222 protein-coding genes, 39 tRNA genes, 6 rRNA genes, 1 pseudogene and 2 riboswitches (2 of these 270 only partly in view) are annotated in these 230,686 nt (G+C 33.5%); of the genes and pseudogenes, 67 read left to right on the top strand and 201 right to left on the bottom strand.

The window, feature by feature from the left end; all coding sequences use genetic code 11:
• The 13 genes from QMO72_RS05635 to QMO72_RS05575 all read right to left on the bottom strand — a co-directional run.
• A protein-coding gene (locus QMO72_RS05635) for a hypothetical protein (protein ID WP_103266673.1) crosses the window boundary here: on the bottom strand, positions 1-22 show its 5' end (the start). Its footprint begins 326 nt before the window's first position; 22 of the gene's 348 nt are visible here — the first part of the coding sequence; it begins with the start codon at positions 20-22; its stop codon lies beyond the left edge, outside the window.
• A gap of 169 nt (positions 23-191) precedes the next feature.
• Complete coding sequence (locus tag QMO72_RS05630; RefSeq protein WP_103266672.1) at positions 192-530, bottom strand: HNH endonuclease; 339 nt, start codon at positions 528-530, stop codon at positions 192-194.
• Between the two features lie 312 nt (positions 531-842).
• Positions 843-1,256, bottom strand: coding sequence for a DUF722 domain-containing protein (locus tag QMO72_RS05625; protein ID WP_103266670.1), 414 nt, complete (start codon positions 1,254-1,256; stop codon positions 843-845).
• A 13-nt stretch (positions 1,257-1,269) separates the two neighbouring features.
• Positions 1,270-2,628, bottom strand: coding sequence for a DEAD/DEAH box helicase (locus tag QMO72_RS05620; protein ID WP_103266668.1), 1,359 nt, complete (start codon positions 2,626-2,628; stop codon positions 1,270-1,272).
• A complete protein-coding gene (locus QMO72_RS05615) occupies positions 2,618-2,908 on the bottom strand; it encodes a VRR-NUC domain-containing protein (RefSeq protein WP_103266666.1) in 291 nt (96 codons plus the stop codon). The genes QMO72_RS05620 and QMO72_RS05615 overlap by 11 nt, the downstream gene beginning before the upstream one ends.
• 320 nt (positions 2,909-3,228) lie before the next feature.
• A complete protein-coding gene (locus QMO72_RS05610; protein WP_103266664.1) occupies positions 3,229-5,682 on the bottom strand; it encodes a virulence-associated E family protein in 2,454 nt (817 codons plus the stop codon).
• A gap of 16 nt (positions 5,683-5,698) precedes the next feature.
• Complete coding sequence (locus tag QMO72_RS05605) at positions 5,699-5,881, bottom strand: hypothetical protein (protein WP_103266662.1); 183 nt, start codon at positions 5,879-5,881, stop codon at positions 5,699-5,701.
• Between the two features lie 60 nt (positions 5,882-5,941).
• Positions 5,942-6,121, bottom strand: coding sequence for a hypothetical protein (locus tag QMO72_RS05600; RefSeq protein WP_103266661.1), 180 nt, complete (start codon positions 6,119-6,121; stop codon positions 5,942-5,944).
• Complete coding sequence (gene rinB, locus QMO72_RS05595) at positions 6,118-6,252, bottom strand: transcriptional activator RinB (RefSeq protein WP_103266659.1); 135 nt, start codon at positions 6,250-6,252, stop codon at positions 6,118-6,120. The genes QMO72_RS05600 and rinB overlap by 4 nt, the downstream gene beginning before the upstream one ends.
• Position 6,253: 1 nt before the next feature.
• A complete protein-coding gene (locus tag QMO72_RS05590; protein WP_103266658.1) occupies positions 6,254-6,436 on the bottom strand; it encodes a hypothetical protein in 183 nt (60 codons plus the stop codon).
• Between the two features lie 275 nt (positions 6,437-6,711).
• Entirely contained in the window at positions 6,712-6,912 is a 201-nt protein-coding gene (locus QMO72_RS05585; RefSeq protein WP_103266654.1) for a DUF1381 domain-containing protein, read from the bottom strand.
• A complete protein-coding gene (locus QMO72_RS05580) occupies positions 6,909-7,121 on the bottom strand; it encodes a hypothetical protein (RefSeq protein ID WP_103266652.1) in 213 nt (70 codons plus the stop codon). The genes QMO72_RS05585 and QMO72_RS05580 overlap by 4 nt, the downstream gene beginning before the upstream one ends.
• A 42-nt stretch (positions 7,122-7,163) precedes the next feature.
• Positions 7,164-7,463, bottom strand: coding sequence for a MazG-like family protein (locus tag QMO72_RS05575; RefSeq protein ID WP_103266651.1), 300 nt, complete (start codon positions 7,461-7,463; stop codon positions 7,164-7,166).
• Between the two features lie 59 nt (positions 7,464-7,522).
• Here QMO72_RS05575 and QMO72_RS05570 point away from each other — a divergent pair, with 59 nt between their 5' ends.
• Positions 7,523-7,858 carry a hypothetical protein gene (locus tag QMO72_RS05570; protein WP_103266649.1) on the top strand — a complete coding sequence of 112 codons (336 nt, stop codon included), beginning with the start codon at positions 7,523-7,525 and terminating at the stop codon, positions 7,856-7,858.
• Here the strand turns inward: QMO72_RS05570 and QMO72_RS05565 are convergent.
• From QMO72_RS05565 to QMO72_RS05500, 14 genes are all read right to left on the bottom strand, one after another.
• Complete coding sequence (locus QMO72_RS05565) at positions 7,855-8,067, bottom strand: Thoeris anti-defense Tad2 family protein (RefSeq protein WP_069832489.1); 213 nt, start codon at positions 8,065-8,067, stop codon at positions 7,855-7,857. The two genes, QMO72_RS05570 and QMO72_RS05565, sit on opposite strands and share 4 nt — an antisense overlap.
• A complete protein-coding gene (locus QMO72_RS05560) occupies positions 8,068-8,451 on the bottom strand; it encodes a hypothetical protein (protein ID WP_103266647.1) in 384 nt (127 codons plus the stop codon).
• A 207-nt stretch (positions 8,452-8,658) separates the two neighbouring features.
• Positions 8,659-9,117, bottom strand: a complete 459-nt coding sequence (locus tag QMO72_RS05555; protein WP_103266645.1) for a hypothetical protein — start codon at positions 9,115-9,117, stop codon at positions 8,659-8,661.
• A gap of 189 nt (positions 9,118-9,306) precedes the next feature.
• Positions 9,307-9,522 (bottom strand): hypothetical protein, encoded by a 216-nt coding sequence (locus QMO72_RS05550; RefSeq protein WP_002512135.1) that lies wholly within the window; start codon positions 9,520-9,522, stop codon positions 9,307-9,309.
• Positions 9,523-10,038, bottom strand: a complete 516-nt coding sequence (locus QMO72_RS05545) for a DUF3310 domain-containing protein (protein WP_286093252.1) — start codon at positions 10,036-10,038, stop codon at positions 9,523-9,525.
• Entirely contained in the window at positions 10,039-10,419 is a 381-nt protein-coding gene (locus QMO72_RS05540; protein WP_103266641.1) for a hypothetical protein, read from the bottom strand.
• Positions 10,419-10,571, bottom strand: coding sequence for a hypothetical protein (locus tag QMO72_RS05535; RefSeq protein WP_286093251.1), 153 nt, complete (start codon positions 10,569-10,571; stop codon positions 10,419-10,421). The genes QMO72_RS05540 and QMO72_RS05535 overlap by 1 nt, the downstream gene beginning before the upstream one ends.
• Positions 10,572-10,583: 12 nt before the next feature.
• Positions 10,584-10,778 (bottom strand): hypothetical protein, encoded by a 195-nt coding sequence (locus tag QMO72_RS05530; RefSeq protein WP_103266639.1) that lies wholly within the window; start codon positions 10,776-10,778, stop codon positions 10,584-10,586.
• Between the two features lie 9 nt (positions 10,779-10,787).
• Positions 10,788-12,728 carry a DNA polymerase gene (locus QMO72_RS05525; RefSeq protein ID WP_103266707.1) on the bottom strand — a complete coding sequence of 647 codons (1,941 nt, stop codon included), beginning with the start codon at positions 12,726-12,728 and terminating at the stop codon, positions 10,788-10,790.
• A 70-nt stretch (positions 12,729-12,798) separates the two neighbouring features.
• Positions 12,799-13,350, bottom strand: coding sequence for a DUF2815 family protein (locus QMO72_RS05520; protein WP_103266637.1), 552 nt, complete (start codon positions 13,348-13,350; stop codon positions 12,799-12,801).
• A 24-nt stretch (positions 13,351-13,374) separates the two neighbouring features.
• Entirely contained in the window at positions 13,375-14,541 is a 1,167-nt protein-coding gene (locus QMO72_RS05515) for a DUF2800 domain-containing protein (protein ID WP_103266636.1), read from the bottom strand.
• Positions 14,538-14,933 carry a hypothetical protein gene (locus QMO72_RS05510; RefSeq protein WP_103266635.1) on the bottom strand — a complete coding sequence of 132 codons (396 nt, stop codon included), beginning with the start codon at positions 14,931-14,933 and terminating at the stop codon, positions 14,538-14,540. Before QMO72_RS05510 ends, QMO72_RS05515 begins: the two co-directional genes overlap by 4 nt.
• Before the next feature lie 258 nt (positions 14,934-15,191).
• A complete protein-coding gene (locus QMO72_RS05505; RefSeq protein WP_103266632.1) occupies positions 15,192-15,455 on the bottom strand; it encodes a helix-turn-helix domain-containing protein in 264 nt (87 codons plus the stop codon).
• Between the two features lie 142 nt (positions 15,456-15,597).
• Entirely contained in the window at positions 15,598-15,798 is a 201-nt protein-coding gene (locus tag QMO72_RS05500; protein ID WP_046466059.1) for a hypothetical protein, read from the bottom strand.
• A 210-nt stretch (positions 15,799-16,008) separates the two neighbouring features.
• Here QMO72_RS05500 and QMO72_RS05495 point away from each other — a divergent pair, with 210 nt between their 5' ends.
• From QMO72_RS05495 to QMO72_RS05475, 5 genes are all read left to right on the top strand, one after another.
• Complete coding sequence (locus tag QMO72_RS05495) at positions 16,009-16,308, top strand: helix-turn-helix domain-containing protein (protein WP_103266631.1); 300 nt, start codon at positions 16,009-16,011, stop codon at positions 16,306-16,308.
• A gap of 27 nt (positions 16,309-16,335) precedes the next feature.
• Entirely contained in the window at positions 16,336-16,818 is a 483-nt protein-coding gene (locus tag QMO72_RS05490; protein ID WP_286093267.1) for an ImmA/IrrE family metallo-endopeptidase, read from the top strand.
• Positions 16,819-16,906: 88 nt separating this feature from the next.
• Positions 16,907-17,656 carry an Ltp family lipoprotein gene (locus QMO72_RS05485; RefSeq protein WP_286093250.1) on the top strand — a complete coding sequence of 250 codons (750 nt, stop codon included), beginning with the start codon at positions 16,907-16,909 and terminating at the stop codon, positions 17,654-17,656.
• 58 nt (positions 17,657-17,714) lie between these two features.
• On the top strand, positions 17,715-18,932 hold the full coding sequence (locus tag QMO72_RS05480) for a tyrosine-type recombinase/integrase (RefSeq protein WP_069854554.1): 1,218 nt from the start codon (positions 17,715-17,717) through the stop codon (positions 18,930-18,932).
• Positions 18,933-19,066: 134 nt separating this feature from the next.
• A complete protein-coding gene (locus QMO72_RS05475; protein WP_103267130.1) occupies positions 19,067-20,326 on the top strand; it encodes a BaiN/RdsA family NAD(P)/FAD-dependent oxidoreductase in 1,260 nt (419 codons plus the stop codon).
• A 143-nt stretch (positions 20,327-20,469) separates the two neighbouring features.
• On the opposite strand, the gene QMO72_RS05470 is transcribed toward QMO72_RS05475, so the two are convergent.
• The 3 genes from QMO72_RS05470 to QMO72_RS05460 form a co-directional block, all read right to left on the bottom strand.
• Positions 20,470-20,781 carry a rhodanese-like domain-containing protein gene (locus QMO72_RS05470; protein ID WP_103267131.1) on the bottom strand — a complete coding sequence of 104 codons (312 nt, stop codon included), beginning with the start codon at positions 20,779-20,781 and terminating at the stop codon, positions 20,470-20,472.
• Between the two features lie 19 nt (positions 20,782-20,800).
• On the bottom strand, positions 20,801-23,215 hold the full coding sequence (gene leuS, locus QMO72_RS05465) for a leucine--tRNA ligase (protein WP_103267132.1): 2,415 nt from the start codon (positions 23,213-23,215) through the stop codon (positions 20,801-20,803).
• Between the two features lie 339 nt (positions 23,216-23,554).
• Entirely contained in the window at positions 23,555-24,724 is a 1,170-nt protein-coding gene (locus QMO72_RS05460; RefSeq protein ID WP_103267133.1) for an MDR family MFS transporter, read from the bottom strand.
• 108 nt (positions 24,725-24,832) lie between these two features.
• On the opposite strand from QMO72_RS05460, the gene mnmL reads away from it, so the two are divergent.
• A complete protein-coding gene (gene mnmL, locus QMO72_RS05455; protein WP_069823790.1) occupies positions 24,833-25,786 on the top strand; it encodes a tRNA modification radical SAM protein MnmL/YtqA in 954 nt (317 codons plus the stop codon).
• Positions 25,783-26,346, top strand: coding sequence for a tRNA 5-(aminomethyl)-2-thiouridylate-methyltransferase MnmM (gene mnmM, locus QMO72_RS05450; RefSeq protein WP_103267134.1), 564 nt, complete (start codon positions 25,783-25,785; stop codon positions 26,344-26,346). The genes mnmL and mnmM overlap by 4 nt, the downstream gene beginning before the upstream one ends.
• Before the next feature lie 134 nt (positions 26,347-26,480).
• Here mnmM and QMO72_RS05445 read toward each other — a convergent pair whose 3' ends face one another.
• From QMO72_RS05445 to QMO72_RS05435, 3 genes are all read right to left on the bottom strand, one after another.
• Entirely contained in the window at positions 26,481-26,882 is a 402-nt protein-coding gene (locus QMO72_RS05445; protein ID WP_069823788.1) for a transcriptional regulator, SarA/Rot family, read from the bottom strand.
• 147 nt (positions 26,883-27,029) lie between these two features.
• Complete coding sequence (locus tag QMO72_RS05440; protein ID WP_103267135.1) at positions 27,030-27,986, bottom strand: L-lactate dehydrogenase; 957 nt, start codon at positions 27,984-27,986, stop codon at positions 27,030-27,032.
• A 202-nt stretch (positions 27,987-28,188) separates the two neighbouring features.
• Positions 28,189-29,013: an alpha/beta fold hydrolase gene (locus tag QMO72_RS05435; RefSeq protein WP_103267136.1), complete on the bottom strand. Its 825-nt coding sequence runs from the start codon at positions 29,011-29,013 to the stop codon at positions 28,189-28,191.
• A gap of 266 nt (positions 29,014-29,279) precedes the next feature.
• Here QMO72_RS05435 and QMO72_RS05430 point away from each other — a divergent pair, with 266 nt between their 5' ends.
• On the top strand, positions 29,280-30,281 hold the full coding sequence (locus QMO72_RS05430) for a proline dehydrogenase family protein (protein WP_103267137.1): 1,002 nt from the start codon (positions 29,280-29,282) through the stop codon (positions 30,279-30,281).
• A 111-nt stretch (positions 30,282-30,392) separates the two neighbouring features.
• Here the strand turns inward: QMO72_RS05430 and ribH are convergent, their stop codons facing one another.
• From ribH to QMO72_RS05405, 5 genes are all read right to left on the bottom strand, one after another.
• Complete coding sequence (gene ribH / locus QMO72_RS05425; RefSeq protein ID WP_073504181.1) at positions 30,393-30,851, bottom strand: 6,7-dimethyl-8-ribityllumazine synthase; 459 nt, start codon at positions 30,849-30,851, stop codon at positions 30,393-30,395.
• 12 nt (positions 30,852-30,863) lie between these two features.
• On the bottom strand, positions 30,864-32,045 hold the full coding sequence (gene ribB, locus QMO72_RS05420; RefSeq protein ID WP_103267138.1) for a 3,4-dihydroxy-2-butanone-4-phosphate synthase: 1,182 nt from the start codon (positions 32,043-32,045) through the stop codon (positions 30,864-30,866).
• 12 nt (positions 32,046-32,057) lie between these two features.
• Positions 32,058-32,690, bottom strand: coding sequence for a riboflavin synthase (gene ribE / locus QMO72_RS05415; RefSeq protein ID WP_103267139.1), 633 nt, complete (start codon positions 32,688-32,690; stop codon positions 32,058-32,060).
• Between the two features lie 6 nt (positions 32,691-32,696).
• Positions 32,697-33,740 carry a bifunctional diaminohydroxyphosphoribosylaminopyrimidine deaminase/5-amino-6-(5-phosphoribosylamino)uracil reductase RibD gene (ribD, locus tag QMO72_RS05410; protein WP_103267140.1) on the bottom strand — a complete coding sequence of 348 codons (1,044 nt, stop codon included), beginning with the start codon at positions 33,738-33,740 and terminating at the stop codon, positions 32,697-32,699.
• Between the two features lie 162 nt (positions 33,741-33,902).
• Positions 33,903-34,036: riboswitch (FMN riboswitch) on the bottom strand.
• A 194-nt stretch (positions 34,037-34,230) separates the two neighbouring features.
• A complete protein-coding gene (locus QMO72_RS05405; protein WP_103267141.1) occupies positions 34,231-35,700 on the bottom strand; it encodes an FAD/NAD(P)-binding protein in 1,470 nt (489 codons plus the stop codon).
• 180 nt (positions 35,701-35,880) lie between these two features.
• Here QMO72_RS05405 and QMO72_RS05400 point away from each other — a divergent pair, with 180 nt between their 5' ends.
• A complete protein-coding gene (locus QMO72_RS05400; RefSeq protein WP_103267142.1) occupies positions 35,881-36,807 on the top strand; it encodes an osmoprotectant ABC transporter substrate-binding protein in 927 nt (308 codons plus the stop codon).
• A gap of 265 nt (positions 36,808-37,072) precedes the next feature.
• On the opposite strand, the gene sagB is transcribed toward QMO72_RS05400, so the two are convergent.
• Both sagB and QMO72_RS05390 read right to left on the bottom strand, forming a co-directional pair.
• Positions 37,073-37,921, bottom strand: coding sequence for a peptidoglycan release complex glucosaminidase SagB (gene sagB, locus QMO72_RS05395; RefSeq protein ID WP_103267143.1), 849 nt, complete (start codon positions 37,919-37,921; stop codon positions 37,073-37,075).
• A 161-nt stretch (positions 37,922-38,082) separates the two neighbouring features.
• The gene (locus QMO72_RS05390; RefSeq protein WP_069823777.1) at positions 38,083-38,307 is read right to left on the bottom strand and encodes a hypothetical protein; all 225 of its coding nucleotides are present in this window, start codon (positions 38,305-38,307) and stop codon (positions 38,083-38,085) included.
• Between the two features lie 219 nt (positions 38,308-38,526).
• Here QMO72_RS05390 and QMO72_RS05385 point away from each other — a divergent pair, with 219 nt between their 5' ends.
• Complete coding sequence (locus QMO72_RS05385) at positions 38,527-38,997, top strand: sigma-70 family RNA polymerase sigma factor (protein WP_103267144.1); 471 nt, start codon at positions 38,527-38,529, stop codon at positions 38,995-38,997.
• Positions 38,998-39,010: 13 nt separating this feature from the next.
• A complete protein-coding gene (locus tag QMO72_RS05380; RefSeq protein WP_103267145.1) occupies positions 39,011-39,436 on the top strand; it encodes a competence protein ComK in 426 nt (141 codons plus the stop codon).
• 4 nt (positions 39,437-39,440) lie between these two features.
• Here the strand turns inward: QMO72_RS05380 and QMO72_RS05375 are convergent, their stop codons facing one another.
• The 3 genes from QMO72_RS05375 to QMO72_RS05365 form a co-directional block, all read right to left on the bottom strand.
• The gene (locus tag QMO72_RS05375) at positions 39,441-39,890 is read right to left on the bottom strand and encodes a hypothetical protein (RefSeq protein WP_103267146.1); all 450 of its coding nucleotides are present in this window, start codon (positions 39,888-39,890) and stop codon (positions 39,441-39,443) included.
• 81 nt (positions 39,891-39,971) lie between these two features.
• On the bottom strand, positions 39,972-40,607 hold the full coding sequence (locus tag QMO72_RS05370; RefSeq protein WP_103267147.1) for a pentapeptide repeat-containing protein: 636 nt from the start codon (positions 40,605-40,607) through the stop codon (positions 39,972-39,974).
• A gap of 317 nt (positions 40,608-40,924) precedes the next feature.
• A complete protein-coding gene (locus QMO72_RS05365) occupies positions 40,925-41,638 on the bottom strand; it encodes a transaldolase (RefSeq protein ID WP_069823772.1) in 714 nt (237 codons plus the stop codon).
• 289 nt (positions 41,639-41,927) lie between these two features.
• Between QMO72_RS05365 and QMO72_RS05360 the strand changes: the two genes are divergently transcribed.
• From QMO72_RS05360 to QMO72_RS05350, 3 genes are all read left to right on the top strand, one after another.
• A complete protein-coding gene (locus QMO72_RS05360) occupies positions 41,928-42,233 on the top strand; it encodes a hypothetical protein (RefSeq protein ID WP_069823771.1) in 306 nt (101 codons plus the stop codon).
• Between the two features lie 68 nt (positions 42,234-42,301).
• Complete coding sequence (gene crcB, locus QMO72_RS05355) at positions 42,302-42,667, top strand: fluoride efflux transporter CrcB (RefSeq protein WP_103267685.1); 366 nt, start codon at positions 42,302-42,304, stop codon at positions 42,665-42,667.
• Complete coding sequence (locus QMO72_RS05350; RefSeq protein WP_103267686.1) at positions 42,664-43,020, top strand: fluoride efflux transporter FluC; 357 nt, start codon at positions 42,664-42,666, stop codon at positions 43,018-43,020. The genes crcB and QMO72_RS05350 overlap by 4 nt, the downstream gene beginning before the upstream one ends.
• Before the next feature lie 137 nt (positions 43,021-43,157).
• Here QMO72_RS05350 and QMO72_RS05345 read toward each other — a convergent pair whose 3' ends face one another.
• The 3 genes from QMO72_RS05345 to metK all read right to left on the bottom strand — a co-directional run bounded on the left by QMO72_RS05345 (position 43,158) and on the right by metK (position 46,369).
• Positions 43,158-43,994, bottom strand: coding sequence for an aldo/keto reductase (locus QMO72_RS05345; RefSeq protein WP_103267687.1), 837 nt, complete (start codon positions 43,992-43,994; stop codon positions 43,158-43,160).
• 177 nt (positions 43,995-44,171) lie between these two features.
• A complete protein-coding gene (locus QMO72_RS05340) occupies positions 44,172-45,080 on the bottom strand; it encodes a nuclease-related domain-containing protein (protein WP_103267688.1) in 909 nt (302 codons plus the stop codon).
• A 92-nt stretch (positions 45,081-45,172) separates the two neighbouring features.
• Positions 45,173-46,369: a methionine adenosyltransferase gene (gene metK, locus QMO72_RS05335; RefSeq protein WP_069823766.1), complete on the bottom strand. Its 1,197-nt coding sequence runs from the start codon at positions 46,367-46,369 to the stop codon at positions 45,173-45,175.
• Positions 46,370-46,478: 109 nt separating this feature from the next.
• Positions 46,479-46,591: riboswitch (SAM riboswitch) on the bottom strand.
• A 155-nt stretch (positions 46,592-46,746) separates the two neighbouring features.
• Between metK and pckA the strand changes: the two genes are divergently transcribed.
• Complete coding sequence (gene pckA / locus QMO72_RS05330; RefSeq protein WP_103268025.1) at positions 46,747-48,336, top strand: phosphoenolpyruvate carboxykinase (ATP); 1,590 nt, start codon at positions 46,747-46,749, stop codon at positions 48,334-48,336.
• Between the two features lie 50 nt (positions 48,337-48,386).
• On the opposite strand, the gene QMO72_RS05325 is transcribed toward pckA, so the two are convergent.
• Together QMO72_RS05325 and ytkD are read right to left on the bottom strand one after the other, a co-directional pair.
• Complete coding sequence (locus tag QMO72_RS05325) at positions 48,387-49,190, bottom strand: alpha/beta hydrolase family protein (protein WP_199196675.1); 804 nt, start codon at positions 49,188-49,190, stop codon at positions 48,387-48,389.
• Entirely contained in the window at positions 49,174-49,650 is a 477-nt protein-coding gene (gene ytkD, locus QMO72_RS05320; protein WP_103268024.1) for an RNA deprotection pyrophosphohydrolase, read from the bottom strand. The genes QMO72_RS05325 and ytkD overlap by 17 nt, the downstream gene beginning before the upstream one ends.
• A 59-nt stretch (positions 49,651-49,709) precedes the next feature.
• Here ytkD and yidD point away from each other — a divergent pair, with 59 nt between their 5' ends.
• Positions 49,710-49,946, top strand: a complete 237-nt coding sequence (gene yidD, locus QMO72_RS05315) for a membrane protein insertion efficiency factor YidD (protein ID WP_069823763.1) — start codon at positions 49,710-49,712, stop codon at positions 49,944-49,946.
• Here yidD and menC read toward each other — a convergent pair.
• Positions 49,943-50,947, bottom strand: coding sequence for an o-succinylbenzoate synthase (menC, locus tag QMO72_RS05310; protein ID WP_103268023.1), 1,005 nt, complete (start codon positions 50,945-50,947; stop codon positions 49,943-49,945). The two genes, yidD and menC, sit on opposite strands and share 4 nt — an antisense overlap.
• A 16-nt stretch (positions 50,948-50,963) precedes the next feature.
• Positions 50,964-52,349, bottom strand: a complete 1,386-nt coding sequence (menE, locus tag QMO72_RS05305; protein ID WP_103268022.1) for an o-succinylbenzoate--CoA ligase — start codon at positions 52,347-52,349, stop codon at positions 50,964-50,966.
• Between the two features lie 264 nt (positions 52,350-52,613).
• Here menE and QMO72_RS05300 point away from each other — a divergent pair, with 264 nt between their 5' ends.
• Positions 52,614-52,997 (top strand): VOC family protein, encoded by a 384-nt coding sequence (locus tag QMO72_RS05300; RefSeq protein ID WP_286093249.1) that lies wholly within the window; start codon positions 52,614-52,616, stop codon positions 52,995-52,997.
• Positions 52,998-53,265: 268 nt separating this feature from the next.
• Here the strand turns inward: QMO72_RS05300 and QMO72_RS05295 are convergent, their stop codons facing one another.
• The 13 genes from QMO72_RS05295 to hemE form a co-directional block, all read right to left on the bottom strand.
• On the bottom strand, positions 53,266-53,928 hold the full coding sequence (locus tag QMO72_RS05295) for a phosphopantothenoylcysteine decarboxylase domain-containing protein (protein ID WP_103268020.1): 663 nt from the start codon (positions 53,926-53,928) through the stop codon (positions 53,266-53,268).
• A 985-nt stretch (positions 53,929-54,913) separates the two neighbouring features.
• Positions 54,914-55,002: transfer RNA gene (locus QMO72_RS05290), tRNA-Ser, on the bottom strand.
• A 39-nt stretch (positions 55,003-55,041) separates the two neighbouring features.
• Positions 55,042-55,113, bottom strand: a tRNA-Glu gene (locus tag QMO72_RS05285).
• A 3-nt stretch (positions 55,114-55,116) separates the two neighbouring features.
• Positions 55,117-55,191, bottom strand: a tRNA-Asn gene (locus QMO72_RS05280).
• A 10-nt stretch (positions 55,192-55,201) separates the two neighbouring features.
• Positions 55,202-55,275: transfer RNA gene (locus QMO72_RS05275), tRNA-Gly, on the bottom strand.
• A 14-nt stretch (positions 55,276-55,289) separates the two neighbouring features.
• Positions 55,290-55,365, bottom strand: a tRNA-His gene (locus QMO72_RS05270).
• A 35-nt stretch (positions 55,366-55,400) separates the two neighbouring features.
• A tRNA-Phe gene (locus QMO72_RS05265) sits at positions 55,401-55,473 on the bottom strand.
• A 4-nt stretch (positions 55,474-55,477) separates the two neighbouring features.
• Positions 55,478-55,553 (bottom strand) — tRNA-Asp (locus QMO72_RS05260).
• A gap of 15 nt (positions 55,554-55,568) precedes the next feature.
• A tRNA-Met gene (locus tag QMO72_RS05255) sits at positions 55,569-55,642 on the bottom strand.
• A gap of 375 nt (positions 55,643-56,017) precedes the next feature.
• Complete coding sequence (locus QMO72_RS05250) at positions 56,018-56,575, bottom strand: RBBP9/YdeN family alpha/beta hydrolase (protein ID WP_103268057.1); 558 nt, start codon at positions 56,573-56,575, stop codon at positions 56,018-56,020.
• A 181-nt stretch (positions 56,576-56,756) separates the two neighbouring features.
• Positions 56,757-58,154, bottom strand: coding sequence for a protoporphyrinogen oxidase (gene hemY, locus QMO72_RS05245; protein ID WP_103268058.1), 1,398 nt, complete (start codon positions 58,152-58,154; stop codon positions 56,757-56,759).
• A gap of 17 nt (positions 58,155-58,171) precedes the next feature.
• Positions 58,172-59,095 (bottom strand): ferrochelatase, encoded by a 924-nt coding sequence (hemH, locus tag QMO72_RS05240; RefSeq protein ID WP_103268059.1) that lies wholly within the window; start codon positions 59,093-59,095, stop codon positions 58,172-58,174.
• Between the two features lie 90 nt (positions 59,096-59,185).
• Positions 59,186-60,220, bottom strand: a complete 1,035-nt coding sequence (gene hemE / locus QMO72_RS05235) for a uroporphyrinogen decarboxylase (protein WP_103268060.1) — start codon at positions 60,218-60,220, stop codon at positions 59,186-59,188.
• Between the two features lie 260 nt (positions 60,221-60,480).
• Here hemE and QMO72_RS05230 point away from each other — a divergent pair, with 260 nt between their 5' ends.
• Positions 60,481-60,984, top strand: coding sequence for a signal transduction protein TRAP (locus QMO72_RS05230; RefSeq protein WP_103268186.1), 504 nt, complete (start codon positions 60,481-60,483; stop codon positions 60,982-60,984).
• A gap of 97 nt (positions 60,985-61,081) precedes the next feature.
• On the opposite strand, the gene ecsB is transcribed toward QMO72_RS05230, so the two are convergent.
• Complete coding sequence (ecsB, locus tag QMO72_RS05225; protein WP_286093248.1) at positions 61,082-62,305, bottom strand: ABC transporter permease EcsB; 1,224 nt, start codon at positions 62,303-62,305, stop codon at positions 61,082-61,084.
• Positions 62,302-63,039 carry an ABC transporter ATP-binding protein EcsA gene (ecsA, locus tag QMO72_RS05220; protein WP_069822660.1) on the bottom strand — a complete coding sequence of 246 codons (738 nt, stop codon included), beginning with the start codon at positions 63,037-63,039 and terminating at the stop codon, positions 62,302-62,304. Before ecsA ends, ecsB begins: the two co-directional genes overlap by 4 nt.
• Positions 63,040-63,167: 128 nt before the next feature.
• Here ecsA and QMO72_RS05215 point away from each other — a divergent pair, with 128 nt between their 5' ends.
• The 4 genes from QMO72_RS05215 to prsA all read left to right on the top strand — a co-directional run bounded on the left by QMO72_RS05215 (position 63,168) and on the right by prsA (position 66,106).
• Positions 63,168-63,593, top strand: coding sequence for an HIT family protein (locus tag QMO72_RS05215; RefSeq protein ID WP_103268185.1), 426 nt, complete (start codon positions 63,168-63,170; stop codon positions 63,591-63,593).
• A 79-nt stretch (positions 63,594-63,672) separates the two neighbouring features.
• The gene (locus QMO72_RS05210; protein ID WP_103268184.1) at positions 63,673-64,050 is read left to right on the top strand and encodes a YtxH domain-containing protein; all 378 of its coding nucleotides are present in this window, start codon (positions 63,673-63,675) and stop codon (positions 64,048-64,050) included.
• A 345-nt stretch (positions 64,051-64,395) separates the two neighbouring features.
• A complete protein-coding gene (locus QMO72_RS05205) occupies positions 64,396-64,956 on the top strand; it encodes a DUF3267 domain-containing protein (protein WP_103268183.1) in 561 nt (186 codons plus the stop codon).
• Between the two features lie 157 nt (positions 64,957-65,113).
• On the top strand, positions 65,114-66,106 hold the full coding sequence (gene prsA / locus QMO72_RS05200) for a peptidylprolyl isomerase PrsA (RefSeq protein ID WP_046837991.1): 993 nt from the start codon (positions 65,114-65,116) through the stop codon (positions 66,104-66,106).
• A gap of 221 nt (positions 66,107-66,327) precedes the next feature.
• Here the strand turns inward: prsA and yhaM are convergent, their stop codons facing one another.
• The 6 genes from yhaM to xdrA form a co-directional block, all read right to left on the bottom strand.
• On the bottom strand, positions 66,328-67,269 hold the full coding sequence (gene yhaM, locus QMO72_RS05195; RefSeq protein WP_103268182.1) for a 3'-5' exoribonuclease YhaM: 942 nt from the start codon (positions 67,267-67,269) through the stop codon (positions 66,328-66,330).
• On the bottom strand, positions 67,269-70,202 hold the full coding sequence (locus QMO72_RS05190; RefSeq protein ID WP_103268181.1) for an ATP-binding protein: 2,934 nt from the start codon (positions 70,200-70,202) through the stop codon (positions 67,269-67,271). The genes yhaM and QMO72_RS05190 overlap by 1 nt, the downstream gene beginning before the upstream one ends.
• Before the next feature lies 1 nt (position 70,203).
• The gene (locus tag QMO72_RS05185; RefSeq protein ID WP_103268180.1) at positions 70,204-71,388 is read right to left on the bottom strand and encodes a metallophosphoesterase family protein; all 1,185 of its coding nucleotides are present in this window, start codon (positions 71,386-71,388) and stop codon (positions 70,204-70,206) included.
• Positions 71,389-71,606: 218 nt separating this feature from the next.
• Entirely contained in the window at positions 71,607-71,951 is a 345-nt protein-coding gene (locus QMO72_RS05180) for a YlbF/YmcA family competence regulator (RefSeq protein WP_046837987.1), read from the bottom strand.
• Positions 71,952-72,019: 68 nt separating this feature from the next.
• Positions 72,020-73,150 carry a DUF445 domain-containing protein gene (locus tag QMO72_RS05175; RefSeq protein ID WP_103268179.1) on the bottom strand — a complete coding sequence of 377 codons (1,131 nt, stop codon included), beginning with the start codon at positions 73,148-73,150 and terminating at the stop codon, positions 72,020-72,022.
• A gap of 290 nt (positions 73,151-73,440) precedes the next feature.
• Positions 73,441-73,905 carry an XRE family transcriptional regulator XdrA gene (gene xdrA, locus QMO72_RS05170; protein WP_046837985.1) on the bottom strand — a complete coding sequence of 155 codons (465 nt, stop codon included), beginning with the start codon at positions 73,903-73,905 and terminating at the stop codon, positions 73,441-73,443.
• Between the two features lie 431 nt (positions 73,906-74,336).
• On the opposite strand from xdrA, the gene purU reads away from it, so the two are divergent.
• A complete protein-coding gene (gene purU, locus QMO72_RS05165; RefSeq protein ID WP_103268178.1) occupies positions 74,337-75,188 on the top strand; it encodes a formyltetrahydrofolate deformylase in 852 nt (283 codons plus the stop codon).
• 241 nt (positions 75,189-75,429) lie between these two features.
• Here purU and QMO72_RS05160 read toward each other — a convergent pair whose 3' ends face one another.
• From QMO72_RS05160 to QMO72_RS14155, 6 genes and pseudogenes are all read right to left on the bottom strand, one after another.
• Positions 75,430-76,344 carry a PhzF family phenazine biosynthesis isomerase gene (locus QMO72_RS05160; protein WP_103268177.1) on the bottom strand — a complete coding sequence of 305 codons (915 nt, stop codon included), beginning with the start codon at positions 76,342-76,344 and terminating at the stop codon, positions 75,430-75,432.
• 44 nt (positions 76,345-76,388) lie between these two features.
• On the bottom strand, positions 76,389-78,302 hold the full coding sequence (gene thrS, locus QMO72_RS05155; RefSeq protein WP_103268175.1) for a threonine--tRNA ligase: 1,914 nt from the start codon (positions 78,300-78,302) through the stop codon (positions 76,389-76,391).
• Positions 78,303-78,678: 376 nt separating this feature from the next.
• On the bottom strand, positions 78,679-79,074 hold the full coding sequence (locus tag QMO72_RS05150) for a replication initiator protein A (protein ID WP_069822670.1): 396 nt from the start codon (positions 79,072-79,074) through the stop codon (positions 78,679-78,681).
• A gap of 115 nt (positions 79,075-79,189) precedes the next feature.
• Positions 79,190-80,116 (bottom strand): proline dehydrogenase family protein, encoded by a 927-nt coding sequence (locus QMO72_RS05145; RefSeq protein WP_103268176.1) that lies wholly within the window; start codon positions 80,114-80,116, stop codon positions 79,190-79,192.
• 245 nt (positions 80,117-80,361) lie between these two features.
• A complete protein-coding gene (locus tag QMO72_RS05140) occupies positions 80,362-81,333 on the bottom strand; it encodes an accessory Sec system protein Asp2 (RefSeq protein ID WP_103268091.1) in 972 nt (323 codons plus the stop codon).
• Between the two features lie 19 nt (positions 81,334-81,352).
• Positions 81,353-83,691: pseudogene (locus tag QMO72_RS14155) on the bottom strand (CDP-glycerol glycerophosphotransferase family protein).
• A gap of 495 nt (positions 83,692-84,186) precedes the next feature.
• Between QMO72_RS14155 and QMO72_RS05125 the strand changes: the two are divergent.
• Positions 84,187-84,987 carry an ABC transporter permease gene (locus QMO72_RS05125; RefSeq protein ID WP_103268063.1) on the top strand — a complete coding sequence of 267 codons (801 nt, stop codon included), beginning with the start codon at positions 84,187-84,189 and terminating at the stop codon, positions 84,985-84,987.
• Between the two features lie 69 nt (positions 84,988-85,056).
• On the opposite strand, the gene QMO72_RS05120 is transcribed toward QMO72_RS05125, so the two are convergent.
• From QMO72_RS05120 to QMO72_RS05105, 4 genes are all read right to left on the bottom strand, one after another.
• Positions 85,057-87,342, bottom strand: coding sequence for a bifunctional glycosyltransferase/CDP-glycerol:glycerophosphate glycerophosphotransferase (locus QMO72_RS05120; RefSeq protein ID WP_286093246.1), 2,286 nt, complete (start codon positions 87,340-87,342; stop codon positions 85,057-85,059).
• Positions 87,343-87,732: 390 nt separating this feature from the next.
• On the bottom strand, positions 87,733-89,016 hold the full coding sequence (locus QMO72_RS05115) for a dicarboxylate/amino acid:cation symporter (RefSeq protein WP_103267369.1): 1,284 nt from the start codon (positions 89,014-89,016) through the stop codon (positions 87,733-87,735).
• 122 nt (positions 89,017-89,138) lie between these two features.
• Positions 89,139-89,762: a response regulator gene (locus QMO72_RS05110; RefSeq protein WP_103267370.1), complete on the bottom strand. Its 624-nt coding sequence runs from the start codon at positions 89,760-89,762 to the stop codon at positions 89,139-89,141.
• Between the two features lie 21 nt (positions 89,763-89,783).
• Positions 89,784-90,893: a GAF domain-containing sensor histidine kinase gene (locus QMO72_RS05105; protein WP_103267371.1), complete on the bottom strand. Its 1,110-nt coding sequence runs from the start codon at positions 90,891-90,893 to the stop codon at positions 89,784-89,786.
• 192 nt (positions 90,894-91,085) lie between these two features.
• On the opposite strand from QMO72_RS05105, the gene QMO72_RS05100 reads away from it, so the two are divergent.
• The gene (locus QMO72_RS05100) at positions 91,086-91,913 is read left to right on the top strand and encodes an RluA family pseudouridine synthase (RefSeq protein ID WP_103267372.1); all 828 of its coding nucleotides are present in this window, start codon (positions 91,086-91,088) and stop codon (positions 91,911-91,913) included.
• A 56-nt stretch (positions 91,914-91,969) separates the two neighbouring features.
• On the opposite strand, the gene fumC is transcribed toward QMO72_RS05100, so the two are convergent.
• The 45 genes from fumC to QMO72_RS04875 form a co-directional block, all read right to left on the bottom strand.
• On the bottom strand, positions 91,970-93,355 hold the full coding sequence (fumC, locus tag QMO72_RS05095) for a class II fumarate hydratase (RefSeq protein WP_103267373.1): 1,386 nt from the start codon (positions 93,353-93,355) through the stop codon (positions 91,970-91,972).
• Positions 93,356-93,547: 192 nt separating this feature from the next.
• The gene (locus QMO72_RS05090) at positions 93,548-93,964 is read right to left on the bottom strand and encodes a hypothetical protein (protein ID WP_103267374.1); all 417 of its coding nucleotides are present in this window, start codon (positions 93,962-93,964) and stop codon (positions 93,548-93,550) included.
• Between the two features lie 180 nt (positions 93,965-94,144).
• Positions 94,145-94,330 (bottom strand): SAS053 family DNA gyrase inhibitor, encoded by a 186-nt coding sequence (locus QMO72_RS05085; RefSeq protein ID WP_073504140.1) that lies wholly within the window; start codon positions 94,328-94,330, stop codon positions 94,145-94,147.
• A gap of 23 nt (positions 94,331-94,353) precedes the next feature.
• Complete coding sequence (locus QMO72_RS05080) at positions 94,354-94,953, bottom strand: sugar phosphate isomerase family (RefSeq protein ID WP_069822683.1); 600 nt, start codon at positions 94,951-94,953, stop codon at positions 94,354-94,356.
• Positions 94,954-95,143: 190 nt separating this feature from the next.
• Positions 95,144-95,614, bottom strand: coding sequence for a tRNA (uridine(34)/cytosine(34)/5-carboxymethylaminomethyluridine(34)-2'-O)-methyltransferase TrmL (gene trmL / locus QMO72_RS05075; protein WP_103267375.1), 471 nt, complete (start codon positions 95,612-95,614; stop codon positions 95,144-95,146).
• Positions 95,615-95,618: 4 nt separating this feature from the next.
• Positions 95,619-96,746: a tRNA epoxyqueuosine(34) reductase QueG gene (queG, locus tag QMO72_RS05070; protein WP_103267376.1), complete on the bottom strand. Its 1,128-nt coding sequence runs from the start codon at positions 96,744-96,746 to the stop codon at positions 95,619-95,621.
• Between the two features lie 165 nt (positions 96,747-96,911).
• A complete protein-coding gene (locus QMO72_RS05065) occupies positions 96,912-97,634 on the bottom strand; it encodes an amino acid ABC transporter ATP-binding protein (protein WP_103267377.1) in 723 nt (240 codons plus the stop codon).
• Positions 97,627-99,090, bottom strand: a complete 1,464-nt coding sequence (locus QMO72_RS05060) for an ABC transporter substrate-binding protein/permease (protein ID WP_103267378.1) — start codon at positions 99,088-99,090, stop codon at positions 97,627-97,629. The genes QMO72_RS05065 and QMO72_RS05060 overlap by 8 nt, the downstream gene beginning before the upstream one ends.
• Positions 99,091-99,261: 171 nt before the next feature.
• Positions 99,262-100,344: a PTS sugar transporter subunit IIC gene (locus QMO72_RS05055; protein ID WP_103267379.1), complete on the bottom strand. Its 1,083-nt coding sequence runs from the start codon at positions 100,342-100,344 to the stop codon at positions 99,262-99,264.
• A 396-nt stretch (positions 100,345-100,740) separates the two neighbouring features.
• Positions 100,741-100,823, bottom strand: a tRNA-Leu gene (locus QMO72_RS05050).
• Positions 100,824-101,183: 360 nt separating this feature from the next.
• Complete coding sequence (gene panD, locus QMO72_RS05045; protein ID WP_046837925.1) at positions 101,184-101,570, bottom strand: aspartate 1-decarboxylase; 387 nt, start codon at positions 101,568-101,570, stop codon at positions 101,184-101,186.
• Between the two features lie 433 nt (positions 101,571-102,003).
• Positions 102,004-102,078 (bottom strand) — tRNA-Gly (locus QMO72_RS05040).
• 19 nt (positions 102,079-102,097) lie between these two features.
• Positions 102,098-102,172 (bottom strand) — tRNA-Gly (locus QMO72_RS05035).
• Positions 102,173-102,191: 19 nt separating this feature from the next.
• Positions 102,192-102,266, bottom strand: a tRNA-Gly gene (locus tag QMO72_RS05030).
• A 19-nt stretch (positions 102,267-102,285) separates the two neighbouring features.
• Positions 102,286-102,360, bottom strand: a tRNA-Gly gene (locus tag QMO72_RS05025).
• A 7-nt stretch (positions 102,361-102,367) separates the two neighbouring features.
• Positions 102,368-102,441: transfer RNA gene (locus QMO72_RS05020), tRNA-Cys, on the bottom strand.
• Between the two features lie 9 nt (positions 102,442-102,450).
• Positions 102,451-102,522: transfer RNA gene (locus QMO72_RS05015), tRNA-Gln, on the bottom strand.
• Between the two features lie 11 nt (positions 102,523-102,533).
• Positions 102,534-102,606, bottom strand: a tRNA-His gene (locus tag QMO72_RS05010).
• 2 nt (positions 102,607-102,608) lie between these two features.
• Positions 102,609-102,682, bottom strand: a tRNA-Trp gene (locus tag QMO72_RS05005).
• A 12-nt stretch (positions 102,683-102,694) separates the two neighbouring features.
• Positions 102,695-102,778 (bottom strand) — tRNA-Tyr (locus QMO72_RS05000).
• A gap of 10 nt (positions 102,779-102,788) precedes the next feature.
• Positions 102,789-102,864, bottom strand: a tRNA-Thr gene (locus QMO72_RS04995).
• Between the two features lie 19 nt (positions 102,865-102,883).
• Positions 102,884-102,956: transfer RNA gene (locus QMO72_RS04990), tRNA-Phe, on the bottom strand.
• A 4-nt stretch (positions 102,957-102,960) separates the two neighbouring features.
• Positions 102,961-103,036, bottom strand: a tRNA-Asp gene (locus QMO72_RS04985).
• Positions 103,037-103,048: 12 nt separating this feature from the next.
• Positions 103,049-103,122: transfer RNA gene (locus QMO72_RS04980), tRNA-Met, on the bottom strand.
• 13 nt (positions 103,123-103,135) lie between these two features.
• Positions 103,136-103,228: transfer RNA gene (locus QMO72_RS04975), tRNA-Ser, on the bottom strand.
• 41 nt (positions 103,229-103,269) lie between these two features.
• Positions 103,270-103,362 (bottom strand) — tRNA-Ser (locus QMO72_RS04970).
• A gap of 9 nt (positions 103,363-103,371) precedes the next feature.
• A tRNA-Ile gene (locus QMO72_RS04965) sits at positions 103,372-103,445 on the bottom strand.
• Positions 103,446-103,472: 27 nt separating this feature from the next.
• A tRNA-Met gene (locus tag QMO72_RS04960) sits at positions 103,473-103,546 on the bottom strand.
• Between the two features lie 25 nt (positions 103,547-103,571).
• A tRNA-Ala gene (locus QMO72_RS04955) sits at positions 103,572-103,647 on the bottom strand.
• A gap of 23 nt (positions 103,648-103,670) precedes the next feature.
• A tRNA-Pro gene (locus QMO72_RS04950) sits at positions 103,671-103,744 on the bottom strand.
• 8 nt (positions 103,745-103,752) lie between these two features.
• Positions 103,753-103,826: transfer RNA gene (locus QMO72_RS04945), tRNA-Arg, on the bottom strand.
• 15 nt (positions 103,827-103,841) lie between these two features.
• A tRNA-Leu gene (locus tag QMO72_RS04940) sits at positions 103,842-103,930 on the bottom strand.
• Positions 103,931-103,938: 8 nt separating this feature from the next.
• Positions 103,939-104,013: transfer RNA gene (locus QMO72_RS04935), tRNA-Gly, on the bottom strand.
• 3 nt (positions 104,014-104,016) lie between these two features.
• Positions 104,017-104,098 (bottom strand) — tRNA-Leu (locus QMO72_RS04930).
• 13 nt (positions 104,099-104,111) lie between these two features.
• Positions 104,112-104,187: transfer RNA gene (locus QMO72_RS04925), tRNA-Lys, on the bottom strand.
• Positions 104,188-104,194: 7 nt separating this feature from the next.
• Positions 104,195-104,270: transfer RNA gene (locus QMO72_RS04920), tRNA-Thr, on the bottom strand.
• A 16-nt stretch (positions 104,271-104,286) separates the two neighbouring features.
• A tRNA-Val gene (locus QMO72_RS04915) sits at positions 104,287-104,362 on the bottom strand.
• Between the two features lie 9 nt (positions 104,363-104,371).
• Positions 104,372-104,486, bottom strand: a 5S ribosomal RNA gene (gene rrf / locus QMO72_RS04910).
• A gap of 81 nt (positions 104,487-104,567) precedes the next feature.
• Positions 104,568-107,489: ribosomal RNA gene (locus tag QMO72_RS04905) — 23S ribosomal RNA — on the bottom strand.
• A 190-nt stretch (positions 107,490-107,679) separates the two neighbouring features.
• Positions 107,680-107,755: transfer RNA gene (locus tag QMO72_RS04900), tRNA-Ala, on the bottom strand.
• A 30-nt stretch (positions 107,756-107,785) separates the two neighbouring features.
• Positions 107,786-107,862 (bottom strand) — tRNA-Ile (locus tag QMO72_RS04895).
• Between the two features lie 104 nt (positions 107,863-107,966).
• Positions 107,967-109,519: ribosomal RNA gene (locus QMO72_RS04890) — 16S ribosomal RNA — on the bottom strand.
• Together the 16S, 23S and 5S rRNA genes with 28 tRNA genes alongside form the textbook arrangement of a ribosomal RNA operon.
• A 753-nt stretch (positions 109,520-110,272) precedes the next feature.
• Positions 110,273-110,728, bottom strand: a complete 456-nt coding sequence (gene perR / locus QMO72_RS04885; protein WP_046837860.1) for a peroxide-responsive transcriptional repressor PerR — start codon at positions 110,726-110,728, stop codon at positions 110,273-110,275.
• A 95-nt stretch (positions 110,729-110,823) separates the two neighbouring features.
• A complete protein-coding gene (locus tag QMO72_RS04880) occupies positions 110,824-111,774 on the bottom strand; it encodes a phosphoglycerate dehydrogenase (protein WP_103268010.1) in 951 nt (316 codons plus the stop codon).
• A 6-nt stretch (positions 111,775-111,780) separates the two neighbouring features.
• Positions 111,781-112,236 (bottom strand): peroxiredoxin, encoded by a 456-nt coding sequence (locus QMO72_RS04875; protein WP_103268009.1) that lies wholly within the window; start codon positions 112,234-112,236, stop codon positions 111,781-111,783.
• Between the two features lie 82 nt (positions 112,237-112,318).
• Between QMO72_RS04875 and QMO72_RS04870 the strand changes: the two genes are divergently transcribed.
• Together QMO72_RS04870 and QMO72_RS04865 are read left to right on the top strand one after the other, a co-directional pair.
• Positions 112,319-113,608: a glutamate-1-semialdehyde 2,1-aminomutase gene (locus tag QMO72_RS04870; protein WP_103268008.1), complete on the top strand. Its 1,290-nt coding sequence runs from the start codon at positions 112,319-112,321 to the stop codon at positions 113,606-113,608.
• A 71-nt stretch (positions 113,609-113,679) separates the two neighbouring features.
• A complete protein-coding gene (locus tag QMO72_RS04865) occupies positions 113,680-114,774 on the top strand; it encodes an FUSC family protein (protein WP_069824809.1) in 1,095 nt (364 codons plus the stop codon).
• Between the two features lie 157 nt (positions 114,775-114,931).
• Here the strand turns inward: QMO72_RS04865 and QMO72_RS04860 are convergent, their stop codons facing one another.
• The 3 genes from QMO72_RS04860 to mutY all read right to left on the bottom strand — a co-directional run bounded on the left by QMO72_RS04860 (position 114,932) and on the right by mutY (position 118,535).
• Positions 114,932-116,668: an ABC transporter ATP-binding protein gene (locus QMO72_RS04860; protein WP_103268007.1), complete on the bottom strand. Its 1,737-nt coding sequence runs from the start codon at positions 116,666-116,668 to the stop codon at positions 114,932-114,934.
• A gap of 210 nt (positions 116,669-116,878) precedes the next feature.
• Positions 116,879-117,421: a nucleoside tri-diphosphate phosphatase gene (gene ntdP / locus QMO72_RS04855; protein WP_046837866.1), complete on the bottom strand. Its 543-nt coding sequence runs from the start codon at positions 117,419-117,421 to the stop codon at positions 116,879-116,881.
• 67 nt (positions 117,422-117,488) lie between these two features.
• Entirely contained in the window at positions 117,489-118,535 is a 1,047-nt protein-coding gene (gene mutY, locus QMO72_RS04850; RefSeq protein WP_103268006.1) for an A/G-specific adenine glycosylase, read from the bottom strand.
• A 128-nt stretch (positions 118,536-118,663) separates the two neighbouring features.
• On the opposite strand from mutY, the gene QMO72_RS04845 reads away from it, so the two are divergent.
• A complete protein-coding gene (locus tag QMO72_RS04845; RefSeq protein ID WP_103268005.1) occupies positions 118,664-119,641 on the top strand; it encodes a metal-dependent hydrolase in 978 nt (325 codons plus the stop codon).
• Positions 119,642-119,768: 127 nt separating this feature from the next.
• Here QMO72_RS04845 and QMO72_RS04840 read toward each other — a convergent pair whose 3' ends face one another.
• The 7 genes from QMO72_RS04840 to QMO72_RS04810 form a co-directional block, all read right to left on the bottom strand.
• Positions 119,769-120,629 carry a sugar ABC transporter permease gene (locus QMO72_RS04840; protein ID WP_103268004.1) on the bottom strand — a complete coding sequence of 287 codons (861 nt, stop codon included), beginning with the start codon at positions 120,627-120,629 and terminating at the stop codon, positions 119,769-119,771.
• 9 nt (positions 120,630-120,638) lie between these two features.
• Complete coding sequence (locus QMO72_RS04835; RefSeq protein WP_103268003.1) at positions 120,639-122,171, bottom strand: ATP-binding cassette domain-containing protein; 1,533 nt, start codon at positions 122,169-122,171, stop codon at positions 120,639-120,641.
• 15 nt (positions 122,172-122,186) lie between these two features.
• Entirely contained in the window at positions 122,187-122,501 is a 315-nt protein-coding gene (locus tag QMO72_RS04830) for a YfhH family protein (protein ID WP_103268002.1), read from the bottom strand.
• Positions 122,479-123,297, bottom strand: coding sequence for a recombination regulator RecX (recX, locus tag QMO72_RS04825; protein WP_103268001.1), 819 nt, complete (start codon positions 123,295-123,297; stop codon positions 122,479-122,481). Before recX ends, QMO72_RS04830 begins: the two co-directional genes overlap by 23 nt.
• Before the next feature lie 302 nt (positions 123,298-123,599).
• Positions 123,600-124,412, bottom strand: a complete 813-nt coding sequence (sgtB, locus tag QMO72_RS04820) for a monofunctional peptidoglycan glycosyltransferase SgtB (RefSeq protein WP_103268000.1) — start codon at positions 124,410-124,412, stop codon at positions 123,600-123,602.
• A 349-nt stretch (positions 124,413-124,761) separates the two neighbouring features.
• Positions 124,762-125,280, bottom strand: coding sequence for a type 1 glutamine amidotransferase domain-containing protein (locus QMO72_RS04815; protein WP_069824818.1), 519 nt, complete (start codon positions 125,278-125,280; stop codon positions 124,762-124,764).
• 100 nt (positions 125,281-125,380) lie between these two features.
• Positions 125,381-125,551: an SE1561 family protein gene (locus QMO72_RS04810; protein WP_101118258.1), complete on the bottom strand. Its 171-nt coding sequence runs from the start codon at positions 125,549-125,551 to the stop codon at positions 125,381-125,383.
• 275 nt (positions 125,552-125,826) lie between these two features.
• On the opposite strand from QMO72_RS04810, the gene yfkAB reads away from it, so the two are divergent.
• Complete coding sequence (gene yfkAB / locus QMO72_RS04805) at positions 125,827-126,981, top strand: radical SAM/CxCxxxxC motif protein YfkAB (protein ID WP_069824819.1); 1,155 nt, start codon at positions 125,827-125,829, stop codon at positions 126,979-126,981.
• A gap of 48 nt (positions 126,982-127,029) precedes the next feature.
• Here yfkAB and QMO72_RS04800 read toward each other — a convergent pair whose 3' ends face one another.
• From QMO72_RS04800 to QMO72_RS04790, 3 genes are all read right to left on the bottom strand, one after another.
• Positions 127,030-127,551, bottom strand: a complete 522-nt coding sequence (locus QMO72_RS04800; protein WP_073504123.1) for an acyl-CoA thioesterase — start codon at positions 127,549-127,551, stop codon at positions 127,030-127,032.
• A gap of 172 nt (positions 127,552-127,723) precedes the next feature.
• Positions 127,724-128,965 (bottom strand): aminopeptidase, encoded by a 1,242-nt coding sequence (locus QMO72_RS04795; RefSeq protein ID WP_103268011.1) that lies wholly within the window; start codon positions 128,963-128,965, stop codon positions 127,724-127,726.
• A 15-nt stretch (positions 128,966-128,980) separates the two neighbouring features.
• Positions 128,981-129,187, bottom strand: a complete 207-nt coding sequence (locus QMO72_RS04790) for a DUF1128 family protein (RefSeq protein ID WP_256121787.1) — start codon at positions 129,185-129,187, stop codon at positions 128,981-128,983.
• 133 nt (positions 129,188-129,320) lie between these two features.
• Between QMO72_RS04790 and QMO72_RS04785 the strand changes: the two genes are divergently transcribed.
• From QMO72_RS04785 to QMO72_RS04775, 3 genes are all read left to right on the top strand, one after another.
• Complete coding sequence (locus QMO72_RS04785; RefSeq protein WP_103267999.1) at positions 129,321-129,791, top strand: low molecular weight protein-tyrosine-phosphatase; 471 nt, start codon at positions 129,321-129,323, stop codon at positions 129,789-129,791.
• Complete coding sequence (locus tag QMO72_RS04780; RefSeq protein WP_046837879.1) at positions 129,791-130,075, top strand: hypothetical protein; 285 nt, start codon at positions 129,791-129,793, stop codon at positions 130,073-130,075. The genes QMO72_RS04785 and QMO72_RS04780 overlap by 1 nt, the downstream gene beginning before the upstream one ends.
• 233 nt (positions 130,076-130,308) lie before the next feature.
• The gene (locus QMO72_RS04775; protein WP_103267998.1) at positions 130,309-131,454 is read left to right on the top strand and encodes a YihY/virulence factor BrkB family protein; all 1,146 of its coding nucleotides are present in this window, start codon (positions 130,309-130,311) and stop codon (positions 131,452-131,454) included.
• 194 nt (positions 131,455-131,648) lie between these two features.
• Here the strand turns inward: QMO72_RS04775 and vraR are convergent, their stop codons facing one another.
• From vraR to map, 5 genes are all read right to left on the bottom strand, one after another.
• A complete protein-coding gene (gene vraR / locus QMO72_RS04770) occupies positions 131,649-132,278 on the bottom strand; it encodes a response regulator transcription factor VraR (RefSeq protein WP_046837881.1) in 630 nt (209 codons plus the stop codon).
• The gene (gene vraS, locus QMO72_RS04765) at positions 132,268-133,311 is read right to left on the bottom strand and encodes a sensor histidine kinase VraS (protein WP_046837882.1); all 1,044 of its coding nucleotides are present in this window, start codon (positions 133,309-133,311) and stop codon (positions 132,268-132,270) included. Before vraS ends, vraR begins: the two co-directional genes overlap by 11 nt.
• Positions 133,308-134,009: a cell wall-active antibiotics response protein VraT gene (vraT, locus tag QMO72_RS04760; protein WP_069824824.1), complete on the bottom strand. Its 702-nt coding sequence runs from the start codon at positions 134,007-134,009 to the stop codon at positions 133,308-133,310. Before vraT ends, vraS begins: the two co-directional genes overlap by 4 nt.
• Before the next feature lie 16 nt (positions 134,010-134,025).
• Positions 134,026-134,412, bottom strand: a complete 387-nt coding sequence (locus QMO72_RS04755; RefSeq protein ID WP_069824825.1) for a hypothetical protein — start codon at positions 134,410-134,412, stop codon at positions 134,026-134,028.
• Positions 134,413-134,516: 104 nt separating this feature from the next.
• Complete coding sequence (gene map, locus QMO72_RS04750; RefSeq protein WP_103267997.1) at positions 134,517-135,269, bottom strand: type I methionyl aminopeptidase; 753 nt, start codon at positions 135,267-135,269, stop codon at positions 134,517-134,519.
• A gap of 174 nt (positions 135,270-135,443) precedes the next feature.
• Between map and QMO72_RS04745 the strand changes: the two genes are divergently transcribed.
• A complete protein-coding gene (locus tag QMO72_RS04745) occupies positions 135,444-136,430 on the top strand; it encodes an FUSC family protein (protein ID WP_046837886.1) in 987 nt (328 codons plus the stop codon).
• Between the two features lie 92 nt (positions 136,431-136,522).
• On the opposite strand, the gene gatD is transcribed toward QMO72_RS04745, so the two are convergent.
• Both gatD and murT read right to left on the bottom strand, forming a co-directional pair.
• Positions 136,523-137,242: a lipid II isoglutaminyl synthase subunit GatD gene (gene gatD, locus QMO72_RS04740; RefSeq protein WP_069824827.1), complete on the bottom strand. Its 720-nt coding sequence runs from the start codon at positions 137,240-137,242 to the stop codon at positions 136,523-136,525.
• Positions 137,239-138,558 (bottom strand): lipid II isoglutaminyl synthase subunit MurT, encoded by a 1,320-nt coding sequence (gene murT / locus QMO72_RS04735; RefSeq protein WP_103267996.1) that lies wholly within the window; start codon positions 138,556-138,558, stop codon positions 137,239-137,241. Before murT ends, gatD begins: the two co-directional genes overlap by 4 nt.
• A gap of 169 nt (positions 138,559-138,727) precedes the next feature.
• Between murT and ftnA the strand changes: the two genes are divergently transcribed.
• Both ftnA and QMO72_RS04725 read left to right on the top strand, forming a co-directional pair.
• Positions 138,728-139,228 (top strand): H-type ferritin FtnA, encoded by a 501-nt coding sequence (gene ftnA / locus QMO72_RS04730; RefSeq protein ID WP_069824829.1) that lies wholly within the window; start codon positions 138,728-138,730, stop codon positions 139,226-139,228.
• 291 nt (positions 139,229-139,519) lie between these two features.
• Positions 139,520-140,077, top strand: a complete 558-nt coding sequence (locus tag QMO72_RS04725; RefSeq protein ID WP_103267995.1) for a 3'-5' exonuclease — start codon at positions 139,520-139,522, stop codon at positions 140,075-140,077.
• Positions 140,078-140,138: 61 nt separating this feature from the next.
• Here QMO72_RS04725 and dinB read toward each other — a convergent pair whose 3' ends face one another.
• From dinB to gatC, 7 genes are all read right to left on the bottom strand, one after another.
• Positions 140,139-141,209, bottom strand: coding sequence for a DNA polymerase IV (dinB, locus tag QMO72_RS04720; protein WP_103267994.1), 1,071 nt, complete (start codon positions 141,207-141,209; stop codon positions 140,139-140,141).
• Positions 141,210-141,424: 215 nt separating this feature from the next.
• A complete protein-coding gene (locus tag QMO72_RS04715) occupies positions 141,425-141,973 on the bottom strand; it encodes a DUF3267 domain-containing protein (RefSeq protein WP_069824832.1) in 549 nt (182 codons plus the stop codon).
• A gap of 194 nt (positions 141,974-142,167) precedes the next feature.
• Positions 142,168-143,529, bottom strand: coding sequence for a 23S rRNA (uracil(1939)-C(5))-methyltransferase RlmD (gene rlmD / locus QMO72_RS04710; protein WP_069824833.1), 1,362 nt, complete (start codon positions 143,527-143,529; stop codon positions 142,168-142,170).
• A gap of 130 nt (positions 143,530-143,659) precedes the next feature.
• Entirely contained in the window at positions 143,660-144,577 is a 918-nt protein-coding gene (locus QMO72_RS04705; RefSeq protein WP_069824834.1) for a diacylglycerol kinase, read from the bottom strand.
• A gap of 194 nt (positions 144,578-144,771) precedes the next feature.
• Positions 144,772-146,199 carry an Asp-tRNA(Asn)/Glu-tRNA(Gln) amidotransferase subunit GatB gene (gene gatB, locus QMO72_RS04700; RefSeq protein WP_046837895.1) on the bottom strand — a complete coding sequence of 476 codons (1,428 nt, stop codon included), beginning with the start codon at positions 146,197-146,199 and terminating at the stop codon, positions 144,772-144,774.
• Positions 146,200-146,211: 12 nt separating this feature from the next.
• Positions 146,212-147,669: an Asp-tRNA(Asn)/Glu-tRNA(Gln) amidotransferase subunit GatA gene (gatA, locus tag QMO72_RS04695; protein ID WP_069824836.1), complete on the bottom strand. Its 1,458-nt coding sequence runs from the start codon at positions 147,667-147,669 to the stop codon at positions 146,212-146,214.
• A gap of 1 nt (position 147,670) precedes the next feature.
• Positions 147,671-147,973, bottom strand: a complete 303-nt coding sequence (gene gatC / locus QMO72_RS04690; protein ID WP_069824837.1) for an Asp-tRNA(Asn)/Glu-tRNA(Gln) amidotransferase subunit GatC — start codon at positions 147,971-147,973, stop codon at positions 147,671-147,673.
• A 370-nt stretch (positions 147,974-148,343) separates the two neighbouring features.
• Here gatC and putP point away from each other — a divergent pair, with 370 nt between their 5' ends.
• A complete protein-coding gene (gene putP / locus QMO72_RS04685) occupies positions 148,344-149,879 on the top strand; it encodes a sodium/proline symporter PutP (protein ID WP_103266355.1) in 1,536 nt (511 codons plus the stop codon).
• A gap of 100 nt (positions 149,880-149,979) precedes the next feature.
• On the opposite strand, the gene QMO72_RS04680 is transcribed toward putP, so the two are convergent.
• The 11 genes from QMO72_RS04680 to QMO72_RS04630 all read right to left on the bottom strand — a co-directional run bounded on the left by QMO72_RS04680 (position 149,980) and on the right by QMO72_RS04630 (position 162,234).
• Positions 149,980-151,188 carry a CamS family sex pheromone protein gene (locus QMO72_RS04680; protein WP_103266356.1) on the bottom strand — a complete coding sequence of 403 codons (1,209 nt, stop codon included), beginning with the start codon at positions 151,186-151,188 and terminating at the stop codon, positions 149,980-149,982.
• 12 nt (positions 151,189-151,200) lie between these two features.
• Positions 151,201-153,204, bottom strand: a complete 2,004-nt coding sequence (ligA, locus tag QMO72_RS04675; protein WP_069824840.1) for an NAD-dependent DNA ligase LigA — start codon at positions 153,202-153,204, stop codon at positions 151,201-151,203.
• A 3-nt stretch (positions 153,205-153,207) separates the two neighbouring features.
• Positions 153,208-155,406 (bottom strand): DNA helicase PcrA, encoded by a 2,199-nt coding sequence (gene pcrA / locus QMO72_RS04670; protein WP_103266357.1) that lies wholly within the window; start codon positions 155,404-155,406, stop codon positions 153,208-153,210.
• Positions 155,406-156,098 (bottom strand): heptaprenylglyceryl phosphate synthase, encoded by a 693-nt coding sequence (gene pcrB / locus QMO72_RS04665; RefSeq protein WP_103266358.1) that lies wholly within the window; start codon positions 156,096-156,098, stop codon positions 155,406-155,408. Before pcrB ends, pcrA begins: the two co-directional genes overlap by 1 nt.
• A 129-nt stretch (positions 156,099-156,227) precedes the next feature.
• Entirely contained in the window at positions 156,228-156,923 is a 696-nt protein-coding gene (locus tag QMO72_RS04660) for a M15 family metallopeptidase (protein WP_103266359.1), read from the bottom strand.
• Between the two features lie 268 nt (positions 156,924-157,191).
• Complete coding sequence (locus tag QMO72_RS04655; RefSeq protein ID WP_046837904.1) at positions 157,192-157,494, bottom strand: YerC/YecD family TrpR-related protein; 303 nt, start codon at positions 157,492-157,494, stop codon at positions 157,192-157,194.
• A 96-nt stretch (positions 157,495-157,590) separates the two neighbouring features.
• Positions 157,591-158,886: an adenylosuccinate lyase gene (purB, locus tag QMO72_RS04650; RefSeq protein WP_103266360.1), complete on the bottom strand. Its 1,296-nt coding sequence runs from the start codon at positions 158,884-158,886 to the stop codon at positions 157,591-157,593.
• 214 nt (positions 158,887-159,100) lie between these two features.
• A complete protein-coding gene (locus tag QMO72_RS04645; RefSeq protein WP_063410329.1) occupies positions 159,101-159,289 on the bottom strand; it encodes an NETI motif-containing protein in 189 nt (62 codons plus the stop codon).
• Positions 159,286-159,864: a DUF2179 domain-containing protein gene (locus tag QMO72_RS04640; protein ID WP_069824859.1), complete on the bottom strand. Its 579-nt coding sequence runs from the start codon at positions 159,862-159,864 to the stop codon at positions 159,286-159,288. The genes QMO72_RS04645 and QMO72_RS04640 overlap by 4 nt, the downstream gene beginning before the upstream one ends.
• An 86-nt stretch (positions 159,865-159,950) precedes the next feature.
• Positions 159,951-160,772, bottom strand: coding sequence for an NAD(+) synthase (nadE, locus tag QMO72_RS04635; protein ID WP_103266361.1), 822 nt, complete (start codon positions 160,770-160,772; stop codon positions 159,951-159,953).
• Positions 160,765-162,234, bottom strand: coding sequence for a nicotinate phosphoribosyltransferase (locus QMO72_RS04630; protein WP_103266362.1), 1,470 nt, complete (start codon positions 162,232-162,234; stop codon positions 160,765-160,767). Before QMO72_RS04630 ends, nadE begins: the two co-directional genes overlap by 8 nt.
• A gap of 232 nt (positions 162,235-162,466) precedes the next feature.
• Between QMO72_RS04630 and QMO72_RS04625 the strand changes: the two genes are divergently transcribed.
• Positions 162,467-163,531 (top strand): nitric oxide synthase oxygenase, encoded by a 1,065-nt coding sequence (locus QMO72_RS04625; protein ID WP_103266363.1) that lies wholly within the window; start codon positions 162,467-162,469, stop codon positions 163,529-163,531.
• A 40-nt stretch (positions 163,532-163,571) separates the two neighbouring features.
• Positions 163,572-164,375, top strand: a complete 804-nt coding sequence (locus QMO72_RS04620) for a prephenate dehydratase (RefSeq protein WP_103266364.1) — start codon at positions 163,572-163,574, stop codon at positions 164,373-164,375.
• Positions 164,376-164,441: 66 nt separating this feature from the next.
• Here QMO72_RS04620 and QMO72_RS04615 read toward each other — a convergent pair whose 3' ends face one another.
• A complete protein-coding gene (locus tag QMO72_RS04615) occupies positions 164,442-166,001 on the bottom strand; it encodes an SLC13 family permease (RefSeq protein ID WP_103266365.1) in 1,560 nt (519 codons plus the stop codon).
• 135 nt (positions 166,002-166,136) lie between these two features.
• Positions 166,137-167,219, bottom strand: coding sequence for a glycosyl hydrolase family 28-related protein (locus tag QMO72_RS04610; RefSeq protein WP_103266366.1), 1,083 nt, complete (start codon positions 167,217-167,219; stop codon positions 166,137-166,139).
• A gap of 140 nt (positions 167,220-167,359) precedes the next feature.
• Between QMO72_RS04610 and QMO72_RS04605 the strand changes: the two genes are divergently transcribed.
• From QMO72_RS04605 to QMO72_RS04595, 3 genes are all read left to right on the top strand, one after another.
• Positions 167,360-167,911, top strand: coding sequence for a cysteine hydrolase family protein (locus QMO72_RS04605; RefSeq protein ID WP_103266367.1), 552 nt, complete (start codon positions 167,360-167,362; stop codon positions 167,909-167,911).
• A gap of 55 nt (positions 167,912-167,966) precedes the next feature.
• Complete coding sequence (locus QMO72_RS04600) at positions 167,967-168,893, top strand: manganese-dependent inorganic pyrophosphatase (RefSeq protein ID WP_069824851.1); 927 nt, start codon at positions 167,967-167,969, stop codon at positions 168,891-168,893.
• Positions 168,894-169,022: 129 nt separating this feature from the next.
• Positions 169,023-170,402: an aldehyde dehydrogenase gene (locus QMO72_RS04595; RefSeq protein ID WP_103266368.1), complete on the top strand. Its 1,380-nt coding sequence runs from the start codon at positions 169,023-169,025 to the stop codon at positions 170,400-170,402.
• Between the two features lie 60 nt (positions 170,403-170,462).
• Here the strand turns inward: QMO72_RS04595 and pglS are convergent, their stop codons facing one another.
• Entirely contained in the window at positions 170,463-171,500 is a 1,038-nt protein-coding gene (pglS, locus tag QMO72_RS04590; protein WP_103266369.1) for a 6-phosphogluconolactonase, read from the bottom strand.
• 199 nt (positions 171,501-171,699) lie between these two features.
• Here pglS and QMO72_RS04585 point away from each other — a divergent pair, with 199 nt between their 5' ends.
• The 4 genes from QMO72_RS04585 (at position 171,700) to QMO72_RS04570 (ending at position 174,239) form a co-directional block, all read left to right on the top strand.
• Entirely contained in the window at positions 171,700-172,017 is a 318-nt protein-coding gene (locus QMO72_RS04585; protein ID WP_103266370.1) for an ArsR/SmtB family transcription factor, read from the top strand.
• Positions 172,017-173,306: an arsenite efflux transporter membrane subunit ArsB gene (gene arsB, locus QMO72_RS04580; RefSeq protein WP_103266371.1), complete on the top strand. Its 1,290-nt coding sequence runs from the start codon at positions 172,017-172,019 to the stop codon at positions 173,304-173,306. The genes QMO72_RS04585 and arsB overlap by 1 nt, the downstream gene beginning before the upstream one ends.
• Positions 173,307-173,323: 17 nt before the next feature.
• Entirely contained in the window at positions 173,324-173,719 is a 396-nt protein-coding gene (gene arsC / locus QMO72_RS04575) for an arsenate reductase (thioredoxin) (RefSeq protein ID WP_101118284.1), read from the top strand.
• 94 nt (positions 173,720-173,813) lie between these two features.
• On the top strand, positions 173,814-174,239 hold the full coding sequence (locus tag QMO72_RS04570) for a YolD-like family protein (protein WP_286093245.1): 426 nt from the start codon (positions 173,814-173,816) through the stop codon (positions 174,237-174,239).
• Between the two features lie 518 nt (positions 174,240-174,757).
• On the opposite strand, the gene QMO72_RS04565 is transcribed toward QMO72_RS04570, so the two are convergent.
• Entirely contained in the window at positions 174,758-174,928 is a 171-nt protein-coding gene (locus QMO72_RS04565; RefSeq protein WP_286093244.1) for a hypothetical protein, read from the bottom strand.
• A 511-nt stretch (positions 174,929-175,439) separates the two neighbouring features.
• Between QMO72_RS04565 and QMO72_RS04560 the strand changes: the two genes are divergently transcribed.
• Positions 175,440-176,480 carry a C45 family autoproteolytic acyltransferase/hydrolase gene (locus QMO72_RS04560; RefSeq protein WP_103268081.1) on the top strand — a complete coding sequence of 347 codons (1,041 nt, stop codon included), beginning with the start codon at positions 175,440-175,442 and terminating at the stop codon, positions 176,478-176,480.
• Positions 176,481-176,555: 75 nt separating this feature from the next.
• Here QMO72_RS04560 and QMO72_RS04555 read toward each other — a convergent pair whose 3' ends face one another.
• The 3 genes from QMO72_RS04555 to QMO72_RS04545 all read right to left on the bottom strand — a co-directional run bounded on the left by QMO72_RS04555 (position 176,556) and on the right by QMO72_RS04545 (position 178,557).
• Positions 176,556-177,407 carry a DUF4097 family beta strand repeat-containing protein gene (locus QMO72_RS04555; protein WP_103268080.1) on the bottom strand — a complete coding sequence of 284 codons (852 nt, stop codon included), beginning with the start codon at positions 177,405-177,407 and terminating at the stop codon, positions 176,556-176,558.
• Positions 177,404-177,964 carry an HAAS signaling domain-containing protein gene (locus QMO72_RS04550; protein WP_286093243.1) on the bottom strand — a complete coding sequence of 187 codons (561 nt, stop codon included), beginning with the start codon at positions 177,962-177,964 and terminating at the stop codon, positions 177,404-177,406. Before QMO72_RS04550 ends, QMO72_RS04555 begins: the two co-directional genes overlap by 4 nt.
• A gap of 92 nt (positions 177,965-178,056) precedes the next feature.
• Positions 178,057-178,557: a hypothetical protein gene (locus QMO72_RS04545; protein ID WP_103268078.1), complete on the bottom strand. Its 501-nt coding sequence runs from the start codon at positions 178,555-178,557 to the stop codon at positions 178,057-178,059.
• Between the two features lie 159 nt (positions 178,558-178,716).
• On the opposite strand from QMO72_RS04545, the gene QMO72_RS04540 reads away from it, so the two are divergent.
• On the top strand, positions 178,717-179,277 hold the full coding sequence (locus QMO72_RS04540; protein ID WP_073504084.1) for a thioredoxin family protein: 561 nt from the start codon (positions 178,717-178,719) through the stop codon (positions 179,275-179,277).
• A gap of 50 nt (positions 179,278-179,327) precedes the next feature.
• Here the strand turns inward: QMO72_RS04540 and pmtD are convergent, their stop codons facing one another.
• The 7 genes from pmtD to QMO72_RS04505 form a co-directional block, all read right to left on the bottom strand.
• Entirely contained in the window at positions 179,328-180,056 is a 729-nt protein-coding gene (gene pmtD / locus QMO72_RS04535) for a phenol-soluble modulin export ABC transporter permease subunit PmtD (protein WP_069824797.1), read from the bottom strand.
• The gene (gene pmtC, locus QMO72_RS04530) at positions 180,056-180,928 is read right to left on the bottom strand and encodes a phenol-soluble modulin export ABC transporter ATP-binding protein PmtC (RefSeq protein WP_069824798.1); all 873 of its coding nucleotides are present in this window, start codon (positions 180,926-180,928) and stop codon (positions 180,056-180,058) included. The genes pmtD and pmtC overlap by 1 nt, the downstream gene beginning before the upstream one ends.
• A gap of 17 nt (positions 180,929-180,945) precedes the next feature.
• A complete protein-coding gene (gene pmtB / locus QMO72_RS04525) occupies positions 180,946-181,611 on the bottom strand; it encodes a phenol-soluble modulin export ABC transporter permease subunit PmtB (RefSeq protein WP_103268077.1) in 666 nt (221 codons plus the stop codon).
• A gap of 17 nt (positions 181,612-181,628) precedes the next feature.
• Entirely contained in the window at positions 181,629-182,513 is an 885-nt protein-coding gene (gene pmtA / locus QMO72_RS04520; protein WP_103268076.1) for a phenol-soluble modulin export ABC transporter ATP-binding protein PmtA, read from the bottom strand.
• Entirely contained in the window at positions 182,510-182,890 is a 381-nt protein-coding gene (gene pmtR / locus QMO72_RS04515) for a PSM export ABC transporter transcriptional regulator PmtR (RefSeq protein ID WP_069824801.1), read from the bottom strand. Before pmtR ends, pmtA begins: the two co-directional genes overlap by 4 nt.
• A 200-nt stretch (positions 182,891-183,090) precedes the next feature.
• The gene (locus QMO72_RS04510; protein ID WP_103268075.1) at positions 183,091-183,279 is read right to left on the bottom strand and encodes an SE1626 family protein; all 189 of its coding nucleotides are present in this window, start codon (positions 183,277-183,279) and stop codon (positions 183,091-183,093) included.
• A gap of 215 nt (positions 183,280-183,494) precedes the next feature.
• Positions 183,495-183,593 (bottom strand): Trp-rich small protein, encoded by a 99-nt coding sequence (locus QMO72_RS04505; protein WP_226956541.1) that lies wholly within the window; start codon positions 183,591-183,593, stop codon positions 183,495-183,497.
• A gap of 194 nt (positions 183,594-183,787) precedes the next feature.
• Between QMO72_RS04505 and QMO72_RS04500 the strand changes: the two genes are divergently transcribed.
• Positions 183,788-185,077 carry an aminotransferase class I/II-fold pyridoxal phosphate-dependent enzyme gene (locus QMO72_RS04500; protein ID WP_103268074.1) on the top strand — a complete coding sequence of 430 codons (1,290 nt, stop codon included), beginning with the start codon at positions 183,788-183,790 and terminating at the stop codon, positions 185,075-185,077.
• A gap of 76 nt (positions 185,078-185,153) precedes the next feature.
• On the opposite strand, the gene QMO72_RS04495 is transcribed toward QMO72_RS04500, so the two are convergent.
• The 3 genes from QMO72_RS04495 to groES all read right to left on the bottom strand — a co-directional run bounded on the left by QMO72_RS04495 (position 185,154) and on the right by groES (position 187,853).
• Positions 185,154-185,621, bottom strand: a complete 468-nt coding sequence (locus QMO72_RS04495) for a DinB family protein (protein ID WP_103268073.1) — start codon at positions 185,619-185,621, stop codon at positions 185,154-185,156.
• A 266-nt stretch (positions 185,622-185,887) separates the two neighbouring features.
• The gene (gene groL / locus QMO72_RS04490) at positions 185,888-187,513 is read right to left on the bottom strand and encodes a chaperonin GroEL (RefSeq protein WP_103268072.1); all 1,626 of its coding nucleotides are present in this window, start codon (positions 187,511-187,513) and stop codon (positions 185,888-185,890) included.
• A gap of 52 nt (positions 187,514-187,565) precedes the next feature.
• Positions 187,566-187,853 (bottom strand): co-chaperone GroES, encoded by a 288-nt coding sequence (gene groES / locus QMO72_RS04485; protein ID WP_046837554.1) that lies wholly within the window; start codon positions 187,851-187,853, stop codon positions 187,566-187,568.
• A gap of 177 nt (positions 187,854-188,030) precedes the next feature.
• Between groES and mroQ the strand changes: the two genes are divergently transcribed.
• On the top strand, positions 188,031-188,774 hold the full coding sequence (gene mroQ, locus QMO72_RS04480; protein WP_103268071.1) for an intramembrane glutamic endopeptidase MroQ: 744 nt from the start codon (positions 188,031-188,033) through the stop codon (positions 188,772-188,774).
• Between the two features lie 98 nt (positions 188,775-188,872).
• On the opposite strand, the gene QMO72_RS04475 is transcribed toward mroQ, so the two are convergent.
• Positions 188,873-191,005 carry an SdrH family protein gene (locus tag QMO72_RS04475; protein ID WP_286093242.1) on the bottom strand — a complete coding sequence of 711 codons (2,133 nt, stop codon included), beginning with the start codon at positions 191,003-191,005 and terminating at the stop codon, positions 188,873-188,875.
• 190 nt (positions 191,006-191,195) lie between these two features.
• Here QMO72_RS04475 and QMO72_RS04470 point away from each other — a divergent pair, with 190 nt between their 5' ends.
• From QMO72_RS04470 to agrA, 6 genes are all read left to right on the top strand, one after another.
• A complete protein-coding gene (locus tag QMO72_RS04470; protein ID WP_107553242.1) occupies positions 191,196-191,825 on the top strand; it encodes a nitroreductase family protein in 630 nt (209 codons plus the stop codon).
• A 170-nt stretch (positions 191,826-191,995) separates the two neighbouring features.
• A complete protein-coding gene (locus tag QMO72_RS04465; protein ID WP_103268069.1) occupies positions 191,996-192,781 on the top strand; it encodes a carbon-nitrogen family hydrolase in 786 nt (261 codons plus the stop codon).
• Positions 192,782-193,760: 979 nt separating this feature from the next.
• Positions 193,761-194,336: an accessory gene regulator AgrB gene (locus QMO72_RS04460; RefSeq protein WP_103268068.1), complete on the top strand. Its 576-nt coding sequence runs from the start codon at positions 193,761-193,763 to the stop codon at positions 194,334-194,336.
• Entirely contained in the window at positions 194,333-194,470 is a 138-nt protein-coding gene (agrD, locus tag QMO72_RS04455; RefSeq protein WP_103268067.1) for a cyclic lactone autoinducer peptide AgrD, read from the top strand. The genes QMO72_RS04460 and agrD overlap by 4 nt, the downstream gene beginning before the upstream one ends.
• A gap of 25 nt (positions 194,471-194,495) precedes the next feature.
• On the top strand, positions 194,496-195,791 hold the full coding sequence (agrC, locus tag QMO72_RS04450) for a quorum-sensing sensor histidine kinase AgrC (RefSeq protein WP_286093241.1): 1,296 nt from the start codon (positions 194,496-194,498) through the stop codon (positions 195,789-195,791).
• Positions 195,792-195,803: 12 nt separating this feature from the next.
• Positions 195,804-196,520: a quorum-sensing response regulator AgrA gene (gene agrA / locus QMO72_RS04445; protein ID WP_103267504.1), complete on the top strand. Its 717-nt coding sequence runs from the start codon at positions 195,804-195,806 to the stop codon at positions 196,518-196,520.
• A gap of 58 nt (positions 196,521-196,578) precedes the next feature.
• Here agrA and QMO72_RS04440 read toward each other — a convergent pair whose 3' ends face one another.
• The 6 genes from QMO72_RS04440 to QMO72_RS04415 form a co-directional block, all read right to left on the bottom strand.
• Positions 196,579-197,544 (bottom strand): carbohydrate kinase family protein, encoded by a 966-nt coding sequence (locus QMO72_RS04440; protein WP_103267505.1) that lies wholly within the window; start codon positions 197,542-197,544, stop codon positions 196,579-196,581.
• Entirely contained in the window at positions 197,541-199,025 is a 1,485-nt protein-coding gene (locus tag QMO72_RS04435; protein WP_103267506.1) for a sucrose-6-phosphate hydrolase, read from the bottom strand. The genes QMO72_RS04440 and QMO72_RS04435 overlap by 4 nt, the downstream gene beginning before the upstream one ends.
• A gap of 97 nt (positions 199,026-199,122) precedes the next feature.
• Entirely contained in the window at positions 199,123-200,085 is a 963-nt protein-coding gene (locus tag QMO72_RS04430) for a LacI family DNA-binding transcriptional regulator (RefSeq protein ID WP_103267507.1), read from the bottom strand.
• 146 nt (positions 200,086-200,231) lie between these two features.
• Complete coding sequence (locus QMO72_RS04425) at positions 200,232-200,459, bottom strand: sulfurtransferase TusA family protein (protein WP_069824791.1); 228 nt, start codon at positions 200,457-200,459, stop codon at positions 200,232-200,234.
• Between the two features lie 21 nt (positions 200,460-200,480).
• On the bottom strand, positions 200,481-201,575 hold the full coding sequence (locus tag QMO72_RS04420; protein ID WP_103267508.1) for a YeeE/YedE family protein: 1,095 nt from the start codon (positions 201,573-201,575) through the stop codon (positions 200,481-200,483).
• Positions 201,576-201,982: 407 nt separating this feature from the next.
• Positions 201,983-202,624, bottom strand: a complete 642-nt coding sequence (locus tag QMO72_RS04415) for a redox-sensing transcriptional repressor Rex (protein WP_046838126.1) — start codon at positions 202,622-202,624, stop codon at positions 201,983-201,985.
• A gap of 150 nt (positions 202,625-202,774) precedes the next feature.
• Between QMO72_RS04415 and abc-f the strand changes: the two genes are divergently transcribed.
• Positions 202,775-204,703 (top strand): ribosomal protection-like ABC-F family protein, encoded by a 1,929-nt coding sequence (gene abc-f, locus QMO72_RS04410; RefSeq protein WP_103267509.1) that lies wholly within the window; start codon positions 202,775-202,777, stop codon positions 204,701-204,703.
• A gap of 369 nt (positions 204,704-205,072) precedes the next feature.
• A complete protein-coding gene (locus tag QMO72_RS04405; protein WP_103267510.1) occupies positions 205,073-206,665 on the top strand; it encodes a MutS-related protein in 1,593 nt (530 codons plus the stop codon).
• Positions 206,666-206,717: 52 nt separating this feature from the next.
• On the opposite strand, the gene QMO72_RS04400 is transcribed toward QMO72_RS04405, so the two are convergent.
• From QMO72_RS04400 to tsaE, 5 genes are all read right to left on the bottom strand, one after another.
• Positions 206,718-207,140 carry a VOC family protein gene (locus QMO72_RS04400; RefSeq protein ID WP_103267511.1) on the bottom strand — a complete coding sequence of 141 codons (423 nt, stop codon included), beginning with the start codon at positions 207,138-207,140 and terminating at the stop codon, positions 206,718-206,720.
• Between the two features lie 275 nt (positions 207,141-207,415).
• Complete coding sequence (gene tsaD / locus QMO72_RS04395; RefSeq protein ID WP_103267512.1) at positions 207,416-208,438, bottom strand: tRNA (adenosine(37)-N6)-threonylcarbamoyltransferase complex transferase subunit TsaD; 1,023 nt, start codon at positions 208,436-208,438, stop codon at positions 207,416-207,418.
• On the bottom strand, positions 208,431-208,895 hold the full coding sequence (rimI, locus tag QMO72_RS04390) for a ribosomal protein S18-alanine N-acetyltransferase (RefSeq protein WP_069824773.1): 465 nt from the start codon (positions 208,893-208,895) through the stop codon (positions 208,431-208,433). The genes tsaD and rimI overlap by 8 nt, the downstream gene beginning before the upstream one ends.
• The gene (gene tsaB, locus QMO72_RS04385; protein WP_103267513.1) at positions 208,868-209,530 is read right to left on the bottom strand and encodes a tRNA (adenosine(37)-N6)-threonylcarbamoyltransferase complex dimerization subunit type 1 TsaB; all 663 of its coding nucleotides are present in this window, start codon (positions 209,528-209,530) and stop codon (positions 208,868-208,870) included. Before tsaB ends, rimI begins: the two co-directional genes overlap by 28 nt.
• Complete coding sequence (gene tsaE / locus QMO72_RS04380; protein WP_103267514.1) at positions 209,511-209,945, bottom strand: tRNA (adenosine(37)-N6)-threonylcarbamoyltransferase complex ATPase subunit type 1 TsaE; 435 nt, start codon at positions 209,943-209,945, stop codon at positions 209,511-209,513. Before tsaE ends, tsaB begins: the two co-directional genes overlap by 20 nt.
• Positions 209,946-210,559: 614 nt before the next feature.
• On the opposite strand from tsaE, the gene ilvD reads away from it, so the two are divergent.
• From ilvD to ilvA, 9 genes are all read left to right on the top strand, one after another.
• Positions 210,560-212,248, top strand: coding sequence for a dihydroxy-acid dehydratase (ilvD, locus tag QMO72_RS04375; RefSeq protein ID WP_103267515.1), 1,689 nt, complete (start codon positions 210,560-210,562; stop codon positions 212,246-212,248).
• 12 nt (positions 212,249-212,260) lie between these two features.
• Entirely contained in the window at positions 212,261-214,048 is a 1,788-nt protein-coding gene (gene ilvB, locus QMO72_RS04370; protein ID WP_103267516.1) for a biosynthetic-type acetolactate synthase large subunit, read from the top strand.
• Positions 214,049-214,522 carry an acetolactate synthase small subunit gene (ilvN, locus tag QMO72_RS04365; protein WP_046838147.1) on the top strand — a complete coding sequence of 158 codons (474 nt, stop codon included), beginning with the start codon at positions 214,049-214,051 and terminating at the stop codon, positions 214,520-214,522.
• A gap of 40 nt (positions 214,523-214,562) precedes the next feature.
• Entirely contained in the window at positions 214,563-215,582 is a 1,020-nt protein-coding gene (ilvC, locus tag QMO72_RS04360) for a ketol-acid reductoisomerase (protein ID WP_103267517.1), read from the top strand.
• 168 nt (positions 215,583-215,750) lie between these two features.
• Positions 215,751-217,283, top strand: a complete 1,533-nt coding sequence (locus tag QMO72_RS04355) for a 2-isopropylmalate synthase (RefSeq protein WP_103267518.1) — start codon at positions 215,751-215,753, stop codon at positions 217,281-217,283.
• Entirely contained in the window at positions 217,283-218,323 is a 1,041-nt protein-coding gene (leuB, locus tag QMO72_RS04350; RefSeq protein WP_103267519.1) for a 3-isopropylmalate dehydrogenase, read from the top strand. Before QMO72_RS04355 ends, leuB begins: the two co-directional genes overlap by 1 nt.
• Before the next feature lie 17 nt (positions 218,324-218,340).
• Positions 218,341-219,711 carry a 3-isopropylmalate dehydratase large subunit gene (gene leuC / locus QMO72_RS04345; protein ID WP_069824765.1) on the top strand — a complete coding sequence of 457 codons (1,371 nt, stop codon included), beginning with the start codon at positions 218,341-218,343 and terminating at the stop codon, positions 219,709-219,711.
• A 1-nt stretch (position 219,712) separates the two neighbouring features.
• Positions 219,713-220,288, top strand: coding sequence for a 3-isopropylmalate dehydratase small subunit (gene leuD / locus QMO72_RS04340; RefSeq protein ID WP_069824764.1), 576 nt, complete (start codon positions 219,713-219,715; stop codon positions 220,286-220,288).
• A 29-nt stretch (positions 220,289-220,317) separates the two neighbouring features.
• Complete coding sequence (gene ilvA, locus QMO72_RS04335) at positions 220,318-221,586, top strand: threonine ammonia-lyase IlvA (protein WP_103267520.1); 1,269 nt, start codon at positions 220,318-220,320, stop codon at positions 221,584-221,586.
• A 379-nt stretch (positions 221,587-221,965) separates the two neighbouring features.
• Here the strand turns inward: ilvA and rrf (QMO72_RS04330) are convergent.
• The 8 genes from rrf (QMO72_RS04330) to sigB form a co-directional block, all read right to left on the bottom strand.
• A 5S ribosomal RNA gene (gene rrf, locus QMO72_RS04330) occupies positions 221,966-222,080 on the bottom strand.
• 81 nt (positions 222,081-222,161) lie between these two features.
• A 23S ribosomal RNA gene (locus QMO72_RS04325) occupies positions 222,162-225,083 on the bottom strand.
• A gap of 285 nt (positions 225,084-225,368) precedes the next feature.
• Positions 225,369-226,921, bottom strand: a 16S ribosomal RNA gene (locus QMO72_RS04320).
• A 140-nt stretch (positions 226,922-227,061) separates the two neighbouring features.
• Positions 227,062-227,135: transfer RNA gene (locus tag QMO72_RS04315), tRNA-Gly, on the bottom strand.
• Positions 227,136-227,164: 29 nt separating this feature from the next.
• Positions 227,165-227,247: transfer RNA gene (locus tag QMO72_RS04310), tRNA-Leu, on the bottom strand.
• Positions 227,248-227,605: 358 nt separating this feature from the next.
• Positions 227,606-228,052 (bottom strand): SprT family protein, encoded by a 447-nt coding sequence (locus tag QMO72_RS04305; protein ID WP_069822701.1) that lies wholly within the window; start codon positions 228,050-228,052, stop codon positions 227,606-227,608.
• Complete coding sequence (locus QMO72_RS04300) at positions 228,045-230,195, bottom strand: Tex family protein (RefSeq protein WP_103268027.1); 2,151 nt, start codon at positions 230,193-230,195, stop codon at positions 228,045-228,047. Before QMO72_RS04300 ends, QMO72_RS04305 begins: the two co-directional genes overlap by 8 nt.
• A 161-nt stretch (positions 230,196-230,356) precedes the next feature.
• On the bottom strand, positions 230,357-230,686 hold the 3' end of the coding sequence (gene sigB / locus QMO72_RS04295; RefSeq protein ID WP_063410319.1) for an RNA polymerase sigma factor SigB. It continues 441 nt past the right edge of the window; only the last 330 of its 771 coding nucleotides appear in the window; the start codon falls outside the window, past its right edge; it ends in the stop codon at positions 230,357-230,359.

Raw genomic sequence — 230,686 nt, 5'->3', positions numbered from 1 at the left:
TGTCATCATCTCTGACCCTCATAAATATCACCTCTTTCTTCAGGGAGGGGTTATGTGAATTTTTTAATAATAAATCTACGGAATCGACTCCCCCTACACCGGTTCCCCGAGCCATTTTTATTTAAAAAGTTTTTGACCCGGGGGTATTTTAAAATTAAATTTTATTTTTATATAAATTAATAAATATTCTATTACCACATTTCATCATCAGCCCATTTATTTTTCTTTGGCTCTCTCCAATTTGTGTAATGTCTGTCATGAATTTTATTATGGCAATCGACACAAAGCGTTTCTAAATTATCATCGTCTAATGCTAACTCAGGATTGAATTCAAGCTCTTTAATGTGATGTACTACAAGCTTTATCTTTTTACGACCATTCTTATTAGGCTCGTATATATCAAGTGATACTTTACCTTGCCTCTTACATTCTTGGCATTCATAATGGTCTCGCTCTTTAATACACTCTCGCTTGACTCTCCATCGTTTATCATTATAGAACGAACGTCGTTGCTCCTTTGTTAGTGCCATCTGTCATTCTCCTTATGAGTTAAGCTCATTAGTCTAGATACATTTAGATCACCAATGGTTGTGACGTATGAGTTATGTATGCTAACTCATATGAGTACATCATCATGACTGTTGTTTAATAGATAGTTATAATGATTCATGTGATGATACTCATATCAATAAGCACAAAGAAGACACACCACTCAATGTGATGTGCCTCAATATAATATAGTATTGTTAATGAGCTTGAAGTACCAAGCACAACTGTTACGATACAATTGCTTATACTAACATAATAACACCTTGACACGTGTCAAAAGTCTCACATAAGTATCAATGTATTATACCTAACTCATCAGCTAAGTTATAGAGTATACGTTTCTTTAGTCTAAAGAATGTTGCTCTGCTAATGGGTAGCTTATCTATAATACCCTCTACTGTATATCTTCTAGGCTTATCGAAGTATAGTAGGTTCATTAGGTCGCGCTCTACTGGTTGTGCGTGCTCATACACTGTAGTAATTGCAGTTGATACTCTATGCATATGTGCCAACCTTTTATCAGTTATAAGTCTTGTTGCTTGTCTCTCTGTTGTGCTAGTAATTGTATTACTCTTACCTCCACCTATATTAGTATCTTGTTCTTGCCATGGATATTGTATCTCTTCTTTCAAACCTTCCATACGCTTCTGAGTACTATTATACTGTTTAAGTTCTTCTTCTAAATAATTGATTGTTGACTTACGCATCTATATACCTCCATTACTTATACTCTGCTATTCTTGCTTTGACTGCATTCATTAATTCATCTTGTGTTAGTTCTTTGTTCTGTAAAGCTTTATGGACTCTTTGATCTATTGTGTTATCAGTCATGATGTGATGTATGATTGTCGTATTGTCTTGTCCTTGTCTGTACAATCTAGCGTTGGCTTGTTGATACAATTCAAGCGACCATGTTAAACCGAACCATACAATGATGTGCCCGCCTTGTTGTAGGTTAAGCCCGTGCCCTGCACTTGCAGGATGTGCTATCAATATTTCTATATTACCTTTATCCCATTCTTCTTTATAGTTGTCACTGCCTAACACTACTGCTTGTTTGAATCGTTTAAGTATTCGTTCCTTGTCATGCTTAAAGTTATAGAATAGAAGAATTGGTTGTCCTTGTGATTCTTCTATTATCTCTTCTAATTTATCTAACTTACGATCGTGTACTTGTCTTACATCCTGTTCATCTGTGTACACCGCACCGTTAGAAAGTTGTAGTAACTTCTGGCTTAAAGATGCACCACTTTGTGCAACAATCGTTCCATCATCTTCTGATTCTAAAATGTAATCACGTTCTAACTCGTCATACAATTTACGTTCTTTAATCGATAAAGTTACTTCTTGAACTGTATCTATCCGTTCAGGCATTGATAAGTAATCACTTGCCTTCATACTGATACACACATCGTCTATCTTCTTATATATTAATTCTTCAGCTTCTTCTCTTAATTCCCAATTAAACACATGCTCACTTACTTGATGTGTTGGTTTGAAATATCTTTCTCTAAATCTAGTAAATGATTTCTCTAATCTTTCTCCACTATCTATTAGATAAACCTGTGCCCATAAATCCATCATACTGTTTGGACTTGGCGTTCCTGTTAATCCGACAAAACGTTTAACAAGCGGTAGCTTTTTCTTTAAAGCTTTAAACCTTTGGCTTGTGTGACTCTTAAATGTAGATAACTCATCGACTACTAACATATCGAAGGGCCAACTTTTTTTATAATAGTCGCATAACCATTTAGTATTTTCCTTATTTGTTATATAGATGTCTGCATCTTGATTAAGTGCATCAATCCTTTGCTTAGGTGTTCCTAATACTTTAGAAACTTTAAGATGTTTTAAATGCTCCCACTTATTAATTTCATCTGCCCAAGTGTCTTTAGCTACATTGAGCGGTGCAATAACTAACATCTTATCTGTATCGATTACCTGTAGATTACTAAATGCTGTTAATGTTGAAACCGTCTTACCTAATCCCATATCTAAAAATAATCCATATTTATTATTCTCTATTATCTTTTGTATGGAATAACTTTGATATTCATGTGGTTTAAAGTTAATTGCCATTTGGTATGACCACCTTACTGATGAATCTATCCACTTCTGATTTGCTCCAAAGTACATAAACGTTATGATCTCTTGCTGCAAATTGCTTGTGTACATATTTCTGTAATGGATGTAGCTTCCCATTTTCTTGTTTCATCTCTATAAAGTAAGTTTTGCCTTTTGGCATTATGATAATTCTATCTGGTACACCTCTTGTTCCGGGCGCTACCCATTTCAAACATAAGCCATTCAATTTTGTAATTTCTTTTTTTAAATACGTTTCAATTTTCGATTCTTTCATGTGTTCACACCTTGCATAAAATATTAAGTGTCCAATTGGACAGCTGTCCAGTACCATTCCAACTATATACTGTATTAGGGGCATTAGGCATATACACTGTGTCCTCTTACTCCCTATCTTCTATTATTAAACTTTTATATAAATTGGTTGTCCATATTGGACACTAAGGGCTAAACCCTTGATATGACTGGTCTAAAGGGTGTCCAACAGGTGTCCATCACGCGTCCAATAAAAAAATTAATGGACACTTAAAAAAAATAAATAAAATTTCTGTTGGACACTTAGGCCTATAAATGGACACCTATTGGACACCAAAACCCTTAAATTAAACCTTCAAACTCGGTTTTAATAAAAGCTAACTGGCGACCATATTCTTTACCGAATCTGAGTCTTCCATCTTTAGTTTCAGCATATCTTTCCCAACCTTTTAAATTAGAAAGTACAGCTTTTATTTTGTTTAGTTCATATAAAGGTAATTTAGATATAGATCCATTCAAGCACTCAACCCAAATTTCTAATGGGCTTATCTTATCCCTCATAACTAAATCAGTTTCTTCATCTAATAAATCAAAATCACTACTATTCATAAACATTCTTCTATCTTCTATTGATTTAGAATACCAATCCTCTGTAACAGGCTTTTCTAAAAATGATTCAATAACACCTTGATAAACTTGTTCTTCTGTATGTTTGCCTTGTATTTCTCTCATTTCGTTCTCAAGTTCAGGCTCTAAATAGAGTTCTTCACCTTCATTATAGAAGTGAACAGCTTCTGCCCATATTTGGTCTATATCATGCTTAGTTATCTTCGACCATTTAACTTCTACTTTGTCTGGATTCACTGTCATTGGCCAGAAACGACGACCACCTGTTTCATCTCTTAAGAAATCAACTTTGTTTGTTGTACCTATAAAAATACACTGTCTTGGAAAATCTTCTATATAATGGCCATACGCAACGCGGAAACGATCAATCTGTTTAGAAATGAAATGCTTGATTGCTTCTACTTCTGCTTTACGTGTCGCTGCTAACTCTGCCATTTCCATTAACCAAACACCTTGAAGTGCCTCATATGCTTCCTTACCTGTGACTGATACCAAACTGTCTGAGAACCATGCGCCACCTAGCTTTTTAAGTAATGCTGACTTACCAACACCTTGAGGACCATAAAGAGTTAACATGTAATCAAACTTACACCCTGGATCCATGATACGAGCTACACCTGCAGTTAAGGCCTTACGTGTTGTTGTGCGATTAACCCTTGTGTCTTCTACACCTAAGTACTTAACGAATACGCGTTCAAGTCTTGGTTGTCCGTCCCATTCAACGTTATTTAGATAATCTTTAACTGGATGATATTGGTTTTGTATAGCTACGGATATTATGGCATCTTTCGTTTTACCTGAATGGTGGATATCATAGACCTTTTCAATGTAACCACGTAGACTACTATCATCGCCGTCTTGCCATTGACGCTTTTTATTTTCACTGTTCCAAGGCGTTTTACCTAAACATTCAATCTGTTTTGTAAAGGCATTAAACGCTACTTTACCTTTTAAGTTAGGATCATTACGTAAGATAATTTCAATATTTGGAATAGTTGATTTAAATGCACCTTTAGCAGTGATTTCTAGTGTTTCATTCCACTCACTATTAATGTCTAAATCCTCATTATCTATTGCGTCAAAATCTTCAAATGCATCACTTATTTTATCGTTAACAAGTTGTTTAGCGACTTGCTTATCTTTTTGTACTTTCGCTGCCATTGCCTTGTAACTTGGCATACGGTTAATAGGTGTATTTTCGTCCACATCTTCATCTTGTGCACCGAATAGGTGAATACGGATAAGGTCAAAGCTATTAACCAATTGGCTACTCACTGGGTCAGTGTTGTGATGTGAATATGCAAACTTCCCATTCTCATATAATACTAAGCCACCAGCAGTTGAGCCCTCATGGAATGTATAGCGATTTTCACTATGGTACTCATATCGTTCAGGTATGAATGCCTCAATAGCATCTTCGATTGAGTATGCTCTACAGAATGCACCAACGATACCAGGCTTGTCCTCAGGGTCTCCTTGTTTATCTGCAAGTCTTTGTGTTCTGCTTTCTTCTCGACTTGATGTTGGCCATTCAAGTGTATCTGTCCAATCGTTGTATTGATTGAGTAGTTTATCAGGATCTAGCAGTGGCAAATCTTCGTAATCAAAATAGAAATCTGCGTCACTACTTGTTGAAGGCCAATACATTAAACGGTGTGGTTGATATGTTGTATCATCAAAGTAATCCATACCGACCATATCCGCTACTTTACGGCCAACTGCTTCGTACTCATCTGCGTTTACATTACGCTTTAATGGAACTACTAAACGTAATCTAGGACTTGTTTCTCTATGTTTATGTGTTGAGTAAACAGCATATGCAAAGTTGTAGAACATACTCATAATGTCTGTCATATCTTGAGCTGCAAAATCTAAATCAAGTGTTAGCATTGAACGATTCATCACTTGACCTGCTTGTCTGCGTCCTTCTTTCAAGTATCCTCCAACGAACCCGCCGACATCTTTAATGCCAGCTTGTTCAGATTTGGACATCTTATTGTACTCGACAAGACTTTCTTTAGTTCTAACTGTACGAGATAATTTTGTTAAGAAGTCCGACCATGCCATGTTGTGATTCGTCCAGTGCTTAGCAAGCCTTGAAGACGCATAAGCATAAGTAATGTCACGATCATTCTTTAACTGCTCAGGTTCTTTTACTTTGTCGAGCATTTCTATAGCTCCTTTCTTAATTCTTATCTTCTACTTTATGTGTAATCGTTATCGTTTTTAAAAACGTGGATATTGCGCCACAAGCGAATGCTGAAATAGTTAAAAACATATCAACTTCAGTCCCTATATTTAAATTAAATACATACAATACTAGTTTGTAGATTGCTACAACAAGCAACCCCCATACAAAAGCTCTCATCTACTTACCTCCTGTGTTGTACTTTTCCATTCGAGAATGTTTAGTTAATACTCTATTAAACTATTTTGTTTCAAATTCTTTATCCTTTAATAATCTTTCAACTTCATGTTGGAGAATTATATTTTTCTTCGATAGTTCAAAAATTTTTTCATCTTTTTTACTCTCTATTACAGCCACAAAAATTAGTAGTGACAAAAATATAAATCCTAGTAGTATAGTTGCTATAATCCAGAACGTCATTCACTCACCTCATAATCTGTCGGGTACTGATCCACCGCATCGTTTGCTTGTCTGCGTGTAATAATTTCATTCGTAACGTATTTACTTAACTCGTATAGGGTAATGATTAGTAGTGTTTTGAGTATTTTCATATCATCGACTCCCCAATCCTAATATGTCTGCTCTCATCTTCTTTACCTCGAACTCATACATATCAGCTAATTCTTTTGCGTCTTTGTAGGTATCAAACAATCTAACTCTTTCAGTATCTAGTGTAGTTGTTACAATCTTTTCCATATGGTTATCACCGTATACTTGTACTACTTCATTAAACATCCTGTTCTCATTGTTAACTACAACGTAATAGTATCTACCTATCTCCAAATTACTCACTGTCCTTTCTTATACTTTTAATCTCCCAAACAACAATCATGGTCAACATAGGTATGGCGAGTTGTATATCTCTGATTGTTATCAAAACCAGTGGAATTGCGGTTAAAATGTTAACAAAGAAATATCCCGCACCTTCTTTAATCCTTATTACATAATGGATACATATAGCTCCAAAACCCAGTATCACCATGTTAGTTAAAAAATATAAGTCCATCTACTCACTGTCCTTTCCTTAATCGTTTTCTCATTTCTTCTACACTAAGATTATTTTTATCTCCAGATACTTCGTTATAACTCAACGCCTCTTCCTTACTCTCTGCACTCACAATCTCGTAACGCTCATTCTCACGTGGCTTGATGACTTCAGTGAAAGTGTGACCGGTTGAGTCGGTTATGTGTCGGATTAGGTATTGGGTCATAATATGGACCAACTATCATCTAAATCCCGATTTCTGACGCTTTCCACTTCACTAGTATTTACGAATGTTTCACGACCTATTTCATCTTTACAAGGTATAAAACCATTATCAGCATGTGTAACAATTCTTACCACTTCTCGCAACTCATCTTGAACATTCGGTTTATACCATTGTCCCGATTTTGTAAATATCCATATACCTGTGTTCATTTCCTCAACACTTCCTTTACCTTTTGCAATATGTCTTTATCCTTACAAGTCTGATTCTTTGATGAATGTTCCATTGATTGTTTTTCCTTTTCTTCCTTTGATTTCGTCATACGCGTACTGCAAACACTCCTCGATTGTCATACCATGTTGTTGTGCCAATATAATTAATGTAACGACTGTATCGCCTATACCGTCTTTTAGATCATCTAGTTTATTACGTGATAAAGCTGCTCCAACTTCTCCAGCTTCTTCATAAAATTTCAATGCTTGTCTATCAGGATTACCTTTGTGTAAGTTTTTATCTATACTCCATTGTTCTACTTGTTTTACTAATTCGTTCATATTAATTAGCTCCTATTCTGGTATAATTTATTTATCTATGTGTAAAGGGGTGAAAATAAATGGGATTAACTAAAGATGCTAAATATTTACTTATTTCGATCTACAAAATCTACAAAGATAAAAGAAAAGATAACTTATCTAAGTCTGAATCTAAATATTTTGGTCATGCAGAAGAATTACATTCAAACCACTTCGATGATTGGCATATGGAAGACTTTTTAGATACTTGTAGAGAATTAAGCAGAAACGGTTACTTAAAATGTGTATTTGCGAGTAATACTATTGCGTCAATCAATCTTACTGATGACGCTATTGTTTTTAACGAAAATCGCTATAAGAATAACTACAGACAACTAGTCCAAGATATCGGAGATTTTAAAAAATTAATTTTCTAACAATCTACGGACCAATCATCAGCTATTAAGTCATTAGCAGAAGGTTGCCAATATCGCGTGATATTTTTTCCGTTACTTCCAATAACGATACATTGTAAAAAACTATCATTTGTTGGCAATACTTCTACTCTATGATTTTCTTTCCATTCACTTCTTGTCATAGTTACTAAATGTTTCGTTGCTAACTTAGTTGCATCTTGTATGTTCATCTACTCACCCTCCTTAATCCCAATACCATCCAACTTCGCTCTAAAATACTTATACGTGCTGCTCGATGGTTTGTTGCCGATGTGTTGGGAGATTTCGGATAGTAGCGATTTATATTTATCACTATCTTCTTTATACATATCTGCGTAACCTTTTAATTCCCAATTTAACGTTCTTGCATTAGCATTCTTACGTTCCAATGTTTTAATACCATCTTCCAACCTACTAACCTTTGCTTTATACCATGATAGATCGTCTATCAATGTATCTCGTTCTGTTTTGTATTGTTGAGCCATTTTATTTGCATGAGTTAAATTTTCACTTAAACTTTCGTGCGCCTTTTTGTACATTTCAATTTCATATAACGCCATTTCATAATTAATCACTCGCCATCACTTCCTTTTATTTTGTTCTCTTTCTTGTGAATCACCTAAATATGTGAAAATGCACAAAAACGCTATAGATAACAAACCATATATTGCTACTAAAATCTTTAATATAATCACCCTCACCACTCCTTTACATAGTTATCCACATTATCAATAGTATGATTGCCAGTATGATTACGACTGCTAGCCAAACTGTGAATTGTTTCATTCTTCGACCAGCTTTCTTGAATATTTGCCTTTTGGTTTTGTTAATGTTTCTTCAATACTCCAACCACTATTCAACCTATATGTTATAGTTTTAGGGTGTAGACCAGTGATTTCAGACCATTCTGTTAAACACAACGATTTATCATCATATTCTACTTTTCTATTATTACCTCTATTTCTTTGTTGCGTTTTCATATCAACCCATCTACAGTTATTAGGTTCATAATTTCCGTTTCCATCTATCCTATCTATAGACAGACCGTTTCTATAACCGTTGCTCATAGCCCATTTATAGAAGTTTTCAAATTTATCCCATTCATTACAAACACTTATTCCACGACCACCATAATTTTTGTAGTACTTACTATTAGGATTTGAGCATCTATACCTCATATCACACCAAACACCATTTAATTTCGTGCCATTCTTGCCATGTATGATTCTATGGTTTTTCATTCCTAATCCCCTCCATTATCTTCCTGTTCCGTTTTATATCCTCACGTGGTACTGCTACGATTACATAGCGTTTATTTACCTCCATTGTGAATCCACGAACTCCTTTATCCTTTAACATTCTTACCACTTCTATACTGTTCATCCCAGTAGTGTCTAATTTATATTTAACTTTTATAGTATCGGATAGGATCATAGTGCTAACTCTTTCTCTATCTCTGCAATGCTTACTTTTTCAGCTATCAATCGTGTGCCTTTATCTTTATTCTTCAATGTAGGTGAACTCATAAACATTATCGTTTGTTCAGATACGCCTAACTTCTCTGCACATTCTTTTCGTGTCCCGTGGCAAATAATGTCATCGCCTTTATAAATTACGTATTCATACCTTTGTTTTCCGCCAGCCACTTACTTCACATCCCAATTATCATATGCACGTTCGATATACCATTTAGCTTTAGCTACATCCTCTTTACCATTCTTATGTGGTGAACGTGCTAAATACTTAATCGCATTGCCAATATGATAAGCTACGTTAGGATTGTAGTGTTGAGTTACCTGCTCAATGAAATCTATTACTTCTATATCTCCGTAGTTATAATGTGATGGGTGGTTAACTTTATCGTTACGCTTACGTTGTTGTAAGTCGTTGGATAATAATTTTATTGCTTTCTCCGTATTCTCTTTATCAAATCCAATACTCTCCGTCTTACCTTCAATACTCTTAGCCCATAACTCAAACTCGTTATCATCTGTGATGTCGTATAAATTACCTAATGAATTGATTGTAGCTACATTGTCGCTATCATCGTTGAATACTATTTCTTCCACACGTCCTACAACAGTCATGCCATTATTATTCTCACTCTTACCAATGTCATACACAATTACGTATCTATCTAAGTCTAATTCTCTAATATTCATCTACTTCACCACTTTCGGAAATACATCATTCTCTGCTAAATGTTCAAACCACTTACTTCTACGCTTAGCGTCCTCTATCATCTGCAGACGTTCCTGTTCCTTACGCTGCTTATGTTCTTCCAACTCAACCTTACGTTCAGCACGCTCTCTGTCCTCTGCATTGAGTCTGTCCACACCTTGACGTTGGTCATACTTTCTAATGTAGTTTTTTAAGTGTCGTCTACCTTTCTTCGCATGATATTTAATTTTCACACAATGGATACCAAGTTGTTTCGCTTCCTTGTAATCTTCTACATCCACAAACACTTCTTCGTTATCATCTATCATCACGAAACATAAGTTACCTTTATCATCTTTAGCTCTACTTAAATTGATGTTCATTAGTTCCAATCCTCCAATTCACTGGCCAAGTTATATAGCGCTTTATATGCTGTGTCATATGCTTTTAGTTGGATGTCATCAAAATCACTTTTATCCATATCACTTAATTGGTCAATCATGCCATCTGCTATTTCTAAATTTTCTTCATTCATTCTCTCGTCCCCCTAGAATCCTCTATCTATAATTGTCGGCTCTTCAAATCTAATCACTTTTGCGTCAGTATATTCATCTTCTTTAGTCGGCATTTCATCGTAAATACGGTCCTCTATCTCACAATTCTCATCATTAGCATTTGCCGGAAAAGTATAAGACTTCTCGTATGTCACGTTGTATCTAATCTTGATTGTTTCTTCATTCATCGGAATCACCTAATCTTTCATATAAAACGGCGATGTAAAACCATCACAATTTAAATTTAGACCTTCTGCCCAAGAAACAGGGTGGCTCATGAGTGTTTCAATTTCCGCTAAGCCATTTGATCCTTTTTCTATTTCTACAATTACCTCATCGTGAACATGTCCTACTGTTTTAAATCCAGCATCTTCAATTCTCATAAGAGATATGGCTAATATGTCACGTGCTGTAGCTTGTACAATGTTCTCTACAAGTTTGCCACCGTAGGTTTTTTGTATTGACCATCTACGATTAAGATCTAACCCTCTAAACTCTACGACATCGCTGCCCCAGCAGTTTTGTCCTAATTTGGCTTTCGGATAAGCTAGCGCACGACCACTTGGAAGTTCTATCATTAGAAAACCTTTCTTCATATAGAATCTAAGTCCATGTGTATAGTGCTCTGTTCTCTTACGTACTGTTTGAATTGCAGCATCTTGGCAACCTTTCCAAAACTTTACAATATTAGGATTGGCCAATCTCCAACTATCAACCAAAGGTTTTAATTCTTCTTCAGTTAATCCCATTTCAAGTGCGCCCATTGCTTTTAATGCACCAGGTCCACCTTGATAACCTAAAGCAAGTTCGGAAACTTTACCTTTTTGTCTAAGTGGGTCGCCTTTAGTAATCGAGTCAACAGGAACATTAAACATTTGTGCCGCAGAGGCCTCATAAATCTTGCCGTGTGTATTAAATACTTCAAGTCTCCATTGCTCTCCCGCATACCAAGCTATTACTCTTGCTTCAATAGCTGAGAAATCACTTACGGCTAACTCGTTACCTTCATCTGTAGTAAAGGTTGTTCTAACTAATTGGCTTAATAAGTCTTGTGGGTGAACATCGAGTATAATTGATAAATCATCGAATTCTTTTTTCTTTATCATTTCTCTAGCAATATCAAGTTCGGTATCACTGATGTAATGTTTCGTTAGATTTTGTAATTGAACTCCACGCCCTGCCCATCTGCCAGTGCCTGCACCATAAAACTGAAATAAACCTCGTACACGTTGATCACTACACATCATGTCGTGCATTTTGTTATACTTTTTAACGCTTGTTTTAGACATTTGTAATCTTATTTCTAGCATTAGTTTCGCTTTACCAGTTGCTTTTTTGAGATAATCTTTTACCGTTTTCTTCTGTAAATTTGGTATGTCTAAACCTTGTTCAGTGTTTAACCATGCAAGTAATTGTGTGGGGCTGTTTGGATTATCTAAACCAGTAATACGTTTCGCATCTTCAATAAGCGATGCTTTACTGATACTGTCAAGCTCGTTCGCACCAAGCATTAAGTCTTCTGAAAGTTTAATACCTCTATCATTAATTTGTTGATCTACTGCCCAATATCTTTGCTCAATTGAAGGCACTTGAAAGTCCTTAATTTTTTCTGCTACATTCATTTCTACTTCAACGTCTCTAATACAGTAGTCAATAAACATTTGCCATTTCTCTTTATCGTGTTCAGGTAAGTTACGTGTTCTACCACCATTTATTTTGGTAGGTTTACAAGGCTTACTAAAATAGTTAATCAAATTCTTGCCCGATTTATCTTTTTGGTCTTGTAAGTTTAAAACTTCGCCAACTTTATCGAGAGAGGCGGGTAATCCTATTCTTGTCGAATTAACCATCGTACACACCCACTCATTTGGAGGCATTTCTGTATTAAAATGTTCAGCTAAACAAATACGTTCAAAACTTGCGTTAAATGCGTATTTTTTAATGTCACTATCTAGCAACGCTAATTTAAACTCTTTATATAAAAACTCATCAATGTCGTACATATCAATTGCCTTAACAGGACTACCGTCAAGTGAATAAGCAATAATTAGTATTTCAAAATCTTCTGCTTCTGCGTATTTATAAGCACCTGTCTTACGAATGTCAGCGCTACTATATGTCTCGATATCAACATTCATTGTTCTTGTCATGTGTTGCACCTCAATTTGCTTATAATAATAGCGGGGCAATTGCACCCCGCTTATTTACTTATAGTAAGTCGTCGTCATCTGAGTCTAATTCATCAAAATCATCTTCTGCTTTACTTGCGCCACTTAATGGCTCGCCTTTTTCGACTAATTGAATATTGTTTAATCCTGCTGCAATACCTTTATTACCGTTTGCGTTATAACCATAGAAGTTAATTGATGCTCTAATGTAATCTCCACTTACTAATGAGCCTGGCTCAGTAAGTTTGATTTTATTCTGATCAATCACTCCTGGTTGATTTGCACTTGTAGCATTTAAGAAATAAGCATTTTCGTAGTTAGGGTCATCTTCACGATCAATATCGCCATCACGTAAAGGTGTTTTCAAGTTGTTAGGCACTTTGCCATTCCATTTGCCTTTTCCTGCTTCTTTAGCTTCTTCAATTGCTTTTTCAATTATTTCAATCATTTGTGTATCAGATTTAGGAATGATTAAGCTCACTGAATATTTCTTAGGCGCGTCTTCATTCATGCTGTGAGCCTCAAAGATATGTGCGTATGATGCTCTTACTTTACCTGTGATTACTTTAGTTCCATTTTGTTTTGCTTTCATAATTAAATACCGTCCTTTTATTTTTTATAGTTTGTCAAAGTCATCTTCTGCTTTTTGCTTAACTGGTTGGCGCTTATCTGATTCTGGAGCGAGCGTTAACTTGCCCGGTGGTTTCTCAATATAACTACCAACCATTTGAGAGAATGCTTTTTTTCCAATTTGTTTTTCTAAGTTTGTAATGCTAAGAAGTTTTGTTTCAGTAATATTATTTTTGTCATAACCTTGTTCGGTTAATATCTTCTCTATCGCTTTTGTGTCTGTCATGATACGTCTTGAACGCCCTTCTACTAACTTCCAACCTGGGTATTCTTTATCTTTGTCTGTCATTTCTTCAAGTGCATAACTTTCTACTTCGTCTGCCCATTTCTTGATGTCAGGTATTTTGTGAAGTAATTCAGCTATTTCGTTGTCGCTTAATAAGTGTGCGGGCTTATTAGGTACATCTTGCATATACTCTGCACGGGCTCTACATGAGTGTTTAATCTTACAAAATCTACAATGACTACCAGCTTTAAATTCACCTTTACCTTCAAATGCTAATTCTGCAGTTGGCTTGACTGTGTTTAATCCCCAATCAATTAAGGTGCTTATCTGTAGTTCTTCAGTTGAATAGTTATCAAGTCTTGGCTGAATAATGGTCATTCTTACGGTGTGTATATCATATAAAGAACTGAGAAGTTCATAAGCACCTAACCCATATAATCTAAGTTGAGAGTTGTCTATGGCACTTACTTCTACACCTTTACCGTATTTAAGATCTATGATTTCTAGGACACCACCTGAATACACAATCACGTCACCTGTACCAAACGATTCTGGTACGTATCGACCTAAGTCGAGTCTTGTTTCAAATAATGTTGTTACATCACTGTCTCTTGCTATTGCAGCATTAACACGTTCTTCCACTTCGTCAACATACTTTTCAACGTATTCTCGTAATTCTTCGTTGTAATATTGGTTTTTCGTATAATTTTTAAAAGCCTTATCGTATTCATAGTCTGTTAAATCGTTATACATGTGATTGAAATACAGCTCGCTTAACTCATGTGCGAATGTACCTTCTTCGGCAAAAGTTGAAGTCTTATCTCCAACGCCTTCACTTGCTTTTATACTAGGTGGGCAATTCAACCATTGATTCGCGCCACTCGCACTTAGTTTAGCGTGAGCTCGATTAGAATGGTCTAACCTCATGCAGTTAATCTCGCATTCATAAAGTTCACAATCTCATTGAAGTTATCTTCAGATACACTTGAAAGTTTGCCAGCACCTAGTTCTTCAAGTTTTGTCTTAAATGCTTTTTTATCATTATCGTCCACGTTTTGTATAAATTGTTTTCCTAGATTGAGCACTTCTTCTTTTGTGTAAGTCTTGTCTTCTGAAACCATTTCTTGTTCAGGTTCAGGTCCAATATATACAGTCTTTTTAACTTTAGTTTCATCTTCCTCTTTTGCTTTTTTCATTGGTGCTTCCTTTACAACTTCTTTTAAGGTTGTTTCGTCTACAGTTGATAACTCGACATTCGTTACCTGTAAATTTTTATTTAAACGTTTCATTTCTTCTAGTAAATCTTCTAATATAGCCATTTGCTTTCCTCCTAGTATTTGGTGTATATTTAAGTTGTTAAATTTATTAATCGTTGGACTGTTAAGCGTTGGCGCGCTTAGCGGTCTTTTTTGTTGCCTTTAAATAGTTAATCCAACTGTCCCAAGCCATGTAGCTAAAGCAAACAGCTACCCAGTAAATTAGAAACAAGTGGATAAAGTCTTTCGTGAATATCAAAGCTATGAAGAATATGACTATAGCTGTTGATAATGCTAGTAAACCTCTCATTGTTTAGCCTCCTACATCCATTTTTTACTACGTTTAATCAAATAATCTTCTAGCTTAGCGATATTGATTAGTGTCATGTTAGCTGAGTAATCAACGTATAAACCTTTAATTCCTAAATCATCTTTATCGTATTCTCTAAGCCATTTGTAGACAGTTGTACGACTGACATCGAACATTGTGTGAATGTGTGTTGCTTTGGCATACAACTTCTTAACGAACTTCTCTTCACCTAAGATTGTGTTATCTGGATTAGGTGGTGTTACTATTCTTGGCATAATTATTAACTCCTTTCTGTCGGTTCAGCACCCACATACAACATTCAGTCTTGGCAATGACTAAATAATGTATTGTAGCGTGGCTCATATCATCGCCTACTCTCGCTCATAAATGCTCTATGTGAGCGCTGAAATACGTTTGTTATTCTTTTGGTTTAAATAATTCTTCTGATGTATAGCCTGGGAACAATTTTTTGTTTATTAACATTGCTTGTTCAAAAGTAAATGAATATTTCCCCTTTGTTCTATCTCTTACGGTTGTGTAAGGAATGTTCAAAACCCTAGCTATATCTTTTTCTGTGATGTTATGATCCTTCATCGCTGTAAGTAGTTTTGGATACAAAATAATCACCTCCAAAGATACGATGTTTTGCATCTGTATACGATGTGTCGTATCTACAAGTAATACTATATACGATTAATCGTACACATGCAACCATTTTATTTAAAAAAGTACGATTTTTCGTAATAAAACTCTTTACTTCCTATTTAAATGCGTGTATACTTAATTTATCAAATACGAAATGTCGTACAAACAACGGAGGACTTTACAATGAATAATAGAAGCGAATTTGTAGAAGAAAATATCAAAGAAATGGGCTATAATACACGATCATTTGCGAAAGAAATCGGCGTTAGCTACACAACTTTACGTTCTATGTTGGAAAGAAACTTCGAGGGAGCAAAAATAGAAAATGTTATTGCTGTTGCAAAAGGTGTAGGTGTTACAGTAGATTATTTGTTTAATTTAGGTACTGAATTCGAAGAAGTTGAAGCTGCGCATTCAGAAGAGGACCTTACAGAGGAAGAAATAAAAGAAATTAGAGAATTCATGCAAAAATATAAAAAGTAATTGTATTAGGGGTTGAGAGCATTGCAAATGAGAGAAGAATTATTGAGTAACTATGAAAAATTGAATGTAGTTGAAGTTCAATTTCCTGTAGATAAAGTTAAAGGGTATTATAAAAGAAATAAATACTTACCTAATGGGTTAGTCATTTTAAATAATGATTATGACCATTATATTCAGAACGGTGTATTAGCAGAAGAATTAGGGCATCATGAAACATCCTATGGAAATATCACAGGAGTATATTCAAAAAATGATAATATCAATGCTGCTCGACAAGAATTGAAAGCTAGAAGATATGGCTTTAGATTGGCTGTCCCACTTGAGAAATTGATTAAGTGTCACCAACAAGGTGTATGGGGAGATTTATATGAAATGTGTTTGTTAATGCAAATTGATAGATCATATTTCTATGAAGCTATAGAAGATTACAAAAAACAATTTGGAAACTATGTAAAATATGATGGTTACTTTATTCAATTTGAACCATTAAAAATAAAAGTTATCGATTAATCCAACATACATCGAGTGTCTGTGTACACTCTTATCTAAATGTAAGTTGTTTAATATAAAATAAATTTATTATAAGGGAGAATGCATGATGGACAAAGATTTGAAAAATTTAAATAGCTTGAATAATTCAAGCTATAAAACTAAATGGTATGAACGTAATTGGGTAATAATTTTAGCGCTCATATTCATCTATCCAGTAGGTATTGCTTTAATGTGGAACTTTAAAAAATGGTCGTTTTGGTTAAGAGTGCCTATTACCGCTTTATTTGTAATAATTTATTTTGTTAGTTTTGGAGGTGCTGATGAAACCAATGATGAAACTAACGATGAAGATTTAAAGACAGAACTAGAAGCAACTAAATCTGAAAATAAAGATTTAAAGAGTGATATAAAAGATTTAGAAGACAAAGAAAATGATACAACTAGTATAGCTGAAAACACTAAGGAAGAACCTAGTAAGCAAGAAGATGTAGCAGCAACTGAAGAACCAGAAACTGAAGAACCAAAAACTGAAAAAGATACAAGTAAAGCTAGTCGTGAAGAAAAAGCAGCCTTGAATTCCGCTGAAACATATTCAGATATGATGCATATGTCGAAAGCAGGTATCTATGATCAATTAACTTCTTCTGCTGGTGATAAATACCCTAGTGATGCAGCGCAATATGCAGTTGATAATTTAGAAGCAGATTATGAAGAAAATGCATTGAAGTCTGCTGAAAATTATATTGATATGATGGATATGTCAGATGACGAATTATACAATCAACTTACTTCAGATGCTGGTGACAAATTCACAGAGGAAGAAGCACAATATGCAATCGATAATATAGAAGATTAAACCTAAGGGCATTTAACGATGCCCTATATATTTTTATCTTTTTTAGGAGGAATGCGTTATGTGGAGTGAACAATTCAAAGATAAAAACGGAAAAGTTAAACATCGCTATTACGAGAAGTATAAAGACCCATACACAGACAAGTGGCGTAGAGTTAGTGTTGTTATGAACAAGAACTCTAAAGCCTCTCAAAAAGAGGCTGTGTTGCAATTAGAGAAAAAGATAAATGATAAGCTCACAAAACAATCTTCTTTAGGTACAGCCTCTCTTACTGTTCACACAGCTATAGATAAATGGTTCGAGCATTACAAACTATATAGCGGATCTAAAGCAAGTACCTTAAAAACCAAAAAGGCAAAAGTGAAAAGCGTTAAGTCTGTATTCCCTTCTGATTTATTAGTAGACAAACTAGACTACAATATCTCACAAAAATATTTAGATGAATATTATAAATTAGGATTCTCGCAAATTGTTAATTCAGATGTACTGGGAATATTTAAGCACTCAATAATGCATATGAAGAAAATATATAATCTAAATAATACAGAATATCTAAATGATTTAGTTGTTCCAAAAAAAGTTAAAACTAAAGAAAGTATTGTTAAAGAGCGTGAGAACTATTTGGAAGTATCCGAATTAAAACAAATACTTAAATATCTTAATCACAAAGTTAGCACTACTAATTATAATAGATCTAAACGATTCTACTTTTTTGCTAGTTTAATAATAGAATTCCAATCATTAACAGGATTAAGAATTGGAGAGCTACTTGCAATTAAAGAAAGTGATATAGATTTTACGAACAAAAAACTTAGTGTTAATGGTACAATGTTTTGGGCGAAAAGTGATGAAGGGTTTGGTTCAAAAGAAACTACAAAAACAGATAAAAGTTACAGAACTATTAATTTAACAAAACGCTGTTGTGATATCTTAAATCGGGCTATCACTGAAAATAAAAAATTGAGACTACAAAAAGTGAAACGCAATGACCGTGGTTTTGTATTTAGTGCAGTAAGTGGTAACCCTATTCAATCAACTAGGATTAATGATGTGCTAAGTGAGTGTGTAGATGCAGTTAAATTAGATAAGCATGTCACGACTCATACTTTACGTCATACACACATATCTATGTTAGCTGAAATGGGTATGAGCCTTAAAGTTATAATGAATCGTGTAGGACATAGTAATCCTAATACAACATTAAAAGTTTATACACATGTAACTGATAAGATGGAAAAATCTATGATAAGCAAATTAGAAAAATTAAAAATTGTATAATCTGCCCTTTTTCTGCCCTGAACTAATAAATTAAACACTCTTCATAGCTTGAAACTACTGATACTACAAGAGTTGACGATGGTCGAAGATTTATTACTATAAAATAACATTATATTGTAAAGGGAGGCAATTAAATGTATCAAACAATTATTATAGGTGGCGGTCCCAGTGGACTAATGGCTGCTGCTGCGGCAAGTACTAACAGTGATGATATCTTATTGATTGAAAAGAAAAAAGGACTTGGTCGTAAATTAAAAATTTCTGGTGGTGGTCGTTGTAATGTTACCAACCGTCTTCCTTATGACGAAATTATAAAAAACATACCTGGTAACGGAAAGTTTTTATATAGCCCCTTTTCTGTATTTGATAATGAATCTATTATTCAATTTTTTGAATCGAGAGGTGTCAAACTTAAAGAAGAAGATCATGGACGAATGTTCCCCGTATCAAACAAAGCACAAGATGTCGTGGATACTCTGACGCACACTATTCAACAAAATAAGGTAGACGTAATGGAGGAATCAACTGTTCACTCAATTGCTTACACTGAAGATCAAACATTCCAAGTTACACTCAATGATCAACAACAATTTACTAGTAAGAGTCTCATCATTGCAACTGGTGGTACGAGCGTACCACAAACAGGTTCAACCGGTGATGGTTACAAATTTGCAGAAGCACTTGGTCATACTATAACTGAGTTATTTCCTACAGAAGTACCTATCACGTCTGCAGAGCCATTTATTAAACAAAAACGTCTAAAAGGATTAAGTCTAAAGAATGTAGCTTTATCTGTATTAAAGAAAAATGGCAAACAACGTATCACTCACCAAATGGATATGATTTTCACTCATTTCGGAATCAGTGGCCCTGCTGCTTTACGTTGTAGTCAATTTGTATATAAAGAGCAAAAGAATCAAAAAAAACAAGATATACAAATGCAATTAGATGTATTTCCAGAACTTTCAACGAATGACTTAGAAACACAAATTAGATCATTATTAAAGGAAACACCAGATAAATATGTAAAAAACAGCCTACATGGCTTAATAGAAGAACGTTATTTATTATTTATGTTAGAACAAGCTGGAGTTACAGAGGAAATTACAGCCCACCACATTTCTAACGTACAAATTAATGAGTTAGTTAAATTATTGAAAGGCTTCATTTTTAGTGTGAATGGCACACTGCCGATCGATAAAGCTTTTGTAACTGGTGGCGGCGTTTCATTAAAAGAAATACACCCGAAAACGATGATGTCCAAAATAGTACCAGGCTTATTCTTATGTGGCGAAGTATTAGATATACATGGCTATACTGGTGGATATAACATCACTAGCGCCCTAGTAACAGGGCATGTTTCAGGGACTAATGCAGGCGTCTTTCAGCCATAAGACTAAAAAGTCTGGCTAAATAACTATCATATAACATGACCATTATTCCCATTAGAAACCAATTAACCGCAACATTTTGTGGTTAAATTTTTCAACTAAAAAGGGTCCTATTACGTTTACAGTAATAGGACCCTTAATCTTTATTATACGCTTTTAACGTCTAGACCTTCGTCTCCCCAAGCATCCATGCCACCTTCGACATTTACTGCACGCACATCATTTTGTTCTAAATACTGAACAACTTGCGCACTACGACCGCCAACTTTACATATAATGTAATAAGTTTCATCTTCATTAAAATGGCTTAAGTTTTCTGGAATTTGGTTCATTGGAATTGTTTCTGCGCCTGGTATAATACCCATAGCTGTTTCTGCATCCGTTCTCACATCTACAATATTAACTGGGTTAGCATCCAAAACTTTTTCTTTTAATTCATTAACTGTAATAGATTCCATGTTCAATTCCTCCAAAGATTTATTTAGCTACGATATTAACAAGTTTCTGCGGTACAGCAATCACTTTTTTAATGTCTTTGCCTTCAATTTCACCTTTAATAATATCATTATCAAGCGCTATTTGTTGCATATCCTCTTTTGAAACATCTTTTGAAACTTTAATCTTAGCACGCACTTTACCGTTTACTTGTACAACAATTTCTACTTCATCATCGACTAATAATGATTCATCATATGAAGGCCACGGTTGGTAAGTAATTGTTTCATCATGACCTAGACGAGCCCATAGTTCTTCTGATATGTGAGGTGCAATTGGTGATAACATTTTTACAAATCCTTCAATATACGGTTTGTATATTTCATCAGTTTTGTAACAATCATTGATGAAGACCATCAATTGACTAATTGCAGTATTGAAATTCAAAGTGTTAAAGTCTTCAGTGACTTTTTTAACGGTTTGATGGTAACTCTTATCTAAATTTTTACTATTGTTATTTACCACTTTAATAGAAAGTGAATCGTCTTCAGTAACGAGCAAACGCCATATTCTATCCAAGAAGCGTCTTGAACCATCTAAGCCATTTTCACTCCAAGCTATTGCAGCATCAAGCGGCCCCATAAACATTTCGTATAAACGCAATGTATCTGCGCCATGTGATGTGACGATATCATCTGGATTAATTACATTACCTTTAGATTTACTCATTTTTTCATTACCTTCACCAAGAATCATGCCTTGATTATATAATTTTTGGAATGGCTCTTTTGTTGGTACAACACCTAAATCATAAAGTACTTTATGCCAGAATCTTGCATATAATAAATGTAAAACAGCATGTTCTACGCCACCTATATATAAATCAACTGGTAACCAATGTTTTAATTTTTCCGGATCAGCAAGCATTTGGTCATTATTTGGATCAATATATCTTAAATAGTACCAACAACTACCTGCCCATTGTGGCATCGTATTAGTTTCACGACGACCTTTCATACCAGTTTCTTGGTCTACTACATTTACAAAGTCATCAATATTAGCTAATGGTGATTCACCTGTGCCTGACGGTTTGATTTCATCCGTTTCAGGTAACAATAATGGTAATTCATCTTCCGGTACCGTAGTCATCGATCCATCTTCCCAATGAATGACTGGTATAGGCTCTCCCCAGTATCTTTGACGACTGAATAACCAATCTCTAAGTTTATAGTTAACTTTTTTCGTACCAGCATTTTTCTGTTCTAATAATTCTATTGCTTTTGAAATAGCATCTTCGTTATACAGACCATTCAATTCTCCTGAGTTGATATGAGGGCCATCACCAGCATATGCTTCTTTTGATAAATCCCCACCTTCAATAACCTCAACAATTGGCAAATCAAATGTTTGAGCAAATTCATAGTCTCTTTGGTCACCACTTGGCACGGCCATTACAGCTCCTGTACCATATGTTGATAAAACATAGTCAGCAATCCATATCGGTGTACGTTCACCTGATAACGGATTGACCGCATACGCGCCAATAAATACGCCTGATTTTTCTTTAGAGAGACCTGTACGCTCTAAATCAGATTTTTTCGCCGCTTCTTGTTGATATTGTTTAACTGCTTCTTTTTTATCTTCAGTTGTAATTTCGTTTACTAATTCATGTTCAGGACTCAACACTAAGAACGTTGCCCCATAAACCGTATCAGGACGTGTTGTAAATACTTCAACCTGTGCATCACTATTTTCTACATCAAACGCAATAGCCGCACCTTCTGAACGTCCTATCCAGTTACGTTGCATGTCTTTTAATGATTCAGGCCAATCTAAATCATCTAAGTCTTCTAATAAACGATCTGCATATTCAGTGATTTTTAATACCCATTGTTTCATCGGTCTACGATACACTGGATGTCCGCCACGTTCAGAAACTCCATCTATTACTTCTTCATTTGAAAGCACTGTACCTAAAGCTGGGCACCAGTTTACTGCAACTTCATCAACATAAGCAAGTCCTTTATTATACAACTGTATAAAAATCCATTGCGTCCATTTATAATATTCAGGATCAGTTGTATTCACTTCTCTATCCCAATCATAACTAAAGCCTAATTCTTTTATTTGGCGTTTAAAGGTTTGAATATTCTGTTTAGTGAACTCACGTGGATCATTACCTGTATCCAAGGCATATTGTTCTGCAGGAAGCCCAAAAGCGTCCCATCCCATTGGATGTAATACATTATACCCTTGCATGCGTTTATATCTTGAAATGATATCCGTTGCAGTATAACCTTCTGGATGTCCAACATGTAGCCCTGCACCTGATGGATAAGGGAACATATCTAGTGCGTAGAATTTCTTCTGCCCTAAATTGTCACTTGTTTTAAAAGTTTTAAATTCTTCCCAATAATCCTGCCACTTTTTTTCTATTTGATTATGATTGTAATTCACTACTACTTCCTCCTATTCAATAAAAAAACACCTCAAACTATTATTCATTACTAAGGGACGACTGTGCCGCGGTACCACCCTGTTTCACATTAAATGTGCACTCATTTTAATTAAATAGTTAGAGATGTTATAAATTCACTTTGAGTTCTGGTAAGTTCACTCAAGACTTAACACTAGGTTCCACCCTTCCTAGTTCTCTGTAGATAAGCTCTCAAGTTACTACTCCTATACATTATTAATAATATTTGAAATAAGGGTTTATTTCAAGTGGAAAAATTGAAATATCAGTATATTAAACAGAACAACAGTCAAAAGCATATGTCAACAGTGTACTTACCTTTAAGTGTCATTCGATAGCTTTCTATCATAAATCATTAAAAAAATGAGTGCGATGACTAGTAATACAATCATGCTCAAAAACATTGCCTGCATGTTAAATGTATCGACAACGATTCCACCTAGAAGCGGGCCAAATGCTTTTCCGACTGTAGCCGCAGAATTCACATATCCTTGAAAAGATCCTTCTTTCCCTTTAGGTGCTAATTGATTCGCGATGGTGGGAACAGCTGGCCATACAAACATCTCTCCTAGAGTGAGTATAATCATCCCTACCATAAATACTGAAAATTGTTGTGCAAAGCTCGTCACAAAGAATGAAAGTATAAATATACATATACCCACAAGCATTTGATATTTTAAATTGCCTTTTAATAATTTTATAATTGGTAATATTAATGGTTGTGCGACTAATATCATTATGCCATTTACAGTCCATAGCAAACTATATTGGCCCATCGAAATATTTATTTGCTGTGTAAACGAAGCAATTGTACTTTCCCATTGAATATATGCTATCCAACAAATACTAAACATTACACACAAGAGCGTTAATGCTGTAAATTGCACTCTGTTTTCTTTAGATAATAAACTCATTGCATCATTTGTTTTAACTTTCACATCAAGTTTTATATTAAATTGCGTTACAGCCACAATGGCAAATGCAACATACATTAATAAGTTTGCTATAAAAATATAATTAAAACTCAATTCTGCTACAAAACCACCTGAAGCTGCCCCAATTGCAACGCCTAAATTTTGTGCCAAATAAATGGCATTAAAAGTTTGCCTACCCCCATTGGGCCACACGGCTCCTGCCAAAGCATAAATCGCTGGAACAATCATGCCACCACCAAAGCCTAATGCAACTAACCATACAGCATACCATGGCCAACCATGAAAGAAATTCAATAATGTAGTACTCATTAAACATATGACTGTGCCCATCATTATCGTTCGATAGCCACCCAATTTATCAAATAAGCTACCACCTAATAAATTACCAACAACCATACCAAAAGAATTAATCATTAACACTAATCCAGCGATTGTCAGACTCTTATCTAATTGTTCATTCATATATATTGTGTTTAATGGCCATAAGAAGCTTGAACCTGTAATATTTAATGCCATACCAATAACCAACCACCACACTGATTTAGGCATGTTCATGCACTAAGCCCCTCTCTAAATTTAATTTTCTAATTTTACACTAAACACTATATCACTAAAATATGTTAAAATCTTTAACTATAATGATTTTAGAAAGGAAAATGTTATATGGGGCAATTTTTCCCTTACGCATTCGAAAATAAAAGGTATCACACATGGAATTATCACTTGAAAAATAAATTTGGCCAGAAAATTTTCAAAGTAGCTATTGATGGCGGTTTTGATTGTCCAAATAGAGATGGAACTGTAGCACATGGCGGTTGCACGTTTTGTTCAGCTGCAGGAAGTGGCGACTTTGCAGGCAATCGCGTCGACCCAATCGAAGTACAATTTCGACAAATCAAAGATAGAATGCATGAAAAATGGCATGATGGTCAGTACATTGCATATTTTCAAGCATTCACTAACACACATGCACCAGTTGAAGTATTACGAGAAAAATATGAAACAGCATTAAAAGAACCTGGTGTAGTAGGACTATCTATAGGTACAAGACCTGACTGCTTACCAGATGATGTTGTAGAATATTTAGCAGAGTTAAACGAGCGCACATATTTATGGGTAGAGCTTGGTTTACAAACAGTACACCAGGAAACTTCAGATTTAATTAATCGCGCACATGATATGCAAACATATTATGAAGGTATTGAAAAATTACGTAAGCATAATATCAATATTTGTACTCATATCATTAATGGACTGCCTGGCGAAGATTACAATATGATGATGGAAACTGCTAAAACAGTTGCAAAAATGGATGTTCAAGGTATTAAAATACATCTACTGCATTTATTAAAAGGCACGCCTATGGTTAAGCAATATGATAAAGGTATGTTGGAATTTATGTCACAAGAAGAATATACCCATTTGGTTTGTGATCAATTAGAAATCATTCCTAAAGAAATGATTGTACACAGAATAACTGGTGATGGTCCTATTGATTTAATGGTCGGACCTATGTGGAGTGTAAATAAATGGGAAGTTTTAAATGAAATTGATAACGAGCTTGCACGACGAGCATCCTATCAAGGCAAACTTTTCGGAAGTACTGTTCAATCATGAAATTAGAACGCATACTACCATTTGCCAAAACTTTACTCATTGCACATACTAATAAAGAAAGTATTGTAATTGATGCCACATGTGGCAATGGCAATGATACATACTTCCTTGCACGTCAAGTACCTAATGGTAAAGTCTATGGCTTTGATATCCAGACAAAAGCTATCCATAATACACAACAAAAAACAGCCGAATTTCATAATGTCGAATTGTTTCAAGCAAGTCATGACAATGTACAACAGTATATTCCCAGAGAAGAACATGGGCAAATAGATGCAGCGATTTTCAATTTGGGTTATTTACCTAAAGGCGATAAATCGATTGTCACGCACCCTGAAAGTACGATTGCTGCAATTAATTCCATATTCGATATACTGGCACCTGAAGGCGTCATTGTTTTAGTAATATATCATGGGCATGAAGAAGGTAAAATAGAACGAGATGCTGTCATTGAATACTTAAGATGCTTCGATCAAAATAAAGCTCATGTACTTCAATACCAATTTATAAATCAACAAAACAATCCACCTTTTATCTGTGCAATAGAAAAAAGGTTGTAAATTGTTCTTGTTCTCATGCTTGCATATCAAAATCACTAACCATGATTTGTATAAAATAAAAGACCAATCAGATTTATAAAATCTGATTGGTCTTTTTTAGGTTTAGGATACATATCCCAGCCTATAATTATTCCCTATAAGTTTATGATAGATTTAAGACTATTTTGGATACTTGTTGCTTTTGCTTCAATTTCCTCTTTGAAGAAATTCAAAAGATCTTCCCTTTGATCTTTTAAATCTTCGTTAAAATGAATAATAACTGTACGCTCGTCATTTTGGGGTCTTTCTTTAATAACCCACTCTTTTTCGACTAAATCATTATACGTTCTTGTACGCTTATATGATTTCACATGTACAAAGTCATCCATTTCTTTTAAAGTCATTGAACCTTCTTTCCAAAGTGTTAAAAGAATCAAGATTTCTTCTTTAGACATCTTGTATTGCTTTTGTACTTTAGAAAAAATATCCTCGATGTCTTGCAAGATCATTTCTAATCTCAACACTCCATCAACATTATCAATAAGTGTTTTTCCCATAGAGTAATCCCCCAATCATAGTAAATATTAAACATGTAAAATTAATTCGTAAAACTCTCATTCCTAGAGTATAAAATTCTACCCTGTATAAATAATAGAATTTTAAATAAAATTAATCTTATACACAGTTTAAAATTAAACTATGAATTATGCAATTATATGAGAGATTTTATTTTGCATTTCTTTTAATACTGTCACTGAATTATCAAATAATGCGCTTTCTTCATCATTTAATGGTGTTTCATACACTTTAACCGCTCCTGCTCGATTAATTAAAGTAGGTACACCTATATAAACATCATTCTTATCGTACTCACCTTCTAAATAACTAGACACCGTTAACACTACATTTTGGTTTTTTAAGATAGCTTTCGTAATGTGCAATAAGCCCATAGCTATACCATAATATGTTGCACCTTTAGCTTGAATAATATCATATGCAGCATCTCGAGTATTTATAAAAATTTCTTCAATTCTATGTTGTTTTTCACTATCCCCATGTAACATTTCATATAATGGTTGACCCGCAATATTAGCTTGAGACCAAACGGCCAATTCTGAATCACCATGTTCTCCAATAATTTGACCCTCTACACTCATTGGTGAAACATCAAATTCTTTAGCTAATTCATATTTAAAACGTGCTGTGTCTAAGATTGTACCAGAACCAATGACACGTTCTTTTGGTAAACCTGAAATTTTTTGTGTTACATATGTTAGTATATCCACTGGGTTTGTAGCAACTAAGAATATCCCATCAAATCCTGAATCCATAATTTCTGTAACAATAGATTTAAAGATTTTAGTATTTTTTTCTATAAGATCTAATCTTGTTTCCCCCGGCTTTTGTGCTGCTCCAGCAGTTATAACAACTAAATCAGCATCTGCACAGTCTTTATAATTTCCTGCTTTGATATTTACAGGTGAATCTCCATATGGTGCGCCATGATTTAAATCCATAACATCACCTTTAACCTTCTCCTCCACCAAGTCAATAATAACTAGTTCGTCAGCAACACCTTGTGCAACTAGAGCAAAAGCATAACTTGAACCAACTGCGCCATCACCAATTAAAACAACTTTATTACTTTTAACATTTTTCATATTTTGACTCTCCTCACATATTTTTCTACGAATCACTATTGTGATATATTTCACAATTAAAATATAACAAACTTTTCTAGTTAATGCAATGGTTATTGTGATTTATTTCACATTTTATTATGCAATACTTTACCTCATCTAATAAAAAGCACCAAACAATATCTACATCGTTTGGTGTCTGTATATTACATGAATCATTGACTTATGAGGGCTCATGCTCATCATGAATGATAAAGCCATTGTTACTAGCACTATTGTTTAAAAAGGCTAACATATATCTCATAACCTCGTCACGCTCAGGTTCATTGTGAATTTCATGATATAAACCTTCCCAAGCTTTAAAATATAATTCATTTGTAGTCACTTTATCTTTAATTAATTTCATTGTAGAAATGTCAGCCACTTTATCTTCTTGGCCATACATCAAAAGTAACGGCAATGGGTTAACGTCTTTTAAATGCATTACTGTTTCTTTCATTATCTCAGTGATTTGTTTATACCAATGGTATGTCACTTTTTGAAGCATTAATTGGTCATTAAGCGTCTCTTCTATCACTTCTTCATTACGAGTTAAATCTTCAACAGTTATACCTACCTTAAACCGCTTATCTTTAGCTAATTTTCCTACATTAGATATAATTTTATCTTTTCGAGATTTATTGCTTTTTTTAAATTCTAATAATGGAGAAACAAGTATAAGTCCTTCTATTGGTACTTCTACTTTTTCGAGAAGATTGAGGATAATCAAACCACCTAAACCAACACCCATCACATAGGTTGGAATCTTATATTCGTTTGCAATTTTAATCCATTCAAGAATATGCTCGTGATATATATCAAAATTATTTATTTGACCTTTATTTGAACGTGACGTTTGACCTTGTCCAGGCAAATCGCCCATGATCACATGATATCCATTACGGCGAAGCATCGTAATAACATATGCGTATCGTCCCGTATGTTCAAGCATGTTGTGCGCAATCACAACAACACCTTTTGCTTCATTTTCGGTTTCCCATTTCCACATTTATCCATACTTCCCCTTCTACATAAATTTCCTTACATTTATTGTATCAAAATATGCTATACTTTTTCCATTTTAAACATAGAATTTGTAGTGAAACACTTATTTTGTTAAACACTATAAATCAGAACTACGTTATATAGTAATACCATGAGTATATATTTCGATTTAAAGTGTAATATATTTTATTGCAAACGATTTCATTACTTTTAAATTCATGCTACACTGATATTGAAACATAAGCTATAAGCAGAATGGGAGGAATTAATATGCCAATTGTGAAAAACTTTTTTATAGGATTATCTAATAATTCATTACTAAACAATACCGCTAAGGAAATAGGACCTATGTTAGGTGCTAATAAGGTCGTTGCAGGAAATACGATCCCCGCCTTAGTGGACACAATTGAACGTTTAAACAACAAGGGAATTACAGTTACCGTGGATTGTCTTGGTGAATTTGTCGTAACTGAAGGAGAGGCGATACGAGCAAAAGATCAAATATTAGAAGTCATGTATGCTATCTATAACCATAACTTAGATGGACATATGTCTGTTAAACTGAGTCAGCTCGGTTCTGAATTTGATATCGATCTTGCTTATCGTAATTTACGTGAAATATTATTGAAAGCAAATGAATTCGATAATATGCATATTAATATTGATACCGAGAAATATAATAGTTTATTTGACATTACACAGGTATTAGATCGCTTAAAAGGCGAATTTAAAAATGTAGGTACCGTTATACAAGCTTATTTATATAAAGCAGATGCACTTGTAGACAAATACCCAGAGTTAAGATTACGCATGGTTAAAGGTGCTTATAAAGAAGCAGATACGATTGCATTTCAAACTAAAGAAGAAATAGACGAAAACTACATACGTCTAATTGAAAAAAGATTATTAAGTGCCAAAAATGTAACATCTATTGCTACGCATGATGACAGAGTCATCACGCATATCAAACAATTTATTAAAGATAATAAAATTGAACGAGACAGATATGAGTTCCAAATGTTGTATGGTTTCCGCTCTGATTTAGCAGAAACGATTGCAAAAGAAGGTAATAACTTCTGCATTTATGTACCTTATGGTGACGATTGGTTCAGTTATTTTATGAGAAGGTTAGCAGAAAGACCTCAGAATTTAAATCTTATGTTTAAAGAAGTTTTGAAACCCAAAGTACTCAAAAAAGCTGGTTTTGTCACTCTAGGTATTACAGCAATTGGTGCGACAATTGCATTAGTAAGTCGTTTATTTAAGAAGTAATCTTTAAAGTGCGCAAATGATACACAAAAAGACTTGGACAACCACAACGAAGCGTTTGTCCAAGTCTTTTAGTTAGCGAATAGAAATCATTTCAACCTACTGTTTAATGATTTAAATCTCTCTTAATAAGTTAGCCATTTCTATTGCACTTACTGCTGCTTCTGAGCCTTTATTTCCAGCTTTAGTACCCGCGCGTTCAACAGCTTGTTCAATACTTTCAGTAGTTAATATCCCAAATATTACTGGTGTGTCTGTAACATCGTTGGCTTTAGAGATACCTTTAGCCACTTCATTACATACATAATCATAATGAGATGTAGCACCTCTTATCACACAGCCTAATGTGATAACTGCATCATATTCATTTTTTTGAGCTAATTTTTTTGCTACTAAAGGAATTTCAAATGCACCAGGTACATATGCAACATCAATATTACCTTCAGGTACTTCGTGACGCACTAACGTATCCTTAGCTCCGTCTAATAAACGATTTGTAATAAAATCATTAAACCTACTTACTACAACTGCAACTTTTAAATCTGAACCTATTAATTTACCTTCAAAATTCATTCCAATGACCTCCTATATTAAATGACCCATTTTAACTTTTTTTGTATCCATATAATCTTGATTGTGTTTATTTGTTGGCACTACGAGTTCAATTCTTTTCGCAATATCTATGCCATATATTTCTAAGCTTTCAAATTTCTTAGGATTATTACTTAACAAATTCACTTTTTCAATACCGAAATATTTTAGAATTTGTGCAGCGTCTTTATAATCTCTTAAATCTTCTTCAAAGCCTAAGGCAATATTGGCTGTTACTGTATCATAACCTTGTTCAATAAGCTCATAAGCTTTTAATTTATTAATCAAGCCTATGCCACGACCTTCTTGTGGCAAGTATAAAATAACGCCACCATGTTCATTTATATATTTCATAGAGGCAGCTAATTGCTCACCACAATCACATCTTTGACTATGGAATATATCGCCAGTCAAACATGCTGAATGGATACGCACATTTGTCGTTTCTTTAATCTCACCGCTCACAATTGCAACAAGTTCTTCATCACTGTTTGCTGTTGTGAAGCCATACATATCAAATTCTCCATACTCTGTAGGCATTTTAACTTTAGCTTTTGCTTCTAAGTGTGATGAAGAAGCCTGTCTATATTTCACTAAATCTTCAATTGAAATCATCACAAGTTGATGTTCTTCTTTAAATCTTTCTAACTCTTCACCTTTAGCCATTGAGCCATCTTCGTTCATTATCTCACATATTAACGCTGCTGGTTTAGCCCCACTTAATGTTGCTAAATCAACTGAAGCCTCAGTATGTCCTCGTCTTGCTAAAACACCATTATTTTGTGCAATTAGAGGAAATAAATGGCCCGGCTTATTAAAATCATTAGATGTGGCGTGATCGTCTATTAACGCTCTCGCTGTCATCGTTCTTTCTACCGCGCTAATACCTGTCGTTGTATTAACATGATCCACACTGACTGTAAACTGTGTACCATATACATCAGAATTGTGATTTACCATTGGATTAAGATCTAATTTTTCAGCTATGCTATGACTTATAGGTGCACATATTAATCCTCTACCATAAGTAGCCATAAAATTAACTGTATTATCCTTCATCCATTCAGTCACAGCAACTAAGTCGCCTTCATTTTCTCTATTTTCATCATCTACAACGATGATACTATCGCCATTTTTAAGTGCTTTAAGTGCAGTATCTATACTGTCTAATTTCATATATTTGCCCTCCTAAAATCCAAACGCTTTAAGTTTATCTGAAGTTAATCCTGCACCATTATTACCGACTATTTTCTCTACATATTTAAACAACATATCCGTCTCAATATGCACAGGATCACCTATACGTTTTAGATTTAAAATAGTGGATCTTCGTGTTTCCGGAATGAGATGAATATCAAATTCAGTATCTTTCAATTGAAAAATCGTTAAACTTACACCATCAACTGTTATAGAACCCTGTTGGACCATTTGTTTAATTAAATTCGTAGATGGTTTAATAGTTACAATTTTAGAATTATTAGATGATTGTATGCGTGTCACTTTGGCAACTTCATCAACATGTCCTAAAACAAAATGGCCTCCAAACCGACCTTGTCCACTCATCGCTCTTTCTAAATTCACTTCTGCGGATTGTTTCAATTGATTGAGATATGTCTTATTTTCAGTTCCCTTAATCACTTGAACTGAAAACGAACGATTATCAAAATCAACAACCGTTAAACATGCACCGTTAACACTTATCGAGTCACCAATATGCATATCTGCTAATATCGTTTGGCAATCAATCGTTAAGTTAACCACAGATTGTTGTGTCGTCACTTTTTTTATAGTACCTATTTCTTCAACAATACCGGTAAACATGTGTCATCACTTCTTTCGCAACTCTAATTTGATATTTTGCTCAATCATTTGGGAATTTATAATTTCAAATTGAGGTGCTTCTGATAAATCAAAAACATTTTCAGTTTGAAAGAATTGATAATTTCCAGAACCACCTATAATTTTCGGGGCATAATATAAGACAAGTTCATTCGTAAAATCTGATTGTAGAAATTCAGAAGTTATAGTTGGCCCAGCTTCTACCAACAACCTTCCAATTCCTTTTTTATATAAATCTTTTAAAATTTCATTGATTGAACATGATTTTAGTGTAATCACTTTAACTTGTTCAATATGAGTTTTTAAAGTTTCATTTTCAGTATAAATCCATATTGGTTCATTAGGATTTTTAAACATATCTAATTCGAAGTTAATTTGGCCAGACTTTGATAAGACGATTCTTACAGGATTACTTCCTTCTTCAATACGTGTCGTATATTGAGGATTATCTGAATCAAGTGTTCCTCTCCCTGTTAACACTGCATCATGCGTATGCCGTAATTGAAATACATCTTGCTTTACAGCTTTATTAGTAATCCATTTACTTTGACCTTGATCAGTCGCTTGTTTGCCATCTAAACTACATGATACTTTTACAGTTACATTAGGAACCTCATTACACTTCGCTATAAAAAAGTCTTTATATAATGCTTCGGCTTCGCTATTTTGACGAAATTCAACTTCTATCCCAGCACGCTTCAATATTTCATCACCTTCTGAAGGCAATGTTGTATCTTTTACGGCATAGATTACTTTTTGAATACCGTGCTCAATAATTTTATTCACACAAGGTGGTGTCGAACCATAATGTGTACATGGTTCTAATGAAATGTAAATTGTGCCACCCTTTGCTTTATCTTGAGCCATGTCTAAAGCTTGTACCTCTGCATGTTTATCGCCTTTTTCCAAATGTGCACCCATACCAACGATACGCCCATTGTTAACTACTACAGAACCTACCGGAGGATTCACACCTGTTTGACCATCAACCATTTTAGCTAATTGAATAGCATAATTTAAATATTGACTCACTTTATCACCTCTAAATAATAAAAAAACACCTAAAATTTAAAAATTTCAGGTGTGGGATTTATCGATATAACAATGCCTATTTATAGCTAAATACACTTACACGAAATTACCAAAATAAGTGTACGCCAAATAAACACATAATAAGTGTTGTTTTGTTATACGTCATTCTTTCTCCCATCCAGACTTTACTGTCGGCTCTAGATTCACACTAGATCAGCCACATCTGTATTAACAGATGCAGGTCGCAGGCTTAATTTACTGCCGGTTGGGAATTTCACCCTGCCCCGAAAGAATATCTATGAAATTGTAATTGATAATTGAGTCAAGTAACCATTTAATAAGTTACCTAATTATAGTACTACATTTTTATGAAAATAACAATTCTTATTATCTAAGTCGGCTTTATTTTTTATTATAATTTTTAAAAATTCGAATTTATTATACACCGAAAATTTATACTGCTACTCAGCCATACAACGAATTAACCCATTTATTTCGGATTTAACAATTGATTAATGACAGTCACAGCTTGCTTAACTATCATCGTTACACCATTTCGTGATTGATTGATGCCATTAGTCAATTGACCTAAGGCATACATACGTTTTAGCGTTCCATACCTTGGACTTATAATTTGGTTTGTCTCAGGCACAATTTGAATACCACCAAGTGGGTGCGCTTGAACAACTTGTCTGTTTTCCATATTTATAACGAGTTGGTCATCATTATCAAGGTCAGAAAGTTGAGTTTTAGAACCTGTAGCGTTAATGACGATATCAAATTTTTCTACATCAGCCGCTCGATTACTATATTTAAAACAAAATTGCTTTTCGTCATGATATACATCTTCTAAGCCACTTTGTATTTCAATAATTCCGTTTTGCAAGTGATCTATGATTAACTTCGCTGTACGTGGAGGCATAGGATTAGAATTTTCTTTTAATATCGCTTGATAATCCTTCAAAAATCTCTTTTGATCTTCACGACTAAAACTATTCCATATCCAATTTAAATTTTCTTTCGCTAATTCTAACATACTTTGAAACTTACCCAATTCTTCTGGATGTTCTAAATCATAGGTCAAATCTTTTATAGGATCATTCACTTTGCGATGTATTAATGCCCTCATAGGAATGTCATAACGTTTACAGTCCTTCAGAAATAAATCTAAAGCAGCATCTAAAGGTACATTCCCAAAATTTTCACTTTTAAGTTCATTAAAATGTTCAGGCGTTAAATACTTAAATTCAACATTAGGCATTTCCCCCCTTACACTAGGTAAGTTACCTTTACGACTTGCCACTGTAATAGGTAATTGAGGATGGTGTGCTGTCACATAACGGATAACATCTAAGCTAGCTAAACCTGTTCCTATAATAGCAATACGGTCTGTATCTTCCACTTCATCTAAAGTATTATAAGTTGGATATGGTGTTGGTATATATCCTTGTGTCCCTTTGAGTTGATAAGGGTCATGATAGGATAATGTTCCGATAGTTACAAAGACGACGTCGTATAATTTACAATCAGCCATCTCTTTTGACGTACAAACATAATAATTAACATCTGTTTTTCCTATATCAGATTCAATAAATATTTCAGACACTTCTTTTTTGATTACATGAATATTATCGTAATTTTGATTATATTTCTCCACGTAATCCTTCATGTAGTGTCCAAAAATGAATCGCGGTAAATATTCGGGATTAGAAAACTTGAATTCCGACTGCTGCTCATACCATTCATAAAACTCGCGCTTATTATCTAAATTCAAAGACATCTGAGCTGCTGGCAAATTAATTAAGAGTTGATCACTGTCATTTTGAAACGGTACACCTTGCCCCATATTTTTAGGATTATCATATACATCTACTTGCATATTTGAAAATTCATCATATTTCACTAACTCTTTTAATAAACTAACACCTGCCGTGCCCATTCCAATAATCGCTATTCGCATTTTACACATCCTAACTAATGTTATTTTATATTTATTATAGCAATGTTTACTATCATATAACATTTTAATGAGTGGCATACATATGTAGCTACTTGCTGTTATAATATTTTGCTAAATATGGTAATCTTAAATTAATGTAATAAAATAATTATTTTTCAATTTAATTTAAGGGGACAAATAATGAGATTTCTAAAACGTATTTTATTTTCACTAATTATAAGCACGGTATTATTAGCGGGCTGCGATTTGCCAGGCCTAAGCGGAGGCCAGTCACAAAAATCAGTTAAAATATCTGCGTTAGCCACAAGCGAATCTCAAATTATGGCTTATATGTTAAAAGAACTCATTGAACATGACACCAAAGGAAAGATAACGGGTTCTATCATTAATAACCTGGGTTCTGCAACTATACAACACAACGCATTACTAAATGGTGATGCTGATGTCTCGAGCACACGTTATACTGGTACCGATTTATCAGGAGTGCTTGAACAAAAACCGATGACTAACTCTAAAAAAGCTATGCAAATAACCCAAAAAGGTTTCACACAAAAATTTGACCAAACATTTTTTAATTCATACGGGTTTGAGAATACATTCGCTTTTATGGTGACTAAAGAAACTGCCCAAAAATATGACTTACATACAGTATCAGATTTAGAAAAAATCAAAAATGAAGTTAACGTAGGTACTGATACGACATGGATCAAAAGAGGCGGCGATGGGTATGCCCCTTTTAAATCACATTATGGTTTCGGTTTTAATTCCTTAAAACCGATGCAAATTGGTTTAGTATACGATGCATTAAAAAACAAAAAGCTAGATGTAGCCTTGGGTTATACTACTGATGGTAGAATTTCGGCCTATGATTTAGTTGTACTCAAAGATGATAAAAACTTCTTCCCACCTTATGACGCGAGTGCAGTGGCACCAAACAAATTATTAAAAAAACATCCTGAAGTAAAAAAAGCTATAGAAAAGTTAGATAATAAAATTGATACAAAAGAAATGCAAAAGTTGAATTACGAGGCTGACGGTGAAGGAAAAGAACCTGCAGTAGTGGCTAACGACTTCTTAAAGCAACACGATTACTTTGATCATGAATAAATCTTGTTATTTTGATGAAATTGTTACTTTGTTATTTCAATGATGGTTTAATGTAAAATATGTCCATAGACGAGGAAGTGATTATATGAAATTCATTTTAAAAGTCTTTATCTCCGCACTTATGCTGTTCATACTTATCGGACAGAAAAATAAAGCGCAATAATAATTAAAACGCTTAGTAGCTAACTACTAAGCGTTTTTTAATTATTATGAAATTGATAAAAAAAGATTGATAGAACATGTTCTATCAATCTCAAATCATTTATTATTTATGTTTTTCATCATCTTTATATACAAAATACTTAAAATACTTACCTTCTGTTTTCATGTTTTTGTAGAAATCAGCCATTAAGCTAGCATTACTTTCTGCCCATTTGATATCCGTAGCATATTGATGCTCCCCAGGATTCTTAGGATTCCATCTCATACTATAAAGTGTGTTTTGATCTTTATGTGATAAGAAATGTTCATGAATAAAGTTAGCACCACCACTAATTGCTTTTTCAGGTGTATCCCAACCATGCTTTTTAGCGTATTCTGCACCAGTATTGATTGGATCTTCATCTAAAGCACCAACACCAAAGAAGTTATAATATTTTTTCCCATCAATTTCTACACCACTTGCCAGTTCACTTTTTGCTGAACCCGTTTCAAGTAACGCATGTGAAATTAAATATACTTCATTAACGTGCTTTTCTTTAGCTGCCTGTATGAAATCATCTGTATGCTTCAATAATGTTGGATTATCTATTAACATACGTTTTATTCTGTTTTGATCAATTCCTTGATATTTATCTAATTCTAAAAATTGATATTTTTGTTTATCACTGTCGATAAATGCTTTACTGTCCATCGCTTCTTTAATTTCAGTAGATGACGCATCTCTCCAGGTTTTATTATCTTTACTTGAAACTTGTTGACTCGTGTAATTATCAATTTGTTTTTTAGATGCTTTATCTAAACTTACTTTAAGATTTTCTACTTTTTCTTGTTCGTCAACATCTTTAAAGAATATTTGATCTGAAATCATTGAGAAAACAATGACCGCAGCTACACCTAAAATTACCAATAAACCAATAATTGATAATATTGAGCCTTTTTTATGCTTCGTCATTTTCACACCTCGTAGGTAAAAGTTAAGAATGCAACCTCAGCGACTATGTATATTACGTTAAGGCTATCCAATTATAAATTCTAACACTAAATAGATGAACGTACAATTTTATACAAATGTTGTTACATATTCATAAAAAAAGTAATGAAAGTTTAATTTCATTACTCTTGACTTTTGTTGTAATCCATCATGACAAAACTTGCAGCTTGTGATCTGTTTTTATAATAATAACGATTTAAATCAATTGTACCTTCTATTTCTCCGTCTCGATACATCATTTCTTTTGTCATGTTATTAATCATCACAAAATCTGATTTGTCTTTAATCATATCTAAATCATTGTGTTTAGCAAAAAAATGTTCTAAATTCAAATGTGCGTAATCCATATAAACCTCCTGAAAATTGTCCGAAGATAATAATATACCTCTAAATTGCTATATATTTAAGTTGAATACGCGTTAGTGTTATAAAACTTAAAATGTTATCTATCTATGTCTCCTATTTAACACCTAAAATTCAAATTTAGCAAATGAAAATTTTTAATTCCTATAATAAAATGTTTATATCCGGAAATTCATGTTGTATATACGACGTTGGAGATATAAATGCTTTTTGAAAAATGCTACAAAAAACATAAACACATGATTCCTTATCTGTTAAAAAAATACAATATTAAGTATAATAAAGATGAATTCTCACAACTCTTATTGATACGAATGTGGGAACTATTTTGCGATTATAACCCCACAAAATCAATGGCAATGTCTACTTTTCTATATCGTAGATTAAATTTTTACTTGATTGATCTTTTAAGAAAAATACCACAAGTCCAACATTTAACATTCGAAGAACACGAGCATCAAGCGTACTTTAATTTTCAAGCTTTTGAAGATCGGTTAATTCATCAAAATTTCTACGCGTCATTAACACCAAATGAAAAACAATGGTTAACTTTAAAAATCGAAGGCTATAAGCAAAATGAAATAGCCGATATACTTCACTGCTCTCTTTCCACTATAAAAAATCATCAGAAACGTGTCCGATCAAAATTTAATGCATATTATCATAACTATTGAGGTGATCTTTCAAATGACCCCTATTGCAAAATTATTATATTTCAAATCAGTCATTGGTCCAGAAAATCTTACTATTAGCCAGTTTACAACGCATCAATTTACCTATCCTTCAACTATAAACCACACTTTACACTATTTTTTAGAAACCCATCAAAAATCCTATACATTACAAATAAAACAAGCTAGACAATTATTGAAAATACGTAAATTTGTACCTATCTATATCAAAAGGGATATTATTTTATTCCCCCTAAAAACGCAACGTGCACCTATACAATACTATATTAATGCTCATATGATTACCGGGTTAAAATCTAAAGGTCAACAAACAATTGTATTCTTTGAAAATGGATCTCATATCACAATTGATTCTAGTTATATGTTTATATATAAAAAATGGCAAGAAAGTTTGACACTTTCCGCCTTTTACAATAGTTAAATATTTAAAGTGTTTTATTATGCTTGTACTCCAACAATTTCTTAGTGAAATAGGCAGTCGCAATTTTGATTAAATATAAACTAACTACAATCAGTAATAAGGCGCCAACTAAAGTTAATATCACTGTGATTGTAGACAGTTGTACTTCTGGTTTTACAAAATATTGTACAGATGTAAGACTAGTTAAAAATCCAAATAGAAATAACCCCAGTAATATAATATAGGAAATTAAAATACCTATGAGCAATACAAATAATTGTGTTGTAGATACTACTTTTTCCTTAAAAACATGTGTTTTTAAAAATTGATTAGAAAATGCAATGGGACGATTTAATTCCTCTCCCTCTTTTTCGTCAATCGCTTGTGTAAGTATATCTTCTAACTTATTTTTTTCTTTTTTATTTAAAAACCATAATTGTTTCTTAACCTTTTGCTTAAAAATATTAACTTTCATCAAATGTCTCCTTTAGTGCTTATACTTTCAAAACTTAAACAACGTTATTGGGTTTTGATAATTTAAGTCTTGTCGTCAAAGTTAATCCTTGACGACAAGACCCATGAGTGTAGCAAATTGTACCGCTTGATCTCTAGAAACAATACAGCCAAATAAATCTTCTTGATTAACTACAAATGACTCGAAAAATGATTGGCTTAAATCACAATCTTTCAATGCGGTTTGATAGACGGATAAATGTTCTAAATTTGTTTTGTCAAATACGACTTGCTTTAGCTTTGAACTAAAGAGTTCTGCATTTTCTAAACTACTTTTTTGCGTTTTAAAGTTAGTTATTTTTGAATTCGTGACACTTACAAAATCTGCTTTCACCTCATCAAATAATACGTTCCCAAACCGCATATAATTAAATCTAGTTCCTGTCAAACGACAGTTTTTAAATATCGCACGATGAATGGCTCCATGATCCATATTCGCATTAGAAAAATCGCAGTTCTCAAAAATAACATCCGTAAAATCAACACGACCTAAATCTGAATTAGAAAAGTCACAATCCTTAATATGAGAAGCATAGACCGCAAACCTTTCTAACACTTGATTACTTAGACTGGAGTCATGAATTTCGGCTGAGTCAATTAAATCTTCATCTTCATCAAAAACATCCATAAGTGTTTTGTTTTTTAACGTTGTGGCAAGCTTAGGTTGTTGTAATATCATAGTGTATCCATTGCTCCTAACTATTTTAAAAAAACTAAGGCTCATTGTTAAATGAGTGGTTATAAATATTTAACTTTTGATTATTTTTAGTGCTAAAAACGAGTTGTATATAGTATAGCAAATATCATAACCTATGATATATACTCATTTGAATTATTTTACATGCTTTTTCATTTACATAGTTGTTTATACATTTATTTTAGTGATTCATCATTACGCATAGTAAGATATTCAACATGAAGATAAACAAAAACTGAGACAATTCAATTGAATGAATTGTCTCAGTTTTTATTTATATGCTATAAATAATTCAACTATTATAAAATTGATAAGCCTGAACTTTGGATATCTTTTGCAAATCCTTGAACTGTATCAACTGATAATTCGTTAATATCACGGCCAAGATTTGTATTTACTTTTTTAACAACGTCAGCAGGACAAGTAATAATGTCAGCTCCAACTTCATCCGCTTCGATAACATTAATTACTTCACGACAGCTCGCCCAAAGTAATTTCACACCGTCTTTACTATGCGTAACTTCTGCGGCTTCTTTCATTAATGGAATTGGATTAACACCAGTGTCAGCAATACGACCAGCGAATACTGATACATATGTTGGTACACCTTCTGTTACAGCTTCAGTAATTTCTTTAACTTGGTCTATTGTATAAACAGCAGTTACGTTTAAACGTACATTATCTGCTGATAATTTTTTAATTAAAGAAATAGTTGATTCACCTTTTGTGTTTACAACTGGAATTTTTACAAATACATTTTCACCATATTGTTTTAAAATTTCAGCTTCTTTTTCCATTGTTTCTAAATCATCTGCAAATACTTCAAATGAGATAGATGCATCTGGAATTTCACGAACAGCCTCTTCAGCGAAAGCTTTATAATCTGTAACGCCTGCTTTTGCCATTAAACTAGGATTTGTAGTAAAACCATCTACTTGTTTATTTTTATAAGCCGCTTTCATTTCTTCAATATCTGCACCATCTGCAAACACTTCAACATTTAACTTTGCCATTACTAATTCCTCCTGACTAAAATAAATAATTCCATTAAGAATTATTTTTATAACGGTTTAATTAACCATACACTCCATTTATACCACCAATATTATTTAATTTCTAATCTTTTGCTTGAATTGTCAAAATTTTTAGAGTAAAAATAAACAATTATTTTGTTAAAATGCATTTTTTTAGATTGAATTTTCACAAATCCAATCTATTTTAACTACTATTAAATTGTAAAATTCGTTAATTTTTTGTAAAACTATGGTATTATTATCTAATGAATTGCACTAGGAGGTAAATATGGCACGTTCAAAACTTTATTTTTATTTGTCTACTTTATTAATTATTATTAGTTTTTATTTTAATACTAGAAACCCCCTACTTAACATGCATTTTAATTCAATAATCAAATTAATATTTGTTTGTAGTATTATAAACGCTATTATTTTAATAATTTCTATTATTTTTGCAGATAAATCAATTAAACATCTTCATGAAAATTCAGGCTGGGTTAGCAAAGCTAGCAAGTGCTTACCTTTTGTTTTATTAATCGTTATAATAATTCATATTGTGGCTGCGCTATCGACGTTTGGTATCATTTTCTAATTCATACTACATAAGTTAAAATACTTATGTAGTATTTTACTTTTTCATTGAGAGGAATCATCTAAACAATGCAATATTTATATATATTTATTGGAGGTATGATAGGTGCCTTAATACGATACGGGTTATCATTCTCCAACCACTATATTCATTTTCCTTTTGGTACTTTTATCGCCAATATTTTAGGAGCATTTTTAATGGGATTTTTGGGCACTTTAACAATAAAGTATTTCAAAAATAACCCATTGTTAAAAAAAGGGATCACAACAGGTTGTCTTGGCGCTCTCACAACATTTTCAACATTTCAATTTGAACTTATCCATTTGTTAGAACAACTAGCCTATCTCACGTTATTTATTTATGCGGTAAGTAGTTATGTTTTAGGAATCCTTATTTGCTATATCGGTGTGAAAATGGGGGCGCGTTTATCATGACACAGCTTTTATTAATCATGTTAGGTGGCGGTATTGGTGCAGTAATAAGGGGATTTATTACAAATCTATGTACTCAACGTTTGAATAGCACCTTTCCTATTGCAACGCCTATCGTTAATATTTCAGGTAGCTTTCTCATAGGATTAATAATGGGCATGATACTAAATGTAGACTGGATTCAATCATTTGTAGTTATCGGGATACTTGGTGGATTAACCACCTTTTCAACTTTATCTTCTGAATTAGTTAAGTTATTGATTGATGATAAAAAAATTATAAGCTTTGTTATTTATTCTGTACTACAATACGGCGTTTCATTTTTAGCATGTTTTGTAGGATATGCACTATTTTAGATATGAACAATGGTCAAGCCGATTTTCAGAAATTTGCTTGACCATTATATTTATCTATGACGTATTCGTGTACTTAACATAAATTAAGACACTTGTGTAGATATCATATGAAATACCACACTTTAAAAACTTGAAGCTTAATGACCATTGTAACCGATCGGATCTGGTCCAATTCTTCGATCTTCATTTAAGTGATCTAATTGTTCAATCTGTTCTGTAGTTAACGTGAAATCAAAAACATCTAAATTTTCTTCAATTCTTGAAGGTGTTACTGATTTAGGTATAACTACAACCCCATGTTCAATATTCCAACGAATGATCACTTGTGCAGGTGATTTCCCTGCTTCAGTAGCTACAGCCTTTACAGTTTCATCATCTAATATTTGAGCGTTCATAAGTGGCGACCAAGATTCAGCATGAATATTTTGAACTTCTAAATACCTTCTCAATGATGCTTGCAACAAGTATGGATGGAATTCAACTTGATTAATTACAGGTTTGATCGAAACTTGTGCTAACAAAGCTTCAAAATGTTCTATATTAAAGTTACTCACTCCAATATTCTTCACTCTATCTTCTTTATATAAATCTTCCATGCCTTGCCATGTATCAATCATTAAAGCCTCATCTGTACCCGGCCAATGCATTAAGTATAAATCTAAATAATCTAAACCTAATTTTTTCAAACTTGTTTCATAAGCAGTAGCAACGTTATTTCTTCCATAATCAGCTAACCATAATTTAGATGTAATAAATAAATCACTTCTGTCTAATCCTGTCGTAGCCAAAGCCTCAGCGATGCCTTCACCGACTTTCTCTTCATTATCATAAATCATTGCAGTATCAATATGTCTATAGCCACTTTCAATGGCATGCTTTACTGCCGCTTTACATTGATCACTATTTTCTACACGAAATGTCCCTAACCCTACAATCGGCATTTCATTGCCATTATAAAACGTTATATTTTCCATTTACAAAATCCCCTTCTTCATCAATTACATACTATATTAATTAAAATACCCTATCAGATAAATTAAAATGCTTATTTATTTAAAATTCACGCTTTTTACTATGAATAATAGTCAAAAAAATAATTCGCTTTCTAAAAAACACCCTTATAACTTTTGTCATAAGGGTGTTTATCTATTCTAATTAAATGATTCGATTTCATCCATAATACGTTGTAAATCTTCCACTGTATATTGTATGCGACCGTGGAATACAAACTTATTAAAGAATTCGTCAAGCTGTTCAGGCCCAACTAATACTTTTGAGCTTGAGCTTTGCGCATAATTAGAAATTGTGACTGCACCTTCATTCTTCGGATTAAAGTATAAAATAGTCGTAGGTGCAAATTTTAAATTCAATTCTGTTTGAATATCACCCGCAAGTTTTTCTATTTCATTTAAGTGATTAGAATAATTAACAAATGATAATGAATTTTTATCTTCATTTTGATCTAATACAAGCGTTTGTGGTGATTGTTTATCAAGGTCGAGTGTATCAAATACTTGTTCCATCATAGGCTGTTCTTTAAATTGACCAGCACTAATGCCATTGTAAACATGCCCTTTCAGTAATTGAGAATCGATTATATATAGTCCTGTACGCGTAAGTACTAAATGACTGATTCGTTGTACATCACTAAACTCATTTTTAGGTAAGAAAATATTTGCCATGATATGCATATCTTCAGGACGAATTCTCTTTTCATTTACAAGACGTTCACGAATGCCAATCAATCTCATATCCGTTACATATTCACTATGGTTTTTAGAAAATAATTTTAACGCATCAATTTCTCTATTTTTAGAGCTTACAGTTGCGGTATATTCTTCTTTTTGTTTAGTTACCGTTTTTTTATTTTCAATTCTTTCTTTTTCTAATTCTTCTTCATGTTCATCGCTTAATTTTTTCTCTCTTGCTTTATATTGCTCTTCTACTTTTTTCTGCGCTTTCTTTTTACTTTTTAAAGCAACAAAAAATAATATTAAACAAATAATTGCCACGATGATTGCCACGATCAAACCAATTTCTAACGGGCCAAATGAATTCATAACAATAGCGCTCCTTTATATGTTCAGTAACTTTATTATAATCGATAATCGCTCTTCATACGATAGAAAAGTATGCTATTACTTTACTTTTATTATGCATTAACAGAATCTTTTAATAAATTTACTTTATCTAATTTTTCCCATGGTAATAATACATCTGTACGACCAAAATGACCGTAAGCAGCCGTTTGTTTATAGATTGGATGTTTCAAGTCTAACATTTTTATAATACCCGCTGGTCTAAGATCAAAATGAGTTCTGACAGCCTCTACTAAACTATCTTCGCTCACTTTCCCAGTACCAAACGTATCAATAGAAATCGATACAGGCTCAGCAACTCCAATCGCATAAGCAAGTTGAACTTCACATTTTTTAGCCAAGTCAGCAGCAACAATATTCTTAGCTACATAGCGTGCAGCATACGCAGCAGAACGGTCTACTTTTGTTGGATCCTTACCACTGAAACAACCACCGCCATGACGTGCATAACCACCATACGTATCCACAATAATTTTACGACCAGTAAGTCCTGCGTCACCTTGAGGCCCGCCAATCACAAATCTACCAGTAGGGTTTATATAGAATTTCGTTGCTTCATCTAATAAATCTTTTGATACAGTTGGATAAATCACATGCGCTTTAATATCAGCTTGAATTTGTTCTAATTCAATATCTTCAGCGTGTTGTGTAGACACCACTATAGTATCAATACGACGTGGTTCATCATGCTCATCATATTCTACAGTTACTTGTACTTTACCATCTGGGCGTAAATAGTTTAATGTTTCATCTTTACGAACATCTGATAATCGTTTAGCTAACTGATGTGATAAGAAGATTGGTAACGGCATATAAGTATCCGTTTCATTTGTAGCGTAACCAAACATCAAGCCTTGATCTCCGGCACCTGTTGCTTCAATTTCTTCTTCTGAAACATCATTGCGATATTCTAAAGCTGTATCAACACCTTGTGCAATATCTGCAGATTGTTCATCAATTGCTGTTAATACTGCCATTGTTTGACTATCATAGCCATATTTTGCACGTGTATAACCAATTTCTTTAATCGTTTCTCTCACGACTTTAGGAATATCTACATAAGTTGACGTTGATATCTCTCCTGAAATTAATGCCATACCTGTAGTTACTGTTGTTTCACAAGCTACGCGCGCATTAGGGTCATCCTTAAGTATTTCATCTAATATTGCATCTGATACTTGGTCAGCAATTTTATCTGGATGCCCCTCTGTTACAGATTCTGAAGTGAATAATCTTTTATTGTAAGTCATAATTTGCTCCTTTAGTTTTAAATTACGAAAATTCTCTCTCTGTTGAGCTAAATAAAAAAGGCCTTCATCACTATATTAAATAGAGAGAAGGCCCTTATACGTCCATTCGCTCTTATCGTTCAGACGCTATTTGTCTGCAAACGGTTTGGCACCTTTCTTCGTATTAAGAAGAGGTTGCTGGGCTTCATTGGGTCCATGTCCCTCCGCCACTCAGGATAAGAGAATCCGTTAATCACTATAGTACAGAATCTCTGATATATTGTCAATTTAACATTTATTAAAATTCCTTCTAAAATGATGTGGACTAATAGTGCATATGTGTTATACTTTTTAATTGTAAAGGCTTACATCTAAAATTAACTATGGAGGGATTCAGTATGGCGGTAGATACATACACTTATACAAATAAAATTGACAGCATTTTGGGAAAAAGTTCATCATTATTTCAATTGTCGACGACTCAGTTATATAACAAAATTTTGAATAATAATGAAGGCGAACTCACTGAGTTAGGTGCCATAAATGCCAAAACTGGGAAATATACAGGACGTTCCCCTAAAGATAAATTCATCGTTACTGAACCGTCTTATAGAGATGCAATTGATTGGGGAGATATCAATCAACCAATTGAAGAAGAAACATTTTTAAAACTATATGATAAAGTTTTAGCTTATCTTGATAAAAAAGATGAATTATACGTATTCAATGGTTACGCAGGTAGTGATGTCGATTCGCAATTAAAACTCACTGTCATTAATGAGTTAGCTTGGCATAACCTATTCGCACAAAATATGTTTATTCGTCCTAATTCATACGAAGAAGCATTAGATATTAAAGCAAATTTCACAATTGTTTCAGCACCGCACTTTAAAGCTGATCCAACCATTGATGGCACACATTCAGAAACGTTTATTATAACTTCATTTAAACATAAAGTTATTTTAATCGGCGGCACGGAATATGCTGGCGAAATGAAAAAAGGCATCTTCTCAGTAATGAACTATTTACTTCCTAAAGACAACATCATGAGCATGCATTGTTCAGCTAACGTTGGCGACAAAGGTGATGTCGCATTATTCTTTGGTTTATCTGGAACTGGCAAGACAACACTTTCTGCTGATGCTAATCGTAAGCTTATTGGCGATGATGAACATGGATGGAATGATAACGGTATCTTTAATATTGAAGGTGGTTGCTATGCTAAAGCCATTAATCTTTCATATAAAAAAGAACCACAAATTTATGATGCAATTAAGTACGGGACAATTTTAGAAAACGTAGTGGTCGACGAAGAAGGCGATGTTGATTTCGACGATAACTATTATACTGAAAACACAAGAGCTGCTTACCCTATTAACCATATTGATAATATTGTTACACCCTCTAAAGCGGCACATCCTAACACAATTATTTTCCTAACTGCCGATGCTTTTGGTGTATTACCTCCGATTTCTAAGTTAACTAAAGATCAAGCAATGTATCATTTCTTAAGTGGTTTCACTGCCAAACTAGCAGGTACAGAACGTGGTGTCACTGAACCTGAACCTTCATTTTCAACTTGTTTCGGTTCACCTTTCCTACCGCTTAATGCTAAGGTTTATGCAGATTTGTTAGGTGATCTTATAGATAAACATGACGTAGACGTATACTTAGTTAACACTGGTTGGACTGGTGGTAAATATGGTGTGGGCCGTCGTATTAGCTTAAATTACACAAGACAAATGGTAAATCAAGCAATTACAGGTGAATTAAAAGATGCAGAATATATTAAAGATGATATGTTCGGGCTAAATATTCCAGTATCTGTAGAAGATGTACCGCAGACATTACTTAATCCAATTAATGCTTGGAATAAACCAGAAGCATATAGAGCACAGGCGCAAGACTTAATTGACCGTTTCAATTATAATTTCGAAAAATTTGGAGAAGACGTTGAAGACTTGGCTATCAAAGGCGGCTTCAAGTAAGTCTAATCATAAAAAACATGTACTACTCGCTTTGGGTAGTACATGTTTTTTTATATTTTATTATTCAAATGATAATCATCTTTAATACTGTGTTGTTCAACATCTGTCATCCATTGTTTAACAGTATTAAGTGCCTCATCTAACGCAAATGGCTTAGGTACATGACCTTCCTTCATTTGATAGAATGTGCGATAGGTCGCGCCAATTTTATCTAATTGCTCTGCTAAATAATATGCTTGATGGATACCCACTTGATGATCTTCTCCACCATGAACAATAAGTATAGGCGGACTAGATTTTGTAATTTTAGATATAGCATCTCGTTGTTGGTAAGCCTCGCTTTGTTTCTTTGGATGGCCCACCATACGTTTGAGCATACCTCTCAAATCTACACGTTCTTCATACATTAAATAGATATCAGGTACGCCTCCCCAAATAATATAACTTGAAACCGGTAGATCTTGGAAAGTTAATAAACCTTGTAATCCACCTCTAGAGAAACCAATCATATGTATATATACATTCGGATATTTATGATTTAAGATACGAATTGCTGCAGTGACATCGTTTAAATCTTTCCCATAAAATTCATCTTTACCTTCACTGCCATTGTTGCCTCTATAGTAAGGTCCAAAAACGAGTGTTTGCTCATCCGAAAATTGTAACAGACGACCTGTTCTTACTTTTCCTACTTGCCCCTTACCACCACGCAAATAAATCACAATGCGTTTGACTTGCTGCTTTGGTGTCATTAACAATCCTCGTACATTTAAACCATCTACTTGATACGTTACTTCTTCAAAAATATGCGTAGGTACATCTACAGGCATACGTTTTTTATTGATAAAATCCAAGTTCCATCACTCTCTCTAAGCATTGTAAAATTGCTGCATCCTTCAACAAATAACTTTTTTGTTCATCCGGAATATCATCAACTATATTGAATAATAAAGGCCCATTTGTTTCAAAATAATCACTTTGTGTATGAATTTCATTTACTACGGCCATATAGACATCTTTAGTAAAACTGGTACCATTCGTTCTATCGACACAATATTGCGCAATGTAATAACAATTTTGTATTGTAGCGCCTGTCTCTTCGAATAACTCCCTTTTTGCAGCCGCAAGACTGGTTTCTCCTTTTTCTACTTTTCCGCCTGGAAATTCAACACCTCGTATTTTGTGCTGTGTAAACAGTAATTGCCCCTTATATTCAGGAAGGATTAGAACGTGTTCACCATTAGCTATATCATTATCGTCTTTATACGTTAAATAAACATTGTCATTTTCTTTATCTATAAACTTCACGTTCATCACTCTTCCTCTAATTATGTTAAACTAATTATGCTATTTTATTTGTTGGAGGCAAAACTATGAAAACATTGTTTCTAGGGCTAGTTCGTTTTTATCAGCGCTTTATTTCACCACTGACACCTGCTTCTTGCCGATTTTATCCCACTTGTTCTGAATATACAAGAGAATCTATAGAAGTTTATGGTGCATTTAAAGGAACTTGGTTAGGTGTGAAGAGAATTTCAAAGTGTCACCCGCTTCATAAAGGTGGCTTTGATCCTGTACCTTTGAAGAAAAAGAAATCTAACAAGGACTAATAAATCCGCTCCATGTGGATAGTATTTACAGTAGGAGGTTCAAAATAAATTGAACCTCCTTTTAATATACCTGCATTTTCAACAATATCTCTTTTAAAATAATATCCTTCTGGCGTAATATCACTTGGATAATCTGCATATTGCGCTAACATCGCAGTAAAATATCGACTTAAACCATATTCATACATCCCACCAATGACTACTTTAACTTTGTAGTTTTTCAAGATATTTATCATTTCAAACACTTTATCAATCCCACCCAATCTGAATGGTTTCAATATCACTACATCTATTTTATATTTACTAATAGCATCAATAATTGCTGATTGAGTGACTGCTTTTTCATCTATTGCTACCGGTGGCAACACTGTCTGTTGAAATCGCTGTAGTTGCTCTAAGTGTTTAAAAGGTTCCTCAATATAGAGAATATCGTATTGAACTAATGCTTTAAACTGACTCATGCCCTCTTTATTGATAGATTCATTAGCATCGACCACCAAGTCCACATCAACAGGTAGATGCTTAATTACTTCTATGTGCTTTAAAATATCAGATGTCCATTTAAGTTTAACTCGTTGTGGACGCGTGTTTATTACTTGCGTTAAATTATATTCAGACAATCCGCTAATTGTAGCCCCATAATCAACGTTAAATGCAGTCAATTTATGAAATGCTTGATACACTGCCATCATAATCATACTTCTCGTTGCTGGGTAATCATTCAATTGATTGAGTGAATTCTGTACTTCTGTAAAATTTTCAAATGTTACATCTTTGTATTGTTGAAACCATTTTATCGTTTGTTGTTGCACATCTATAATGGTTTCTTCAGCATACCAATTTGTTTCAAAAGCATTACATTCTCCAAAATAATGTAACGCTTCATCGGTAATTAATTCAACAAATAATGATTTCCTACTCTCCATCCTCACCTTTGGCGTAATAATAGGAGATTGAAAAGGCTCATTATATTGATACAAGTGTATGGTACTCAATTTCATAAAGCATTCACTCCTATCATTTCATATGGCTTCTTTGGAGTTTACCTGTTGAAGTATAAGGCAGTGTAGACACACGTTCAAACCTTTTCGGTATTTTATACTTAGCAATGTTATCTTTAAAATGCTGTAGTAATTCTGTGTTAGGTATTATCTCATTTGAAATATAATATAAGCACGGAACCTCGCCCCATTGCTCATCTTTGATACCAACACACATTGCATCTTCTATACTGTGATGCTGCTTAGCTACAGTTTCTATTTGATATGGATATATATTTTCCCCACCGCTAATAATCAAATCTTTTCTACGATCATATACCATGACATAACCTTCTGCATCAATTTCTGCGATATCACCTGTTTTAAAATAGCTATCCTCAAAGGTATCATGCTTATTCTCAGGATATAAATAACCCTTCATAACATTATCACCTTTAATCAATAATTCCCCATGTCCCAATTCGTTTGGATTAGCAATTTTAACTTTTACATTTTCACTAGGCTTCCCAACCGTATCATAACGCTGCGCTAACATATCAGGTGAAGCAGTTAAAAATTGTGAACATGTCTCTGTCATACCAAATGAATTATAAATAGGTAAATGATATTTAAGTGCTTGTTCAATGAGCGAACTCGATAACTTTGCGCCACCTAGTAAAATTTTTTCAATGTGGAAAGGTTGGTTCAAACCTGTGTCCATGAGCCATTTTAAAGTTTGTGGTACAAGCGATACATGTGTGGGTGATTCCTGTTTTATAATACTTAGCATCATATGCGCATTAAACTTCGACTCAATGCGTACTGTAAAACCTTCAATTAACGCTCTAAGTATGACACTTAAACCTGATATATGATAAATCGGCAATACAGATAACCATTTAGTACTTTGGTTAAAGCCAAGGGTCTCTTTACAACCTAATGCACTTGCATAATGATTCATAAATGTTTGTGGCACTGCTTTTTGAGGCCCAGTAGTACCAGATGTAAACATAATTGAAGCGATACTGTTTATTGAAAATTGCGCAGTAAACACCTCATCATTTACCTGTGCTAGTAGATTCGAATACGCCATCACATTTAGACCTTCTAAGTCTAATTCAGTCATAGAAATGATTGTATCTACGTCTACAGAGTTCATTTGTGCTAACATTTCAGATTGAGTTAACCTTGTATTTAGCATTGCAATTTCTATACCTGCTAACCATGCAGCATTAATCAAAATGACAGACTCAATCGAATTATCGATATATAAGCCTATTCTATGTTTCCCAAGTTGCGAGAGTATACGGGCAAGCCTTGATGCCTGTGTGTATGCTGATGCAAAAGTAACATTGTTTTCCCCATCATCTATAAACACATGCGCTCCGTTTAACTCTGCTTGTTTTTTTAACCAAAATTCCACGCAAACATTCCTCCATCTCACATTTTATTATAACGTTTTTAATATTATTTGACAGTGCCTAAGCTCTCTTTTTATAGAAGTATCATAAGTTAAACGGTAATTATATTTATGACTATGCATAGACTAGAAATATAGCATTTTTACTTTTTATCTAAACATTGTTCTACTATCATTCTGATACGCTATGTTACTATTAAGTTATATAGAAATCCGTCGTTATATAAAGTGAGATAAACATATTATTTGTAAAAGTGAGGGAGTATTATGTTAATAAATAGAATTGATCATTTCGTTTTAACAGTATCGAGCATTGAAAATACTATTCATTTTTATAAAGACATTTTAGGAATGGAAGTCATCCATTTTGGAAATCATCGATACGCTTTAAAATTTGGAAATCAAAAAATCAACCTGCATCATAAAGATCATATTATAAGCCCTAGCGCAAATCGTCCAACGCTTGGTTCAGCTGATCTTTGTTTAATCTCTGACACACCAATTGAGCAAGTTATTTCACATTTAAATGTACATAAAATCCATATTGAATTAGGCCCTGTAACTAGAACAGGTGCTGAAGGAGACATCTTATCTATTTATTTAAGAGATCCGGATAGCAATCTTATAGAAATATCAAATTATATAAACTAATTATCTAATCATTATTTTCAACGTATCGCATGATAATCCAAAAGAGCTACAACCTAATAAATAAGTTGTAGCTCTTTTGTGTATCTATATTATGTAGAATTGAGTGAGCTAGTGCCCTGCTAGCTAATATTCATAATACACTATATTTTCTGAAAATAAAAATATATGTAAGGTTAGTTAACATTTTTATTATAAATTACATAAATATTACAGCAGCTCAATATATATTTCACTTTACATGTAAGCAGCCGCACTTCTACTTCTTTACCTACGAATTAAATTTTTCATTTAATAATTTCGAGAGCTGCTGTGCTGTTTCTTTTTTATTATGTGCTTCAATCACATCATGCTCTCCTGTTATGATATGATGATGCACTCCATGATTTTTCAAGGAATTTGCATGATTAGCAATCATTATATCCACATCTGATGATTTCATTCTCTTAAGTGCTCTCTCTATAATATCCTCAGTTTCTAATTTAAAACCAACTACAAATAGATTCTTTTTCCATTCTTTAAATAATTTAAGGACTTTAGGCGCTTTTTTCAAATGAACAACAGGAACAATATCACTACTTATCTTATTGTGATTATCTAATATTTCACCCGTCTCTTTATCTTCTATGTAATCAAATATCCAATCCGAACCAGCGGCTGACATAATCACTATGTCGATATCGTGTTGCAAGACAATCGCTTTAGCTTTATCTCTTAAATCTTCTATTCCTAAAAATGTCTGCCTGTCTTTAATATGATCTAGAGGATCTGGTTGTTTACTTGTATAACCAGACAGATAATATATATTAAAATCATATTTTGACAGTTCATTAGAAAGATATGTTCCTATGCTACCGGTAGCCAAATTTGTATGACCCCTAACGTCATCCCATTTTTCTATACAACCACCAGTAATAATTAGTATGTTTTTCATCGTAGCACCTCATTATTTTAAATACTCCATGGTAAATCATAGCATAAAAATATTTCTTGATAAGACGATATTTTAAATAATCTAACAAAGTTAATCCATTTTAACCGTTAAATGTATATAATCTTTTCACATACTATTGATTCCTATCTGTGAACATAGCAGAATATAGGTTCGTATAAGTAAATAAAAAAAATAGATGCCACTTAAGTGACACCCACATAGTCTTACGAAATAGAAAAGGTAATGCAACATTATCAGAATATTTGTTTTAATTCAACGGATAAACAAAGAATCTACAACTTGTTTAAGCAAGTTGTAGATTTATGTATCTAACTATAGAAAAAAGTAAGTGTGTTAGGCTAACTAAATATAATTATAATACATTTTATTAAAAAATAAAATATGTTTCAAGAAAATTGACAAACAACATATTTCTTTTTAAAAATTAATTTTCTATTAAAGCGAAGAACGTACATAAATAATTATCAGGGATCATACGTCGTATACTTACAACACTGTCACTTTTTTGAAATATAACCATAAAATTACCCAACTAATGACTAGCAAAGATGACTTATGTAACTTTATTATGTTGTAAAAGCAAGATAAATATATAACAATGTCTATCCTATCAGCATAAAAATAACGATTATATTTACACTAATATCATGCTTCGATTATTTTCATCATTTAACTTTTTATATTATGAGTTGATTATCTATAGAAATACACAATATATTATAAAATCTTCTTTAATAAATAATTCATATGCTATATTCTTTTTATGCTACACTTTTATACTTTGATTAAAGTTAAAGAACGAGAAGCCCTAATCAGTATGTCGTGCATAAATTCTATATCAACGATAAAGTTATTTTGATATGTAAATGACATTTTTTATAAAAGTCTATATAAAGAAAAAACACCGAAACCCTATTATAACAAGGATTACGGTGTTTAAAGAAAGCTCAAAACGTGTAATTAGCGGAGAGTGAGGGATTCGAACCCTCGAGACGCTTGTGGCGCCTACACACTTTCCAGGCGTGCTCCTTCGGCCAGCTCGGACAACTCTCCATATAAAAAAACAGAAGCGATATTTCACTTCTGTTTGTATGACCCCGACGGGACTCGAACCCGTGTTACCGCCGTGAAAGGGCGGTGTCTTAACCGCTTGACCACGGGGCCATATGGCTCCACAGGTAGGACTCGAACCTACGACCGATCGGTTAACAGCCGATAGCTCTACCACTGAGCTACTGTGGAATAATTAAAATGGAGCGGGTGATGGGAATCGAACCCACAACATCAGCTTGGAAGGCTGAGGTTTTGCCATTAAACTACACCCGCTTATTAAATTTATATGGGGCGGCTGATGGGAATCGAACCCACGCGTGTCGGAACCACAATCCGATGCGTTAACCACTTCGCCACAACCGCCAAAGAAAACAAAACTTAATATTTAAAACTATAAATGGTTCAGGACAGAGTCGAACTGCCGACACATGGAGCTTCAATCCATTGCTCTACCAACTGAGCTACTGAACCATAATGGCGGTCTCGACGGGAATCGAACCCGCGATCTCCTGCGTGACAGGCAGGCGTGTTAACCGCTACACTACGAGACCAATAAAGCTATGTAATTGCGGGAGGCGGATTTGAACCACCGACCTTCGGGTTATGAGCCCGACGAGCTACCGAACTGCTCCATCCCGCGTTAATATTATTAATAACGGCTACCTAACTAATATAACATGTTTGTTAACTGAAAGTCAACAACTTTTTTAAAAATAATTTACATTAAGTTAATAATCATTTAAATTTCACATGCGATAATTGTTGTTTGGTCGTTACTGATTACTTAAGACTTTTATAGTATATAAATTTTCCAGCATATAGTCAATGCTTTATATAAACTTATTTGTGTAAAAACGGATTATATATATAATATTTTAACTTTAGTTTCTTATTTATACAAAATTCTATCGTTTTTCTCTGCTAATCATATCAAGTTCTATCGTTTTTTCTTACAAATCTCGTCAATATAGCTAAAAAACAATGTATTTATTTACATTGTTTTTTTAAATAATAATTAGCTACTCATTAATTTTTGCATTTTTCCTTGTAGTATTGTAAATGTCCGAAAGCCATCCTCTTCCATAAAATGACCACCATTATCTGTAATCTTACATGTTCCACCTAAAGTATCCATTAATCTTTTAGTTTCTTTATATGATACATATTGATCGTCTTTTGCACACAACCCATAAAAATTAGTAACCTTACTTTTCACAACTGCATAATCAAGGGTATGCCCCTCTAAACTAATATTTTCATCAATATCTTGTGCATCATCCATAAAACCCGAAATGCTAAACAAACCTTCTATTTGCTTTATCTGAGCTTCTTCTAAAAATTTGAGTGACGCAAGTGTACCTAAACCATGCGTTACAAAATATGTTTCATATTTGTCTATATTTAATTGTTCTCTCATTTTATTAACCCACCGTTCAAGATGCCCACTTTCTTCTACTGGCAAATTAAATAATGTCACGTTATAGCCTTCTAACACTAAATTATTAGCTAACCACTCGTACCAATGATTTGTCGAATCACCATATTTTGAGTGTACAATTATAATATCTGTCATTAGCAATCTCCCCTACTTAATAGCTTATATTATTATAAATCAATCACTGTCATATAATAGTCAATATAAGTATCTCACAATTCATGATGAATTTTAAATTTTCTAAAGTTATATATAAAAGTCATTTCTTCGATATTAGAAATGACTAATATGGAAAAAATGACTTAATAAATCAATATATTTAATTTAATTCCATTAATAATTCATCAACAGCTTGTTTCCCTTGTTGAATACAATCAGGTAAGCCTACAGCTTCAAAAGAAGCCCCCGTAATACGTAGTCTTGGATAACTACTGCGTATATGGCTTTGGATCTTATTAATTTGATCTATATGCCCAACACGATACTGTGGCATACTGTTAGGAAGTCTATTCACAATACTAAAATCAGGATTTCCTTTAAATGTCATCATTTGACTTAAATCTCTTTTAACTATAGTTACAATTTCTTCATCTGTATGATCATCAACCACAGTACCCCCTGGTTTTCCGACATATGCGCGTATGAGCACTTTACCTTCAGGTGTAGTAAACGGCCATTTTTTACTGGTCCATGTACATGCAGTAATATCTGTGTTACTTGTACGTGCTATTACAAAACCAGTTCCATCATATGTGTTTTCAATATTAGCTTCATCAAATGCTAAGACAACTGTTGCAACCGTAGTGGATGCCATTGTATTAAAATAATCTAGCGCCGGATCTTTTTTAAACCATTTCATAAATGTTTGATGTGGCGTAGCAACTAATAGACTGTCATATGCAATATTTTCATGCTCTGTGACAATCTCATATTTTTTCTGATATATATTAATATCAGAAACTGGTGTATTGAATTTAATTTCAACGCCTTGATTTAAGACATATTCCATTAAACTTTCAATAAATGAACTCAAGCCATTTCTAAATTGCTTGAACTGGCCTTTAGGCGCTCCTGGATAAAGTTGTCTTTGCTTTTGGCGTTGCGCTTTTTCATATTTCATACCTTTAATTAAACTTCCAAATTGTTCTTCCCTTTTTTTGAATTCTGGAAAAGTACTCATTAAACTTAAATCATCTATATTTGTACCATAGATGCCTCCCATTAAAGGTTCGATGAGATTTTCTAAGACTTCATCTCCAAGTCTTTGACGGAAAAAAGCACCTACAGAAATATCATTGTCTATAGTCATAGCGCTTTTGAATAAATCCAATCCGGCCCTAAGTTTGCCTAAAGGCGAAATTAGCCTTGTTTGTAAAAAAGGTTTAATATCTGTAGGGATGCCTAATATCGATCCACCTGGTATAGGAAACAATTTATTTTTAGCATAAATGTACGACTGACCTGTTTGATTTGTAATGAGGTCATTCTCCAAACCAATATCTTTTGCAATATCTGTCATGATTTGTTTACGACCTAAATAAGATTCCGGACCTAATTCAATTGTATATCCTTCACTTCTATATGTTTGAATTTTGCCACCCGCTCGTCCAGATGCTTCATAAATAGTCACATCGATATCAGGTCGTTGCTTTTTAATAAAATATGCGCTAGATAAACCTGTAATACCAGCACCAATAATTGCAATACTTTTAGTCAAGATGCTTCACGCTTCCTTTAATATACATTTTTAATTTCATCTACTATAGCACCGATGAAGAGTGGATTTGTATCAGGCATAGTTGGACGGAAATAGTTTACGCCCAATTCATCACAAATGACTTTACATTCATAATCATTATCGTATAGCACTTCTAAATGCTCACATACAAAGCCTACTGGTGTATAAATATAATTTTTATAGCCATACGCATTATATAGATTTCTAGTTAAATCTTGTACATCTGGCCCTAACCACGGTGTGCCTGTATTACCCTCTGACTGCCAACCTTCTGCAACATGTATAATGTTTGAATTGGCGCTCAAAAGTTCAGCGGTATGATGCAATTCGTTAGGATAAGGATCATTATTTTTCTCAATCAAACCTTTTGGTAAACTATGCGCTGAAACAACCAACACAGTTTCATCATGTTCAGTTTCAGGAATACCATCTAATGTTTCATTTATTCTTTCAGTCCAATACTGTATAAATTTAGGTTGTTGGTAATAATGCTCTACATGATAAAATTGAATTCCGTATTTATCCGCTTCTTTAGCAGCACGTGTATTATAAGAGCCAACTGAAAAGCTTGAATAATGTGGTGCTAATACAACTGTCACAGCTTCTTCTATACCATCTTCATGCATAGATTTTACTGCATCTTCAATGAATGGGTGAATATGTTTCAGTCCTATATAAAGCTTAAACTCTACATCGGTATATACATCGTTAAGTGCATCACATAACGCTTCTGCTTGACGATCTGTTGTCCCGGCTAATGGAGATAATCCTCCAATAAATTGGTATCTCTCTTTTAAATCTTGTAATTCAGCATCTGTTGGCTTCTTACCGTGTCTAATATCGGTATAATAAGCTTCAATATCCGCTTCTTTATATGGTGTCCCGTACGCCATAACTAATAAGCCTATTTTTTTTGTCATTTTTAAACTCATCATCCTTCTGTATTAATAGTTTATAGATGTATATGACACAATTAAATGTAGATCTTGATTGCTTAAATTTATGTCGTACTATCTTTGTGTATATTGATGGACAAATTTAGTAATTTGTTTTAGTGTTTCTGGTTTAACTTCAGGGAAAACACCATGTCCTAGGTTGAAAATGTGTTTCCCATGCGCTAAACCTTGGTCTAAAATTGGTTTTAATCTTTCTTCTATAACATCCCAAGGTGCTAATAAGATAGATGGATCTAAATTACCTTGAAGTGTCTTAGTAATGTTCATACTTCCCGCTTCTTGAATAGAGAGTCTCCAGTCCAAACCTAATACATCAATTGGCAAAGTATTCCATTCTTCAGCTAGATGACTGGCGCCAACACCAAATAGAATAACAGGTACATTGTGCTGAGCTTTTATCCCACTAATTAATTTCTGCATTGCAGGTTTAATATAATAACGGTAATCTTGCACATTTAATGCGCCTACCCACGAATCAAAAACTTGGATGATTTGCGCGCCAGCCTCTATTTGTGCGGAAGTATATGTGATCGACATTTCTACTAAATGATCCATTAATGCGAACCATGTTGCCTCATCACGATACATCATTGCCTTTGTATAATTATAATTTTTAGAAGGACCGCCTTCAATCATATAGCTCGCCAATGTAAATGGTGCGCCAGTAAAGCCGATTAAAGGGACATTTAATTTTTCTTCTGTTAATAATTTAATTGTGTCTAATACATAAGGTACATCACGTTTGGGATCGATGTTTCCTAATTTTTCAACATCTTGTATGTTTTTAATGGGATTGTGAATAACTGGCCCTATTCCAGATTTAATTTCAACATCTACGCCAATCGGTTGTAGTGGGGTCATTATATCTTTATATAGTACTGCAGCATCTGTATTGTAATTATCTACTGGTAAATGTGTCACATAAGCACACAACTCAGGTTGGTGTGTAATTTCAAATAAAGTATATTTCTCTTTTAACTTTCTATATTCAGGCTGTGATCTCCCAGCTTGACGCATAAACCATACAGGTGTATGGGATACCGACTCACCATTAATCATATTTAGAATTGTGTTATTTTTACTATGCACCTTAATGCCCTCCTACATTGTAATTATTCTTATTTATAATACCATATTGTGTTATCATGCGTATTTCAATGTGCTTAAATGTCATAAAAATGACAAACAGTATGCTTTATATACACTTAATTATTTGACTATTGTTTTCTATTAAAAATCAATTATAATATTATCTAAGCTTATTTTATATTTATTTGGAAAAATAGATGTATATATAGTAAGGTATAGAAGATATATACTTTCTTAAACAAAGCAAGGGGGAAAATCTTATGAAAATTTATGCATCTTATGGGACTTTTGGGTATTTAAACCAAATTAGACTTAATAATCTTAACCATAACTTATTACAATTTTCAGCTTCTGATTCTTCAGTTATTTTAGAAGAAACAGAAGAACAATCAGTATTGAAACAACCATTAGTGTATGACATATTAATGTCTGATGGGACACTAGATGAAAACTATTTCTATTCTGTTATTTTCGTTCCAACATCAGAGGATCATGCATATCAACTAGAAAAGAAATTAGAAAATGTCACTACTGATTTCAAAAATTTCGCTGGTTATAGATGTTATCGATTCTTAAAACCAGAACAAGGTTTAACGTATAAGATTTACTTTGGTTTTGAAAGTAGAACTGCTTACGAAGACTTTAAGTCATCTTCCGTTTTCAGTGATAACTTTGACAAACTTGCTTTAAGCCAATTCTTTGGTTCAAGTGGACAACATTCAAGTTATTTCGAAAGATATCTATTCCCAATTGATGATAATTAATTCGAAGTAATATGCCGTTCAATATATAAAACATTAAAATGGTCACTATTCAGTATACTAGATTGATTATCTATTATTCTGAATAGTGACCATTTTTTTAATCTCTTAATAACGTTTCTTGGTATTTAAGTTTTTTAATAACATTTCTTATTGTTAACCATCCTACTAATAGGAATAGTAATGAAAAATAACAATATTGAGGAAACACTATTGTATAAGCAATGATAAACAATATACCTATACTTAACATCAATCGATTTAAAAATTGTTCATAGCCTTTAATCACTTTTGAATCTGTCACAGGCCATACCTGTGGCCATAAACCGTATGCTTGTTGTGTATAAAATTGTGCCATTTGTAATAGTATTATATACATAAACAAACTACCAATGATAAGGGTAATGATTGGATGTTGTAACCACAACATTAATACTAAAGCTATTATGACTAATCTTAAAATGATATTAAATGCATCTTTTCCTCTTGCAAAACTACGAACAAATAAATAAAGATACATATAATTCTTATTAAAACGCTTGTGTTTCGGCGTGTTCAAAAAAGGATCTAAGTAGCTTCTACGCACTGCTGTTTCTTTCAGATGTTTGACATCAGTAAACATATTAACGAATTTATAGTAATTCATATGATGTTGCTGTTCAGATTTTATCATTCTTTCCCACGGGAAGAGTTGCGTTTTATTTTGATTACGTAATAAAAGGAACAGTCCAACTAAAATGAAAATGGCTGTCACACTCGAAATTTGTTTCGGCTCTAAAGCAACGTAATAACCAGAAGTAAATATAATAAAGAGCAAGACATAAATCGACCATCCTTCAAGTCGATACTTATACCATTGCCATTTAAGTAACAATCCCAAGTATGGAAATAATAGAGACAAAATGGCAAATAGAATATAAAAGTCATAAGTTTTATTATTAATTACATAAAATAATGGAAATAATACAATAACTACTAATATTTGAAATCCTATGCGTGAAAAATAACTGTAAAGCAAACTATGTTTCATGTAATCTGTCATATGTTTTTCAAATGGTAGTAAAAATAATCTATCTGCATCTTTAAGTAAAGTCCGGATTGGGAACATAGAAGTAATAGCTAATATAACACTTGCTATAAGGGCATAATTGACTCCTTTAGGAATCGCTTTTAACCAATCACCATATCCAAGAATAAATGCACCTAACATAATTACAAGAAATACAGAAAAGTGACCATTAAAAATGAATTTATTATAATAACTCTTTTCTTTCTTAATTTCTTGTTTTCTTTTGCTAAATAATTGTTTGGCATTTTGATTCATGTATTTTGGCCACCTTGTGTGACATGTATATAGATTTCATCTAATGTTTGACCTGATAATCCGGTTTGTTCCCGTAACTCTTCTAAATTGCCGAATGCAACGATTTCTCCTTTATCCATTATTAAAAATCTGTCACAGTATCTTTCAGCAGTCGCTAATATATGCGTACTCATCAATACAGTTCGGCCCTCTTCTTTTTTCTCTACCATTAAATCTAACATTGATTGGATACCTAATGGGTCTAATCCTAAAAATGGCTCGTCAATAATGTATAATTCAGGGTCTACAATAAAAGCACATATAATCATGACTTTCTGCTTCATACCTTTTGAAAAATGACTTGGGAAAATATTGAGTTCATTTTCAAGTCGGAAAGTTTTAAGTAACGGACGCGCTCTATCCATAGCAACTTCTCTACTAATATCATAAGCCATTGCTGTCATATAGATATGTTCTTGAAGTGTTAATTCTTCATATATAACCGGAGATTCTGGAATGTACGATAATCTTTTTCTATAACTTTCAACGTCTTGCTTAATATTTACATCTGAAATTATTAATTCACCTTCCATAGGTGTCAACAGACCCAGCATATGCTTGATTGTGGTACTTTTACCTGCACCATTCAAACCTATGAGTCCAACAATTTCACCTTGTGTTAATTCGAAGTTTATATTTTTTATTACAGGTCGTTTACCATATCCGCCTGTTAAATGTTCTACTTTTACTGTCATATGGCACCTCCACAAATGTTATTGTATCAAAAAATACAGTTTAGTCATAAATTTACTGCGAAAAATGACGGAAATAATACAGTAATGCTATAATAGTCAGTAACTATCTTACAAGGAGTGAAGATTTTATGTCTGAAACAGTCTTTAGCAAAATTATTGATGGTGAAATACCTAGCTATAAAGTATACGAAGACGAATACGTGTATGCATTTTTAGATATTTCTCAAGTTACAAAAGGACACACATTATTAGTGCCTAAAAAAGCTTCAGCTGATATTTTCGAAACTGATGCTGAAACTATGCAACATATTGGTGTTGCATTACCAAAAGTAGCAAATGCCATTAAAAAAGCATTTAACCCTGATGGATTGAATATTATACAGAATAATGGCGAATTTGCCGACCAATCTGTCTTTCACCTTCATTTCCACCTATTACCTAGATATGAAAATGATGTCGATGGTTTTGGTTATCAATGGGAAACACATGCTGAAACATTTGATGATACACACAAAGCGAAAATCGCACAAGAAATAGCTGCTCAATTCGATTAAATATGCTTACCTCCTTTCATATGGGGTATATAAAAAATATTAACGACTATGAGATTATTTAGAAATGAGGAGAATTTTTATGAAAACAGCTCAAATTTTATTAGGAATTAGTGCTGGTGTTGCAACTGGTCTCGGCGTTGCTTTAATGAACCGTGATAAAAAAGCTTCTAACCAGTTTGACACGCAAACTAGAAGACCTACTGGCGCAAATTCTGAAGTTGAAAGAGAAATTAACAAGATTAAACAAAGCGTGAACGATATTGTTAATTATATTTCTCAAATCAAGTCAGAAAGTACCGAATTCGGAAGCTCTATTGGTGATGAAGTGAAAACGATGATTGGTGATTTCAAATCAGACATTGATCCTAACATTAAACACCTACAATCTCATATTGAAAATCTCCAAAATCGTGGAGAAGAGATTAGCAAAACATTCGAAAATGATAAAAATAAATAATACGAATAAATTGTATGCGTACCACCAAGCATATTGCACTGTATACCTTAGACAAATCATTCAGGTATACAGTTTTTTTGTTATAAATTATCACTGCGCCCTCTTCTGTGTCATGAATTATTCATTCGTATATCAATCATCGTTATGCGCTTAAAAAATCATTACTTTTCCGGCCCAATACTTATTCTGAAATTTAATGTATATTTATTATAAATTAATTAGGATAAACCCCATGACGCGCAATGCTTTAACCATCAAATTTACCTTGACGTTTTTGTCTTTAAGATAGATAATACGGGAGTATATATCATCGCAATTTATAAAGTGAAGGAGTATGATGCTGTAATGTATTTATGTTCGCGCCAGATTGATATAAATGCACGCTTCGGCTTACCAAGAATTGCATTTTTAAGTTTTGTCACAACAATCATTTCATTCTTAATAGCATATGAAATTTTATACTTCTTTTCAAATACTAAGATAACAGATCGCTATTTTTTAATATTCTTAGTGCTTGTATTATGCCTATATCCTATTCATAAAGCGATTCATTTAATATTTTTGTTTCCATATTACAAGTCTTTTAAAAAATATAAATTGGTAAGACATAGATTAGTTCCTTTTTACAATACATATGTAAATACGCCTGTGAATAAATATTATTTTTGTTTTGATTTAGTTACACCAGTTATTATTATTACAAGTGTATGCACATATGTGAGTACACTTTTCCCACAATACGGGCATTACCTCATGTTTCTTATCGCATTAAATATGGGTTATTCGGTCATGGATTTTCTGTATTTAAAAATTATCTTATTTTCAAATGAAGGTACTTTTATTGAAGAACATCAAACAGGTATCAATATTTTAAATCGAGTTGAAACTAAATATACCCATCATTAACTATGCGTTCACTTACTTAGTGACGCATTTTTTGTAAAAATATACAATCTACTTTAAACCACTACTACTATAGTCCTAGAAATAGGGTTTCTTATTGGTGAATACATCATAATATGTTATATTTACGTTGTTATTCTTACAAAAGGAGTTTCCAACTATGAAATCATTTAAAAAAATTATACTTCCCGTTACAGCTAGTGCTTTATTATTAGGTGCCTGTGGTAACAGTGCTACAGATTCAAAAGAAGATACTATTATTTCATCAAAAGCAGGCGACGTTAAAGTTGAAGATGTCATGAATAAATTAGGTGATGAACAAATCGCCAACAGTTCATTCTCAATTTTATTAAATAAATTGTTAGCTGATAAGTATAAAGATCAAGTGAATACAAAAGACATTGATAAAGAAGTTGAAAAAGAACAAAAACAATACGGTGGTAAAGACCAATTTGAAAGTATGTTAAAACAACAAAAAATGTCTTTAGATGACTACAAAGAACAGAAAAAATTACAAGCTTATCAAAAAGAATTATTAAATGATAAAGTTGATATGTCGGATAAAGAAATTAAACAAGACACTAAAAAAGGTTCGCATATCTTAATTAAAGTAAAAGAAAACGATGATGACAAAGAAGGTTTATCTGCTAAGAAAGCTAAGGCTAAAGCAGAAAAAATTCAAAAAGAAGTTGAAAAAAATCCAGATAAATTTGGTGAAATTGCTAAGAAAGACTCAATGGATAAATCTTCAGCGAAGAAAGATGGCAGTTTAGGCTATGTTATTAAAGGACAAATGGATGATAAATTTGAAAAAGCCCTCTTCAAACTTAAAGAAGGCGATGTTTCTAAAGTAGTTAAAACAGATTATGGTTACCACATCATCAAAGCAGACAAGCAAAATGACTTTGATAAAGAAAAAGGTAAACTCAAGTCTCAATTAATTCAAACTAAAGTTCAAAAAAATCCTAAATTACTTACAGATGCTTATAAAGAATTATTAGATGAATATAAAGTAGATTATAAAGATAGAGATATTAAAAAAGCGATTGAAGATTCAATCTTAGACCCAGAAAAAATCAAGCAACAGCAGCAACAACAACAGCAACAAGCTATGCAACAACAAGGTAGTTCAGGCATTTCTACTGGACAATAACGAAATTCAAAAGAGACACGAGCTAGCTCGTGTCTCTTTTTCTATACCAATTTATCTCAAATTCTATCCTGATTTGTAGATATTAAATTGCAATTTAATATTTCTAGCGGACCACTTACCTATTATTTTCATCCATAGTATCTTCACGCTTATAATTTTATATATAAAAAAAGTTACTAGAATATTAATTCATTCTAGTAACTGCTAATATGATATCCTTTTTAGTCCAATGACACTGGATTATAAAATTGTCTACCTTCTAGTCCAAATATACGTTCTGTAAATTGACCTTTTTCAGTCTTTTTATACGCTTTTTCAAACATGTTCATTTTAGCATCAATATTATCAATAAAGAACAATATTTCCGCTTCCTTCATGTGTGGTAATTTGGGAGAACCAAATTCCATTTTACCGTGATGCGCTAATATCATATGACGCAATAACAACACTTCTTCGCCTTCGATATTGAGCTCTCTAGCTGCTTCTGCTACTTCATCACTTGCAATTGATATATGACCCAACAAATTCCCTTCAACCGTATATGAAGTAGCTACTGGTCCACTCAATTCTTTTACCTTTCCTAAATCATGTAAAATAATTGAGCTATACAATAAACTACGATTTAATAACGGATAAATGTCGCAGATTGGTTTAGCAACACGTAACATCGTTAATACATGATAGCTTAAACCACTGGAAAAATTATGGTGATGCGTACTAGCCGCAGGAAATGTAAAAAATGCTTCCTGATACTTACGTATAAGATGACGTGTAATACGTTGTAATGCGGCATTTTCAATCTCTAACATATAATGTGAAATTTCTTCTTGAATTTCATCTGGTGTTAAAGGCGCCCCATCAACAAAATCTTGTGTTTTCATGTTGTCATCTGGTGTGGCTAATTTTATTTTATTGATTTTCATTTGTTTCCTACCACGATAATTAATAACATCACCTGTTACATGTACAATCTTCTCCGGTACTAACACTTTCATATCTTCTTTACTTACTGTCCATAGTTTTGCTTCGATATCACCGCTTTTATCTTGCAGATGAATCGTCATATAATCTTTACCTTGAGCTGTTACACCTTGTATTGCTTTATGAATTAAGAAAAAGTGATCAACAGAATCTCCAGGATTTAACTTTTCTACATTTCTCATTATTTACCGCCTTCCTCGTATTTATTCAATGTAATGATTTGTTTTGAAGGCACACTTGTATCTTTAATACATGTAAAGTATAAAATTTGATAACTCGATGGCATCTGCCTTAAATAATTCATCATAATTTCTTTTCTTTGTTTATCAAAATGCACAAATGCGTCATCAATAATAACAGGGAAAGGATAGTATGGTTTTAATGTTTTAATTAAACTCAAACGTAGTGCTATATAAAGTATTTCTTTAGTCGATTGACTAAGTTCTACAGGCTCATACATTTGTCCATTTTCCTGTTTAACCATTAATTCATCATTTGCATAGGACACTTGTACATAATGTCCATTTGTTAAATGTGCAAAGATAGATGTTGCTTCATTTATCACTTGTGGTAAACGTTTGTCTTTAATTTGTTTAATATGACCGTCTACAAGTGATTGTAAATAGCTTAAGCTTGCCCAATCTTTAGCTTCATCATTCACTTTGTTTTTTAGAATATGGAAACGATGACGTAGTTCTGATAAAGTCTTATCCGTTTCCATATCAGTGATTTTAGCATTGTATTCACTAACCTCTGATTGCATTTCTAAATACTGGTCATTATACTCATCAACTTGTCGAGATAATGTTTCATCTTCTTCTTGTAATTGCGCCAATGTTTTCCCGCTTAATCTTGAACTCAAATCATACGTATAACTTTGATTTTCCAAGTATTTCGTTAAATCATTGAAGCGATTCATTTGTTGATTATAGTCTTGATGTAGTTGGTGATGGTGATAATAACTTTCTTCATTCGAGACATTTACAAAGTTGAATAACTGTGTAATCACATTATTATTTTCATTCAAACGATTATGAAGTTGTGTCACTTCACTCTCAATTAATTTGATTTGTTCATCATTTCTATTCCATTTTTCAAGTAGGTTTGTTTTTTCTTTTAACCATTGTCCAATATCATGAAATAATGATAAAGCATTGAAATACGTAAATTGATTTTTGGTTACTTCTCTAGCATGGTCATAATAGTCGTCTAACTGTTGTTGTAATGCTTTCGCTTGTAAGTTTAGCTCACTTAGATGACTATCATGTGCTTTGATCTTATTCATTGTGCCAATGCTATCAATAATAAGTTCATCTGACATTTTATCAGATAAATGTAAATCTGACTTCACTTTATTAATATTTTCTTGAGCAATTTGATAATGTTGCTGCGCTTGTTCCAAATTATTCGCTAAATAATCAGCTTTTTTCTCAAGTGCTTCTTTAGTTTTAATCGTACTATGCAATTGCTCTCTTATTCTAAATTGATCATCTAAATCAAAATCAAGATCATAATGCTCTTCTAAATGTGAAATCTGTCGTTCTAAATCATCAATTTCTTTAGAGAAAGTTTCACTGTGACCTACTTGTTTTGTTTTGACAAAGAAAATACCTATTATAAAAACTAAAGATAGTATAGCAAAAATGACACTAAAAATTAAATTAGCTGAAAAGAATGAGAAAACAGTTAATCCTAATCCTATTATAGCTAAAATGATTAAACTCATACGTAATAAGTTTTGTTTCTTATCATTTTCTCTTTGTTCCGTATCAAATGCCTCTTTCATCTTCTGATAAAGGTTACTCTTTTCTTGGTGTTCAAAGACTTGACGGTTATATTGCTTTTTCTTTTCAAATGTCTCTTCTGGTACAACATCTGCTTCTAACGCGTCTATTTCGTTGCGATTCGTATCTTGATCTATGTTATTTTCTTCGATACTTCGTTCTAATTGTTGAATCAACGCAGTCTGCTCTTGTTTACTTTTAATTTGGTCGCTCACATAGCTTTTCATCGCTTCTGAACTATCCACATGATGATGTACATCCTGCCACCCAATGTTTGATTGTAAACCTGAATTTTCACGTTCTTTATCCTGTATTTCTTTCTCAACTGTTTTAAGTTCATATTCTTTTTGCTTAATTTCATTCTCTTGTTGATGTAAATGATTAAAAGCATCTATATCCATTTGATTTGGAACATCTATCTTGTCATTCTCTGCTTTAAGATGTGCTAATCTTTCTTCACGCAACCCAATATCACGTTTGAGATTCTGTGTTTGTAATTTGGCAGATTCATAGCGATCTATACCTTGTTCTGGAAATTGAATCGGCTCAATATTAAGTTTTGCTTCCAATGCTTTCCATTCTTGAGCCTGTTCATGTAAGGCGAGTTCTTTTTGCTTTTGGTCATGCATCTTAGATAACTGTGCTAGATTTTGCTTCAAATTGCTTAATCTCCGCTCAGATTTATCTTTATCATCTACCAAACGTTTGTATGTTGTTAATTTTGCTTCTTGTTCTCTAATTTGGCCTTCTAATTCTTTTAATTGCTCTAATTGTTGATTAATGATTGGATTACGTCCATTTTTCTTATACAACAGCTCTTTCTTGTTATTTAGCGTTTCACGCATGCTTGTAAATGCAGTTGATCCTAACGCACCAGCTTGTAATAAGTAATTTTGTAATTGCGTTTCATCCATGTGTTTATGAATATCTTGTAAACCAAGGACATCAAATGAAAATATACCTTGATATGTACGTTTAGAAATAAAATTCAATTCCTTTTTTAACCAAGACTCATCTTTAATCATACCGTTAGGCAAGTATACTTTTACATCGCCTACTGCACTACCTTTTATACGCTCAATTTCAACTAATGAACCATTATCTTGAATAAGCGTCAGTTTGCCGCCATATTGATTACCAAGACGTGGCTCTAATCGTGGTTCGTTTTCTTTTTTTGTAGGAAAACCAAATAATATAGAATGAATAAATGCTTGAATCGTTGATTTTCCAGTTTCATTTTCACCATAAATTTCTGTAAAATGCTCGTCAAACTCTATCTTTCTTTGTATAAATTTGCCATAACCATAGATCTCTAAAGATTTAATCTTCATATTATTCTCCCCTCATATCTGACTTTAATAATTCCTCAGCATGCTCAATTAAGGCACGTCGATCAAAGTCGCTATAGTTCTCTAGATATTTGGAAGCTTTAGGGTTTAAATATAAATCATTCATCGCTTGATCATACACGGTGTTATCTTCTATTAATTCTGGAGAGAATTCATTCACCAATGTATTTTGTTCCTCATATTTATTTCTAATGTTTAAATCTTCTATAAATACAAAATGATGCTCGTTCTCTTCATAATCACTCACCATATCATGTACTTGAATGATATCTTGCTCAGAAATTTTAACATCCGAGTTGAGAACCACGTTTAATTGATAGATGGATTTTCCATTTGTTCTTACTTTTGCTTTAAAGTTTTGTATTTCATCAAACAATCCTTGCTTCGTTGTTTTATCTGTTTCAATTGTTTCTTGTTCAAAACGAATAAATTGAGTTGGTACAAATTGGGCGTGAAGATTTAGATGATCACCTTCAACCAGTAGACATCCCTTTTCTCCTAACTCTTTAAAATGACGCCCTTGTATATTACCAGGATAATGAATCTGTGGCATATCACTAAGTTGTTGTCGTTCATGTATGTGGCCTAATGCCCAGTAGTGATAAAGTTTATTGTTTAAATCTTCTAATCTAAATTCAGTATATCGATTTTGAGTATTTGTCTTACTATATGTACCATGTAATATACCTATGTGAATGCCCTTTTGTCCTTGACTAGAAGGATAAGCATCAAGTTTGTTTTCATAACTTGCATCATTTTGATAACTAAATCCATGTAGATAAATTTCTTCCCCATTTTTAGTAATCGTTTGATAAGTTTCAACATTTTCGGAGAATACGGAAACATTGTCTGGCCATTCTGTCGTAACATGAGCTGACAGTGGATCGTGGTTGCCATGACATATATATACGAAAATTTGCTCTTTTGCTAAACGTTCAAATTGTTTTTTTAGAAATACCTCTGCACGTAACGTTCGATTTTGCTGGTCAAATAAATCACCAGAAATAATCATAAAGTCTATTTCTTCATTCAATGCTAAATCTATTATTTTTTCAAAGCTCTCGTAAGCACTTTTTTGCATATCTTCAAATATAGACTGACTTAAATAACTTCTTGATTTAAATGGGCTATCTAAATGTAAATCAGCACAATGAATAAATTTTACCATACAGTATAGTTCTCCTTTATTTAAAGGTTTATTTACAATAATGCATGTGCCACAATTTATAAGCTGAATCGTCTTCTGACCTATTGCTAAAATGTATGCACCCCAATACTTGTATCTCTATATTTTACCACATTGTTTAATATTCAGTCGATAAAACAAAAAAGCTACAATACATAGAATGTATTGTAGCTTAAAATTATAAAACTGATTAAAAGTGATTAGTCAGCGTAAATTTCATCTAAAGGTTTAACAATGATTTGGTTGATTTCTTGGAAAATTTGACTCATGTTTTGTTCAGCAGTCATTAATTCTGAAATGTTAGAATCATTTTCGATTTTTTGAGCTTGTTCTTGTGCTTTTTGTAGCTCTTCTTCACCGATTTCTTCACCTTGCATTTGTTTTTGTTGGAAGTTTAATTGAGTTTCACGGAATTCGTCAAATAATTCTTTAGACTCTTGATTTTCTTTAACTTTTGCGTAAGCATTTTGGATTGCTTGGTATTCGTCACTCTCTCTTAAAGCTTGTTCTAATTGATTAGCATGATCGTGTAAATTTACTGCCATTGTGCTTCACTCCTTTTGTGTTTATGTGTTAAATCCACATCGATATTACAATAACATAATTTAATATGTTATACAAAAATTGCAATTACACCTTGTAATAAGCCAATAATACCTCCAAGTAAAAAGCCTAACATCATAATTAATTTCAATTCTTTATTTGCAATATCAATGATTAATCTTTCGATATAATCAAGTTCAAATGTATTGACTTGTTCTTCAATCATTTGTTTTAAATTTATTTTTTTCATTATCGGTGTTATATGCTTAGAAGCATTATCAATAATTGCATCTGTGATTGTCTGAGTTACTTTACTTTCTAAAAATGAAATAAAGCTTGGCATTAAAGCACTTAATGATTTGTTTGAAGCAGATTGTGCATCTATATAGCCGATAGCTAACTCTGTAGCCGAATCCTTAAATGAATCGAATTGTTCCACAGTGACTACTTCATTTAAGTGTTTAGATTTCATCGTTTGATATTCGCTATCAATAATTTGATTAGCTATTTGTTTGGCTTTTGGATGTTTCGTTAGACGAATTAATTCGTGTTGTATACGTTCAGCGATACTTTCTTTCGTCATAAACATTTGCAATAAACCAACAATCTTCCCTTTTTCTTGGAAAAATGTTTCTAACATCGATGATATATCCGTAGCACCTTTATCTGAGCTCAAATATATTCTCGCTCTATCAAACAATAAGTCAGGTATTAAATTCACCTTATTATCAAGTGATTGCTCAATATCATTAGGTAAAATATCTTTTATAGCAGTATGTTGATGATCGTGATAAAAGGCATCCAGCTTTGTAGATATCACAAGGTTGAGTTTTTCATTAGCTAGTTGAGCTACATCAATATCTAATTTATCTGCAAAATATTGAATGGTTGAATGTTCTTGTTTCAACTTATCAATTTGATTAAGTAATAATCCCTCTATTGCAGAACGTGATGCAGGCGCATTTAATTTAGATTTAATTAATGACTCTGTTAATAAATGTTCTTCGACAACTTGGCCAATCTTACTAGCTATTTCACCTCTTCGTTTAGGTATCAAGCCTGGCGTGAAAGGTACACGTTTGTTAAAAATATAATATGTTTTAAATGGATGGAAGAGCATTCTAACTGCAATAACATTGGTTACGCCACCTATTAATGCACCTATGACCATCATAAACACAATAACTAAAAAAGCATGCATATTTTATTTCCCCTTTTATTTTTCGATTTCTACTATTATATATACAGATACATAACCATCATTTTTACATTGTATAACACTTAAGTTAATAATGTGTAGAATAATATCTTAATTTATTACCATATGTAGAAACTGTAATACTTTATATAGAACTCCATCAATAAAAAAAGACCTAAATCTTTGTTTAGGCCAAGTAAAGTATAGTGACTAAATCATTCATATACAATTTTAAGTCCTATGCCACTCAATTATATAAATAATGATTCTTCTATCACAAATGAATTAATATATTATACGTGCATTAATTCTTCTTTTGAAATTCTGCCGAAATACGTTTCAGCTTCCCTTAATTTTGAAGTGCCAAATATAGGTTGAGTGTCTTTATTTAGTACGCGGTAGATATCACTTACTTTATTGCTTTGTAAGATAAAACCATTGCGGCTATCAACAGTATTCCAGTAGATGTCACTTGTTGTAGCATGGTTAGGGTATGCACAATGATTGCGAGAAATCGTTTGTACCATTTCTAAAGGATCACAACCAAATGTACTATTTAAAACATCTGAATCTCTAAACAAAGCACAAATTGACACACACGTTGTCCAGTTAGGTAATACTCTCTCTTTTTCTATTTGAACTAATGTCTTTTTAGAAAGACCAATAGTTTGGGCCATCGTATCTTGCGTATAACCTGCTTCAATACGAACCATTTTAAATTTTGTTTGAATTAAATCTGTGAAATTCTGTCTATCCATTACTTTAATCTACCTTTCATAAAAGAATATTTTATCCGGACACAAGAAATTGCAATAATACACGCTTCTTGAAACACAAATTACATCTTAATACAATTTTTAACAAAATAAAAGAGTGAAATGAAATTTTCGTTGTTTTTCGTTATTGGCGCAATTATCAAAATAATCAAACATATATGTTATTAGCAAATTACTGACCAATATCACGATGCTTGTAAGCGTATTATTTTTGTAAAATGTGTCATTCTTAAGTTTACTTATTACTTCTTTAAAGTAAAAACACTATTAACTATTATAGCTTATTTCTTTATTTTTATCATTGAATAAATACAAATTGATATAAATATATTAAAAAAAGCAATATTAATTTACTTTATTCAGAATCTTCATTATAATTTGAATTACTTTAAAATTTAGAGGTGTCCATAGAAATGAAAGACAAATACATATTATTAGCAACATGTTCCGATAAAGTCGGAATCACATCATTAATCACTAATATCATTTCAGAATATGATTCTAATATATTACATCTAGATCATTTTACAGAATATGATAATGCTCAAGATACAGAAGGAAGATTATATTTAAGATTTGAATTTGAAAAAGTCAATTTATTAAAAGCGGCTTTAGAGAAAACTTTAAGTGAAAATGATATTGAATTTAATTTATTCGATGATAGTGAAAAAACTAAAATGGCATTATTTGTATCAAAAGAAGATCATGCATTTAATGAAGTATTGCTAAGAGTACAACGTGGTGAGATTGCCGCTGAAATTGTTGCAGTCGTAAGTAATCATGAAAATAATAGACATTTTGCAGAAGCTTTTAATATCCCATTCTACTACGTACCAAGTGGTGATTCAAAAGCCCTAACAGAACAAAATATCTTAGATATTTGCGCAAAACACGAAGTAGAACTCATTGTATTAGCAAAATATATGCAAATACTAACTGACAATTTTGTGAGTCATTATCCAAACCGAATCATTAATATCCACCACTCATTCTTACCTTCATTTATAGGGGCAAATCCATATAAACAAGCATGGGAACGTGGCGTTAAACTCGTTGGAGCGACAAGTCATTATGTCACTTCTGATCTAGATGAAGGTCCGATCATCGATCAAGACGTGACACGTATTAATCATCGATATAACGTACAAGATTTGAGAAAGATTGGCCGTCATGTGGAATCAAGCGTGTTAGCACAAGCTGTTGAATTACACGTACAACATAAAGTCATTGTCACTAATGGAAACAAAACGATCGTATTCGCCTAAATTGTGTACAAAATGTGACATCAGTCGATTTTTTCTTCTATTATATTTTAAATTATATTTTAAATTATAGAGAATCAACTCACTTTAATAATTATTAAGCTATAGCAAAGTGACTAATTAGATCCCAAGTCTAATTAGTCACTTTTAGATTTATATCATAATAAAATTAATAATTGCTTGTATTAAATCCATCTATTAATCACTCAATCGGTCTTTTATATTTTCAAATATACAACGATTATTAATTTGATATTTCTTTATCTTCTAATAAAATTTCAAATTGGTTAACATATACGGCGCTTCCAGCTACCTCTACATCATAACCACATTCGTTAGGCGAAACATTTACTAATACTCGGCCATCTTTATTTATCTCATGTCCTTGTTCGACAATAAACTTTAACGAATCCCTACCAGTGTCTTTTTTATATTTTGTAAAATATACCCCCATAATTCCCGAAGCAGTTCCAGTAACTGCATCTTCTATTGTACCTGAGTAAGGCGACGAAAAATGTCTAGCATGCATATCAGCATCTGGATCATAAGTTTCAAAGCAAAATGGATGAATGGAAGCCTTAGATCTTTCATTTAATATAGTTGGAAATAAGCTATTATTAGGTTTCATTGTTTTAAATACTTCAAGGTTGTTAACTGGCACTAGAAGTGTCCATGCACCAGTACTACCATATAAAATTGGAAAGTCATCTTCTAAATCGTCCTCGTTAATACCTATAGCATCGACTAAATCTTTCTTAGAGCCTTTGAACGCTTCAAACTGAGGTGCTGCTTGTTTCATCGTTATAATCACTTTATTGTCTTCAGACAAATCTACCTTAATACCTAAAATACCTACCTTTGTTTCGATTGTTACATGTTTTTTTAGCATTAATAGATTCATTGTTTTCAGAGCATAAATCATTGCGATTGTTGCGTGACCACAAAGATTCATTTCTTGTCCAGGAGTGAAATAACGAATTCTAAAATCAGACTTATCGGACTTAACTAGAAACGCTGTTTCATTAAATCCTACTTTATACGCAATTTCTTGCATTTCATTATTGCTTAACTCATCCCCATTTAATACTAAACCTGCAGGATTTCCTTTATTAGGTTTCAAAGTAAAAGCATCATAATGATAAACTGTTACATATTTCATGGTGAACGACCTCCTTACATATATATCATCAACAGTAAGCTATATTAACTTATTAAGTTAATTTCATTTATAATTTTTTCTATAAATTCATCTAAGTTATATACTTTTTCTTCATTTTCTCTATATTTGCGTACAGAAATAGTATTATCCTTTATTTCTTTATCTCCTACAACAATAGTATAAGGAACTTTTTGAAGTTGCGCCTTTCTAATTTTATATCCCATTTTTTCCTCAGTATTGTCACTATTAACTCTTATACCTTTTGATTTCAGTCTTTTTTTTATGCCATCAACATGATCTGAATGTATTTTATTGTTAACAGGAATCATTTTAACTTGATTGGGCGCCAACCATAAGGGTAAATGACCTGCATAGTGCTCAAGTAAAATACCTAAAAATCGATCGATAGAGCCATAAATTGCTCTATGGATAACGACAGGTCTTTCTTTTTCATTATTTTCATTAATATAACTTAAATCAAATTTTTCTGGCATTTGAAAATCAAGTTGAATTGTTCCACATTGATGACTTCTACCTAATGCATCTTTAATATGAATGTCTATTTTAGGACCATAAAATGCGCCATCTTTTTCGTTGATTGTATATTCTAATTGATTATAATTAAGTACATTTTCAAGAGATGATTCTGCAAAATTCCATAAGTTAATGTCTCCCATATAATCATCTGGACGTGTAGATAATTCAATATTGTAATCAAATTCAAAGATCGTATATACCTTATCAATTAGATTAAGTACATTAAGAATTTCATTTTCTATTTGGTTTTGAGTCACATAGATGTGGGCATCATCTTGGTTAAAAGTTCTTACTCTAAACAATCCGTTTAAAGAACCACTAAGTTCATGACGATGTACTTGGCCAAATTCAGCCATACGAATAGGTAAATCTCTGTAAGAGTGATGTTCATTTTTATAAATGAGCATGTGACCTGGACAATTCATAGGCTTCAATGAATATTTTATATCATCTACCTCTGTAAAATACATATTGTTTTTATAGTGATCCCAATGTCCACTATCTTTCCATAATGTTTCATTCATTATAAATGGTGTATATACTTCTTCATAATCCTCTTCAAATTGTAGTTTTCGTAAAAGATTTTGAAGTTCAAGACGTATAATTTGTCCATTATGCTTATAAAAAGGCATACCAGGAGCATAATCAGAAAATGTAAACAAATTGAGTTCTTTACCTATTTTTCTGTGATTAATATTTTCGTATTTTTCAATAAATGTTTCATGATCTTTTAAAGCTTCCTCACTAGAAAAAGCTATACCTGATATACGTTGTAAAGGTTCGTTGTTTATATCTCTCAGCCAATTTGTAGATGAAATATTTATAAGTTTATAATTTTTGAGTTTTGATAAATTACTAATTATAGGATAACTAATTAACGATGTATATGACCCTATTTGGGCAACTTTAATGTTATTATCTTCATTATTTTCAACATGATAATTCATATACTTTGTATCACTAAATATGTGTTGTACCTCTTTTTTAGGTATTTCAGATACTGCTATTGTTTGATTAGCATTTATAATATTAGAAAGTGATTTATTTATTGTTTTCAAATCATTTTTATTAAGATTTTGGAATACAGTACGGAAATCACAATAGAAATCATCGTTACTTACACCTATATCAGCAATCTCAATTCCCTCAAATTGGTCTTGGATTATATAACTAATTAAAAAAGATAATGTATATTTTATTGATTTTTGAGCTTCTTGATCTTCAAAAGTAATAAACTTAATTTCACAATCTTCATTGAGTGGATAGCTTAATTCTCTTAAATCTCCATTGACATATCCTAGGGCAGCTTTTTTTGAAAAAGAGCTACCAATATTTTTAGCAACATGAAGTAATGTTGTTTCTTGGGGCACCTCCAATTCATTATTATTTGATAATTTAACTTTCACATTATCTACAAACATTGATAACACTCCTTTTATTTATAATAAAAAACTGCGCTTATCCCTATAGATATAGGGACGAGCGCAGTCTCGTGGTACCACCCAAATTCCCCTAACTGATTTGTTAACCAATTAGGGCTCATTGAATAACGTAACATGTTATTAAACGATGTATTTTCATACATATCTCTAAAGTAGTAAAATATTAGTTGATATAGAAGCTTACAGCCGATGACTTCTAATCTCTTACTATAATATAATATTTTTTCTTTATCTTTGATTTTAATTTTAAATTAATGATAAGTTTATATTAATTAGTTTGAATTTTCAATGTATTTTTTTAAAATAGTCATAATTGTTATACCAAGTTATATAAAACCATTTTAGTTACTTAATATCATTGTATATTGACTAACATATTTTCATACTCTAAAAACTCTTCATCAGTATATTTACATTTTTTAATATATAATCTAGGTAACTTTTCTGAGCTATGCTTCTCTTGATAAAGTAAATCAAACATTTCTAATTCTATTTTTGTATCTTCAAAAGTTAGAGTTGAATAATTAAATAGATCCTCAGCTTCTTGGGGCGCCATATGGACATAATATGATCCTTCTTCATTTTTCCAACCATTTTGCATACTTAATTGCATGCGTTCATGTAGAACGATATATAATTTAAAAGCATTAGGTGTTAATTTTATATAGCGATCGCTACACATTAAAACTTTAGGCATTTGGTAGTAGTCTAAATTTTCATTACCGTTATCCGTAAAAAATTGATCTTTCATGATTTACACCGCTTTCTATTAATATACTTGCGATTATATAATGCCATATTATTCCAAAATAATTTTTATAAAACTGTGAAATTCTCAATAGAAATAATACTTTACTATATATGCTCTAATACGCTTTTGTGAAAAATTTGTTGAAAGTTTGTTTTAGTACTAAGTTTATATTTTGGGGTCTTTCAGCGATTCTCCTCATAAAATATCCATACCATTCTTTACCAAAAGGCATGTAGACACAGACATTGTATCCTTTCTCTACTAATGCATCTTGAAGATTGGTGCGAAACCCATATAACATTTGAAATTCAAATTTACTTGTTGAAATATCATTTTCTTCTATAAAATATATAATTTCTCTTATTATATTATGATCATGAGTTGCAATAGACGTGAAAGCTCCATCTAATAAGTGCATTTTTGTTAATTTTAAAAAGTTATTATCTATTTCCTTTTTCATTTGAAACGAAATATTTGCACTTTCTTTATATGCCCCTTTGACAATACGTAACTTCATATTTTTATTTTGCTTTACATCACTTTCCGCTCTATATAAAGCTGCTTGGATTACAGTACCAATATTTGAATATTTCGCAGTGAGTTCATGTATAATATTCCAACTTGCTTCTATATGATTAAAGTCTTCCATATCGATATTTACAAATATATTTTTTTGGTCAGCATAATCAATAATTTTAGTGGCATTATTTAAGCAAATCTTATCATCAATATCTAAACCAATTTGAGTTAATTTGATTGAAATATGACCATTAAGTTCTTTGAGATATATTCTATCTATGACGTCTAAAATTCGTGACGTTGCCTCAATTGCATCTTTTTCGTAGTAAACAAATTCTCCCAAGTTGTCGATAGTTACAGCCACGCCACGATTATTTAATCTATAAATATTTGTTTCTAATTCAACTAAATTTGTTCCAGCTATAAATGAATGAATACCTAGCTTGGGTCCTAACTTCTTTGCTAGTTTATTTAAGTTACCACTTTGCGATAGTGAAAAGAGACACGATTTTATTACTGTCATAGAATTCCTCCTTATATAACATCAAGTTATTACTTTTAGTTCTATACACCACAAATGTCTTTGCTTTATATGTTAGATGTTATACCACTATTTTATAAAAATAAAATTCAAAGTAGATTATATAACACGGAATGTAAGATTATATGACATATGCTATATTTTGTGATGTTTCTAACTCAATCTTATTTTTGAAAATTTCACTCTTCCAAAAGAATTATTAATAAAAAAAGATTAGGAGCAGCGTCCTAATCTTTTTCAATCTGTTTATGTCCACCTAAAAGGAAGTTCAATATCATTAATTGTTCTGGTACTGTGTTCCGAGAAACTTCTGGGTGTGATGTAATCATCTTATCTTTCACGTTTATTTTATTAATGTTTTTTTCATCTATCCTGCTCGTTTCATTGTAATATAATGGAACTTTTTCACTACAAATAACATGTTTAATAAAATTATTTTGTTTACTCAAATTATTATTAATTGTTGGTACCAAGTCTTCCTTTCTAATATCCTTTAAAAATCTTCTGTCATTTTGTGCCAATTTACCACCAATATTCACAATTGGATCCACCGCTAATGTTTTTAAATCTAGAGCAGCACCATGATATATGGCACCTGTTCCCCCTTTTGACCCACCATATAACACGATATTTTCAGTGGCTATAGCTAATTGGCTTTGAACAGATTCAATTGCACCTTTAATATCACTTTCATATTCTGCATAGTTCGTAGTATTGATATAGTGTGAACCATGTGACACATTGATATCCATAATTCTCATTGTATACACATTTTTCACCAAGCTCTTTTCAATTCCATCAAAAAATTTAGGAAACATACGCTTAGGTATAAGCGAACTATCATACTCCTTAGCATTAGGCATACAAGTAAATATGACTAATAATTTCCTCGTTTCATCCTCATTCACTTTTCTTCCTTCAGGTGCATCAAGTGTATAGAATAAATGATTGAATTTGATGAGATCTTTTCTTTGAAATAATTCCTCTACATATTTTCTCTTGTAAAATTTTGATATTGTTTTTTGATGAAAATATAATATATAATCTTGCTTTAATAAATCCTTATATTGTTGATGAATAGCCGCTGTCTTCCGTGCTTTTTGTATATAGTTTTCTTGATTACCTGTATCTATTAAAATTCTTTTTTGATTTTCAAAATTAATCTGTTCATCTAGTTTATATACTTTATTGGACTCCATGAATACAACCTCACTATTTTCATTTCACATTAAAAACTTGATTTAAAATTTTTGCTGATGAATTGGATTTATCATTTTTCATTAATCTACTTGTCATTTTACTGTAATCAATTTTTTTAATTCTTGTTAATTGATTTGCTAATTTTTTTTCATTGAAAGTGACTTCTGGAAACTTACCAACCTCATTGATATCAAAATAAAACCCTACTTCTTCTTGATATTTGTTTGTATCTTCTTGTAATAAGAAAATAGGCTTATTTAAATGTGCATAATCAAAAATAGTTGAAGAATAATCTGTAATCATTGCTTCACATAGTATATATAATTCTTGAATATCTACAAACTCATTATAGAAACAATGTATTCTTGGATCTAAGTTATTATATTTATTTCGTAACCTTGACTCATTCGGATGTAATTTAACAATAATTTTATAATTTGAAGGTAAAAACGCTAATAAATCTACTAAATTGATATTGGTAATACTATCTCTTTGACCATTTCTCCACGTTGGACAATAGAGAATATACTTAGTATTTTCATCATTTTGAAATAGATACTTACTCTGAATTCTAAGCCATTCTTGTTCATTGTTACTATTAATTAAATATTCATTTCTCGGTGCTCCTAATTCTAATACTTTTAATCGATTATTGATTTCCAATTTAAATGCGGATTTTAGTAATAAAGTATTTAAATCAGATGACGTTATCAGATAATCCCATTTATTCATTCTTGGTAAAAATTTTGATAGTTGAAGATTTTTTTCTTTCTTGTCACTCAGATCATTCACCATTTTTTTGAGGGGAAAACCGTGCCATGTCTGTACAAAAATTTGATTACTATGCTTATATACATTATCTAATGAATTACCATTCATGAATACATATTTACAAGAGCGGAATATTTTTTTATAAATTGCACTACCAAACCTAACTGGTATCAATCCACTATTTCTAATTTCTATATCTACTAATGAATTAACTGAACTTACATATACTTTTTTATCTTTAAAGTTTTTCTTAATCTGTAAGGCAAGATATTTAGGATCACCACTAAAATTACTTCCATGAAAAGACTCAATAAACACTTTATTTTCTTCAGGTTCTATACCATCCATAATCTTCTTCTCTAATTTATTTTTCCGATAAATATATACTTTCTTCATCCCGTTAAAGAAAATATTGTTATTAAATAGTTTTTTAAATAAGACGGTTTTCTTTAAATTCTCATATAAATCTCTTTTTTGATCTAAGTTATGAATTTTACTAGTATTTGTCTTCTTAGGCTTAATTTTAGGCACACGTGCTTTTTTAACATCAATAATCTTAGCTAAATTCTCATTATTCACACTATTCACGTTATTAAGATATCTACGACATAGTCATCATTTGCAAAGTCTATTTGTAAACGTTGTAAATCTTTCGCTCTCTCACTACGCGTATATTTACCTTCAAATACTTGTAACAATTGTTCGCTATCTTTACGAAAATCCTTACTTAAAAATGAAACAGCATTATATTTCTTATATATATCTTCCAAAACGTTATCATCACCTGCATATATAAGTGCCTGATTGCCATTAGCCACAGTTTCTAAAATTGAATACCCTAATGTCTCGTATGGAGATGTTGAAACATAAATATAATTCAAAGGCTCACGCTCATTAATATGGATATTATCCTCAAGATTATAATATTCAACTAAATTTTTATATAAGTTTTCAGAAGGCCCGTAACCTACAATATATAACTGAATGTCATTTTTATATGTATTTCGCTTTATATAATGAATTAGTTTAATTACATACGAGATATCTTTCACACCATCTTCAAATCTTGATTTGATTAACAAATTTCGCTTTGTATTTGAAGGTATATTTGTAAGTTCAATGTGTTGCGCATTCACATATTGATTAAAAACCGCTTTATAATTATATTTGTGTTCAAATTGTTGTTTTATTGATTCTGTACTTACGCGTATACAATCAATTGTATCTAACGAGAGATCAATATCATCATTGATATATTCAAGTGGTCCATGTATTTCTCCCACGACCTTTAAATTACTATTATGTTGTTTAACAATTCTAGAATATTTAAATAAATCTTCCCTAGTAATAATTAAAATATCTCCAACTGATAACTCATCATAATCATAACTCTTAAAAACTTTAAAATCAGAAGAATTAATATCTTCATGTATAATTAATTTTGTAATTTCACTTGCTTCAAAATCCAAGCTATTAAAATATTTAACTTCATGCCCTTTTTCCAAAAAGGCTTTAATTAAATTAATATTACTTCTTGATGTCCCTCCTTTTGCGAAGATATTAAAACCTAATATATTGATTTGCATAACCTTTGACTCCCCTTTTTTATTCAAATTCCTTAAATTATAAATAATCTCCTCCTATATATATTATAAGTATCTTTTTATACATCATAATATATAATAATTATTAATTCTATACATATAAGTATATTATTGACAAATACTTATAAATTGAAAAAAGTGTAAACATCTCTATTTAATCGATAATATAATTTTATTATACCCTAAATATTAAGATAAACTTAACAATAATAAAATATTTAAAAATAATCTCTACTATAATATTAAGCATTTTGTTAAACGCTTATAAAATTTATTATAGAAAAGATTTTGTAATGAAATATGAATTAATATAGTTACAAAGTCATATTTCTTTTACTTATTTTAGAAGAGTATTTTTGTTAATAATTCTACATATAAGCATTGGGTTCAAGTCAAAGTCTACTAAATTTATTTTCAATTTAAACATATGTATTATATAATTATAAAAAAGCTATATGAAAGAGAGTTTTATTACGTATGAAATCAGCATGGATTGTCTTCATCGAACATATTAAAAATGCTTATCTCATTAAAAGATTAGCTGAATTTCAACTAAGAATTTCTAATCATAATAATTACTTAGGTATCGCATGGGAATTAATTAACCCCGCTATGCAAATTGCAGTCTATTGGTTTGTCTTTGGACTAGGGTTTAGAAGTAATAAAATGATGGAAGGTGTGCCATTTATTTATTGGCTAATGGTCGGTATAAGTATGTGGTTCTTCGTTAATCAAGGCGTTCTCGAAGGTACAAAGGCAATATCTTCAAAATTCAATCAAGTCGCAAAGATGAAATTCCCACTATCAATTATACCGAGCTATATTGTATTCAGTAGGTTCTATGGACATATGGGGTTATTAATCATTGTAATGCTTCTTTGTTTAGTTGGGGGCTATCATCCAACTATTTACACCTTACAGTTATTGTTATACATCCCTTTTGCGTTAATATTAACAATGGCCATCTCTTTAGTTACATCAACATTAGGTGTCCTTATTAGGGATACACAAATGATCATGCAGTCACTAATGAGAATCATTTTCTTTGTTTCTTCAATATTATACTTACCCACCAACGAAACAGTTTTAACTGTTATGAAATTTAATCCTATTTTTTTCCTAGCAGAAGGATATCGAGCAGCAATATTGCACCATGAGTGGTTCTTTATCACACATTGGCATTTAGCAGTTTATAATTTATGCCTAGTGATCGTGTTATTCATATTAGGTTCCATACTACATATGCGTTATCGAGACCATTTCGCAGATTATATGTAGGGTTAATGCTATCATGTCACTAAAAAAAGCACATACAGGAATTCATTAAATGAATTCCTGTATGTGCTTTTAGTTAAATACTTCATTTACAACACGTTTTGTTGCATTACCATCTTCTAAATTACAGTACGTTCTATAAAACTTCTCATACTTTTGTTTGTAGTCATCATTCACTGATTCAATATTATTAAGTGCATTAAAAAGCGCGTCATTTGATAACAGTAATGGACCAGGCAATTCATTATATACATCAATATAAAACCCTCTCAACATACTTTGATATTTTTCAATATCATAAGTAAAGAACAAAATGGGCTTTCTAAGATTAGCATAATCGAAAAATACTGAAGAATAATCCGTAATCAATAAATCGCTAGCTATATATAAGTCATTAATATCATTATATTTAGAATAATCATAAGCAAAACCTTCAAATCCAGTTAAATCCATGTTGTCAGAAATAAAATAATGCATTCTTAATACAATGACATAATCATTTCCAAACTCTTCTCTCATACGTTGTAAATCTAATTGTAGCTTGAATTTATATTTTCCTGCTGAATGGAATTCATCGTCTCTCCATGTTGGTGCATATAAAATAACTTTTTTAGATTTTGGTAAATTCAACTTTTCTTTCACTTCATTTTTATATTGAACAGTATGATTCGTCAATATATCATTTCTTGGGTAACCGTACGTTAATATTTGGTTTTTAGGATACATAAAGGCGCTCTCAAATATCTCTTGGCTATATTGATTAGCAGCGATTAAATAATCCCATTTTCTTGATTGGTTATAAAAATCTTTTTTATAATTTTTATTAGCTGACGTTACATTTTCCATATCAAAAACTAAGCGTTTCAGCGGTGTGCCATGCCACGTGGATAAGATGACTTGTTCTTCTTTTTTATGCAACCATTTAGGTTGTCTCATGTTTAGTACAAAATATTTTGATAAAGTAACATAATAAAAATATTTCCAGCTAAACCTTTTTATTATTCTTACATTTTTATGTTTAAATTCATGTTCATTTTTTACAATATCTTGATTGTTAAGTACCCATATATGCTTCCATTTATTAGGTTCGTTCTCTAGTAAATACTTAAATATCGCCTTAGGACTATCTGAATAATTTTTACCTAAAAAGCTTTCATATAATACGGTGTTTTCTTGTATAGGTAATCTTGTAAAGACATTTTTTTGTATTTTCTTTTGTCTAAATCTTTGGTTTTTAGGCTTAGAAAATTGATACGCTTTATAACCTAGTACTCTACTTTTACTAAACATAAAAGCCGTTTTAAATTTACCCTTTTCAATTGCATTCATTTCATAAGAATGTCTTTTGCTTAATTTAAAGTTTGCTGATTTAATATTTAAAATAGTATGCAATTCACGATATATTTTACTTACTTCTGTATATGATTCGGTAAATATTGGACTTTTCACTACTTTGTATAAGTAATCATTAATAGCAGTGATTTTTAATTGTCTTGCCATTTTTAAATTCTCACAAAAAGCCAATGCTTCATTTATAGCTTGGACTCTTTTTAATAATCTATCATCATGTTCTTCTTGGGTAAGTGAAGGATAATTAATCGAATCATTATGAATATACTTATAATATAATTTTGTAGTTGTTTGCTTTATATTTGATGTATGGTTATATAATTCAATTAAAAATGGAATATCACTATATAATGTATTTTCAGATTTGAACTTTAATTGATTATCAATTAAAAATGATTTTTTAATTATGAAGCTATGTACTCTAAATTGGTAATTCAAACGACTGAGATAATTAACTGGTTTTACATGCTCAGATTTATGACTAATCATTTGGTTTTCAAAAAAACCATTTATAATTTGCTTTAACTGTACATCATCAACTGAAATACTCGCTCCATTCATAACTGCTTCCAATTTAGAAAATGCCTCACCATCAAAAAAGACACGCTTATTCTTTTTTAAAGTTGATGTTTTATCTAAATTAGTTTTAGTAATTGCAAATTTAAATACATCTGTATTATCTTTCGAAGCTTCGATTATCTGTTTTGCATAAATCAAAGCATTGGGATGTAAATAATCGTCCGCATCCATAAATATTAAAAACTCACCTTTAGCCTGTTCTAGCCCTAAATTTCTATAATCTGTAAGTTGATCAGTCTCTGACATCTCAAGCGTTCTCATGTTTAACTGAGTATGACGCGTAAGTGTCTGTAATCTTTCTGATTTATTATGAAGAAACAAAACTTCAAAGTCTTGGTATGTTTGATTATTTAGACTTTCTATACAATTTTCTAAAAATCTTTCGTTGTTCCCTTTATCCTTAAATGGAATAATTATTGAAAAATCCATTGTTTTCCCTCTTTCTTGTAACAATATTTCATATTGAATCACTGCTTATTTTTGTATAAACACAATGTTTTATATTATATCGCTATAAAAAGTTAAATACAATATATTTATATAATATTTCTAAAAGTTTAATATGTGTAAAATTTCGTATAAATATAAATAACTAAAAAAACTTCAGCTATTTCACATAATTAATTTGTTTAAATATATATATTGTATACGTTTTCATTAAATATAAAATTATATTAATAAAATTAAATAATGCTTATTAATCCTTCTTCTAAAAGTGAGGTGATATTTGCACAAATAAAAAAGCATATACCTCATGTATTGAGGTATATGCCGTTATATCGATATTCACTAGTGCGATGTTTAATTATTATCTGTAACTTATATAGATTCACTTTGTGATGCTAATTTTTTATCTTCTTTTCTTGAAATAATTAAGGCACAAGCAGCATCACCCGTTATGTTTACCGATGTTCTTGTCATATCTAACAATCTATCTATACCTAATATAATACCAATAGCGGCTGGATTTAAACCAACTGCATTTAATACCATCGCTAGCATAATAAGTCCTACACCCGGCACGCCCGCTGTGCCTATGGAAGCCACAACGGCAATAACTACAACGGTAGCTAATTGTCCTATAGATAGTTGGGCTCCTGATATTTGCGCAATAAATATTGTTGCAACCCCTTGCATTATTGCTGTTCCATCCATGTTAATGGTCGCTCCCAAAGGTTGAACAAATGATGCTATTTCAGGTCTAACACCCATTTTTTTAGTACAATTCATCGAAACAGGTAAAGCTGCATTAGAACTTGAAGCACTAAAACCAATGGTAATGGCTGGTAAAAAACCTTTAAAGAACTTCAATGGACTATAATGTCCTAATAATTTTACCGCTGATCCATATACTACAAAGAAATGAATAAAGAGTGCAAGTAAGACGATGAAGAAATACATGCCTAACTGCTGAATGGCCCCAAATCCCGCCCCTGTAAAAGCATGTGCAACCAAGCCGAAGGTTCCTATAGGTGCAAATATTCTCATAATCATTGTAATAATGTACATGAGTATTTCATTTGTTTGTTCAAATAGCCTATGCACAATTTGAGCCTTGGATCCTACCATGATTATGCCAATACCAATGAATATTGCAAAAGTAATAATTTGCAACATATTGCCATCAGTCATAGCTTGAATCGGATTTTTAGGAAACAAATTGATCAATGTTTGGTCAAATGTTTGTTTTGCTGCCGATCCTTGTGAATTGTCTTTGTTTAATGTTTGTTGATAACTCGAGACGTCTTCGCTTTTTAATAAATCTGATTTACCTTCCCCTGGTTTAAATATTAATGCCAATGCTATACCAATAATAATTGCTAAAGCTGTAGTCGTTAAAAAGAATGAAATTGTTTTTAATCCTATGCCTCCAAGCAATTTAGGATCGCCTACACCAACTACGCCTAAAACGATAGATACGAATACTACAGGTACTACTAACATAAAGATTAAATTCAAGAATATTTGCCCAATTACATTGAATAGGTATTTATCTACATTTGCTACAAACCCTGATTGTACAAAAAGATTACAAACAGAACCTACTGCAATACCTAAAACCAATGCTATGACAATTTTTATTGAAAGATTCTTTGTCTTCATAGCAACATCCCCTTTATTTTGTTAACTTTTATTATATAGTAAAAGTTTACATTTTACATCAAAAGTTATTAAAAACAAAAAAATGCTATGTATTCATAATGATATACGTAGCATTCCTCTTATTATATTAATTTATTTTCCATCGCATATATTGCTGCTTGAGTTCGGTCCGACACTTGTAGTTTACTGAAAATATGACTTACATGTGTTTTCACTGTTTTTTCTGACACAAATAAAGCTTCTGCGATTTCTTTATTTGTTTTTCCTTTGGTCATCTCGGCTAATACTTCTGATTCACGCTTTGAAAGTTTGTTTGTGAAGTGTGGCTTTTTGCTTACTGTTTCGATTACATGTTGCGCCTGAGGATGAATCATTTTATCACCTGCTATGACTTTCTTGATAGTTTCAATGAGCTGTTCAGGCTCTACATCTTTCATTTCATAACCATCTGCACCTTTATCAATCGCAGATATCACATGTTCATCATCAACATAGCTAGTCAGTACTAATATTTTCACATTAGGATATTGATCCTTCATAATTTCTGTTATCTCTATGCCATTCATTTCCGGCATTACTAAATCAAGTAATACAATATCTGGCACATCACCGGTCTTTAAATAATCCAGAAAAGATTTACCATCTGAAAAGCCACCAATGACCTCGATATCATCTACGGTGGAAAGCAAAAATTCTAAACCTTGTCTTACGATGTGATGATCATCAACAAGTATAATTCGATGCATATCTATCTTCCTTTCAATCATCTATAATGGTACAACTATATGGATACAAGTGCCCATTTGAGGTTGTGAGACAATATCTATTTTACCATGTATCATTTTAGTACGTTGTCTCATATTATTTAATCCGTGTGAGTATTGATGCTGTGCTTCTAACACATCAAACCCTTCCCCGTAATCTTTAATTTCAACATTTAAACATTGTTTTTGTTGTTTTAATACTAAATCAATTCTATGCGTCTTCCCATGTTTTTTAGTGTTGTTCATTGCTTCTTGGATAATGCGATAAATATTTTCTTCAATCAAATTAGGAAGGTTAATTAAACCTTCTACTTGCACATTCAATTCAAGTTGCAGTAATTCACTATATTTTTTTAAAGCATTTACAAGACCTTGTTCTAATCCAACGGGTTTCAATTGCCAGATTAAAGCTCTCATTTCATTTACTGCTTGCTGACTTGTTTGTTCAATCATTTGAAATGCCTCTTGAGATACTGCTTCCTTTGACATCCCGTAAGCTGCATGTGCAGTTAATTTTACTGAAAATAGCATCTGGTTTACTGAGTCATGTAAATCTCTCGCTAAACGATTTCTTTCACTAATACGTGCCGCTTCTTTTTCTTGATCTGTAAGTAAAATGCGCTTGATTGCTGAACCAATTTGAAATGCTACCGACTCTAATAACTCTAAATTTTCTTCACTATAGTGTGTTGTATACGGTGTAGCAACATTTAATAAGCCAAATTGCTCATCTCCAGATCTAAGCGGTACTGTTGCATGATGGGTAATCCCATCTGTTTCTTCATGATATGCTCGATTCGCTAAATTAATACGAGAACAATTTATAATGTTAGAAGCTTTAGTTAATTTTTTATTTTGATAGGCTTGGACACACCAACATGTACCTTCGCGCATATATTTACAATTATGCTTCGATAAAGCACCAGGTAAGTCCACATCAGAAATCAATTCATGTTGTCCTGCTTCATCAATAAAAAAAATCCAACCCGTTGAAAATTCACTACCTTCAATTAAGGATTTCAAAGCACCATACATCATACTATATGTTTCAGTTTCTTCATTTAAGAACTCTGCAATTTCTTTTAACAGTGCAAGTCGTGTTGGTTTTTCCATATAACCCGTCCACCCTTTTTCAAATCACTTTATCTACATTATACAGTCTTATTCATAAATTGAAAAATACTGAAGGTATATCTTTAATCAGCATCACTGATGAGTCATAATAAATTTTATAGAATTACTATGACTAATATTTTTAACCTTGAGTTTATGGTATGATAATATATGATAATCGAGGAGGATACTATGAAATTTGAAATCCCTAATAAATATAATCAATTAACTTTGAGAGAAATTTTTCAGCAGTTGCATTTACCTAAAAAGGACTTGCATAATTTAAACATGTCTAAAGCAATAACGCTTAACGACGTACCCGCAACACTCATGACTAAGGTAAAGACAGGCGATATCGCTTATATACCAACACCTGAAGAAGTAAGTAACTACTTACCAAGTTACCGTTTTGCACAGATTTACTACGAGGATGATGACATTGCTATCGTAATGAAACCTAAAGGTGTGAAAACACATCCTAATGATTTAAAAGAAAGCAATACTTTAATGAATCATGTCATTTACACAGTTAAAAGCGATTATGTTGAGCCAATTCATCGCCTAGACCAAGAAACTGTTGGGCTCTTAATTGTTGCTAAAAATCCATTAATGAAAAAGATTTTAGATCGTATGCTAGAAGAAAATGAAATAGACCGTATCTATAAAGCAAATGTGCATAGTTTATTACCTATTAAACCACAAACTATAGATCAACCTATTGGTAAAGATAAATTCCATTCGAATAAGCGTAGAATCTCACCTACTGGACAAACTGCAATTACACATATCATTAATTCTAAAATGATTAAAGAAGACGTCTGTGAGTTAGAATTAAAATTAGATACTGGTAGAACACATCAAATTCGTGTTCACTTAGCTGAAATTGGGCATCCAGTTATCGGTGATCCTTTATATGGTAATTCGACGTTAAGACAACTTCAATTAAATAGTTATAAAATAGAATTTACACATCCTCTAACACAAGAAGCAATTTCTGTAAGTTTAGATGATGAAATATAAGTCCAAAAACATGATAAAAAAGCCAATCCCTAATATAGAGATTGGCTTTTTTATTTTTATTTTGGTTCAACCATGTCTGCTGGTTTGATCCATTCATTAAATTGTTCTTCAGTAACGTGACCTGATTGAATTGCCGATTCTTTTAAAGTGAGCCCTTCACGATGTGCTTTTTTAGCTATACTCGCTGCATTTTCATAACCAATATGAGGATTTAATGCTGTAACTAACATTAATGATTGATTTAAATAGTTATCTATATTCTCTGGTATTGGTTCAATACCCACAGCACAATTATCGTTAAATGTTTGCATACCATCAGCTAATAAGTAAATGGATTGTAATGTATTGAGTAAAATGACGGGTTTGTATACATTTAGCTCAAAATTACCTTGTGAGCTTCCAATGCCGACTGCTGTGTCATTTCCCATTACCTGTACAGCTACCATAGTTAACATTTCACATTGCGTTGGGTTAACCTTACCTGGCATTATAGAAGATCCTGGTTCATTCTCCGGTATGGACAATTCGGCTAAACCTGCACGCGGACCTGAAGCTAACCATCTGACATCATTAGCGATTTTCATTAAGTCTGTTGCTAATGCTTTTAAAGTACCATGTAATTGTACAACTTCATCATGTGCTGTTAAGGCATGAAATTTATTTTCAGAAGATACAAATGCATAGCCTGTATTCTCTGCTATAAATTTAGCTACCTTATCTCCAAATTGGGGATGCGCATTAATACCAGTTCCAACCGCTGTACCACCAATGGCTAAATTCAAAATATGTGCTTTAGACTCCCCTAAAAGCGTCTCACATTTGTCCAGCATGTAACGCCAACCACTGATTTCTTGACCTAAGCGAATAGGTGTCGCATCTTGTAAGTGTGTACGTCCAATTTTAATAATATCATTAAATTGTTCTTCTTTTTCTTTAAATGTGTCTCGTAATACTTTTAAAGCTGGTTCTAATTTCGTCTCTATCTCATTATATAACGCAATATGCATCGCTGTTGGAAATGTATCATTTGAACTTTGTGATTTGTTAACGTCATCATTAGGATGGATTGATTCATCACTGCCTTGTGATTTTAAATATTCATTAGCAACATAACTTACTACTTCGTTAACATTCATATTGCTTTGTGTACCACTACCAGTTTGCCATACTACTAATGGGAAATGCGCATCTAATTCTTTATTAATGACACGATCACATGCATAAACAATAGCGTCTTTTTTAGCATCAGACAACTTGCCTAACTCATGATTTGCTAATGCTGCGCCTCTTTTTAATTGTGCAAATCCATAAACTACTTCAATAGGCATACGTTCTTTACCAACAGGAAAGTTACGTTTACTTCTCTCAGTTTGAGCACCCCAATATTTATCTGCAGGTACTTCTATTTCACCAAATGTATCATGTTCAATTCTAACTGACATTTCTAATTCTCCCCTTCATTAATCAATATTCAATCTAAGTATAGCATTAATTATTTTACAGGGGCAATTGTATTATATAGCGTTTTCATATTCTCTATAATACTGTCATCCTTATCTCTCTAACAATGTATTTCATTCACTAAAAAAACCGTATAAGCCTTATGACTTTTACGGTTTCTTCAAATAATATCCCTAATGTGCTTTAGTGATATTCACTTTTGTAAATTGTGCTTTCGCTGCCTGAATAATGCCTATAGCAGTCAATATTAATAATATTGCTCCAATCACCATGGTTATCGGGCTAATGGTAACTAATACCCCTAATATCCCATTCAAATGGTTGTAAAAGTTACCTAGTGGCTTAAATAGCATAACCGTAACCACAATACAACACAACACACTAATAATTACACCTGTTTGATTACCTTTTACAAAAGTTGAAGCATTGACTTGATCCACAAGCCCTCGTGATAAATTTATCTGTAATTTTATAATTTTAAATAATACCGGTAAATAAATAGCTCCAATTGCCATTGGAAAACCTTTGATTGAAATCAAATTAACAATAACAGCACTTATCATGATGTATTTCCAATACTTACTTAACATATGTATAAGTCTCCTTAAATCTAATAATGACTTAATAATAACACATTCACTTTTAAGATGGCATGTGTTTTTATATTTCATCAACATGCTATGTCCTATTTCCAATTATAACCATTGCTGAGTAGAATTTTATAGAAAAACCCTTTAATGAATTTGTTATTCACAAAGGGTTGTTTACATTTATTTATTTAAATCAGAACGAACAGCTGAATCATGTGATTTTTCTAGTTTATCTTCATCATTTTCTTCAGAAATTTGTTCCATTTGCTTACCTAGTTCTACTACATCATCAAAACCATCAACCATTTCATTCTTTGGTTCCGCTTCTTTAGCATGTAATTGTTCATTGCTATTATCGTTTGTCACTTGAATCACCTCACATCATAATTTTATGCAAAGCGTGCTGTGAAATAACGTCTTACATCTTCTGGTAAGCCTTCTGCTGCCGCTTCATCTAAGACCACATTAACCATACGGTGTGCTTTTAAATCAGAAGGTTCAAAGTTTGTTTTACCATTTTCTTCATATAATCTATGAACGACTTCTTTTTTATCACTACCTGTGATGATTAAAATGACTTCACGGGCTGAAAATAGGCCTTGTTTTACACTGACATCCAATTTACCGTTCGTATCAATTGAAAGTACTTGTGTCACTAGCTTACCTTTATTTTCTTTTGTTTTAATTTTATCACCAATAAATGACTCTGTATCTTCGCTAAAACTCACATTATAAATTTGACCTTCAGGAACTCCTAAAGCTTCAAAGTATGATTTATTATCATCATAGTCCAAAATATTAATTTGACTAAAATCTACAGCGTGCTTATCTACATTTTTCTTTAATTCATCCAATACTGGTGAATTATCTTTGGAAAGGTGTACACCTGCAATTGTAGTAGGGTTGTTGTTAAATTGCTTTCTTAAAATATCTGCAGCATACTCCGCTACACTAGTTTCATTTTCTAATACTTTAAAGTTCATTGCCATAGTAATTACACTCCTCTTGTTCTATTAGACGCGCTTTATCATTATTTTTATAAATACCCTTGACGCTTGGGTTATAAACCATTTACATACTTAATCTCACAGTTTATATCATATGTATATAAACATCATTCTAAGACTTACTACTATTATACAAATCTCTAACAAGTTTTTCATTCTTTTACAATAATTATTAATCTAAATTTGGAAAACTTTGTTGTCTTAAAGCTTCATATATAAGTAAAGATGCAGTATTCGATAAATTAAGCGATCTAATATTTTCATTCATTGGAATACGTAACGCTGTCTCATGATATGCTTCTTTAACCCAATCAGGTAAACCAGTTGTTTCACGACCAAATATGAAATAATGATTTTTTTCTAGATCTGTAAAATCAAAATCAGAATATGTTTTCTTACCAAATTTAGTAATTAAATAATATATACCTTCTGTAGATTCAAAAAATGCTTCTATACTTTCATGATAAGTAATATTAACTGAATCCCAGTAGTCTAAACCTGCACGTTTTAACATTTTATCATCTGTACTAAATCCTAATGGTTTAATTAAATGTAAATTAGTATATGTCCCAGCACATGTACGCGCAATGCTACCTGTATTTCCTGGAATCTCTGGTTGAAATAATACTATATGGTTTGTCATTCTTTTATTCTCTCCTCGTTTCAAGTCCTTTTAACATTTCCTCTTGGACCTCTTCTAATTCATTTTCATAATGTTGTTCTATAAAGGGTCTAGCTACATTGCCTTGGATTTGCCCAATAGCCCAATAAGCTGTACCTCTAATCATTGGTCTCGGGTCATTTAACGCGACATCTTGTAACTCTGGTATAGCTGCTTCTTCTTTAAAATGCGCTAAAGCGATAATTGCATTACGTTGAATAGGTTTTTTACCTCTCCAAGCACCAGCCAAGTGACCATACGTATTTTTAAATTCTTTATTACTCATTTTTAATAGCGGCACAAGTCTTGGTTTTAATATGTCAGGTTCTAAAATGATGTCATCATGTTGTGTGTTAATACCTTTATTTTTGGGACATACTTGTTGACATGTATCACACCCATACAGGCGATTACCAATTTTATACCTATATTCATCTTTTAAATAACCTTTAGTTTGAGTTAAAAAGCTAATACATTTTTGGCTGTTTAGCTGTCCATCTCCAACCAGCGCACCAGTTGGGCAGCGATCAACGCAAATTGTACATTCTCCACAACTATCCATGAGTGGATCATCAGGAGCAAAAGGTATACTTACTAGCATCTCTCCTAAATACGTCCAGGTACCAAAATCAGGATTAATTACAAATCCATTTCTCCCTATAAATCCGATTCCTGCACGTTCTGCGACAGCTCTATCAGATAAAACACCTGTGTCAACCATAGATTGAATTTCAACACCTTCTACTCTGGATTGAAGGTATTCAGCCAACTTATCTAACCTTTTCCTCATTATTGAATGATAATCTTGTCCCCAAGAAGCTCTGGCAAACATGCCTCTTCGATCTCCTCGAACACTTTTAGGTGCCCCTTTTAATCTATTTGGGTAACCCACTGCAATTGCTATAATAGATCTTGCAGTAGGTAATGTTAATTTAGGTTCCGTTCTCAATCCTATATCAGATTCCTCAAAACCTGATGCATAACCTTTTTCATGATAATCAACCAGTTTCTGCTTTAATTCATCAAAAGGGTCGGCAGTTGTAAAACCAATACTATCAATACCTATAGAATGGGCATAGTCTATGACATCTTGTTTTAATTGCTTTAAATCCATTTTCTTACACCCCACATTAAAAACATACATTCTACATTTTAACACATTACTATGTTTTAAGAGAATTGGATACATTACTTTTTAAAATTTAGCATAATAAAAAACCAAATAGAAGTGTAAGTAATGACATCACTTTTAAATCCTTCTACTTGGTCTTTCATTTTTTTATAAAACTCTCGACAAGAAATTTTTCGTTCTTTCGTGTTGTTGATTATCAAAAATCTCTTGAGGTGTTCCCGATTCAACAATCACGCCATCTGCCATAAATACAACCTTGTCACTTACATCTCTAGCAAAATTCATTTCATGAGTAACAACTACCATAGTCATTCCTTCTTTTGCTAGATCCTTCATAACCTTCAATACATCTCCTACTACTTCAGGATCAAGTGCAGAGGTAGGTTCATCAAATAGCAATACTTCTGGATTCATAGCCAAGGCTCTAGCTATAGCTACCCTTTGTTTTTGTCCACCTGATAATTGGGCTGGATATGCATCAGCTTTGTCTTCCAACCCTACTTTTTTTAACAGTCCACGTGCTTCATTTTTTAAGTTAGTTGTACTATCTTTTTTCAACAAGCTTGGCGCTAAAATAACGTTATCTATTACTTTTTTATGTGGAAATAAATTAAAATTTTGGAATACCATCCCCATTTGTTGACGTAATTTTTCTAATTCAGTATTCTTACCATTTAATTTGTTTTCTTTGAAAATAACATCACCGCTCGTAGGTGTTTCCAAAAGATTCATACAACGCAATAGTGTACTTTTCCCACTTCCTGAAGGGCCTATGATAGCGACTACTTCCCCTTGTTTAACTGTTAAATCAATACCTTTTAGCACTTCATTTTTACCAAATGACTTATATAATTTTTTAATATTAATCACTAACTTTCAATCTCCCTTCAAAGAAATACATAATTCTAGACAATGTAAATGTCAGGATAAAGTATAATACCGCTGCAACTAATAATGGTGTGAATGGATCGAATGAAGCTCCTTGCACCACCTGAGCATTGAACATAATTTCACTCACACCAATAACAGATACTATTGATGATTCTTTAATTACAGTTACAAATTCATTGCCTAAGGCTGGTAATATATTTTTGACAGCTTGCGGTAAAATAACAGATTTCATCGTTTGCCCATAACTCAAACCTAAACTACGTGCTGCTTCAGTTTGTCCCTTATCAACGGCGTTAATTCCTGCTCTAATAATTTCAGCAATATATGCTGAACAATTGATAACGAGCGCAATCATACCACATATGAGTGCCGAGATATTTAATCCTAATACTGCAGTCGTTCCAAAGTAGACTAAAAATACTTGGACAAGTAAAGGCGTACCTCTTAAGAACTCAATGTAGGCGGATGCTAACCATCTCAACACTCTGAACTTGCTGAGTTTGAGCAATGCAATCACAGCTCCAAACACCGTGCCAAGTAAAACACCTACAATAGATATAAGAATCGTGTTTTGTATCCCTTTAACGAAAAAGTTGCCATATTTACTAAAGAAATTACCATCATCTTTTTTCATTGCATTTGCAGCTGATTCTTTATAATCTTTGATTAGGTTTTTATCTTTAACATCTTTGATTGTATTATTAAGTTTCCCCATTAATTCAGGTGAATGCTTAGGTGCAGCAATTGCTGTGCTTTTTTCACCATCGTTAAATTTAACACCATCAGCAAACATTAAATCTTTATTTTGTTTTAAATAAGCCTCAGCCACCGGACCTTCAATAACCATTCCACTTACCTTACCACTTTTCAATGACATGATAACTTCTGGCACTCTAGTCAAAGACTGTATCTTGGCATTGTCAATTTCCGTTTGTGCTATTTTCTCTTGTTGTGTTTGTTTTTGAACACCAATTTTCTTATTAGCAAAATCATCTATATGCTTTAATTGGTCAGATTCAGACTTTTTAATAATCATTTTTTGACTTACCGTCATATATGGATCAGAAAAGTCCACTTCTTTCTTACGTTCAGGTGTGGGTGTCATACCTGAAATAATCAAGTCAACTTTTCCAGTTTTAATAGCACCTAACAAACTATCAAATTGCATATTAACGATTTTAAGTTTTAAATTGTTATCTTTTGCAACTTTTTTTGCTAATTCTATATCAATGCCTGCATATTCAGATTTACCATTAACATTATGTTCAAATTCATACGGAGCATAATCTGCAGATAAGCCGACCCTTAATTCTCCACGTTCTTTAATTTTATCCCATTGGTCTTCTTGTTTAGCATTTGCATCAGGATTTATGTAAAACATTGTTGCACTCACAAGAATAGTCAAGATCAAAAATAATTTCCCAAGTTGTTTCATCTTTCTAAACCCCTCTCTATATAATTAATTATTATACATAATAACGCAATAATATTCAATATGTTTTTTGTGTGACCAGAGTAAATATAGTAACATTTTCAAAAAAATAATTAATTATTCATTATTTATGTATAAAAAACGATCTAATTATTTAAATTAGATCGTTTGACTTTATTGCTTAGGTATTTCAAATTTATAAATTTCATCAGAATAGCCTCTCAACATTTTTTTACATAGTTCATGAACAAAAAATGCAGAAACAAATGGAATAATTAAATACCCAAAGACCAGTAAAATAATATTCATCGTAGGATCTCCAGTCATACGATTAAATGCATTGATGGGTCCGACTAAACCTGTATAACCAAAACCTGCTGACATAGGTGTACCTTTAATTCCAATAAAATAAGCAACTAAGCCACCTATTAAACCATTTATCATTAAAGGTACGGCTATAATTAAGTGTCTAAAGTAAACAGGGATCATCATTTTTGCTGCACCAATGATGAGCACTAAATTAACGCCTGCACCATTGATTCTTATAGAGCCAAATAAAAATGTCACACATGCAGCAACTATTCCCATATTAGCCGCGCCACTTCCTAAACCTGACAATCCTATTGCAGTTGCAATCGCAACCACTGAAATGGGTGTAACCATCAATAACGAATATGTAACACAAATTAAAATAGACATGAGTAATGGGTTAAGTTCTGTGAATGAACTTACTATATGGCCTAAACCTTTTGTAACTTTAGATACATAAGTTAATGTATACAGACTTATCATACCACTTAACACAGGTATGATAACCGGTAATACTATCATTTCTAAAGAACCTAGTTTATTTTGTAGTAATAAATATAAAAAACATGAAATAATAACAACTAAAATAGTATTGATAATATCACCTATACCACTAAGTATAAAACCGTCAGAAGTAATTTTAACAGCGCCACTACCTAACATAGCAGACATGCCTACCATTGCAGCACCTGCACCATTAAATCTAAATTGATGCGCAGCTAAAATACCAATGATAAATGCCATAAATGATTGAATCATAACTACAAATTGGTAGATAGTCTCCAATAAATGATTACCATCTTTAAAGAACTTCAGCAACTCTCCTAATAAGGCGTTGGGAATGAGCGCAATGACAACGCCTGCCCCTACTGCTTGAAGTATATTACTAAAAAATTGCTTACCTGTAGTTTTACTCGTTTGAGTTTGGATTGCTTTATTTTTAACCATTAATTAATTCCTCCAAATACAACATTAGACTAATAATATTATATTTCAGATAAAACTACAATATTTAGTTTAGCTTAACACTAGATTAAATGTATCTCCGCGACCATAAAAACATTTAAATTCATTACTAGCTTTATGATCATAAAACAACTATATAATAAATCATATATACAAATTAAATAGTAAAATCTTATTGTAATATGTATGTAAATACAAAAATGCTTCTATATAAGAGCTACATCTTGATTTATTGTTAAAAGTAAAAATTTGATATTTACTACATTCATGTACTCATAAGACACTTTAAGCATAGGCTATTAAATTCAGCCAAAAAAAAGAAACCCCATACTCATGAGATTTCTTTTAAGCGATGATAGTCATTTAAGACCATCCATATACCGGTGGTCGGGATCGAACCGACACTCCAAGAAGGAACGGGATTTTGAGTCCCGCGCGTCTGCCAATTCCGCCACACCGGCTCAATTACTCCATATTGAGTAATATTAATAATATATATGGTTTATTAACTAAATGTTATAAACATGTGCTCACTACCAAGCAATATATATATTATATTACGAAGCGCTTTTGTCGTCAATAGATTTCTTTAAAAAACAGTGAAATCACTAGGTTTGATCTCTTATTAGCTATAATAAAATAATGAAATTTGTCACTATTAACATACTATATAGAAAATATTTCTGTAAGTTGTGATACATGCATTAGTAACTTATCTTTAAATATGAACCTTGATATACTCTACTATCACTTGGTGTTGTGCTATAATTTTCAAAAATAATCTCCTTAGACATTTATGTAAGGAGATTATTAACAGTATATTAATCTAATATAGTTTGATTTTCTTTTTCATGAATCATTTGCGTAATCTGATTGTATTCATTCATTACCGCAACTTTTGGTGAATATGTAGCAAGCTCTGCTTCATCTAATTGCGCGTATGTCATTATAATAACGACATCATCAACTTCAACTAAACGTGATGCAGCACCATTTAAACATATTTTACCGCTACCTCTTTCGCCTTCAATAACATACGTTTCAAAACGTGCGCCATTATTATTATTTACAATAGCAACTTTTTCATTACCAAGAATATCAACTGCATCTAAGATATCTTTATCAATTGTAATACTACCTACATAATTTAAATTGGATTCTGTAACTCTAGCTCTGTGGATCTTTGCATTCATCATAGTTCTAATCATTGTGAAATCGCTCCTAATATTATATTTACGTACGCCGTGCTTTGATAAATCAGAATATAAAGAAATTTATAGATATTAAAATATTCATGTTTTACTCTTCAATTGTGGGGTATTATCATCGCACTTTAATTATAATACCACGCGATTCAACTCCCAAACATTGTACCACGCCTATAACACTAAAGGTAATCGCTTTCATAATGCTCTAAAGAACCATTTTATTAGCTTTCATATAAGACCCATTCTTTAAATATACTCTAAAAGTGTCAATTTATTATTTAAATATAATAAGTTGATGTAAGAAAGCTTAAATATTGTATTTATACTACGATTTAAATTTTTAAAAAATATTAATAAAAAGATAGAAAATTTTTTATTCTCTTCTGCTTTATTAAAAAAGGGTAAAAAAAAACTCCCACCATGGAAGTATGAATGGAGCGGAAGATAGGACTTACACCTATACCTTGTTCCGGGAAGGAACGTATTCTAAGAATTGAACTACTCCCGCATGAGATATTAAATAAATATGGAGCGGAAGATAGGACTTACACCTATACCTCGTTCCGGGAAGGAACGTGTTCTAAGAATTGAACTACTCCCGCATGGGATATTAAATAAATATGGAGCGGAAGATAGGACTTACACCTATACCTCGTTCCGGGAAGGAACGTGTTCTAAGAATTGAACTACTCCCGCATGGGATATTGAATAAATATGGAGCGGAAGATAGGACTTACACCTATACCTCGTTCCGGGAAGGAACGTGTTCTAAGAATTGAACTACTCCCGCATATTCATGGAGGCGGCAACCGGATTTGAACCGGTGATAAAGGTTTTGCAGACCTCTGCCTTACCACTTGGCTATGCCGCCAATAACTAACTGGGCTAGCTGGATTCGAACCAGCGCGTGACGGAGTCAAAGTCCGTTGCCTTACCGCTTGGCTATAGCCCAACAATATAAAGGGCGGCTGATGGGAATCGAACCCACGCGTGTCGGAACCACAATCCGATGCGTTAACCACTTCGCCACAACCGCCATGGCAGGGGCAGTAGGAATCGAACCCACATCAAAGGTTTTGGAGACCTCTATTCTACCGTTGAAATATGCCCCTATTAAATTATTATGGTGGAGGGGGGCAGATTCGAACTGCCGAACCCGAAGGAGCGGATTTACAGTCCGCCGCGTTTAGCCACTTCGCTACCCCTCCAAAGGAAAGATGGTGCCGGCCAGAGGACTTGAACCCCCAACCTACTGATTACAAGTCAGTTGCTCTACCAGTTGAGCTAGGCCGGCTTGCATAAAAAAATTAAAATGGTTCAGGACAGAGTCGAACTGCCGACACATGGAGCTTCAATCCATTGCTCTACCAACTGAGCTACTGAACCATAATGGCGGTCTCGACGGGAATCGAACCCGCGATCTCCTGCGTGACAGGCAGGCGTGTTAACCGCTACACTACGAGACCAAAATTATGAAATTGCGGGAGGCGGATTTGAACCACCGACCTTCGGGTTATGAGCCCGACGAGCTACCGAACTGCTCCATCCCGCGATAATAATATTAATGGCGGAGGAAGAGGGATTCGAACCCCCGCGAGCCGTTAAGCTCCTGTCGGTTTTCAAGACCGATCCCTTCAGCCGGGCTTGGGTATTCCTCCAAAAATATTAGATAAATAAATTATATTAAGTTTTATAAAAATGGCGGAGGAAGAGGGATTCGAACCCCCGCGGGCCGTTAAGCCCCTGTCGGTTTTCAAGACCGATCCCTTCAGCCGGACTTGGGTATTCCTCCAAAATTATATGGACCTTGCAGGATTCGAACCTGCGACCGAACGGTTATGAGCCGTTAGCTCTAACCAACTGAGCTAAAGGTCCTGAATATAATTTACAACTAATAATTAGTGGCGGTGGAGGGGATCGAACCCCCGACCTCACGGGTATGAACCGTGCGCTCTAGCCAGCTGAGCTACACCGCCGTTGTATTTTAGTTTGTATTAAATATGGTGGAGACTAGCGGGTTCGAACCGCTGACCTCCTGCGTGCAAAGCAGGCGCTCTCCCAACTGAGCTAAGCCCCCATATATGTATTATTTTAGGGATATCGGGAAGACAGGATTCGAACCTGCGACCCCTTGGTCCCAAACCAAGTGCTCTACCAAGCTGAGCTACTTCCCGTAAATAAGTGCGCCCGATAGGGGTCGAACCTATAACCTCTTGATTCGTAGTCAAGTACTCTATCCAGTTGAGCTACGGGCGCTTCATTAATAAAAGATGGTGCCGAGGACCGGAATCGAACCGGTACGGTAATCACTTACCGCAGGATTTTAAGTCCTGTGCGTCTGCCAGTTCCGCCACCCCGGCAAAAATAATGGAGCAGAAGACGGGATTCGAACCCGCGACCCCGACCTTGGCAAGGTCGTATTCTACCGCTGAACTACTTCTGCATATGCGGGTGAAGGGAGTCGAACCCCCACGCCGTGAGGCGCTAGATCCTAAGTCTAGTGCGTCTGCCAGTTCCGCCACACCCGCGATATAAAATTAATGGTGAGCCATAGAGGATTCGAACCTCTGACCCTCTGATTAAAAGTCAGATGCTCTACCAACTGAGCTAATGGCTCTTAATAATGGTGCCGGCCAGAGGACTTGAACCCCCAACCTACTGATTACAAGTCAGTTGCTCTACCAGTTGAGCTAGGCCGGCTATTAAGAATAAATAATGGTGGAGGATGACGGGTTCGAACCGCCGACCCTCTGCTTGTAAGGCAGATGCTCTCCCAGCTGAGCTAATCCTCCGAATATATTGCCTGGCAACGTCCTACTCTCGCGGAACGTAAGTCCGACTACCATCGGCGCTAAAGAGCTTAACTTCTGTGTTCGGCATGGGAACAGGTGTGACCTCTTTGCCATTGTCACCAGACAATGAAATGTATGAAATTATACATTCAAAACTAGATAGTAAGTAAAATTTAAAAGTTACCAATCAAAACTGGTTTAATATTTGATTAAGTCTTCGATCGATTAGTATTCGTCAGCTCCACATATCGCTATGCTTCCACCTCGAACCTATTAACCTCATCATCTTTGAGGGATCTTATAACCGAAGTTGGGAAATCTCATCTTGAGGGGGGCTTCATGCTTAGATGCTTTCAGCACTTATCCCGTCCATACATAGCTACCCAGCGATGCCGTTGGCACGACAACTGGTACACCAGAGGTATGTCCATCCCGGTCCTCTCGTACTAAGGACAGCTCCTCTCAAATTTCCTACGCCCACGACGGATAGGGACCGAACTGTCTCACGACGTTCTGAACCCAGCTCGCGTACCGCTTTAATGGGCGAACAGCCCAACCCTTGGGACCGACTACAGCCCCAGGATGCGATGAGCCGACATCGAGGTGCCAAACCTCCCCGTCGATGTGAACTCTTGGGGGAGATAAGCCTGTTATCCCCGGGGTAGCTTTTATCCGTTGAGCGATGGCCCTTCCATGCGGAACCACCGGATCACTAAGTCCGTCTTTCGACCCTGCTCGACTTGTAAGTCTCGCAGTCAAGCTTCCTTATGCCTTTACACTCTATGAATGATTTCCAACCATTCTGAGGAAACCTTTGAGCGCCTCCGTTACTCTTTAGGAGGCGACCGCCCCAGTCAAACTGCCCATCTGACACTGTCTCCCACCATGATAAATGGTGCGGGTTAGAAATCCAACACAGCGAGGGTAGTATCCCAACAACGCCTCCACGTAAGCTAGCGCTCACGTATCAAAGGCTCCTACCTATCCTGTACAAGCTGTGACGAATTTCAATATCAGACTACAGTAAAGCTCCACGGGGTCTTTCCGTCCTGTCGCGGGTAACCTGCATCTTCACAGGTACTATGATTTCACCGAGCCTCTCGTTGAGACAGTGCCCAAATCGTTACGCCTTTCGTGCGGGTCGGAACTTACCCGACAAGGAATTTCGCTACCTTAGGACCGTTATAGTTACGGCCGCCGTTTACTGGGGCTTCGATTCGTAGCTTCGCCGAAGCTAACCACTCCTCTTAACCTTCCAGCACCGGGCAGGCGTCAGCCCCTATACATCACCTTACGGTTTAGCAGAGACCTGTGTTTTTGATAAACAGTCGCTTGGGCCTATTCACTGCGGCTCTCCTGGGCGTTAACCCTAAAGAGCACCCCTTCTCCCGAAGTTACGGGGTCATTTTGCCGAGTTCCTTAACGAGAGTTCGCTCGCTCACCTTAGAATTCTCATCTTGACTACCTGTGTCGGTTTGCGGTACGGGCACCAAAATTCTAGCTAGAGGCTTTTCTTGGCAGTGTGAAATCAACGACTCGAGGAAAAAATTTCCTCTCCCCATCACAACTTGACCTTAAGAGTACCGGATTTGCCTAATACTCAGTCTTGTTGCTTGGACGTGCACTCCAACAGCACGCTTCGCCTATCCTACTGCGTCCCCCCATCGCTCAAAACGAATTTTGGTGGTACAGGAATATCAACCTGTTATCCATCGCCTACGCCTATCGGCCTCAGCTTAGGACCCGACTAACCCAGAGCGGACGAGCCTTCCTCTGGAAACCTTAGTCAATCGGTGGACGGGATTCTCACCCGTCTTTCGCTACTCACACCGGCATTCTCACTTCTAAGCGCTCCACATGTCCTTGCGATCATGCTTCAACGCCCTTAGAACGCTCTCCTACCATTGTCCTACGGACAATCCACAGCTTCGGTAATATGTTTAGCCCCGGTACATTTTCGGCGCAGTGTCACTCGACTAGTGAGCTATTACGCACTCTTTAAATGATGGCTGCTTCTAAGCCAACATCCTAGTTGTCTGGGCAACGCCACATCCTTTTCCACTTAACATATATTTTGGGACCTTAGCTGGTGGTCTGGGCTGTTTCCCTCTCGAACACGGACCTTATCACCCGCGTTCTGACTCCCAAGTTAAATTGATTGGCATTCGGAGTTTGTCTGAATTCGGTAACCCGATAAGGGCCCCTCGTCCAAACAGTGCTCTACCTCCAATAATCATCACTTGAGGCTAGCCCTAAAGCTATTTCGGAGAGAACCAGCTATCTCCAGGTTCGATTGGAATTTCTCCGCTACCCACAACTCATCCGCTCACTTTTCAACGTAAGTCGGTTCGGCCCTCCATTCAGTGTTACCTGAACTTCAGCCTGGTCATGGGTAGATCACCTGGTTTCGGGTCTACGACCAAATACTCAACGCCCTATTCAGACTCGCTTTCGCTACGGCTCCACATTTACTGCTTAACCTTGCATCAAATCGTAACTCGCCGGTTCATTCTACAAAAGGCACGCCATCACCCATTAACGGGCTCTGACTACTTGTAAGCACACGGTTTCAAGTTCTATTTCACTCCCCTTCCGGGGTACTTTTCACCTTTCCCTCACGGTACTGGTTCACTATCGGTCACTAGAGAGTATTTAGCCTTGGGAGATGGTCCTCCCGGATTCCGACGGAATTTCTCGTGTTCCGTCGTACTCAGGATCCACTCAAGAGTGAACAAACTTTCGACTACAGGATTATTACCTTCTTTGATTCATCTTTCCAGATGATTCGTCTAATTTGTTCTTTTGTAACTCCGTATAGAGTGTCCTACAACCCCAACAAGCAAGCTCGTTGGTTTGGGCTCTTCCCGTTTCGCTCGCCGCTACTCAGGGAATCGATTTTTCTTTCTCTTCCTGCGGGTACTAAGATGTTTCAGTTCTCCGCGTCTGCCTTCGAATATGCTATGTATTCACATATCGATAACACGACATAACTCGTGCTGGGTTTCCCCATTCGGAAATCTCTGGATCAAAGCTTACTTACAGCTCCCCAAAGCATATCGTCGTTAGTAACGTCCTTCATAGGCTTCTAGTGCCAAGGTATCCACCGTGCGCCCTTAATAACTTAATCTTTTCTGACTTTTAACACGACGAAGTCGGTTAAAAACCCAAAATGTTATTAATCTGTGAGTGTTCTTTCGAACACTAGCGATTATTTCTTTTTGAATTCAAGCTTATTTAAAACTCTAATTCACTCGGTTTTTCTTGGTAAAATCTATATATTTTACTTACTTATCTAGTTTTCAATGTACAATTTCTAATGGTGGAGACTAGCGGGTTCGAACCGCTGACCTCCTGCGTGCAAAGCAGGCGCTCTCCCAGCTGAGCTAAGCCCCCATACCATGTATAATATTCAAAATAATCTAATGGTGGGCCTAAGTGGACTCGAACCACCGACCTCACGCTTATCAGGCGTGCGCTCTAACCAGCTGAGCTATAGGCCCATTACGATTACGAATACTCTTAATGAGCATTCAAAACTGAATGCAATATGTCAATGTTATTCCTCTGTCATCTTCTAAAGAAGATGTTCCGAATATATCCTTAGAAAGGAGGTGATCCAGCCGCACCTTCCGATACGGCTACCTTGTTACGACTTCACCCCAATCATTTGTCCCACCTTCGACGGCTAGCTCCATAAATGGTTACTCCACCGGCTTCGGGTGTTACAAACTCTCGTGGTGTGACGGGCGGTGTGTACAAGACCCGGGAACGTATTCACCGTAGCATGCTGATCTACGATTACTAGCGATTCCAGCTTCATGTAGTCGAGTTGCAGACTACAATCCGAACTGAGAACAACTTTATGGGATTTGCATGACCTCGCGGTTTAGCTGCCCTTTGTATTGTCCATTGTAGCACGTGTGTAGCCCAAATCATAAGGGGCATGATGATTTGACGTCATCCCCACCTTCCTCCGGTTTGTCACCGGCAGTCAACCTAGAGTGCCCAACTTAATGATGGCAACTAAGCTTAAGGGTTGCGCTCGTTGCGGGACTTAACCCAACATCTCACGACACGAGCTGACGACAACCATGCACCACCTGTCACTTTGTCCCCCGAAGGGGAAGGCTCTATCTCTAGAGTTTTCAAAGGATGTCAAGATTTGGTAAGGTTCTTCGCGTTGCTTCGAATTAAACCACATGCTCCACCGCTTGTGCGGGTCCCCGTCAATTCCTTTGAGTTTCAACCTTGCGGTCGTACTCCCCAGGCGGAGTGCTTAATGCGTTAGCTGCAGCACTAAGGGGCGGAAACCCCCTAACACTTAGCACTCATCGTTTACGGCGTGGACTACCAGGGTATCTAATCCTGTTTGATCCCCACGCTTTCGCACATCAGCGTCAGTTACAGACCAGAAAGTCGCCTTCGCCACTGGTGTTCCTCCATATCTCTGCGCATTTCACCGCTACACATGGAATTCCACTTTCCTCTTCTGCACTCAAGTTTCCCAGTTTCCAATGACCCTCCACGGTTGAGCCGTGGGCTTTCACATCAGACTTAAGAAACCGCCTACGCGCGCTTTACGCCCAATAATTCCGGATAACGCTTGCCACCTACGTATTACCGCGGCTGCTGGCACGTAGTTAGCCGTGGCTTTCTGATTAGGTACCGTCAAGATGCGCACAGTTACTTACGCATTTGTTCTTCCCTAATAACAGAGTTTTACGATCCGAAAACCTTCATCACTCACGCGGCGTTGCTCCGTCAGGCTTTCGCCCATTGCGGAAGATTCCCTACTGCTGCCTCCCGTAGGAGTCTGGACCGTGTCTCAGTTCCAGTGTGGCCGATCACCCTCTCAGGTCGGCTATGTATCGTCGCCTTGGTAAGCCATTACCTTACCAACTAGCTAATACAGCGCGGGTCCATCTATAAGTGATAGCAAAACCATCTTTCACTATAGAACCATGCGGTTCTATATGTTATCCGGCATTAGCTCCGGTTTCCCGAAGTTATTCCAGTCTTATAGGTAGGTTACCCACGTGTTACTCACCCGTCCGCCGCTAACTTCAAAGGAGCAAGCTCCTTATCCGTTCGCTCGACTTGCATGTATTAGGCACGCCGCCAGCGTTCATCCTGAGCCAGGATCAAACTCTCCATAAATGATTATGATGTTTGATTAGCTCATAAAATACTAATTTGTGTGTTATCTCTAACACGTTTGAACCAACAATTTAATGTTGTGTTCGGAATTAACGTTGACATATTGCAATTCAGTTTTCAATGTTCATTATTAATGTGTTACAAGAATTTATTTTAACATTAAGTTTTTGTTAAGTCAACAATAAATTTCTTTTTTTATTTATTAAGTTTGTTGCGTTTTCTTAACTCAACATTTACTATTGTATAACCTTTCAACAAGTTTAACAAGTGTCAAATTTACACTTTATGTTTTTTGTTAAAGTAGTTATTTTGTTTGCCGCCTTGTTTCGACGACTTACTCATAATATCAAGATTATTGATTATCGTCAATAAAATTCAACAATGTTTTTAGGTTAATTTTACCTTTCTGTTGTCTATTTATTTATTATATGTATTAGATGTTTATTTAGTGTAAATATCTCGGCCTTTTTCGGCCATATTTTGCTATAATTTCTAGATTTACTTGCACATAATTATTCCGTTACCGATATCGTATTACTTATTTTCTTCATATTACTATTAAAAATCAGTATTTTGTTTCTTTTTATTGCTATTATTCTTGTGTTTAATTTTTACTTTCTTCTATATAGATATTCCATTCATTTAATTCTTTGGATTAAAAAGAACAACAGCTAAGCAACTTTTAAAAATAAGTATGCTCAGCTGTTGTTCTTTTCTTTAATATTCATCATGTCTAAATGATTCTTTTAATTGTTAGTTGTTATCTTTATCTTGGCACTCTTTGCAAACTCCATAAATTTCCATACGGTGATGCGATACATTAAAATCTGTTACGTGTTGTGCCAATTGTTCAACTTCATCTAACTGTGGATAATGGAAATCCACTATCTTCCCACAGTTTTCACAAATAACATGGTAGTGATTGTGTGTGTTGAAATCGAAACGGCTAGAGGAATCACCATATGGTAACTCTTTAACGATCCCAATATCTTTGAATACACGTAAATTATTATATATAGTAGCAACACTTATATTTGGAAAATCAGGTGAAAGTGCTTGATAAATCTCATCGGCAGTAGGGTGTGTCTCAGAAGCAATTAAAAATTTCAAAATCGCTTGTCGTTGCGGCGTAATTCTAATACCGGCATTTCTTAAAGATGCAATTGAATCTTCTAACTGATGTTCAACTGTTTCCATCTCTGCACTCATTTCCCTCACCATCTTTCTATTTAAGAATTATTATTACTTAATATTAATATAACGGTTGTCGGAGGGGAATGTCAATATTCATTACTTAAAACACATTAATAGCCTTGTTCCAGATTAACCTTATTCTCAATTACATCTCCGTTATTGAGAAAATGTTTTAAGTTTTCAATAAATATCTCAGTTGCTTCTCTGTTATTTTCTATACCGTTGCCAGTAATGTGGGCTGTAATAGTCACATTATCCAATAAATACAATTCGTTATCTGGTGTTAATGGCTCTTTTTCAAATACATCTAAATATGCATGTCTAATGATCTTGTTTTTTAATACATCAATTAATACACTTTCTTCTATTAATGTCCCTCTTCCTACATTAATAAATAATGATGTAGATTTCATAACTTCAAAGTGTTTTCTACTAAGTAAATGTATAGTTGATTCTGTCTCAGGTAAAGTATTAACTATAATATCCGCTTCTGGTAGAATGTCAGTAAGTTCTTTTATCGAATATGTTTTATCAAAGCCGTTTACATTACGTCCTGAAGTATTTACTCCTATAATTTCCATGCCTAATGCTTTTGCAATGTGCGCAGTGCTTGTTGCTATACTCCCGGTACCTAAAAATAAAATACTTTCATTACTTACTCTACGCCCTACCATCCTAGAATCATACAACTTATTTTGTTGATTGATATAAGATGTTCTCATAAGCTTATAGTCATCTAAAATGTAAGCTATAATAAACTCTGACATCTGTTTTGCATGTACACCTTTGCCATTTGTTAGGATAATATTGCGCTTTGCTATATAGTCTAATGGTAATTTATTTACTCCTGTGGAATACCATGCTAACCATTTCAACTTAGGACATGCTTCCAAAAAAGCTTGATCTAAAGACCCATCATACCCCACTAATACATCTACGCTCTGTTTGTCTTTATCAGTTATATCATCTATACCATTAGTAAAAACAAACGTTATATCCGGAAATGTATTTATGAGGTCCGCTTCTAATCCATCTAATTTTCTTAAACTAACAATTTTCATAAGTGCTCACCCCAGAATTCTTTTTAATTCATCCATCTGTGTCTTAACTTTCACTTTTTCAATAACATCAATAATAAATCCTGCTTCATCGATGATAAATGTAGTACGTATAATCCCCATTGAACTTTTGCCAAATGATTGCTTCATTTGGTAGACACCAACTTCATTTGATAACTCAAATCCTTCATCTACTAATAAGTCGAAATTTAAATCTAATTTTTGAATGAAGTTCTGATGTTTTCTTTTAGTATCACCACTGATGCCAAATACTTTTACATTCAAATCATTAAATATCGACAAATTATCTCTAAAGTCACAAGCCTCTGTAGTACATGTAGGTGTATTATCTCTAGGATAAAAATACAATACTGCCTTACTTCCTTTTAAAGTTTCATTAGAAATAATCTTGCCATCTTGGTTTTCTAATTTAAATTGTGGAAATTTATCTCCCTTTTTTAACATTTAACCCACCCTATTTCTTTTTATTCTTTATTTTATGATACGATAATAAACGAAAATATTAAATAAAAAGAGGTTGATAACAATGAAATTTAGTGAGAGCGAAAAGCTTCAGCAATTATCTAATGAGTATATTCTTGGTGGTGTTAACTCACCTTCCCGTTCATATAAAGCTGTAGGTGGTGGCGCACCTGTAATGATGCGTTCTGGGCAAGGCGCTTACTTATTTGATGTAGATGGTAATAAATATATCGATTACTTACAAGCATACGGACCAATAATTACAGGTCATGCACATCCACATATCACTCAAGCTATTCAAGAGCAAGCTGCGCAAGGCGTATTATATGGTACCCCTACCGAATTGGAAATTGAGTTCGCCAAAAAATTACGTGGCGCAATGCCTTCGTTAGAAAAGATTAGATTTGTAAACTCTGGTACTGAAGCAGTTATGACGACTATACGTGTTGCACGTGCTTATACTAATAGAAATAAAATCATAAAATTTGCCGGACAATATCATGGTCATTTTGACCTTGTATTGGTTTCAGCGGGTAGTGGTCCTTCTCAGTTAGGCTCTCCTGATTCTGCTGGTGTGCCTGAAAGTGTAGCAAAAGAAGTCATTACCGTTCCATATAATGATATCGATGCATATCAAGAAGCAATCGATTATTGGGGAGATGATATTGCTGGCGTATTAGTTGAGCCTATTGTAGGTAATTTTGGGATGGTTGAACCCAAACCCGGCTTCTTAGAAAAAGTGAATGAAATAACACACCAAAACGGTAGTTTAGTAATCTATGATGAAGTCATTACTGCTTTCCGTTTCCATTACGGTGGTGCGCAAGACTTATACAATGTTTACCCAGATTTAACTGCATTCGGCAAAATCGTCGGTGGTGGTCTACCTATTGGCGGTTATGGCGGTAAACAAGAAATTATGGAACAAGTTGCACCATTAGGCCCAGCATATCAAGCTGGAACAATGGCTGGTAATCCCCTTTCCATGAAAGCTGGTATCGCATTATTAGAAGTATTAGAAGAAGATGGCGTTTATAATAGATTAAATGAATTGGGTCAACGGTTAGAAAATGGTTTGAATTCACTTATTGAAAAACATAACATCACTGCAACTGTTAATAGAGTATACGGTGCACTCACTCTATATTTCACTAATGAAGTAGTAACACACTACGATCAAGCTGATAATTCAGATGGTGATGCATTTGCTAAGTTCTTTAAATTAATGTTAAACCAAGGCATTAATCTTGCACCTTCTAAATTTGAAGCATGGTTTTTAACAACGGAACATACAGAACAAGATATTGATGATACATTGAAAGCTGTAGATTATGCTTTCAGCCAAATGAAATAAACTTGAATTTTATGAACAATCGTTGTATAACAAGTATAAATACTATTATTAAATATTAAGGAGCGGTACATTTGAAATTAGGAGCTCGTATTCTCAAGACAGGTATAGCTATTATACTTGCTTTGTTTATCGCTTCTCTACTACCCAATGAAGCTGGATTAAAAGCCATAGCTGGTGTCAGTGCAGTCGTTGCTATGCAGCCAAGTGTCTATCGGTCACTTAAAATTGTTTCAGAACAGGCACTTGGTAACGTAGTTGGAGCACTATTATCAGTAGCTATGGTTACGATATTTGGAGATAACGTTGTAATCATGGGTGTAACCGTAATATTATTAATTGCAATTCTATTTCGTTTTAATTTAGCACATGTTGCTACATTAGCAAGTGTTACTGCATTAATTATTATGGGACAACACACAGGAGACTTTTACGTATCTGCTTTTTATAGATTTGTACTTGTTATGATTGGTGTTATAAGTTCATCTCTGGTCAACCTTCTATTCTTACCACCTAAATTTGAATCTAAAATTTATTATAATTCCTTAAATATTTGTTCAGATATTTTTGTGTGGTTCAAATTAGTGCTAAATGATACTTCTGAATATCATCATATTAAAGAAGATAGAGGATTGATTAGTAAGCGCATAAGCAAACTTGAACAAACTTTTGGTTATTACGAGGAAGAGAAACCCTGGACGAAGAAACAAATTTTCTCACAAAATAGAAAGAAAATACTCTTTAAAGAAGTCGTTCGTAGTACGAGACAAGCATATGAAGTTTTAAAAAGAATGAATCGTTATCAAAACGACCTTCATAATATTAATCATGAATTACTTTTACAGATTAAATTAGAAATAGATACCTTAATCGCCTATCATGAACAAATTTTTGTTAGCCTTTCAAAAAAAGCGCGATATGACGTTAGCCAATTAGATAGTCAGATTGAAAATCCACAAAAAAAAGACTTGATGGATGCTTTCCAAAAAGAGATAATTAAAAATCCTTATCAAACTATGTATTCTTATGCTAACTTAATGCAAATTGTTGCTGCAATCGAAGAATACCGTTATACACTAGAGCATTTAGATAGATTACGTATTAGTTTCTTTTCATATCATACAAATGATAATGAAATTGATATATTAGAAGAAGATTTTGATTTATAAAACTTATCCTTTGATAGTACATACCTTTTGTACTATCAAAGGATTTTTAATTATATACGCTTTATTGCTCAAATCATTCCATGTCTTAATCACCATAGAAATAGAAAAATACAGTTAATGTTAGACTAACATTAACTGTATTTTTCATTATCTTAATTTATAAATTTTGTATACTATAGAGATGTTCATAAGCGCCTTGTTTCGCTAAGAGTGCTTGATGTGTACCTGCCTCTACGATTTCACCATTTTCTATGACTACTATTTTATCTGCGTGTGTAATAGTAGATAATCTGTGTGCAACGATAAGTGTGGTACGATTTTCACTCAACACATTAAGCGCCTCTTGAATAATAGATTCACTCTCTAAATCTAGTGCACTTGTAGCTTCGTCCAATATAATAATAGGTGGATTATTCAAGAATATACGGGCAATGGACACACGTTGTTTTTGTCCACCAGATAACTTGACGCCTCTTTCTCCTACTTCAGTATCATATCCTTCTGGTAAATCCATTATAAAATCATGTGCATTTGCCATTTTAGCTGCTTCAATAATTTCTTCATCCGTCGCATCGGGTCTACCTAATAATATATTTTCTTTAATTGTATCTGAGAATAAAATATTATCTTGCTGAACTAATCCAATTTGATTTCTTAAACTACCAGTTAAATATGATTTAATGTTAACGTCATCAATTTTAATCTCCCCTTCAGTTACATCATAAAACCTCGGGATAAGATTAATTAAAGTGGATTTACCTCCACCACTCATTCCAACAAACGCTACTGTTTCACCTTGATTAACTTCTAAATTTATATTATTCAAGATTGTTGACTCATTATTATTGTATTTGAAACTCACATTATTCAATTCAATATGACCTTGTTTAATTTCTAATGGTTGTGCACCTTTTTTGTTTTTAATGTCATAATCTTCATCAATAAGTTGGAATACACGGTCCATAGATGCAAAACTTTGAGTTAATGTGGTAAAAGAAGAAACTAATCTACGTAAAGGTCCAAAAAGTTGTTCTAGATACCCGACAAAAGCAGCCAAAGTCCCTACTGTAATCGAACCATTTATCGCTAAATACGCTCCAGAACCAATAACTATCAAAGGCCCTATATCTGTAACTGTATTTATTGCAGAAAATGAATAAGCATTCCAGCGTGTATGTTTAAATGCTCTATTTAAGAAATGTTTGTTATGTCGATCAAAATTTTCTGCTTCATTATCCTCAATTGCAAAACTTTTAATAATTGACATCCCTTGCACGCGTTCATGTAAAAAACCTTGAACCTCGGCTAATGCTTGAGATCTCTTTCTTGTTAATTTTCTTAAACGCCCAAAGAAGAAATAAACAGTTAAGATATAGAATGGAAATATAATGATTGCAGCTAATGTCAGCTTAGCGTCTAAGAAAAACATAATTGATAATGCAATGATTATCGTTATACAATCAAGCCAAATATTCATTAAACCTGTTAATATAAAATCTTTCGTTTGTTCAACATCATTAATCACTCTCGATATAACCTGTCCCACTTGGTTATTCGCATAAAATCTTGCGCTCAGTGCTTGTAAATGACCATAAAGTTTTTTTCGTATGTCATATAAAATTTTATTGCTTGTCCACTGTGCTAAGTACTGTCTTAAAAATTCTATTGGTGGTCGTACAATTACAAAAATAAATGCTGCAATGCCCAATGCAATACTTAATCTCGTAAATTTTTCTTCCGTTGATATAGCACCATTATTTATGACATCGTCAATAACAAATTTTATCAATAATGGTATCAACATTGGTATACCAAATTTTAATATACCCACAAAAATAGTGGCGATGATTCTCCATTTATATGGATATACGAATTGTAAATATCTGCGAATCATAAAAACTATTCCTCCCCAACATATATTTACAAATGAAACAGCCTATGTTGACCATCCAACTAGGCTGCTGTAAACGCGCTATTTTAGTTTGTTTATCAATTCATCTGCGATTACGGATATTTATTTGCGTCAAACATAGATTTTTCATGTTTGCTCTGCTCATACCCATAACACTATAAATGATATTAAAAATAAAAACATTAAATGTGCTTAATAGTTTCTAATTTTTTTATATCTTTCACGCCAAACTTTTATGAAGTCAGGAGCAAATGGACCTTTTTTCTGTTCAATCCATTGTTGTAAAATATCTACATTTCTTCTCAAAATCACATCGATATCTGGTGAATAATTCATCTGTTTCATATGTTGTTCATATTCATCTTCGTCTAATAAATGATATTTACCGTTAGGATATACTTTGATATCTAAATCGTAATCGATATATTTTAAAGCTTCTTCATCACACACAAATGGTGAAGATAAATTGCAATAATAATAAACGCCATCCTCTCTAAACATACAAATAACATTAAACCAATATTCAGAATGGAAATAAACGATTGCTGGTTCTCTAGTAATCCACGTACGACTATCACTTTCTGTGACGAGTGTATGATCATTACCACCAATGACTACATGATCCGTACCCTTTAGTATAGTAGTCTCAGACCAAACACGATGTATATTACCATCGTGTTTATAACTTTGTATCTTTATCGTCTGACCTTCTTTAGGTATGGATTCTTTTACCATGCTCCACACCACCTTTTCTTAATTTCACATTATGAATTATAACATAAGTCAGGTTGCAACACAGAGTCTAACAATGATCCGAAATAAATTTGTATATTTTAGTCATACTTACTGGAAAATTAAAAGCCTCTTTATCTTCTAAAGCCATCCACACCATATTTGGGGGCAATTCAACTGTCTCTTGATTTAATTTTTCTTGTGCCATGAATACTTCTATATCCCATGTAATATGTGTGAATTGATGCTTTAATTTAAAAATCGGTGTATTCTCAAATGTTATTGCCTGTGATAAATCGGCAACTATGTCTTCTTTTCCATCCGCTTCATACATTGGAAATTGCCACATATTATTAAGTAATTTTTGTGTACGCTTTTCAATTAAAATTTCATTGCTTTGATTGCTCACGATGTATACCTTTTGTTTAATATGCTTTTTCTTAACTTTCGTTGTTTTTACAGGTAAGTTATGGACTGTACCACTTTCGAATGCTTCACAATGTGCTTGTACTGGACAGAATAAACACAGTGGGGTTTTGGGAGTACATACCAAGGCACCCAATTCCATCATTGCTTGATTAAAGGTACCCGCATCTTCTTCAACATACGGTTGTAGTTCCTGTTCAAAAGCTTTACGTGTAGATTGTAATTTTGTATCACGTGTATCATTATTCAACCGAGCCCATACTCTAAATACATTGCCATCCACAGTTGCTAATGGGTGATTAAACGCAATACTCATAACTGCAGCTTGTGTATAAGGACCGACGCCTTTTAATTTACCAAATATCTGGGGTTCGTTTGGTACTTGATCATTATAATTGTCATGTACTTCCTTTACTGCAGTGTGAAAATTTCTTGCTCTACTATAATATCCTAACCCTTCCCAGTATTTTAGTACTTCGTCTTCATGAGCTTGACTTAAGTCTGCAATTGTTGGAAAACGGCCAATAAATCGATGATAATAGTCTATGACTGTTTTAACTTGTGTTTGTTGTAACATAACTTCACTTAGCCATATGTAATATGGATTTGATGTTTCTCTCCACGGCATTTCCCGTTGATTATGATTAAACCATGTGACGAGATTATTTTTGAACTTTGATTCTTTTAACATTTTACACATCTCTTTCTTTTAGCAAATCTTTATTTTTTTTATTAAAACATAGTATGATATTTTTATTATGTGACATCTTAGCTTATAATGTACTTAATATAATATTGAGATGAAATGAGTGAACACTTATGGACACAGGCACACATATTGTTATGGGTATCGGTTTAACAGCATTAGCTACCCAAGATCCGGCAATGGCAGGATCATTTGTAGCTACAGCTACCACATTAGTAGTAGGCTCATTGATACCAGATGGTGACACAGTTTTAAAATTAAAAGACAATGCAACTTATATTTCAAATCATAGAGGAATAACACACTCTATACCATTCACATTATTATGGCCTTTATTAATCTCACTCTTTATTTTTACATTTTTTAAAAATATAGATGTGACACATGTATGGTTATGGGCACAACTTGCAGTATTCCTTCATGTGTTCGTGGATATATTTAACTCTTATGGTACACAAGCATTAAGACCCATTACAAATAAATGGATACAACTCAGTGTAATAAACACCTTTGATCCCATAATATTTATAATGTGGTGTGTGGGTATCGTACTTTGGTTAATTGGCGTACATCCATATCTTTCATTCTTTCCTATTATTGCTCTGCTTGTAGTATATTATATTATTCGCTTTAGAATGCAAGCTATTATTAAACAGCAAGCTCTAAAACAAATTAAGCAAGAGCATAATCCAGTAAAAATATTTGTGGCACCCACCATTCGTTTTATGGAGTGGCGCGTAGCTATACAAACTGAAACTTATGATTACGTAGGCAGAAGCTTTGGTAGAAATATCGTATTTAGCGATAAATCAGAACGCCATCCATTTCCTAGTGATGACCTTATGCAATACGTCGAGAATGACAAAAACATTAAAACGTTTCTTAATTTTTCCTCTATTTATCGTTGGCAAGCAACTAAATTAGATGATGATACAACAGAAATCAGATTAATCGATTTACGCTATTTAAAAAATGGACATTATTCATTTGTGGCAATTGCACATTTAGATGAACATAAGGAGATAGATCATTCCTATATTGGTTGGGTATTTAGTGAAGATAAATTACAAAGAAAGTTATTCGCTAAATAATGATTTGGATAACTAAATAAATGAAATCAAAAATAAAAACTGGAAAGTTGTGTTTATTAATAACACACTTTCCAGTTTTTATTAGCTTAATCTCGTTTATCCCTTATAAAGATGTCTCTTGTTTTTTTCAATCTGGATTAATTTTTTCTTTAGTTGGTATTTCTGTTTGTGCTTCCACATGCTCTGAAGCATGGTTGCTATCGACTATCGTGTCTTCTGAGGTGTCTACATAAAAATACTTTTTATTCGCAATTGTTCTATACATTGCAAAAATGACTACACATAACATTGCTATAAAAAAATAATAGTACAAATGGTACGGAATATTATTCAAACTTAGTGCACCTAATACTACAGACTGTGTAATACCTTGTATAAGGTAAAACACAGGGTTTAACATTAAAATATGTGACACAATTGTTTCATTCGTTTTTGGTATAAATAAAATTGGCACGATGAAAAAAGTAATAAATGAAGCGACAAAATACATCGCATTAATTTTTGTATGCTTTATTGTTAGTAAACCTAAAATTGTTGAAACCACTACAATAAATATCAATGTCATGACTGCATAATATAAAGTTGATGGAATAGAGCTTTCAATATTCACAGGTGTAGCAAAGATGATAATTACTAATGATATCAACATTGTGATACTCGTAATTGTTGCTATGACAATATTTTGGAAGAGTGGATTGATATTATACAATTTCCCAATAAGGTAGTCTTTCTTATAAATAATATAGCTCTGATATATAGCTATCCAAATATACGCAAAACTCGTAATACCCGCTAATCTAAAGTAACCACGTGCTTGTTTGATTTCTTCTGTATCGTTTAATTTAAAGATGAGCATCATCAAAAACATTAATAACAGACTCGCAATAAAAGGTATAGCCAACCACATCCATTGAGTTTTCAAACGGCGGTATGCATGTTTAAAAAGATATGGAATATTTTTATAAAAATTAATAACACTATCTATCATTCTTTACACCTACAATTCGATATATATCCATTGATTATTTTTTAAATCGGCCATGAAATAGCCATCTCCTGATTTAGTAATCCAAAACTTACTATCGATGTTAAATTCATCTTTTAGTTTATCTTTATCTTTGATTGGAATAGTAAATCCAGCAAGTTTATTCTTATCATTAAAGAGCATTGAAATAGGCTGTTGAACAATAGGAACTACAAAACGATTATCCGAATCATTTTCAGGGACTAAAGACTCTGTCACTTTATTATGTTTTTTATGCAAATGACTATTAAAGAATTCATTATAATTACTGTAGTTATTATGCATATATGGCGCTAAAGATTTCACACTATGCGCTTCATATAATCCAGCTGGATTAAAATAGCGTATTTTATTTTTAGCTACTTTATAATTCTTGTTATCAATTGTAATTTTATAGTTTTTATCGTTTTCACCAACAATAGTCATAAATGCATATTTACCTATATTGATTTTCTTATGATTATCCATGTTTTCAAGATGAATCGAATCTTCTAAAACAATGCCATATCCGAGTTTTTCTTGGTAAGGATTTTTATGCTGGTTTTGAATCGTTGCTTGATCAATATTCTGTCCAATTTCTAACTTACCTATATCATTGAAAATCAATAAAGCCATAAGCACTAAACCAACAAAACATGCTATGAAGCATGTCCAAAATCGCACCAGCGCAACTGGCGGCTTAACATGATTATATCTTTCTGTACGCTTGAAATTATAGGTTAACTCCGGTACTCTCGTTCTTGTTTTTTTCCAATCAACATCGAAATTCGCCTTTTCCTCATCACTTGTTAAAGACAATCTGTCCTTTTCATGATCATTAAATATAGGTAAGATCTGTTTCAATGAGCCTTCCATTCTAAGTTGTCCATGTGAAATCCACGCTAAATAGTTACTGGCCTGAGCTATTCGTTGCACATCGTCATCTATCATGACAATGGTTAGATTATTATTTATGTATTCGTCTGAGAGTGCTATTGCTTTTTCAAAATAATGATTTTCTAAGTGTTGTAACACTTGATTCAGTATTACTATTGTCGCTTTAGAGGTACGTGCTAATGTAAATAACAACTGAGCATACTCAGCGTCAGATAAATGACGAATCTGCACTTGGGCTTTATCTTGAAGATGCGCGTATTTTAAAATTTGCTCATTTTTATGGTCTGAAGTCTTATATGGAAACAAAGTAACAACATTTGCTATATAGTCATCCACAGTGTCTACTTGCAATAACTTATCTTCTATATCTGCAAAAAACAAATCTTTCTTTCTAACGATTCTACCTTTATCAGGTTTTATTTCACCACTTAATAAACGACCGATGAGTTCTTTAGATGACTCTGGTTCACCAATGATCCCTAAAGCCTCACCTTGATAGATATGTAGGTTGATATTATTCAATTCTATATCTTCTGCATCATAACCAAATGGTAGATACCATTTTTTTGATTTTCTATTTCTATAATAATGAGTTACATTAAGTAACTTTAATATAATTGAACTACCCATCCTATCTTCATCCTTCTACAATTTTAATAATGCAACTGGTAAACCCTCTTCAGGTTCGGCACTTTTAATTCTAAAACCCCATGCAAAGATACCTTTCAGTCGCTCAACTTTAAAATAGCTGTCTGTACCATCATTTAATTTATATATTTTACCAATTTCAATCTTGTTTCTATCCACCAAATAACTTTCAGCAACTATCACTTTGCTTTGATATACATCATATTCGTTAAAGATACCATTCATTTCTGCTTTACGCATTTTTTCTTTGTAACCTTGAATTTCGTGGCGTAGTTCTGCTTCACTCATTTCACTCAATTTCTTCTGTTCCATCAACAATTCCACTCTCTTCTAATTTAGCTTTAATTTTATCATATTTATACCCTTTTCTCATAAGGCCTTCTATAGTTTTATTAATTAATTTTCTTCCAGAATACTTTCTAGAATACTTATTATAGACTTTCTCTAATTCTTGTTGCAATAAATTGTCTAATTCTTCCTCAGGTTGTGAAAAATCAAGGTCTTCCATAACTTCTTTGATTTTTTCAAAACTATAACCTTTTTGCATTAATGACTGCGTTAATTTTTCTTTTCTTTTTACTAATGGACCTTTTTTTTGTTTTAAAATCTTATTGGCAACTTTTAGGATATCTTCCATAGATTGCTCCTTTTCATAAAGCTCGGCATATTCATCAATAATGACTTGTTCAATACCAGCTTCACGTAATTTTTGTTTATATATGCCTGGTCCTTTGTCTGTAGTTAATATCATTGTATTTTTTAAACTATTGGCATAATCGTTGTGATCTATAAGTTTTTGTGCATGACAATAATCTAACACTTTAGATATAACTGATTCTGAAAACTCTTTTTTCGTAAGATGTTGAACAACTTCGTGATCTGTACGCTTTCTATAAGAAAGGTATTGAATTGCTGTATTAATAGCTTGTCTATACTGTTCATAACTCTGAATGGCTTCCATATCTTTTGCTTCAACGATTTGATCCTTTTTCAAATTAAAATAGACAAAAGTGTCAATATCTATTCCCATTTCAAATTCATCATCTAAAAATAGGTTAAAACGCTCTTTATTCTTTTTTTGCACTTCTATTTTAGTTATTTTAGGCATTTTATTCACTCCACTTATTTAGAATAACTTATATGAAGAATGAATGGAATTATAGTGGTTAGCTTATATGAAACAGATTTGTTATAAATATAAGCCATCAATATCACACACCATTTTATAGCTCCTTATAAAGTAAACTCCAATATACTTATATATACCACTTTTATTCCACACAACTTTGTAATAGTTGCCTTTATTTTTTCGACAATTAAAACTCATAACTATAATTTATTACTATCTAAATAAATTATAACATCAAAAAAAGCTTAATATCACCTTCATGATATTAAGCTTAGTATAAATTAAACACCTAGTTCTTGAATTGCATTTTCATATTCTACATCTGTAATGTAATTTTGTTGCTTCATTTTTTCCAAATCTATTTTGACACGATTAATATAATTATCAGACATATCATTGATATCATAAACGCTTGGTGCGTTCACCTTACTTGCTAGCATTGCACTTTGAAGTACTGTAATCTGTGGTAAATTTGTATTGTTTTTATCTGTAGTGGTTCCAAAATAATGATTGGCTGCCCCTTCAACAGTGTATTGATTACTTCCAAAATAAATGTTATTGACATAAAAACTAAGTATTTCATTTTTGTCATATGTCTTTTCTACTCGGTGTGCAACGAACAACTCTTTGACTTTCCTTGTAAATGATTGTTCATTATCATAATAATAATTTTTAACAACTTGTTGTGTTAATGTGCTTCCACCTTGAACACTTTTATCGCTTAAAGTTGAAAACAGTGCCCTTGATGTACCTTTAATATCAAAACCATGGTGCTTATAGTATCTTTCATCTTCCATAGCAATAAATGCGCCTTTGGTATAGTCAGGCATATTTGATACAGAAACAAATGTGTCTTTATCTTCAATTGATTTCAAATCATCTACATTAGCTCTTAAAGACAAAGCATACATTGCACCTATAAAAATAGCCAATACAATAACAATAGGTATTAATAATTTTAAAAATATACCTTTACCCTTTTTTCTTTTTGGTGGTTTACCCACTGGTTGGAAGTAAGTATTATGTTGTGGCATATTTGGCTTTTTTTCTCTTGTTTGTTTTGTGTGTTGCTTATAACGATCGCTTCTTTTCATGCCATAGCTCCTTTATCTTGCTCTCATATCATTATAAGTGAGTTTAACAATAGTTTAAATGTTTATCTATAGCAAAATGTAAAAATCAGTCCAAGGGTGTATGATAGCATCAACACGAAGTTTTATACTGAAGATTTAAATAATTTCATGCAACGTAGCTTATGTATAAATATAGTATATCTTATTTTTTAAACTTATTAGTAATTGAGAATTACAAACTTTTTATCACATAAATTGACCCTCTTAAGCTTAATTTTGAAATCAAGCTTAAGAGGGTCCTAATCATGCTGTGTATTAACATATAACAAGCAAAACTTAGCGCTATATATGATACAGTATGACACACAAATTAATCATTTAATTGATTAACAATTTCTCTATTAAAATCATCTAAATCATCAGGCGTACGGCTAGTCACGATATTATTATCAACTACTACTGATTCATCTACAACTTGTGCGCCTGCATTAGATAAATCTTTGCGCACGTTTAACACTGCAGTTAAAGTACGTCCATTTAAATCATCTGTATCTATTAAAATTTGTGGTCCATGGCATATGGCAAATGTTGGAACATCATTTTTAGTGAAGTATTTAGCGAATGTGCCATATCTACCTTCTGAATCACCACGTAAATGGTCTGGAGAGAAGCCACCAGGGATTAATAATCCGTCATAATCTTCAGGTTGTGCATCGGCAATACTTACATCAACAGTCGCTTTTGCACCATGTTTGCCAACCACTTCACTATTCGCTTCGTCACCAATAATAACTGTTTCATGTCCCGCTTCTTCAATTGCTTCTTTAGGGCTTGTTAACTCACTATCTTCAAATTCATCAGTTACTATGATTGCTACTTTTTTAGCCATGTATAATCACCTTTCTCTATTTAAGTTCTACATGTTATATAAACGAAAATACAGCAATTTAAACATTCTATTTAAAATTTTCTACAATAAAGAGCTGAAATTACTCCGAAGTTTTGGATACTGTTTTAACTTTTTCTTCTAATTGATCTAATAATCCAATCCACTCATCAATGTCTTCAACTTTCACTTCGTTTGGATTCACATGATCGATATCATCGATAAATTTTTCTAATCTTTCTTTGATTTGATCAATCGTTTGGTTTTCATTCATTTTTAAAAGAAACTCCTTTTTATAAGATATCATTATCCTAACATGGATTTGACAAAATTTGGTAAAGTCTTAATAATATTTATAGTCGAAAATAATATGTTATGCATTTATGAATGTCGCACATACTGTCGTTATTATATTTTTAAAAACTATAGAACAAGTGTCATTTCAAATAAATATCGGTAAAATTTTTGTGTGAATGCATCATTTACTATATTAAATTATTGAAAAAAATATTAGAATGGTAAAAGCTAATAAAAAGGAAGTTTTAAATTATGTTAAAAACGAACACTTCAAATATAAAAAAACCTATCTCTATGGCCAATGACCCGTGGGAAGCTTACAATGATATGCAATCACATAATGGTTTGACATTAAGCAATATTGAATTCACTACTACAAACTTATGTAATATGCGTTGTAGTCATTGTGCAGTAGGTTACACGCTTCAAACTGCTGACCCCGATCCGCTACCAATGGATCTCATTTACCGACGTTTGGATGAAATCCCTCATCTTACTACGATGTCTATTACTGGTGGAGAACCTATGTTTTCTAAAAAATCTATTAAAAATGTAGTGAAACCACTTCTAAAATACGCATATGATCGTGGTATTTATGTGCAAATGAATTCTAATCTGACATTACCGTTAGATAGATATTTAGATATCGCTGAATATATTGATGTCATGCATATATCTCACAATTGGGGAACAATTGAATCATTTACCGATGTTGGCTTTGGTGCTATGGAAAAACAACCACCTTTAAAAGCAAAATTAAAATTATATGATCAAATGATCACAAACTCTAGAACGCTTTCAGAGCAAGGGATGTTTGTCTCAGCAGAAACTATGCTTAATCAAAGTACAGTACCATACCTTAAGAAAATACATCAAGAAATCGTCACTGATATGAATTGTCAAAGACATGAAATTCATCCAATGTACCCTGCAGATTTTGCAAGTCAATTAGAAGTATTGTCACTTAAAGAAATGAAAGAAGCAATTCATCATTTACTAGACTTTCGAGACCCAAACACGTGGATGCTCTTTGGTACGCTACCTATATATCCTTGTATCAATGACGAAAATGATCAAGCCTTATTACAACGATTAAGAAGTACAAATAACGTTTCGATGCGAAATGATCCAGATGGTCGAAATAGGCTTAATGTAAATGTCTTTACTGGAAATGTTATTGTCACTGATTTTGGAGATGAAAATGGTACAATTTCAAATATAAAAAATGACAAATTACCTGATGTATTCAGTCAATGGTTAAGTTCTCCATTAGCTCAGTCTTTAAATTGTCACTGTTCAGAATTTAGTTGTTTAGGTCCAAACGTGTTAGTTAAAAATATGTATTATCAAAATACAGATTTCAAATCAAATGAACAACGTATGCATAATATATATCAGATGTCGTAAATATAAAAAAGGTAAGCAAGGCTATCATCCCTTGCTTACCTTTTTTCTTTATTCTATATGCTGAAATTCAGATAAAAATGCAATTGTTTCTTTACTTTCATCTCTACGTTCTTTTCTTCTTTTTACTCTGGTAGGTGCTGTCTCATGAAACCATTTTTCCGTTTTTGTTTCTGGATAAACCTGGGGTACTTCTTTAGGTTTGCCCTCTTGGTCTAATGCTACAAAAGTTAAAAAGCTCAACGCTGCTAGGTGTCGTTCATCTTCAAATACATCTTCAATAATAATTTGAACACAAACCTCCATTGAAGACCTACCTGCGTATGAAACCATTGCTTCGTAGGACACAATATCTCCTGTTTTGATTGGCTTTAAAAAATCTACTGAATCTGTTGAAGCTGTCACGACTTGTGCATTACTATGTTTCATCGCTGTAATCGCTGAAATTTCATCTATATTTGCCATCAGCATACCGCCGAACATCGTATGGTGATGATTGGTATCCTGAGGAAATACTTGTCTTGTTTTAATACTTCTAGCCTCAGACATAGACTTACTTTTTGGACTTCCCATAATTTAATCATTTCCCTTTCACATCTCTGCCATTTTCCAAAGGTATTTTGAAAAATAGTCATTTATTTACAAACAACAATAGTCTTCAACCCTAGTTTCATTTCCCATTATATTTCATACTTAAATTAATAAGTTATGCAGCTTACATAACTCTATTTAATAAACACTACTGCTATTTTTTCGCCCAGTTGCCTTGTTCAAAAACAAGTTCTTTGTCACCCTCTTGTGTAATACCATAAATCGTTAAATCAGCACTTCCAATCATAAAGTCAACATGTATGAGGGAGTCATTTAAGCCATGAGCAAGCTTTTCTTCAGTAGTCATTTCTGTACCACCTTCTATATTAAAACCATATGCTGATCCCAATGCAATATGACACGATGCATTTTCATCAAACAATGTATTGTAAAAGATCGTATTACGATTAGATATTGGAGAATCATCTGGTACAAGTGCAACTTCTCCTAATCGTTTAGCACCTTCGTCTGTATTTAATAAATCACGTAGTACTGCTTCACCTTTTTCCGCTTTATAATCTACGACCTCACCATTTTCAAACGTTAATGTAAAGCCATCTATGATATTACCATTATGACTTAAAGGGAGTTTATTCGTAACATAACCATTTACGTCCAAACGATGTGGTGCTGTAAATACTTCTTCAGTAGGGATATTAGCTACAAAACTTTGACCTGCACTGGTATAACTTGTAGCGTCTTCCCAAATATGACCTTCAGGGAGACCAATTACTAAATCTGTACCTTCTGAAATATAGTGCAATGCTTTGTAATTTTTTTCTTGTAATCTCTGTGCATGTTTACTTAAATCCGCTACATGTGCTTGCCAATTTTCTACAGGATCGTTGCCGTCTACACGTACAATGTCTAATACTTCATTTACAAATTTGCTATAAGCTTCATCAACAGACAAGTCTGGGTACACACGCGCAGCCCATGCTTTAGATGGGAACGCTGCTACACACCAAGGAAATTGATTCTTTTGACTTGCTTCCATATAGCTTTTATATGCAGTAGAATATTGTCTTTGGAAAGTTGCTAATTTATCACGATCAATACCATTTAATAAGTCTGGGTCTTGCGTAATCAATGCTAAATTCGCAGCCCCTCTCTTGACATAGTCCATGCGTTTCTCCACTTCATATGATTTCACTTCGTTATTTTCGAAATGCTCTACTGATTCATATTCAAATTTCAATCGTGATAGACGGTCATCACTGTATTCCACTTTTACGTCAGAAGCCCCTCGTTTATATGCTGCTTCTACTATGTAATGCGTCAGTTCAATAGCTTCGACACTTGAGCGAATAAACACAGGTTGACCTTTTTGTACATTCATTCCTACACCGACTAATAATTCGGCATATTGTTGTAATTTATTTTCTAATTGAGTCATAGCCATACACTCCTCTTATTTACGAATTTGCCCTAGTGCATCCGCGATTGCAGATGCTTCACTCGGTGTAAATGATGCTTTAGATGTTACGTATTCATAAATCTCTCGTACTTCCTGTTCATCAGCACTTTTATATTTTTCTGGGTTAATTAAACTTTGATTCACAAGATTCAATCGTTGTCTAATCTCTTCAATCATTTCTTCATTATTATTAGCCGTCACTATATTCACCTCTTTTTCAATTTATTTTATCAAATATGTGTACCTTGTAAAACTTTTCCGATAATAATGCTTTAGAAATGATTAAAAAAGCTTTAAAATGGGAACTAGGATTATATAATTTGGAGGTACACAAATGATTACAGTAGCATTCGTTTGTTTAGGTAATATATGTCGCTCTCCGATGGCCGAAGCTATTATGCGACAAAGATTGCTTGACAAAAACATCACAAATGTACAGGTTGCCTCTCGAGGTACTGGTAAATGGAACTTAGGTCAACCACCTCACGAGGGTACACAAGATATTCTCAATAGACATGATATAACATTCGATGGCATGATTAGTGAATTATTTACTGATGATGATGATTTTGATTATATCATTGCTATGGACCAAAGTAATGTAGAGAATATTAAACAGATTAATCCTAACATTAAAGGACAATTATATAAACTATTGGACTTTAGTGATATGGAGGAAACTGATGTGCCTGATCCATACTATACAAATAATTTCGAAGGCGTATATAAAATGGTACAATCATCTTGTGATAATTTAATTGATTTTATAGTTAAAGATTCAAATTTAGAGAGGGGTAAAGCATAATGCAAAACAAATTAATTCCAGGAATTTTATTAGGTGCTGTGATTGGAGGTTCTATCACATTAGCTGATAAATCAACACGCCAATCATTAAAACAATCAATTAAAGATAAAAAAGAAGGCAATCGTTCTCAAAAACCTTCAGCAATTAAAAACATTAAGGATGAAGTCTTATATTGGAAAGATGCAGTCGAAGAAATTAGACGCAATAATCCAGAGTTAGAACGTTCTTTAAAAGATGCCAAAGACACATTTGTTGAACGCAAAAACAACCGTCTCAACGGATAAAATTGCATATTAAATTTTGACGTTAATTTAAGTTTTGGCGTTAATTTAATATTTTTTATAGACAATACCTAATCATTTGTTACTAGGTATTGTCTATTTATATAACGCACAATATTTTTCAATGTTTCAACTTGCTTTTTTGCAAATAATATAGCAACACATATTTACCTTCTTCATTTTTTAAAGTATATTAAAATATATATTGAAAATAAAGATACATAAGGAGATTTGATATGTCTAAAAAGAAGCGTACAACCTCTGAATTTTTAAATGACGTCAAAGAAGAGGAAGAAAAAAAGGCTAATCAAGCAAAAAAAGAACAGATTGAACGAGATCGTACATACATTACACCTGATGAATTTAAATCAAAATCACCCAAGAAAAGTAATCAGGCTTTCTTCGTATCACGAATTAATAAACCAGCAAAATATACAAAGGATTCAAATTTTTTCTCTTATCTCGTTTATAGAATAGGAAAAGATGATGCATCAGGCTTATCAGCACAACTCTCTTATTATTTCATGTTGTCTTTATTCCCGATGCTATTATTTTTATTATCTATCGTCCCGGTTGTAGGTGTGAAGCAATCTACAATAAGAGATATGATTAAAGAACATGTACCGCCTGACTACGCACCTCAAGTATCAAGTATTATTGGCGATATTATGGATAATGCAAGTGGTGGCTTACTATCTATTGGTTTGATTGTAGCACTATGGTCAGCTTCTAATGGTATGACTGCCTTGATGAATTCATTCAATGTTGCTTATGACGTAGAAGATAGCAGAAACTTTATTGTTTCTAAATTATTAAGCGTATTATTTACACTTGCCTTGATTGTTGTGTTACCTTTAGCACTTATCTTACCAACTTTCGGTGAACAAATTAGTTCATTATTATTTGGACCTATTGGATTAGGCGATCAAGTCAAATGGGTTTTTAATATCATTCGTGTAATCTTGCCATTGATTGTAGTCTTTGTTGCCTTTATGGTCTTATATACACTTGCACCGAATGTCAAAATTAAAATGATGTCTGTTATTCCGGGTTCTATTTTTGCTACTGTAGTATTCTTAGTAGGTTCATACTTATTTGGTATATATATTTCAAATTTTGCTAACTACTCTAAAACATATGGTAGTATCGCAGGTATCATTATTTTAATGTTATGGCTATATATCACTGGTTTCATCATCATCATTGGTGCAGAAATCAATGCGATTATACATCAAAGAAAAATAGTTTCAGGCCAAACACCTGAAGAAAAAAAGCTTGCTAATATAGAAGCAAATCATTTAAATCAACAATCAAATTCAATTGAAACTGATTCAGACAATGTCTCAGATGACATCATTGAATCAAATCATCGACATAACTAGTTATTATAATACAACCAAACGTAGTTTATTACGTTTGGTTGTTTGTTTTTCAACACAATTCTGAATCATGTATTTGATTTTTAAACTATGATAGTTTGTATATCTATGTATAAATTAAAAAAGTTGAGGTACAAATGCAACAACACTTTTGCATTTGTACCTCAACTTCTGATAATTCTTAAATGCGTACGCTTCTATTGTATTAAATTATGTTGGAACGCATAAATAACTGCTTGTGTTCTATCTTGTACTTCCAATTTACTTAATATATTACTTACATGGGTCTTGACGGTTTTGATTGTAATGTGTGAAGCACTAGCTATTTCTTGATTCGAGTATCCTTTAGCAATAAGTAATAAAATTTCCATCTCACGTTCTGTAAGCATTTCATATAACTCGGCACGTTGTTTCATTCTATTTCTCATTTTCACTAATACTTCTGCTTCAAATACAGACTCATCATTATATGTCTTACGTATTGCTTCAGCAATATCACTTGCGCTTGTAGTTTTTAAAATATAACTGTCTACACCTGAATCTAAGGCGCGGTATACTTCATTATCCTCAATGTAACTTGTTAACATGACCACTTTAATATGAGGTAAATCTTTTTTGATAAGTTCTGTAGCTTCTACACCATCCATATCATCCATAAGTAAGTCCATGAGGATTAAATCTGGATTAAGTTGATGTGCTTTTTCTATCGCTTCATTCCCTGACTTACCTTCTCCTACAACATCAATATCTGGTTGTGTTGATAAATAACTAGAAATACCTATTCGTACCATTTCATGATCATCAACAAATAAAACTTTAATCGGCATATGAATCCTCCTTATTTAATGGTGCCTTAACTTCTATTCTTGTTCCTGAGTCTGGTAAAGATACAATATGATATGTAGCGCCAATTTCCAATGCGCGTTCTCTCATATTTTTCAACCCATAACTTTGTTCAGCCTTCTCATCTACATTAAATCCTTTACCATTATCTTGTATACGCAATAGTAAATAATCTGTTCTATTAAACAATTCAATCGTAACCTTAGTGCCCTTAGAATGTCTCAAAGTATTGGAAATTGCTTCTTGTGTGATTCTAAATAAATGATCTTCAATACCCTTTGGTACTTTAAACTCTTCGATATCATGGACAACTTTCATTGGCACTTTTTTCTGGAGGTCTACAACTAAATCTTTAATCCCTTCACCTAACGATTTATCTTTTAAGCCCAGTGGTCTTAAGTGTAATAGTAGTGCTCTCATCTCTAATTGAGAGTCTTGTATCATCTTTTCAAGTACTGGGATTTGTTGATCCAAAGGTGCTTCTAATTGGGATTCTTTGATAGCAGAAAGCATCATACTTGCGGCAAATAATTGTTGGCTTACAGAATCATGTAATTCACGTGCTAGTCTTTGTCGTTCATCTTCTATAATCTTTTTAACTTTTACATCATTAATATTATAAGATTCATTCGTTAAATTTTGTGTTTTCATTCTTAATTTGTGCACTTCTTGATTTAAAGGTACAAGTGTTTGATATAATTCTATCGTTTCATTATACAACTCTATATTTTGATCATTAATCCCTACAGTTTGACCTTCTATAGAACGTTCAATTTGTTCTTGTAACCAATGGTTCTGTTGATTAATTTTATATGCTAATACTGATCCTACTATAATACAGAGCAATATAACCAATAAATTTAAAAATAGTAAAACTGGTATTCCAAATATTTGTGTATAAAACATACCTTGAAAGTACATGATGTTTACAAAGACTTTATCAATAAAGAATATCGCGAAAAATGTACTATAGACTAAAATTAACATGGATCCTATTGCCCTTAAGTAGTGATTCATTTATAAATCACCTCAACATCACCTAAGAAAGTTGAAACATAAATATTTACTGCATAATTTTCAACTTTAGTCTCTTCAACAACTTTAATGTTATTATTTTCCACTCTATATGCATTTTCATTAATATATGCGTTCCCATACAACGTTGTAAAATGTAAATTAATGTTGTAATTCAATGGTACGATAATCTGAACTTTGCCTAAAATATGGCGAACTACAATTGTATTATTTTCTTTAATATTGGCTGCTTTAGACATATCTATATGAATATCGCCTACACCATGTTGTACTTGCAAATCTTCCCATTTATAAACATAGACCGGTGTTCTTTGTTCGCCGAACCACTTTTGCTTAATAAATTCTGGTGACTCTATGTCTTCTTCTGTAGCTATGACTTTTAATGGCTTAAATTTATAAATAATATATCTTATTATTAACACGAGTAAAAATATAAACAAGATGATAATTGTGTATTTATTTGATAAAAGTGTGAATGCTATCAATAAGGCCCCAATCCAAAATGATAATAATCCACGTACTTTATGAAAATATAGGTAACCTACATAAACTAAAATACAACCAAGTAATAACACAAGTAAAAAGCCAATTTTTTCAAAAAATATGTAATAAAAATTGGCAATAATCATTAATGCTGTAAAGATAATTAACATCTCAGTCGATATATATTTATGTGTCATATTTCGCCACCTTTCTTCAAGCGACTAAACTCATTTGCGCGATTATATCACATTCTGTTTCAATATGTGCTCTTTCTGCTACTTGCTGTGATAAACTGGATTCCATTCGCGCGTATTCCGCTTCGATTTCATTTAGTTCTTTTTTTATATTTTCTATCTCTGAATTCTCAATTTCTTGCGCATAATAAATATGATGTTCTTCTAACATATCAATATATTTATTTTCTAAGACTAATGTTAAATTATCTATTAATTCTTCCACATAAGCTTTTCGTTCTAATAAGTATTTGATGTACATTTCAACGCTTCTTAATTTTTTATCAAGCAACTTTTGATATTCTACCAAACTGTTATGAAATGTGTGTTTCGTCATCTTCTCTAAATATGTCGTAATATAATTCATAGAATCACCTCATCATCGATTAAACTCTATTATAAAAAATTTCCGGAGCCATTGATATAGGCTCCGGAACCATCTTATATTACGACTTTAGACCGAAACACAAGCTAATCTATTTTTGTAGTTAACACTGGACCATCTTTTGTCACAATGACCGTATGTTCAATTTGTGCTACAAAACTTTTATCTTTTGTCTCAAATGCCCATTCATTCTTACCTTCAGTAACAAAAGTTGCTTTTGTAGAAATAAACGGTTCAACAGCAATCACTGTTCCTTCTTTTAATAAAGTTTTATCTTTAGGATCATAATAGTTCATGACATGGCTAGGTGCTTCATGTAATGATTGACCTACACCATGGCCAGTTAAATTTTTAATTACTGTTAAATCGTTTTTACGCGCTGTTGCATGAACCGCTTTACCAATTTGGCTTAATTTTGCACCAGGTTTAACTTTTGTCATTGCTGCTTCAAAGGCTTCTAAAGCAACATCACAGACTTTTTGTTTTAATGGATGTGCTGATTCACCTACTACAAATGAAATCCCAGTATCTGCATAATAGCCGTTTTTCAAAGCTGAAACATCGATGTTTACTAAGTCTCCATCACGTATCGTACGTTTTCCTGGTATGCCATGTGCCACTTCTTCATTTACACTAATACATGTTTGTCCTGGAAAGTTTTCATCATGAATCGGTGCTGAGATTGCGCCATGTTCTTCAAATAACGCTTTTGCAATATCATCTAACTCTTTTGTTGTAATACCTGGTTTTGTAGCTGCTTGCATTTTATCTCTTACTAAAGCACAAATGTAACCAATATCTTTTAGTGCGATTAATTCTTCTTCTGTTTTTACAATCATATTATCCCGTTCCTTTTAGTAAATTATATTCTTCCTTATTATAGCAGACTTTTTTTGATATAATAAATGAGAAAATTTGAACATGTATAGTTTAACATTTTGCTTGTATAATGACATCAACACTTTTACAATAAGTAAAAATGCTTAGCTACATAGAATACTGGGAGTTTTTCAATGAATGATAATTGGTATAAAAGAATCATTGGTGCACGTACACTCAAAACAGGGTTAGCTACCTTTTTAACTGCTTTTATCTGTTTAGCATTAAATTTAAATCCAATATTTGCTATTTTAACAGCTATAGTTACCATAGAACCAACCGCAAAAGCCTCTTTAAAAAAGGGCTATAAACGTTTACCTGCAACGGTTATAGGTGCTTTGTTCTCTGTAGTTTTCACATTTATATTAGGAGATCATTCTCCATTCACTTACGCTTTAAGTGCTACATTCACAATCATCTTATGTACAAAGTTAAACCTTCATGTTGGTACTACTGTTGCAACATTAACAGCTATGGCTATGATTCCAGGTATTCATGAAGCTTATTTCTTTAATTTCTTTTCAAGATTATTGACTGCTATCATCGGTTTGGTCACTGCTGGATTAGTTAACTTTATTATATTACCACCAAAATACTATGACCAACTCGAAACATCTATCAGTGATACTGAATCTAAAATGTATGCCTTATTCTACGAAAGAATGCGCCAATTATTATTAGGAAAATTCACAAACGGCGTCCCATATCGCCAGCTCAATGAGTTGTTAGATTTAAATCAAAAAATAGAAACCTTACTCTCCTATCAACGAGATGAATTGAGCTATCATAAACATCGAGACTCTGAATGGATCCGTCTTCGGGAGTTAACCACGCGTTCACATACAAATAGGTTGTTTATAACACATTTATCCAACTTAGTTTATTTGCCTAAAGATACTCAAATTATATTTAGTTGCGAGGAACGCATGGCTATATTAAACATTGCCCAAAGTATTAACCAAATCTATACAACTGGTCATTTTGAACGTTATCAACAATCTGCATCATTACTTAAAACTTCAGTGAAAGGGTTAGACGAATTTGATGAAAATCAATTAAAAAGTCATGTCATTTATGAAATTTTATTAATCTATCGTATATTAGATCATCGTTTCGCTTAACACATTTTCTTGAATGATTTGAAAAAGAGGCAACACACGCGATAGGTGTGTTGCCTCTTTTAATTTTAATATCCAAATTGTGATTTATAATTTTATTTATGTTTTGAACGATTAATGATAACTTGCTTAGCAGCTTCTTCTTCAGTGTTATCTACATTTCTTGGTTCAAAAGCAATACCTTTACGTTCACAAGCTTTTTCTAATAAATAATCAGTAATTTCATGATTTTTAGGTAATATAGGTCCATGTAAGTATGTCCCAAGTAAATTTTTATAATGAATACCTTCTTTAGCATCATCATCATTATTACCATAACCGTAAGTAACATTGCCTAATGTACCAAAAGAATGATACGTTCGACCACCATGATTTTCAAATCCTACAATCGTACCAAATGTATCACTTTCAATTACAATATCACCAGTAAGTCTGTCTTTTTGTGATTCAGTATAAAAATCCAATACATTCAATCCTTCAAGTTCTGTACCATCCGGCGTAATATATTTACTGCCTAAAAACTGATAACCACCACATATTGTTAAGCCAGGCATACCCGCTTCAATCGCTTCTTTTAATTTATCTTTGATTTTACTTAATTCTTTAGTAGCAAGCGCTTGTTCCCGATCGCTACCACCCCCAATAAAGAAGATATCACATTGATCGAGTGTCACACCTTCTGTTTCGTTAATATTTCTAACCTTCAAATCTATATTACGTAATTTCGCTCGTTGTCTTAAAGCGATGATATTACCTATATCACTATATAGATTTAATTTATCAGGCATGAAATGATAAACCGTCAATTCATTCATTTAATTTGCCCCTCCTCAAAAGAGTGGTTTAATTGTTCTAACATTGGCGCTAAAGAAGTATAGTTAGGAATCGCAACCGTAAAGCTTTCCTTATAATCCATAGATTTAGCAGTAGCTTTATATATATCTTTTTCTAAAATAATTGGTGTTTCCACACCCGCTAATTTTAGTCTAAGTTGTAATTCTTCTGCACGTGTTCCTGTTACTATAATCGCCTCAATTTGCTGTCTCTTTAACTTCTCAAAATCTGCATCATATATCCATGATGTATCTCTGCCATCTGCTGCATTATCATTTAAGCTCAACACATAAACTTTACTACCTTCGAGTTGCTCACCAACTGATAAACTTGCATTCATTCCAGCTGGATTTTTAGCAAGGTTTATCATTGCTTCTTTCTCATCTTTCTTAAAGTACTGCATACGACCGTTGTTTGAAGTATACGTTTCAAAACCATTTTTAATCGCTGCATCATTTAGACCTAATTCTTTCAATACAGTATAAGCAGCAATTGCATTATAAGCATTAAAGTCTCCAGCAATTTTCATATTAAATGTTGTAGTGCCCACACTTAAATCTATAAATGGTGTTAAATCAAAATGCGACACTTCATATTGTGTATCTTCTCGTTTAAAACCACATTCACAATGGTAATGACCGATTTGATTATATTGAATATAATCATAATGCAATAAGCGACCACAATTCGGACAGTAGCGACTCTCATTCATTGTGCTCTGCTCAAATTCATGTGCATGTGCCTTCATACCATAATAAACAACTGTATCACTTGCAATCTTCAACCTACTTACAAATGGATCATCTGCATTTAGCAACAATTTTATTCCCTTGTTACTAATCGCATTAGCAATATTATTTACCATAATATCTATTTCCCCAAAACGATCCATTTGGTCACGGAAGAAGTTAGTGACAACCATCATTGTTGGCGTGACTTCGTTAAGTACCCTCGGTATTGAGCCTTCGTCTATCTCAATAACCGCAATTTTAGTATTTTGCTTAATTTGCAAAATAAACGCTGAAGTGATACCTGCAGCCATATTCGCACCTTCATTATTATGTATGATCTCGATATTGTTTACTTTTAGTGTATGGCCAATTAAATTTGAAGTTGTTGTTTTCCCATTTGTGCCACTTATAAAAACAATCTCGTCTACTTGAGATGCTAATTTTCTTAATATATTTTTATCTACTTTTCTAGCAATTTGACCAGGTAAGTCCGTTCCCTTTTTTCCAACGGCTTTGCTGGCCTTTCTCGCCATTATTGCTAATCGAGTTGCAGTCCAACGTCTCATCTACTTCCTCCTCTTCTCTCCACTCAAAATATTATAACACGATTAAGTTGTATTCCAAACAATTCTCAACGCTAATTGACATTTTCGTTTCCAGATTATAATTATTATTATTTACTAATGAGAATAGATTTGATATACTTTAAAAAACGATAAATGGAGGCTATCACTTATGTTGAAAAAAGACTTATTAGATGCTTTGAATGACCAAATGAATCATGAATTTTTCGCTGCCCATGCATACATGGCTATGGCTGCATATTGTGACAATGGATCTTATGAAGGTTTCGCAAACTTTTATATTCAACAAGCGAAAGAAGAAAGATTCCACGGACAAAAAATATATGATTATATTAATGATCGTGGTGAGCATGCAAAATTTACAGCTATCCCTGCACCCAAATCAGATTTCAATAGCATCCTTGAAACTTTTGAAGATGGTCTAGCTCAAGAAAAAGATGTTACACGTAGATTTTATAATTTATCTGACTTAGCGAATGAAGATAAAGATTATGCAACGATTTCATTCTTAAATTGGTTCTTAGATGAACAAGTTGAAGAAGAATCTATGTTTGAAACACATATTGATTATTTAAAACGCATTGGAGACGATAGTAATACGCTTTACTTATATGAAAAAGAACTTGCTGGTCGCACATTTAACGAAGAATAAATTCGTCAATATATTATTGACTTGTACAACTTAAGTTCATAGGTCTCAGATTGACTCTCCCTTCAATAAATAATTTGAAGTGGAGAATTTTTTAATTCGGTTAGAATGTGCGTCTAAGCTATATACTTCATTTATATCCCAAATCATTCATTGTAAACCCTTGATAATCACTTCTATTTCATTTTTCTACTTCCTATTAAATTAAAACTTATCCAATTTAGTTAACTTGACTAACAGAATAGAATTATATAAAGTCATTACATATTGATATATAGAAAGGAATCTTGCTTAATGCACTCTGACGCATTCATTGCTTTAGACTTTGAAACTGCAAATGGTAAACGTACAAGTATTTGTTCTGTCGGTATGGTGAAAGTTGTTAATCATCAAATCACAGAAACTTTTCATACTTTAGTAAATCCAAATGATTATTTTTCACAACAAAATATTGCTGTCCATGGTATACAACCAAACGAAGTAACTGATGCACCAACGTTTGATGCAGTATTTCCTTATATGATGCAATTTATCGATGACTTACCTGTCGTAGCACATAATGCGGCATTTGATATGAATGTTTTACATGAGAGTATCAAAGCTATTGGTACAGTTACCCCAAACATGACTTACTTTTGCTCATTACAATTGGCACGTAGAACCATTAAGCACCATCGTTATGGTTTGAATTATATGATGGAATATTATAATTTAGACTTCCATGGCCATCATGATGCGCTTAATGATGCTAAAGCTTGTGCAATGATTACATTCCGCTTATTAAAGCACTATGATGACTTAAATAGCATGCTCAATGTCTATGGGAAAGATTTAAAAGAAAAAGACGTGTAAAAATGAATCGCCTTTAAGGGTGGTCATTTTCACGCGTCTTTTTTCATATTTTGATCGCACATTATATATAATCATAGATTGTCATATTTTCAAATGTAGCTTTTTCTAAACTACCTACCGTCACACCAACTAAACGAATAGGTGTATCCGCATCTTTTAACTCGGTGTATAAACTATATGCAATATTATAAATATCTGTTTCATTCCTTATGGGATCTCTTAAACTCCGCTGTTTAGATAGTGACTCAAATTTAAATGTCTTTATTTTCACCGTAACTGTCTTCCCCGACTTTTGTAACTTCGCCAAGCGTTCTGCAGTTTTATTACTCAGTTCCCAAAGTTTTTGCAGTATTTGATCATCATCATTCATATCCATAGCAAATGTACGTTCAGTACCTACTGATTTTCTAATTCTAGTAGACTTTACTGGATTATAATCTATACCTCTCACTTTATTATACAAACCATGTCCACGTTTACCAAACAATCTTATGAGTTCTCGTTCGCTTTGATTAAATAAATCTTGTCCATTATATATTTCATGTTCATGCATTTTTTCTTTTGAGGCTTTTCCTACTCCAGGAAATTCGCCAATATCTAACCCCATCAATATTTCATGCACGTTATCATAATCAATAACAGTAAGACCATTAGGTTTATTCATACCACTTGCTAATTTCGCTAAAAATTTATTATAAGACACACCTGCCGAGGAAGTTAATCCTGTTTGCTCAAATATATCTCTACGTATATATTGCGCTATTTGGGATGCTGCTAAATCCGGTCTTACTAAATGTGTGATATCTAAATAAGCCTCATCCAATGACAATGGTTCAACAATGTCTGTATAGCTTTTAAATATTTTCATAATTTGATCAGAAGCCGTTCTATAGGCCTCAAATCGCGGAGAAAGATAATAACCATTTGGGCATAATTTATGTGCTTGAGCGGTAGGCATTGCAGAATGTACACCGTATTTTCTTGCTTCATATGATGCCGTTGAAACTACGCCTCTATTACTTGCTTTGCCACCTACAATGACAGGCTTTCCTTTGAGTTTAGGGTTGTCTCTCATTTCAACTTGTGCGAAAAAATAATCCATATCTATATGAATGATACGTCTCTCTGTCAATGCACTCACCTCCTATACTTATGTAATTCCATCCTTTTTTATTATCTTAACTTGTTACATCTATTTGAACTTTATATTTGCTCACATCATTATAAACATAAAAAAAGTTAGTTGATACCTGCTCTAAAAGTACTTTATGTTGAAAAATCAACGCACTTTTGCAAGCTAACAACTAACAAGTGATAAAAACGAATCAAATATTTTATTCCACATATTTATTCTACTTCTGCCGGAAACTGCGCTGGGCTTTGCAAGTAAAATATAATACCTTCTTCAGTATCTTCTATATATTTTACTTTACCATTAAATATGCCCGATAAAAAATACATATCCAACAAACAATATCCAACGTGGAAACTTGCAATAAAAATAATGGATGAGAGTGTAAATAATGAAAATAGAATAAATAATATTGTTGTAACGATAACTAATGGAGCCAACATGATAGTGATGTATTGCCATTTTTTAAAGTAAACATTTGGCATATGTGTTGTAAACATACCTGATCGAATACGATACGTAGGTTTATTGCCCTTTGATAACAAGCGGAACATGATATTATGGATAAACTCATGTAAGAAATAAACAATCGCAAAGCCTGCAACACCGTACAAAATGTTAAACAAAATATTCTGTTCGATTATATGTGTAAACGTATATGCTAATTTATAAAATAATAAAATGCTAATCATCACTATAGTAAATTGAAATAGCATGAAACCTTCCAATGCTTTTTTGCTGGAAAGTAATTCAATTTTAAACATCAGTAAGCCCTCCATCTCGCTCTCTATTACCTAGAGTATACAACGATTGTAACCACTAATAAAGGGCATTTCAAGAAAGTTAGTTGCTTGTAACTGAATTTTAATAAACTTACTTGATTTGCAATAATCTGCAATGTTTAGCTAACAATTTAAAAAAATAAATACTACACAACACTTATCTATAATACTATCGTTTAACGTCTTTCAAATTGAGCCACTGTTTCAACATGTGTTGTATGTGGAAACATATCAACTGGCGTAATTTGAGTTAATTTATATTGTGTTGCTAATTGTTGAGCATCACGTTGCTGTGTTGATGGATTACAAGAAATATAGACGATCTTTCTAGGATTTAACTCTAATAAAGTATCCAAGAAACTTTCGTCACACCCTTTTCGTGGTGGATCAACCATTACTACATCTGGTTTAATACCATCTGCTTTCCATTTTAGAATAACTTCTTCTGCCTTACCACAGACAAAAGTAGTATTTTCAAACTGGTTTAAGGTCGCATTTTGTTGTGCATCTGCAATCGCTTCAGCCACAATTTCCACACCATAAACATGCTTAGCCTTAGGTGCCATATAGAGACCAATTGTTCCTATACCACAGTATGTGTCTAGCACTGTTTCTTCACCCTGAAGTTCGGCGTAGTCTATGGCTTTTTGGTATAATTTCTCAGTCTGTACTGAATTAATTTGATAAAAAGATTGATCATTTATTTTAAATGTAACATCTGACAACGTATCTTGAATTTCATCTTTACCGTATAAAGTATGAGAAGTTTGACCCATAATGACATTTGAATGTGTATCATTAATATTATGTTTAATGCTTACTATGTTAGGAAAAGCAGTTAGTAATTTTTCAACTATAATTCCACTTTGCTTGAATTTTTTACCATTGGTCACAAAAACGACCATGAGTTCGCCTGAATGATGTCCTGTTCTAATGACAACATGACGCATAAGCCCTTGTTTTTTATGCTCATTATAAGTACTCACATTAAGCTCATTGAACCATAATTTAATTTTATTCATCACCTCTTGATGAATATTATCTTGTATCAAACACTCATCCATATCTATAATTTGGTGACTTCTTTGTCGATAGTAACCCATAATAACGTTTTGTTCATCGTTTTTTCCTACTGGAATTTGTGATTTGTTACGATAATACCATGGATTCTCCATACCAACGGTATCGTGAATTACAGTATCTTTAAATCCAGCTTTTCTTTGAAACAAATTAATAACTTGCTCTTTTTTCATGTTTAATTGAGCTTGATAAGTCATATGCTGTAACTGACAACCACCACATTTATAATAATATACACACGGAGGCTCAACTCTTTCTTCACTTTTCACTTTAATATCAATGAGTTTTCCAATAGCAAAATTTTTCTTAACTTTTATGACTTTGTATTCTATCGTCTCATTAATCAATGCGTTTGGGATAAAAATTGGATACCGATCTAACTTAACTACACCATGCCCTTCATGTGTTAAGTCAATGACTTGCCCTTCTCTTACTTCATTTTTTTCTATTACATTCATTATTTCACCCCACATTAAAAGAGGTTAGGAGCATCTAATGTCTGTACCTAACCTCGTCGTTGTATTTTTAATTTTTTCGACTATTTATTTTACCTCAAAAGTCATAAAAGATTCAAGTTCATTTAATTTATTATTGCTCTATTAACTCTTGATTATTAATATCACTTGGCGTATACACTTCTATATGTTGTTTTAAATTCAAGAAATTACCCGGAAGTTTACCACCATATTCCCCATCCACATTTAATTGCATATCAACGAATGATGAAACACTTATCGCTTTCGCTTTTTTATAATGAACTTTAGGATGCTTAGTATGCTCTCCCCTTGAAGCTAATGACATAATATGTCCTAGCTCAGCAAGATTGGCTTTTTCCACAATGATTAACGTAAAATAACCATCATCTAATTTAGCGTCCGGTACGAGCTTTTCAAAGCCTGCCATAGAATTCGTCAAGCCTAATAAGAATAATAATGCCTCGCCTTGGAAAACTTCGTCGTCATATTCAATGCGAATATCAACAGCCTTCATTTGTGGCAACATTTCAAAGCCTTTTATATAATAAGCAAAGGGTCCAACGATTGATTTCAACTTACTTGGCGTCTCATAAGAAACTTGTGTCAGTTGTCCTCCAGCAGCTAAGTTTATAAAATAACGACTGTTCATCTTACCAATGTCTACGCATGTCGTGTGCCCTTCTATAATAACATCTATGGCACTCATAATATCACTTGGCAAATGTAACGCACGTCCAAAGTCATTGACAGTTCCCATAGGTATAATCCCTATATTGGGTCTATTAGGTTGCTCTGCAATCCCGTTGATTACTTCATTAAGTGTGCCATCGCCACCTGCAGCTATTAATACATCATAATTTTGCGCTAAACTACGTGCAGCTTCGGTCGTTGCATCTCCAACTTTTTCCGTTGCATATGCACTCGTTTCGAAACCTGCCTTTTCTAATTTAATTAAAACATCTGGTAATGTTCGTTTAAATAATTCTTTACCTGATGTTGGATTATAAATGATTCTAGCTCGTTTTCTCATATTTTATCCCTCAACTTCGTTTACTCATTATCTATATTAAATGATTTAGTTACATGATAAAAGCATTTAGGTTAAATTTTATTGAATAAGTAAGAAGTTATAAATAAATGAAAGGACCTGTAAACAGTCTTTGTCTACAGGCCCGAATATTTTATAGGATTTACTTCTAAAATTAAGCAACCCCATCTATCATTTTATCGTTTGTCTAATTCTTGTTTTAATAATTGATTCACTAATTGAGGATTAGCTTGGCCTTTTGAAGCTTTCATAATTTGTCCAACTAAGAAGCCCATCGCCTTACCTTTACCATTTTTATAGTCTTCAATTGATTGTTCATTGTTGTCTAATGCATCATTCACAAATTTTAGAAGTGTAGCTTCATCCGAAATTTGAACTAAACCTTTATCTTCCATAATTTGTTTTGCGTCCCCACCATTTTCAGCAAGTTCTGGGAATACTTTTTTAGCGATTTTACTACTCATAGTACCATCTTCAATTAATTTAATCATTCCAGCTAAGTTCTCTGGAGTTAATTTCGTATCTAATAAATCTACTTGATTTTTATTTAGATATTCATTAACGCCACCCATTAACCAGTTTGAAGTTAATTTAACATCAGCACCCGCAGCAACTGCGCCTTCAAAGAAATCAGACATTTCTTTTGTTAAAGTTAATACGTGCGCATCGTATGCAGGTAAGCCGAATTCATTCACGTATTTTTCTTTTCTTTCGTCTGGTAACTCAGGAATAGTTTGACGAACACGCTCTTTCCAAGCTTCATCTACATATAAAGGTACGATGTCTGGCTCTGGGAAGTAACGGTAATCGTCAGATCCTTCTTTAATACGCATTAATAGTGTTTTACCATTAGATTCATCAAAGCGGCGTGTTTCTTGTAAAATTTCTCCACCATTTAATAATTCTTCTTCTTGGCGTTTTTCTTCATACTCAAGACCTTTACGAACATATGTGAATGAGTTCAGATTTTTCAGCTCTGCTTTTGTACCAAACTCTTCTTGACCATATGGACGTAATGAAATATTAGCATCACAACGTAGTGAACCTTCTTCCATCTTACAATCAGAAACACCAGTATATTGAATAATTGCACGTAGTTTTTCTAAATATGCATATGCTTCTTGTGGTGAACGAATATCTGGCTCAGACACAATTTCAATTAAAGGTGTCCCTTGTCTGTTTAAATCAACTAAAGAATAGCCATCTTTATGTGTTGATTTACCAGCATCTTCTTCCATGTGCAGACGTGTAATGCCGATGCGTTTCGTTTTACCATCTACTTCAATATCAATATAACCATTTTCACCAATAGGTTGGTCAAATTGTGAAATTTGATAAGCCTTTGGATTATCTGGATAGAAATAGTTTTTACGATCAAATTTAGATTCTGTTGCAATATCCATGTTAAGTGCCATTGAAGCTCTCATTGCCCAATCAACAGCACGTCTATTTACGACTGGTAATACTCCAGGATATGCAAGGTCAATTACGTTTGTGTTTGAGTTAGCTTTTGCTCCAAAATGTGCTGGTGCTGGAGAGAACATTTTAGATTCTGTTTTTAACTCAACATGGACTTCTAGTCCAATAACTGTTTCAAAATGCATGATTTCCACTCCTTATAATTTTTCGTATTCATTATGAAAATTAAATTTTGTTTCATATTGGTAAGCGACACGATATAACGTCTTCTCATCGAATGGTTTTCCAATAAATTGTAAACCAATTGGTCGACCATTTGATTGGCCACAAGGAACAGAAATACCTGGTAAACCAGCTAAGTTTACAGGCGTCGTTAATAAATCATTCGCATACATTGTAAGTGGATCATCAATTTCTTCACCTAAATTAAATGCAGTTGTTGGTGTTGTTGGTCCTACTACGACGTCATAGTTTTCAAAAATACGGTCAAAATCATTTTTAATTAACGTTCTTACTTTTTGAGATTTCTTATAAAACGCGTCATAGTATCCTGAACTTAAGGCGAACGTACCTAAGAAGATACGACGCTTCACTTCTTCACCAAAGCCTTCACTTCTAGACATTTTATATAATTCTTCTAATGAATTAGCTTCTGGTGAATGATAACCGTATCTAATACCATCAAAACGAGATAGATTTGATGAAGCTTCAGATGATGCGATAACATAGTAAGATGGAATACCGTATTCAGTATTTGGTAATGAAACCTCTTCAACTGTTGCGCCTAATTCTTTTAATGTTTCTACTGCTTGTTCAACTGAAGCTTTCACTTCTTCTGAAACACCTTCACCAAGGTACTCTTTAGGTAATGCAATTTTTAGTCCTTGAATATCTTTACCAATATCTGAAGTGAAGTCCGAATCTTCAACAGGTGCACTTGTTGAATCATTTTCATCTAAACCTGTTATGGCTTCTAACACTAAAGCGTTGTCTTTAACGGTACGTGTTAATGGCCCGATTTGATCTAATGAAGATGCAAACGCAACTAAACCAAAACGAGATACGCGGCCATAGGTCGGTTTTAAACCTACAATTCCACAATATGCTGCTGGTTGACGAATTGAACCACCAGTATCAGAACCTAAAGTAAATGGGACAAGTCCTGCGGCAACTGCTGCTGCTGAACCACCAGAAGAACCACCAGGTACTGCGCTGTGATCAAATGGATTTACTGTTTTTTTGAAATAAGATGTTTCTGTAGAACCACCCATTGCAAATTCATCCATGTTCACTTTACCGATAAGTACCGCTTGCTCATTATGTAATTTTTTCATTACAGTAGATTCATAGATAGGTACAAATCCTTCTAACATTTTACTTGCACAAGTTGTTTCTACGCCTTCAGTAATAATGTTATCTTTAATTCCCATTGGAATACCGAACAATTTACCTTCCATTTGGTCTTTTGCTTGTAATTCATCTAATTCTTGAGCTTTTTTCATAGCATTTTCTTTATCTAAGGCAAGAAATGATTTAATTGTAGGATCAGTTTCTTCAATAGCATCATAAATATCATTCACAATTTGTGAAGGTTTTATTTCTTTGTTTTTAATTAAGTTGATCAAATTTTCAACAGACTCATAACGGATGGTCATCTTAAGCGTCCTCCTCATTCATGATAGATGGGACTTTGAATTGTCCATCTTCCGTTTCTTTAGCATTTTTTAATGCAAGCTCTTGAGGAATGCCCTCGATTGCTTTATCTTCACGCAATACATTCTGTAAATCTAAAACATGATATGTTGGTTCAATCTCGCTTGTATCTGCTGTATCAATATGGTTGGCAAAATTCAAAATACTTTCTAATGTACCTTGCATTTCAGTAGTTTCGTCTTCAGTAATTTGAAGTCTAGCTAAATTAGCTATATGTTCAACTTCTTCACGTGTAACTTTAGCCATTAAATAAAAGCCTCCTTTTTACTCATTCATTACAAAATTGTACCAAAATTTCGTTTAAAAATCTAAGTTTTTCAACAATAACCCTAAATTAAAGCTATTTATATTTATTTTACTACATAATATTATGATTTATTGTTAACTATTAGCAAATATTTATTAATATCAGTTATTGAAAATACTAGTAATGTATAATCATTCGTTTATATTTATAAACAGAGTCATTTTACTTTCATTTATAAGTGTTTAACATTCTGTTTTTATAGTGTTATTTTATTATTTTTTTATAAAAAGCTACTCTATACATTAATTTCACTGTATAATCATTCATGTAATACAATTTAATATGTTAAACAAAGGGAGATGATAAATCATGATGATATTAGGTACTTCTTTAGCCAATCAAGTTCATGCAAGTTGGCAAACTTATATCATGATTGCAGTGTATTTTGTTGTCTTATTATTCATTGGATATTACGGATATAAACAATCTACGGGCAATTTAAGTGAGTTTATGCTTGGGGGTAGAAGCATTGGCCCTTATGTCACTGCACTTTCTGCTGGTGCTTCTGATATGAGCGGTTGGATGATTATGGGGCTTCCTGGTTCAGTTTATAGTACAGGATTATCTGCAATGTGGATTACTGTAGGGTTATCCTTAGGTGCTTACATAAACTACTTTGTTGTAGCACCAAGACTTCGCGTATATACTGAACTTGCTGGTGATGCTATAACGTTACCAGATTTTTTCAAAAATAGATTAGATGATCGAAATAACTATTTAAAAATTATTTCAGGATTAATAATTGTTGTGTTTTTTACATTATATACACATTCTGGTTTTGTCTCAGGTGGTAAATTATTCGAAAGTGCTTTTGGTTTAAATTATCACTTTGGACTCATATTAGTAGCAGCCATTGTAATATTTTATACGTTCTTCGGAGGTTATCTTGCTGTTTCAATCACTGATTTTTTCCAAGGTGTAATCATGCTTATCGCAATGGTAATGGTACCTATTGTAGCGTTGATTCAACTTGACGGTATAGATACGTTTAGACAAGTTGCTGAGATGAAACCTACCAACTTAGACTTTTTTAAAGGAACGACTGTATTAGGTATTATCTCTTTACTTGCATGGGGATTAGGTTATTTCGGACAACCTCATATTATTGTCCGCTTTATGTCTATTAAGACACATAAACTATTACCAAAAGCGAGACGTTTAGGTATCAGTTGGATGGTTATTGGCCTAATAGGCGCTGTAGCCGTAGGATTGACTGGAATTGCTTTCATTTCTGAGCGTAATATCAAGATGGAAGATCCAGAAACATTATTTATTATTATGAGTCAAATATTATTTCATCCACTCGTAGGTGGTTTCTTATTAGCAGCTATTTTAGCCGCAATCATGAGCACCATTTCTTCACAGTTATTAGTCACTTCTAGTTCGTTAACTGAAGATTTTTACAAGCTTATACGTGGTGAAGACAAAGCTAAAACGCATGAAAAAGAATTTGTGATGGTTGGTCGTTTATCGGTATTATTAGTTGCCATTGTAGCCATTTGGATTGCTTGGTCACCTAATGACACTATTTTAAACTTAGTTGGAAATGCATGGGCCGGCTTTGGTGCTGCATTTAGTCCGCTTGTAATCTTCTCTTTATATTGGAAAGGCTTGACGCGTACAGGTGCATTGAGTGGAATGATTACTGGTGCTTTAATCGTAATTATTTGGATCGCTTGGATTAAACCTCTCGCTTCAGTCAATGAAATTTTTGGAATGTATGAGATTATTCCTGGTTTCATAGCTAGTGTTTTAGTAACTGTTATTGTAAGTAAATTAACTAAAACGCCTGGTGATTTTGTAGCCCGTGACCTAGATAATGTAAAACGAATAATCAAAGAATAATATAAAACACCCTATAACGTAGACACTTATTAGTGAATACCTTATAGGGTGTTTTCTTAACTATAACTGCTGAGGCTGTATAGTATACTCAAACGCTGTGTTAATTATTGTTTTTGTAAATGTGTACTTGTGGTTCTTTGTCCTCTTTAGTTTTACTAATTAATGCTTTAGGGTTATTACCATCTTTAATATGAATTTCATATTCATCAATGCCATCAAAGTATTTTTCTGCTTGCTCTGTAACATATTGTGTAATACCAATTGTTTCTGCTTTGCCATAATAATCAATTGGTACATCTACAGAGAGTTGTTTTGCTTTTTTATTTTCAAACTTCGCAGTACCTACTGCTTGTGTAAAGTTATTAAAATAATTTTGCAAGTTATCATTAAATTGTTTGAAGTCTGAATTTAAATTATCATCAATTTCTGCTGCCTCTTCAGAGGGTAATAAAGCCGTTTTTTGATTGATATCATTCCATTCGTTGATACGTGTTTTACCTTCTTCAACTGTCGTTCCACTCATAAATTCACCTGGAGCAATTGAATTTTCACCAGATTGTTTATAAATTGCGAAATGAATCGGTATATCTTTTAATTCTTTATTCTCACGTATTCTAGATAGAATTTCGCTAGCCATCTGCTGTCCTTGTTTTTTAATTTCTTTGTTTTTCAAATCTTTACTGTAAGATTCACCATCTTTTTCTTTTTGATAATAATATGTACCATTCATGGCTAAGCCAATAGTCATTCCTTTAATATGCTTTCCTTTTGTATCGCCATTACTATAGAAATCTTGTTCCAAAATATTAGATAAATATGCTGGTGATTTATCCGCAATTTTCTCAGGATCAGTTTCTCCCCTATGTGAAGGATTCAAGCCTAGATTTTCATTAGCTTTTTTTTCTTTGATTTCGTCTTCATCCATTTTATCAATTTCAGATTTTGTGTATTTAGGTTGCAAATATGCATTAATCGTATCTTTATCTAGATATTGACCATCTTGATATAAGTACTCATCTGTCGGGAATACTTCCTTACTTAGCTCTAACAGGCCATCTTCAAAATCTTCACCGTTATAGCTATTCGCCATATTATCTTGCAATAAACCACGTGCTTGGCTTTCTTTGAAAGGTAAAATCGTTCTATAATTATTGCCTTGTACATTTTTATCAGTTGCTATCTTTTTCACAGAACCTGTTTCTTGCTGTTGTTCATTGTCATTGGATGCTTGCTTTTTATTTTCATCATCATTGCCACATGCTGATAATACAAAAATTGCTGAGATGAATAGTATAATCGTTCGTTTCATGCATTATCTCCTCTATCCCTCGATATCATTTTGTTTTTTAACAAAGTCTTCTTCTGACCAAATTTCTGTACCAAACTTTTCAGCTTTCGCTAATTTAGAACCTGCATCTTCACCTGCAATTACTAAATCTGTACTTTTTGTAACACTACTTGTTACCTTTGCACCTTGAAGTTCTAACCATTTTGAAGCTTCATTTCTTGTCATTTGATGTAACTTACCTGTGAGTACAATCGTTTTATCTTTAAATTCTGGGTGACCTTCAATTTCTGTCGTTTTCACGCCTTTATATGTCATATTAACATTTTTTTCTTTTAATTTATCTATTAGAGCACGGATATCTTCATTTTCTAAATAAGTTACTACAGATTGTGCTAACTTATGTCCAATATCATGAATATTGATTAAATCTTCTTCTGATACATCAAATAATTGATCTATTGAGCCATATTTCTCAGCGAGTACTTGGCTTGCTTTTACGCCTAAATGTCTAATACCTAAACCAAATAGCAGTTGTTCTAATGAATTTGCTTTAGAAACTTCAATCGCTTTTAATAAGTTGTCTACCTTTTTTTCACCCATACGATCAAGCGGTAATAAATCTTCCTTAGTTAGATAAAAAATGTCAGCAACATCTTTAATTTTCTCATTTTCATAAAGTTGCTGAATAATTTTTGTGCCAAGGCCATCGATATTCATTGCTTGTCTTGATACAAAATGAATCAAGCCTTCAATCAGTTGAGCTTGGCATTTAGGATTAATACAACGAAGTGCAACTTCTCCTTCAATTCTCACTAGCTCATGTTGACAACTCGGACAATGTGTCGGCATGTGATAAACTTGTGCATCATTAGGACGCCTATCTAATACACTTTTAATAACTTCAGGTATGATATCCCCTGCTTTTTTAATCACGACACTATCACCAATTCTAATATCTCTATCATGAATCAAGTCCTCATTATGTAATGATGCTCGAGAAACCGTAGTTCCTGCTACTTTAACTGGATTCAAAACCGCTGTAGGTGTCACCACACCAGTTCTACCGATACTTAATTCGATATCACGCAATTCAGTAATAACCTCTTCAGCGGGAAATTTATATGCTATAGCCCATCTTGGTGATTTCTGAGTAAAGCCTAATTCTTCTTGATGTTCTAATGCATTTACTTTTATTACAATTCCATCAATATCATAAGGTAACTTTTCACGCTGTTCAGTCCATTTTTCAATATAAGCCATGACTTCATCTATAGTTTGTACACGTTGGCGCTCTTGATTTGTTTTAAATCCTAATTGATCCAATTCATCTAGCGCTTCACTTTGAGTATCTGCATTAAACTGAGTAAAATCATTTACACTATACAGAAACACACTTAATTTTCGTTTGGCTGCCAATTTAGAATCTAATTGTCTTAATGAGCCTGCTGCTGCATTTCGCGGATTTGCAAATGGTTGTTCACCGTTTGTATCTTTTGCTTGGTTTAAATCAATAAAGGATTGTCTTGGCATATACGCTTCACCGCGAACTTCAAAAGTTCTAGAATCTTTAATTTTTAATGGAATAGCATGTATCGTTTTTAAATTTTCAGTGATATCCTCACCTGTCGTACCATCACCACGCGTTAACCCCTGTATAAATCTGCCGTTCTCATATTTAAGAGATACTGCTAGCCCGTCAATTTTCAACTCACACATATACTCTATATCACCAATTCGATCGCGTATCCGTTGATCGAATTTTCTTAAGTCTTCTTCATTAAAGGCATTTCCTAAGCTCAACATCGGGGTATCATGTGCTACTTTTTCAAAGGTTGATTGTGCAGCGCCACCTACACGAACGGTAGGTGAATCTTCTGTACGATATTCTGGATGAGCTGTTTCAATATCAATGAGTTCATGTAGTAACTTATCATATTCACTATCCGGCACGGATGGACTGTCTTGAACATAATATTCATAACTATATTGATTTAAAAGTTGATGTAAGTCATTCACACGTGATTGTAAATCAGCCACGAACTATTCCCCCTTCTTTTCAATCGGTGCAAATTGTGCAAGTAAACGTTTAGGACCTTCGGATTTAAAGATAATGTCTAATTCTACTGAACCATTTTTCTCATTGACATTACTTACCATACCCTCACCCCAAGACTTATGAACCACTTTATCACCAATTTTCCAATCTGTAGATACTTGAGTTTTCTTCGAAGTAGTCGCGCGTTGACTATAACCTCTTTTGACTGGTTGTTTCGTCGCTGATTTAAATCCATTGCTCGCTGCTTTAGATTTATTATCATTTTCCATTAACTCTTCTGGTATTTCTCTCAAAAATCTTGAAGCCATATTCGATTGTGGACGTCCAAATAACATTCGTGAAGTAGCATGTGTGATATATAAAGTTTCTTCAGCACGTGTAATAGCTACATAGCAGATACGTCTTTCTTCTTGCATCTCATGTTCATCGTCACTTTTAATTGCTCTTATATGTGGAAATAGTGATTCTTCCATTCCCATAATAAATACGATAGGAAACTCTAAACCTTTGGCAGAGTGCATCGTCATTAGTGTTACACCATCATCGATTTGTGCTTCATCAATATCTGCAACTAGTGATAAATCTGTTAAGAAATTAATTAATGACTGTTCTTCTAATGGTGTATTCTTTTCATAATCTTTTGGAACAGACATGAACTCATCTATATTTTCTAATCTACTTCTCGACTCTAAACTTTGTTCACGTTCCAACATTTCACGGTAACCTGATTTTGTTAAAGCTTCTTCTACAATTTCACTAATTTCTAAAAACTCTTGTTGTTTTATAATATTTTGCATAACATCATAAAAGTTAATACATTCTTGCGTGACTTTTTTTGATAATCCTATAAAATCTACTTCTGCTAATGCATCAAACATACTCAAGTCATTTTGAACGGCATAAGCTTGAATTTTATCTACTGATGATGGTCCGATACCTCGTTTAGGAACATTAATAATACGTTGTAAACTAATATCATCATTACTGTTTGCAATGATACGTAAGTAGCTTAATAGATCTTTAATCTCTTTTCTGTCATAGAACTTTTGACCGCCAACCATAGTATATGGGATATTCGATTTCATAAATGTTTCTTCAAGTACACGTGATTGCGCATTTGTACGATATAAAATTGCCATATCTTTAAATTTCTTGCCATTGCGTTGTTGTTTCATAATTTCACGAACAACATATTCGGCCTCGTCTCTCTCTGTCGTCGCTTCATAATAATGAATTTTATCTCCATCTGTATTACCAGTCCACAATCCTTTAGGTTTACGCTCTGAATTGTTTTTGATCACTTCGTTGGCTGCATTTAAAATATTTTTTGTCGAACGATAGTTTTGTTCTAAAAATATTGTTTTTGCCTCTGGGTAATCTTCTTCAAATGATAGAATGTTTTGAATATCGGCACCACGCCAACCATAGATAGATTGGTCGGAGTCACCAACCACACATAAATTTTTGAATTTACTAGCTAATAATTTAACTAATGTGTATTGGGCTTTATTGGTATCTTGGTATTCATCTACGTGTATGTATTGGAATTTATTTTGATAGTAATCCAATACTTCTGGTACACGTTCAAACAAGCGAATAGTTACCATAATTAAATCATCGAAGTCTAGTGCTTCATTTCTTGTAAGTTGTCGTTGGTAGCCTTTATACACTGTAGCAACCATTTGTGTATGATAATCATTAGCTTCTTTTTGTGCATCTTCAGGTGTTTTCAATTCATTTTTTAAATTACTAATAGCCCCAATAAACATTCTAGGCTCAAATTTTTTGCTATCTATGTTCTCAGTCTTCAATACATCTTTAATAACAGATTTTTGATCGGTTGGATCAATAATTGTAAAATTACGTTCAATTCCAATTCTATCTGCATCTCTACGAAGAATTCTCACACACATAGAGTGGAATGTAGACATCCAAAGGACTTGAGCTTGTTCACCAACCAATGCTTCAACACGTTCTTTCATTTCTTTAGCTGCTTTATTTGTAAAGGTTATCGCCAAAACATTATATGGAGACACATCTTTTTCATCTAACAAATAAGCAATGCGGTGTGTTAACACACGTGTTTTGCCCGACCCTGCACCTGCCATTATAAGTAAAGGCCCTTCTGTAGTTCGTACTGCTTGGCTTTGCTCGTCATTCATCTTATTAACTAATGCATTCATTATTTATGTGACTCCTTTATCTTAACTGTATTTAATGCTTTATCTATATCTGTATATATAATATCGCCAACTATTATCGTGTCTGCATAAGCAGCCATGTCTTGTGCTTCGTCAAAGCTATTTATGCCACCACCATAGAATAATTGTGTATGGGTTAACATTGCTGATGCTGATTTTATCATTTCAATTTCACCGTATGTACCACTGTATTCGATATACATGACTGGTAGCTTGTACATATCATTAATCATTTGTGCATAAGCTTCAATATCTTCTTGATCTAACTTTGTCTGAGCTTGTGTTAATTGTGCTACTTTACAATCTGGATTCAGAACAACATAACCTTCAAACACAACTTCTTCAAAATCAATCATCTGTCCATATGATTTAAGCGCTTCTAATAAAATGCCATTATGATACTTAACATTACTACTATTTAATACACTTGGTACAAAATAACAATCAAACCCAGCCACTACACTTTCTACATTAGAAATCTCCAATGCTAAAGGTAGCGAATACCTTCTTACTCGACTCATCAAATGAACAACATTATCTTCAGTAACATCATCTGTCCCGCCAATGATAATTGCATCGGTATCCGACTTACAAATCATCTTTAAATGTGCATCGGTGATCGACTTTGCAGGATCTAATTTAAAAATATGTTTCCATTTTTTAATGTCATACATGATATGTTACTCCTTTTTTTAGCATACATATGATTATATCATTTTTAGTCTATGAGTTCTAAAAGGAAGTAGAAAAAAATCACCTCATTTATTTGAAGTGATTCCTTAGTATTGTGTTCTACTTTGTTGCTATTTTATCTCACGGTTTAAATGATAATAACTTTCTAAATTTGTATGTTCTTCAGTTATAATTTTAGCTAATTGATGACCTACATAACGTAAATGCCATGGTTCATACGCATAGCCGGTTTGTTGAGATTGTCCTTTGGGATAGCGAATAATAAATCCATAATCAGCCGCATGTTGGGTCAACCATTTACTTTCTTGAGATTTTTCAAAATCTTTATGAAAATCTTTCATTGGCCTATTTGTACCTACATCAAAAGCCAAACCCGTTTGATGCTCTGAGTGTCCTGGTGGAGCCGTATAACTCTGAGCTGTCTGCTTTCCATCTTTTTGTGTATATGTCTCAACCACTTGTTTTTGGTCATCGTAACTACGATAACCACTAATATATTTTAAATCTATATGTTCTTTTTCTGCTTTGTGAAGTAATTGATTGAGTTGATATCTTGCTACTTTATTTTCACCTGGTTGATATGTCCGTGGTAAGCTATATTGTTTATTGACTACAACATGGCCGTTGATACGTGTAATACCATGTTTTTCTGTAATAATTGGTAATGCATTTCGTGGTTTAACAATTTCTGAAGTCGTAGATTGCGTGTTTGGTTTCATACTGAGAATCAATAGAATGAATGTGACAATTAAGATGATTGTGCCAACAATTAAAGTAAACATCCCAACAATCCATTTCTTTAGCATACTCAACTTCCTTTCATGTGCTTATACTACAAGATACCACAACACAATTATATTGACATTTTACACAGTAAACCCTTACATTGATTTCCTTCAGTTTTATAAGCATTGATATGAATTATGAAATCTATCATTATCATTCATTCAATATGTTTTTTGTATAATCGTTAATTTTTTAATCCTTTTTAATTTATCAAAAAAGTCGACAAAGTAATTACCTTGTCGACAGTTTAAGATTAACTATCGCATTAATCTTGTGTATATATTAAATTTAATCGGCTGTTTCAATATTCATGCGATCTAGAATTATCGTGTATGCATCATTACCCCATTGCAATGATCTTTTCACTCGAGAAATTGTTGCAGTTGATGCACCTGACTCTTGCTCTATCGTCGCATAAGTATATCCTTGTTTAATCATCTTAGCGACTTGCAAACGTTGTGACAATGACTGTAACTCATTTACCGTACACAAATCATCAAAAAATTGATAACATTCTTCTCTATTTTCAAGCGTTAGAATAGCATCAAATAATTCATCTAATGCATGACCTCTTAACTTTTCAATTTGCATAAAAACAACCCCTGTATCTTTCAATTTTATCTCATTTTAACGTACTAACACATTAAAGTGTAACGATTTCCATTGAAAAATTCAAGCAATGTTGTTTTAAACCAGTCCAGCTCTTTCAAAAATAGTGTCAACTTGATTTAAATGATGTTTTGGATTGAAACATTCGTCTAAGTCTTCTTTAGTTAATAAATCAGTTATTGAACTATCTTGCTCAATCAATGTTCTAAATGGTGTTTTAGTTTCCCAAGATTCCATCGCTTTAGGTTGAACTTTATCATAAGCGTCTTCACGTGCTAAACCTTTATTAATCAACGCTAACAATACACGTTGTGAGAAGATTAAACCATAAGTTTTATCAATATTTTCAAGCATATTATCTTCAAATACTGTAAGTCTATCTACAATATTTGTAAAACGATTTAAAGCGTAATCTAATGCAATGGTAACATCTGGTAACATAATACGTTCTGCAGATGAGTGTGAAATATCTCTCTCATGCCATAATGGGACATTCTCATAAGCTGTCGTTACATAGCCTCTAATCACACGTGCAATACCTGTAATATTTTCAGAACCAATTGGGTTACGTTTATGAGGCATTGCTGATGAACCCTTTTGTCCTTTAGCAAATGCTTCTTCTACTTCACGTGTTTCAGTTTTTTGTAAATTACGAATTTCAACAGCAAATTTTTCCATTGAAGTTCCAATTAATGCAAGCGTAGCAATGTAATAAGCATGACGATCACGTTGTAATGTTTGTGTTGATACCGGAGCAATGTCGATGCCTAAGTTTTCACATACATATGCTTCTATTTCTGGTGGTATATTAGCAAACGTACCTACAGCTCCACTCATTTTACCTACTTCAATTTCTTCTCTAACGCGTTTAAAACGTTCTAAATTACGTTGCATCTCTGTATACCATAGTGCCATTTTAACACCAAAAGTAGTTGGTTCAGCATGCACACCATGTGTACGGCCCATCATCAATGTATATTTGTAATCTTTTGCTTTTTGCGCTAATACTTCGATAAATCTTTCTAAATCTTTTTCAATAATATCATTGGCTTGTTTAATCACATAGCTTAACGCAGTATCAACAACATCTGTCGAAGTTAAACCATAATGTACCCACTTACGTTCTTCACCTAAGGTTTCAGAAACTTGTCTTGTAAAAGCCACAACATCATGACGAGTTTCTTGTTCAATTTCTTGCGCGCGTTCGACATCAACTTTAGCATTTTGACGTATTTTCTTTACATCTTCTTCAGGGATATCACCTAATTTACTCCAAGCCTCACATGCAAGTATCTCTACTTCTAACCAAGCTTCATAGCGATTTTGATCTGTCCAAATATTTGTCATTTCTTCTCTAGAATAGCGTTCAATCATTGAAATAAGCTCCTATCTTACGTAAGTTTTAGTTCACAAACCCTCAAAACATGTACATTTTACGATGAAACGAGTTTAAAGTTCGTGTTTAATACCTTCAATACTAGTTTAACAGAATTGCCTTAAAATGTATAAGTCTTTTCGGTCTTCTTTATAAAATATTTACATTTATAAAGAAAATGAACCGCTATGGGTAAACCATGCGGTTCATGACTTATAGCTCTTGTAACTTGCCGACAAACTCAATTTCTTGTCTAAGCACTTCTACACTACCGTCTTTATTCTCTTTATAAACTGGTTTTTCGTATCGTTTAACTGGTGTGTAACCCGCTTCACGCATACGCTGTAAGCAGTCTTGTATGGATTCATTTTCTTCAACTTTAAATTTTTGTTGTTTCTTCATATACTTTCAACTTCATCCGTATCGTATTGTTTAAGTTTTTTACTCTTCAATCCTTTAGCCCAGAAACCACCATGTATTGTGCGTGGTTCATATGCGACAATAAATGCCTTTTCATCCATTTGTTTAATTGTATCAATTAATTTAAATTCAAAGCGTCTTGGCGTAAGTATTTGTAAAACCAAACGTTTTCCATCTCTACCATATGCTGTACTATGTGTAACACCATAACCTAAATCTCTTAATTGTCTCGGTAAATCTAATTCATATTCTGATGAAGTAACATTAACAACCGTATACCCTAATGCTAACTTTTCTTCAATCTTCATACCAACAATAATACCAATTGAAAATCCAAAGGCATATGCTAATACATTCTGAATTTGGTCTAAACTAGACATGACCATACCTAAACCAACTACATAAACAAGAACTTCTAAAAAACTGACAATAGCTGCTACATAGCGATAACCTTTAAGTGTTAATATTGTTCTCATCGTTAAACATGTTACATAAGTAACATTGATAATAAAAATTGCTAATACCATTAACCATGGATTAGATGTTATCACTGACATATCCATTTTCCTTTCTCATACAATAAATTCAAGTAATTTTAACAACAACTATTTATTTTGTCACTAAAAAAACAAATAACTCACATTTAATTTTTAGGCCATGAATATCTTGTATAAGCAAGTTCTCTTTTGTGTGCAGTTTTAATATAATGTTTTTCAATCACATCTTTCGCTTCACTTGAAACGGTTTTACCTTCTAAGTAATCATCAATATCGTTATAACTCACACCTAGCGCTTCTTCATCTGGAAGTTGTGGCTTATCTTCTTCTAAATCAGCTGTTGGTACTTTTTCATATAAATGTTTTGGAGCATCAAGATACGTTAATAATTGCTGACCTTGCCGTTTGTTCAGTCCAAATATTGGCGCAATATCAGCAGCACCATCACCATATTTGGTATAAAAACCGGTAATATTTTCAGCAGAATGATCCGTACCTACAACAATGCCTTGCATATTAGAAGCAATAGAGAACTGTACCTTCATACGTTCACGTGCTTTTTCATTTCCTTTCTGAAAATCTGTCAATTGAATACCTGCTTCTTCAAGTGAATGTACGCTTTGATCTACAGCTGCTTTGATATTCACTGTAACGACTTTATCAGGTTGGATAAAGTTTAATGCATCTTCTACTTCAGCTGCATCACTTTGTATACCATAAGGTAATTTCACAGCAATAAATTGGCAGTCAATCCCTTCTTGTTTCAGTTCATTGACAGCTATTTGGCATAATTTTCCTGTTAATGTCGAATCTTGTCCACCCGATATACCCAACACTAAAGATTTAATAAAAGAATGAGACTGGATATAACTTTTAATAAATTGAATGATATGACGTGTTTCTTCTTTACTATCAATTACTGGCTTTACTTTCATTTCTTTAACGATAATATCTTGTAAATTACTCATTGTCTTCTTCCATCTCCTTTACATGTTCTGCTACTTCAAATATACGTTTGTGTTTATTTTCCCAGCATGCAGTACTTAAATCAACTGGATACTCTTGGGGGTTGAGGTGACGTTTATTTTCATCCCATAGATACTCAAGACTTTCATTTAAATATGTTTGTGCTTCTTTTTCAGTAGGTAAATTATATACCAGTTCACCATTCTTGAAAATATCATGATGTAAATCCTTGGCTATAAACGACTTTATAAACTTCATTTTATAAGTGTGTACTGGATGGAATAATTTAAGCGGTGATTCATCGTATGGATTCTCTTGATCTAATGTGATGTAATCTCCTTCCGCTTTATTTGTTTTCTTATTAATGATACGGTACACGTTTTTCTTACCTGGTGTGGTCACTTTCTCAGCATTGTTGGATAATTTGATACGATCCACATATTGTCCCGAACTATCCTCCACCGCAACCAATTTGTACACCGCACCTAATGCCGGTTGATCATAGCCTGTTACTAACTTAGTACCTACACCCCATGAATCAACTTTTGCACCTTGGGATTTTAAGCTTGTTATTGTTTGTTCATCTAAATCATTAGAAGCGATGATTTTGGCATCTGTAAATCCGGCTTCATCCAACATTCTACGTGCCTCTTTTGACAGATAGGCAATATCCCCAGAATCTAATCGAATACCGATAAAGTTAATTTTGCCTCCTAATTCTTTTGCTACTTTAATCGCAGTAGGTACGCCTGATTTTAATGTATGGAAAGTATCTACTAAAAACACACAATCTTTATGTCGCTCTGCATATTTTTTAAAAGCTATATATTCATCTCCATAAGCTTGAACCATTGCATGTGCATGTGTACCAGAAACCGGAATATCAAATAACTTTCCAGCGCGAACATTGCTCGTTGCATTAAATCCTCCTATAAAGGCCGCTCTAGCTCCCCACAATGCTGCATCCGCTTCTTGAGCACGTCTTGTACCAAATTCCATGAGTATATCGTCACTTGCAACTTGTCTAATTCTACTCGCTTTTGTAGTAATAAGTGTATGGAAATTCACTATATTTAGTAACATTGTTTCTATTAATTGCGCTTGGATAAGTGGTGCTTCTACTCTGATTAATGGTTCATTGCCAAAACAAAGCTCACCTTCATGCATCGAACGGATATTCCCAGTGAATTTCAAATCTTTTAAGTAGCTTAAGAAGTCTTCTTGATAGCCAATTGATTTCAAGTATTCTATGTCTGATTCAGAAAAATGAAAATTATTTATAAAGTCTATAACACGTTTTAATCCATTAAAAACTGCATAACCGCTATCGAACGGCATATTCCTAAAGTATAAATCAAACACTGACCAACGTTCATGAATCCCATCATTCCAATAACTTTCAGCCATATTTATTTGATATAAATCATTATGTAGTACAAATGTATCATCTTCGTATTGGTACACAACTATCTCTCCAATCAGCTTTTCCATTAGTTTAGCATAAAAGAAAGCGTCTTAGCACCTGAAATACAATCCTCACTTAAGCTCTATATGTATTGTTTTGTAGCTATTCTCTAACTTAATCATTTAATTATGATAAAACTGTGTCAGACAGTTGGACAATATCGTGACATTTCTCTTGTTTTTTACTGTAAAAGGTCTAAAATGTCCTATAATATTATACGAGGTGTTATATATGCTAAATGAAGCTAAATTATTTGTTGAATCCATGTATAAAGAATTGGATTATGATGAACAAACAATTTTAAATAGATTAAACGAAATTGAACATGAAATTCTTACAATGGGAAGCTATACTCATACACAAGAAGAATTAGTCTATGGGGCAAAAATGGCTTGGAGAAACTCGAATCGTTGTATCGGTCGTTTTTTTTGGGACTCTCTTACCATAAAAGATGCAAGGCACATACAAACTGAATATGAGTTTATCAATACTATTGAACATCACATCGAAACAGCAACTAACGATGGCAAGATTAAACCTTATATCACTATTTTCTCTCCTCATCATCCGCCGCGCATCTATAATAATCAATTAATTAGATATGCCGGATATTCGGATAAAGGGGATCCAGCAGAGAAAACAGTCACTCAACTTGCTGAACATTTAGGTTGGCAAGGGGCACATACCGACTTTGATATCTTGCCTTTAATTTATAAAATGCCAGATGGTGATTTAAAGTATCATAAATATAACCCAGAAATTATTAAAGAGGTCCCTATTACACACAACCGCTATCCTAAATTACAACAACTTGGTTTAAAGTGGTATGCAGTACCAATTATCTCTAATATGGATTTGAAAATCGGTGGTATGACTTATCCTACTGCGCCTTTCAATGGTTGGTATATGGTAAATGAAATTGCAGTTCGTAATTTCACTGATTCATATCGCTATAATTTATTAGAAAGTGTTGCAGAAGCTTTTGAATTTGATACACTTAAGAATAATTCTTTCAATAAAGATCGTGCCCTTGTTGAATTAAACGATGCGGTATATCATTCCTTTAAAAACGAGGGCGTCTCTATTGTCGATCATTTGACTGCATCAAAGCAATTTGAAATGTTCGAAAAGAACGAATATAAAAATGGTAGAGAAGTTACAGGTAAATGGTCATGGTTAGTACCTTCGTTGTCTCCAACGTTAGTATCCAATTATCATCATGGTTATCACAATGAGGTTAAAGACCCTAACTTTCATTATAAAAATACCAAATCAACAGGTTGTCCATTCCATTAGAACTGCTTACTCGCCACACATAGACAAGGGGTATCGATGCATGAAATTATACTATTTAGGTCCAAAAGGGACATTTTCTTATTTAGCTGCAAAACAATATAAATCTGAAACAGAAATGGATTTCGAATCAAAATCCAACCTTTACGAAGTAGTGAGCGCTGTATCTAATGATGATAATAGCATTGCAGTTGTTCCTATTGAAAATTCTATCGAAGGTACAATTAATATAGTAGCCGATGCGCTGACTCAACAAAATATATACACATTGGGTGAACTGCATTTAAATATTCAATTCGCTTTATATGGTACACAAAATGCAGATGTAAAAGATATTTCAAAGGTATATTCCATTGCACCTGCAATAAGTCAGACAAGCCAATACATTCAGAAACATGATTTTAAATATGATTATGTAGATAGTACTATTAGTAGCCTTGAAAAAATTTCAGACGGCGTGGGTGCAATTGCACCATTAGGAAGTGGTGAAGCTTATGGTTACTACCCTATCGACCAGAACATACAAGACTATCCACATAATACGACACGTTTCTTAGTCGTAAGTAATCAACCACAACACATCGAGCAAGCAAGTGATACTATGTTATTAATCACACCTAAATTCGATAAAGCAGGTTTATTAGCTAGCATATTAAATACGTTTGTCTTATTTAATATTAACCTTTCATGGATTGAATCGCGTCCCTTAAAAACACAACTAGGCATGTACCACTTCTTTGTACAAGCTGACACGTCAATCAATGAAGATTTAACTAAAGTGATAAAAATATTAAATACATTGGATTTCCAAGTTACAATTATCGGCTCATTCAATAAAATCACTTAATCTAAAATAAATAAAAAAGAGCATCATTTCAATTATATGAAATGATGCTCTTTTTGCTTTAATTTTTTATTTCAATGGTAGTGGTTTCGTTACATCTATCCCTAACACTGGAGGTACAAGGTAATACACGATAAGTACAATAATAACTACACTTACTATGTTAACCCAAAATCCAACAGAAGCCATTTTTTTAATCGATATAATACCTGTACCAAAAACAATGGCGTTTGGCGGAGTTCCAACTGGCAACATATATGCACAGTTGGCTGCCATAGCGGCCGGTACCATAAGTAATAATGGATGTACATTTACCGCTACTGAGAGTGTTGCAAGTATCGGTAAAATCATAGTTGCTGTTGCAGTATTCGACGTTATTTCAGTTAAAAATAATACAAATAATGTAATAACTATTACTATAAGTAGTGGACTAACACCTTCTATTAATCTTAATTGATCACCAAGCCATTTTGCCAATCCACTAGAAGATATACCTTTGGCTAATGCCAGTCCTCCACCGAATAAGATCAGTACACCCCACGGCAAGTCTTTGGCTACTTCCCAATCTATAATACGCTTATGTTTCGCTTTATTTTTAGCAGGAATTAAAAATAATAAAACGGATATAAATATTGCTATTGTTCCATCGGCGACTTCTGAAGTGAAAGCCCAATTTTTCAACAAGAATTCTCGACTTATCCATAAAAAACTTGCAAGCAGGAAAATAAATTGTACGACTTTCTCTTCGTATTTCATTTCACCTAGTTCATCTAATTTTTGCTTAATTAAGTATTGTCCACCTGGCAATTCTTTCATGTCATGTTTAAATGCAATAAAGCGAATGTAAGCCCATACCAAGAAGAGCAAAACAATGACGGTCGGTACACCTATAATCATCCATTTTGCAAAGCTAATCTCTTCACCAAACGCTGACTGATATTGCCCTTTTAATATAATTAATGGAGGCGTTCCAATTAGCGTTCCTAGTCCTCCTATAGTCCCCGCATAACCAATAGCTAATACCAATGATTGTTCGAACTTGTTAATACTTGCGGAATTTGTATGATCATTTTTCAATTCATTCGCTTCTTTAATGATCGCCAAACCAATTGGAATCATAATCATTACCGCAGCTGTATTTGATACAAACATCGATAAAAAAGCAGTTGCAATCATAAAACCAAGTAGAATCTTACCAGTACTCGTCCCAAGATAATTTATAATCGTTAGTGCAACACGTGTATGTAAATTCCATCTTTCCATTGCGATAGCTAAAATAAAACCACCTAAAAATAAGAATATAATATCATTACCATATTGTGCTGAAACTTCTTCAGGGTTCAGTACATGTCCTATCGGTAATAAAATTAAAGGTAATAAGCTCGTAGCTGCAATAGGAATTGCTTCTGTAATCCACCATACCGCTATCCATAATGTTATAGCTAAAACGAATATGCCTTTTGTTGCTAAATCTTCAGGATGAAAGAATAATAATGTTAACGCGAAAAGTAACGGTCCCAATATCAAACCTATCAGTTGCCCCATGTTATAAGACTTCTTTTCTTTGTTTTTTGAAAAAAACGTTAAGTAGTGTGACCCTCTCATATTTACCGGTTTCAAGTCGTTCATAATGTTCCCCCTTCATTCATTATCTGAATATTCACAATAATTCATTAAAGTATAACATACAAAAAAGGGAGAACGAAGCCTGATTTAAAAACGCTTTCATCACTTATACTTATGACTAATTATTATAATTAATAATCACTCTATATTAGTTTTTTTGATTTTAACCTTTGAGTTATGCGACAATACCAATTCTTTAATACCATCCAAATACAAACGTTGTGACGCATGGTCAAATTCATTTTGTGCGATTAATATTTTTTCGTGCTTTACATTATTGTAACTTTGTATACGTATAGCATCATTTTTCATTACTCCAGTAAAATGATTTTGATAAATATTCAAGTCACTTCCAGCTTGAGTAGTTCTTTCTTTTCCATTTAAATCTTTCGCATTCTTTCCTTCTTTAACTGCTAAGAAACGAATGCCTCCTGCACAGTTAATAAAATGGTTGTTATGAATATAAGTGTGTTTCGACTTCAGAGGTGTTAATGCATATTGATTCATACCTTCGAACGTATTAAAGCGAATATGGATATTATTATAAAATTGGTTATAACGGCTAGCATGTGAACCAATTGCACGGTTCCAAGCGCTCATATTCGGCGTATCAGAACTCCCAAAATAACAGTGCTCAATAATAACATTTTTCGTAATTGTACCATCAGCCTTCCCAAATTTAGGAAAGGCACCCTTTACTTGAATATCTATTTGGATAGCCTCTGAAAAGCTACGTTTACCTTGACTATCATTAAATCCTAAAAACTGACATTGTTTCATATATAACCCATTCAAACCACAAGCATCTAGTGCATGGCCACCGACAACATCTTTAAAAGTCACGTTTATAATTTGGATATCTTGGGCATGACCTATACTCATCACAGTATTGTTATATGGATACTCATAACCATTCATATCAAATGTGCCACCTGCAATATGAATATGACTATTCCCTTTATAACCATAATAAGACTTTAATTTCCTTCCATTTTTGAGCAGTGCATCTTTTCCACATCTTTTAAGTATCGCTTCATCATGCAATAACAAAGTGGTTGAGTCATAAATCACAAGCGCTTTTTTTATATGATATTCACCTTTGGGTACATATATGGTTATTGGTGCATGCTTTCTTGCATAATTTAATGCGCGCTGCATTGCACGTGTATCCGCTCTTTTGTTGTTACCTTTCAAGCCAAATTCGTTTGCATTTATAATCATCATTGAATTCCTTTCTTCCATCTTAATTATATATTAAACATAAATACGTATATTTAAACGCTTTTACTATACCTTTATCCATTTCCCTACTTAGTATATAATAGCTATAATCTTTAAAAGTTGGGAGTGTTTCTATAATTATGAAAAAAAGTGCACTGATTGTTGTAGATTATTCAAATGACTTTGTTGCTGACAACGGTCAATTAACTTGTGGCAAAGCAGGACAACAAATCGAAAAATATATTGTTGAAAGAATAGAAGCTTATAATCGAGAAAAGCAAGAAATCTTTTTTATGATGGATTTACATTTTGAAGAAAATAGCTATCATCCTGAAAACAAACTATTCCCTCCTCATAATATTATTGGGACACTGGGCAGAGAACTTTACGGAAAAGTATATGATATTTATCAAAATATTTTATTTAATGATTTCGTACACTTTTTAGATAAAACACGTTATGACGCATTTTATGGTACGCCATTAGATAGTATGTTAAGAGAGAGAAATATTAAGCACTTAGAAATTGTTGGTGTGTGTACTGATATTTGTGTCTTACATACAGCTATTTCGGCTTACAATTTAGGCTATGCTATAACAATATCTCCAAAGGGTGTTGCCTCATTTAATCCATCTGGTCACGAGTGGGCTTTAGGACATTTTAAAAATTCATTAGGTGCAGAAGTAGAATAACAATGTAAAATCATGATAATATAATATTAAATATAAAAATAAGGAGAATTTAAACATGGCAAAAACTTATATTTTCGGGCATAAAAACCCAGATACAGACGCAATTTCATCTGCAATCATCATGGCAGACTTTGAACAACAAACTGGTAATACAGAGGCTACACCCTATCGTTTAGGTGAAGTAGGTCCTGAAACACAATTTGCTTTAGATCAATTCAAAGTAGATGCTCCAGAACTACTCAACGATAATTTAGCAGATCAAAACGTTATTTTAGTTGACCATAATGAATTCCAACAAAGTGCTGATTCAATCGCCGATGCTACAATCCAACACGTTGTCGATCATCATCGTATTTCTAATTTTGAAACTGCAGCTCCATTATATTATCGTGCTGAACCTGTTGGTTGTACAGCTACCATCTTATACAAAATGTATAAAGAACGTGGCTTTGAGATTAGTCCAAAGATTGCTGGATTAATGATATCTGCAATCATCTCAGATAGTTTATTATTCAAATCTCCAACTTGTACTGAAGAAGATGTACAAGCTGCTGAAGCATTAAAAACAATTGCCGATGTAGATTTAGAATCTTATGGTTTAGAGATGTTAAAAGCAGGTGCTTCTACTTCTAATAAATCAGCTACAGATTTATTAACTATGGATGCGAAATCATTTAACATGGGGGATTACACAACACGTATCGGTCAAGTCAATGCAGTTGATATCGATGAAGTGTTTGAACGTCAAGAAGAATTAGAAAAAGAAATGTTAGAAACAAGTGCAAATGAAAAATATGACTTATTTGTATTAGTTGTTACTGATATTATTAATAGTAATTCTAAAATTTTAGTTGTAGGACCTGAAAAAGACAAAGTGGGTATCGCCTTTAATGTAGAACTTAATAATGGCACTGCATTCTTACCTGGTGTTGTATCACGTAAAAAACAAGTCGTTCCTCAAATTACTGAAGCATTAAACTAAGTTGTTTATCGTGAGTTGTAAACAATGATTTTATATAGAATTTAAATTATACTGGAGCATAGTTAATATGTTCCAGTTTTTTATCAAAATTATGTAACTCTAACACCCGTCAGAATAGGAGGATATGATTTGAATTCGATAGAACAAACTTTCCATAATAGTAAACAATACTTTAACACTCATGACACAAAAGATATTAAGTTTAGAAAAAAACAACTTAAACTGTTAACTAAAAGTATCAAAAACCATGAAAATGATTTACTTGATGCTTTCCAAAAAGATTTAGGTAAAAATAAAGTCGAAAGTTATGCAACAGAGATTGGTTTCACTTTAAAAAGCCTTAAAACAGCACGTAAAGAGTTGAAAAACTGGTCGAAGCAAAAACAGGTTAACACACCTATTTTTATGTTCCCTACTAAAAGTTATATTATGAAAGAACCTTATGGGACTGTTTTAATTATCGGTCCTTTCAACTATCCTTTTCAATTACTGATTGAACCATTAATTGGTGCAATAGCGGCAGGTAATACAGTTATACTTAAACCTTCAGAGTTCACACCTCATGTTTCAGCTGTTATACAACAGCTGATCGAAGATGTCTTTGCTCCTGAATACATTAGCGTATGTCAGGGAGATGCAGAAACAACGCAAACACTCATTCATTTGCCATTCGATTACGTCTTCTTTACTGGTAGTGAACAGGTAGGCAGAATTGTTTATCAAGCAGCAAGTGAACATTTAACTCCTGTTACGCTTGAATTAGGCGGTAAATCACCGGTGATTGTAGATGAAACTGCCAATATCAAAGTGGCTAGTGAACGTATAAGCTTTGGTAAATTTATAAATGCTGGGCAAACTTGTGTTTCTCCAGATTATATTTTAGTCAATAGTAAAGTTAAAGACGCATTGATCACCTCACTGAAACAAACCATAACTGAGTTTTATGGCAAGTCTATTCAAGATAGTCCTGATTTTGGAAGAATTGTTAATCAAAAACACTTCCACCGCTTGGATAATTTATTAAAAACACACTACTCAAATATTGTGTTTGGTGGCCAAACATCTGAAAATGATAAATACATTGCGCCAACAATTTTAGACAATATTACTTTTGATTCAAAAATTATGGAAGATGAAATTTTTGGTCCAATATTACCAATCATTACTTATGACGACTTTGATGAAGCTATTGACTTAATTCGTACCAAACCTAAACCACTTAGCTTATATTTATTTAGTGAAGATGAAAATGCTACAGAACGTGTACTTAATGAAATTTCATTTGGTGGTGGTGCAATCAACGATACGATTATGCACTTAGCAAATTCAAATTTACCTTTCGGGGGCGTCGGCGCTTCTGGAATTGGTCAATATCATGGAAAATATAGCTTTGACACGTTTAGTCACGACAAATCTTATATTTTCAAATCTACTCGCCTTGAATCTAGTCTTTTCTTCCCTCCTTATAAAGGCAAATTTAAATATATTAAAACTTTTTTTAATAAATAAAATATACCTGGTTTGCGTAATGAACGCATACCAGGTATATTTTTTAGCTTCTCATCCTACTTATTGTAAAAACTGTACACACACGCCTTCTGGAGCAGCTTGTTGGTGATCTACTTTTTCCAATTCACCTGTTACTTTATCACGTTTAAAAACGGTTAACGCATAATCTCCTTCTTGATGTGCACAAACTAAATAATCATCTGATTGAGTGATATTAAAATCACGTGGGAATGCTCCACCACTAGGTACTATATCTACAAATGAAATTGATGCGCCATCTTCTCCTACTTTGAAAATCGCTATACTATCGTGCCCTCTATTACTTATATATAAGTAATTTTGATCATGAGATAGTCTCACACCTGCCAGTTTTGTCTCGCCTTCAAAATTTTCTGGAATTGTTGAATAACGCTCAATTTCAGTAAACCGACCCTCTTCATATTTCACAACACTTACGTTGTTTGATATTTCATGTACAATATATCCATATTCTCCATTTTCATGGAAAGCAATATGTCTTGGGCCGTCTCCTGGTTCAACATCAGTCTCGGCATATGGTTTTAATCCATGATCACTGAATTCATAAGTAACCACTTTATCCGTACCTAAATCCATTGCGACAACGTATTTGTCATCCGGTGTTGTACTAAGATAATGTACATGTGGATTGTCTTGTCTCTCGTTTGGTCCTGTTGGATACGTATGTTCTAATTCTTGAATTAAGCGAATAACTTCACCTGTTGATGGATTAGCTTCATACAAGCGTGCTAAACCCGCACCATAAACTGATTCAAAGACATATTTTCCATCTGGTGATACATCAATGTAACAACCAGTACCAGCTGTAGATGCTAGGCATTTATTGATTAAAGTGAGCTTACCCTCTTCACCAATTTTAAGACTAGCAACGCCACAATAATCACCTTCACGTGTAATAGCATATAAAAATGATTTGTGCTGATTGACGTAGGTTGATGCTTCAAGTTCATATCCTGTTTCAACTTCTGTCACTTTCCCAGTTTGTTCATCTAATTGAAAGCGATAAATTCCTTTCCCCTCTTTTTTCGTGTATGTACCTATATAACCTATCGTCGTCATATAAACCCCTCCATTTTGATATAGTTCCATTTTAATAAATATTCAATCAATTAACAATCAATTGATCGTTTTATGCATATAACTAATTTGATACTTATTTTATTTTTTTATAAACTACATAGACTCAAAACTATATAGATGTTAATCTATATAGGTGAATTGCATTTATTTTAAATTCTCCACAATGAAAGGAAGAAAAATGAATTATAAAGAAACTTCTCAATATTTAAAAGTGATTGCTGATAGTAATCGCCTCGAAATTTTAGATTTACTCTCTTGTGGTGAACAATGTGCTTGTGACTTATTAGAACATTTTTCTTTTTCTCAACCCACATTAAGTCATCATATGAAAGTACTCAAAGACAATAACCTTGTTACCTATAGAAAAGAAGGCAACAAAAATTTATACAAGTTGAACCATGATGTATTAGATGATATTACAAAGCGTCTCACTCTATTGAATGCTAATCATATGCCATGTATATGTGACACCATAACGAAAGGTGTGTGTAACTAATGGTAGCATTAGCTATTTTTATTTTTGTCTTAACCCTTCTTTTTGTAATATGGCAACCTAAAGGTCTTGATATTGGAATTACTGCATTAATTGGTGCTGTTATTGCTATCATTACTGGGGTTGTTAGTTTTTCCGATGTATTAGAAGTAACAGGTATTGTTTGGAATGCTACCTTAACATTTGTAGCTGTTATTCTTATTTCATTAATATTAGATGAAATTGGTTTCTTCGAATGGTCTGCAATACATATGGTAAAGGCTTCAAACGGTAACGGTTTAAAAATGTTTGTTTTTATTATGTTATTAGGAGCTGTTGTAGCAGCGTTTTTCGCAAATGATGGCGCAGCTTTAATCTTAACACCAATTGTCTTAGCGATGGTCAGGAACCTAGGGTTTAATAAAAAAGTGATTTTCCCCTTTATTATTGCCAGTGGTTTTATCGCAGATACAACATCACTACCTTTAATTGTCAGTAACTTGGTTAATATCGTGTCAGCTGACTATTTTGATATTGGATTTGTTGAATATTTTAGTCGAATGATTATCCCAAATATATTCTCACTGATTGCTAGCATACTCGTTTTATGGTTATATTTTAGAAAATCTATACCTAAAACATTCGATACAGAAAATCTTATGGCGCCTAAAGATGCAATTAAAGATCCCAAATTATTTAAGATTTCATGGATCGTATTAGCAATACTACTTGTGGGTTATCTTGTTAGTGAGTTTATTCAAATACCTGTATCAATTATTGCTGGTATTATTGCTTTTATCTTTGTAATGTTAGCTCGTAAATCTAAAGCAGTTCATACAAAGCAAGTGATTAAAGGCGCACCATGGAATATCGTTCTATTTTCTATTGGTATGTATTTAGTTGTATTTGGATTAAAAAATGTAGGTATCACAACAATTTTAGGCGATGTATTATCCAATATTTCAAGTCATGGATTATTTAGCAGTATTATGGGTATGGGCTTTATATCAGCCTTTTTATCATCAATTATGAATAATATGCCTACAGTTTTAATAGATGCTATTGCTATTGGACAATCTCACGCAACTGGTACGCTCAAAGAAGGTATGATTTATGCGAACGTCATCGGCTCAGATTTAGGTCCTAAAATAACACCTATTGGTTCTTTAGCAACATTACTTTGGTTGCATGTGTTAACACAAAAAGGCGTGAAAATTTCTTGGGGTGTTTACTTTAAAACAGGAATCATTATTACCATTCCTGTGCTATTGGTAACACTGTTAGGTTTATATCTTACGCTCATCATATTTTAAGAAAAGAGGAATAAATTATGGACAAGAAAACAATTTATTTTATATGTACTGGAAACTCTTGTCGTAGCCAGATGGCTGAGGGTTGGGGAAAGAAAATATTAGGTGAAGATTGGAATGTCTATTCTGCTGGTATTGAAACACATGGCGTTAATCCTAAAGCAATAGAAGCTATGAAAGAAGTAGATATTGATATATCAAACCATACATCAGACTTGATTAATAGCGATATCTTAAAACAATCAGATTTGGTCGTAACGTTATGTAGTGATGCAGACGATAATTGTCCTATCTTACCACCAAACGTCAAAAAAGAGCACTGGGGTTTTGATGACCCAGCAGGTAAAGAGTGGTCAGAATTCCAACGTGTTAGAGATGAAATAGGACAAAGAATAAAACAATTTCATCAAGCATAGTAATAAAAAAAGACTATCTTCAAGTAGATAGTCTTTTTTATTATCACTTGAAAAACAAGAACATATGTTCTATATTGAAGGTGAGGTGATTTTTATGATGCCAAATCCTAATGCTCCAGATGAATATAAGTATGAAACAGATTATAGAAAGATCCCTAGCGAGTATTTAAATCCTAGAATTCCTAAAGGACGTGGAAAAATCAAATGGGCTCCCTTTGCAACGTTACCAGAACAATTTGAGACGATCCAACAATTTATAACAGATCAAAATAAAATTGACCGCCCAACTTTGTCTGATGATCAATTAAACGAGCTCAACTTTCAACTTCACCAAGCTTTACATACTGAGCAATATGTTCACATTGAATATTATCAATCTGGTTGGTTAGAAACTATGATAGTTCAAGTCAAACGTATCGATATGGCTCATATGATTCTAAAGGGGCGCAATATTAGTGATAACTCATCTGTTCAATTGTCTTTGTTAGATATCACTAAAATAACTCAAGCCAATATTTAGTAAAAATATTAGCTTGAGTTATTTATTAACGTTCTAATTTTTAGTCCCCGTATCAACTTCGTTGAACGCTTTTCGGACCGCAGTCTCTTTCGACTGCATAAGTCGCCGTATCAACTTCGTTGAACGCTTTTCGGACCGCAGTCTCTTTCGACTGCATAAGTCGCCGTATCAACTTCGTTGAACGCTTTTCGGATCGCAGTCTTTTTCGACTGCATAAGTCGTCGTATCAACTTCGTTGAACGCTTTTCGGATCGCAGTCTTTTTCGACTGCATAAGTCGTCGTATCAACTTCGTTGAACGCTTTTCGGACCGCAGTCTTTTTCGACTGCATAAGTCGCCGTATCAACTTCGTTGAACGCTTTTCGGACCGCAGTCTCTTTCGACTGCATAAGTCGCCGTATCAACTTCGTTGAACGCTTTTCGGACCGCAGTCTCTTTCGACTGCATAAGTCGCCGTATCAACTTCGTTGAACGGCGACTAAAAAAAATAGAACACTTTTAAGTGTTCTATCAATCAATTAATTATTTGTTTCGATATCTGAGATAATCTCTTTCGTTTTGCTTTCAATATCTTCAAAATCTTTTTTGAAAATATAAGCAAATGCTACTGCACCAATTCCTGCTACTAATGACACAGTAAGGATTGTATCGAATACAAATTTAACTAAACCTTTAATAAAATTCCACATTCTGTTTCACCTCAATAAATTATTAACAATATCTATATTAATGATAGCATACTTGAAAGCATCAATAAATATATACCCACTTTTCATCGTTTTATTCTTAAATAATACAAAAGTAATTTTATGTCATAATTGTACAAATACATATAATTTTGAAATTCACTCTATAAGTATCAGCTTAATACTAATCAATAGACTCATATACACATTTATCGATATCATAAATCTATTAAAAATCTCCAGTTGTGGTTATATATGGTCATATAAAAAGCGCCTAATATAACTAAGTATTAGCCGCTTCACATACTATATATCATTTACCCCACCAAGAAGATACTGCGTCTTTAAAAGAACTATAATAATTTGACATAATAATCACCTCAATAAAGTAATTTTATTAGTTACTCGCTGATGTTATCCTTATAATAACGACTTACCATGTACATTACAATTAACATAGAGTTACAATAAAGTTACATTTATGTAAGATTCAGAGAAACAGGAGATTTTAAATATGCAGACAGTTAATTCAGATATCTTAACACACCGAGGTTCTCATTTTGATTTGGGAGTAAAAACAGGCGAATGGTTACAACAAACACCTTTACTCAAAAACAGAGAAAAAGAATGGAAGAAGCGCATGCCTCGTTTTGATATTCATATCAAAGAGACTTACGATATTTTTCAAACATACGCACCACAAATTTGGGAAGAACTTCAAGGTATGCAAGAAGTTCTTAATTTACCAACAAGTCAAATGATTCTTAACTTTGCCCACTATCGTTTCACGCCGTTAAAAAATAGTGGTTGCACCGTTTTTTTAGGACAAGACTATATGATACGTAATTATGACTATCATCCTGCAACATATGATGGACGCTATTTATTGTTTCAGCCCAATGATGGTGGATTAGCACAAATCGGTCCTACTTCTCGAGTTACTGGTAGAATGGATGGAATGAATGAAGCGGGTCTATCCATGGGATATAATTTTATGCATAGAAAACATCCTGGCGATGGATTTGTATGTTATATGATTGGTAGACTTATTTTGCAGTATTGCAAAGACGTGCCGGAAGCCATTCAGCTATTGAAAGAAATCCCTCACAGAAGTTCTTTTAGTTATATTGTGATGGATAAACATTTGAACCATGCAATTATTGAGGTGTCTCCCCGTACGATTGATGTGCGCTACGATCGCACGTGTACAAATCACTTTAAAATATTAACACATGAAAATAGAAATTATACTAAAGAATCTAAAGCGCGTTTGGGAAGATTATTAAAAAAGACACCTGCTTCAATAGAGAAAATGAGTGCCTTTGAATTATTCAATAATCCAGAATTTGAAATATACAGCAAATTGTTTAAAAGTTGGTCTGGAACAATTCATACTAGTATGTATGAACCACAATCATTAACTACACATATCGCATTAGGTGAAAATAAAACACCAACTCAAATTAATTTTGGCAAATGGTTAGAAGGTCAACCTTTAAATATCACATCTCTAGAAGGTCAAATCGATACAGATTTAACATTTGCTACTCATTAATACCACACACCAAAAGAACCTAAGATAACATTGTAGCTGTCATCTTAGGTTCTAAATATCAGTATAAATCTTACTTTAATCAATGTGAATATCACCATGACTTGTATAAAACTCCAAATCATTATCACCATTACCTACTTTGTCATCTTCAAAATGTTTATTATTAATCACGGCTTTTCCTTTTTCAGGATTCAATTTCAACAACGTATTTTGAGGGGGCTTTTTGTACGTCATTTGTATATCACCATCTTGTGTAGAAGCTTTGAAATCAGACGCGATATCCATCTTACTCAAGTTAATGTCACCTTTATTTGCTAGTAACACAGATTTTTCAATAAGTGAGTCATTTACAGTTATGTCTTCATTTTTTATTTTAATATTAGCATTCTGTATTTTATCATTCGTCAAATGAATTGGAGAATTTAGGCCTCTATAATAGAGTTGATCTACATTACTATTTTTGAGTTGTACGCGCGCTCCACCCGAATCAGTCATTAAAAATTTAGCTGATTTCATATCTACATCATCTACAGAGATAGAATTGATTTGACTAGATAAAACTAATTCATCAATTTTCTTTTCAGGAACTGTCACTATCATTTTACTATTAGCTCTTCTAAATGGATTAAAATTCAAACCATAGTGGTCTTTCGTATTACTATTTTGTTGGATTATTAAACTCTTTTTTTCATTGGTAACATCCACATTCTTTTTTCCAGTATAGTGAACTGAAAATTTATCACCCTTTTTAACTTCAATAACACTATTTTGACTATCTATTTTCAAATTACTAATATTATCATTATCAAATGTTTTATTTACGTAGTTCAGTTGATTATTTTGTTTCTCAAAACTAAACCAAGTTAGGCATCCTAAAAGAAAACATGTGATAAATAATACTAAACCACCTATGAATAATTTCTTCATTCGACTGCACTCCCTCTAATCGTTTTGATATTCCAACGTAAATATTTTAATATCAGTCTGTAGACGAATTTTGCCAGCTTTGCAATGAAAACAAACAGAACAATGCCTAAACCAGTATAAGAAATTGCGAATAAGTAGTTACTAATAGCAAAACTAAAATTATTATTAAAAAAGCCATTAATAATCAATAAAACAGGACTAAGTGTTAAAAATAGAGAAAAAAGTAATAAAACAAACATAAATATGCCTACAAGTATCATAGGTATTAAAATGATAAGTAATGACAATATCCCCATGCCTAGAGAAGCCATTATAGCTCTAACAATCGTTCTAACATTGGGCCGATATTCTGCAGAAGCAATAGCATTTTTGGCCGTAATTTCTTTCCCAATTTTTTTAGGAGATTCAAGTGCGCCTATAATTTGATACTCATTTTTCCCTTCACTTTCTTGATCAAAAAAATATTCTTCGTATTCATACATCACTTTATCTCGTTCACTTCTTGGTAAATTGTCTAGTTCCTGTTCTAGCTCATTTAAAAAAGTGATTTTATCCAAAATATCTACCGCCATTCACAATTTAATTCGTTTTTGAACATTTATGTAAATTTAAAAATGACACGCCTCATAGGAATGTCATTTTTAAATTTTTATTTCTTATATAATTCAATTCTCTTTATTTTATCATGTTTGCAAATGATAGATAACTTTATTTTATTATCTTTATCCAGAAAATTTACAGATTTAAAGCCATTATGCAATTGTTTTTCCTTATAATGATGACCTAATTTATCAATTACATTTTCGATAGGGCCTTCTATCCTAGCATTAAAATTCGTACGAATACCTCTATCATGAATTAATGTAATACCCACAATTTCCGAATTTTTCTTCTTAACAATGAAAATTAAATCAGGATATTCTTTTTTATAATACGCACTGTACTTTTTTGTAATCATAGCTTCATCTACAGTATATTCACCTTTATCTAGCTTATCTCCGATTTTTTGATGATTGACTGTCAATGAAGACAAGTTCGTCGAACGATCAGATACAGCATAATGCATACCCATCCATGTGCCTATACCTATCAACACCATCGTACTCAATCCTATGATTAAAATTAACTTATGTATTTTCAATGCTGCCATCACTCTCCATTATTCATAAATAAATATAGCATAGGGGAAATCCACTTTCATCTCTAAACTATGAACTTAAAAACATATTACTTTTATAAGTATTAATAATTTTCTTTCATATTAAAATATTGATATAATAATACCTAATACATTAAAGGGGGAAATACTATGACAAGTCTAGAAACTTATTTCAAAAACAGTCAACCGCTTGATCAATATATTGCAGCCATGACTGAAAATAAAGAGAATTTAGAAGCGATATATCATTCTTTCTCTTTACCACAAGACGATGACCGTCTTGAAAAAATAAAATCATTAAATTACAGTAAAGTGCTTGTTATCACAGAAGATTGGTGTGGGGATGCCATGATGAACGTCCCTATTTTAAAACACATTTCAGAAAGTTTGAATTTAGAAGTTCGTGTCTTCCATCGTGATGAGAACACTGATTTAATAGATCAATATTTAACAAATGGCACTGCTAGATCAATACCGATTTTTGTTTTTCTAAATGATGATTTTGAACAAGAAACGGTTTGGGGTCCACGTGCAAGACAAGTGCAACATTTTGTAGAAGAAACGCGCTCTGATTTGCCTCAAAAAGATGATCCTGCTTATGAAGATAAAGCTGCCGAGGCTCATACGATTATTAGCAATCGTTACCAAACAGATTCTCAAATGTGGAAATATGTATATGATTCAATTTTAGATAAACTCATTATAAAATAATAAAAACGTATGAATTTTGGTATTTAACCGATAATTCATACGTTTTCATTTTATATATCTTTCTTCGTAACATAGAATAAATTAACGATGAATAATACTACAATTGAAGCTACAGTTATGAACCATTGCCAATGCGTAAAGGTATAATCACTGGATGTCGTTTTCGATGTTAAATAGCTAAATGGTATATACTTCAATGAATCTTGAATGTTGTCACCAATTTTAGGGATCATCGGCAGGAATGGTTCAGCAAAAGGCACGATTAATACTAAGAAAATTCCCAATGTAAATATAAGCGCTGTTTTAGGAACAATTAATGCGAATAAATACAATAGTAGCCCATAAAACAGATGGAAAAGTATGAAGAACCATAGTAAATCAAAGAACTTTTCAGTTTTCACATTTTCACCATCAACGATGCCTTGTACAATAAGTACAAAAGCTGTAAGTATGGCAGTAACTATTAGAGCGATTAATATGATTGAGATAACTTTTGCGATAATATAACCTACACGATTAGATTTTTTGTTCATATATAATTGAAGCGTACCTTGTGAAATATCACGTGTAATAGTTTTAATTACAAAAAGTAAGCCCATAAGTGAAAAGAACCAACTTCCTGCAGAAAGTAAAATATTACCATTCATTTCATCTGATTGTTGAACAAACAATACTGTAAAACCAATTAGCGGTGCAATCGTTAACAGTAACGCTAAATAAGTTAACGGACTTTTTATAATGCTATACATATCGTATTTAACAAGCTGTAAACTATTCATTATTGGCCGCCTTTCTTATTAATATTGAAGTACGTATCACGTAATGAACTTTTACGCGTCTCAATAAATTCAGGAAATACTTCTATATTTGCTAAACCTTTTAGTATTTTTTGATAATTCTTTTGTGCTGTCAAAATAATTTCTCCACTCGCTTGTTCAGATTGAATAACCTCAAACGCTTGATTTAAGTAATCTAATGACTTTTCAAAATCTTTCTTTGCAACAATTAAAATTGTAGAATCCGTTGGCGTCCCTTCACGCATATCAACATCTTGAACAAAATTACCATCACTTAAAAACACTGCTCTATCACAAATTAATTCAATATCCTCAAGTTTGTGACTAGAAATTAAAATTTTCATATCCAAATCTTTTACTAAAGTCTCAATTGTTTTCAATACATCTATTGAACCATCCGGATCCATTCCATTTGTAGGCTCATCTAGTATTAAGTATTTAGGTTTATTCATTAAGGAAACAGCAATTGCCAATTTTTGTTTCATCCCCATTGAGTATTTCTTAACTTTCTTTTTAATATAAGGTCGCATACCAAAAGCATCAATAATATAATCTGTATACTTTTTATCAAACCCTTTACCTAAAACATGAGAAAACAATTTTAAGTTATATAAACCTGATTTATTATCATAAAGTTTAGGATGTTCAATGAGATAACCTACATTTTCTTTGTTTCCTAATTTCACTTCACCTTTATAATTGACAATATTTCCGTTCATTACTTTCATTAGCGTTGTTTTTCCGACACCATTTTTACCAATCAAGCCTACGATACGGCTTTTTCCAAAATCAAAATCGATATGGTCTAAAACATTATTATTACCAAACGTTTTTGTAATATCTTGTAATTGCATAAATGCGCCTCCTTTTATTATTTATTGAGTTTGTTGTATTGAATAAAATAATTAGCTACAAAAAAGATAATACTTACTGCTAAAAATCCATAATTAAGACTGTTCTCAAAGTAATTTGAATTTACAAAGTGATAATCATATATTTCCGATAAACCAATCAATATCAGAACTATAGCAAATGGTATAAGTATAAGCATAACAAATAAATACGTTAAAAAAGAAATGTAATCAGATTTTTGTTCCGTATACCGTTTAAATGCAATAGGCACTGCTAGAAAGTTTAAAGTTATATAAGAAAAAGGTAAAGTAAAACTAATATTGATTGTATTCTTTGCTATATCAGAATTTGGCATATTATATAAAGATAAAATACTTGCACCTACTATAGTAAAGATTAGTATCGTTAAATAGTTTGCATTTAACATTGCTTTTTTAGAGACCGGAAGACTTCCAAAAAATTCATACGTATGCTTATGTCCCAATTTGCTGTAAAAGCGAAAGACATGGCCAGAATCTAATAAAGATACAAAGAGTAAAATCATAGCAACAGAAGCATATAGTGTTTGTGTAAAAGTATTATTATTGTCTATTACTAATTGTAATGGAGCAACAATTAACAAAATTGCATATAAAATAATGGTCCACTTACGTAATTTAAAATTTCTAATAAGTAAATTTTTCATCTAATATCCCCCTGTTGTTAAGATTCATCAATTTGGTGATTGTACTTGTGCGTCCCTTTTTCAAGATAAACCATTAAATCTTCAATAGTTGGTTTAGTTATTGTAACGCTATCACCAAAAATCTCACTAAACACATTCGCATGTTCTGTTAGGGCAATATATCCTGTTTTATGTTCTTCTAAATAATACGTTAATTGCTTTAATTCATCATCCAAATGTTGTGGATCACCTTTAACGACTTTAAATTTATTAAGGATATCATCTAAAAATTCATTTAATACAATTTCCCCATTTTTAATATAAACTAAGTAATCTGCAATCTTTTCTAAATCAGAAATAATATGTGTTGAAATGAATACAGATTTATTTTCATCAATAAGTTCTTTTTGAATTATATCTAATACTTCGTTTCTAACAATTGGATCTAAACCTGACGTTGGCTCATCTAATATGAATAATTTAGCGTTATGACTAAAAGCAATAGCAATAGATAGTTTCATCTTCATACCTGTAGAAAAGGTTTTTATCTTTCTTTTATAAGGTAAATTAAACTTTTCAAGATAATCTAAAAACAGTGTATGGTTCCAATCACTATAAAAAGGCGCAATATATGACTCGGCCTTTTTAATTGTCCATTTATCATTCAAGTATAAATCAGAATAGATAAATCCTATCTTATTTTTTATACCGACTGCATTATCTTTCATTGTTTCATTGAAAATTAGAATTTCGCCACTTTCTGGTTCAATTAAATCCATTATCATTCTAATTATCGTTGTTTTACCAACGCCATTAGAACCAATAAACCCTGTTACAAATCCTTGAGGAACACGAAAACTGATATCATTCAGTTCGAATGCTTTACGCCGATATGTTATAGTATTTAATTCTATTGCATTCATTCAGTGTCCTCCTCATAGATCATTGCTAAAATTTCTTGCAACTCAGATAGTGGCATATCTATTGACTTAGCTTCGTTACTCATTGATTTAGCTAGCGATTCAATCACTATAAATTGTTTTTCTTTCAATATTGCACTATCTTGTTCTTTTACATAAGTACCTTTACCTCTAATTGTATAAACAAAGCCGTCTTTTTCTAAATCTTCATACGCCCGTTTTGTAGTAATCACACTTACACTTAGGTCTTGAGCGAGTTCTCTCATTGATGGTAAATCTTCACCTGGCGCCACATAACCTTTTAAAATATTCTCTTTAATTTGTTGTTTTATCTGTTCATAAATAGGACTTTCGCTGCTATTTTTCAAAAGTATTTTCATAGACGTCCTCCTTCATAGCTGTATATATACAATATATACAATATATACAGTATTGTAAACCCCTATGCTATATTATCGCCCACAACTAACAATCACTGATTAATGCATTTCACTGCTATAATTATGATTCATCATAAAAAACAACGCTCTCAATAAGGCACAATATTTAGCTACCTCACTTAGAGCGTTGTTTTAAAATTTTATTTTTTTTGCTGATTGTTACTCTGACGTCTATTATTATTTCTATTTATAAAGGCACAAATCATAAACATAATTGCTGCAATTAACAGTTTTATGCCAGAGCTTTCATGACCAGTAGCCTGTAAATAATAACCAACGACAAACGATATCAGTGCTATTATCACAAATATTTTTGTTAAATGTTTCATTTCCTTCACCTCGAACAATATCATTGTATCAAACTTCGTCTTCAATTTCTAAAAGTGATGGTGTGACTATATCCTCTAAAATTCTATTTAATACAATAAAATATTATGTTTGCAGACTTTTATTTTTGATGATAAAATTATTTATGTATCCACGGATTATACTACACAACCCCAAGTCTGCGTCATCAGACTTGGGGTTTTTTGTGTAAGGCCACCTATTTGTCTTTCCATTTTATTTCTAACCAAACACGGAATACCACAAGTAAGCTACCTGTCACCAAAGTTGTAATCATTTCTTGCCACCACGTATTCATACTACACCTCCCACAGAAAAAAGTACCATGTAGGGATTGGATGGCCTGTTTATATTCTAACATAAAACAGAACGTATGTTCGGTAAAAATATCCATTTTTTACAAATTCAGTTTAAAATACAGCCAAGACTTTAAATTTAATCAATTTAGAGATAATATAAGTATATCAATAAGTAAAGAGAGGCTGACCAACTATGAATCCATTAGCTTTAGATTTAAATGAACAGTTATCTAAATCAAATCCAGAGGTTGCAGATATGCTATCAGATCTTGGCAAATTAATGTACTATCCAAAAGGTATATTATCTCAATCTGCAGAAGCAAAATCTACACAATATAATGCAACAATTGGTATGGCAACTTACAGTGATAGTAAGATGTATGCCAATACTTTAAACGATATGTTTAATCATTTAGAGCCTGACGATATCTTCCCTTATGCACCACCACAAGGTATTGAACCACTGCGCGATTTATGGCAACAAAAAATGCTAAAAGAAAATCCCGATTTAGATAAAAAAGATATGACTAGACCTATTCTTACAAATGCTTTAACTCATGGTTTATCATTAGTTGGCGATATGTTCGTTGATAGTGGTGATACATTATTATTACCTACTCATAACTGGGGTAATTACAAACTTGTTTATAGTACTAGACATAATGCTGAAATTGAAACATACGATATTTTTGATGAAGAAGGTCACTTTACGACTGAAGCATTAGTCAATACTTTAGAAAATTATAAAAAAGATAAAGTTATCTTAATATTAAATTATCCAAATAATCCTACGGGTTATACACCTACTCAAGGTGAAGTTACAACAATTGTTAATGCTATTAAATCACTTGCAGAACGTGGTACAAACGTAATTGCATTAGTCGATGACGCTTATTATGGCTTATTCTATGAAGATGTATATACACAGTCTTTATTTACGGCTTTAACAAACTTACACTTAGACAATATCTTGCCTATCCGTTTAGATGGTGCAACTAAAGAATTTTTTGCTTGGGGATTACGCGTAGGTTTCATCACTTTCGGCATAAATAATGAAATAACAAAACAAGTGCTAGAAGCCAAAGTCAAAGGTATGATTCGTAGTAATATTTCAAGTGGGCCTATGCCTTCTCAAAGCGCAGTAAAATATGTGTTAGAGCATAGTGAAACATTCAATAAAGAAATCCAACAAAATATAGACACATTACAAGCAAGATATGAAGTAACAAAAGCTGTCGTTTATGATGATAAATATGTACAGTTTTGGCAACCTTATGACTTCAATTCAGGTTATTTCATGGCTTTACAAGTTAAAGATGTAGATCCAGAACAATTACGTAAACACCTCATTGATCAATACTCTATTGGTATTATCGCACTCAATGCTACAGATATACGTATCGCCTTTAGTTGTGTAGAAAAAGACGATATTCCACATGTCTTTGATGCTATTGCCAAAGCTATTGCAGATTTACAAAATTAATTGCTGTATTTCACTTTATGCATAAATAAAAGAGATGGATCGCCTAAATTCAGGTGACCCATCTCTTTTATTTATGTTATTGTTGTTGTCTTAACAAACGTGACATCTCTTCTATTTTACCTGCATGTATAGGAATATGAATAGCATTTAAAACCAATAGTTCATCTAATGTACTACAACCAGCTATAGTTTCTGTAAGTTCCGCTTCTAATTGCTGATCAGTTAATTTTCTTGCACGTTCACCTAATGTTTTAAGATGAGTAAATATTTCATCAACACTTGGAATATCTTCGTCCCCCCAATTATCTGGGGATGAACCATAACCAAATAGTTTTGTATATTTTGCTACATCTACTTCATTTTGTTCGCATAATGATAGAACTGTTTCAAATATTGTTAAAACGTGACCATATTGCCAATGGATGGTATTTGGAAAAGCGTCTATTTTATCATCAAGTACTTGTTCATTATTCCAATTGTCGTATCCCGTAATAATATAATTTATACCTGAATCGATAACCTCATAAACTGATTTATTTGTCATAATTTAGCTCCCTTTCGTTTTCAAAGTTTAAAACGATTCACATCACAGCATCTATGTAGCAAAGACTATTCCATCTCTACCCTAAATTAATATTTATTATTCACTTATTAATATACTTATTTTTCGATAAATTAGACCATAAATTTCTTTTGAATATGAAAACGTTATAAAACCATCAAGTAAGCTCCCCGCTATATTTGATATAGTGAGGAGCTTACCATAATGAAATATTGATGATCGTTCTATGTTTGGTTTGTGGCGTATAATTACATCATACCAGGCATACCGCCCATGCCACCTGCTTGTGCATCGTTATTAGTTTCTTCTGGAATGCGTGCTACAACTGCTTCAGTTGTTAAGAACATTGCGGCAACGCTTGCGGCATGTTGTAATGAAGAACGCGTAACTTTAGTAGGATCAACAATCCCTGCTTCTAACATATTACCCCATTCATTTGTAGCGGCATTGAAACCGACGTTAACTTCTGCATTTTTAAGTCTTTCAACAATAATAGACCCTTCCAGACCAGCATTTTCAGCAATTTGGCGAACAGGTGCTTCTAATGCTTTTAATACGATATTAATACCTGTGGCAACATCGCCTTCAGCATCGATTTGTGCAACCTTGTCGTAAATATTCATAAGTGCTGTACCACCACCGGCAACAATACCTTCTTCAACTGCTGCTCTAGTAGAATTCAAAGCATCTTCGATACGTAATTTACGTTCTTTCAATTCTGTTTCGCTTGCTGCACCAACTTTAATTACTGCAACACCACCAGCGAGTTTCGCTAAGCGTTCTTGTAATTTTTCTTTATCGAATTCAGAATCAGTCTCTTCAATTTGTGCTTTGATTTGACTCACACGTGCATCAATACTGTTTTCGTCACCATTACCATCTACAATTGTTGTATTATCTTTAGTAATTTCAGCTTTATTTGAAGTACCTAACATATCAATTGTAGCATCTTTTAACTCTAATCCTAAGTCATCAGTAATGACTTGTGCGCCAGTTAAGATGGCTAAATCTTCTAACATTGCCTTACGACGATCTCCAAATCCAGGTGCTTTAACAGCAACTGCTGTAAATGTACCACGCATACGGTTAAGCACGATGTTAGTAAGCGCATCTCCTTCTACATCATCTGCAACAATTAAAATTGGTCTACTTGCTTGAACAACTTGTTCTAATAATGGAAGAATGTCTTGGAAAGAAGAAATTTTCTTATCAGTAATTAAAATATATGGTCTTTCAAGTTCAGCTACCATTTTATCTGAATCTGTGACCATATATGGTGACTGATAACCACGATCAAATTGCATACCTTCAACGACTTCTAATTCAGTATTAAATCCGCTAGATTCTTCAATTGTAATGACACCATCGTTGCCAACTTTTTCCATTGCTTCTGAAATGTATTTACCGATTTCTTCATCTGCTGCAGAAATTGCACCAACTTGTGCGATTTCATTTTTATTATCAACTTTTTGAGAAATTTCATGTAATGCATTGATTGCTACGTCTACAGCTTTATCAATACCTTGACGTAATCCTACTGGGTTGGCGCCACTCGTTACGTTTTTCAAACCTTCTTGAATCATAGCTTGAGCAAGAACAGTAGCTGTTGTAGTGCCATCGCCAGCAATTTCATTTGTTTTATTTGCAACTTCTTGAACTAATTTGGCACCCATATTCTCATAAGGGTCTTCTAATTCAATTTCTTTTGCAATAGTAACACCATCATTTGTAATAAGTGGTGACGTATACTCTTTATCTAATACAACATTACGTCCTTTTGGTCCAATTGTTACCTTCACGGCGTTAGCTAATTTATCAACACCTCTTAACATGGATTGACGTGCGTCTTCGGAAAATTTTAAATCTTTTGCCATATTATTTTACCTCCATCATGTTCGTATTATTATATATTTATTTTAAATTTAATTATGCTTCAATAACTGCTAATATATCGTCATCATTAACGATTAAGTATGTTTCGTCTCCACGTTTAACTTCTGTACCAGCAAACTGTTGGAATACGACTTTGTCGCCTTCTTTTACTTCAGGAGCAATTCGAGAACCATCTTCTAGAGTACGACCTGCACCTACTGCAATTATAGTACCTTCGTTAGATTTTTCTTTAGCGCTATCCGTTAAAACGATACCACTTTTTGTTGTTTGCTCTTGTTCTGTTTTCTGAATAACTACTCGACTACCTAATGGCTTTAACATTGAATGTTCCTCCTTAAAATAGTAAATCTTTTAGCACTTAAAGATTGTGAGTGCTAATCTACTTCCTATAATAATCAAATTTGGTCAATATTTCAAGTTAAAACTATTGAACTAAATTTTGTGTACTGAGCATTTTTACGATAAAATAAACTATAATCTAATTTTTGGAGGTTCATTATGTCTCGTATATGGGTGTCCATTTTGACATTAATTATTTACGGACTTGCACAATTTGGTGTTGCTTTCATACAAATGGCAGGTTTATTTAACAATTTTACTGGCAAAGCGCTTCTCTTTGCTAATATTTACGCGCAAGTAGCATTATTTATTATTGCAGCAGTTATCATTATTATTATAAATAATTTCATAGCTAATCCTACACGTTTAGAACAACAACCGAAAGAAAAAAAACGGTATGTTATTCTTTGGGCAATTATAGGTTATGTTATCGTAATGATTTACCAAGTTGTTGCTGGCATAATCAACATGTACGTATTTGGTGCGCCTAATAAAAGTCCTAACACTGAAAGATTAATGAAGGTAGCGAATGAAATACCTCTATTTATTATTTTAATTTCAATTGTTGGACCTATTTTAGAGGAGTTTGTCTTTAGGAAAGTAATCTTCGGAGAACTATATAATATTATGAAGGGGAATAAAACTTTACGTTTCCTCGTAGCGGCAATTGTAAGTTCAATTATCTTTAGCGCCGCTCATGGTGATCCTTCATTCTTCATGATTTACTTTGGTATGGGCTTCATCTTTGCAGCTTTATATGCCTATACTAAGCGAATTTGGGTTCCAATACTTGTACATATGATGCAAAATGGTTTTGTAGTTATTATACAAGTCTTCCTTGGACCTGAAAAAATAAAAGAGTTACAAGAATCAGCTTCTTTTATTCTTCATTTCCTTTATTAATATTGATATGCACAGACTATAAAAGGCAGTACTCATTTATCTTATAATGAGTACTGCCTTTTAGTTATTTTAGATTGTTTGTCAATCCAAATTTAATATTACTGCTTTTTATTCTTACGATGTACAAAATAACCAACAACCATACCTATAAATATCATAATCATCGCTGTCATTAGCGCAAATAAGGTTCTCTCAAATTTTATATCAATAGTATCTGAGGCTTCTTTTTCTTTTGTATGCGTCATCTCTTCATCGGTACTAGAATGATATTCATATTTACCAGTTAAAGCTTTACCTTCTGGTTTTTTCAAATCTGGCATCGTTCCGATATCTCCTGTAATTAATGCTAAAACTTGTTTATCTAAGTTCTTATAATAGTCCGTTGACTTTAAAGGATTAAAATATTGGAACTTAAAATAATTCGTATCTTTTTGTAACTTATTTAAATAAGAATTATCAGCAAAATCTTGTTTTCTTAAAATCGCTGAAATATCTTTATCTGATACTTTGTCTACATTATTATTTAACTGCCTTACTTGATTTAATACAAATGGATTATATTTAAAAGAGCCTACTGACATTTGATTAAATCTACTGATCAATTGTCCATCATCTGAGTCTTCATTCTTTTCTTCATCATTTACAGCTAAATCACTATAAGTGACATTATCCTCACTATTCCCTGAAACATATTGCGTGGATGCATTACTATGTTCATTGCTACTAAGATTTTGATCATTCTCATTGTTATCAATAGTTTGAGATGGCTTTGTCTTTTCTGTAGTGTTTGACTCATGAGTATGACTTTCACTTGGTTTAATAGTTGTTGATGAATTTGAAGAATCCATTGACTTATTAGACTTGGATGGTTCTATTGGATTGGCTAATATACTACTGTTTGTGTTGGTAGGTTCGGTAGCATGCCCTCCTGTATTACTTTTACTATCACCTGATTGATTTAGCTCTGTCGGATTATTCGGACCTCTATTGCCAGACTTGTTGGGTTTTAGAGCGCTTCCTTTCCCGCTATTATTTTGATTTGTACTACCTGATGATGTGGTTTTATTTGAATCATCGTGGTGTGAGGTATCTCCTGTTCCATCTTCACTTGGTTTATCTGGTTGCGTTGGTTCTTCGGCTCCATCGCTATTATCTTGATCCGGGTCATCGGGCTGTGAAGTATCTCCTGTCCCATCATCGCTTGGCTTATCTGGTTGCGTTGGTTTCTCGGCTCCATCACTATTATCTTGATTCGAATCATCCGACTGTGAGGTATCTCCTGTTCCACCATCGCTTGGCTTATCTGGTTGCGTTGGTTTTTCGGCTCCATCGCTATTATCTTGATTCGAATCATCCGGCTGTGAAGTATCTCCTGTTCCACCATCGCTTGGCTTATCTGGTTGCGTTGGTTCTTCGGCTCCATCGCTATTATCTTGATCCGGGTCATCGGGCTGTGAGGTATCTCCTGTTCCACCATCGCTTGGCTTATCTGGTTGCGTTGGTTTCTCGGCTCCATCGCTATTATCTTGATTTGAATCATCCGGCTGTGAAGTATCTCCTGTTCCATCATCACTTGGCTTTTCTGGTTGCGTTGGTTCTTCGGCTCCATCGCTATGATCTTGATCTGAATCATCCGGCTGTGAAGTGTCTCCTGTTCCACCATCACTTGGCTTATCTGGTTGTGTTGGTTCTTCGGCTCCATCGCTATTATCTTGATCTGAGTCATTGGGTTGTGAAGTGTCTCCCGTTCCATCATCGCTTGGCTTATCTGGTTGTGTTGGTTCTTCGACTCCATCGCTATGATCTTGATCTGAGTCATTGGGTTGTGAAGTGTCTCCCGTTCCATCATCGCTTGGCTTATCTGGTTGTGTTGGTTCTTCGACTCCATCGCTATTATCTTGATCTGAGTCATTGGGTTGTGAGGTATCTGTTATATTTCTCGTTTTATCACTACCACTCATTGCAGACACCACTTGAGTTGGGTCTTCAACTAAACTTGGATGATTTATCCCTGAATTATTCACTTTTTGTTGCATATCTTGGTTGGTGTCGTTATCTACTATATTTGAAGTTTCTTGATTATCATTTACTTCGCTATTAGTCCTTGAATTATTTTGCTGCTGATTATCCAATTGCTCAACTGCCGCATGCGTTGGTTTGGATACTAAGGTTGCACTTAAAGCGAATGCAAAGCTGGAAACTATCAATTTATGTGAAATATAATTTTTCATACACTCACCTCCTAAAAGAATTTTTCACTATCATAAATTAGTATATTAGAAATCGTAGTTTTTTTCATCAAAAGTAAGGTTTTGAAAGATAATATTAACCTTTTTGAAATTTTATGTAAAATCCTATTTACAAACTCAAATATAATTATTATACTTAATATACAAATTAGATTAAGAAGGAGTTTTCGCAATGGGACTTTTTAGTAAAAATACAAACAGCTTAACTGCTTTTCAAAATGCAATAGAATCAAGACGTACAATCTATAGTTTAGATCAAGATATTTCAATTTCTGACAATGAAGTAGAAAGCATTATAGAGCATGCAATCAAACACGTACCATCTTCATTTAACTCTCAATCAACAAGAATCGTATTGTTATTAAATGATAATCATAATAAATTTTGGAACATCGCTAAAGATGAACTGAAAAAAGTTATGGGTGATGACCGTGATTTCCAACCTACTTCTGATAAAATTGATAACTTCAAACATTCACACGGCACAATCCTCTACTTTGAAGATCAAGAAGTCATTGAAGGTTTACAGAATCAAATGCCTAATTATGCTGAGAACTTTGCTATCTGGTCAAGCCAAACAAATGCAATGCACCAATTTGCAATTTGGACTGCTTTGAGTACTGAAGGCGTAGGGGCGTCATTACAACACTATAATCCATTAGTTGACGCAGCTGTAACTGAAGCTTTCGAAATTCCTAACACATGGAAATTAGTAGCACAAATGCCTTTCGGTAATATTCGTGAAGAAGCTGGCGATAAAGAATTTCATGATGTAAGCAAACGCTTTTTAGTTAGAAAATAATTATTTATAAATCAAAATAAAACTGGCGATAATGATCCTTTTATTATCGCCAGTTTTATTTTTTGTTACTTATGATTGAATTCAACTATTAAAAAAATCTTATATTAATTTTGAATTATACATTTATATCTAGTATATTTGTCCTAACACTAAGCTAAGGGGCGATAGAGATGAATATAGAAATATTTCAATTTAAAGTTGAGCCAGCAAATGTTTTTTTGAATGAAGAAACAATTACAAATTGGTTTGCAGAATATGTCACGTCAGAAACAGATATCGTAGTCTTACCAGAAATGTGGAACAATGGTTATGCCCTACCTCAATTAAAAGAATTATCAGATAATCAATTATCAAGAAGTTTTGAATTTATTTCCAAACTAGCTATTCAATATAAAGTCGATGTCATCGCAGGATCTGTATCAAATAATTTAAAAGGCGATATTTATAACACTGCTTTTGCAGTATCAAGAAATGGTTATTTGATCAATAGCTATAATAAAGTCCATCTTGTACCAATGCTCAATGAACCTAGTTATTTATCTGCTGGAAATGCTGTGCCCGAAGCGTTCACATTATCTAACGGATCGAAAGTAACACAAATTATATGTTACGACCTCCGCTTTCCCGAATTACTACGCTATCCCGCTAGAAAGGAAGCACAAATTGTGTTTTACGTTGCTCAGTGGCCTGAAGTCAGAGTAGATCATTGGACTGCCCTTTTAAAAGCACGTGCAATTGAAAATGATATATATGTTGTAGCTTGTAATGGTTGTGGCGATGATGGAAAGACTCAGTATGCAGGACATTCTCTTGTGATTAACCCAAATGGAGAAATTATTGCACAATTAAAAGATAAACCTGATCATTTATCATGTATTTTAGATTTAGATGAAGTCACAGCACAGCGTGAAGCTATACCTGTCTTTAAAAACTTAAGACCACATTTATATAAATAATAGCATAATAAAAACCGTGAGCTTGGGAGGGGCTCACGGTTTTTGTAACTTATTATTAAGGGAATGTTTTACAGTTATTTCTCTATCTATTTTTGGGGATGTTATTAATTATGAAAAAATTTTAGTGAATTTACCGATTATAATGATAAATTGAATGATGTTTACGATAGCTTACATGCTAATACTTTAAATTGTCTCTGTTATAGACAATGTTAAAATGTTATTTGACTTGAGACTGGGAAGGGTCTACAAATCTAAATAGTATCCGCTTTGAGATTGGGAAATGTTCTTCAAATGCGAATAATTAAAATGATTCTTGATTCGAGACTGGGAAAGGTCTACAAATCCAAGTAATTAAATGAAACTCGATTAGAGACTGGGAAAGGTCTGCAAATCTGAATAATTAAAATGATTCTTGATTCGAGACTGGGAAGGTCTACAAATCTAAAATAAATACAAGTCGATAAGAGAATTGGGAATATTCTACAAACCAAACAAGTTTGCTTAATAAATTAAGCACTTATGTACTTGTTAGTACTATTTTACAAAACCACTAATTGCTGCTGGAATGTCATTTGTCACTACATCAGCCTCCTCTGTTTGTATTCAAAGAATTGAAAAACGAGAACTAATTTGCAACTATAACAACTATACGAAGAAAGTAGAGCTACAATATTAGTTAATTAATTAGGCCCCTGCTCTTAAGCCTAATTAACATCATCATTCAAACAAAAGTTATTAGATGATTTGTAAAATGTTTATCACTTCTTTGTGATACAAGTACATTAAACCATGTATTTTACGTACTTCGTTAAAAATTCCTTAACTTGTAATATTTTATTCTTAACTGTACAAAAATATATGTTAGAATTGAACAGATATAGATTTTCGACAGTTAGGAACACAAAATATACAGTTACGCAATAAGACGCCTAAAACTTAATTAAAATTGTATAATACGCATAAGGAGAGAAACGCAATGTCAAAGTTAATTGATAATAAAATTGATGAGTTTTCAAAATACTTACAACAGCGCAATAACTTAGAGCACATTGAATATTTAAAGATGCGTTTGGGAATGCAAGTAGTTGTCAGTAACTTTTTTAAAGCATTAGTAACATATGGCGTTTCAATCCTATGCCACCTCTTTCTTTATACACTAACTGTATATTTATCTTATTTTTTCATTAGACTATATGCACATGGAGCACATGCAAAATCTTCATTACTATGTCATATGCAAAATTTATTGTTTTTTGTTTTATTACCCTGGCTTTTAGGGTATATGAACGTGTCTAGTCTGTTTATGTATTCATTAGCAATTATTGGTTTTGTTGTTTTAGTAATTTATGCACCAGCAGAAACAAAAAAACAACCAATTCCAATAAGATTGAAAAAAAGAAAAAAAGAAAAAACAATTGTCGTAACTTTATTATTATTAATTATTTCAGTTTTTTTCAAAGATCCTTACCAACAATTAATACTATTGGGTATTGTATTAATTGCAGGAACTCAACTACCTATATTTTTCCCTAAGGAGGATGTTAAATCATGAATATTTTCGAATCTATTTTAAACTTATTTGCTAAATTTTTCTCAGTACTAGGTGTGATGGCAGGAGCAAAACCTTGTGGTGGCTTTTTTGATGAGCCTGAAGTACCATCAGAAATAACTAAATTGTACGAATAATGTTTCTTTAGAAAGTGTGTGGAAAATGGCAATCTTAAACTCAATAATTTTAACGTTATTTCAAGCAATAATTTTATTTGTCATCATAAAAATATTAAATAATATTAACTACAATTTCAGGGATTATATTTCTATTTTAGGGATTATAATCCCTTCTACTATTGTTTTTTACTTTTTTAATACTAAAGCTATGATTGTTTTATTGATAGGTTCAGCAATATTTATATATTTCAAGAACAAAGTTATTGGTCTTGTATCTATTTTAATTATTTTTTTCATTTTATATATAGCAAACTTTCTATCAATATGGTTAGCTGCAATGATTTATGATTATATAGAAACCAGTTTGATTTTTAATATATTATATTTAATTATTTTTTCTATAATAACTTTATTTTTTTCATTTATAGCCAGATTTTTCATGAATCAGCTATTAAGGTCTGATTTATCATTAAATAAAATTTATTTAAGTATTGTTGGCACTTTACTTTTGATAGCATTGTTATTACTTTATTCTTATGTTCCTAATAAAATAATGTCCTTTTCCGATATTAAATTTATAGTTGTCATGTATGCTGTTTTCATAATTACGATAGCTATACTCATTATTACTATCTCTTTTAGTATTATTCGACAAATTCAGTACAAGCGTAATATGCAGGAAATTGAAAATTATTATAAATATACTCTACAAATAGAAAATATTAATAATGAAATGCGCAAGTTCCGTCATGATTATGTGAATATACTATCTACTATGTCTGAATTCATTAGGGAAAGTGACATGGACGGTTTAAAAAAATATTTCAATGAAGAAATTTTGCCTATGCAAGATAGCATGCAAATGAACACTATAAAAATTAACGGTATTGAAAACTTAAAAGTCCGTGAAATCAAGGGCCTATTAACAACAAAAATATTACAAGCGCAAGAAAAAAATATTAGAATTAGTATAGAAGTACCAGAACCTATAGAGAGAATCGATATGCCAATCATTAATTTAAGCAGAGTCATTGGCATCGTACTTGATAATGCAATAGAAGCTTCAGAAAAAATAGAAGACGATCCACTTATTCGTATTGCTTTCATTAAAAACAATGATGATTCTGTAATGTTTATTGTGATGAATAAATGTGAACCGAATATGCCACGTATCCACACGCTCTTTCAAGAGAATTTCTCTACAAAAGGTAAAAATCGCGGTCTAGGGTTATCTACTTTAAAAGAGTTGACTGATGCCACATCTAATGTTTTATTAGATACAACCATTGATAATGACTACTTTATTCAAAAAGTAGAAATTTTAAATTCTGACTCATAAGGATGTGAAAACATGAAAATATTCATATGTGAAGATGATGCAAGACAACGCGAAAATATGATATCAATCATCAACAACTACATCATGATTGAAGAGAAACCCATGCAAATTGAAGTTGCAACTGATGATCCTTATGAAATACTAGAACGTTCAAAAAACACGAGTGACATTGGATGTTACTTTTTAGATATTCAACTAAAATCTGATATTAATGGCATTAAACTTGCAAGTGAAATTCGTAAATATGATCCTGTCGGTAATATTATTTTTGTTACAAGTCATAGTGAACTTACTTATCTCACTTTCGTGTATAAAGTTGCTGCTATGGACTTCATCTTCAAAGATGACCCTGATGAATTAAAATCAAGAATTATTGATTGTCTTAATACCTCTGAATCTAGATTAAAACTACTTTCTAAAGAATCTAATGTGGAAACGATAGAATTAAAACGTGGCAGTAATTCTGTCTATGTTCAATATGATGATGTTATGTTTTTCGAATCTTCTACTAAATCACATCGATTAATTGCTCATTTAGATAATCGTCAAATCGAATTTTACGGCAATCTTAAAGAGCTGGATCAACTTGATGATAGATTCTTCCGATGTCATAATAGTTTTGTTATAAATCGACACAACATAGAATCTATAGATTCTAAATCACGTATTGTTTACTTTAAAAACAACGAACATTGCTATGCTTCAGTGAGAAACGTCAAGAAAATATAATACATAAAAAGAAGACTTAACAAGTGATTATCCACCCTGTTAAGTCTTCTTTTTATTATTATTTAGTCAATGCTTTGTTTACTTCATCTATAGTAGGAATACTACCAATTGCTCCATATTGAGTTGTAACCATGGCTGCTACATAATTACTGAATTCAAGTATGTCATGACCATTATTTTTTAATAATTGAATTGGCTCATTACTTTCAGAAGTCAATAATTTACTTATCAACGCACCAATAAAGGCATCGCCTGCGCCAGTAGTGTCAACGGCCGTCACTTTAAATCCTGGTTGTTCAATTACCGTACCATCTTTTAAATAAATCACAGCCCCATCTGGACCTTTAGTATAAATGACCGCTTCAACTTTACCTTGAAATAACCATTGAATGGCTTGCAGTTCTTCATTCTCTCCAGTGACAAAAGTTAACTCTTCATCCGAAATTTTAACTATATTGGCAAGTGGTATAAATTCTTGAATTGCATGTTTACAATCCGCTTCGTTTTCCCATAGTGGTAATCGTACATTAGGATCAAAAACTATTGTGCCTCCTGCAATGCTCACTTTTTCAATTAAAGCTTTATGCGCTTGTTTCATTGGACTCTCCACTAAATCAACAGAACAAAAATGCAATACATCATCTTGTGTTACATCAATATCCTGAATATACTCTGGTTGATAGAGCATATCTGCGGAAGGCTTACGATAAAATGAAAAATCTCGTTCTCCTTCTTTTGTCAAACTGACAAAAGCTAATGCGGTATTGGCTTCATTTGTACGTTTAATATAGTTTGTATTGACACCTATATCTTCTATTGTTTCTACAATTAAATCACCAAACGCATCATTACCTAATTGGGTAATCATTTCAGCATTACCACCTAATTTAGTAGTAGCACTTGCTACATTACAAGGTGCGCCTCCTACTTGTCTCGAAAATCCTTCAACATCTTTTAATTTAGAGTCTGTCGTATTAGGTATAAAATCAATTAAAGCTTCGCCAATCGCTAATAGTCGTTTCATCCTTCATCATCCTTCAAATCATATTTTGTAAATCTAAGGTATACTTGTCCAGATTCTGTGGAAGCTTTTATACCGGTAGCATCATCATCTGTAAATATTCTTGAGGTCATTACACGTTCACCGTCATTACAGAAGATTTCAATACTTGAAGTATCAATAAATATTTGTAAATTTGATAATGGTGTATCTAAATATGCACTACGTGTAGTTCCATCAACGTGTTCTGGTAGTTTGCCACTTTCACTTCGGTCTAATGTTACTTTCTGTGCTCTAGTATTATAAGTAATCAACGTTGTTTGAGATTTAGACGTTCGTACTTCAAAATATATTTCTGTAGCTTCATTTTCCAATATATCAATAATTAGTTCATACTGTTCACCATCATAAGGATGTAATTGTCTGGTGAATTTATTGGCATAACCTAAAGCCGTTTCTTTATTTGTTCTTAATTGTTCGAGGGCTTTAATTGGTCGTTGCTTTAAGTTACCTTCTTCAACTGAAAGCACACGAGGAATGGTTAAACAATGTGCCCATCCATCTTTATCAGAAGGATAACTTATTTCTGGTAGTCCCATCCACCCTATTAAGATACGTTGACCATTTTCATCTAAAAATGTTTGAGGCGCATAAAAATCAAACCCATAATCTAATTCATGAAAATCCGCGTGATTCATTTTCAACTGATTAACATCGTATTGTCCCATGATATAACCTGATTGATAAATATTTCGAAATTGCTCACCAGAAGGTTCAATACCTTGGGGACAGAATAATATTAAATCATGACCATCTAAATCAAAATAATCTGGACATTCCCACATATAACCAAATGCTTCTAAATTGGTTTGAATCTCACCTTGTAACTCCCAATTCACGATATCTGTAGAATAATATTGTAGAATTCTACCTTGTTCTAAATCATTCTGAGCAGCTATTATTGCATAGAAAACACCATCTTTAGTAAATACTTTAGGGTCTCTGAAGTGTTGCGTATATCCTTCTGGTGGTGCAGTAATGACTGCTTTAGGAAACTTTTCTATACTTCCATCATGATTTACTTTTGCTATGTGTTGTGTAGAAATTCTATTCCAATTATCATCACGGTGATTGGCTGTATACATGTAATATAAATTCCCATTATATTCAAAAGCACTACCGCTATATACTCCGTGACTATCATCTCTCGTATCTGGCTTTAGCGATGGCCCTTCCGCATTAAAATGTATCAAATCTTTACTTGTATATGTATACCAATATTTTAAACCATGCACTGGACCTAAAGGAAACCATTGATGTGATACATAATAAATCCCATTAAAATATATCAATCCATTAGGATCATTAAGTAATCCAGTCTTAGGTTGAATATGAAATGTTTGTCTATATTTAGATTTTTCAACTTGATCAGTTAATATATCAATCGTTTGTTGATCAACCTCCTCATATCTTTGATAGCGTTTTTCTCTCGTCCATTCAGTCATTACAATTTCCTCCTACTATCAATATTTTAACTTTATATATTTATTTTCTTTTTGGTACCGGTTCCATATAATTCTATTATATAATATCACGTTTCGTCTACCTTTTAAATGATAGCGTCACATCTATAGTTATTCGCTTTTCAATATGTTGTTGTTGAATCATTTGATTTAATTTATTCATCGATACTTCTCCTGCTTGTTCAAAATGATAAATTACTGTGCTAATAGATGGGGATACAATTTCGGTAACGGGGTCTCCACCAAATCCAACAATAAGTTGATCATTTAATTGATTTTTATGCTCTGAGGTAAATTTATGAACTGCTAGTGCAATCGAATCGGTAGCACCTACAACGGCATCATAATGCGTATGCATTTGCAATTCACTGGCAACATCTATCATTGCTTCTTTATAATTAAAGGAAGTATGGGAAATATGAGGTGTAATACCATGTGTGCTCAAACCCGCAATCAAGCCTTCTTTTCTATGTATACCAACCGCAATATCACTTTCTGTTACACCAAAGAATTGGACATCTTTATAGCCTTTTGTTCCTATAGTGTCGCCCACAAGGTACCCAGCACGAAAATCATCATGAATAATACAATGTAGGTCTTTATGTTCTTGACCCACGATAATAACTGGCACATTAATTTTATTAATGACTTCTAAATGTCTCTGTGTAATTTCTGTAGCCATCAATATAATACCATCAACTTTACTTCTATAAAAAGTTTCTAAGGCATCTATCTCCAATTCAACATCCAAATTGGTATAATTTAGCAATAACCTGTAGTTTAAATCATTACAAACTGACTTTACGCCTTTTATCGTTTCATCTACCGCATAAGAATTCATCCTAGGTATAATGGCACCAATCATATTTGTTCTATGTGCTCTTAAACTTTGCGCAAATTGATTAGGTTGATAGTCATTTTCTTGAATGATTTTATCCAATTTTTGCTTTGTTTTTATGCTTACCGACCCGTTATTTAGATATCTAGAAACTGTACTCTTCGATACGCCAGCAATTTTTGCAATATCAGCAATATTTTTCATAGTCTTCTCACTCTCATTAATTTGCTATTGTAAACAGTATTCATTTTATCATATTGCAACCGCTTTAAATACTATTTAAAACAAAAACCAACTTAGATAATTAAGTATATAATCCCTAATTATTGTAAGTTGGTTTGTACATTGTTTTATTCAGCTTTTTGAATCGTAATCGTCCATGAAGCATCGTCTAGTTGTTCATAGTTCGTTATAGGGTAACCTTGTTCTGCTGCCCAGTTTGGTAATGCTTCTGTAGCTTGCGTGCAGTCAAAATCGATTTTTAATTCGTCACCATTATCTAACGTGTTCATTTTCTTCTGAGCTTCAATTAAAGGGAATGGACAAACCATTCCGACTGTTCCTAATTCATATACCATCATGCATTTCCTCCTTCAAAATTAAGTTGTTTGCGTCTGAGAAGATACTGTATTTTTTTCTGTTTGTGATGCACTTTGCGCTTTCTTCATTGGTCTGATAAAAATAAAATAACTCATGAACCATGCGCCTAATATCATAGATGCGAGTGCAATCCAACCTTTCCAAGACATCGTTGCTGTTTCAACTAAGCCATTACCAATTGAACATCCGCCTGCTACTGAAGCACCAAAGCCCATACAAATACCACCAATGACACTATTACGTATCGTTTTCTTATCTGGCAATCTCCATTTAAACTCTCTTGCGCCTCTAGCTGCAATATAAGATCCTAAGAATATCCCAAGCACAAGGAATACGCCCCAGTCTATTAGTTTTGTATCACCTGTCACTAAAAACTGAATTATATTCGCTGATGGCGTCGTTATACCTAATCCATACATTCTACCTGTCGTTTCACTTACAGGCCATGCAAGTAACGCAATTAATCCTACAGCAATGGCTGCAACAAATGGGTGGTATTTTTTTTCAAATAAATAATGACGTACACCTGTGAATTTTTGTTTTAATTTTGGTACTGCAAATTTAGGTTTCGGTTTACGTAACGTTTTGGTTACAAAAATTACTGTAATGATTGTTAATAACGCTACCCATACCCAAGTAGGAATACCCGTCGTTTGTGACATACTTGTATTTACTGTTGTCGGTTTATTCAAACCATTCATTAATGGTAACAGAATACCGAATTTAGTTGCAGCTGAAGTAAATGCGTAAGCTATAAGTGCTAACCAACTTCCGATTAACCCTTCTCCAGCTCTATACCAAGTACCTGTTGCACAGCCACCCGATAAAATAATACCTATACCAAAAATAAATGAACCGATAACCGTACCAATAATTGGATACGTAGATTCTGGAATTTGAACCATTCCAGTAGATGTCAGTATCAGTAAGCCAATACTTTGAACTGTTATTGCAATCAGTAAGGCATAAAACATTTTATTGTTTTTTTGCACATACATATCTCTAAATCCACCTGCTAAACAAAACCTTGTCCTTTGCATAACAAAGCCCAAAAGTGCGCCCACAACAAGACCACTAATTATTAACCAAGTCATTCCATAACCTCTTTCCCGATAAAATCAATAAGATTAATGATATTAGAAATTGTATAAAATTTCAACCTCTATACTCACATACTTCACCAGAAAACGTTGTTTCTAATACTATTACACATTAATCGTGAAAATTAATTACAATAATGAGGCTTTGTAATCCGAGATAACGCATTAAATTGTCAATTTACCTCAAACCTCATCCTATTAGGAATTAAAATCACAAAAATAATAGCTATCACAGTACTAAATGGATTTCTCCCAAAGCTGCCAGAAATTACTGCCCCTAAAATTACCATTAAGGCAAATACATTCAATGCAAAACACTTATAAAAAAGCTAGCTTACTCAATACACAACGCATGATGTCACGTCTTGTATTGATCATAAGCTAGCTTTACTTTACCTATATTATTTATTGCTATAATTTTTCATAAAGAATAATAACGACTGTAATTCAATCCCTAAATCAATATGATGTACTTGAACATCAGATGGCGTTATTACACGACTCGGAGTAAAGTTTAATATACCTTTCACGCCTGCTGCTACTAAAGTGTCTGCCACTTGTTGCGCTACATCTTCAGGTGTGGTCAATATGACAATATCTATATCTTCTCGTGTAAGTATGTCAGTAATCTCATTATATGCACTTACACTGACATTACCTATTTCTGTCCCTATCACTTCATCTCGTATATCAAAAGCTTCCGTTATCGTCATCTCATCATGTATAGAGAAATTATAAGTTAATAATGCTTTCCCTAAATTCCCTACACCTACGATTGCAATCTTAATTTCGTCATTTTCACTTATTTCATTTTTAAAAAAATGTAATAAACTATCTATGTTATAGCCATAGCCTTTTTTGCCAAGCTCACCAAAGTATGAAAAATCACGACGGATAGTTGCAGAATCAATATTTAATCCTTCACTAATAGCTTTTGAATTAACTCTATCAATGCCTTTAGATTTCAATGTATTGACGAATCTATAATACAACGGTAAACGTTTCAATGTGGCACGAGGAATCTTTTCGCTTTGATTAGCCAAGATGTTGTCCCCCTATTTCATTATCTAATACTGAATAATCTTATAATCACTACAACATTATACATTAATGACTAATAAAAATAAACACTGATAGTTTTATCCAAGCCTTGAATACTGTAGAATGATAATGAATAGAGAGGTGCAAATCGGATGATATTATTACAACTTAACGACATATCAAAATCATTCGACGGAGAAGACATTTTTAATAACGTAGATTTCGAAGTTAAAACTGGCGAACGTATAGGCATTGTAGGTCGAAATGGTGCCGGAAAATCTACTTTAATGAAAATTATTGCTGGCGTCGAAGATTATGATACTGGACAAATTTCTAAAATTAAAAATCTTAAATTAGGTTATTTGACCCAGCAAATGACTTTAGATACGAAACAAACTGTTTTTGAAGAAATGTCAAAGCCATTTGAGCATATGAAACAAATGGAAATTGAAATGAAGAAAGAAACAGATTGGTTAGCAGAGCATGCAAATGCATATGATACCGAAGATTACAAATATCATATCGATCGCTATGAATCATTATCTAATCAATTTGAGCAACAAGAAGGTTACCAATATGAAAGTAAAATTAAAACTGTACTACATGGTTTAAACTTTACAGAAGCGGATTTTAATCGCCCTATTAATGATTTTAGCGGAGGGCAAAAAACACGCTTATCACTAGCACAAATGCTACTAAGTGAACCTGATTTATTACTATTGGATGAACCTACTAACCATTTAGATATGGAAACAACACAGTGGCTTGAAGGTTACCTTAACTACTTTAAAGGTGCTATCGTCATTATTAGTCACGACAGATACTTCTTAGATAAAATTGTCAATCAAGTATATGATGTAGCGCTTGGAGATGTGCAACATTATGTAGGTAATTATGGTCAATTTATAGAGCAAAGAGATAAATACTATGAGAAACGCATGCAAGAATATGAAAATCAGCAAGCTGAGATTAAACGTCTCGAAACGTTTGTAGAGAAAAATATTGCTCGTGCTTCGACCACTGGTATGGCTAAAAGTCGACGTAAAATGCTAGAAAAAATTGAACGTGTGAGCAAACCCATGATTGATGCCAAAAGTGCGAACATTCAATTTGATTTCGATCGAAACACAGGCAACGATGTCTTCCATATAAAAAATTTAGAAATCGGTTATGAAACGCCAATAACTAAAGGCATTAATATGGAAATCACTAAGGGCGATCACGTAGCAATTATTGGGCCCAATGGTATAGGTAAATCAACCTTAATCAAAACAATCGCCGGCATACAGGAGAAGTTAAATGGCGAAATTACCAAAGGGGCAAATTTAAAAATAGGCTATTACGATCAAAAGCAAGCTGAATTTAAATCAAATAAAACAATTCTCGATTACCTTTGGGATCAATATCCTACAATGAACGAAAAGGATATTCGCGCTGTTTTAGGGCGATTTTTATTCGTTCAAGAAGATGTTAAAAAAATAATTAATGACTTATCTGGTGGTGAAAAAGCTAGATTACAATTAGCATTACTTATGTTAGAACGCAATAACGTACTCATCTTAGATGAACCTACCAACCACTTAGACATTGATTCAAAAGAAATGTTAGAGCAAGCCTTAGCCCATTTTGAAGGTACAATATTATTCGTTTCGCATGATCGTTACTTTATAAATCAATTAGCCAATAAAATTTTAGATTTAGACCATGATGGTGGCACAATTTATTTAGGTGACTATCAATATTATATTGAAAAATTAGAAGAAAAAGCAGCTATTCAGGCGAAAAAAGAATTAGATAATCCTTCACAGTCAGCTATTGTAGCTCAACAAAGTAATACTTATATTGATCAGAAACAGCAAAAACGTGAGCAAAGACAAATTGAGCGAAAAATAGAGCAATGCGAAGTACAAATTGAAAGTTATGAGCAAGAAATTAGTGACCTCAACGAACAGCTCACTTTACCTGACATTTATTCAAATCCAGATAAAGCAAATGACATAGCAATTAAAAAAGCAACAGCCGAACAGCATTTAGAACAAGTCATGGCCGAATGGGCAGAATTACAAGAAATGTTATCATAACACACATTAAGTGTATCAAAGTGAAAGTAGATTATGCTACTTTCACTTTTTTTATTATATATCCCATCCTTTATTCTATTCACAATGTATTTCCCTTTGTTATGGCTATCCACAGAGTTATCCTAGTTATCCACAGGAAAAATCAAACCTTTTCTTGTTTTTAATTTTCAGAAATCGGAGCATATCCACATAGATAATCACCACTTATCCACACGTTATACACTTTTTGTTGATAAGTACGCATGTTCCCTATTGACTTTTAAACAAACACATCATGTCTTTGTACAAACCGTTATTTGTTCAAATCAAACAATCATGTCATAATTAAAGTATATTGTTTCGCAATATTAAGAAAGGAATGACCTTTTTATGCCCACACTATTATGGTTTTTTATCGCCTTTGTTGTAGCTGCTATTTTAATCACATTAGCATCAAAAATCATAGGTAATAAAAACCTAAAACACAATATTCAAACTTTATGGGATAGTCGAAAACCCTTAGAAAATTTTATACGCCCTTATCACAGATATAGTTATCAATATGATTCATTCAAGCACCAATATGATGCGCACATTCTTTTAGATGATAAAACGTGGTCTGATTTAAATATGGATGCTGTATTGGATAAGATGAATTTTAATTTTACTGCAATTGGTGAAATGAGATTATACGCTACATTAAGACGTATGTTCGAAGTTAAAGATAGTAAACTGATTAGCCATTTCAAAACAGATGTTTCTTTTAGACAGCAGGTTTCTTTTCATTTAGCACAAATAGGCAAAGCAATTTATCCTATGTTTCCTAACCAATTATTGTATGTAAAACGTAATAACTTTTTCATGCTATGTACATACTTACCTTTGATATTTTTAATCACGACCTTTTTTGCACCTAGTGTCGGAATCATATTAACAATTTTTTCGTTAATTTTTAACATGATTTTAAGTGGTTCATTAAAAAAAACATTTGATCAAGATTTAAATTCCTTGTTTTATACATCAACCGTTATTAAGAAGGCCTATGATATACATAATTTAGAACAAGCTCCTAAGTTAAATGTTAACTTCAATCATTTTAAAACAGCACGCAAATTTAGCGGATTATTAGGTCGTATTAATTCTAATGATGAAGCTTTTGTTATTGCTATGCTATTTAAATTAATGTTCATGTTAGATTATCAAATATTTCATTTAATTCAAAAGAGTTTCAAAACATATGATGAAGAAGTTATGGCTTGTTATGAGTACATCTCCAGTATCGATAATCATTATTCCGTCGCATTATGGAGAGAAACGTTAGATCATTATACTGTTCCTGAATGCACACAAGCTGATGTTCTTGATTTTGATGAGCTAACGCATCCTCTCATTTCTGAGGCTATCTCAAATGATTTAAAAATAAAGCATCATATCTTACTCACGGGTTCAAATGCATCAGGTAAATCTACTTTTATGAAAGCAGTTGCGTTAAACCTCGTCTTAGCACAAACTGTAGACACCGTTACAGCATCTCGCTTCACTTATAAACCAGGTCTAGTCTATACTTCAATGGTCAATCAAGATGATATATTATCAGGTGATAGCTATTTTATGACAGAAATCAAATCGATAAGACGTTTATTTGAGCTGCATTCCCAAAGTAAAGTGTATTGCTTTATTGATGAAATTTTTAAAGGTACTAATACAACCGAGCGGATTGCCGCCTCAGAATCGGTACTAAGTTATTTAGACCAACTTTCTGGCTATCGCGTTATCGCGGCTACACACGATATTGAACTATCCACGTTATTAGAAAAAAACTATGAGAATTTTCATTTTAATGAATCCATAGCTGATGATAACATTGTCTTTGACTATAAAATCAAAGTTGGTAAAGCAAATACACGTAATGCGATTGAACTGCTAAGGATTATGGACTTTCCACATCAGATCTATAATCGTGCCAAGTCAAACGTAGACTGATTGCACAAAAAAGCCCCTTTTATTTTGATAAGAGGGGCTTTTTTATATTAATTTATTCAGCGTTAATCATCCAAGTTACGCCAAATGGATCATTAAACATACCATATAGTTTAGACCATTCCGTTTTATCTAATGGCATTGTCGCTTTACATCCACCTTCGATGGCTTTATTAAAAAATGCTACCGCTTTATCTTTATCCGCTTCATTTGTATAATCAAATGTAAAAACTGCAATTGCACCACTATTGTCTATCTTTTTATTATCCATTGTATCACTACAATAAAACGTTTCCCCTAATATTTCAAAAGATGCATGCATCGTAAAATCATCATCTACTTGGTATTCCTTAGGCATATGGTCAAACATCTCATCATCTCCACCCAGACGTTGAATATTCGTTGCACCTAAGTGTTTTTCATAAAAGTTCAAAGCTGACAAGCTATTTTGAAAGTTAAAATATTGAATTGATTTCATCTATAATTCCTCCTTTAAATTTCGTTTATTAGCGCAGTTTTTACTATCTATAATTACAAATTACTTTTTTTAGTTCTACTTATAGCTATACCCTTTTATAGCTTATATAAAAACGTTTCAATAAATTATCCTATTGCCCTTAAAAAATGTCCAAAGTAAAAGGCCACGTTACGATTTATGTAACATGGCCTTTTACTTTGGACCTCAAATACTCGGGTTTATTTACACTGTTCATTAGCATCTATTTAATCGTTACAACACCAGCTTAATCACAATTATATTGAAAAGGATTCAATATCCATGCTGTTAAATCCATTTAATGTCATATCAGCTGTTAAGCCTGCTTGATATAAATAATACCCTGCAGCTCCAATCATTGCAGCATTATCTGTACACAATGCTGGACTTGGTATAGACAATGTAATATTTTGTGAAGCACATGCTTCTACTAGATTTGAACGTAATCCTTTATTACTAGCTACGCCTCCAGCAACAATAAGTTGTTTCACATTATAATGTTTACATGCCGAAATTGATTTCCCTACTAATACTTCTACCACACTGTTTTGAAAACTTGTAGCCACATCCGCATGATTAATCGTTTCGCCTTTTTGACGTAAATTATGCAGTTTATTGATTACTGCACTTTTCAAGCCACTAAAGCTAAAGTCATAACTATCTTTATCGAGCCAAACTCTCGGAAAATGATAACTATCCTGCCCTTCACTTGCTAGACGGTCAACTTGTGGCCCACCTGGATAATTAAGACCAATCGTTCTTGCCACTTTATCATATGCTTCACCTACAGCATCATCTCTCGTTTCACCAATCACTTCAAAGCTCAAATGATCTTTCATATATATGAGTTCCGTATGACCACCTGAAACAATCAATGCCATTAATGGGAACTGTAGGGGCTTCTCTAAATTATTGGCATAAATATGCCCAGCAATATGATGTACAGGTACTAAAGGCTTATCATAGGCAAAAGCTAAAGCTTTGGCTGCATTAATGCCTACGAGTAACGCACCAATTAACCCTGGACCTTGTGTCACCGCTATTGCATCAACATCATTCATTGTCATCTCAGCCTCAATAAGCGCCTCATCAACAGTTGTTGTAATACCTTCAACATGATGACGACTTGCAACTTCTGGAACTACACCACCAAAACGCTTATGGCTCTCTATTTGACTTAATACGATATTTGTTAATATTTCAGTGCCATTTTTAATAATACTTACACTTGTTTCATCACAACTCGACTCTATTGCTAATATTAATGTTTCTTTACTCATTTAAATTCACCCACATTACTAACGCATCCTCACCTTGACCATAATAATTTTTTCGTTTTCCTCCAAATTGAAAACCTAAGTTTGTATAGACATGTTGTGCGACATCATTATCTACACGCACTTCTAAACTCATTACGTCACATTTTGTTTGTACATAATTCATTGCATATTTTAATAACAATTGCCCTAGACCATATCCTCTATATGCTTCATCAATGGCAACCGTCGTTACTTGTGCTTGATCAATCACTATCCATACGCCAATATATCCTATTATTTTGTCCTTAAATTCTACAATGAAATAATGCGCAAATTCATTTTGTTCTATTTCATGATAAAACGCATCAATCGTCCAACTACTATCATTAAAACTATTTCGTTCAATATCAAATACTTGCGGCACATCACTTTTAGCCATTAAGCGAATATTTAGTTCTTGTTCTGTTGGTTTAACCAATTGCGTTCAGCCTCAGATAATTTAATATAGTTTGGTTTAAATTGATGGACATTTGCAGGCGTATTTATAAGTGTTTTCATTAGTTTAGCTTGTGGTATGTTAGGCTCACAAGAACTATCAAGTAAATGATTTAAGTGCTCGGTATCTATGCCTATAAATTTATAGGCTTGCCCTTTTTCGTGTAACAATGATAGTAATTCTTTTATAGGTAAGTATTGATCTGCTTCAACTTCTACTATTTGTCCAGCTTGATATTGATAAATTCCGGTATATACAGCTTCACGTCTAGCATCAAAGATTGGAACAATCAAGCGTCCATCTTCTTCAGCAGTAGCTGCTAAAGCTTTAAGTGATGATACCCCATACAATTCTGTATTTAAAGCATAAGCCAATGTTTTCGCAACTGTAACCCCTATTCTCAAGCCAGTATATGAGCCAGGACCCTCTGCCACAACAATTGCATTGATATCTGTTTTATCTAATTGACTTTCAGCAATGACTTGCTCTATCGCAGGCATTAACTGTACAGAATGATTCTTTTTTAAATTCGAATTAATTTCACTTAGCACATTATCATCTTGCATCACTGCAACTGACATCGGCTGATTCGATGTATCAATCATTAGATAATTCACTTTCAACTGCCTCCTTTATTGTTGAATAATGATTGCCTTCAGCTATCATTTCAATATTCCGTTCTGTTTCACCTATTGTTGTAATATTTATTGTTAAATGAGTTGGAGGTAAAAATTCTTCTATAAATTGACTCCACTCAATCAAAATGACTGCCTCATCCTCAAAGTATTCATCAAATCCTAAATCTTCTTCCGAATTTTCTAATCTATAACAATCCATATGATGTAATTTCAAATTTGTACCTTGATATGACTTAATAATATTAAATGTTGGTGAATTAATGTTACGCTTCACACCCAAAGCTTTACCAATCATTTGACTCAGTGTAGTTTTTCCTGCACCTAAGTCACCATTGAGTAAAATCAAATCACCTTGAGATAAATGTTTTGCTAACGTTTCACCAAACACAGCCATATCATCTAAACCCTTGATATTAATGACGTTCCTCTCCTTTTTATCGCCAGTTCTCAATGAATTGAGATTACTGGCGGTTATGCATGAGCTTGCTCAATATAAGCAATATTTTTCGTTAACATGAATTTCGTAACGAATATACCAATAGTTTCTATCTACAATATAAAAGATTATAAGTAAATGGAAAGAAATTATTGAGCCTTCTATTAAATTAACTCTTATAGTTTAACAAATTTTTAAGCATTTTACGTCACAGTGATACAACTTCTTAGCTAAACTTAAAATAGTTAGAATTGAAAGAAAATTGCAAATAGTTATTGACACACCCTCTACGTTGTAGTAAATTTAATTTATCAAATTTTTAGATATTTCAAACAAATCAAAAATAATAAACCATTCTATCGAGAGGAGTATAATAAAATGACCCAAAATTCAATGCAATACAAACCAACAACTTCAAATATTTTAGTCATTTTATTATGCTCGTAGGACTGGAACTTTAGTAAAGCATCTACTAAACGTTTAAGTCCTATTTCTAGTTGAATGGGACTTAAAAGCGTCCCAATTATTTATTGGGACGCTTTTTTATTTTCAATTTTATGGGGGAATTATACATGAGAAGCGATATGATCAAAAAAGGAGATCAACAAGCTCCAGCAAGAAGCCTTTTACACGCTACAGGTGCATTAGAGAAACCAACTGATATGAATAAACCTTTCGTAGCAGTTTGTAATTCATATATTGATATTGTTCCAGGACATGTTCACTTAAGAGAATTAGGAGATATAGCTAAAGAAGCAATTCGTGAAGCTGGTGCTATTCCTTTTGAATTCAATACTATTGGTGTAGATGATGGTATCGCAATGGGACATATCGGAATGAGATACTCTCTACCTTCGAGAGAGATTATTGCAGATGCTGCTGAAACAGTAATTAATGCGCATTGGTTCGACGGTGTATTTTACATCCCTAACTGTGACAAGATTACTCCAGGTATGTTACTTGCATCAGTAAGAACAAATGTACCAGCTGTATTTTGTTCAGGTGGTCCAATGAAAGCTGGCCTATCTTCTGAAGGTAAGGCATTAACATTATCTTCAATGTTTGAAGCAGTTGGCGCATTTAAAGATGGCTCTATTTCAAAAGATGAATTTTTAGATATGGAACAAAATGCTTGCCCTACCTGTGGTTCTTGCTCAGGAATGTTTACAGCTAACTCAATGAACTGTTTAATGGAGGTCCTAGGCTTAGCATTACCTTATAATGGTACAGCGTTAGCAGTCAGTGACCAACGTAGAGAAATGATAAGAGAAGCTGCATTTAAATTAGTAGATAATATTAAAAATGATTTAAAACCTAGAGATATCATTACTGAAGACGCAATTGACGATGCTTTCGCATTAGACATGGCAATGGGCGGTTCTACAAACACTGTATTACACACATTAGCTATCGCAAATGAAGCGGGTATTGATTATGATTTATCTAAAATCAATGAAATTGCTAAGAAGACACCGTATCTTTCAAAAATTGCGCCAAGTTCTTCATACTCAATGCATGATGTTCATGAAGCAGGCGGCGTACCAGCAATTATAAATGAATTATTTAAAAAAGAAGGTACATTACACCCTGACCGTATTACAGCAACAGGAAAAACACTTAGAGAAAATAACGAAAACAAAGAAATTTTAAACAGCGATGTTATCAGACACTTAGACAATCCCTATGATAAACAAGGTGGTCTTTCAATATTGTATGGTAATTTAGCTCCAAACGGTGCAGTTATTAAAGTCGGTGGTGTGGATCCTTCAATTAAAGTATTTAAAGGTAAAGCTATTTGTTTCGATTCACATGATGAAGCTGTAGAAGCAATTGATAACCATGTTGTTCGAGAAGGACACGTTGTTGTGATTCGTTATGAAGGTCCTAAAGGTGGTCCAGGGATGCCTGAAATGTTAGCACCTACTTCTTCAATTGTCGGTAGAGGCTTAGGAAAAGATGTAGCATTAATTACAGATGGTCGTTTTTCAGGAGCAACGAGAGGTATTGCAGTAGGACATGTATCTCCTGAAGCAGCATTTGGTGGGCCAATTGGATTGATCAGAGATGGTGATGAAATTATCATTGATTTAACAAACCGTACTTTAGATGTAGATGTTCCGACAGAAACTTTAGATTCTAGAAAGCAAGACTTGAAACCTTTTAAAGCCAAAGTAAAAACTGGTTACCTTGCGCGTTACACGGCGTTAGTTACAAGTGCAAATACAGGCGGCGTTATGCAAGTACCCGAAAACCTTATTTAAGGAGTGAGAACAATGTCTAAACAAACAAAAACGCTTGATTATGAAATGTCAGAAAATTTCGATTATTTAGAGGCTGCTGAATCCATAGAACCAGAAGTTGAATTAGAACAAGAGACAGTTGATAAAATGAGATCTGGTTCAGAGTTATTAGTCGAATCTCTAGTAAATGAAGATGTTGACTTTATCTTTGGTTACCCCGGAGGCGCTGTGCTCCCATTATACGATACATTTTATGATGGGAAGATCAAACATATCTTAGCAAGACATGAGCAAGGGGCTACACATGCTGCTGAAGGATACGCACGTGTATCTGGAAATACCGGTGTTGTAGTCGTGACGAGTGGCCCAGGAGCTACAAATGCGATTACTGGTATTGCTGATGCTTATAGTGACTCATTACCCTTGGTAGTTATAACAGGACAAGTTGCAACACCAGGTATCGGTAAAGACGCTTTCCAAGAAGCAGATTTATTGTCAATGACGACGCCTATCACAAAACATAACTATCAAGTAAAAAATGTAAGTGATATTCCTAAAATTATTCATGAAGCATTCCATATCGCTAATACAGGTAGAAAAGGTCCAGTAGTTATAGATTTCCCTAAAGATATGGGTGTGCTCTCAACGAATACACCGGTAACTGATGAATTAGAACTTCCGGGTTATTCCATTCCTGATAAACCTAAGAAAGATGATATTCAAAAATTACGTGACTACTTGAAAAGTGCAAAAAAACCAATTGTACTTTCTGGTGCTGGTATTAATCATGCAAAAGCAAATAAAGTATTCACAGAATTTGTAAATAGACATCAATTACCTGTAGTGAGTACCCTGCTTGGTTTAGGAGCAATTCCTTATGAACATCCCCTATTCTTAGGAATGGGAGGTATGCATGGATCATATGCTAGTAACATGGCATTAACAGAATGCGACTTACTCATTAACTTTGGCAGTAGATTTGATGATAGATTAGCCAGTAACCCTGACGAATTTGCGCCAAATGCCAAAATCGTCCACGTTGACATTGATCCTTCTGAAATAAATAAAGTGATTAAAGTGGATTTAGGCATTGTTGCCGATTGTAAAGCAACTTTGGAAGCCTTATTAGATTTTGAAAGTTACTCCATTAAACATGAAACGTGGTTAGATACGTGTAATTCGAATAAGGCACAGCACCCTTTTACTTATAAAGATGACGAAGATGGTACTTTCTCTAAACCACAACGTACGATTGAATATATTGGAGACATCACAAATGGTGATGCAATTGTAACCACTGACGTAGGACAACATCAAATGTGGGTTGCACAATTCTATCCATTTAAAAATCACGGTCAACTTGTTACAAGTGGTGGCTTAGGTACTATGGGATTCGGTATACCATCAGCGATTGGTGCTAAGTTAGCTCAACCTGACAAAACAGTCATTGCCTTTGTTGGTGATGGCGGCTTCCAAATGACCAATCAAGAAATGGCTATTTTAGACGAATACGGTATTAATATTAAAATCGTATTAATCAATAATGGTACGTTAGGCATGGTTAAGCAATGGCAAGATAAATTCTTTAATAAACGTTTTTCTCACTCAGTATTTAATGATCAACCAGATTTTATGAAATTATCTGAAGCTTATAATGTAAAAGGTTATCTAATAGATGATCCAACCCAATTAGAACAACAACTTGACGAAGCTTTCCAGTACGACGGTCCAGCTTTAATTGAGGTTCGCATTTCACCAGTTGAAACAGTATCTCCTATGGTACCAAGTGGTAAAGCTAACCATGAGATGGAGGGACTATAAATGAGAAGAACTTTTAGAACTAAAGTAAGAGACAAGGCAGGTACTTTAAACAGATTAACAAGTATCTTTGTTCGTAGACAGTTTAATATTGTTACGTTATCTGCTACGCCTACACTAGAAGAAGGCACCTCTGATATCACTTTTGTAGCTGAAGTGCCTGATACAGACGTATTACGTAATCTAATTCAACAATTAGAGAAACAAATTAATATTATACACGTTGAAGACATTACAGATACAAATACTTATAACAGAGAACTCGTACTTGTTAAATTGAAAACACCAAAAGATCAAAATGAATTACAAAAAGTTATTAAACCGTATGATGCGCTAGTATCTATTCTGAAAAATGAAGAGCCTTTTACGTATCTTCAGGCATCAGGTCCACAATATACGATGGACAATCTATTAGATGACCTATCATCATATCAAATTGAACAAGTTTCTAGAACAGGTTCAGCTGGTATTATCTAGCTTGATTTTTTAGAAAATTGCAAATACTCAAATAAAAAACATGGAGGATTTAATTATGACAACAGTTTATTATGACCAATCAGTAACAAATGACGCTTTACAAGGTAAAAAAGTAGCTATCGTAGGGTATGGTTCTCAAGGACATGCACATGCTCAAAATTTAAAAGACAATGGTTATGATGTAATTATCGGTATCAGACCTGGACGTTCTTTTGATAAAGCTAAAGACGATGGTTTCGAAGTATATCCTGTAAATGAAGCAGCAAAACAAGCTGATGTCATCATGGTTCTTTTACCAGATGAAATTCAAGGACAAGTATATAAAGAAGAAATCGAACCTAATTTAGAAGCCAATAATGCATTAGTTTTTGCTCATGGATTTAATGTCCATTTCGACGTTATCCAAGCACCTGAAAATGTAGACGTATTCTTAGTAGCGCCTAAAGGACCTGGACATTTAGTTCGTCGTACATTCGCTGAAGGTAGTGCAGTACCTGCCCTATTCGCAGTAGAACAAGATGCTAGTGGTCATGCTAGAGACTTAGCATTAAGTTATGCTAAAGGCATTGGCGCAACACGTGCTGGTGTACTTGAAACTTCCTTCAAAGAAGAAACTGAAACAGATTTATTTGGTGAACAAGCTGTACTTTGTGGCGGTGTAACTAAATTAATTCAATCTGGTTTTGAAACATTAGTAGAAGCTGGTTACCAACCTGAAATTGCATATTTCGAAGTATTGCACGAAATGAAACTTATCGTTGATTTAATGTATGAAGGCGGTATGGAAAACATGCGTTATTCAATTTCAAATACAGCTGAATTTGGTGACTACGTTTCTGGTCCTCGTGTTATTACACCAGACGTTAAAGATAATATGAAAGCAGTATTAGAAGATATTCAAAAAGGTAACTTCAGTGATCGTTTCATCAAAGATAACGAAAATAACTTTGAAGAATTCCATAGATTGCGTGAAGAACAACATGGTCATCAAATCGAAGCAGTCGGTAAAGAGCTACGTGAAATGATGCCATTCATTAAATCTAAAAGTATAGAAAAATAAGATTCAGCACTAAAAAGTCATGATAACTAAAGAGTTATTGATTGGATGAAGTGACTTCCCTATCAATGATAGCGTGATATCACTTTTCCATTTGTAACTCTTCACTTATTACAATTTCATGCTTTTATAAAGTTACTAGTTACTAATTATTGTGAGGAGATGTTGAAAATGAGTAGCCATATTCAAATATTTGATACAACACTAAGAGACGGCGAACAAACTCCAGGTGTTAACTTTTCATTCGATGAACGTTTGAAAATTGCAAAGCAACTTGAAAAATGGGGCGTCGATATTATTGAAGCAGGATTTCCTGCATCAAGCACAGGTAGTTTTAAATCTATAGAAGCCATTTCTAAAGCATTAACTACAACAGCTGTTTGTGGATTAGCACGTTGTGTAAAAAAAGATATAGATGCAGTCTATGAATCAACTAAAGAAGCAGCAAAACCAAGAATTCATGTATTTATTGCGACAAGTCCTATACATCGCGACTCTAAACTTATGATGTCTAAAGAAGAAGTTTTAGCATCTATCACAGAACACGTATCATATGCTAAGCAATATTTTGATATTGTTCAATTTTCACCAGAAGATGCTACAAGAACGGAATTGCCCTTCTTAATAGAATGTGTTCAAACAGCTGTTAATGCCGGTGCTAGTGTTATCAATATACCTGACACTGTTGGATTTAGTTATCCGTCAGAATATGGTCAAATTTTCAAAACACTTCAAGAATCAATAACTACAAATCATGATGTGATTTATAGCGCACATTGTCATGATGACCTTGGACTAGCTGTAGCAAATAGTATGGCAGCAATTGAAAATGGCGCAAAACGTATTGAAGGCACTCTAAATGGTATTGGGGAACGTGCAGGTAATACAGCCCTTGAAGAAGTTGCTCTTGGCCTTTACGTTCGACAAGATCATTACAACAATCAAACTCAAATTAAGTTAGAAGAAACGAAACAAACATCTGATTTAATTGCTAGATTTGCAGGTATTCGAGTCCCTAGAAATAAAGCGATTGTTGGCCAAAATGCTTTTAGCCACGAATCAGGTATCCATCAAGACGGTGTGCTTAAGAATCCTGAAACTTATGAGATTATGACACCTCAACTTGTTGGTGTAAACACAACAGAGTTGCCGCTTGGTAAACTTTCTGGTAAACATGCTTTTGCTGAAAAGCTCACAGCTCTAGGTTATGAAATTGGAGCTGAAGAACAAAAATCTCTCTTCAAACAATTTAAAACAATTGCTGATAAGAAGAAAGCAGTTACAGATCGTGACATACACGCTTTAATACAAGGTACTGAGCATGAGCAAAATGCAATCTATCAAGTAGAAAATCTACAATTACAATTTGTGTCAAACGGTTTACAAAGCGCTGTCGTCGTGATTAAAGATAAAGATGGCCATACGTATCAAGATTCAAGTATTGGTACAGGTTCTATCGTATCTATTTATAACGCAGTTGATCGTATCTTTAATCGTGAAACTGAACTTTTAGATTATCGCATTGATTCAGTAACTGAAGGCACTGATGCTCAAGGTGAAGTACATGTACAGCTTAAAATTGACGAGCAAACTGTTACAGGTGTAGGTATTGATCACGATATATTACTTGCTTCTTGTAAAGCATATGTCGAAGCTCATGCTAAATATGTAACCAACGCTTCAAAGAAAGAAGGTATACATTAATGAGTTATAAGATTGTAGCACTTCCAGGTGATGGTATTGGTCCAGAAATTTTAAATGGGTCATTAGAAATTTTAGAACTTCTAAGCCAATCATTCAATTTTAATTATGAATTAGAGCAACATGATTTCGGCGGTATTGCTATAGATAACCATGGCATACCACTTCCAGATTCAACATTAACTGCATGTAAAAATGCAGATGCCATCCTTTTAGGTGCTGTGGGGGGACCTAATTGGACAGATCCAAATAATAGACCGGAACAAGGTTTATTAGGCATACGCAAAGCCTTAGGTCTATTTGCAAATATACGCCCCACTACAGTAACAAATGGCACGAGTCATTTATCCCCTATTAAAGAAGAACGCGTTGCAGGTACAGATTTCATTCTCGTAAGAGAACTCACAGGTGGTATTTATTTCGGAGAACCTAAAAAATGGGATGACAACAATGCGCTGGACTCACTCACTTATTCACGTACAGAGATAGATAGAATTGCTAGAGTAGCTTTTGATTTAGCTCAAAAACGTGATAAAAAACTAACTTCAGTCGACAAAGAAAATGTCCTTTCATCAAGTAAATTATGGCGTAAAGTAATTAATGATGTTGCACAAGATTATCCAGAAGTGGAAGTTAATCATTTACTTGTTGACGCTTGTGCAATGCATTTAATTACAAACCCATCTCAATTTGATGTTATTGTTACTGAAAATTTATTTGGTGATATTTTAAGTGATGAAGCTTCAGTGATTCCTGGTTCCTTAGGTTTGTCACCATCAGCAAGCTTTAGTGAACGCGGTCCAAGACTTTATGAACCAATCCATGGTTCAGCACCTGATATTGCTAATCAAGATAAAGCTAATCCATTTGGTATGTTACTGTCAGTGGTAATGTGTCTCAGAGAGAGCCTAAATGAATTAGAAGCTGCTGAAAAATTAGAAACGATTATATATGAATTAATCAAAGATGGTAAAACTACTAGTGATTTGAACGGTAAATATAAAACATCAGAAATTTTCAATTTTGTTAAAGGTAAAATATAAAAAGGAGGAGATGTCATATGGGTAAAACACTATTTGATAAAGTTTGGAACAAGCATGTCTTAACTGGTAAAGAAGGTGACCCACAGTTATTATATATAGATTTACACCTTATACATGAAGTTACATCTCCTCAAGCATTTGAAGGACTTAGAATTCAAAACAGACAATTACGTCGACCAGATTTAACTTTTGCAACACTAGATCACAATGTACCAACAGTAGATATTTACAACATTAAAGACGAAATAGCAAATAAACAAATCACTACATTACAAGACAATGCTAAAGCATTTGGCGTTCATATTTTTGATATGGGATCCGATGAACAAGGTATTGTGCATATGGTTGGACCAGAAACTGGCTTAACACAACCAGGTAAAACAATTGTATGTGGCGATTCACATACAGCAACACACGGTGCTTTTGGAGCTATTGCTTTTGGTATTGGTACAAGTGAAGTTGAACATGTATTTGCTACACAATCGCTTTGGCAAACTAAGCCAAAAAATCTCAAAATTGATGTTAACGGCAAATTACCAAATGGCGTTTATGCGAAAGATATTATCCTTCACTTAATTAGTCAATATGGTGTAGATTTCGGTACAGGCTATGCTTTAGAATTCTCTGGTGAAACAATTCGAAATTTATCTATGGATGCAAGAATGACTATTTGCAATATGGCTATTGAAGCAGGTGCAAAATACGGCATGATGCAACCAGACGAAACTACATTTGAATATGTAAAAGGTCGTCCTTATGCAACTAATTTTGAATATTCAGTAGATGAATGGCGCGAGCTGTATACTGATGATGATGCCGTATTTGATAAAGTCATCGAAATGGATGTAACAGACTTAGAACCTCAAGTCACTTGGGGAACAAGTCCAGAAATGGGCGTGAGTTTTAGCACACCCTTCCCTGAAATACAAAATGTAAATGATGAACGTGCCTATAAATATATGGGGCTAGAACCTGGTCAAAAAGCTGAAGATATTGATTTGGGTTATGTATTTTTAGGTTCTTGTACGAATGCTCGCCTATCTGATTTAGTAGAAGCAAGTCATATCGTTAACGGTCATACCGTACATCCTAATATCACTGCAATAGTCGTACCTGGTTCACGTACTGTTAAGATTGAAGCTGAAAAGCTCGGTTTAGACAAAATTTTTAAAGAGGCAGGTTTTGAATGGAGAGAACCTGGATGTTCCATGTGTTTAGGTATGAACCCTGATCAAGTGCCAAATGGTGTCCATTGTGCCTCAACAAGTAATCGTAATTTTGAAGGTCGACAAGGTAAAGGTGCAAGAACACATCTTGTTTCCCCAGCAATGGCTGCTGCTGCTGCAATCAAAGGTAAATTCGTAGATGTTAGAAAGGTGGTTGTATAAGATGGAGATTAAACCAATCACAACCTATACTGGAAAAGTAGTTCCACTTTTTCATGACAATATTGATACAGACCAAATTATACCTAAAGCCCATTTAAAAAGAATTTCCAAAACAGGCTTCGGCCCTTTTGCTTTCGATGAATGGCGTTATTTAGATGATGGAACAGATAATCCTGATTTCAATCCAAATAAGCCCGAATATCGAGATGCCACGATTTTAATTACTGGCGATAACTTCGGCTGTGGCTCAAGTCGTGAGCATGCTGCTTGGGCCCTAAAAGACTATGGCTTTGATATTATCATTGCCGGTAGTTACAGTGATATCTTTTATATGAACTGTACTAAAAACGCAATGCTACCAATTATTTTAAATGAAGATATAAGAAGATATCTAGCTGAGGCTAAGGAAATTACAGTAGATTTACCAAATCAAACTGTATCAACTTCTGATAAAACTTTTAGCTTCGATATAGATGAAACGTGGAAAAACAAACTTGTTAATGGCCTAGATGATGTTGCATTAACTTTGGAATACGAAAATGAAATAAAAGCCTATGAAGCTGCTAAAACATTCTAGTAATATAAATATATAAAGGTGTGAAATTTATGACTGTAAAAACAACTGTTTCTTCTAAAGATGTCGATGAAGCTTTCTTACAATTAAAAGATATTGTTAAAGAGACACCATTACAAAAAGATCATTATTTATCTCATAAATATGAATGTAATGTATACCTAAAAAGAGAAGATTTACAATGGGTAAGGTCTTTTAAACTCAGAGGTGCTTACAATGCGATTGTAGCCCTAACTGAAGGTGAAAGACAATGTGGTATTACGTGTGCAAGTGCAGGTAACCATGCGCAAGGCGTAGCATACACTGCGAGTAAATTAAATTTGAATGCAGTTATCTTTATGCCTGTAACTACACCTCTTCAAAAGATAAATCAAGTTAAATTCTTTGGTGGTGAAAATACTGAAGTCATTCTTACAGGTGATACTTTTGATGATTGCTTAAAAGAAGCACTCCTCTATACGGAAGATAATAAAATGAATTTTATTGATCCCTTTAATAATATCTATACAATTGCAGGACAAGGTACACTTGCTAAAGAAATTATTGAACAATCTAAAGAAGACAATGTACAATTTGATTATTTATTTGCTGCTATTGGTGGAGGTGGACTCATTTCTGGAGTTGGTACTTACTTTAAAAACCATTCGCCTCAAACCTCAATTGTAGGCGTAGAACCCGCTGGAGCCAGTAGTATGTATCAATCCGTAGTTGTTGAAAATCAAATCGTGACATTACCTAATATTGATAAGTTTGTAGATGGTGCTTCAGTAGCTAGAGTAGGTCAAATCACTTATGATATTGCTAAAGATGTAGTTGATGATTATGTTCAAGTCCATGAAGGTGCAGTATGCACAACAATCTTGGATATGTATTCAAAACAAGCAATTATAGCAGAACCTGCTGGTGCTTTAAGTGTAGCTGCGCTTGATCAATATAAATCACAAATTAAAGGTAAAACAGTTGTATGCGTAGTTAGTGGTGGTAATAATGATATTAACCGCATGAAGGAAATAGAAGAACGTTCATTGTTATTTGAAGAAATGAAACACTATTTTATTTTAAACTTCCCTCAACGTCCTGGTGCTTTAAGAGAATTTGTTAACGATGTACTTGGTCCAAAAGACGACATTACTAAATTTGAATACTTGAAAAAATCATCACAAAATACAGGTACAGTAATCATAGGCATACAATTATATAACCATTCAGATCTAGATAATTTAAAAGCCAATGTTGATGAATTTGACTCCTCAAATATTTATATCAATGAAAATAAAATGCTTTACTCACTTCTTATTTAAAAGCTTAGCAATTATGCTAAGCCTTTTTTTTAGAACCACTTCTCAATTTTATTGAGATTAGTGGTTCTTATACATGAGCTTTAGCTCAGTTATTCCTCAAAGTTATACTTCTCAATTTATTGAGATTAGTGGTTCTTATGCATGAGCTTTGCTCAGGTATTCCTTTATTCTACTTTTCAATTATTCCTTTGTTCATTGTAGACAATAATTCTTCTTTTATTAAACAGCTGACTGGTGTTAAAAATAGTTGTATTTATGTTTTATGATAAATAAAAAGAAACTCCTAAGAGTCTCAAATGACGTTACATTGCATTTATATACTGTGCAATAAACCGTTTCTTATAAAATAAAAAAAAGAGACCCTCTAGGGTCTCAAATTGCCTGGCAACGTCCTACTCTCGCGGAACGTAAGTCCGACTACCATCGGCGCTAAAGAGCTTAACTTCTGTGTTCGGCATGGGAACAGGTGTGACCTCTTTGCCATTGTCACCAGACAATGAAATGTATGAAATTATACATTCAAAACTAGATAGTAAGTAAAATTTAAAAGTTACCAATCAAAACTGGTTTAATATTTGATTAAGTCTTCGATCGATTAGTATTCGTCAGCTCCACATATCGCTATGCTTCCACCTCGAACCTATTAACCTCATCATCTTTGAGGGATCTTATAACCGAAGTTGGGAAATCTCATCTTGAGGGGGGCTTCATGCTTAGATGCTTTCAGCACTTATCCCGTCCATACATAGCTACCCAGCGATGCCGTTGGCACGACAACTGGTACACCAGAGGTATGTCCATCCCGGTCCTCTCGTACTAAGGACAGCTCCTCTCAAATTTCCTACGCCCACGACGGATAGGGACCGAACTGTCTCACGACGTTCTGAACCCAGCTCGCGTACCGCTTTAATGGGCGAACAGCCCAACCCTTGGGACCGACTACAGCCCCAGGATGCGATGAGCCGACATCGAGGTGCCAAACCTCCCCGTCGATGTGAACTCTTGGGGGAGATAAGCCTGTTATCCCCGGGGTAGCTTTTATCCGTTGAGCGATGGCCCTTCCATGCGGAACCACCGGATCACTAAGTCCGTCTTTCGACCCTGCTCGACTTGTAAGTCTCGCAGTCAAGCTTCCTTATGCCTTTACACTCTATGAATGATTTCCAACCATTCTGAGGAAACCTTTGAGCGCCTCCGTTACTCTTTAGGAGGCGACCGCCCCAGTCAAACTGCCCATCTGACACTGTCTCCCACCATGATAAATGGTGCGGGTTAGAAATCCAACACAGCGAGGGTAGTATCCCAACAACGCCTCCACGTAAGCTAGCGCTCACGTATCAAAGGCTCCTACCTATCCTGTACAAGCTGTGACGAATTTCAATATCAGACTACAGTAAAGCTCCACGGGGTCTTTCCGTCCTGTCGCGGGTAACCTGCATCTTCACAGGTACTATGATTTCACCGAGTCTCTCGTTGAGACAGTGCCCAAATCGTTACGCCTTTCGTGCGGGTCGGAACTTACCCGACAAGGAATTTCGCTACCTTAGGACCGTTATAGTTACGGCCGCCGTTTACTGGGGCTTCGATTCGTAGCTTCGCCGAAGCTAACCACTCCTCTTAACCTTCCAGCACCGGGCAGGCGTCAGCCCCTATACATCACCTTACGGTTTAGCAGAGACCTGTGTTTTTGATAAACAGTCGCTTGGGCCTATTCACTGCGGCTCTCCTGGGCGTTAACCCTAAAGAGCACCCCTTCTCCCGAAGTTACGGGGTCATTTTGCCGAGTTCCTTAACGAGAGTTCGCTCGCTCACCTTAGAATTCTCATCTTGACTACCTGTGTCGGTTTGCGGTACGGGCACCAAAATTCTAGCTAGAGGCTTTTCTTGGCAGTGTGAAATCAACGACTCGAGGAAAAAATTTCCTCTCCCCATCACAACTTGACCTTAAGAATACCGGATTTGCCTAATACTCAGTCTTGTTGCTTGGACGTGCACTCCAACAGCACGCTTCGCCTATCCTACTGCGTCCCCCCATCGCTCAAAACGAATTTTGGTGGTACAGGAATATCAACCTGTTATCCATCGCCTACGCCTATCGGCCTCAGCTTAGGACCCGACTAACCCAGAGCGGACGAGCCTTCCTCTGGAAACCTTAGTCAATCGGTGGACGGGATTCTCACCCGTCTTTCGCTACTCACACCGGCATTCTCACTTCTAAGCGCTCCACATGTCCTTGCGATCATGCTTCAACGCCCTTAGAACGCTCTCCTACCATTGTCCTACGGACAATCCACAGCTTCGGTAATATGTTTAGCCCCGGTACATTTTCGGCGCAGTGTCACTCGACTAGTGAGCTATTACGCACTCTTTAAATGATGGCTGCTTCTAAGCCAACATCCTAGTTGTCTGGGCAACGCCACATCCTTTTCCACTTAACATATATTTTGGGACCTTAGCTGGTGGTCTGGGCTGTTTCCCTCTCGAACACGGACCTTATCACCCGCGTTCTGACTCCCAAGTTAAATTGATTGGCATTCGGAGTTTGTCTGAATTCGGTAACCCGATAAGGGCCCCTCGTCCAAACAGTGCTCTACCTCCAATAATCATCACTTGAGGCTAGCCCTAAAGCTATTTCGGAGAGAACCAGCTATCTCCAGGTTCGATTGGAATTTCTCCGCTACCCACAACTCATCCGCTCACTTTTCAACGTAAGTCGGTTCGGCCCTCCATTCAGTGTTACCTGAACTTCAGCCTGGTCATGGGTAGATCACCTGGTTTCGGGTCTACGACCAAATACTCAACGCCCTATTCAGACTCGCTTTCGCTACGGCTCCACATTTACTGCTTAACCTTGCATCAAATCGTAACTCGCCGGTTCATTCTACAAAAGGCACGCCATCACCCATTAACGGGCTCTGACTACTTGTAAGCACACGGTTTCAAGTTCTATTTCACTCCCCTTCCGGGGTACTTTTCACCTTTCCCTCACGGTACTGGTTCACTATCGGTCACTAGAGAGTATTTAGCCTTGGGAGATGGTCCTCCCGGATTCCGACGGAATTTCTCGTGTTCCGTCGTACTCAGGATCCACTCAAGAGTGAACAAACTTTCGACTACAGGATTATTACCTTCTTTGATTCATCTTTCCAGATGATTCGTCTAATTTGTTCTTTTGTAACTCCGTATAGAGTGTCCTACAACCCCAACAAGCAAGCTCGTTGGTTTGGGCTCTTCCCGTTTCGCTCGCCGCTACTCAGGGAATCGATTTTTCTTTCTCTTCCTGCGGGTACTAAGATGTTTCAGTTCTCCGCGTCTGCCTTCGAATATGCTATGTATTCACATATCGATAACACGACATAACTCGTGTTGGGTTTCCCCATTCGGAAATCTCTGGATCAAAGCTTACTTACAGCTCCCCAAAGCATATCGTCGTTAGTAACGTCCTTCATAGGCTTCTAGTGCCAAGGTATCCACCGTGCGCCCTTAATAACTTAATCTTTTTTGACTTTTAACACGACGAAGTCGGTTAAAAACCCAAAATGTTATTAATCTGTGAGTGTTCTTTCGAACACTAGCGATTATTTCTTTTTGAATTCAAGCTTATTTAAAACTCTAATTCACTCGGTTTTTCTTGGTAAAATCTATATATTTTACTTACTTATCTAGTTTTCAATGTACAAATTATGCACTGAATACTCCAATGAGCATTCAAAACTGAATACAATATGTCAATGTTATCCCTCTGTCATCTTCTAAAGAAGATGTTCCGAATATATCCTTAGAAAGGAGGTGATCCAGCCGCACCTTCCGATACGGCTACCTTGTTACGACTTCACCCCAATCATTTGTCCCACCTTCGACGGCTAGCTCCATAAATGGTTACTCCACCGGCTTCGGGTGTTACAAACTCTCGTGGTGTGACGGGCGGTGTGTACAAGACCCGGGAACGTATTCACCGTAGCATGCTGATCTACGATTACTAGCGATTCCAGCTTCATGTAGTCGAGTTGCAGACTACAATCCGAACTGAGAACAACTTTATGGGATTTGCATGACCTCGCGGTTTAGCTGCCCTTTGTATTGTCCATTGTAGCACGTGTGTAGCCCAAATCATAAGGGGCATGATGATTTGACGTCATCCCCACCTTCCTCCGGTTTGTCACCGGCAGTCAACCTAGAGTGCCCAACTTAATGATGGCAACTAAGCTTAAGGGTTGCGCTCGTTGCGGGACTTAACCCAACATCTCACGACACGAGCTGACGACAACCATGCACCACCTGTCACTTTGTCCCCCGAAGGGGAAGGCTCTATCTCTAGAGTTTTCAAAGGATGTCAAGATTTGGTAAGGTTCTTCGCGTTGCTTCGAATTAAACCACATGCTCCACCGCTTGTGCGGGTCCCCGTCAATTCCTTTGAGTTTCAACCTTGCGGTCGTACTCCCCAGGCGGAGTGCTTAATGCGTTAGCTGCAGCACTAAGGGGCGGAAACCCCCTAACACTTAGCACTCATCGTTTACGGCGTGGACTACCAGGGTATCTAATCCTGTTTGATCCCCACGCTTTCGCACATCAGCGTCAGTTACAGACCAGAAAGTCGCCTTCGCCACTGGTGTTCCTCCATATCTCTGCGCATTTCACCGCTACACATGGAATTCCACTTTCCTCTTCTGCACTCAAGTTTCCCAGTTTCCAATGACCCTCCACGGTTGAGCCGTGGGCTTTCACATCAGACTTAAGAAACCGCCTACGCGCGCTTTACGCCCAATAATTCCGGATAACGCTTGCCACCTACGTATTACCGCGGCTGCTGGCACGTAGTTAGCCGTGGCTTTCTGATTAGGTACCGTCAAGATGCGCACAGTTACTTACGCATTTGTTCTTCCCTAATAACAGAGTTTTACGATCCGAAAACCTTCATCACTCACGCGGCGTTGCTCCGTCAGGCTTTCGCCCATTGCGGAAGATTCCCTACTGCTGCCTCCCGTAGGAGTCTGGACCGTGTCTCAGTTCCAGTGTGGCCGATCACCCTCTCAGGTCGGCTATGTATCGTCGCCTTGGTAAGCCATTACCTTACCAACTAGCTAATACAGCGCGGGTCCATCTATAAGTGATAGCAAAACCATCTTTCACTATAGAACCATGCGGTTCTATATGTTATCCGGCATTAGCTCCGGTTTCCCGAAGTTATTCCAGTCTTATAGGTAGGTTACCCACGTGTTACTCACCCGTCCGCCGCTAACTTCAAAGGAGCAAGCTCCTTATCCGTTCGCTCGACTTGCATGTATTAGGCACGCCGCCAGCGTTCATCCTGAGCCAGGATCAAACTCTCCATAAATGATTATGATGTTTGATTAGCTCATAAAATACTAATTTGTGTGTTATCTCTAACACGTTTGAACCAACAATTTAATGTTGTGTTCGGAATTAACGTTGACATATTGCAATTCAGTTTTCAATGTTCATCAATGTTTCTAATGGAGCGGGTGATGGGAATCGAACCCACAACATCAGCTTGGAAGGCTGAGGTTTTGCCATTAAACTACACCCGCTTTATTTCGAATAATTAAAAGTTTTTTGATGCGGCCGAGAGGATTTGAACCTCCACGGGATTACTCCCACTAGGCCCTCAACCTAGCGCGTCTGCCGTTCCGCCACGACCGCTTGGCTAAACGATTAATTATTAAAGTTACAAAATTAATTGTAATCTATTTGTAAATGTTTGTCAATAGGTTTTTAAAATTTAATTAACAAAATTAATGTTTGCTTTACTTGATTGCTTATCAATTTCGCAACGTTTATTATCATATAATATAATCAAACTATCGTCAATGTTATTCCGAAACAAAAACGAGTAAAATGACATCGTTTCACATATATTTATCTTATTATCACAAATTACATAAAAAACATATGTATTCAGCTCCTAAAACAGCTTTTTTTGCTGTAATAAATATAAAAAGCGAGTAGAAAATAATCTTTATCATTTATTTTCTACTCGCCTAATCACTTTAATATGAAATTAATTTTGTTGTACTAATTTACCTTTGCAACGTCCGCAGACCATTTTAGCTGTATCTACTTTTCTTATTCTCGGAAATTCCATTTCACATTTATTGCATTTATAAATATAATTTGCTCTTTCTTCATAAGTTTCTAATGCTGCACAATATCTAGGTGCCCCAGTCTTTGTACTTAACACTTTAAAATCATTATCTTTATGTTTATAACCTTTACCTTGAATATGAAGATGATAATGGCATAACTCATGCTTGATTATACTTTCAATCGCTTCTTCTCCAAATTTATAATACTGTTTTTCATTAACCTCAATATTATGATTTTTGAGTAAGTAACGTCCACCAGTTGTTTTTAGCCTTTTGTTGAAATACGCTTTATGTTTAAAAGGCATGCCAAAATATTCTTCAGAAATAGTTTCTGTTAATCGTTGTAACGTCTTATTATCCATTAGGATCAATCATCGTTAATGAAACTTTCCCTTTTTTATCATCTATATCAAGAATCCAGACGTCTACAATATCACCTACACTGACAATGTCCATCGGATTTTTCACAAATTTCTTAGAAAGTTTAGAGACGTGAACAAGCCCATCTTGTTTTACTCCTATATCAACGAATGCACCAAAATCTACAACGTTTCTAACTGTACCACTTAATTTCATATTTTTAGATAAGTCTTCAATGGACAATACGTCTGATTTTAATATTGGTGTTTCAAATTCATCACGTGGATCTCTATTTGGTGCAATCAATGATTGAATTATATCTTCTAATGTTGGTTGGCCAATATTTAATTTTTCAGCCATCGTTACTACGTCTAATTGATTTAGAGCAGCTTTAAGTCTTTCTGTTCCTAAATCTTGCGTATCCATTTTGATTTCACTAAGTAATTGGTACGTTGCATCGTAACTTTCTGGATGAATCGATGTATTGTCTAGTGCTTCTGTACCATCTACAATTCTTAAAAATCCTATACTTTGTTCAAATGTTTTAGCCCCAAGTCGTTTAACTTTAGCTATATCTTTATTATGTTTTATAGCACCATTCTCTTCTCTGTAGTCAATAATATTTTGAGCTATGGTTGTTGATAAACCAGAAACATATTGTAATAAAGATCTCGACGCTGTATTTACATCTACACCTACTTGGTTAACTGCTGTTTCTACGACAAAAGTTAAAGCGCCTTCTAATGCTTTTTGATTCACATCATGTTGATATTGACCAACACCTATAGATTTAGGGTCTATTTTAACAAGTTCACTTAAAGGATCTTGTACTCTTCTACCAATGGACACAGCACTACGTTCTTCTACTTGGAAATCCGGAAATTCTGTTCTCGCTACTTCTGACGCAGAATAAACGGATGCCCCAGCTTCGTTAACGATGATAAATTGTACGTTAAGTTTATGCGTTTGTATCATTGTAGCAACAAATTGTTCTGTTTCTCGACTTGCTGTACCATTACCTATTGCTATAAGTTCTACGTCATAATCCTTAACAAATTTAACAAATAAACTTTCAGCTTCTGCTTTTTTATTAACTGGTGGATGTGGATACATAACGCCTTTTGCAACGAATGTGCCAAAAGGATTAATCACAGCCAGTTTACACCCTGTTCTAAATGCAGGGTCTACACCTAATATTTGTTTGCCTTTCATAGGTGGTTGTAATAATAGATTTCTTAAATTTTCACTAAAAACATCAATAGCATGATTTTCTGCTTTATCAGTTAAATCGGCTCTTATTTCTCTTTCGATAGAAGGCATAATTAAACGTTTCAAACTATCTTTAATCGCTTCTTCTATGATGTAGGTACCTTCATGTTGACCTTTAATTTCATTTTTACGTATAAAATTGTCAATGCCTTGAGTATCCATATCTAACTTTACGGATAACACTTTTTCTTTTTCACCACGGTTTACTGCTAATACTCTGTGATTGGCAATTTTTCTAATTGGTTCTGAATAATCATAATACATGGAAAATATTTCTTTTTCATCTTCGGCATTCTTTTTCTTTTGTGTAATGATATTTCCATGTTGGAACGTATCTTTCAATATTTTTGTTCTATATTTAGGTTCATCTGAAACTAACTCTGCGATAATATCTTGTGCACCTTTAATTGCTGCTTCTATTGAATCAATCTCATCATTTATAAATTGTTGTGCTTTCGTCTCAATCTTTTCATTTAAATTCGTTTGCTGTAACCATTTAGCTAATGGTTCCAGACCTTTTCTTTTAGCTTCAGTAGCTCTTGTTTTTTTCTTTTGTTTAAATGGTCTATATAAGTCTTCTACACGTTGTAATTTTGTTTGTTTTAAAATATCATTTTTAAGATCCACAGATAATAGACCTTGTTCTTCTATATTATGTATGACTTCTTCTTTTCTTTTTTGAAGATTAACCATATATTGGTATTCATCATCTATTTGTTTAATTTCAACTTCATCTAATCCCCCAGTTTGCTCTTTTCTGTAACGAGCAATAAAAGGTACGGTGTTTTTATCTTCTAATAATGATAAAACAGCATTGATTTGTTTTGTTGAAAAATTATACTTTTCATTTATAGATTGTATTAAGTTACTATCCATAGAATCCTCCACTCATTTATTCCTATTTATTTTTGTGTACATATATATTTTAACATATAAAGATAATACCATTTTTCAAAAAGTGATATCGTAATGATTGAAATACATAAAAAATAAGGCAGCTCCCAATAGTATAGGAATGCTGCCTTATTTTATTGCTATTATTTATTTGCTGCATCTTGGAGTTTCTTAATTGCTGTTCTTTGCAACCTAGATACATGCATTTGACTTAACCCAATTCTTTCGCCTGTTTCTTTCTGACTTAACCCTTCAATAAAGGTACATTGAATTATTTGTCTTTCTCTGTCAGTCAAAATTGGCAATATCTTCTCTAATATCATTCTTTTTTCGGTTAAATCATAATTATCATCTTGTTGACCCATAATATCTAATAAAGTCACCGTCGAACCATCTTTATCTGCTTCGATTGAATGGTCAACACTAAGCGCGTTATAACTCTGCCCCATTTCCATTGCTTCAAGTACTTCTTC

The organism is Staphylococcus casei (assembly GCF_030294405.1).
GTDB classification, from domain to species: Bacteria; Bacillota; Bacilli; order Staphylococcales; family Staphylococcaceae; genus Staphylococcus; species Staphylococcus succinus.
The sequence above is the reverse complement of the archived record's forward strand: the minus strand, read 5'-3'. Positions and strand labels throughout refer to the sequence as shown.

Excerpts from the sequence above, each read along its gene's own strand:
- QMO72_RS05575 (WP_103266651.1), bottom strand. The coding sequence starts at position 7,463 with ATGAACGAATTAGTAAAACAAGTAGAACAATGGAGTATAGATAAAAAC.
- ecsA (WP_069822660.1), bottom strand. The coding sequence starts at position 63,039 with ATGACAGTAAAAGTAGAACATTTAACAGGCGGATATGGTAAACGACCT.
- QMO72_RS04870 (WP_103268008.1), top strand. The coding sequence starts at position 112,319 with ATGAAATTTAGTGAGAGCGAAAAGCTTCAGCAATTATCTAATGAGTAT.
- leuC (WP_069824765.1), top strand. The coding sequence starts at position 218,341 with ATGGGTAAAACACTATTTGATAAAGTTTGGAACAAGCATGTCTTAACT.
- QMO72_RS04440 (WP_103267505.1), bottom strand. The coding sequence starts at position 197,544 with ATGAAACGACTATTAGCGATTGGCGAAGCTTTAATTGATTTTATACCT.
- QMO72_RS04560 (WP_103268081.1), top strand. The coding sequence starts at position 175,440 with ATGCAGACAGTTAATTCAGATATCTTAACACACCGAGGTTCTCATTTT.
- QMO72_RS04605 (WP_103266367.1), top strand. The coding sequence starts at position 167,360 with ATGAAAAAAAGTGCACTGATTGTTGTAGATTATTCAAATGACTTTGTT.
- purB (WP_103266360.1), bottom strand. The coding sequence starts at position 158,886 with ATGATTGAACGCTATTCTAGAGAAGAAATGACAAATATTTGGACAGAT.
- vraT (WP_069824824.1), bottom strand. The coding sequence starts at position 134,009 with ATGACACATAAATATATATCGACTGAGATGTTAATTATCTTTACAGCA.
- QMO72_RS04510 (WP_103268075.1), bottom strand. The coding sequence starts at position 183,279 with ATGAAACATTTAACAAAAATATTTGTGATAATAGCACTGATATCGTTT.
- QMO72_RS04845 (WP_103268005.1), top strand. The coding sequence starts at position 118,664 with ATGGACACAGGCACACATATTGTTATGGGTATCGGTTTAACAGCATTA.
- sgtB (WP_103268000.1), bottom strand. The coding sequence starts at position 124,412 with ATGAAAAGAAGCGATCGTTATAAGCAACACACAAAACAAACAAGAGAA.
- QMO72_RS04810 (WP_101118258.1), bottom strand. The coding sequence starts at position 125,551 with ATGAATGAAAACCAAACGATTGATCAAATCAAAGAAAGATTAGAAAAA.
- QMO72_RS05625 (WP_103266670.1), bottom strand. The coding sequence starts at position 1,256 with ATGCGTAAGTCAACAATCAATTATTTAGAAGAAGAACTTAAACAGTAT.
- QMO72_RS05060 (WP_103267378.1), bottom strand. The coding sequence starts at position 99,090 with ATGAAACAACTTGGGAAATTATTTTTGATCTTGACTATTCTTGTGAGT.
- trmL (WP_103267375.1), bottom strand. The coding sequence starts at position 95,614 with ATGACAAACCATATAGTATTATTTCAACCAGAGATTCCAGGAAATACA.
- QMO72_RS05295 (WP_103268020.1), bottom strand. The coding sequence starts at position 53,928 with ATGAAAAACATACTAATTATTACTGGTGGTTGTATAGAAAAATGGGAT.
- QMO72_RS05590 (WP_103266658.1), bottom strand. The coding sequence starts at position 6,436 with ATGTTTAATGAAGTAGTACAAGTATACGGTGATAACCATATGGAAAAG.
- QMO72_RS04815 (WP_069824818.1), bottom strand. The coding sequence starts at position 125,280 with ATGGCTAAAAAAGTAGCAATCATAGTAACTGATGAATTTGAAGATAGT.
- purU (WP_103268178.1), top strand. The coding sequence starts at position 74,337 with ATGAAAGACAAATACATATTATTAGCAACATGTTCCGATAAAGTCGGA.
- prsA (WP_046837991.1), top strand. The coding sequence starts at position 65,114 with ATGAAATCATTTAAAAAAATTATACTTCCCGTTACAGCTAGTGCTTTA.
- QMO72_RS05520 (WP_103266637.1), bottom strand. The coding sequence starts at position 13,350 with ATGAAAGCAAAACAAAATGGAACTAAAGTAATCACAGGTAAAGTAAGA.
- QMO72_RS05555 (WP_103266645.1), bottom strand. The coding sequence starts at position 9,117 with ATGAAAAACCATAGAATCATACATGGCAAGAATGGCACGAAATTAAAT.
- leuB (WP_103267519.1), top strand. The coding sequence starts at position 217,283 with ATGAGTTATAAGATTGTAGCACTTCCAGGTGATGGTATTGGTCCAGAA.
- QMO72_RS05470 (WP_103267131.1), bottom strand. The coding sequence starts at position 20,781 with ATGGAATCTATTACAGTTAATGAATTAAAAGAAAAAGTTTTGGATGCT.
- QMO72_RS05380 (WP_103267145.1), top strand. The coding sequence starts at position 39,011 with ATGACCCCTATTGCAAAATTATTATATTTCAAATCAGTCATTGGTCCA.
- yhaM (WP_103268182.1), bottom strand. The coding sequence starts at position 67,269 with ATGAGAAATGTAGAAAAGTTAAATCCTGGAGATTCTGTTGATCACTTT.
- QMO72_RS05110 (WP_103267370.1), bottom strand. The coding sequence starts at position 89,762 with ATGCATCGAATTATACTTGTTGATGATCATCACATCGTAAGACAAGGT.
- QMO72_RS04585 (WP_103266370.1), top strand. The coding sequence starts at position 171,700 with ATGAATTATAAAGAAACTTCTCAATATTTAAAAGTGATTGCTGATAGT.
- tsaD (WP_103267512.1), bottom strand. The coding sequence starts at position 208,438 with ATGAGTAAAGAAACATTAATATTAGCAATAGAGTCGAGTTGTGATGAA.
- leuD (WP_069824764.1), top strand. The coding sequence starts at position 219,713 with ATGGAGATTAAACCAATCACAACCTATACTGGAAAAGTAGTTCCACTT.
- gatA (WP_069824836.1), bottom strand. The coding sequence starts at position 147,669 with ATGACCATCCGTTATGAGTCTGTTGAAAATTTGATCAACTTAATTAAA.
- QMO72_RS04655 (WP_046837904.1), bottom strand. The coding sequence starts at position 157,494 with ATGCAAATTGAAAAGTTAAGAGGTCATGCATTAGATGAATTATTTGAT.
- QMO72_RS05140 (WP_103268091.1), bottom strand. The coding sequence starts at position 81,333 with ATGGAGTCCAATAAAGTATATAAACTAGATGAACAGATTAATTTTGAA.
- QMO72_RS05125 (WP_103268063.1), top strand. The coding sequence starts at position 84,187 with ATGAAATCAGCATGGATTGTCTTCATCGAACATATTAAAAATGCTTAT.
- vraS (WP_046837882.1), bottom strand. The coding sequence starts at position 133,311 with ATGAATCACTACTTAAGGGCAATAGGATCCATGTTAATTTTAGTCTAT.
- ilvC (WP_103267517.1), top strand. The coding sequence starts at position 214,563 with ATGGAGGATTTAATTATGACAACAGTTTATTATGACCAATCAGTAACA.
- QMO72_RS05375 (WP_103267146.1), bottom strand. The coding sequence starts at position 39,890 with ATGAAAGTTAATATTTTTAAGCAAAAGGTTAAGAAACAATTATGGTTT.
- tsaE (WP_103267514.1), bottom strand. The coding sequence starts at position 209,945 with ATGGCTGTGTTTGGTGAAACGTTAGCAAAACATTTATCTCAAGGTGAT.
- QMO72_RS04420 (WP_103267508.1), bottom strand. The coding sequence starts at position 201,575 with ATGACTTGGTTAATAATTAGTGGTCTTGTTGTGGGCGCACTTTTGGGC.
- agrC (WP_286093241.1), top strand. The coding sequence starts at position 194,496 with ATGGCAATCTTAAACTCAATAATTTTAACGTTATTTCAAGCAATAATT.
- thrS (WP_103268175.1), bottom strand. The coding sequence starts at position 78,302 with ATGTTTGTAGATAATGTGAAAGTTAAATTATCAAATAATAATGAATTG.
- sagB (WP_103267143.1), bottom strand. The coding sequence starts at position 37,921 with ATGACGAAGCATAAAAAAGGCTCAATATTATCAATTATTGGTTTATTG.
- QMO72_RS05610 (WP_103266664.1), bottom strand. The coding sequence starts at position 5,682 with ATGCTCGACAAAGTAAAAGAACCTGAGCAGTTAAAGAATGATCGTGAC.
- QMO72_RS05540 (WP_103266641.1), bottom strand. The coding sequence starts at position 10,419 with ATGAACATCAATTTAAGTAGAGCTAAAGATGATAAAGGTAACTTATGT.
- QMO72_RS05150 (WP_069822670.1), bottom strand. The coding sequence starts at position 79,074 with ATGAAAGATCAATTTTTTACGGATAACGGTAATGAAAATTTAGACTAC.
- mutY (WP_103268006.1), bottom strand. The coding sequence starts at position 118,535 with ATGTTAAAAGAATCAAAGTTCAAAAATAATCTCGTCACATGGTTTAAT.
- abc-f (WP_103267509.1), top strand. The coding sequence starts at position 202,775 with ATGATATTATTACAACTTAACGACATATCAAAATCATTCGACGGAGAA.
- QMO72_RS04705 (WP_069824834.1), bottom strand. The coding sequence starts at position 144,577 with ATGAGAAAACGAGCTAGAATCATTTATAATCCAACATCAGGTAAAGAA.
- pcrB (WP_103266358.1), bottom strand. The coding sequence starts at position 156,098 with ATGTATGACATTAAAAAATGGAAACATATTTTTAAATTAGATCCTGCA.
- QMO72_RS05350 (WP_103267686.1), top strand. The coding sequence starts at position 42,664 with ATGACACAGCTTTTATTAATCATGTTAGGTGGCGGTATTGGTGCAGTA.
- QMO72_RS05525 (WP_103266707.1), bottom strand. The coding sequence starts at position 12,728 with ATGAATGTTGATATCGAGACATATAGTAGCGCTGACATTCGTAAGACA.
- QMO72_RS05400 (WP_103267142.1), top strand. The coding sequence starts at position 35,881 with ATGAGATTTCTAAAACGTATTTTATTTTCACTAATTATAAGCACGGTA.
- QMO72_RS04640 (WP_069824859.1), bottom strand. The coding sequence starts at position 159,864 with ATGTCAGTGATAACATCTAATCCATGGTTAATGGTATTAGCAATTTTT.
- QMO72_RS05055 (WP_103267379.1), bottom strand. The coding sequence starts at position 100,344 with ATGGTTAAAAATAAAGCAATCCAAACTCAAACGAGTAAAACTACAGGT.
- QMO72_RS04610 (WP_103266366.1), bottom strand. The coding sequence starts at position 167,219 with ATGATTATAAATGCAAACGAATTTGGCTTGAAAGGTAACAACAAAAGA.
- QMO72_RS05600 (WP_103266661.1), bottom strand. The coding sequence starts at position 6,121 with ATGACGTTCTGGATTATAGCAACTATACTACTAGGATTTATATTTTTG.
- ilvD (WP_103267515.1), top strand. The coding sequence starts at position 210,560 with ATGAGAAGCGATATGATCAAAAAAGGAGATCAACAAGCTCCAGCAAGA.
- QMO72_RS04505 (WP_226956541.1), bottom strand. The coding sequence starts at position 183,593 with ATGAATACGTGGTGGCAAGAAATGATTACAACTTTGGTGACAGGTAGC.
- QMO72_RS05565 (WP_069832489.1), bottom strand. The coding sequence starts at position 8,067 with ATGAACATACAAGATGCAACTAAGTTAGCAACGAAACATTTAGTAACT.
- QMO72_RS04460 (WP_103268068.1), top strand. The coding sequence starts at position 193,761 with ATGTCAAAGTTAATTGATAATAAAATTGATGAGTTTTCAAAATACTTA.
- QMO72_RS04745 (WP_046837886.1), top strand. The coding sequence starts at position 135,444 with ATGAATGATAATTGGTATAAAAGAATCATTGGTGCACGTACACTCAAA.
- vraR (WP_046837881.1), bottom strand. The coding sequence starts at position 132,278 with ATGCCGATTAAAGTTTTATTTGTTGATGATCATGAAATGGTACGAATA.
- QMO72_RS04775 (WP_103267998.1), top strand. The coding sequence starts at position 130,309 with ATGTCTAAAAAGAAGCGTACAACCTCTGAATTTTTAAATGACGTCAAA.
- QMO72_RS04795 (WP_103268011.1), bottom strand. The coding sequence starts at position 128,965 with ATGACTCAATTAGAAAATAAATTACAACAATATGCCGAATTATTAGTC.
- ftnA (WP_069824829.1), top strand. The coding sequence starts at position 138,728 with ATGTTGAAAAAAGACTTATTAGATGCTTTGAATGACCAAATGAATCAT.
- QMO72_RS04875 (WP_103268009.1), bottom strand. The coding sequence starts at position 112,236 with ATGTTAAAAAAGGGAGATAAATTTCCACAATTTAAATTAGAAAACCAA.
- QMO72_RS05345 (WP_103267687.1), bottom strand. The coding sequence starts at position 43,994 with ATGGAAAATATAACGTTTTATAATGGCAATGAAATGCCGATTGTAGGG.
- QMO72_RS04500 (WP_103268074.1), top strand. The coding sequence starts at position 183,788 with ATGAATCCATTAGCTTTAGATTTAAATGAACAGTTATCTAAATCAAAT.
- ytkD (WP_103268024.1), bottom strand. The coding sequence starts at position 49,650 with ATGAACGTGAAGTTTATAGATAAAGAAAATGACAATGTTTATTTAACG.
- QMO72_RS04540 (WP_073504084.1), top strand. The coding sequence starts at position 178,717 with ATGACAAGTCTAGAAACTTATTTCAAAAACAGTCAACCGCTTGATCAA.
- QMO72_RS05495 (WP_103266631.1), top strand. The coding sequence starts at position 16,009 with ATGAATAATAGAAGCGAATTTGTAGAAGAAAATATCAAAGAAATGGGC.
- QMO72_RS05445 (WP_069823788.1), bottom strand. The coding sequence starts at position 26,882 with ATGGGAAAAACACTTATTGATAATGTTGATGGAGTGTTGAGATTAGAA.
- QMO72_RS05620 (WP_103266668.1), bottom strand. The coding sequence starts at position 2,628 with ATGGCAATTAACTTTAAACCACATGAATATCAAAGTTATTCCATACAA.
- QMO72_RS04785 (WP_103267999.1), top strand. The coding sequence starts at position 129,321 with ATGATTACAGTAGCATTCGTTTGTTTAGGTAATATATGTCGCTCTCCG.
- QMO72_RS05430 (WP_103267137.1), top strand. The coding sequence starts at position 29,280 with ATGCCAATTGTGAAAAACTTTTTTATAGGATTATCTAATAATTCATTA.
- QMO72_RS04615 (WP_103266365.1), bottom strand. The coding sequence starts at position 166,001 with ATGAACGACTTGAAACCGGTAAATATGAGAGGGTCACACTACTTAACG.
- QMO72_RS05250 (WP_103268057.1), bottom strand. The coding sequence starts at position 56,575 with ATGACAGATATTATAATTGTACACTCAAAATATGGTGATTCGACAAAT.
- QMO72_RS05545 (WP_286093252.1), bottom strand. The coding sequence starts at position 10,038 with ATGAATATTAGAGAATTAGACTTAGATAGATACGTAATTGTGTATGAC.
- agrA (WP_103267504.1), top strand. The coding sequence starts at position 195,804 with ATGAAAATATTCATATGTGAAGATGATGCAAGACAACGCGAAAATATG.
- QMO72_RS05580 (WP_103266652.1), bottom strand. The coding sequence starts at position 7,121 with ATGAACACAGGTATATGGATATTTACAAAATCGGGACAATGGTATAAA.
- QMO72_RS04565 (WP_286093244.1), bottom strand. The coding sequence starts at position 174,928 with ATGTGGAATTTTATTAAAGGTTTAGTTAAATTTGTATTCGATACAATC.
- QMO72_RS05100 (WP_103267372.1), top strand. The coding sequence starts at position 91,086 with ATGAAATTTGAAATCCCTAATAAATATAATCAATTAACTTTGAGAGAA.
- arsC (WP_101118284.1), top strand. The coding sequence starts at position 173,324 with ATGGACAAGAAAACAATTTATTTTATATGTACTGGAAACTCTTGTCGT.
- QMO72_RS04405 (WP_103267510.1), top strand. The coding sequence starts at position 205,073 with ATGCCCACACTATTATGGTTTTTTATCGCCTTTGTTGTAGCTGCTATT.
- hemH (WP_103268059.1), bottom strand. The coding sequence starts at position 59,095 with ATGACAAAAAAAATAGGCTTATTAGTTATGGCGTACGGGACACCATAT.
- agrD (WP_103268067.1), top strand. The coding sequence starts at position 194,333 with ATGAATATTTTCGAATCTATTTTAAACTTATTTGCTAAATTTTTCTCA.
- QMO72_RS04430 (WP_103267507.1), bottom strand. The coding sequence starts at position 200,085 with ATGAAAAATATTGCTGATATTGCAAAAATTGCTGGCGTATCGAAGAGT.
- QMO72_RS05180 (WP_046837987.1), bottom strand. The coding sequence starts at position 71,951 with ATGGCAGTAAATTTACACGATCATGCTAATCAATTAGAACAAGCTTTA.
- QMO72_RS05405 (WP_103267141.1), bottom strand. The coding sequence starts at position 35,700 with ATGCGAATAGCGATTATTGGAATGGGCACGGCAGGTGTTAGTTTATTA.
- QMO72_RS04495 (WP_103268073.1), bottom strand. The coding sequence starts at position 185,621 with ATGACAAATAAATCAGTTTATGAGGTTATCGATTCAGGTATAAATTAT.
- QMO72_RS05570 (WP_103266649.1), top strand. The coding sequence starts at position 7,523 with ATGGGATTAACTAAAGATGCTAAATATTTACTTATTTCGATCTACAAA.
- pmtC (WP_069824798.1), bottom strand. The coding sequence starts at position 180,928 with ATGCAATTACAAGATATTACAAAAACGTTTGGTAATAATAATGTTTTA.
- QMO72_RS04435 (WP_103267506.1), bottom strand. The coding sequence starts at position 199,025 with ATGACTGAATGGACGAGAGAAAAACGCTATCAAAGATATGAGGAGGTT.
- QMO72_RS04830 (WP_103268002.1), bottom strand. The coding sequence starts at position 122,501 with ATGGAACAGAAGAAATTGAGTGAAATGAGTGAAGCAGAACTACGCCAC.
- gatC (WP_069824837.1), bottom strand. The coding sequence starts at position 147,973 with ATGGCTAAAGTTACACGTGAAGAAGTTGAACATATAGCTAATTTAGCT.
- perR (WP_046837860.1), bottom strand. The coding sequence starts at position 110,728 with ATGAGTGCAGAGATGGAAACAGTTGAACATCAGTTAGAAGATTCAATT.
- QMO72_RS05605 (WP_103266662.1), bottom strand. The coding sequence starts at position 5,881 with ATGAGAGCTTTTGTATGGGGGTTGCTTGTTGTAGCAATCTACAAACTA.
- queG (WP_103267376.1), bottom strand. The coding sequence starts at position 96,746 with ATGGATTTAAAGCAATTAAAACAAGATGTCATAGACTATGCCCATTCT.
- pmtD (WP_069824797.1), bottom strand. The coding sequence starts at position 180,056 with ATGAATAGTTTACAGCTTGTTAAATACGATATGTATAGCATTATAAAA.
- mroQ (WP_103268071.1), top strand. The coding sequence starts at position 188,031 with ATGTCTCGTATATGGGTGTCCATTTTGACATTAATTATTTACGGACTT.
- QMO72_RS04400 (WP_103267511.1), bottom strand. The coding sequence starts at position 207,140 with ATGAAATCAATTCAATATTTTAACTTTCAAAATAGCTTGTCAGCTTTG.
- QMO72_RS04645 (WP_063410329.1), bottom strand. The coding sequence starts at position 159,289 with ATGAAGAAACAACAAAAATTTAAAGTTGAAGAAAATGAATCCATACAA.
- QMO72_RS05485 (WP_286093250.1), top strand. The coding sequence starts at position 16,907 with ATGGACAAAGATTTGAAAAATTTAAATAGCTTGAATAATTCAAGCTAT.
- QMO72_RS05190 (WP_103268181.1), bottom strand. The coding sequence starts at position 70,202 with ATGAAGATTAAATCTTTAGAGATCTATGGTTATGGCAAATTTATACAA.
- QMO72_RS05145 (WP_103268176.1), bottom strand. The coding sequence starts at position 80,116 with ATGACAGTAATAAAATCGTGTCTCTTTTCACTATCGCAAAGTGGTAAC.
- ilvN (WP_046838147.1), top strand. The coding sequence starts at position 214,049 with ATGAGAAGAACTTTTAGAACTAAAGTAAGAGACAAGGCAGGTACTTTA.
- QMO72_RS05630 (WP_103266672.1), bottom strand. The coding sequence starts at position 530 with ATGGCACTAACAAAGGAGCAACGACGTTCGTTCTATAATGATAAACGA.
- QMO72_RS05370 (WP_103267147.1), bottom strand. The coding sequence starts at position 40,607 with ATGATATTACAACAACCTAAGCTTGCCACAACGTTAAAAAACAAAACA.
- QMO72_RS05090 (WP_103267374.1), bottom strand. The coding sequence starts at position 93,964 with ATGTTAAGTAAGTATTGGAAATACATCATGATAAGTGCTGTTATTGTT.
- pckA (WP_103268025.1), top strand. The coding sequence starts at position 46,747 with ATGGCGGTAGATACATACACTTATACAAATAAAATTGACAGCATTTTG.
- QMO72_RS04860 (WP_103268007.1), bottom strand. The coding sequence starts at position 116,668 with ATGATTCGCAGATATTTACAATTCGTATATCCATATAAATGGAGAATC.
- QMO72_RS04570 (WP_286093245.1), top strand. The coding sequence starts at position 173,814 with ATGATGCCAAATCCTAATGCTCCAGATGAATATAAGTATGAAACAGAT.
- pcrA (WP_103266357.1), bottom strand. The coding sequence starts at position 155,406 with ATGAATGCATTAGTTAATAAGATGAATGACGAGCAAAGCCAAGCAGTA.
- ribB (WP_103267138.1), bottom strand. The coding sequence starts at position 32,045 with ATGAAATTAGACAGTATAGATACTGCACTTAAAGCACTTAAAAATGGC.
- QMO72_RS04725 (WP_103267995.1), top strand. The coding sequence starts at position 139,520 with ATGCACTCTGACGCATTCATTGCTTTAGACTTTGAAACTGCAAATGGT.
- QMO72_RS04780 (WP_046837879.1), top strand. The coding sequence starts at position 129,791 with ATGCAAAACAAATTAATTCCAGGAATTTTATTAGGTGCTGTGATTGGA.
- pmtA (WP_103268076.1), bottom strand. The coding sequence starts at position 182,513 with ATGAATGCAATAGAATTAAATACTATAACATATCGGCGTAAAGCATTC.
- map (WP_103267997.1), bottom strand. The coding sequence starts at position 135,269 with ATGATTGTAAAAACAGAAGAAGAATTAATCGCACTAAAAGATATTGGT.
- QMO72_RS05185 (WP_103268180.1), bottom strand. The coding sequence starts at position 71,388 with ATGGTAAAATTTATTCATTGTGCTGATTTACATTTAGATAGCCCATTT.
- QMO72_RS04840 (WP_103268004.1), bottom strand. The coding sequence starts at position 120,629 with ATGATAGATAGTGTTATTAATTTTTATAAAAATATTCCATATCTTTTT.
- nadE (WP_103266361.1), bottom strand. The coding sequence starts at position 160,772 with ATGAGTAATTTACAAGATATTATCGTTAAAGAAATGAAAGTAAAGCCA.
- QMO72_RS05615 (WP_103266666.1), bottom strand. The coding sequence starts at position 2,908 with ATGAAAGAATCGAAAATTGAAACGTATTTAAAAAAAGAAATTACAAAA.
- arsB (WP_103266371.1), top strand. The coding sequence starts at position 172,017 with ATGGTAGCATTAGCTATTTTTATTTTTGTCTTAACCCTTCTTTTTGTA.
- QMO72_RS04880 (WP_103268010.1), bottom strand. The coding sequence starts at position 111,774 with ATGAAAATTGTTAGTTTAAGAAAATTAGATGGATTAGAAGCGGACCTC.
- QMO72_RS05585 (WP_103266654.1), bottom strand. The coding sequence starts at position 6,912 with ATGACCCAATACCTAATCCGACACATAACCGACTCAACCGGTCACACT.
- QMO72_RS04355 (WP_103267518.1), top strand. The coding sequence starts at position 215,751 with ATGAGTAGCCATATTCAAATATTTGATACAACACTAAGAGACGGCGAA.
- murT (WP_103267996.1), bottom strand. The coding sequence starts at position 138,558 with ATGAGACGTTGGACTGCAACTCGATTAGCAATAATGGCGAGAAAGGCC.
- pmtB (WP_103268077.1), bottom strand. The coding sequence starts at position 181,611 with ATGAAAAATTTACTTATTAGAAATTTTAAATTACGTAAGTGGACCATT.
- QMO72_RS05435 (WP_103267136.1), bottom strand. The coding sequence starts at position 29,013 with ATGTGGAAATGGGAAACCGAAAATGAAGCAAAAGGTGTTGTTGTGATT.
- QMO72_RS05120 (WP_286093246.1), bottom strand. The coding sequence starts at position 87,342 with ATGGATTTTTCAATAATTATTCCATTTAAGGATAAAGGGAACAACGAA.
- QMO72_RS04475 (WP_286093242.1), bottom strand. The coding sequence starts at position 191,005 with ATGAAAAATTATATTTCACATAAATTGATAGTTTCCAGCTTTGCATTC.
- QMO72_RS04660 (WP_103266359.1), bottom strand. The coding sequence starts at position 156,923 with ATGCTAAAGAAATGGATTGTTGGGATGTTTACTTTAATTGTTGGCACA.
- QMO72_RS05515 (WP_103266636.1), bottom strand. The coding sequence starts at position 14,541 with ATGAGGTTAGACCATTCTAATCGAGCTCACGCTAAACTAAGTGCGAGT.
- xdrA (WP_046837985.1), bottom strand. The coding sequence starts at position 73,905 with ATGGATAGACAGAATTTCACAGATTTAATTCAAACAAAATTTAAAATG.
- rinB (WP_103266659.1), bottom strand. The coding sequence starts at position 6,252 with ATGAAAATACTCAAAACACTACTAATCATTACCCTATACGAGTTAAGT.
- QMO72_RS05115 (WP_103267369.1), bottom strand. The coding sequence starts at position 89,016 with ATGAAGACAAAGAATCTTTCAATAAAAATTGTCATAGCATTGGTTTTA.
- QMO72_RS05340 (WP_103267688.1), bottom strand. The coding sequence starts at position 45,080 with ATGAATTCATTTGGCCCGTTAGAAATTGGTTTGATCGTGGCAATCATC.
- QMO72_RS04600 (WP_069824851.1), top strand. The coding sequence starts at position 167,967 with ATGGCAAAAACTTATATTTTCGGGCATAAAAACCCAGATACAGACGCA.
- QMO72_RS05360 (WP_069823771.1), top strand. The coding sequence starts at position 41,928 with ATGGCACGTTCAAAACTTTATTTTTATTTGTCTACTTTATTAATTATT.
- crcB (WP_103267685.1), top strand. The coding sequence starts at position 42,302 with ATGCAATATTTATATATATTTATTGGAGGTATGATAGGTGCCTTAATA.
- fumC (WP_103267373.1), bottom strand. The coding sequence starts at position 93,355 with ATGTCAGTTAGAATTGAACATGATACATTTGGTGAAATAGAAGTACCT.
- QMO72_RS05215 (WP_103268185.1), top strand. The coding sequence starts at position 63,168 with ATGTCTGAAACAGTCTTTAGCAAAATTATTGATGGTGAAATACCTAGC.
- ntdP (WP_046837866.1), bottom strand. The coding sequence starts at position 117,421 with ATGGTAAAAGAATCCATACCTAAAGAAGGTCAGACGATAAAGATACAA.
- ilvB (WP_103267516.1), top strand. The coding sequence starts at position 212,261 with ATGTCTAAACAAACAAAAACGCTTGATTATGAAATGTCAGAAAATTTC.
- QMO72_RS04680 (WP_103266356.1), bottom strand. The coding sequence starts at position 151,188 with ATGAAACGAACGATTATACTATTCATCTCAGCAATTTTTGTATTATCA.
- QMO72_RS05535 (WP_286093251.1), bottom strand. The coding sequence starts at position 10,571 with ATGAATGAAGAAAATTTAGAAATAGCAGATGGCATGATTGACCAATTA.
- QMO72_RS04470 (WP_107553242.1), top strand. The coding sequence starts at position 191,196 with ATGGGACTTTTTAGTAAAAATACAAACAGCTTAACTGCTTTTCAAAAT.
- metK (WP_069823766.1), bottom strand. The coding sequence starts at position 46,369 with ATGACTTACAATAAAAGATTATTCACTTCAGAATCTGTAACAGAGGGG.
- QMO72_RS05475 (WP_103267130.1), top strand. The coding sequence starts at position 19,067 with ATGTATCAAACAATTATTATAGGTGGCGGTCCCAGTGGACTAATGGCT.
- QMO72_RS05460 (WP_103267133.1), bottom strand. The coding sequence starts at position 24,724 with ATGAACATGCCTAAATCAGTGTGGTGGTTGGTTATTGGTATGGCATTA.
- QMO72_RS04620 (WP_103266364.1), top strand. The coding sequence starts at position 163,572 with ATGAAATTATACTATTTAGGTCCAAAAGGGACATTTTCTTATTTAGCT.
- pmtR (WP_069824801.1), bottom strand. The coding sequence starts at position 182,890 with ATGAAAATACTTTTGAAAAATAGCAGCGAAAGTCCTATTTATGAACAG.
- QMO72_RS04305 (WP_069822701.1), bottom strand. The coding sequence starts at position 228,052 with ATGGATAATAAGACGTTACAACGATTAACAGAAACTATTTCTGAAGAA.
- gatD (WP_069824827.1), bottom strand. The coding sequence starts at position 137,242 with ATGAATGAATTGACGGTTTATCATTTCATGCCTGATAAATTAAATCTA.
- QMO72_RS05105 (WP_103267371.1), bottom strand. The coding sequence starts at position 90,893 with ATGGAAAAACCAACACGACTTGCACTGTTAAAAGAAATTGCAGAGTTC.
- QMO72_RS04755 (WP_069824825.1), bottom strand. The coding sequence starts at position 134,412 with ATGAATTATATTACGACATATTTAGAGAAGATGACGAAACACACATTT.
- ribH (WP_073504181.1), bottom strand. The coding sequence starts at position 30,851 with ATGAATTTTGAAGGTAAATTAATAGGTTCAGATTTAAAAGTTGCAGTT.
- gatB (WP_046837895.1), bottom strand. The coding sequence starts at position 146,199 with ATGCATTTTGAAACAGTTATTGGACTAGAAGTCCATGTTGAGTTAAAA.
- ecsB (WP_286093248.1), bottom strand. The coding sequence starts at position 62,305 with ATGAATCAAAATGCCAAACAATTATTTAGCAAAAGAAAACAAGAAATT.
- QMO72_RS05230 (WP_103268186.1), top strand. The coding sequence starts at position 60,481 with ATGAAAATTTATGCATCTTATGGGACTTTTGGGTATTTAAACCAAATT.
- QMO72_RS05175 (WP_103268179.1), bottom strand. The coding sequence starts at position 73,150 with ATGCATGCTTTTTTAGTTATTGTGTTTATGATGGTCATAGGTGCATTA.
- QMO72_RS05205 (WP_103268183.1), top strand. The coding sequence starts at position 64,396 with ATGTATTTATGTTCGCGCCAGATTGATATAAATGCACGCTTCGGCTTA.
- QMO72_RS05365 (WP_069823772.1), bottom strand. The coding sequence starts at position 41,638 with ATGGCAAAGTTAAATGTTGAAGTGTTTGCAGATGGTGCAGATATTGAA.
- recX (WP_103268001.1), bottom strand. The coding sequence starts at position 123,297 with ATGCCTAAAATAACTAAAATAGAAGTGCAAAAAAAGAATAAAGAGCGT.
- QMO72_RS05490 (WP_286093267.1), top strand. The coding sequence starts at position 16,336 with ATGAGAGAAGAATTATTGAGTAACTATGAAAAATTGAATGTAGTTGAA.
- QMO72_RS04555 (WP_103268080.1), bottom strand. The coding sequence starts at position 177,407 with ATGAAGAAATTATTCATAGGTGGTTTAGTATTATTTATCACATGTTTT.
- QMO72_RS05160 (WP_103268177.1), bottom strand. The coding sequence starts at position 76,344 with ATGAAATATGTAACAGTTTATCATTATGATGCTTTTACTTTGAAACCT.
- QMO72_RS05480 (WP_069854554.1), top strand. The coding sequence starts at position 17,715 with ATGTGGAGTGAACAATTCAAAGATAAAAACGGAAAAGTTAAACATCGC.
- QMO72_RS04425 (WP_069824791.1), bottom strand. The coding sequence starts at position 200,459 with ATGGTATATGAATTAGGAACAGTCGGAATGGTTTGTCCATTCCCTTTA.
- pglS (WP_103266369.1), bottom strand. The coding sequence starts at position 171,500 with ATGACGACGATAGGTTATATAGGTACATACACGAAAAAAGAGGGGAAA.
- groES (WP_046837554.1), bottom strand. The coding sequence starts at position 187,853 with ATGTTAAAGCCATTAGGTAGTCGAGTAGTTATTCAGAAAACAGAACAA.
- menC (WP_103268023.1), bottom strand. The coding sequence starts at position 50,947 with ATGAAATTGAGTACCATACACTTGTATCAATATAATGAGCCTTTTCAA.
- QMO72_RS05530 (WP_103266639.1), bottom strand. The coding sequence starts at position 10,778 with ATGAATGAAGAAACAATCAAGATTAGATACAACGTGACATACGAGAAG.
- QMO72_RS05510 (WP_103266635.1), bottom strand. The coding sequence starts at position 14,933 with ATGGCTATATTAGAAGATTTACTAGAAGAAATGAAACGTTTAAATAAA.
- QMO72_RS05080 (WP_069822683.1), bottom strand. The coding sequence starts at position 94,953 with ATGGCAATGAACTTTAAAGTATTAGAAAATGAAACTAGTGTAGCGGAG.
- QMO72_RS05505 (WP_103266632.1), bottom strand. The coding sequence starts at position 15,455 with ATGCCAAGAATAGTAACACCACCTAATCCAGATAACACAATCTTAGGT.
- putP (WP_103266355.1), top strand. The coding sequence starts at position 148,344 with ATGATGATATTAGGTACTTCTTTAGCCAATCAAGTTCATGCAAGTTGG.
- mnmM (WP_103267134.1), top strand. The coding sequence starts at position 25,783 with ATGAAATTAGAACGCATACTACCATTTGCCAAAACTTTACTCATTGCA.
- QMO72_RS04835 (WP_103268003.1), bottom strand. The coding sequence starts at position 122,171 with ATGGGTAGTTCAATTATATTAAAGTTACTTAATGTAACTCATTATTAT.
- mnmL (WP_069823790.1), top strand. The coding sequence starts at position 24,833 with ATGGGGCAATTTTTCCCTTACGCATTCGAAAATAAAAGGTATCACACA.
- ribE (WP_103267139.1), bottom strand. The coding sequence starts at position 32,690 with ATGTTTACCGGTATTGTTGAAGAAATAGGTACTATAAAAAAAGTGACG.
- QMO72_RS05385 (WP_103267144.1), top strand. The coding sequence starts at position 38,527 with ATGCTTTTTGAAAAATGCTACAAAAAACATAAACACATGATTCCTTAT.
- QMO72_RS05210 (WP_103268184.1), top strand. The coding sequence starts at position 63,673 with ATGAAAACAGCTCAAATTTTATTAGGAATTAGTGCTGGTGTTGCAACT.
- QMO72_RS04465 (WP_103268069.1), top strand. The coding sequence starts at position 191,996 with ATGAATATAGAAATATTTCAATTTAAAGTTGAGCCAGCAAATGTTTTT.
- rlmD (WP_069824833.1), bottom strand. The coding sequence starts at position 143,529 with ATGAATGTAATAGAAAAAAATGAAGTAAGAGAAGGGCAAGTCATTGAC.
- yidD (WP_069823763.1), top strand. The coding sequence starts at position 49,710 with ATGAAAACATTGTTTCTAGGGCTAGTTCGTTTTTATCAGCGCTTTATT.
- yfkAB (WP_069824819.1), top strand. The coding sequence starts at position 125,827 with ATGTTAAAAACGAACACTTCAAATATAAAAAAACCTATCTCTATGGCC.
- QMO72_RS05440 (WP_103267135.1), bottom strand. The coding sequence starts at position 27,986 with ATGAAAAATGTTAAAAGTAATAAAGTTGTTTTAATTGGTGATGGCGCA.
- QMO72_RS05300 (WP_286093249.1), top strand. The coding sequence starts at position 52,614 with ATGTTAATAAATAGAATTGATCATTTCGTTTTAACAGTATCGAGCATT.
- QMO72_RS05390 (WP_069823777.1), bottom strand. The coding sequence starts at position 38,307 with ATGGATTACGCACATTTGAATTTAGAACATTTTTTTGCTAAACACAAT.
- QMO72_RS04800 (WP_073504123.1), bottom strand. The coding sequence starts at position 127,551 with ATGGGAAGTCCAAAAAGTAAGTCTATGTCTGAGGCTAGAAGTATTAAA.
- panD (WP_046837925.1), bottom strand. The coding sequence starts at position 101,570 with ATGATTAGAACTATGATGAATGCAAAGATCCACAGAGCTAGAGTTACA.
- QMO72_RS04625 (WP_103266363.1), top strand. The coding sequence starts at position 162,467 with ATGCTAAATGAAGCTAAATTATTTGTTGAATCCATGTATAAAGAATTG.
- QMO72_RS04300 (WP_103268027.1), bottom strand. The coding sequence starts at position 230,195 with ATGGATAGTAACTTAATACAATCTATAAATGAAAAGTATAATTTTTCA.
- QMO72_RS04545 (WP_103268078.1), bottom strand. The coding sequence starts at position 178,557 with ATGGCAGCATTGAAAATACATAAGTTAATTTTAATCATAGGATTGAGT.
- QMO72_RS04715 (WP_069824832.1), bottom strand. The coding sequence starts at position 141,973 with ATGTTTAAAATTGAATTACTTTCCAGCAAAAAAGCATTGGAAGGTTTC.
- ilvA (WP_103267520.1), top strand. The coding sequence starts at position 220,318 with ATGACTGTAAAAACAACTGTTTCTTCTAAAGATGTCGATGAAGCTTTC.
- groL (WP_103268072.1), bottom strand. The coding sequence starts at position 187,513 with ATGGCAAAAGATTTAAAATTTTCCGAAGACGCACGTCAATCCATGTTA.